The sequence below is a fragment of the Amycolatopsis sp. NPDC049253 genome, assembly GCF_040678995.1.
Lineage (GTDB): Bacteria > Actinomycetota > Actinomycetes > Mycobacteriales > Pseudonocardiaceae > Amycolatopsis.
The window spans coordinates 55006-285691 of record NZ_JBFAQX010000004.1 but is presented as its reverse complement, the minus strand read 5'-3'; the positions used below and the strand labels follow the sequence as shown (position 1 = coordinate 285691).

At 71.8% G+C, this 230686-nt stretch carries 209 protein-coding genes and 2 pseudogenes (1 of these 211 cut by a window edge); 95 read left to right on the top strand and 116 right to left on the bottom strand.

What is annotated here, in order from left to right; genetic code table 11:
• On the bottom strand, positions 1–28 hold the beginning of the coding sequence (locus tag AB0K15_RS11835) for an ABC transporter permease (protein ID WP_364048521.1). Its footprint begins 1001 nt before the window's first position; the window shows 28 of its 1029 coding nt (coding positions 1–28); it begins with the start codon at positions 26–28; the stop codon falls past the left edge of the window.
• 6 nt (positions 29–34) lie between these two features.
• Positions 35–1801, bottom strand: a complete 1767-nt coding sequence (locus tag AB0K15_RS11830) for an ABC transporter substrate-binding protein (RefSeq protein WP_364048991.1) — start codon at positions 1799–1801, stop codon at positions 35–37.
• A gap of 239 nt (positions 1802–2040) precedes the next feature.
• Here AB0K15_RS11830 and AB0K15_RS11825 point away from each other — a divergent pair, with 239 nt between their 5' ends.
• The 3 genes from AB0K15_RS11825 (at position 2041) to AB0K15_RS11815 (ending at position 4699) form a co-directional block, all read left to right on the top strand.
• Positions 2041–2868, top strand: coding sequence for a M55 family metallopeptidase (locus tag AB0K15_RS11825; protein ID WP_364048519.1), 828 nt, complete (start codon positions 2041–2043; stop codon positions 2866–2868).
• A complete protein-coding gene (locus tag AB0K15_RS11820; RefSeq protein ID WP_364048517.1) occupies positions 2861–4168 on the top strand; it encodes a M20/M25/M40 family metallo-hydrolase in 1308 nt (435 codons plus the stop codon). Before AB0K15_RS11825 ends, AB0K15_RS11820 begins: the two co-directional genes overlap by 8 nt.
• 207 nt (positions 4169–4375) lie before the next feature.
• Positions 4376–4699, top strand: a complete 324-nt coding sequence (locus tag AB0K15_RS11815; protein WP_364048515.1) for a hypothetical protein — start codon at positions 4376–4378, stop codon at positions 4697–4699.
• 236 nt (positions 4700–4935) lie between these two features.
• Here AB0K15_RS11815 and AB0K15_RS11810 read toward each other — a convergent pair.
• The 4 genes and pseudogenes from AB0K15_RS11810 to AB0K15_RS11795 form a co-directional block, all read right to left on the bottom strand.
• Positions 4936–5025: pseudogene (locus AB0K15_RS11810) on the bottom strand (hypothetical protein); the annotation flags it as partial.
• Positions 5026–5365: 340 nt separating this feature from the next.
• Entirely contained in the window at positions 5366–6016 is a 651-nt protein-coding gene (locus AB0K15_RS11805) for a hypothetical protein (RefSeq protein ID WP_364048513.1), read from the bottom strand.
• Positions 6017–6041: 25 nt separating this feature from the next.
• Positions 6042–6380 carry a hypothetical protein gene (locus AB0K15_RS11800; protein ID WP_364048511.1) on the bottom strand — a complete coding sequence of 113 codons (339 nt, stop codon included), beginning with the start codon at positions 6378–6380 and terminating at the stop codon, positions 6042–6044.
• Position 6381: 1 nt separating this feature from the next.
• A complete protein-coding gene (locus tag AB0K15_RS11795) occupies positions 6382–7053 on the bottom strand; it encodes a class I SAM-dependent methyltransferase (protein WP_364048509.1) in 672 nt (223 codons plus the stop codon).
• Between the two features lie 126 nt (positions 7054–7179).
• On the opposite strand from AB0K15_RS11795, the gene AB0K15_RS11790 reads away from it, so the two are divergent.
• The 4 genes from AB0K15_RS11790 to AB0K15_RS11775 all read left to right on the top strand — a co-directional run bounded on the left by AB0K15_RS11790 (position 7180) and on the right by AB0K15_RS11775 (position 17438).
• The gene (locus AB0K15_RS11790) at positions 7180–7581 is read left to right on the top strand and encodes a hypothetical protein (protein WP_364048507.1); all 402 of its coding nucleotides are present in this window, start codon (positions 7180–7182) and stop codon (positions 7579–7581) included.
• 175 nt (positions 7582–7756) lie between these two features.
• Positions 7757–12064, top strand: a complete 4308-nt coding sequence (locus tag AB0K15_RS11785) for a GH92 family glycosyl hydrolase (RefSeq protein ID WP_364048505.1) — start codon at positions 7757–7759, stop codon at positions 12062–12064.
• 128 nt (positions 12065–12192) lie between these two features.
• Positions 12193–15336, top strand: coding sequence for a GH92 family glycosyl hydrolase (locus AB0K15_RS11780; protein WP_364048503.1), 3144 nt, complete (start codon positions 12193–12195; stop codon positions 15334–15336).
• Positions 15333–17438 (top strand): FUSC family protein, encoded by a 2106-nt coding sequence (locus AB0K15_RS11775; protein ID WP_364048501.1) that lies wholly within the window; start codon positions 15333–15335, stop codon positions 17436–17438. The genes AB0K15_RS11780 and AB0K15_RS11775 overlap by 4 nt, the downstream gene beginning before the upstream one ends.
• Here the strand turns inward: AB0K15_RS11775 and AB0K15_RS11770 are convergent.
• Together AB0K15_RS11770 and AB0K15_RS11765 are read right to left on the bottom strand one after the other, a co-directional pair.
• Entirely contained in the window at positions 17422–17793 is a 372-nt protein-coding gene (locus AB0K15_RS11770) for a VOC family protein (RefSeq protein ID WP_364048499.1), read from the bottom strand. The two genes, AB0K15_RS11775 and AB0K15_RS11770, sit on opposite strands and share 17 nt — an antisense overlap.
• The gene (locus AB0K15_RS11765; protein ID WP_364048497.1) at positions 17793–18191 is read right to left on the bottom strand and encodes a nuclear transport factor 2 family protein; all 399 of its coding nucleotides are present in this window, start codon (positions 18189–18191) and stop codon (positions 17793–17795) included. Before AB0K15_RS11765 ends, AB0K15_RS11770 begins: the two co-directional genes overlap by 1 nt.
• Before the next feature lie 106 nt (positions 18192–18297).
• Here AB0K15_RS11765 and AB0K15_RS11760 point away from each other — a divergent pair, with 106 nt between their 5' ends.
• The 3 genes from AB0K15_RS11760 (at position 18298) to AB0K15_RS11750 (ending at position 20406) form a co-directional block, all read left to right on the top strand.
• The gene (locus AB0K15_RS11760; protein WP_364048495.1) at positions 18298–18738 is read left to right on the top strand and encodes a MarR family winged helix-turn-helix transcriptional regulator; all 441 of its coding nucleotides are present in this window, start codon (positions 18298–18300) and stop codon (positions 18736–18738) included.
• Positions 18739–18819: 81 nt separating this feature from the next.
• On the top strand, positions 18820–19809 hold the full coding sequence (locus AB0K15_RS11755; protein WP_364048493.1) for a malate dehydrogenase: 990 nt from the start codon (positions 18820–18822) through the stop codon (positions 19807–19809).
• 3 nt (positions 19810–19812) lie between these two features.
• Positions 19813–20406 (top strand): AAA family ATPase, encoded by a 594-nt coding sequence (locus AB0K15_RS11750; RefSeq protein WP_364048491.1) that lies wholly within the window; start codon positions 19813–19815, stop codon positions 20404–20406.
• A 114-nt stretch (positions 20407–20520) separates the two neighbouring features.
• Here AB0K15_RS11750 and AB0K15_RS11745 read toward each other — a convergent pair whose 3' ends face one another.
• The 3 genes from AB0K15_RS11745 to AB0K15_RS11735 all read right to left on the bottom strand — a co-directional run bounded on the left by AB0K15_RS11745 (position 20521) and on the right by AB0K15_RS11735 (position 23681).
• Positions 20521–21576, bottom strand: coding sequence for a sigma-70 family RNA polymerase sigma factor (locus AB0K15_RS11745; protein ID WP_364048489.1), 1056 nt, complete (start codon positions 21574–21576; stop codon positions 20521–20523).
• 98 nt (positions 21577–21674) lie between these two features.
• Positions 21675–22667, bottom strand: a complete 993-nt coding sequence (locus AB0K15_RS11740; RefSeq protein WP_364048487.1) for a zinc-binding dehydrogenase — start codon at positions 22665–22667, stop codon at positions 21675–21677.
• 132 nt (positions 22668–22799) lie between these two features.
• On the bottom strand, positions 22800–23681 hold the full coding sequence (locus AB0K15_RS11735; protein ID WP_364048485.1) for an alpha/beta hydrolase: 882 nt from the start codon (positions 23679–23681) through the stop codon (positions 22800–22802).
• Positions 23682–23762: 81 nt separating this feature from the next.
• Here AB0K15_RS11735 and AB0K15_RS11730 point away from each other — a divergent pair, with 81 nt between their 5' ends.
• Complete coding sequence (locus tag AB0K15_RS11730) at positions 23763–24287, top strand: helix-turn-helix domain-containing protein (RefSeq protein ID WP_364048483.1); 525 nt, start codon at positions 23763–23765, stop codon at positions 24285–24287.
• 99 nt (positions 24288–24386) lie between these two features.
• Here AB0K15_RS11730 and AB0K15_RS11725 read toward each other — a convergent pair whose 3' ends face one another.
• Together AB0K15_RS11725 and AB0K15_RS11720 are read right to left on the bottom strand one after the other, a co-directional pair.
• Positions 24387–26438, bottom strand: coding sequence for a M3 family metallopeptidase (locus AB0K15_RS11725; RefSeq protein ID WP_364048989.1), 2052 nt, complete (start codon positions 26436–26438; stop codon positions 24387–24389).
• Between the two features lie 109 nt (positions 26439–26547).
• Positions 26548–27258, bottom strand: coding sequence for a histidine phosphatase family protein (locus tag AB0K15_RS11720; RefSeq protein WP_364048481.1), 711 nt, complete (start codon positions 27256–27258; stop codon positions 26548–26550).
• A 158-nt stretch (positions 27259–27416) separates the two neighbouring features.
• Between AB0K15_RS11720 and AB0K15_RS11715 the strand changes: the two genes are divergently transcribed.
• Entirely contained in the window at positions 27417–28658 is a 1242-nt protein-coding gene (locus tag AB0K15_RS11715) for a glycosyltransferase family 1 protein (RefSeq protein ID WP_364048479.1), read from the top strand.
• On the opposite strand, the gene AB0K15_RS11710 is transcribed toward AB0K15_RS11715, so the two are convergent.
• Together AB0K15_RS11710 and AB0K15_RS11705 are read right to left on the bottom strand one after the other, a co-directional pair.
• Entirely contained in the window at positions 28574–29416 is an 843-nt protein-coding gene (locus AB0K15_RS11710; RefSeq protein WP_364048477.1) for an undecaprenyl-diphosphate phosphatase, read from the bottom strand. The genes AB0K15_RS11715 and AB0K15_RS11710 overlap by 85 nt on opposite strands.
• A complete protein-coding gene (locus tag AB0K15_RS11705; protein ID WP_364048475.1) occupies positions 29416–30459 on the bottom strand; it encodes an LLM class F420-dependent oxidoreductase in 1044 nt (347 codons plus the stop codon). Before AB0K15_RS11705 ends, AB0K15_RS11710 begins: the two co-directional genes overlap by 1 nt.
• Before the next feature lie 123 nt (positions 30460–30582).
• Here AB0K15_RS11705 and AB0K15_RS11700 point away from each other — a divergent pair, with 123 nt between their 5' ends.
• From AB0K15_RS11700 to AB0K15_RS11690, 3 genes are all read left to right on the top strand, one after another.
• On the top strand, positions 30583–31551 hold the full coding sequence (locus AB0K15_RS11700; RefSeq protein ID WP_364048473.1) for an aldo/keto reductase: 969 nt from the start codon (positions 30583–30585) through the stop codon (positions 31549–31551).
• Between the two features lie 98 nt (positions 31552–31649).
• The gene (locus tag AB0K15_RS11695; protein ID WP_364048471.1) at positions 31650–32666 is read left to right on the top strand and encodes a hypothetical protein; all 1017 of its coding nucleotides are present in this window, start codon (positions 31650–31652) and stop codon (positions 32664–32666) included.
• A complete protein-coding gene (locus tag AB0K15_RS11690) occupies positions 32663–32887 on the top strand; it encodes a DUF5703 family protein (protein ID WP_285967049.1) in 225 nt (74 codons plus the stop codon). Before AB0K15_RS11695 ends, AB0K15_RS11690 begins: the two co-directional genes overlap by 4 nt.
• 122 nt (positions 32888–33009) lie before the next feature.
• On the opposite strand, the gene AB0K15_RS11685 is transcribed toward AB0K15_RS11690, so the two are convergent.
• The 6 genes from AB0K15_RS11685 to AB0K15_RS11660 are packed head-to-tail and all read right to left on the bottom strand — an operon-like array spanning position 33010 to position 37994.
• A complete protein-coding gene (locus tag AB0K15_RS11685; RefSeq protein WP_364048469.1) occupies positions 33010–33624 on the bottom strand; it encodes an HAD family phosphatase in 615 nt (204 codons plus the stop codon).
• 41 nt (positions 33625–33665) lie between these two features.
• The gene (locus AB0K15_RS11680; RefSeq protein WP_364048467.1) at positions 33666–34412 is read right to left on the bottom strand and encodes an SRPBCC domain-containing protein; all 747 of its coding nucleotides are present in this window, start codon (positions 34410–34412) and stop codon (positions 33666–33668) included.
• A gap of 1 nt (position 34413) precedes the next feature.
• Positions 34414–35004 (bottom strand): helix-turn-helix domain-containing protein, encoded by a 591-nt coding sequence (locus AB0K15_RS11675; protein WP_364048465.1) that lies wholly within the window; start codon positions 35002–35004, stop codon positions 34414–34416.
• A 31-nt stretch (positions 35005–35035) separates the two neighbouring features.
• Complete coding sequence (locus AB0K15_RS11670; protein WP_364048463.1) at positions 35036–35929, bottom strand: alpha/beta hydrolase; 894 nt, start codon at positions 35927–35929, stop codon at positions 35036–35038.
• An 18-nt stretch (positions 35930–35947) separates the two neighbouring features.
• Positions 35948–37270 (bottom strand): M20/M25/M40 family metallo-hydrolase, encoded by a 1323-nt coding sequence (locus AB0K15_RS11665; protein WP_364048461.1) that lies wholly within the window; start codon positions 37268–37270, stop codon positions 35948–35950.
• 49 nt (positions 37271–37319) lie between these two features.
• A complete protein-coding gene (locus AB0K15_RS11660; RefSeq protein ID WP_364048459.1) occupies positions 37320–37994 on the bottom strand; it encodes a GntR family transcriptional regulator in 675 nt (224 codons plus the stop codon).
• A 97-nt stretch (positions 37995–38091) separates the two neighbouring features.
• Here AB0K15_RS11660 and AB0K15_RS11655 point away from each other — a divergent pair, with 97 nt between their 5' ends.
• The gene (locus tag AB0K15_RS11655; protein ID WP_364048457.1) at positions 38092–38937 is read left to right on the top strand and encodes a carbon-nitrogen hydrolase family protein; all 846 of its coding nucleotides are present in this window, start codon (positions 38092–38094) and stop codon (positions 38935–38937) included.
• A gap of 6 nt (positions 38938–38943) precedes the next feature.
• Here the strand turns inward: AB0K15_RS11655 and AB0K15_RS11650 are convergent, their stop codons facing one another.
• On the bottom strand, positions 38944–39555 hold the full coding sequence (locus AB0K15_RS11650) for an enoyl-CoA hydratase-related protein (RefSeq protein WP_364048455.1): 612 nt from the start codon (positions 39553–39555) through the stop codon (positions 38944–38946).
• Positions 39556–39761: 206 nt separating this feature from the next.
• Between AB0K15_RS11650 and AB0K15_RS11645 the strand changes: the two genes are divergently transcribed.
• From AB0K15_RS11645 to AB0K15_RS11590, 12 genes are all read left to right on the top strand, one after another.
• Positions 39762–40622, top strand: a complete 861-nt coding sequence (locus AB0K15_RS11645; RefSeq protein WP_364048453.1) for a TetR/AcrR family transcriptional regulator — start codon at positions 39762–39764, stop codon at positions 40620–40622.
• Positions 40622–41515: a 3-keto-5-aminohexanoate cleavage protein gene (locus AB0K15_RS11640; protein ID WP_364048451.1), complete on the top strand. Its 894-nt coding sequence runs from the start codon at positions 40622–40624 to the stop codon at positions 41513–41515. Before AB0K15_RS11645 ends, AB0K15_RS11640 begins: the two co-directional genes overlap by 1 nt.
• A complete protein-coding gene (locus tag AB0K15_RS11635; protein ID WP_364048449.1) occupies positions 41508–42452 on the top strand; it encodes a 3-hydroxyacyl-CoA dehydrogenase NAD-binding domain-containing protein in 945 nt (314 codons plus the stop codon). The genes AB0K15_RS11640 and AB0K15_RS11635 overlap by 8 nt, the downstream gene beginning before the upstream one ends.
• On the top strand, positions 42445–42879 hold the full coding sequence (locus AB0K15_RS11630; protein ID WP_364048447.1) for a thioesterase family protein: 435 nt from the start codon (positions 42445–42447) through the stop codon (positions 42877–42879). The genes AB0K15_RS11635 and AB0K15_RS11630 overlap by 8 nt, the downstream gene beginning before the upstream one ends.
• 46 nt (positions 42880–42925) lie before the next feature.
• Positions 42926–44524 carry an ABC transporter substrate-binding protein gene (locus AB0K15_RS11625; RefSeq protein WP_364048445.1) on the top strand — a complete coding sequence of 533 codons (1599 nt, stop codon included), beginning with the start codon at positions 42926–42928 and terminating at the stop codon, positions 44522–44524.
• A gap of 8 nt (positions 44525–44532) precedes the next feature.
• Complete coding sequence (locus AB0K15_RS11620; protein ID WP_364048443.1) at positions 44533–45489, top strand: ABC transporter permease; 957 nt, start codon at positions 44533–44535, stop codon at positions 45487–45489.
• Entirely contained in the window at positions 45486–46385 is a 900-nt protein-coding gene (locus AB0K15_RS11615) for an ABC transporter permease (protein WP_364048441.1), read from the top strand. The genes AB0K15_RS11620 and AB0K15_RS11615 overlap by 4 nt, the downstream gene beginning before the upstream one ends.
• Positions 46382–47965, top strand: a complete 1584-nt coding sequence (locus AB0K15_RS11610; RefSeq protein WP_364048439.1) for an ABC transporter ATP-binding protein — start codon at positions 46382–46384, stop codon at positions 47963–47965. Before AB0K15_RS11615 ends, AB0K15_RS11610 begins: the two co-directional genes overlap by 4 nt.
• Positions 47962–49062, top strand: a complete 1101-nt coding sequence (locus AB0K15_RS11605) for a serine hydrolase domain-containing protein (protein WP_364048437.1) — start codon at positions 47962–47964, stop codon at positions 49060–49062. Before AB0K15_RS11610 ends, AB0K15_RS11605 begins: the two co-directional genes overlap by 4 nt.
• Positions 49063–49226: 164 nt before the next feature.
• Entirely contained in the window at positions 49227–50141 is a 915-nt protein-coding gene (locus tag AB0K15_RS11600; protein ID WP_364048435.1) for an ATP-binding cassette domain-containing protein, read from the top strand.
• Positions 50142–50193: 52 nt separating this feature from the next.
• Entirely contained in the window at positions 50194–51027 is an 834-nt protein-coding gene (locus AB0K15_RS11595) for an ABC transporter permease (protein ID WP_364048433.1), read from the top strand.
• Positions 51028–51961: 934 nt separating this feature from the next.
• Positions 51962–52870, top strand: a complete 909-nt coding sequence (locus tag AB0K15_RS11590) for a cobalamin-binding protein (RefSeq protein WP_364048431.1) — start codon at positions 51962–51964, stop codon at positions 52868–52870.
• Between the two features lie 8 nt (positions 52871–52878).
• On the opposite strand, the gene AB0K15_RS11585 is transcribed toward AB0K15_RS11590, so the two are convergent.
• The 7 genes from AB0K15_RS11585 to AB0K15_RS11555 form a co-directional block, all read right to left on the bottom strand.
• Complete coding sequence (locus tag AB0K15_RS11585) at positions 52879–53739, bottom strand: hypothetical protein (RefSeq protein WP_364048429.1); 861 nt, start codon at positions 53737–53739, stop codon at positions 52879–52881.
• A 35-nt stretch (positions 53740–53774) separates the two neighbouring features.
• The gene (locus tag AB0K15_RS11580; protein WP_364048427.1) at positions 53775–54629 is read right to left on the bottom strand and encodes a LysR substrate-binding domain-containing protein; all 855 of its coding nucleotides are present in this window, start codon (positions 54627–54629) and stop codon (positions 53775–53777) included.
• Positions 54630–54717: 88 nt separating this feature from the next.
• The gene (locus tag AB0K15_RS11575; RefSeq protein ID WP_364048425.1) at positions 54718–55086 is read right to left on the bottom strand and encodes a DoxX family protein; all 369 of its coding nucleotides are present in this window, start codon (positions 55084–55086) and stop codon (positions 54718–54720) included.
• Between the two features lie 114 nt (positions 55087–55200).
• Positions 55201–57561: a glycoside hydrolase N-terminal domain-containing protein gene (locus AB0K15_RS11570; RefSeq protein ID WP_364048423.1), complete on the bottom strand. Its 2361-nt coding sequence runs from the start codon at positions 57559–57561 to the stop codon at positions 55201–55203.
• Between the two features lie 215 nt (positions 57562–57776).
• The gene (locus AB0K15_RS11565) at positions 57777–57926 is read right to left on the bottom strand and encodes a lipase family protein (RefSeq protein ID WP_364048987.1); all 150 of its coding nucleotides are present in this window, start codon (positions 57924–57926) and stop codon (positions 57777–57779) included.
• Positions 57860–58225, bottom strand: coding sequence for a hypothetical protein (locus tag AB0K15_RS11560; protein ID WP_364049013.1), 366 nt, complete (start codon positions 58223–58225; stop codon positions 57860–57862). The genes AB0K15_RS11565 and AB0K15_RS11560 overlap by 67 nt, the downstream gene beginning before the upstream one ends.
• Positions 58226–58558 carry a lipase family protein gene (locus AB0K15_RS11555; protein ID WP_364048421.1) on the bottom strand — a complete coding sequence of 111 codons (333 nt, stop codon included), beginning with the start codon at positions 58556–58558 and terminating at the stop codon, positions 58226–58228.
• Positions 58559–58623: 65 nt separating this feature from the next.
• Here AB0K15_RS11555 and AB0K15_RS11550 point away from each other — a divergent pair, with 65 nt between their 5' ends.
• Positions 58624–58866: a hypothetical protein gene (locus AB0K15_RS11550; protein ID WP_364048419.1), complete on the top strand. Its 243-nt coding sequence runs from the start codon at positions 58624–58626 to the stop codon at positions 58864–58866.
• Positions 58867–59131: 265 nt separating this feature from the next.
• Entirely contained in the window at positions 59132–59797 is a 666-nt protein-coding gene (locus tag AB0K15_RS11545; protein ID WP_364048417.1) for a TetR family transcriptional regulator, read from the top strand.
• Here AB0K15_RS11545 and AB0K15_RS11540 read toward each other — a convergent pair.
• The gene (locus AB0K15_RS11540) at positions 59739–60515 is read right to left on the bottom strand and encodes an NAD(P)H-binding protein (RefSeq protein WP_364048415.1); all 777 of its coding nucleotides are present in this window, start codon (positions 60513–60515) and stop codon (positions 59739–59741) included. The two genes, AB0K15_RS11545 and AB0K15_RS11540, sit on opposite strands and share 59 nt — an antisense overlap.
• Positions 60516–60612: 97 nt before the next feature.
• Complete coding sequence (locus tag AB0K15_RS11535; RefSeq protein ID WP_364048413.1) at positions 60613–61050, bottom strand: helix-turn-helix domain-containing protein; 438 nt, start codon at positions 61048–61050, stop codon at positions 60613–60615.
• Between the two features lie 152 nt (positions 61051–61202).
• On the opposite strand from AB0K15_RS11535, the gene AB0K15_RS11530 reads away from it, so the two are divergent.
• Complete coding sequence (locus AB0K15_RS11530) at positions 61203–62396, top strand: thiolase family protein (RefSeq protein WP_364048411.1); 1194 nt, start codon at positions 61203–61205, stop codon at positions 62394–62396.
• A 60-nt stretch (positions 62397–62456) separates the two neighbouring features.
• On the top strand, positions 62457–63755 hold the full coding sequence (locus AB0K15_RS11525; protein WP_364048409.1) for a serine hydrolase domain-containing protein: 1299 nt from the start codon (positions 62457–62459) through the stop codon (positions 63753–63755).
• A gap of 3 nt (positions 63756–63758) precedes the next feature.
• Here AB0K15_RS11525 and ligD read toward each other — a convergent pair whose 3' ends face one another.
• From ligD to AB0K15_RS11500, 5 genes are all read right to left on the bottom strand, one after another.
• Positions 63759–64700: a non-homologous end-joining DNA ligase gene (gene ligD, locus AB0K15_RS11520; RefSeq protein ID WP_364048407.1), complete on the bottom strand. Its 942-nt coding sequence runs from the start codon at positions 64698–64700 to the stop codon at positions 63759–63761.
• Between the two features lie 35 nt (positions 64701–64735).
• On the bottom strand, positions 64736–66265 hold the full coding sequence (locus AB0K15_RS11515) for a hypothetical protein (protein ID WP_364048405.1): 1530 nt from the start codon (positions 66263–66265) through the stop codon (positions 64736–64738).
• A gap of 1 nt (position 66266) precedes the next feature.
• Positions 66267–67802 carry a hypothetical protein gene (locus AB0K15_RS11510; protein WP_364048403.1) on the bottom strand — a complete coding sequence of 512 codons (1536 nt, stop codon included), beginning with the start codon at positions 67800–67802 and terminating at the stop codon, positions 66267–66269.
• Between the two features lie 34 nt (positions 67803–67836).
• Positions 67837–69324, bottom strand: a complete 1488-nt coding sequence (locus tag AB0K15_RS11505; protein WP_364048401.1) for a hypothetical protein — start codon at positions 69322–69324, stop codon at positions 67837–67839.
• A gap of 158 nt (positions 69325–69482) precedes the next feature.
• Positions 69483–71531, bottom strand: a complete 2049-nt coding sequence (locus AB0K15_RS11500; RefSeq protein WP_364048399.1) for an MDR family MFS transporter — start codon at positions 71529–71531, stop codon at positions 69483–69485.
• Positions 71532–71682: 151 nt separating this feature from the next.
• Between AB0K15_RS11500 and AB0K15_RS11495 the strand changes: the two genes are divergently transcribed.
• On the top strand, positions 71683–72795 hold the full coding sequence (locus tag AB0K15_RS11495; RefSeq protein WP_364048397.1) for a pyridoxal-phosphate dependent enzyme: 1113 nt from the start codon (positions 71683–71685) through the stop codon (positions 72793–72795).
• 9 nt (positions 72796–72804) lie between these two features.
• Here the strand turns inward: AB0K15_RS11495 and AB0K15_RS11490 are convergent, their stop codons facing one another.
• Complete coding sequence (locus tag AB0K15_RS11490; RefSeq protein WP_364048395.1) at positions 72805–73719, bottom strand: catalase family peroxidase; 915 nt, start codon at positions 73717–73719, stop codon at positions 72805–72807.
• Positions 73720–74005: 286 nt separating this feature from the next.
• Between AB0K15_RS11490 and AB0K15_RS11485 the strand changes: the two genes are divergently transcribed.
• The 7 genes from AB0K15_RS11485 (at position 74006) to AB0K15_RS11455 (ending at position 85248) form a co-directional block, all read left to right on the top strand.
• A complete protein-coding gene (locus tag AB0K15_RS11485) occupies positions 74006–75403 on the top strand; it encodes an amino acid permease (RefSeq protein WP_364048393.1) in 1398 nt (465 codons plus the stop codon).
• A gap of 145 nt (positions 75404–75548) precedes the next feature.
• Positions 75549–76520: a LacI family DNA-binding transcriptional regulator gene (locus AB0K15_RS11480; RefSeq protein ID WP_364048391.1), complete on the top strand. Its 972-nt coding sequence runs from the start codon at positions 75549–75551 to the stop codon at positions 76518–76520.
• 97 nt (positions 76521–76617) lie between these two features.
• Positions 76618–77907 (top strand): extracellular solute-binding protein, encoded by a 1290-nt coding sequence (locus AB0K15_RS11475; RefSeq protein WP_364048389.1) that lies wholly within the window; start codon positions 76618–76620, stop codon positions 77905–77907.
• Positions 77904–78875 (top strand): sugar ABC transporter permease, encoded by a 972-nt coding sequence (locus AB0K15_RS11470; RefSeq protein ID WP_364048387.1) that lies wholly within the window; start codon positions 77904–77906, stop codon positions 78873–78875. Before AB0K15_RS11475 ends, AB0K15_RS11470 begins: the two co-directional genes overlap by 4 nt.
• Complete coding sequence (locus AB0K15_RS11465) at positions 78872–79696, top strand: carbohydrate ABC transporter permease (protein ID WP_364048385.1); 825 nt, start codon at positions 78872–78874, stop codon at positions 79694–79696. Before AB0K15_RS11470 ends, AB0K15_RS11465 begins: the two co-directional genes overlap by 4 nt.
• 9 nt (positions 79697–79705) lie before the next feature.
• On the top strand, positions 79706–82570 hold the full coding sequence (locus AB0K15_RS11460) for a glycoside hydrolase family 2 TIM barrel-domain containing protein (RefSeq protein ID WP_364048383.1): 2865 nt from the start codon (positions 79706–79708) through the stop codon (positions 82568–82570).
• The gene (locus AB0K15_RS11455; RefSeq protein WP_364048381.1) at positions 82567–85248 is read left to right on the top strand and encodes a hypothetical protein; all 2682 of its coding nucleotides are present in this window, start codon (positions 82567–82569) and stop codon (positions 85246–85248) included. Before AB0K15_RS11460 ends, AB0K15_RS11455 begins: the two co-directional genes overlap by 4 nt.
• A gap of 160 nt (positions 85249–85408) precedes the next feature.
• Here AB0K15_RS11455 and AB0K15_RS11450 read toward each other — a convergent pair whose 3' ends face one another.
• Positions 85409–86095: an NUDIX domain-containing protein gene (locus AB0K15_RS11450; protein ID WP_364048379.1), complete on the bottom strand. Its 687-nt coding sequence runs from the start codon at positions 86093–86095 to the stop codon at positions 85409–85411.
• 83 nt (positions 86096–86178) lie between these two features.
• Here AB0K15_RS11450 and AB0K15_RS11445 point away from each other — a divergent pair, with 83 nt between their 5' ends.
• Entirely contained in the window at positions 86179–87180 is a 1002-nt protein-coding gene (locus AB0K15_RS11445) for an SPFH domain-containing protein (protein WP_364048377.1), read from the top strand.
• Positions 87177–88031 carry a hypothetical protein gene (locus AB0K15_RS11440; protein WP_364048375.1) on the top strand — a complete coding sequence of 285 codons (855 nt, stop codon included), beginning with the start codon at positions 87177–87179 and terminating at the stop codon, positions 88029–88031. Before AB0K15_RS11445 ends, AB0K15_RS11440 begins: the two co-directional genes overlap by 4 nt.
• Here the strand turns inward: AB0K15_RS11440 and AB0K15_RS11435 are convergent.
• Positions 87964–88836 carry a helix-turn-helix transcriptional regulator gene (locus AB0K15_RS11435; RefSeq protein WP_364048373.1) on the bottom strand — a complete coding sequence of 291 codons (873 nt, stop codon included), beginning with the start codon at positions 88834–88836 and terminating at the stop codon, positions 87964–87966. The genes AB0K15_RS11440 and AB0K15_RS11435 overlap by 68 nt on opposite strands.
• Positions 88837–88927: 91 nt before the next feature.
• Here AB0K15_RS11435 and AB0K15_RS11430 point away from each other — a divergent pair, with 91 nt between their 5' ends.
• On the top strand, positions 88928–89755 hold the full coding sequence (locus AB0K15_RS11430) for an SDR family oxidoreductase (RefSeq protein ID WP_364048371.1): 828 nt from the start codon (positions 88928–88930) through the stop codon (positions 89753–89755).
• 98 nt (positions 89756–89853) lie between these two features.
• On the opposite strand, the gene AB0K15_RS11425 is transcribed toward AB0K15_RS11430, so the two are convergent.
• Positions 89854–92064 carry a glycoside hydrolase family 15 protein gene (locus tag AB0K15_RS11425; protein WP_364048369.1) on the bottom strand — a complete coding sequence of 737 codons (2211 nt, stop codon included), beginning with the start codon at positions 92062–92064 and terminating at the stop codon, positions 89854–89856.
• A gap of 198 nt (positions 92065–92262) precedes the next feature.
• Here AB0K15_RS11425 and AB0K15_RS11420 point away from each other — a divergent pair, with 198 nt between their 5' ends.
• A complete protein-coding gene (locus AB0K15_RS11420; protein WP_364048367.1) occupies positions 92263–92739 on the top strand; it encodes a single-stranded DNA-binding protein in 477 nt (158 codons plus the stop codon).
• A 391-nt stretch (positions 92740–93130) separates the two neighbouring features.
• On the opposite strand, the gene AB0K15_RS11415 is transcribed toward AB0K15_RS11420, so the two are convergent.
• Together AB0K15_RS11415 and AB0K15_RS11410 are read right to left on the bottom strand one after the other, a co-directional pair.
• A complete protein-coding gene (locus AB0K15_RS11415) occupies positions 93131–93628 on the bottom strand; it encodes a MarR family transcriptional regulator (protein ID WP_364048365.1) in 498 nt (165 codons plus the stop codon).
• A 66-nt stretch (positions 93629–93694) separates the two neighbouring features.
• A complete protein-coding gene (locus AB0K15_RS11410; RefSeq protein WP_364048363.1) occupies positions 93695–94057 on the bottom strand; it encodes a metalloregulator ArsR/SmtB family transcription factor in 363 nt (120 codons plus the stop codon).
• Between the two features lie 66 nt (positions 94058–94123).
• Between AB0K15_RS11410 and AB0K15_RS11405 the strand changes: the two genes are divergently transcribed.
• From AB0K15_RS11405 to AB0K15_RS11390, 4 genes are all read left to right on the top strand, one after another.
• Positions 94124–95128, top strand: a complete 1005-nt coding sequence (locus AB0K15_RS11405; protein WP_364048362.1) for a cation diffusion facilitator family transporter — start codon at positions 94124–94126, stop codon at positions 95126–95128.
• Positions 95129–95201: 73 nt separating this feature from the next.
• A complete protein-coding gene (locus AB0K15_RS11400) occupies positions 95202–95456 on the top strand; it encodes a hypothetical protein (protein WP_364048360.1) in 255 nt (84 codons plus the stop codon).
• A gap of 965 nt (positions 95457–96421) precedes the next feature.
• The gene (locus AB0K15_RS11395) at positions 96422–97051 is read left to right on the top strand and encodes a hypothetical protein (protein WP_364048358.1); all 630 of its coding nucleotides are present in this window, start codon (positions 96422–96424) and stop codon (positions 97049–97051) included.
• 10 nt (positions 97052–97061) lie between these two features.
• On the top strand, positions 97062–97874 hold the full coding sequence (locus AB0K15_RS11390) for a helix-turn-helix transcriptional regulator (RefSeq protein WP_364048356.1): 813 nt from the start codon (positions 97062–97064) through the stop codon (positions 97872–97874).
• A 174-nt stretch (positions 97875–98048) separates the two neighbouring features.
• On the opposite strand, the gene AB0K15_RS11385 is transcribed toward AB0K15_RS11390, so the two are convergent.
• The 7 genes from AB0K15_RS11385 to AB0K15_RS11355 form a co-directional block, all read right to left on the bottom strand.
• Entirely contained in the window at positions 98049–98930 is an 882-nt protein-coding gene (locus AB0K15_RS11385) for a 2-hydroxy-3-oxopropionate reductase (protein WP_364048354.1), read from the bottom strand.
• On the bottom strand, positions 98927–99754 hold the full coding sequence (locus tag AB0K15_RS11380) for a TIM barrel protein (protein ID WP_364048352.1): 828 nt from the start codon (positions 99752–99754) through the stop codon (positions 98927–98929). The genes AB0K15_RS11385 and AB0K15_RS11380 overlap by 4 nt, the downstream gene beginning before the upstream one ends.
• A gap of 97 nt (positions 99755–99851) precedes the next feature.
• The gene (locus AB0K15_RS11375; protein ID WP_364048350.1) at positions 99852–100928 is read right to left on the bottom strand and encodes an acyl-CoA dehydrogenase family protein; all 1077 of its coding nucleotides are present in this window, start codon (positions 100926–100928) and stop codon (positions 99852–99854) included.
• A 116-nt stretch (positions 100929–101044) separates the two neighbouring features.
• A complete protein-coding gene (locus AB0K15_RS11370) occupies positions 101045–101968 on the bottom strand; it encodes a 2Fe-2S iron-sulfur cluster-binding protein (RefSeq protein WP_364048348.1) in 924 nt (307 codons plus the stop codon).
• Entirely contained in the window at positions 101965–103746 is a 1782-nt protein-coding gene (locus tag AB0K15_RS11365; RefSeq protein WP_364048346.1) for an NAD(P)H-dependent oxidoreductase subunit E, read from the bottom strand. The genes AB0K15_RS11370 and AB0K15_RS11365 overlap by 4 nt, the downstream gene beginning before the upstream one ends.
• 10 nt (positions 103747–103756) lie before the next feature.
• Positions 103757–105757, bottom strand: coding sequence for a molybdopterin-dependent oxidoreductase (locus AB0K15_RS11360; RefSeq protein WP_364048344.1), 2001 nt, complete (start codon positions 105755–105757; stop codon positions 103757–103759).
• A 31-nt stretch (positions 105758–105788) separates the two neighbouring features.
• Positions 105789–106775 carry a 2-dehydropantoate 2-reductase gene (locus AB0K15_RS11355; RefSeq protein ID WP_364048342.1) on the bottom strand — a complete coding sequence of 329 codons (987 nt, stop codon included), beginning with the start codon at positions 106773–106775 and terminating at the stop codon, positions 105789–105791.
• A 294-nt stretch (positions 106776–107069) separates the two neighbouring features.
• On the opposite strand from AB0K15_RS11355, the gene AB0K15_RS11350 reads away from it, so the two are divergent.
• Positions 107070–107807 (top strand): GntR family transcriptional regulator, encoded by a 738-nt coding sequence (locus tag AB0K15_RS11350; protein WP_364048340.1) that lies wholly within the window; start codon positions 107070–107072, stop codon positions 107805–107807.
• 60 nt (positions 107808–107867) lie between these two features.
• On the opposite strand, the gene AB0K15_RS11345 is transcribed toward AB0K15_RS11350, so the two are convergent.
• The 4 genes from AB0K15_RS11345 to AB0K15_RS11330 form a co-directional block, all read right to left on the bottom strand.
• Complete coding sequence (locus AB0K15_RS11345; protein ID WP_364048338.1) at positions 107868–109271, bottom strand: OFA family MFS transporter; 1404 nt, start codon at positions 109269–109271, stop codon at positions 107868–107870.
• Between the two features lie 174 nt (positions 109272–109445).
• Positions 109446–111584, bottom strand: a complete 2139-nt coding sequence (locus AB0K15_RS11340) for an acetate--CoA ligase family protein (protein ID WP_364048336.1) — start codon at positions 111582–111584, stop codon at positions 109446–109448.
• Between the two features lie 11 nt (positions 111585–111595).
• The gene (gene frc, locus AB0K15_RS11335; RefSeq protein WP_364048334.1) at positions 111596–112825 is read right to left on the bottom strand and encodes a formyl-CoA transferase; all 1230 of its coding nucleotides are present in this window, start codon (positions 112823–112825) and stop codon (positions 111596–111598) included.
• Between the two features lie 16 nt (positions 112826–112841).
• Positions 112842–114584 (bottom strand): thiamine pyrophosphate-binding protein, encoded by a 1743-nt coding sequence (locus AB0K15_RS11330; protein WP_364048332.1) that lies wholly within the window; start codon positions 114582–114584, stop codon positions 112842–112844.
• Between the two features lie 324 nt (positions 114585–114908).
• Here AB0K15_RS11330 and sucC point away from each other — a divergent pair, with 324 nt between their 5' ends.
• From sucC to AB0K15_RS11285, 9 genes are all read left to right on the top strand, one after another.
• Positions 114909–116090 (top strand): ADP-forming succinate--CoA ligase subunit beta, encoded by a 1182-nt coding sequence (gene sucC, locus AB0K15_RS11325; RefSeq protein ID WP_364048330.1) that lies wholly within the window; start codon positions 114909–114911, stop codon positions 116088–116090.
• A gap of 3 nt (positions 116091–116093) precedes the next feature.
• Entirely contained in the window at positions 116094–116984 is an 891-nt protein-coding gene (gene sucD, locus AB0K15_RS11320; RefSeq protein ID WP_364048328.1) for a succinate--CoA ligase subunit alpha, read from the top strand.
• Between the two features lie 2 nt (positions 116985–116986).
• Complete coding sequence (locus AB0K15_RS11315; protein ID WP_364048326.1) at positions 116987–117496, top strand: carbonic anhydrase; 510 nt, start codon at positions 116987–116989, stop codon at positions 117494–117496.
• Between the two features lie 10 nt (positions 117497–117506).
• On the top strand, positions 117507–118649 hold the full coding sequence (locus AB0K15_RS11310) for a molybdopterin molybdotransferase MoeA (protein WP_364048324.1): 1143 nt from the start codon (positions 117507–117509) through the stop codon (positions 118647–118649).
• A 26-nt stretch (positions 118650–118675) separates the two neighbouring features.
• Positions 118676–119533, top strand: a complete 858-nt coding sequence (locus AB0K15_RS11305; RefSeq protein WP_364048322.1) for a LysR family transcriptional regulator — start codon at positions 118676–118678, stop codon at positions 119531–119533.
• A gap of 46 nt (positions 119534–119579) precedes the next feature.
• Positions 119580–120011: a LysR family transcriptional regulator gene (locus AB0K15_RS11300; RefSeq protein WP_364048320.1), complete on the top strand. Its 432-nt coding sequence runs from the start codon at positions 119580–119582 to the stop codon at positions 120009–120011.
• Between the two features lie 5 nt (positions 120012–120016).
• The gene (locus tag AB0K15_RS11295; protein WP_364048318.1) at positions 120017–120511 is read left to right on the top strand and encodes a LysR family transcriptional regulator substrate-binding protein; all 495 of its coding nucleotides are present in this window, start codon (positions 120017–120019) and stop codon (positions 120509–120511) included.
• Between the two features lie 103 nt (positions 120512–120614).
• Positions 120615–121490: an NAD-dependent formate dehydrogenase gene (locus tag AB0K15_RS11290; protein ID WP_364048316.1), complete on the top strand. Its 876-nt coding sequence runs from the start codon at positions 120615–120617 to the stop codon at positions 121488–121490.
• A complete protein-coding gene (locus AB0K15_RS11285; RefSeq protein ID WP_364048314.1) occupies positions 121435–121776 on the top strand; it encodes an NAD(P)-dependent oxidoreductase in 342 nt (113 codons plus the stop codon). Before AB0K15_RS11290 ends, AB0K15_RS11285 begins: the two co-directional genes overlap by 56 nt.
• 61 nt (positions 121777–121837) lie before the next feature.
• Here AB0K15_RS11285 and fdhD read toward each other — a convergent pair whose 3' ends face one another.
• The 4 genes from fdhD to AB0K15_RS11265 form a co-directional block, all read right to left on the bottom strand.
• Positions 121838–122698: a formate dehydrogenase accessory sulfurtransferase FdhD gene (gene fdhD / locus AB0K15_RS11280; protein WP_364048312.1), complete on the bottom strand. Its 861-nt coding sequence runs from the start codon at positions 122696–122698 to the stop codon at positions 121838–121840.
• Positions 122699–122713: 15 nt separating this feature from the next.
• Positions 122714–124069, bottom strand: a complete 1356-nt coding sequence (locus AB0K15_RS11275) for an OFA family MFS transporter (RefSeq protein ID WP_364048310.1) — start codon at positions 124067–124069, stop codon at positions 122714–122716.
• Between the two features lie 104 nt (positions 124070–124173).
• A complete protein-coding gene (locus AB0K15_RS11270; RefSeq protein ID WP_364048308.1) occupies positions 124174–125082 on the bottom strand; it encodes an MBL fold metallo-hydrolase in 909 nt (302 codons plus the stop codon).
• A 43-nt stretch (positions 125083–125125) separates the two neighbouring features.
• A complete protein-coding gene (locus AB0K15_RS11265) occupies positions 125126–126055 on the bottom strand; it encodes a LysR substrate-binding domain-containing protein (protein WP_364048306.1) in 930 nt (309 codons plus the stop codon).
• Between the two features lie 83 nt (positions 126056–126138).
• Between AB0K15_RS11265 and AB0K15_RS11260 the strand changes: the two genes are divergently transcribed.
• Genes AB0K15_RS11260 through AB0K15_RS11250 form a run of 3 tightly spaced genes read left to right on the top strand, consistent with a single transcriptional unit; the run spans position 126139 to position 129523 of the window.
• On the top strand, positions 126139–126849 hold the full coding sequence (locus AB0K15_RS11260) for a succinate dehydrogenase cytochrome b subunit (protein WP_364048304.1): 711 nt from the start codon (positions 126139–126141) through the stop codon (positions 126847–126849).
• A gap of 2 nt (positions 126850–126851) precedes the next feature.
• Positions 126852–128780, top strand: a complete 1929-nt coding sequence (locus AB0K15_RS11255; protein ID WP_364048985.1) for a fumarate reductase/succinate dehydrogenase flavoprotein subunit — start codon at positions 126852–126854, stop codon at positions 128778–128780.
• Positions 128777–129523, top strand: coding sequence for a succinate dehydrogenase/fumarate reductase iron-sulfur subunit (locus AB0K15_RS11250; RefSeq protein WP_364048302.1), 747 nt, complete (start codon positions 128777–128779; stop codon positions 129521–129523). Before AB0K15_RS11255 ends, AB0K15_RS11250 begins: the two co-directional genes overlap by 4 nt.
• 1 nt (position 129524) lies before the next feature.
• Here AB0K15_RS11250 and AB0K15_RS11245 read toward each other — a convergent pair whose 3' ends face one another.
• The 3 genes from AB0K15_RS11245 to AB0K15_RS11235 form a co-directional block, all read right to left on the bottom strand.
• A complete protein-coding gene (locus tag AB0K15_RS11245) occupies positions 129525–130475 on the bottom strand; it encodes an alpha/beta hydrolase (RefSeq protein ID WP_364048300.1) in 951 nt (316 codons plus the stop codon).
• 96 nt (positions 130476–130571) lie between these two features.
• Positions 130572–131594 (bottom strand): helix-turn-helix domain-containing protein, encoded by a 1023-nt coding sequence (locus AB0K15_RS11240; RefSeq protein ID WP_364048298.1) that lies wholly within the window; start codon positions 131592–131594, stop codon positions 130572–130574.
• A gap of 35 nt (positions 131595–131629) precedes the next feature.
• Positions 131630–133363 carry a pyruvate dehydrogenase gene (locus tag AB0K15_RS11235; RefSeq protein ID WP_364048296.1) on the bottom strand — a complete coding sequence of 578 codons (1734 nt, stop codon included), beginning with the start codon at positions 133361–133363 and terminating at the stop codon, positions 131630–131632.
• Between the two features lie 106 nt (positions 133364–133469).
• On the opposite strand from AB0K15_RS11235, the gene AB0K15_RS11230 reads away from it, so the two are divergent.
• Complete coding sequence (locus tag AB0K15_RS11230) at positions 133470–134378, top strand: LysR family transcriptional regulator (protein WP_364048294.1); 909 nt, start codon at positions 133470–133472, stop codon at positions 134376–134378.
• A 66-nt stretch (positions 134379–134444) separates the two neighbouring features.
• Here AB0K15_RS11230 and AB0K15_RS11225 read toward each other — a convergent pair whose 3' ends face one another.
• Positions 134445–135302, bottom strand: a complete 858-nt coding sequence (locus tag AB0K15_RS11225) for an SAM-dependent methyltransferase (protein ID WP_364048292.1) — start codon at positions 135300–135302, stop codon at positions 134445–134447.
• 147 nt (positions 135303–135449) lie between these two features.
• Complete coding sequence (locus tag AB0K15_RS11220) at positions 135450–136163, bottom strand: hypothetical protein (RefSeq protein WP_364048290.1); 714 nt, start codon at positions 136161–136163, stop codon at positions 135450–135452.
• A gap of 93 nt (positions 136164–136256) precedes the next feature.
• Between AB0K15_RS11220 and AB0K15_RS11215 the strand changes: the two genes are divergently transcribed.
• Both AB0K15_RS11215 and AB0K15_RS11210 read left to right on the top strand, forming a co-directional pair.
• Positions 136257–136748, top strand: a complete 492-nt coding sequence (locus tag AB0K15_RS11215) for a hypothetical protein (RefSeq protein WP_364048288.1) — start codon at positions 136257–136259, stop codon at positions 136746–136748.
• A 94-nt stretch (positions 136749–136842) separates the two neighbouring features.
• The gene (locus AB0K15_RS11210; protein ID WP_364048286.1) at positions 136843–138165 is read left to right on the top strand and encodes a hypothetical protein; all 1323 of its coding nucleotides are present in this window, start codon (positions 136843–136845) and stop codon (positions 138163–138165) included.
• Here AB0K15_RS11210 and AB0K15_RS11205 read toward each other — a convergent pair whose 3' ends face one another.
• The gene (locus AB0K15_RS11205) at positions 138166–138630 is read right to left on the bottom strand and encodes a GNAT family N-acetyltransferase (RefSeq protein ID WP_364048284.1); all 465 of its coding nucleotides are present in this window, start codon (positions 138628–138630) and stop codon (positions 138166–138168) included.
• Positions 138631–138785: 155 nt separating this feature from the next.
• Here AB0K15_RS11205 and pip point away from each other — a divergent pair, with 155 nt between their 5' ends.
• Entirely contained in the window at positions 138786–139742 is a 957-nt protein-coding gene (gene pip / locus AB0K15_RS11200; protein ID WP_364048282.1) for a prolyl aminopeptidase, read from the top strand.
• Between the two features lies 1 nt (position 139743).
• Here pip and AB0K15_RS11195 read toward each other — a convergent pair whose 3' ends face one another.
• The 3 genes from AB0K15_RS11195 to AB0K15_RS11185 form a co-directional block, all read right to left on the bottom strand.
• A complete protein-coding gene (locus AB0K15_RS11195; protein ID WP_364048280.1) occupies positions 139744–140919 on the bottom strand; it encodes a cytochrome P450 in 1176 nt (391 codons plus the stop codon).
• Positions 140920–141021: 102 nt separating this feature from the next.
• Entirely contained in the window at positions 141022–142050 is a 1029-nt protein-coding gene (gene speB, locus AB0K15_RS11190; protein ID WP_364048278.1) for an agmatinase, read from the bottom strand.
• A 92-nt stretch (positions 142051–142142) separates the two neighbouring features.
• A complete protein-coding gene (locus tag AB0K15_RS11185) occupies positions 142143–142973 on the bottom strand; it encodes an SDR family NAD(P)-dependent oxidoreductase (protein WP_364048276.1) in 831 nt (276 codons plus the stop codon).
• Between the two features lie 103 nt (positions 142974–143076).
• Here AB0K15_RS11185 and AB0K15_RS11180 point away from each other — a divergent pair, with 103 nt between their 5' ends.
• On the top strand, positions 143077–143745 hold the full coding sequence (locus AB0K15_RS11180; protein ID WP_364048274.1) for a TetR family transcriptional regulator: 669 nt from the start codon (positions 143077–143079) through the stop codon (positions 143743–143745).
• On the opposite strand, the gene AB0K15_RS11175 is transcribed toward AB0K15_RS11180, so the two are convergent.
• The gene (locus AB0K15_RS11175) at positions 143728–144267 is read right to left on the bottom strand and encodes a dihydrofolate reductase family protein (protein WP_364048272.1); all 540 of its coding nucleotides are present in this window, start codon (positions 144265–144267) and stop codon (positions 143728–143730) included. The two genes, AB0K15_RS11180 and AB0K15_RS11175, sit on opposite strands and share 18 nt — an antisense overlap.
• 113 nt (positions 144268–144380) lie before the next feature.
• Here AB0K15_RS11175 and AB0K15_RS11170 point away from each other — a divergent pair, with 113 nt between their 5' ends.
• Complete coding sequence (locus AB0K15_RS11170) at positions 144381–145466, top strand: mandelate racemase/muconate lactonizing enzyme family protein (protein WP_364048270.1); 1086 nt, start codon at positions 144381–144383, stop codon at positions 145464–145466.
• Here AB0K15_RS11170 and AB0K15_RS11165 read toward each other — a convergent pair.
• The 6 genes from AB0K15_RS11165 to AB0K15_RS11140 all read right to left on the bottom strand — a co-directional run bounded on the left by AB0K15_RS11165 (position 145463) and on the right by AB0K15_RS11140 (position 152917).
• Positions 145463–146605 (bottom strand): MFS transporter, encoded by a 1143-nt coding sequence (locus AB0K15_RS11165; RefSeq protein ID WP_364048268.1) that lies wholly within the window; start codon positions 146603–146605, stop codon positions 145463–145465. The two genes, AB0K15_RS11170 and AB0K15_RS11165, sit on opposite strands and share 4 nt — an antisense overlap.
• A 214-nt stretch (positions 146606–146819) precedes the next feature.
• A complete protein-coding gene (locus AB0K15_RS11160; protein WP_364048266.1) occupies positions 146820–147869 on the bottom strand; it encodes a B12-binding domain-containing protein in 1050 nt (349 codons plus the stop codon).
• Positions 147866–149473 (bottom strand): PP2C family protein-serine/threonine phosphatase, encoded by a 1608-nt coding sequence (locus tag AB0K15_RS11155; protein WP_364048264.1) that lies wholly within the window; start codon positions 149471–149473, stop codon positions 147866–147868. The genes AB0K15_RS11160 and AB0K15_RS11155 overlap by 4 nt, the downstream gene beginning before the upstream one ends.
• 194 nt (positions 149474–149667) lie before the next feature.
• Positions 149668–150396: a GntR family transcriptional regulator gene (locus AB0K15_RS11150; RefSeq protein WP_364048262.1), complete on the bottom strand. Its 729-nt coding sequence runs from the start codon at positions 150394–150396 to the stop codon at positions 149668–149670.
• Positions 150397–150446: 50 nt separating this feature from the next.
• The gene (locus AB0K15_RS11145) at positions 150447–150617 is read right to left on the bottom strand and encodes a hypothetical protein (RefSeq protein WP_364048260.1); all 171 of its coding nucleotides are present in this window, start codon (positions 150615–150617) and stop codon (positions 150447–150449) included.
• 113 nt (positions 150618–150730) lie between these two features.
• Complete coding sequence (locus AB0K15_RS11140; protein ID WP_364048258.1) at positions 150731–152917, bottom strand: FUSC family protein; 2187 nt, start codon at positions 152915–152917, stop codon at positions 150731–150733.
• A gap of 176 nt (positions 152918–153093) precedes the next feature.
• On the opposite strand from AB0K15_RS11140, the gene AB0K15_RS11135 reads away from it, so the two are divergent.
• Entirely contained in the window at positions 153094–153594 is a 501-nt protein-coding gene (locus AB0K15_RS11135) for a MarR family transcriptional regulator (RefSeq protein WP_364048256.1), read from the top strand.
• Here the strand turns inward: AB0K15_RS11135 and AB0K15_RS11130 are convergent.
• A complete protein-coding gene (locus AB0K15_RS11130; RefSeq protein WP_364048254.1) occupies positions 153570–155192 on the bottom strand; it encodes an acyl-CoA synthetase in 1623 nt (540 codons plus the stop codon). The two genes, AB0K15_RS11135 and AB0K15_RS11130, sit on opposite strands and share 25 nt — an antisense overlap.
• Positions 155193–155316: 124 nt before the next feature.
• Here AB0K15_RS11130 and AB0K15_RS11125 point away from each other — a divergent pair, with 124 nt between their 5' ends.
• Complete coding sequence (locus AB0K15_RS11125; protein WP_364048252.1) at positions 155317–157551, top strand: serine/threonine-protein kinase; 2235 nt, start codon at positions 155317–155319, stop codon at positions 157549–157551.
• A gap of 10 nt (positions 157552–157561) precedes the next feature.
• Here AB0K15_RS11125 and AB0K15_RS11120 read toward each other — a convergent pair whose 3' ends face one another.
• Positions 157562–158047 carry a hypothetical protein gene (locus tag AB0K15_RS11120; RefSeq protein WP_364048250.1) on the bottom strand — a complete coding sequence of 162 codons (486 nt, stop codon included), beginning with the start codon at positions 158045–158047 and terminating at the stop codon, positions 157562–157564.
• A 54-nt stretch (positions 158048–158101) separates the two neighbouring features.
• On the opposite strand from AB0K15_RS11120, the gene AB0K15_RS11115 reads away from it, so the two are divergent.
• Positions 158102–158854: an FHA domain-containing protein gene (locus AB0K15_RS11115; RefSeq protein ID WP_364048248.1), complete on the top strand. Its 753-nt coding sequence runs from the start codon at positions 158102–158104 to the stop codon at positions 158852–158854.
• 46 nt (positions 158855–158900) lie between these two features.
• Here AB0K15_RS11115 and AB0K15_RS11110 read toward each other — a convergent pair whose 3' ends face one another.
• Entirely contained in the window at positions 158901–159266 is a 366-nt protein-coding gene (locus tag AB0K15_RS11110) for a YrdB family protein (RefSeq protein ID WP_364048246.1), read from the bottom strand.
• Between the two features lie 64 nt (positions 159267–159330).
• The gene (locus AB0K15_RS11105) at positions 159331–160443 is read right to left on the bottom strand and encodes a hypothetical protein (RefSeq protein WP_364048244.1); all 1113 of its coding nucleotides are present in this window, start codon (positions 160441–160443) and stop codon (positions 159331–159333) included.
• Positions 160444–160624: 181 nt separating this feature from the next.
• On the opposite strand from AB0K15_RS11105, the gene AB0K15_RS11100 reads away from it, so the two are divergent.
• From AB0K15_RS11100 to AB0K15_RS11075, 6 genes are all read left to right on the top strand, one after another.
• Entirely contained in the window at positions 160625–161557 is a 933-nt protein-coding gene (locus AB0K15_RS11100; protein ID WP_364048242.1) for a MurR/RpiR family transcriptional regulator, read from the top strand.
• A 114-nt stretch (positions 161558–161671) separates the two neighbouring features.
• Positions 161672–162448 carry a hypothetical protein gene (locus AB0K15_RS11095; RefSeq protein WP_364048240.1) on the top strand — a complete coding sequence of 259 codons (777 nt, stop codon included), beginning with the start codon at positions 161672–161674 and terminating at the stop codon, positions 162446–162448.
• Positions 162449–163087: 639 nt separating this feature from the next.
• The gene (locus AB0K15_RS11090) at positions 163088–164380 is read left to right on the top strand and encodes a sugar ABC transporter substrate-binding protein (RefSeq protein ID WP_364048238.1); all 1293 of its coding nucleotides are present in this window, start codon (positions 163088–163090) and stop codon (positions 164378–164380) included.
• Positions 164377–165363 carry a sugar ABC transporter permease gene (locus tag AB0K15_RS11085; RefSeq protein WP_364048236.1) on the top strand — a complete coding sequence of 329 codons (987 nt, stop codon included), beginning with the start codon at positions 164377–164379 and terminating at the stop codon, positions 165361–165363. Before AB0K15_RS11090 ends, AB0K15_RS11085 begins: the two co-directional genes overlap by 4 nt.
• Positions 165360–166190, top strand: a complete 831-nt coding sequence (locus AB0K15_RS11080; protein ID WP_364048234.1) for a carbohydrate ABC transporter permease — start codon at positions 165360–165362, stop codon at positions 166188–166190. The genes AB0K15_RS11085 and AB0K15_RS11080 overlap by 4 nt, the downstream gene beginning before the upstream one ends.
• Positions 166191–166193: 3 nt before the next feature.
• Positions 166194–167630 (top strand): glycoside hydrolase family 3 N-terminal domain-containing protein, encoded by a 1437-nt coding sequence (locus AB0K15_RS11075; RefSeq protein WP_364048232.1) that lies wholly within the window; start codon positions 166194–166196, stop codon positions 167628–167630.
• A gap of 49 nt (positions 167631–167679) precedes the next feature.
• On the opposite strand, the gene AB0K15_RS11070 is transcribed toward AB0K15_RS11075, so the two are convergent.
• The 10 genes from AB0K15_RS11070 to glyA all read right to left on the bottom strand — a co-directional run bounded on the left by AB0K15_RS11070 (position 167680) and on the right by glyA (position 179469).
• Positions 167680–168684 (bottom strand): alcohol dehydrogenase catalytic domain-containing protein, encoded by a 1005-nt coding sequence (locus AB0K15_RS11070; RefSeq protein WP_364048230.1) that lies wholly within the window; start codon positions 168682–168684, stop codon positions 167680–167682.
• Between the two features lie 77 nt (positions 168685–168761).
• A complete protein-coding gene (locus tag AB0K15_RS11065; RefSeq protein ID WP_364048228.1) occupies positions 168762–169598 on the bottom strand; it encodes an oxidoreductase in 837 nt (278 codons plus the stop codon).
• A 249-nt stretch (positions 169599–169847) separates the two neighbouring features.
• Entirely contained in the window at positions 169848–170129 is a 282-nt protein-coding gene (locus AB0K15_RS11060) for a hypothetical protein (RefSeq protein WP_364048226.1), read from the bottom strand.
• Positions 170130–170140: 11 nt separating this feature from the next.
• Positions 170141–172585 (bottom strand): FAD-dependent oxidoreductase, encoded by a 2445-nt coding sequence (locus AB0K15_RS11055; protein ID WP_364048224.1) that lies wholly within the window; start codon positions 172583–172585, stop codon positions 170141–170143.
• Positions 172586–172599: 14 nt separating this feature from the next.
• Positions 172600–173442, bottom strand: a complete 843-nt coding sequence (gene purU, locus AB0K15_RS11050) for a formyltetrahydrofolate deformylase (protein WP_364048222.1) — start codon at positions 173440–173442, stop codon at positions 172600–172602.
• Positions 173427–174035 carry a sarcosine oxidase subunit gamma family protein gene (locus AB0K15_RS11045; RefSeq protein ID WP_364048220.1) on the bottom strand — a complete coding sequence of 203 codons (609 nt, stop codon included), beginning with the start codon at positions 174033–174035 and terminating at the stop codon, positions 173427–173429. The genes purU and AB0K15_RS11045 overlap by 16 nt, the downstream gene beginning before the upstream one ends.
• Positions 174025–176658 (bottom strand): 2Fe-2S iron-sulfur cluster-binding protein, encoded by a 2634-nt coding sequence (locus tag AB0K15_RS11040; protein WP_364048218.1) that lies wholly within the window; start codon positions 176656–176658, stop codon positions 174025–174027. Before AB0K15_RS11040 ends, AB0K15_RS11045 begins: the two co-directional genes overlap by 11 nt.
• Complete coding sequence (locus tag AB0K15_RS11035; protein ID WP_364048216.1) at positions 176655–176933, bottom strand: sarcosine oxidase subunit delta; 279 nt, start codon at positions 176931–176933, stop codon at positions 176655–176657. Before AB0K15_RS11035 ends, AB0K15_RS11040 begins: the two co-directional genes overlap by 4 nt.
• Positions 176934–176941: 8 nt before the next feature.
• Entirely contained in the window at positions 176942–178165 is a 1224-nt protein-coding gene (locus AB0K15_RS11030) for a sarcosine oxidase subunit beta family protein (protein WP_364048214.1), read from the bottom strand.
• On the bottom strand, positions 178162–179469 hold the full coding sequence (gene glyA / locus AB0K15_RS11025; protein WP_364048212.1) for a serine hydroxymethyltransferase: 1308 nt from the start codon (positions 179467–179469) through the stop codon (positions 178162–178164). Before glyA ends, AB0K15_RS11030 begins: the two co-directional genes overlap by 4 nt.
• Positions 179470–179549: 80 nt before the next feature.
• Here glyA and AB0K15_RS11020 point away from each other — a divergent pair, with 80 nt between their 5' ends.
• Entirely contained in the window at positions 179550–180212 is a 663-nt protein-coding gene (locus AB0K15_RS11020; protein ID WP_364048210.1) for a GntR family transcriptional regulator, read from the top strand.
• Here AB0K15_RS11020 and AB0K15_RS11015 read toward each other — a convergent pair.
• Both AB0K15_RS11015 and AB0K15_RS11010 read right to left on the bottom strand, forming a co-directional pair.
• Entirely contained in the window at positions 180209–181330 is a 1122-nt protein-coding gene (locus AB0K15_RS11015) for an aromatic ring-hydroxylating dioxygenase subunit alpha (RefSeq protein ID WP_364048209.1), read from the bottom strand. The two genes, AB0K15_RS11020 and AB0K15_RS11015, sit on opposite strands and share 4 nt — an antisense overlap.
• A gap of 308 nt (positions 181331–181638) precedes the next feature.
• A complete protein-coding gene (locus AB0K15_RS11010; protein WP_364048207.1) occupies positions 181639–182220 on the bottom strand; it encodes a TetR family transcriptional regulator in 582 nt (193 codons plus the stop codon).
• A 197-nt stretch (positions 182221–182417) separates the two neighbouring features.
• On the opposite strand from AB0K15_RS11010, the gene AB0K15_RS11005 reads away from it, so the two are divergent.
• The 10 genes from AB0K15_RS11005 to AB0K15_RS10960 all read left to right on the top strand — a co-directional run bounded on the left by AB0K15_RS11005 (position 182418) and on the right by AB0K15_RS10960 (position 194489).
• A complete protein-coding gene (locus tag AB0K15_RS11005) occupies positions 182418–183884 on the top strand; it encodes an aldehyde dehydrogenase family protein (protein ID WP_364048205.1) in 1467 nt (488 codons plus the stop codon).
• 50 nt (positions 183885–183934) lie between these two features.
• Positions 183935–185512 carry an amino acid permease gene (locus AB0K15_RS11000; protein WP_364048203.1) on the top strand — a complete coding sequence of 526 codons (1578 nt, stop codon included), beginning with the start codon at positions 183935–183937 and terminating at the stop codon, positions 185510–185512.
• Between the two features lie 14 nt (positions 185513–185526).
• Positions 185527–187185: a choline dehydrogenase gene (gene betA / locus AB0K15_RS10995; RefSeq protein WP_364048201.1), complete on the top strand. Its 1659-nt coding sequence runs from the start codon at positions 185527–185529 to the stop codon at positions 187183–187185.
• A 197-nt stretch (positions 187186–187382) separates the two neighbouring features.
• Entirely contained in the window at positions 187383–187700 is a 318-nt protein-coding gene (locus AB0K15_RS10990) for a bifunctional 3-phenylpropionate/cinnamic acid dioxygenase ferredoxin subunit (RefSeq protein WP_364048199.1), read from the top strand.
• Positions 187697–188869, top strand: a complete 1173-nt coding sequence (locus AB0K15_RS10985) for an FAD-dependent oxidoreductase (protein WP_364048197.1) — start codon at positions 187697–187699, stop codon at positions 188867–188869. The genes AB0K15_RS10990 and AB0K15_RS10985 overlap by 4 nt, the downstream gene beginning before the upstream one ends.
• Before the next feature lie 9 nt (positions 188870–188878).
• Positions 188879–189763 (top strand): LysR family transcriptional regulator, encoded by an 885-nt coding sequence (locus AB0K15_RS10980; RefSeq protein WP_364048195.1) that lies wholly within the window; start codon positions 188879–188881, stop codon positions 189761–189763.
• Between the two features lie 94 nt (positions 189764–189857).
• Positions 189858–192215, top strand: a complete 2358-nt coding sequence (locus AB0K15_RS10975; RefSeq protein WP_364048193.1) for an arylsulfatase — start codon at positions 189858–189860, stop codon at positions 192213–192215.
• A gap of 86 nt (positions 192216–192301) precedes the next feature.
• Entirely contained in the window at positions 192302–192706 is a 405-nt protein-coding gene (locus AB0K15_RS10970; RefSeq protein WP_364048191.1) for a GntR family transcriptional regulator, read from the top strand.
• A complete protein-coding gene (locus AB0K15_RS10965) occupies positions 192703–193569 on the top strand; it encodes an ABC transporter ATP-binding protein (protein WP_364048189.1) in 867 nt (288 codons plus the stop codon). The genes AB0K15_RS10970 and AB0K15_RS10965 overlap by 4 nt, the downstream gene beginning before the upstream one ends.
• Positions 193566–194489, top strand: coding sequence for a hypothetical protein (locus AB0K15_RS10960; RefSeq protein ID WP_364048187.1), 924 nt, complete (start codon positions 193566–193568; stop codon positions 194487–194489). Before AB0K15_RS10965 ends, AB0K15_RS10960 begins: the two co-directional genes overlap by 4 nt.
• A 103-nt stretch (positions 194490–194592) precedes the next feature.
• On the opposite strand, the pseudogene AB0K15_RS10955 reads toward AB0K15_RS10960, so the two are convergent.
• The 21 genes and pseudogenes from AB0K15_RS10955 to AB0K15_RS10855 form a co-directional block, all read right to left on the bottom strand.
• A pseudogene (locus AB0K15_RS10955) lies at positions 194593–195015 on the bottom strand (AAA family ATPase); the annotation flags it as partial.
• Positions 195016–195061: 46 nt separating this feature from the next.
• The gene (locus tag AB0K15_RS10950) at positions 195062–197791 is read right to left on the bottom strand and encodes an HAD-IC family P-type ATPase (protein ID WP_364048185.1); all 2730 of its coding nucleotides are present in this window, start codon (positions 197789–197791) and stop codon (positions 195062–195064) included.
• A gap of 38 nt (positions 197792–197829) precedes the next feature.
• Positions 197830–198810, bottom strand: a complete 981-nt coding sequence (locus AB0K15_RS10945; RefSeq protein ID WP_364048183.1) for a polyphosphate kinase 2 family protein — start codon at positions 198808–198810, stop codon at positions 197830–197832.
• Positions 198811–199103: 293 nt separating this feature from the next.
• Positions 199104–200003 carry a 3,4-dihydroxy-2-butanone-4-phosphate synthase gene (locus AB0K15_RS10940; protein ID WP_364048181.1) on the bottom strand — a complete coding sequence of 300 codons (900 nt, stop codon included), beginning with the start codon at positions 200001–200003 and terminating at the stop codon, positions 199104–199106.
• Positions 200000–200590 (bottom strand): NADPH-dependent FMN reductase, encoded by a 591-nt coding sequence (locus AB0K15_RS10935; RefSeq protein ID WP_364048179.1) that lies wholly within the window; start codon positions 200588–200590, stop codon positions 200000–200002. The genes AB0K15_RS10940 and AB0K15_RS10935 overlap by 4 nt, the downstream gene beginning before the upstream one ends.
• Positions 200591–200601: 11 nt before the next feature.
• Positions 200602–201930: an NtaA/DmoA family FMN-dependent monooxygenase gene (locus AB0K15_RS10930; protein WP_364048177.1), complete on the bottom strand. Its 1329-nt coding sequence runs from the start codon at positions 201928–201930 to the stop codon at positions 200602–200604.
• A gap of 116 nt (positions 201931–202046) precedes the next feature.
• The gene (locus AB0K15_RS10925) at positions 202047–202826 is read right to left on the bottom strand and encodes an alpha/beta hydrolase (RefSeq protein WP_364048175.1); all 780 of its coding nucleotides are present in this window, start codon (positions 202824–202826) and stop codon (positions 202047–202049) included.
• 10 nt (positions 202827–202836) lie between these two features.
• Complete coding sequence (locus tag AB0K15_RS10920; RefSeq protein ID WP_364048173.1) at positions 202837–204045, bottom strand: MFS transporter; 1209 nt, start codon at positions 204043–204045, stop codon at positions 202837–202839.
• Between the two features lie 85 nt (positions 204046–204130).
• Positions 204131–204565, bottom strand: a complete 435-nt coding sequence (locus AB0K15_RS10915; RefSeq protein WP_364048171.1) for a L,D-transpeptidase — start codon at positions 204563–204565, stop codon at positions 204131–204133.
• Between the two features lie 62 nt (positions 204566–204627).
• Positions 204628–205188 (bottom strand): HD domain-containing protein, encoded by a 561-nt coding sequence (locus AB0K15_RS10910; RefSeq protein ID WP_364048169.1) that lies wholly within the window; start codon positions 205186–205188, stop codon positions 204628–204630.
• 140 nt (positions 205189–205328) lie between these two features.
• Complete coding sequence (locus AB0K15_RS10905) at positions 205329–206210, bottom strand: carbohydrate ABC transporter permease (protein ID WP_364048167.1); 882 nt, start codon at positions 206208–206210, stop codon at positions 205329–205331.
• Positions 206207–207145 (bottom strand): sugar ABC transporter permease, encoded by a 939-nt coding sequence (locus tag AB0K15_RS10900; RefSeq protein WP_364048165.1) that lies wholly within the window; start codon positions 207143–207145, stop codon positions 206207–206209. The genes AB0K15_RS10905 and AB0K15_RS10900 overlap by 4 nt, the downstream gene beginning before the upstream one ends.
• Position 207146: 1 nt before the next feature.
• On the bottom strand, positions 207147–208163 hold the full coding sequence (locus AB0K15_RS10895) for an ABC transporter ATP-binding protein (RefSeq protein ID WP_364048164.1): 1017 nt from the start codon (positions 208161–208163) through the stop codon (positions 207147–207149).
• 32 nt (positions 208164–208195) lie between these two features.
• Complete coding sequence (locus AB0K15_RS10890; protein WP_364048163.1) at positions 208196–209605, bottom strand: extracellular solute-binding protein; 1410 nt, start codon at positions 209603–209605, stop codon at positions 208196–208198.
• A 168-nt stretch (positions 209606–209773) separates the two neighbouring features.
• Positions 209774–210502 carry an FCD domain-containing protein gene (locus AB0K15_RS10885; RefSeq protein WP_364048162.1) on the bottom strand — a complete coding sequence of 243 codons (729 nt, stop codon included), beginning with the start codon at positions 210500–210502 and terminating at the stop codon, positions 209774–209776.
• 244 nt (positions 210503–210746) lie between these two features.
• Positions 210747–211160: a hypothetical protein gene (locus AB0K15_RS10880; protein WP_364048161.1), complete on the bottom strand. Its 414-nt coding sequence runs from the start codon at positions 211158–211160 to the stop codon at positions 210747–210749.
• Entirely contained in the window at positions 211157–212824 is a 1668-nt protein-coding gene (locus AB0K15_RS10875) for an L-lactate permease (protein ID WP_364048160.1), read from the bottom strand. The genes AB0K15_RS10880 and AB0K15_RS10875 overlap by 4 nt, the downstream gene beginning before the upstream one ends.
• A 56-nt stretch (positions 212825–212880) precedes the next feature.
• Entirely contained in the window at positions 212881–214596 is a 1716-nt protein-coding gene (locus AB0K15_RS10870; RefSeq protein ID WP_364048159.1) for a methylmalonyl-CoA mutase family protein, read from the bottom strand.
• Entirely contained in the window at positions 214593–215561 is a 969-nt protein-coding gene (gene meaB / locus AB0K15_RS10865) for a methylmalonyl Co-A mutase-associated GTPase MeaB (protein WP_364048158.1), read from the bottom strand. Before meaB ends, AB0K15_RS10870 begins: the two co-directional genes overlap by 4 nt.
• Positions 215558–217003: an AMP-binding protein gene (locus AB0K15_RS10860; RefSeq protein WP_364048156.1), complete on the bottom strand. Its 1446-nt coding sequence runs from the start codon at positions 217001–217003 to the stop codon at positions 215558–215560. The genes meaB and AB0K15_RS10860 overlap by 4 nt, the downstream gene beginning before the upstream one ends.
• Positions 217003–217434, bottom strand: coding sequence for a cobalamin B12-binding domain-containing protein (locus AB0K15_RS10855; protein ID WP_364048154.1), 432 nt, complete (start codon positions 217432–217434; stop codon positions 217003–217005). The genes AB0K15_RS10860 and AB0K15_RS10855 overlap by 1 nt, the downstream gene beginning before the upstream one ends.
• Before the next feature lie 120 nt (positions 217435–217554).
• Here AB0K15_RS10855 and AB0K15_RS10850 point away from each other — a divergent pair, with 120 nt between their 5' ends.
• The 4 genes from AB0K15_RS10850 (at position 217555) to AB0K15_RS10835 (ending at position 221888) form a co-directional block, all read left to right on the top strand.
• A complete protein-coding gene (locus tag AB0K15_RS10850; RefSeq protein ID WP_364048152.1) occupies positions 217555–218628 on the top strand; it encodes an enoyl-CoA hydratase/isomerase family protein in 1074 nt (357 codons plus the stop codon).
• A 56-nt stretch (positions 218629–218684) separates the two neighbouring features.
• Entirely contained in the window at positions 218685–219392 is a 708-nt protein-coding gene (locus tag AB0K15_RS10845) for an FCD domain-containing protein (protein WP_364048150.1), read from the top strand.
• Positions 219393–219477: 85 nt separating this feature from the next.
• Positions 219478–220257, top strand: coding sequence for a cyclase family protein (locus AB0K15_RS10840; RefSeq protein WP_364048148.1), 780 nt, complete (start codon positions 219478–219480; stop codon positions 220255–220257).
• Positions 220254–221888 carry a thiamine pyrophosphate-binding protein gene (locus tag AB0K15_RS10835; protein WP_364048146.1) on the top strand — a complete coding sequence of 545 codons (1635 nt, stop codon included), beginning with the start codon at positions 220254–220256 and terminating at the stop codon, positions 221886–221888. Before AB0K15_RS10840 ends, AB0K15_RS10835 begins: the two co-directional genes overlap by 4 nt.
• Before the next feature lie 129 nt (positions 221889–222017).
• Here the strand turns inward: AB0K15_RS10835 and AB0K15_RS10830 are convergent, their stop codons facing one another.
• Entirely contained in the window at positions 222018–222770 is a 753-nt protein-coding gene (locus AB0K15_RS10830; RefSeq protein WP_364048144.1) for an SDR family oxidoreductase, read from the bottom strand.
• A 23-nt stretch (positions 222771–222793) separates the two neighbouring features.
• Complete coding sequence (locus AB0K15_RS10825) at positions 222794–223972, bottom strand: cytochrome P450 (RefSeq protein ID WP_364048142.1); 1179 nt, start codon at positions 223970–223972, stop codon at positions 222794–222796.
• Positions 223973–224116: 144 nt separating this feature from the next.
• On the opposite strand from AB0K15_RS10825, the gene lepB reads away from it, so the two are divergent.
• Positions 224117–225034 (top strand): signal peptidase I, encoded by a 918-nt coding sequence (lepB, locus tag AB0K15_RS10820; RefSeq protein ID WP_364048140.1) that lies wholly within the window; start codon positions 224117–224119, stop codon positions 225032–225034.
• A gap of 49 nt (positions 225035–225083) precedes the next feature.
• Positions 225084–226262 carry a hypothetical protein gene (locus tag AB0K15_RS10815; protein ID WP_364048138.1) on the top strand — a complete coding sequence of 393 codons (1179 nt, stop codon included), beginning with the start codon at positions 225084–225086 and terminating at the stop codon, positions 226260–226262.
• Here the strand turns inward: AB0K15_RS10815 and AB0K15_RS10810 are convergent.
• Positions 226232–226810, bottom strand: coding sequence for a helix-turn-helix domain-containing protein (locus AB0K15_RS10810; protein WP_364048136.1), 579 nt, complete (start codon positions 226808–226810; stop codon positions 226232–226234). The genes AB0K15_RS10815 and AB0K15_RS10810 overlap by 31 nt on opposite strands.
• Positions 226807–227232, bottom strand: a complete 426-nt coding sequence (locus AB0K15_RS10805) for a nuclear transport factor 2 family protein (RefSeq protein WP_364048134.1) — start codon at positions 227230–227232, stop codon at positions 226807–226809. Before AB0K15_RS10805 ends, AB0K15_RS10810 begins: the two co-directional genes overlap by 4 nt.
• 203 nt (positions 227233–227435) lie before the next feature.
• On the opposite strand from AB0K15_RS10805, the gene AB0K15_RS10800 reads away from it, so the two are divergent.
• Entirely contained in the window at positions 227436–227933 is a 498-nt protein-coding gene (locus tag AB0K15_RS10800; RefSeq protein WP_364048132.1) for a cupin domain-containing protein, read from the top strand.
• Positions 227934–227936: 3 nt separating this feature from the next.
• Here AB0K15_RS10800 and AB0K15_RS10795 read toward each other — a convergent pair whose 3' ends face one another.
• Both AB0K15_RS10795 and AB0K15_RS10790 read right to left on the bottom strand, forming a co-directional pair.
• The gene (locus tag AB0K15_RS10795; protein WP_364048130.1) at positions 227937–228611 is read right to left on the bottom strand and encodes a hypothetical protein; all 675 of its coding nucleotides are present in this window, start codon (positions 228609–228611) and stop codon (positions 227937–227939) included.
• Complete coding sequence (locus AB0K15_RS10790) at positions 228608–229117, bottom strand: SigE family RNA polymerase sigma factor (RefSeq protein ID WP_364048128.1); 510 nt, start codon at positions 229115–229117, stop codon at positions 228608–228610. The genes AB0K15_RS10795 and AB0K15_RS10790 overlap by 4 nt, the downstream gene beginning before the upstream one ends.
• Positions 229118–229236: 119 nt before the next feature.
• Here AB0K15_RS10790 and AB0K15_RS10785 point away from each other — a divergent pair, with 119 nt between their 5' ends.
• Complete coding sequence (locus AB0K15_RS10785; protein ID WP_364048126.1) at positions 229237–230613, top strand: M20 family metallopeptidase; 1377 nt, start codon at positions 229237–229239, stop codon at positions 230611–230613.
• Positions 230614–230686 lie beyond the last annotated feature (73 nt).

Genomic DNA, 230686 nt, shown 5'->3' with positions numbered 1-230686 from the left:
CCTGGTCGGAGGTGAGTGCCTGCGTCAAGAGGTGCTACTCCCGGTCGTCCGCGGCTTTGCCGCGCCGGCCGATCATGATGCCGCCGCCGACGAGGACGACGACCACGACGACGCCGAGCACGATCCACAGGACGGTGTTCGAGCCGCCGGCGTCGGCGGCCGCGGTCTCCGTGCCGGCGGGGACGGCGCCGTAGACGCCCCAGTAGCCGGTCTGCTCCAGGATGGAACCCTGGGGCTGCGGCTGGGTCTGGAACCCGGAGAACTTGTCGGAGCGGTAGGCCTCGAGGGCATTGTCGTAGTCGAGGACGACGTTCACGGCCTGGCTGTAGAGGCGGGCCTGGGCCTGCTTGACGTAGCCGGCACGGGTGGCCGGGTCGGTGTCGGTGAGCTGCTGCTTGTAGAACCCGTCGTAGGCCGGGTCGCAGAAGAAGGTGTCGGTGGTGGCGCCCTTGCCCTCGGCGTTGGGCCGCGCGGCGCAGGTGTGCAGCGCGAGCGCGTAGTCCGGGTCGGGGTTGGTGGCGTAGCCGGAGATCGCGAGGTCGTAGTTGCCGGCCGTGGTGCGGTCGTTGAGCTCCTCGTCGGAGACGAGTTCCTGCTTGACCGAGATGCCGATCTGCTGCAGCCAGCCGGCGACGTACTGCGCGGTGCGCTGGTCGAACGCGCGGTTGGCGTGGCCGGTCAGCCGCAGCTCGAGGCGCGCGCCGCCGGGGGCGACGCGGATGCCGTCGGCGCCCTTGGCGTAGCCGGCGTCGTCGAGCGTCTTGTTGGCGGCGGCGAGGTCGAACTTGCGGGCCTCGGCCGGTGAGGGGTCCCAGTGGTAGGCGGAGTAGATCGGCGGGATCACGCCTCCGCCGAGCTGGCCGTAGCCGCCCATGACCTTGTCCACGATGGTCTTGGTGTCGATGCTCTGCGCGATCGCCTGGCGCAGCCGCAGGTCCTTCAGCACGGGGTTGCCGTTGCCGATGGGCTTGTTGTTCACGTCCTCGACGCCGAAGTTGATGTTGATCTCGTTGTAGCGTCGCCCAGGTGCCTGGTTGGTGGCGATGTTCGGCTGGCCCTTGAGGGCGTCGAACTGAGTCGGGGTGAGCCGGTTGATCACGTCGACCTCGCCCTGCTTGAGGGCGTTGACGGCGGCTTCGACGTCCTTGAACACGAGCAGCTGCAGTTCGTCGACCTTGGGCGCGCCGCGCCAGTAGGCGGTGTTGGCCTTGAACTTCACGTACTCGTTCTGCTTGTACTCGGTGAGCTGGTACGGGCCGTCGCTCACGCCGACCACGGACAGGTCGTCGGTCTTCGGGTCGTTGAGGTCCTTGATCGGCGCCCAGATGTGCTCGGGCACGATCGGCACGTCGAGCAGGTCCATGGTGGCCTGCACGGCTTTGGTCTTGATGACCAGCGTGGTGTCGTCCGGCGCGGCGACGCTCTGGAAGTTGGCGACGTAGTTGCCGTTCGCGGTGCGCGCGGTCTCGTCGTCGAGCATGCGCTGGAAGGTGAACGCCGCGTCCTTGGCGGTGACGGGCTGCCCGTCGGACCACTTCACGCCCTTGCGGATCTTGAACGTCCACGTGAGCTTGTCGGGCGAGGTCGTCCACGACTCCGCGAGCGCGGGCGAGGCTTCGGCCTTGTCCGCGCTCGGGATGGTGAGGAACTCGTAGATGAACCGGCCGACCTGCGTGGACGCCGCGAGCGACGCCGTGAACGGGTTCAGGTGGTCGATCCCGGTCGTGAGCGCCACCCGCAGCACCTTCGGCTGCGCCGGCTGCTGTGCCGTGGCTGTGCCCGCCAGCGGCAGAATCGCCATGGTTCCCGCGGCCAGAACCGCGATGGCGCGGTTCACCCCGCGCCGAACGTGCTTGATCCGCACTTGAAGACCACCCCATCGTCTAGCCCCAGAGCCGAAAAGTAACCACATACCGAGGGAAGGGCGCAATATGTTCCGACAACTGTGCGTGTCCGATCGTTATGTGCGGCGTGTCGTCACCGTGCGTGATCTCGGGTGTTCCGGCCCCGGGCCGGACGTAGGATGACTAGAGTGCCCGCATGCGGATCATGGTCTCGGCGGACATGGAGGGCGCCACGGGCGTCACGTGGACCGACGACGTCGTGCCCGGCACCGAGCCCTGGCAGCGGTTCCGGCGGTTGTTCACCGGTGACGTCAACGCGGTGCTGGCGGGGTTGTTCGAAGCCGGCGCGTCCGACGTCCTGGTGAACGAGGCGCATTCGTCGCAGCGGAACCTGTTGCTGGAGGAGCTGGACCCGCGGGCGCGGATGCTCACGGGGCGCCACAAGCCGTTGTCGATGATGCAGGGCATCGATTCCGGTGTGGACGGTGTGGTGTTCCTCGGTTACCACGCGGGCGCCGGGTTCGACGGGGTGCTGTCGCACACGTACCTGGAGAACCAGATCACCGGGGTGTGGCTGGACGACGTGCCCGCGAGCGAGGGCCGGCTCAACGCGGCGCTGGCCGCCGAGTACGGCGTGCCGGTGCTGCTGGTCAGCGGTGACGACCAGGCGTGCGAGGACGCACGTGACTACGCTCCGGAGGCGGAGCTGGTGCCGGTGAAGGAGTGTGTGAGCCGGTACGCGGCGATCTGCCTGCCGCCGGCGCGCACCTCGGAGCTGCTGACCGCGGCGGCGCTGGACTCGTGCGGGCGGGCCGGCCGGGTGGAGCGGCTGCCGGGGCGGCACCGGATCGAGGTGGAGTTCGACGCGAGCCACCTGGCGCAGGCGACGGCGGTGATCCCGACGGTGGAGCAGATCGGTACCCGCCGCGTGGGGTTCGACGCGCCGAGCATGACCGAGGCGATGAAGGCGTTCAAGGTGGTCACGGCCATCGCGGCGGGGGCGGTGCAGGGTATCTATGGCTGACCTGGCTGATCCCGTCGAGCTCTGCGCCGAGCTGATCCGGTTCGACACGACCAACCGCGGTGGCGGGGACTCCGAAGGCGAGCGGGAGGCGGCGGAGTACGTCGCGGAATTCCTGGGGCGCCACGGGGTTTCGGCGAAGATCGTGGAGTCGGCACCGCGGCGGGCGAACGTGATCGCGCGGATCCCGGGCGCCGACCCGGAGTTGCCGGCGCTGCTGGTGCAGGGACACCTGGACGTGGTGCCGGCGGACGCGGCGGACTGGTCGGTGCCGCCGTTTTCCGGTGAGGTGCGCGACGGGTTCCTGTGGGGCCGCGGCGCGGTGGACATGAAGGACTTCTGCGCGATGGTGCTGGCCGCCGTCGCGTCGGGGCTGCGGCCGCGCCGGGATCTGGTGCTGGCGTTCGTGGCGGACGAGGAGGACAAGGGCGACTTCGGGGCGCACTGGCTGGTCGAGCGGCACCCGGAGCTGTTCGAGGGGTGCGTCGCGGCGATCAGCGAGTCGGGCGGCTACAGCTACCACGTGCCGGCGGCCGACGGGCGCGCCGTGCGGCTGTACCCGGTCGGCACGGCCGAGCGCGGCACCGCGCACATCAAGCTCACGGCTCGCGGCCGGGCGGGGCACGGTTCGCGGCCCAACGACGAGAACGCCGTGACGATGCTCGCCGACGCGCTGCACCGGATCGCCGGGCACCGCTGGCCGGTGCGGCTGACCCCGACCGTGCGGGCGTTCCTGGAGCGCACGGGTGCGGCTCTGGGTGTGCCCGTGGACCTTTCCTCGGGTGACGCGGTGGACGCGACGGTGGCGCGGCTCGGCCCGGCGGGTTCGCTGGTGGTGCCGACGGTCCGCAACAGCACCACCCCCACGATGCTGTCCGCCGGCTACAAGGTGAACGTGATCCCGTCGACCGCGACGGCCCAAGTGGACGTGCGCGTGCTGCCGGACGCCGAGGACGAGCTGTTCGAGGTCCTCGACTCACTGCTCGGCCCCGGGGTGACACGCGAGTTCGTGGCGCACCAGCCACCCGTGCAGGCGCCGGTGGACTCGCCGTGGTTCGACGCCATGGCCGCCGCATTGCGCGCCGAGGACCCCGACGCCGTGGTGGTGCCGTACTGCATGGGCGGCGGCACGGACGCGAAGGCGTTTTCCAAGCTGGGCATGGCGTGTTACGGCTTCGCTCCCCTGTCGCTGCCGGAGGGCTTCCCCTACCGCGCCATGGCGCACGGCGTCGACGAACGCGTGCCGGTCGACGGGCTGCGGTTCGGGACGCGGGTGCTGAAGCGGTTCCTGGAGTCTTGCTAGGCCGTGTTGCCAAAGGAAGCTGGTGAACCGGGTGAATCCCGTACTTCGGCGCCGAGCAGCGTCGTTCCCGGCACGGGCCACGCCTCCGGCCTGCGACGGTGCGGCCTCGTGGTGTCCGTCTCGCTGCGTAAAGTGTTGGCTCGGATGCCCGTCTGTGATGGCTACGCGCACACTCACGGTTTCCCGTTCGACCCGAAGGACTGAGCCGTGCCCGACCGACCGGAGATTGTCTGCATCTGCGGCTCTACCCGGTTCGTCGACGAGATGAGCGCGGCGAACCGTGATCTGACCTTCGCAGGTGTCATCGTCGTCGCGCCAGGCGTCTTCCTGCGCGCCGAGGATCACGAAGCAGGCGAGTTGATCACCAACGAGCAGAAGACCGCGCTGGACGCCCTCCACCTGTGCAAGATCGACCTGGCTGACCGGGTCCTGGTCGTCAACCCAGGCGGGTACATCGGCGAGTCCACGAGCAGGGAGATCGCATACGCCCATGCCACCGGCAAGCCGATCTCGTTCACCGATCCCTTCTGACCAGCAGACGCTTCGTGGTGCGCGCGGCAACGAGTCTCGGTCAGCCTTGGAGCGTGTTGCCAGAGGGTCTTCGAATTCGTCGGGTGCAGCGTTGTGCTTGTGTCGCGTGACGTGATCTCGGACGAGACGTGGGCCATGCTCGGGCCGTTGTTCCCGGGCCTGACGGCCACGGGCCGCCCGTCAGCGTGACGCCGTAGCCCTACGCCAGGGTCTTCTTGAAGAAGACGGCCGAGTCTTCATAGCCGAGTGCGAGGTAGGCCGCTCTCGCGGGCCCAGTTGTCGGCGTAGCCCATGAGTTGTCGGCCGACGTCGGACCTGCGGTGGCGCTCGTCGACCCATCACTTCCTCGACCCATACGACCGGACCGTTGGTACGGAAGGTCAGGTGGCAGTTGGGCAGCAGGTGGCCCACGACCGACCCGACCCGACTCGGCGACAGCGACCAGCGTGCCGGGCGCCTCTCCGGGCCTCTGCCAGGTCACGTCGAATGCTCCGCGTTCCGGAGCGAACAACGTCGCGAAGTCGCGGGCCAAGGGGCGAGACCTGATCGGCGTCTCCCGGCTGCGCGGGGCGGATTCAGGCATCGCCGCAGTCTTCCGGGCGCTCACGCGTGCGGCAAGGCTTCAGCAACACGCCCCAGGGGTGGTTGTCCCCCGGCGTTGTGCGATCAGCCGGTCCACTGGGCGCAGTACTCGATGTGGAGTTCGCGGGCGTGGGCCAGGACGCCGTCGCCCACGTGCAGCTCTGTGCAGTAGTGCGGGTGGTCCGAGGCTGCGACGAACGCCGGCCCGTTCCTGGCGAGGTCGAGGAAGCGCCCGGCGGTCTCTCGGAACACCTTCGCGCTGCCGGTCATGAACAGTGTCTCGGCGTGCACGTCCTGGTGGAACTTGTCGCGGTTGTCCCGGTAGTGGCGGGCCGCGTGGTCGACGGCCATCTCGTCGGCGTGGTCCGTCTCGGGCACGGTGGCGGTCTGCGGCCGGCCGGGGCCGAGCCGTTGTCGCACTTGCTTCCATCGCGCCGGGGCGAACTGCAAGGAGTGGTGCAGGAGCACCAGGTCGAGTCGGGGGCTGGTGGTGCCAGGTGAGTTGCAGACCGGCGGGAGGTTGGCCCGGATCGGCACGTGGATCAGTGAGCGTGGTGAGCGGGCGGCGAGCATCCACAGCCCGGCGATCACGAGGGCGGCGTCCTGGTCGAGGTAGGCGGCCAGGTGCCAGTCGCGGTCGGTGAGCAGCGCGCGTGCCAAGGGCCGGGCGGGCCGGATGACCCTGAACTCGTCGGGGCCGAGGCGGGCGTGGTGGACGGTGACGGGAAACTTCATCGGGGCGCGGTGGCTGTGCGGGACGCTAGGCGCGCCAGGCGCCCGGCAGGTTCTGCGGGTGCGTACGGTCCAGTTCCGCCTCGAGGACGGCTTGGCGCTGTTCGGCGGCTTCGGCGCTCGGGAGGCCGAGGCGGTCGGCGATGCGCTCCCAGGACCAGCCGCGGCGGCGGGCCTGGTTGATGAACTCCGGTTCGGACTGGTCGACGATCCGGCGGCTGATGACGACTTCGCGGCCCCACGCGTCGAGCACGTCGTCGGGGACCTCGTGGCCCAGCTGGGCGGCCATGAGCAGCGCGGAGAGCACCTCGGTGGGCGGCAGGTCCGGGAGGTGCTCGGCGAACCAGCGTTCGAGGATCGGGTTCACGTCACGCCTCCCGGGTGAACCGGGCCCACCAGCGGCTGCCGTCGCGGACGCGGTCCACGGTGGTGGCTTTGACGCCGTCGCGGGCGAAGGAGTCGAGCTCGGCGCGGTTGAGGGGCCAGGGTGGTCCGGACCAGGTCGCGAGGTCGATGCTCTCCTCGGCGAAGGCGCCGACGACGAGCGTGCCGCCTGGTGCGAGGAAGCCGGCGACGGACGCGATCGCCGCGTCGCGCACGGACTTCGGCATGGACTGCACGGTGAGGATCTCGACGACGACATCGAAGGCGTGGTGCCATTCGGCGGGCGGGTCGAGCAGGTCCGCGGTGCGGTAGGAGACGCGGGTGTCGGGGAAGCGATTGAGCACGGCCTTGATCGCGCTGGGTGAGACGTCGAACGCCGAGGTCGCGTAGCCGGCGTCGGCGAGCAGTTCCGCGTCGTCGCCCATGCCGCACCCGACGACCAGCGCGCTGCGGCCGTCGCCGGGGTTCGCCGCTGCCCAGGCCGCGAGCTCGGGGCCCGGCTCGCCGCGGTACCAGGGCACGACGGCCTCCCCGGCTTCGGCCGCGGCGTACAGGGGTTCGAACCACCCTGTCGGGTCACCGGCGGCCAGCGCGGCCTCGGCGCGGCGGCGCGCGGCGTCGTCGGCCGCCGCCTGGTCGATCGCTTCAGGGGGCATGCTCCCCTTATACCGGCGGCGGCCATCCGGTGTGCGGGGTTTCCGGATGTGCCACCCGCCCGCGCAAGGCTCCCTGGTGTGAATCCGGTGACGGCCCGACTGTGCGGCTGCGGTTCACTGATCGCCATGAACCGACTGCCCGACCTCCAGACCAGCCTGCTGATCCGCACGGACTTCGCCGATCCGGCGGGTTGGGACGCGGTCCGCATCGCCGTGACGACCCCGATTGAAGAGGATTTCCTGCCGGACCTGCACGTGGTCGACGACCCGGCGTACCGCGACGCGACCGCGGACCAGTTGGTCGCGCTGGCGCCGGAGTGGGCGCTGCTGGTGCTGGCGGACCGGACGGCGCTCGCGTCGGCGGAGCTGCCGTTGCTGGTGGTCCGGGTAAGCCCTCGCGGGAATGGGCGGCTGCGGGTGGCCGCGGAGCACCTGTACTCGATCGAGAACAACATTTCGCTGGCCAACATGGATTGGGAGGAGTTCACGTCGGCGGCGGACGAGGACGGGGTGTTCCGCGGGTTCTGAGGCGCCCGGCGACCGGATGCGCCAGCGGGTACGTCCGGCCTTGTCCGTTTCCGGTCAGGTTTGGCCGCCGGATCTTGACATCGATGTCACACACGGGTTTCCCTTCCGTAGCGCCGCCGCCGGGAGGGTTCCTGTGCGGGCGCGCCCGACCCGCCCCGACAAGCTGGGAGCAACGATGCCCCGAAGCGCCAGATCCGTCCGCGCCGCGCTGGTCGCGGTCGTGGCGGCGGCCGGACTGGTCGCCGTGCCGGCGACCTCGACCGCCGCGGCGGACGCCCCTCCGCCGGATTTCTCGTCCTCGTTCGAGCCGTCCGATCCGCAGCCGACGTGGCAGGACACCGTTGACACCGATGCCGCGGGGCAGCCGCGGACGTCGGGGGTCAACGGCGCGAACGGGGCCACGATCCCGGGTGACATCCGGGGCAAGGTGACCGAGACCAGCGCGAGCAGCGAGAACACCGACGGTGGTGAGGTCTCGCCGAACCTGGTCGACGGCACCACGGACACGAAGTGGCTTTCGTGGGATCCCACGGCGTGGGCGCAGGTGACGTTGTCGGAGCCGGTGGCGATCACGCACTACGCGATCAGCTCGGCCAACGACTTCCCGGGCCGCGACCCGCAGGACTGGACGCTGCAGGGGTCGAACGACGCGCAGCAGTGGACGGACCTGGACAAGCAGTCGGGCCAGTCGTTCGACGCGCGGTTCCAGACGAACCAGTACAAGCTGGCGGCGCCGAGCGCGGCCTACCGCTACTACCGCCTCGACGTGACCCGCAACCACGGTGACGCCATCCTGCAGATGTCGGAGCTGCTGCTGGCCAACGACGACGCCCCGCCGCCGCCGTTGCCGAACATGCGCAGCTTCGTCGACTCCGGGCCCACCAGCGGGTACACGAACAAGAACCGCGTGGGCTTCACGGGCAAGAAGGCGTTCCGCTACGCCGGCACGCAGACCGCCGCCGGGCACGGCTACTCCTACAACAAGGTGTTCGACGTGAACCTGCCGGTGGTCCCGACCACCGAGCTGTCCTACAAGGTGCAGCCGCAGTTCACGGGCAACGACCTGAAGTACCCGAGCACGAACGTCGCGATCGACCTGGCGTTCACCGACGGCACGTACCTGTCGGGGCTGGGGGCGACGGACCAGTACGGGTTCCCGCTCACGCCGCAGGGCCAGGGCGCGAGCAAGATCCTCTACGCCAACCAGTGGAACCTGGTGCGTTCGGCGATCGGCACGGTCGCCGCGGGCAAGACGATCGACCGGATCCTCGTCGGCTACGACAACCCGAACGGGCCGGGCGCGTTCCAGGGCTGGCTCGACGACGTGAAGATCTCGGCGACCCCGACGCCGCCGGCGAGCCAGCGCCCGAGCGACAACGTGCTGACCACGCGCGGCACGATGGCCAACGGCACGTTCTCCCGGGGCAACAACTTCCCGGCCACGGCGGTGCCGCACGGGTTCAACTTCTGGACGCCGGTCACCGACGCGGGTTCGGACAGCTGGCTGTACAACTACTCGACGCAGAACAACGCGGACAACCGGCCGCAGCTGCAGGCGTTCTCGGCGAGCCACGAGCCGAGCCCGTGGATGGGTGACCGGCAGAGCTTCCAGGTGATGCCGTCGGCGGCGGCCGGGGTGCCGGACGCGAACCGCGACGCGCGGGCGCTGTCGTTCTCCCACGACAACGAGGTCGCGCGGGCGCACTACTACGGCGTGACGTTCGACAACGGGATCAAGACGGAGATCGCGCCGACCGACCACGCGGCGGTCATGCGGTTCTCCTTCCCGGGCAACGACTCGAGCCTGATCTTCGACAACGTCAACAACTCGGGCGGGCTCACGCTCGACCCGGCCACCGGCACGCTGACCGGGTACTCGGACGCGAAGAGCGGGCTGTCGGCGGGTGCGGGGCGGATGTTCGTCTACGCGAGCTTCGACAAGCCGGTGACCGCCGGGGCGAAGCTGACCGGCCAGGGCCGTGACAACGTCACGGGCTACCTGCGCTTCGCCGCGGGCGCAGACAAGACGGTGACGATGCGGATCGCGACGTCGCTGATCAGCGTGGAGCAGGCGAAGAAGAACCTCGAGCAGGAGATCGCCCCGACGGCCACGTTCGACTCCGTGCGCGACGCCGCGCAGCAGGCCTGGGACAAGCAGCTGCGGGTGATCGAGGTGCAGGGCGCGTCGAAGGACCAGCTGGAGACGCTGTACTCGAACCTCTACCGGCTGTTCCTGTACCCGAACGAGGCGTTCGAGAACACCGGCACGCCGCAGGCCCCGGTGTACAAGTACGCCAGCCCGGTGGCGGCGAAGACGGGTGCGGACACCGCGACGCTGACCGGGTCGAAGGTCGTCGACGGCCAGATCTACGTCAACAACGGGTTCTGGGACACCTACCGCACCACGTGGCCGGCGTATTCGCTGCTCACGCCCGACATGGCCGGGAAGATGGTCGACGGGTTCGTGCAGCAGTACCGCGACTCGGGCTGGATCGCGCGCTGGTCCTCCCCCGGTTACGCGGACCTGATGACGGGCACGAGCTCCGACGTCGCGTTCGCCGACGCCTACCTCAAGGGCGTGACGAACTTCGACGTGAAGTCGGCCTACGACGCGGCGCTGAAGAACGCCACGGTGACGCCGCCGAACTCGGCGGTGGGCCGCAAGGGGCTGGACCAGTCGATCTTCCTCGGCTACACGCCCAACACCACGGGTGAGGGCTTCTCGTGGGCGATCGAGGGCTACGTCAACGACTTCGGCATCGCGAACCTGTCGAAGAAGCTTTACGACGAGGCGCCGGCGAGCGACCCGCGCAAGGCGGAGTACCTGGAGAACTACCAGTACTTCACCAGCCGCGCGCAGCAGTACGTGAACCTGTTCGACCCGAGCATCGGGTTCTTCCAGGGCAAGGACGGAGGAGGCAAGTTCACCAAGACGGCCGACCAGTACGACCCGCGGGTGTGGGGCGGGGACTACACGGAGACCGACGGCTGGAACATGGCGTTCACCGTGCCGCAGGACGGGCAGGGGCTGGCGAACCTCTACGGCGGCAAGGACAAGCTGGCGCAGAAGCTGGACCAGTTCTTCGCCGACCAGGAGACGGCGACGTTCCCGGGCACCTACGGCGGCGCGATCCACGAGATGCGGGAGGCCCGCGACGTGCGGATGGGCCAGTACGGCCACTCCAACCAGCCCTCGCACCACCTGCTCTACATGTACGACTACGCGGGTCAGCCGTCGAAGACGCAGGCCAAGGTGCGGGAGGCGCTCTCGCGGCTGTACTCGGGCAGCGAGCTGGGCCAGGGTTACGCGGGCGACGAGGACAACGGCGAGATGTCCGCGTGGTACGTGTTCGGCGCGCTGGGTTTCTACCCGTTGCAGATGGGCAGCCCGAACTACGCGATCGGGTCGCCGCTGTTCACCAAGGCGACGCTGCACCTGCCGGGTGGTGACGTGGTGATCAACGCGCCGAAGAACTCGGCGAAGAACGTCTACGTGCAGGGCCTGAAGATCAACGGCAAGGCCTGGACGTCGACGTCGCTGCCGCAGGACGTGCTCTCCCACGGGGCGACGCTCGACTTCGACATGGGCCCGAACCCCTCGGCCTGGGGCACGGGCGCGAACGACGCGCCGAAGTCGATCACCACGGGCGACGCGGTGCCGACGCCGCTGCACGACGAGACCGGCGCCGGCAAGGGCATGCTGTCCACTTCGGACGGTTCGAACGCGGCGGCGCTGATCGACAACTCCTCGCGCACCGAGGCGAAGGTGACCGGCGCGGTGACGTACCAGCTGAACTCGACGGACGAGGCGGTCACGCACTACACGCTGACCTCGCCGAAGGGCGCGGGTGACCCGAAGAGCTGGAAGCTCGAGGGTTCCTACGACGGGAAGACGTGGGCGGTCGCCGACCAGCAGACCGGCCAGACGTTCCCGTGGCGGCAGCAGACGCGCGCGTTCGCGGTGGCCAACCCGGCGCACTACGCCTACTACCGGCTCACGGTGACCGACAGCGCCGGTGGTCCGGCGTCGCTGGCGGAGTTCGAGCTGCTGGGCCGGCCGGACGCGTCGTGCACGAAGACACTGACGGGGGCGCAGAAGGGTCCGCTGACGGTGTCGAGCGGCACGGTGTGCCTCCAAGACGCGACGGTGTCCGGTCCGGTGACCGTCTCGGCCGGTGCGTCGCTGGTTGTGCGGGGCGGGTCGATCTCGGGTCCGCTCGCCGCGACGGGTGCGGCGCAGGTGGTGCTGAACCGCACGAAGGTGTCGGGTCCGGTGGCGATCACGGGCACGACCGGGGCCGTCTCGGTCGAGCTGACCGACATCGGCGGCCCGGCGACGTTCACGGGCAACCACGGGCCGGTGCTGGCCGGCAGCACCGTGGGCGGGCCGCTGGCCTGCACGGGCAACACGCCCGCCCCGACCGACCACGACGTCGCCAACACCGTCCGCGGCCCGGCCGCGGGCCAGTGCGCGAAGCTGTAGCCGGCTGACGTAGCCGTGGGGTCTCTTTCCGATGCGGAAAGGGGCCCCACGGTCGTTTCCGGGGCCGGGCGGCGTCAAGATCATGTCCGTGGTGGGCCGGCGGGCGCCCGAACGGCTACCGTGTGCGCGTGACCAGCGCCGGGTTCTTCTCATCGTTCGAGGCGGGTGACCCGCAGCCGGTCGCCTCCGGTGTCCGCGTGGACAGCGGCCCCGACCGGTCCCCCACCGCGAAGACGGGCGTGGGGTTCACCGGCGTGCGCGCGCTGCGTTACAGCGGCGTGGGGCGGGTGGTGCTGTTCGAGACCGACGTCGAGGTCACCGCCCACAGTGCACTGTCCTACGTGGTCTTCCCGGCCTCGGACGCGGCGGTCCCTTCCTACCGCAGCACGTTCGTCGCACTGGACGTGGAGTTCGACGACGGCATCAGCGCCGGGTTCTCCGCCACCCAGCAGGGGCACGCGAAGACGCTGCTGGTGGACCAGTGGAACCTCGTGCGCCGCCCGCTCGGCGCGTTCGCCGGGCGCCGCGTGCGGCGGATCATGCTGCTCACCGACGCGCCGGGCGGGCGCGACGTCAAAGGCTGGCTCGACGACGTGCGGATCGGCGAGCACCACCCGCGCACCGGCGACCCGGTCGACCACGTCCGCACCACGCGGGGCACGCACTCCGGGTTCGACTTCTCCCGCGGCAACACGTTCCCGGCCACGGCCGTGCCGCACGGCTTCAACTTCTGGACCCCGGTCACCGACGCGCGCTCGCTCGACTGGTTCTACTCCTACCACCGGCACAACACGGCGGCGAACGAGCCGGCGCTGCAGGCGTTCGCGGTGAGCCACCAGCCGAGCCCGTGGATGGGCGACCGCCACACCTTCCACCTCATGCCCGGCACCGGTCCCGTCGAAACCGACCACCGGCGCCGCGCCCTGACGTTCTCCCACGAGGACGAGACCGACCGGCCGCACCACTACGGCGTCCGGTTCGGCACCGGGGTCACGGCGGAGCTCGCCCCGACTGACCACGCGGCGATGTTCCGCTTCACCTTCCCCGACGGCGCCGGCTGGGTGGTCTTCGACAACGCCCGCAACCGCGGCGGCCTGCGCGTGCACCCGTCGACCGGGGTGGTCACCGGGCACACGTGGGTGCGCAGCCGCCTGTCCACGGGTGCCCGGCGGATGTTCGTCTACGCCCAGGCCGACGTGCCCGCCTCCGGCGGAGGCCGCGGCTCGTTCTGGCGCCGGGTGACCGGGCACCTCGAGTTCGCCGCGCCGGAGGTGACACTGCGGATCGCGACGTCGCTGATCAGCCTCGCGCAGGCGCGGCGCAACCTGGAGCTGGAGATCCCGGCCGGCACCACGTTCGACGAGGTCCGCGATCGCGCGCGGGAGCAGTGGCAGGACGTGCTGGGCCGCATCGAGCTCGACGGCGCGAGCGAGGACGAGCTCGCCACGTTCTCCTCGAACCTCTACCGGCTCTACCTCTACCCGAACCGAGCGCACGAGAACACACCCGACGGCATCCGCCACGCCAGCCCCGTCGCCCGCGGCCGCGCGTTCAGCACCCGCAAGCGCACCGGCGCGAAAATCGTCGACGGCGAGCTGTACGTCAACAACGGCTTCTGGGACACCTACCGCACCACCTGGCCCGCCTACGCACTGCTCACCCCCGAGCGCTGTGGCCGGATGATCGACGGCTTCGTGCAGCAATACCGCGAAGGCGGCTGGATCGCCCGCTGGTCCTCCCCCGGCTACGCCGACCTCATGACCGGCACCAGCTCCGACGTCGCCTTCGCCGACGCCTATCTCAAAGGTGTCCGCAACTTCGACGTCGAGTCCGCCTACGACGCCGCCCTGAAAAACGCGACCGTCGCCCCGCCGCGCGCCGGCGTGGGCCGCAAAGGCCTCGACACCTCACCGTTCCTCGGCTACACCCCGACCTCGACCCGCGAAGGCCTGTCCTGGGCGCTGGAAGGCTGCCTCAACGACTTCGGCCTCGCCAACCTCGCCGACGCGCTCGCCCGCGAAAGCGAAGGTCCCCGCGCGCGCCGCCGCGCCGACAACGCCGCCTACCTGCGCCAGCGCGCCCAGCACTACGTGCACCACTTCGACCCGCGCATCGGCTTCTTCCAGGGCCGCACCCCCGACGGCGGCCGCCACTTCCCCGCACGGGGCTACGACCCCGAAGCGTGGGGCGGCGACTTCGTGGAGACCAACGCGTGGAACACCGCGTTCTCGGTACCCCACGACGGGCCCGGACTCGCCGCCCTGCACGGCGGCGCCGCCGGCCTCGAAGCCAAGCTCGACACGTTCTTCACCACCCCCGAGACCGGCCGCAAACCCGGCTCCTACGGCGGCCTCATCCACGAGATGACCGAGGCCCGCGACGTACGCATGGGCCAGTACGGCCACTCCAACCAGCCCTCGCACCACATCCCGTTCGTCTACGCCTTCGCCGGCGCGCCAGCCAAGCTGCAGCGCACCGTCCGCGAGGTCCTGCGCCGCCTCTACCTCGGCAGCGAGCTCGGCCAGGGCTACCCCGGCGACGAGGACAACGGCGAGATGTCCGCCTGGTACGTCTTCGCCGCGCTCGGCCTGTACCCCCTCACGGTCGGCACCCCGCGGTATGTCGTGTGCGCGCCACTGTTCCGCCAGGCCACCGTGCACCTGGAGAACGGCCACGACCTCGTGATCCGCGCCCCCGGTGCCTCCGCCTCGGGGGACGCGGTGGACACGCCCTACGTCCACGGCCTGACCATCGACGGCACCCCGCACCACTCCGCGACGATCTCCCACGCCGTGCTCGCCCGCGGCGCCGTGCTGGAGTTCGACGTCCGCGCCGAACCCGGCACCTGGGGCACCGAACCCGTCACGCCGGTGAAACCCGCCCCGCTGACCGACCTCGTCGGCACCGCCTACAGCCCCGACGGTCCCGCCGCGCTCCTCGTCGACGACACCAGCCGCACCGAAGCCACCTTCACCACCCGCACCCCCGTGGTCGAGTTCTCCGTGCACGGCAACCCCCGCGAAGTCACGATGTACACGCTCACTTCGGGCAGCCGCGACGGCGACCCGACCGCGTGGGTACTGGAAGGCTCCGCCGACGGCCGCCGCTGGCACGTGCTCGACCGCCGCGACGACGAGCTGTTCCGCTGGCGCCGCCAGACCCGCCCCTTCGTCCTCGACAGCCCCGCAGCCTGCGCGCACTACCGTTTGCGTGTCACGGCAGCGAACCGCCGCCGCGTCACCCTCGCCCAGTGGGAGCTGCTCGCCCGATGATCGCCGACCTCCGCGACGCCACCCTCGACCGGCTGGCGGCAGCCGATCCCGGCCTCGTCCGCCTGCGGCTGGCCGGCTCCGCCGTGCTGGGCATCATCCTCGCCATCCTCGCGCTGCAGCCCTTGCACTTCCCGCTCACCACGTCACTCGTCGCCGCCATCGCCGCGATGATGAGCGCGTTCACCGTCAACGACCCCACCAGCGGCGGCCAAGCCGTCACGCTCTGCCTCGCGGCCGTCGTCGGCGCCTGCTCCATCACCCTCGCCACCATCGGCGCCGCCTACCCGCCACTCGACAGCATCGTCTTCGTGCTGCTGATCTTCGTCGCCGTCTACGTACAGCGCTTCGGCCCCCGCGGCACCGCCCTGGGCTCCATGACGTTCTTCCTGTTCTTCTTCCCCATGTTCCTGCAGGCCCACCTGGCCCAGGCCCCGCAGCTGCTCATCGCCATGGCCACCGGCATCGCCGCCAACGCCCTCGTGCGCTTCGTCCTGCTGCGCCGCAACGCCGAAACCGAGTTCATCCGCATCCGCCGCGCCTTCCGCGCCCGTGTCGCCGCCGCCGTGCGCGCCACCGAGGCCTACATCGCCTCCGCCGGCAGCGACCGCAGCAACCGCCAGATCCGCACCGCCCTCGCCCGCCTCCACGAATCCGTCCTCCTCATCGAGGACAACGCCCCCGACGTCGTCGACGCGCGCAACGCCGACCTCCTGCGCCGCCGCGCCATCGAAGTCGAGCTCGCCGTGCAGTGGCTCACCATCACCGTGCAACGCACCTGCTCCCACCCGCTCGCCCCCGGCGTCGCCGACGACCTCGTCGCCCGCCTGGCGAAGTTCCGGTCACTGATGGAACGCGACCCCCGCGAGCTGCCCCTGATCAGCGAGACCGGCGAATACAGCCGCATGCTCGTGGAAGGCAGCCGCATCGACGAGAAAGCCCACCCCGGCGACGGCGTCCGCCGCGCCATCGCGGAACTCGCCGTCGCCGACGACCGCGCCCAGCGCGTCGCCGGCCGCGAGGCCACAGTGGACTACTCCCTCGACGAAGACGACGACGAACCCGAACCCACCCGAGCGTTCGCCTACGACAACCAGACCCGCAGCGCCATCCAGGCCGTGATCGGCGGCGGGCTCGCCGTCCTCGCCGGCCAGCTCATCTCCCACCAACGCTGGTACTGGGCCGTCCTCACCGTCTTCGTGGTCTTCGTCGGCACCTCCAGCGCCGGCGCCCGCTTCGTCAAAGGCGTCCGCCGCACCGGCGGCACCCTCATCGGCATCGTCGGCGGCGTCGCCCTCGCCCTGCTCGTCAGCGGCAACACCATCGCGATCCTCGCGCTGATCATGGTCTGCGTCTTCGGCATGGTCTACATGTCGCGCGTCTCGCAGTTCCTCATGGCCTTCTTCGTCACCAGCATGCTCGGCCTGCTCTACAGCCTGCTCGGCACCTTCAGCATCGAAGTCCTCTGGATCCGCGTCGCCGAAACCACCGTCGGCGCCGCCGCCGGCCTGCTCGCCGCCCTCGTCATCGTCCCCGTCCGCACCCGCTCGGTGATGCTCGACGACATCGCCACCGTGCTCGACGAACTGCACGAGTTCGTCGAATCAGCCGACACCCTGCTGTCAGGCCGCGACAACGTGAACATCATCGAGATGTCCCGCGACCTCGACCGAGCCGTAGAACAGGTCCGCAAGACCATCGAACCCCTCACCCACCCCATCAACCTCCGCAGCGCACGACGCGACTACGGCTGGCACGTGCTCACCACCCTGGAAACCATCGCCTTCCGCGCCCGCCACGTCGCCGCCCGCGCCCAGCCCGGCCAGCTCGACGGACCCGTCGCCGACCGCCTCGACCTCTTCGCCGGCCGCGTGCTCGCCAACATCGACCTCGTCGGCGACGCCGTCCGCCACCCCAACACCACGCCCACGGACAAGCTCGTCCGCGACGACGGCACCCCCGTCGTCGACCGCATCGACGACTCCGAAACCCGCGCCGTCGTCTCCAGCTTCAGCCACCTCGACGAAGGCGTCATCGCGCTGGGCCGCGTGTTCAACGTCGACGCGACCCAGCCCGCACCGGCCGGCGCTAACCGGCCTTCGTGAGCAGCTCCATGTTGTGCCCGTCCGGATCGTCGAAGTAGAACCCGCGCCCGCCGAACATCCCGTTGATCCCCGTCGTGCGGTGCATCGGATCGGCGTAGATCGTCGTCCCCGACGCCCGGAGGCGCTCCAGCGCCGCGTCGAACTCCGCGTCGCTCACCAGGAACGCGTAGTGCTGCACGGCCACCGCGTCCGACTCGCCCACCTGCGCGAAATCCAGCGTCACCCCGTTGCCCAGCACCACCGGCAGGAACGGCGCGGTCTCCGCACCCACGCTCAACCCCAGCACCCCCGCGAGGAACTCCGCCGACGCGCTCCGATCCCGCGCCCAGACGATCGTGTGGTTCAGCTCGGCCATCACGCACCCCCGCGCGCGAACGCCGGCGGCGCACCGATCGGGCTCAGGTGCATCCCCGCCAGCAACCACCGGCCGTCCTCGCGCACCAGCACGTGCGTCGACCGGAACCGCCCGTCAACCGCGTTGCCCCGGTGTGTCGCCTCCTGCTCGTGCACGCCCACCGCGATCGCCGAGTCGCCGTGCTCGCGCACCTCGACCTCGCGCCAGTCCAGCCGGCGCGTGACGAGCCCGCCGCCTTCGTAGCGCTGCAGCCACTGGTCGCGGTTCAGCACGAAACCCAGCGGGCCGACCAAGGTGAAGTCCCCCGTGGTCATCCCGGCCAGCGTCGTGATGTCCCCGGCCGTCTCGGCCGCGACCCAGCGCTTCCCCAAATCGGTGATCTCTTCGGTGGTGCCCATGATCCCTCCCGTGGTCAGCGGAGCAGCTCGACGCGACAAACGTTAGAACTCAAATCGTTAGATGTCAAACGCTTAGTCTTCGATCAATCTGCGCTACGGTGCACCCGTGCCCCGACCAACCACTGCCCCCATCGGCGTCGTCCTCGCCCGCACCGCCAAAGCCGCGGGACAAGCCTTCGACCAGGCCCTCGCCGCCGTCGGCGGTTCCCAGCCCGTCTGGCAGATCCTCATCGCCCTCAAAACCCACCAGCACGCCAGCCAACGCGAGCTCGCCGACGCCGTCGGCATCCAAGGCGCCACCCTCACCCACCACCTCAACGGCATGGAAACCGCCGGCCTGCTCACCCGCACCCGCGACCCCGAAAACCGCCGCGTCCACCACGTCGAACTCACCGAGTACGGCGAAACCACCTTCCACCGACTCGCCGAAGCCGCCGTCGCCCACGACAACCGCATGCGCACCGGCCTCACCGACCACGAAATCGCGACCCTCGCCACACTCCTGGGCCGCCTCGCCGCCAACGTCACGACACCCACCGGAGAGTGACTGGACGCACCCGAACGAACGCAACCGCGAGTACTAGAGTCGCGGTACTAGCCAAAGTCGTCTCAAGCTGGAGAACCCGCTATGACCCAAGCCCCTGTCAACGTCACCGTCACCGGTGCGGCCGGCCAGATCGGCTACGCGCTGCTCTTCCGCATCGCGTCCGGTCAGCTCCTCGGCCCGGACACCCCGGTGAAGCTGCGGCTCCTCGAGATCCCGCAGGCGGTCAAGGCGGCTGAGGGCACCGCGATGGAGCTCGACGACGGCGCCTTCCCGCTCCTGTCCGGGATCGACATCTTCGACGACCCCAAGCAGGCGTTCTCCGGCACCAACATCGCCCTGCTCGTCGGCGCCCGCCCCCGCACCAAGGGCATGGAGCGCGGCGACCTGCTCGAGGCCAACGGTGGCATCTTCAAGCCCCAGGGCGAAGCCATCAACGCCGGCGCGGCCGACGACATCCGCGTCCTCGTGGTGGGCAACCCGGCCAACACCAACGCCCTCATCGCCAAGTCCCACGCGCCCGACGTCCCGGCCGACCGCTTCACCGCGATGACCCGCCTCGACCACAACCGCGCCCTCGCGCAGCTGTCGAAGAAGCTCGACGTCCCGGTCTCGGACATCAAGCGCCTGGCCATCTGGGGCAACCACTCGGCCACGCAGTACCCGATGATCACCCACGGCACCGTCGGCGGCAAGAACCTCGCCGAGGCCGTCAACGACCAGACCTGGGTCGAAGAGACCTTCATCCCCACCGTCGCCAAGCGCGGCGCGGCCATCATCGAGGCCCGCGGCCTCTCCTCCGCCGCCTCCGCCGCGTCGGCCGCCATCGACCACGTCTACACCTGGGTCAACGGCACCGACGAAGGCGACTGGACCTCCGCCGCGGTCGTCTCCGACGGCTCCTACGGCGTCCCCGAAGGCCTCATCTCGTCCTTCCCGGTCACCGCCAAGGACGGCAAGTACGAGATCGTCCAGGGCCTCGAGATCGACGACTTCTCCCGCGCCCGCATCGACGCCACCGTCGGCGAGCTCGCCGAGGAGCGCGACGCCGTGCAGAAGCTCGGCCTCATCTGAGTTGTGAGCACTGCTTCTTCTGAGGGCCGTCCCGGATCCGTCCGGGGCGGCCCTCGCCTCATCCACCTCAACGGCCCGTCGGGCATCGGCAAGTCCACCGTCGCCCGCCTCTACGCCGACCGTCATCCCGGTGTGCTCGACCTCGACACCGACCACGTCGTCTCCCTCATCGGCGGCTGGCGCGACAACTTCTTCGCCACGCTGCCCGTCGCGCGCCGCCTGGCCGTCACCATGGCGGAAACCCATCTGCGGTCGGGGTTCTCCGTCGTGATGCCCCAGCTGGCGACCCACGTGAACGAGGTATCCGGCTTCGAGGCCGCCGCGCGTGCCGCAGGAGCCCCGTATGTCGAGATCGCGCTGACCGCGCCGAAGCCGCACGCGCTCGACCGCTACTCGTCCCGCTCCAGCGACGGCGCACCGGCCCGCGACATCGACGAGATCATCACCCGGGCCGGCGGGCTGAAGCTGATCGACCGTGTCCACGACCACCTCGCGGCGTACCTGCGGCAGCGTCCGAAGTGCACTGTGGTCGACACGGAAAGCCTTGACGTGGAACAAACCTATGACACCGTGGTCGAGATCCTCTCCCGTCCGTAGCGTCTTTTGTTGCTGAGGTGAAATCTGGGCCGGGCCTGATTTTTACCATCTGGCCGGCTGTATAGGTCGTTATACACTTTGACTGACTGTCTACAGCGGACTTGGCGCGATCGGTCAGGACGGGTCCGTGAGCGATTCCGGAAAGCCGAACAGGGTGACCAGGGCTTCGTCGTGGAACGCCACTACCCGGGAGACGCCGGTGGCGGTCGTGTCCAGCACCACGATGCCTGTCCCCCGGAACACGCCGGCTTCGTCCCGCCGGTACTCGACGGCGGCGGGCTGGCCGTTCGCCGTGGTGGGGAGCATCCGCCAGTCCCCCGGCTCGCCCAGCACGTCCGCGGCGAGCATCCGCAGGCAGTTGACCAGCCCGGCCTGCCATTCGCGGAACGGGGTCGCTTCCAGCGTCGCGTCCGTGCGCAGCACCTGCTCCAGGAGACCGGCATCCGAGCGTTCGAAGGCCGTGACGTAACCGTCGAGCAGGGCCCGCGCCCGCGGGTCGGCCGGTTCGAGCAATCGCTCCGGCCGCGGTTCCAGCTCACCCAGCCGAGCACGGGCCCGCTGCAGTCCGCTCTTCACCGCCGCCGTGGTGGTACCGAGCAGCTGTGCGGTTTCGGCGGCGGAGAACGCGAGCACCTCTCGCAGGAGGAGGATCGCGCGCTGGCGTGCGGGCAGGTGCTGCAGGCTCGCGATGAGCGCCAGGCGCACCGATTCGCGCGACACCACCGACGTCGCCGGGTCGTCGTCGGCCGAGACCTGCAAACGGTCGGGCCACGGTTCCAGCCACGAGACCTCACCCGCCGCGACGGGGTCGGCCGGGCGTTCGGACCCGTCCCGAGGGCCGCCGAGGCCCGAGGGCAGCATCCGGATCTTGCGCGGCTCCACCGCCGTCAGGCAGACGTTGGTGGCGATCTTGTAGAGCCACGACCGGATCGACGCGCGGCCCTCGAACCCGGCGTAGGACCGCCAGGCCCGCAGGTAGGTTTCCTGCACCAGGTCCTCGGCCTCGTGGGCCGAGCCCACCATGCGGTAGCAGTGCGCCAGCAGTTCCCGGCGGAACGGCTCGGTTTCGGCGGCGAACCGGTCCCGGTCCGCCGGCTCCCGCACCTGGGCCGTCATGCGGGGAGCCCCGGTTCGCGGCCCGAGGTCGGCCGTGGATCGCCTGGTGACCATGCCTGCTCCTCGTCCGGACCGGCCCCGCGGATCGGAGCCGTCGCCCACTATGACCCCGAAAGCGGCGTGGAAGAATCGAACCGCAGGTCACGGCGGTGTCAGGGCCGCAAGGCGAGCTTGCCGACGGTCACCCTCGACTCCAGTGCGGCGAGGGCTTGCGGGCCGTCGGCCAGGTCGTGGACGACCGGGCGCTCGGGCGGGAGGACGCCGACGGCGACGAGGGCCGACACCTCACCCATGACCTCACCGAAGATCCGGGGAGCCGCCCGGCTCAGCGTCCCGAGGTTGAGGCCGATGACCTGGACCTGGTGGCGGTACACCAGGTCCCAGTTGGTGATCGCGGCTTCGCCGCCCGCCAGGCCGTAGACGACGACCCGGCCGGTGACCGGCTTGGCCGAGGCCAGGGCGGCCGCGAAGCCGGCGCCGCCGGCCGACTCCAGCACCAGGTCCGCACCGGCACCGCCGGTCAGCCGCCGGACTTCGGCGGCGAGATCGGCGGCCAGGGAGTCCAGGACGTGATCGGCACCGAGCGCCCGCACGGTCTCGTGCTTGGCCGGGGAGGCGGCGGCGAGGACCGTCGCGCCGTAGTGCTTGGCCATCCGCACCGCGGCCTGGCCGGTCGCGCCCGCGGCGGCGTGGACCACCACCGTCTCCCCCGGGGTCAGCCGGCCCAGCGGTTTGAGCGCCGCGAGCGCGGCCGCCCGGTTCACGACCAGGCCCAGCGCCTGCTCGGCCGTCCAGCCGGCCGGCACCGGTAGCGCCGCGGCCGCGGGCAGCACCGCGTACTCGGCGAACGCCCCGGACCCGACGCCGACGACCGCGGTTCCCAGTACCGGGCCGCTGACCTGCTCGCCCAGCGCGACCACCTCGCCTCCGGCCTCGAAACCCGCCAGGTACGGCGGCTGCGGGCCGCCTCCGAACAACCCGCGGGCCTGCGAGAGGTCGGCGAAGTTGACTCCGGCGGCCCGGACCCTGATCAGCACTTCACCCCGGCCGGGAGCCGGTACCGGCGCGTCGGTGACCAACCGCAGATCTCGCGGCCCCTCGAGGGAGGTCTGCTCCAGGGCGCGCATGGTGGTGGGAACACTCACGGCGATCAGCTCTCTTCCCGGCTTGCCGAACTTCGGTCGGCTCGGCTCGAGCCGCACCGTCGAAGGGGAAGACCCCGCACCGGGCCGAAAGGAATCGCCCGCGACCGGAGTCGCCTCCCGCGCGGATCGTCCTCAGAGGACCGAGCGGATGGCCTCCACGACCGCGTCCTCGTGCTCCAGGTGCATCGTCTGGTGGGCCGCACCGTCGAGGACGCGGTGCTCACCTCGCGGCACCGAGGCGGCGATCGACGCGTGCAGGGCCTTGATACCCCCGAGCATCGACTCCATCAGCTCGGGAGAGGCGAACTGCGCCCAGTACGGGTTGGCCCCGAGTGCGCTCAGCACCACGAGAGGCACGTCCGGCAGCACTCCCCCGCCGCGGACCTGGTCGTACACCTCGGTTTCGAAGTTTTGGGTCTCCAGGACCGCCGTGCGCCATTCCGTGAGGTGCTTGTCCGTCAACGCTTCCCGGACACCGTCGGGCCAGTTCGCGTACAGGCCCAGCAATGCCTCGCGCGAAGCGTCCAGCTGCGCGGGAGTCGGCTCAGGCAAGGCGGCCGGGTCGGGTTTGAGGCGCTCGTTCAGCTCGGCGGCCTCCTGCGGCAGGAACTCCAGGATGTCCTCGTGGCCCGGATCGAGGAACACCAGGCCGGCGAGGTCCCCGGGGAAACGCTGCGCGTAGCGGCGGGCGTACAGCGCCCCGAGCGAATGCCCGGCCAGCACGTACGGCCCGGGTACGTCCGCGGCCACCAGCAGGGCCCGCAGCTCGTCCGTGACCTCGTCCGGCGTGCGCGGCAGCTCGACCGCGTCGCTCCAGCCAGTGCCGGCCCGGTCGTACACGACGCTCGTGGTGAACTCCGCGACGCGCCGCTGCACGTTCAGGAAGTCGTACGCCATCAGGCCCGCGCCGGGCAGGAACACCACCGCCGGGCCGCCGGCACCGGAGCGGTGCAGCAGCAGCCGGTGCCCCGCGACGTCGTGGTGCTCGCCCAGTGGTGCCGCGTCGACCTTCATCGCCGAACCTCCCGTCACGGGCCCCCAGCGGCCCACCGTTCTCAACATTGAGAATGGTAGCAGATGTGCAAACATGACGGCGTGGACGATCTGGAACTCCTGGTGCACCCGGTGCGGCTGCGCGTGGTGCACGCCCTCTCCGGCGGGCGGCCCATGACCACCACCGAGCTGGCCGAGCGGATCCACGACGTGTCGAAGGCGACCCTGTACCGCCACGTCGGCCTGCTCGCCGAAGCCGGCATCCTCGAAGTGGCCGAGGAACAACGCGTCCGCGGCGCCGTCGAGCGCAGCTACCGGCTGCGACGGGACCGCGCGGTGGTCGACGCGGACGCGGCCGCCTCGGCGACGCTCGACGACCACCGCAAGGTGTTCGCGACCGCGATGACGACGCTGATCGCCGAGTTCACCGCTTACCTGGGCCGGGCCGGTGCGGACCCGGTCGAGGACCTGGTGGGCTACCGCCAGCACTCGGTCTGGCTGAGCCACGAAGAGCTCGCCGACCTGATCGCCGATCTCCGCGAGGTGCTCATCCCCCGGCTGCGGCACGAGCCCGCCCCCGGCCGGCGCCAGCACCTCCTCAGCCCGATCTTGTTCCCTCTGGAGTGACGGCGGCCGGCCCGACGCCCGGCCGTATAGGTCGTTATACAGTCCACAAGAGACAAAAGTGGGGCCGCCCGCGAACGGCCGGCCCCACCCGAAGAACGATCAGGCCCCCGCGAGACCCCGGCGCTCCAGCAGCGGCTGGATCTCCGGCTGGCGACCACGGAAGTTCGCGAACGCCTCCATCGGGTCCACGCTCCCCCCGCGGCCCAGCAGCGTCGAGCGGAAGTGGTCGCCGTTCGCGCGCTCGAGGCCGCCGTTCTCGCGGAACCACTGCACGGTGTCGGCGTCGAGGACCTCGCTCCAGATGTAGGAGTAGTAGCCCGCGCTGTAGCCGCCGCCGAAGACGTGGTTGAAGTACGTGGTGCGGTAGCGCGGCGGGACGCTTTCCAGGGCCACGCCGGCCTTCTCCAGCGCGGCGGCCTCGAAGCGCTGCACGTCGTCGACCCGGTCGTCCACGCCGAGGCGGTGCCAGGCGAGGTCGAGCAGCGACGCGGCGAGGTACTCCGTCGTCTTGAAGCCCTCGCCGTACTGCTGCGCCGCTTGCAGCTTGGCGACCTGCTCGGCGGGCAGCGGCTCCCCCGTCACGTGGTGCTTGGCGTAGTTGGCCAGCACCTCCGGCCACAGCATCCACATCTCGTTGACCTGCGACGGGTACTCCACGAAGTCCCGCGGCACGTTCGGGCCCGAGAACGTCGGGTACACGACACCCGAGAGCAGCCCGTGCAGCGCGTGGCCGAACTCGTGGAACACGGTGGTGACCTCGTCGAGCGTCAGCAGGGTCGGCTCCCCCGCCGGCGGCTTCGCGACGTTGAGCACGTTGACCACCACGGACTTCCGCCCGAGCAGGTCCGACTGGCTCACGAAGTTGTTCATCCACGCGCCGCCGCGCTTGGAGTCCCGCGTGTAGTAGTCCACGAGGAACAGGCCCATGCCGCTGCCGTCGGCGTCGAAGACCTCGAAGGTCCGCACCTCCGGGTGGTACTTCGGCAAGTCGTCGCGCTCCGTGAAGGTCAGGCCGTACAGGTGGTTCGCGGCGAAGAACACGCCATCGGTGAGCACGCGGTTGAGCTCGAAGTAGGGGCGCAGCGCCGCGGTGTCCACCTCGTAGCGTTCGCGCCGCACCTTCTCGGCGTAGAACGCCCAGTCCCACGGCTTCAGCGTCGCGCCGGGGACGTCCGCCTCGAGGTGCTGCTGCAGCTCGGCGGCCTCCACGCGGGCGTTGGCCACGGCGACCGGCGCCAGCCGCTCCAGCAGGCCCGAGGCCGCGTCGGCGGTCTTGGCCGTCTCGTCGGAGATCACGTACGACGCGTGGTCCGGATAGCCCAGCAGCGCCGCGCGTTCGGCCCGCAGCCGGACGATCTCGGCGGCGACGGCGTTGTTGTCGTACTCGTTGCCGCGGTTGCCCCGCGAGACCGACGCGGTGAAGACGCGCTCGCGCACCGCGCGGTTCTCCAGCGACTCCAGGGCCGCCTGCGCGGTCGGCAGCGTGAGGTTCAGGACGAACTTGCCCTCCTCGCCGCGAGCGGCGGCCGCCTCGGCGGCGGTGGCGATCGCGCCCTCGCCGAGACCGGCCAGGTCGGCGACGTCGTCGAGGACCACGGCGAGCTCGTTGGTGTCGCGCAGCAGGTTCTGCTGGAACTTCGTCTGCAGGGTCGAGAGCTGCTCGTTGAGCTTGCGCAGCTTCTCCTGCTCGGCCTCGGGCAGCCCGGCGCCGGCGCGGCTGAAGTCGGTGTGGCGCCGCTCCAGCAGGCGCAGCGACTCGGGGTCGAGGCCGAGGCTCTCGCGGCGCTCGTACAGCGCGCTGATCCGCGCGAACAGCCGCGGGTCGAGGTGGATCGCGTCGGAGTGCGCGGCCAGCTTCGGGGCCAGCTCGGCCTGGATCTCCTGGATCTCGTCGGTCGAGTCGGACCCAGCGACGTTGAAGAACGTGCCGGACGCCCGCTCCAGCAGCTCCCCCGCCCGCTCCAGCGCGGCGATCGTGTTCTCGAACGTCGGCTCCGCCGGGTTCGAGGCGATGTCGTGGATCTCCGCGGCGTGGGCGGTCAGGCCCTCTTCGAACGCGGGCCGGTAGTGCTCGACCTGGATCTTGTCGAACGGCGGCAGGGCGTAGGGCAGCTCACTCGGGGTGGCGAACGGGTTGTCCGGCGAAATCATCGGGTTGCGCTCCTGGTTCTTCACGTGCTTTCCCGCGCTGATCCCGCCCACCCTACGGGTTTCGCGGCCCTGGTCGAGCCGCTTTCCGCCGAGGGCGTGTCCGCCGGGCTCAGCGCCCGGTGCTGCCCCCGACCACCGCGTCGCTTTCGCCCGCCTTCTTGCCGCGGCCGGACTTCTTCTTCGGCGGCGGGGGCACGATGCCCTCGAGGTCGCCGCCGTTCTCGTTCACGCGCAGCACGAACGGCCGCGTCTCGGTGTAGCGGACCACCGACACCGACGCCGGGTCGACCACGATGCGCTGGAACGCGTCGAGGTGCTGGCCCAGTGCGTCGGCCAGCACGGCCTTGATCACGTCGCCGTGGCTGCAGGCGATCCACACGGCGTGGTCGCCGTGCTCGGCGGTGATGCGGGCGTCGTGCGCGCGGATCGCGGCCACCGCGCGGGCCTGCATCGCGGCCAGGCCCTCACCGCCGGGGAACACCGCCGCCGACGGGTGGGACTGGACCACCCGCCACAACGGCTCCTTGACCAGCGTCTTCAGCTCGCGACCGGTCCACTCGCCGTAGTCCACTTCGGACAGGCGCGGCTCCACGGTCTTGTCCAGCCCGAGCGCGGTCGCCAGCGGCGTCACCGTCTGCTTGCAGCGCAGCATCGGCGACACCACCAGCTCGGCGACCGGCACATCGGCCAGCCGCTCCACCAGCTTCTCGGCCTGCGCGCGGCCGGTGTCGTCGAGACCAACCTTCGGCGTGCGCCCCGCCAGGACGCCGGACCCGTTCGCGGTGGACTTCCCGTGCCGCAGCAAGATGACCGTACTCACCAGCTCACCCTAGCTGCGTCTTCGGCCCCGGCTCCGCCGAGGCGAGGCCGGCGCGATCTCGCACTGTGGTGACGTTCACACAGCGCCTGTTGGGAACCCCGTGTTCGCGTGCTGTTCCCGGGGCTGTGAGGTGGGTGTCATCGGTTTGGATCTTGCGAATGACGTCCACGCAGAGCGCGGGATCGCCGTTGCGGGTCCTCGTCGTGACGGAGTCCTATCCGCCGCAGGTCAACGGGGTCGCGCACACCGCGTCGCGGGCCGCCGAGCACCTCGCGAGGCGCGGGCATTCGCCCCTGGTGGTGGCGCCGACCGCGCCGGCCGGGCTGCGGACGGGAACCTCGGCGGCGAGCGCGGGCTCGCCGGTGGTCCGCGCGCCCGCGCTCTCGTGGCCGGGTTACCCGGACGTGCGCATGGCGCTGCCGACCGGCGTGGTGGGCCGCGCCATCGCCGCGCACCGGCCCGACGTCGTGCACCTGTCGAGCCCGTTGCTGCTCGGTGCGCACGCCGTGCGGGCGGCCTTGAAGCGGCGGGTGCCGATCGTCGCGGTGTACGAGACGGACGTCGCCGCGTATTGCCGGTCCTACGCACCCCGGGTGCCGGGTGGCGCGCAGTACGTGTGGCGGCGGCTGCGCGGGATCCACGGGCCGGCCGACCGCACGATCGTCTCGTCCAGCGCGTCGAAGCTGGCGCTGGAGGAGCAGGGCATCCCGCGCATCCACCTGCTCCCCCACGGCGTCGACGCCGTGCGCTTCGACCCGCGGCACCGGGACCCGCGGCTGCGCCGCCGGCTCGCGCCGAACGGCGAGGTCCTCGTCGGGTACGTCGGCCGTCTGGCGCCGGACAAGCACGTCGAGCTGCTGCGCGGCGTCTGCGGCCTGCCGGGGGTGCGGGTGGTCGTCGTCGGCGACGGCCCGAACGGCCCGCGGCTGCGGGCGGCGCTGCCGGACGCGACGTTCCTCGGGGTGCGCGTGGGCGAAGAGCTCGCGCGCATCTACGCGTCGCTCGACGTCTTCGCGCACACCGGGCCCTTCGAGACCTTCGGCCTGACCGTCCAGGAGGCGATGGCCAGCGGCCTGCCGGTGGTCGCGCCCGCGGCCGGCGGACCGCTCGACCTCGTCCAGCACGGGCGAACGGGGTTCCTCGTGCCCCCGCTCGACGAGACCGCGCTGCGTGAGGCCGTGCGCGGCCTCACCGAGTCGCCCGCGCGGCGCGCCGCCTTCGGCGCGGCCGCGCGGGCCTTCGCACTCCGCAACACCTGGGAAGCGGCCGGCGACAGCTTGATCGGCCACTACCGCCAGGTGCTCGACGAGCGGGCTCAGCTCCCGACAGGCCCCGCGTTCGGGTCGAGCACCCCGCCGATGATCAGCCCGAACAGCAGCAGGCCGAGCACGATCCGGTAGATCACGAACGGCACGAAGCTCTTGCGCTTGATGTAGGACATCAGCCACGCGATCACCACGTAGCCGACGCCGAAGGCCACCAGCGTGGCCAGGATCGTGGGTCCCCACTGGGCGGTCTCGCCGTTCTTGCCGATGTCGGTGAGCTTGTACAGCCCCGAGCCGAACACGGCGGGCAGGGCCAGCAGGAACGAGTACTCCGCGGCGTCGGCGCGGGTGTAGCCCATGAGCAGGCCGGCGCTGGTGGTGCCGCCCGAGCGTGAGACGCCCGGGATCAGCGCCAGGGCCTGCGCGAAGCCGAAGCCGAGACCGTGCGGCACGGTGAGGTGGTCGAGCGTGCGCCGCTGCGAGCCGACGCGGTCGGCGATGAGCAGGATCACGCCGAACACGATCAGCGTGGACGCGGTGATGCGCAGGTCGCGGAACGCCTGGTCGATCTGGTCCTGCAGCAGCAGGCCGAGCACGACGATGGGGATCGAGCCGACGATGATCAGCCAGCCCAGCCGCGCGTCGGGGTCCCGGCGCCAGCTGCGGCGGTAGAGCGAGAAGAACCAGGCCTGCAGGATCCGGCCGATCTTCTTGCCGAAGTACAGGATCACCGCCAGCTCGGTGCCGATCTGCGTCACGGCCGTGAACGCCGCGCCCGGATCGTCCCAGCCGACGAGCGCGGCCACGATCCGCAGGTGCGCGCTGGAGGAGATGGGCAGGAACTCCGTGAGCCCCTGCACCAGCCCCAGCACCAGTGCTTCGAACCACCCCATCAGGCCACTCCCGCCAGCTCGATCGCTTCCACGGCGGTCCGCAGAGCCGCCTCGAATCCCGCGGACTCCCCGTACGGAGTCACGGACAACGTCGTCACGCCCGCCTTCGCGAACTCCGCCATGCGCTCGGCGATCCGCTCCCGCGGGCCGAGCAGCGACGTCGCGTCGAGGAACTCCAGCGGCAAGGCCGCCTGAGCCCCCGCGTAGTCACGGGCGAGGTATTTCTCCTGCACCTCGGCCGCCTCGGCCTCGAACCCCATCCGCACGGCGAGGCGGTTGTAGAAGTTCTGCTTCCGGCTGCCCATCCCGCCCACGTAGAGCGCGGCGTGGGCACGCACGGCGTCGGCGCACTCGCGCCAGTCGTCGCCGACCACGAGCGGCACCGACGGGGCGACGTCGAACCCGTCGAGCGAACGCCCGGCCGCCTCGGCGCCGGCCCGGATGTGGGCCAGCTGCTCACCGGCGTGCTCGGGCGAGAAGAACACCGGCAGCCAGCCGTCGGCGAGCTCACCCGTGAGCGCGAGGTTCTCCGGCCCGATCGCGGCGAGGTACACCGGCACCTGCTTGCGCTCGGGCCGGAAGGTCAGGCCCAGCGCGAGCCCGGGCCCGTCGGGCAGCGGCAGCTCGAAGTGCTCTCCGCTGAACCGCACACGGCGGCGGGACTGCACGGCCCGCACGATCTCCACGTACTCGCGGGTGCGGCCCACCGGGTCCGCGAACCGCACGCCGTGCCAGCCCTCCGACACCTGCGGACCCGAGACACCCAGGCCGAGCCGGAAGCGGCCGCCCGAGAGCGTGTCGAGCGTCGCGGCGGTCATGCCCGTCATCGCCGGCGTCCGCGCCGGGATCTGCAGCACCGCGCTGCCGACGTCGATCCGCTCGGTCCGGGCGGCGATCCAGGTGAGCATCGTCACGGCGTCGGAGCCGTAGGCCTCGGCCGCCCACACCACCGAATACCCGAGTTCGTCCGCTCTCCTGGCCAGGGCCAGGTTCGCGGAGTTGTCCCCGGTGCCCCAGTAACCGAGGTTGAGTCCCATTCGCACGGCCGGAAACGTACCGAGAGCACGACTCGCTCCGTGCCCTGGGTGCACCGACGGGGTGGCCGGTCGCGACACGGCGTCACCTTGGTCAAGTACGGGCCGGGTCGACGACTAGGCTCGGTGGTCGTGGAAAAGCGACAGCTCGGCCGGTCGGGACTGCGGGTCTCGCGCCTGGCGCTCGGCACGATGACGTGGGGCGGCGACACCGACGCCGAGGAGGCGGCCAGCCAGCTCGTCGCGTTCGTCGACGCCGGCGGCACCCTCGTGGACACGGCGGACATCTACGCCGAGGGCGAGGCCGAGCGCGTGCTCGGGAGCCTGCTGGGCGACCTCGTGCCCCGTGACGACGTGGTGGTGGCCACGAAGGCCGTCGCGCGGCGCACCGACGGTCCCTTCGGGGGCGGAGCTTCCCGGGGCGCACTGCTGAGCGCACTCGACGGCTCGCTGCGCCGGCTCGGCACCGACCACCTCGACCTGTGGCAGCTGCACGCGTGGGACGCCGGAGTGCCGATCGAGGAGACCCTCTCGGCGCTGGAGTACGCGGTGACCAGCGGGAAGGTCCGCTACGTCGGCGTCTCGAACTACGCGGGCTGGCAGCTGGCCACGGCCGCGTCGCACGCGAGCGCCGTCGCGCCGATCGTGTCCTGCCAGTACGAGTACTCGCTGCTGGAGCGCGGGGTCGATCGCGAAGCCGCACCGGCCGCCCTGCACCACGGCATCGGGCTGCTCCCCTGGGCGCCGCTGGGCCGCGGCGTGCTGACCGGCAAGTACCGCACGGGCACGCCCGCCGACTCGCGGGGTGCGTCCAGCGAGTTCGCCGGGTACGTGGAGCACCACCGCACGGACCGCGCGGCGCGGATCGTGCAGGCCGTGGCCACGGCCGCCGACGGGCTCGGCACCTCGCCGCTGGTCGTCGCGCTGGCCTGGGTGCGCGACCGGCCGGGAGTCGTGGCGCCGGTCGTCGGCGCCCGCGACACCGGACAGCTGACGGGTTCGCTGGCGGCGGAGGAGCTCACGCTCCCGCCCGCGATCCGCAGCGCGCTCGACGACGTGAGCTGCGTCGACGTGGGCTATCCCGAGCGGGGACCGAAATGAGGCGCAGGTGTCTGTTGGATGACGCAGACGTGACGGCACGGGAATCCTGGGGGATGCTGGTGAGGACACCTCGCCGAGGGACAGCTGGAGGCTTCAAGGTGCGTCGGCTCACCGCCGCGTCGCGGATCGCGATTCCGCTGGTCGGTGCCCTCGCGCTCTCGGCATGCTCGGCTTCGGGCCAGGACGACACGGATTCGCTGCAGGTGGTGGCGAACCCGGTGGCCGTGAAGCCGGCGGTCTCCCCCGCCGTGACGGTCAAGCCCGCGGGCCAGGTGCTCGCCACGCCGGCCGTGTCGGCGATGGCGACCGACGAGAAGACCCACACGCTCGCGGTCGCGGTCACGCAGCCGCCGTCGGTGCTCGTCTACGACCTCGACTCGCTGAGCACCCCCAAGGCCACCGTGCCCCTGCCCGGGCCGGCCGAATCGCTGACGACGTCCGGCGGGCAGGCGATCGCGAGCATCCCGGCCAAGGGCGAGCTCGCGAAAATCGCGCTGCCGAGCGGGCAGCTGACCACGCAACCGGTGGCGGGCCAGCCGGCCGACGGTGTGGCCGACGGCCCGGACACGCTCGTGGCCGTGCGCGATCGCAAGGCCGTGGAGGTCCTGGCCGGCGGCGCGGTCACCAAGACCATCACCGGCCAGCTCTACAGCGCCGACGACGTCGTGGACACCGGCCAGGGTGTGGTCGTGCTCGACCGCCTCCGCACCGCGGTGTTCAGCGTCGACGTGAACGCGGGCACGATGGGAGAGGGCCTGCGCGCGGGCGACGGCGCCGCCAACGCCACCAGCGACTCGTACGGGCGCGTGCTCGTGACCGACGCGCGGGCGGGCGCGCTCCTCGCGTTCTCCGTCGGCCCGCTGATCCTGCGCCAGCGCTACCCGGTGCCGGGCGGGATCTACGGCATCGCCTACGACCACCAGCGCAACCTCGCATGGGTCACCCTCACCGGGCAGAACCAGGTGGTCGGCTTCGACGTCCGCGGCGGGGAACCCGTCGAGAAGTACCGATTCCCGACCGTGCGCCAGCCGAACTCGGTGAGCGTCGACGACCGGAGCGGCCGAGTGCTCGTCGGCTCGGCCGCAGGAGAAGGGACCCAGGTGATCCAGCCATGACGACGGTCGACGAGGCGGTGGTCGAAGGGGATTGGGAGTACCGCCGCCTGCGCCTGCCCCCGGGTGTGTCCCGGCGCGCGGCGGCGATCCAGCTCTCGATCCACGCCGAGTTCGCCGGCTGGGAGCTGCGCACCGTGCGGCTCTACGCCGACGGCACCCGGCGGGTCTGGTTGCGGCGCAAGCGCACCGCCGCCGACCGCCTGCCCGGGCTCGCCACCTGACCGAGCCCGGGTCCGGCCGAGCGCGTGGGCTGCCGGGATCTCGCAGGCATCGATCCCGGCAACGCCACGAATGCCGTCACGCGGTGCGGTGAGTCCGTGGCCGGCACGGTGGCCGCGTTCGTTCACGCGCCCGTGGACGCCAGCAGCCCTTCGATCTCGGTGATCGCCTGGGCGTTGTCCCGGTAGTGGATTCCGTGGATCCCGAGGGCGCAGGCGGCGGCGATGTGGGGTTCGACGTCGTCGAGGAAGATCATTTCCTCGGGGTTCACGCCGAGCCGCGCACAGCTCAGCCGGTAGATCTCCGGGTCCGGCTTGCTCATCCCGACCTCGTGTGAGTAGACGATGTCGTCCACCAGGTCCTCGAAACCGTAGGCGGCTTGTTCCCGCTCCCTGGCGCCGACGAAGCTGTTGCTCAAGATGCCGGTCCGACAGCGCGGCCGCAGCCCGCGGGCGTAGTCGATCAGGTCGGTGTTGCCGGTGCCGAGGTACTGCTCCCAGACATCCGCCATGATCGCGTCGGCCTGCCCACGCCCGACGCCGAGCCTGCCGCTGATCGTGTCCCGCACGTCCTCCTCGGTGATCGCGCCGACGGCGCCGGCCGCCCAGACGTCGGACAGCCGCCGGACGAGCTCGCCCTCGGCGAGACCGAGCCGGGCCTCCCACCGCCGGTCGACGCCCAGGTCGGGCGCGATCTCCAGCACATCACCGATGTCGAACACCACCGCGCGGATCACCATGGTGACGAACCTACCGACCGGCCTGCCGAACGTGGGCCGGTTCAGGCGGTGAGCCGGCCCAGCCACTCCTGCCAGCTCTGCTCGTCGCCGCCGTCGGTGGAGAACACGTGGTGGCAGGCGACGAGCGGGCCGTGGAAGCCTTGCAGGAAGCAGTACAGCGCGTCGGCCGTGCGCACGCCCACCGTCTGCGGGTTCACGGCGTAGACGACGCCTTCGACCGCGCGGCCCGCCAGCTCGACGCGCACGCGGTCGCCCTCCTCGGGCCGGCGCGGCAGCCCCAGCTCGGCGCCGAGCGCCGCCCACAGCCGATCCCAGTCGGACACCGGCGGGCCGAACACCGTGACCGGTGTGGCCGTGCGGCCGGCGAAGCAGGTGACGTACTCGGCGAGGTTGCGGAAGAACAGCGCGCCGCCGGCGGCCATCGCCTCGAACTCGTCCTCCCAGTCGTCGCCGGGCAGGAACCCGCTGGTGACGCAGCGGACGACCGAGCTGCCGCCATCGCGGCCCTCGATCAGGAACTCGTAGGCGATCCGGCGCCCGTCGGGCTCGGTCTCCGTGCCGTAAACGAGCCGCTTCAGCGGGTCCCACGCCGTGATCGCCATGTCCGGCTCGTAGCCCGCGAAGGAACCGCGCACGACCCCGCCGAGACCGCCTTCGACCTCGTTGCGGCCCATGTACCACGAGTCGATGCCCGGCCCGGTCGCGATCGCCGCCCAGACCTGCTCCGGGGTGGCGGCCACCTCGGCCGACCCGGGGAGCTCGAACTCTTTCCCGACGAACTCCGTCACCTCAGGCCTCCTCGTCCGGCACGCTCGGGTGTACGGCCACGATCACGCGGTGCGCGCGCCCGTTCTCCGCCGTCTCGTCGTGGTACTTCCCCACCAAGGTCGTCACGGCCACGGCGAGCTCCTCGGCGAACGCCGCCCGGTCCGCCGCCGAGGCGAAGCGCACCTCGCCGTCGAGCGCGAACGTCGCGACGCGCTTGCGCGCCTTGGTGGCGCCCGTGATCAGGATGCCGACGTCGCGCACCAGACGGCCGGCCACGGCGAGCAGCCAGCGCGCCGACAGCCGGTCGGGCGACTGCGCCGGGTCCGGCTGCACCGCCGACAGCGCGGAAGGCGAGATCACGTACGACGCGGCGGTCGCGCGCATCATGCGCTCGGTGACGTTGCCCTTGCGCCGCTCCTCCACCAGCTCCACGAGCCCGTGCTTTTCCAGCGCGCGCAGGTGGTAGTTGACCTTCTGGCGGGGCAGGTCGACGCGCGCCGCGAGCATGGTCGCCGACGCCGGCTCCGCCAGCTCGGCCAGCAGCCGGGCGCGGACCGGGTCCAGCGACACCTCGGCGGCGGCCGCGTCCTCGATCACCGCAACGGGAAACATGCGCCCATCGTGCTTCCGAAAAACGAAGTTGTCAAGAATTCCGATGTTGTCGGTACGCCTCGCGCACCTGCGCGACGATGCGCGGCACGACCTGCGCGGCGGCCTCCAGCGGCACGACGTGCCCGACGCCCGGCAGCACCACGGCCGTCCCGTGTTCGAGGCCTCCGACGAGGTGCTCGACGTCCGTGGCCGCGACGATCCGGTCCCGCTCCCCCACGATCGCCGTGACCGGCAAGGAACCCACGCGAGCCAACGCCGCTTCTCGCGCGTACGCGTCGAGCGCGGGGCGGAACACCGCGACGGTGTGCGGCCAGTTGCGCCGGATCATCGTCACCGTCAGCTCCACGAGCTCCGGATCCGGGTCGTCGCCGAAGAGCCACCAGCGCAGCCCCGCGCTCACCGCGCGGCTCGTGTGCTCGCGCACCAGCCCGAACAACTTGGCGCCCAGCACCAGTTCCAGGTCCTGCGCCAGCATCCCGAGCGCGCCCGGCCACGCCGCCGACGCCTCCGTGGCGAGCCGCCCGGACGACGTCGCGAGCAGCACGAGCCCCGCCACGCGCGCGGCGAACAGCTCGGGATGGCGCTGCGTGAGCGACATGATCGCGAGCCCGCCCATGTCGTGGCCCACCAGCACCACCCGGCCTTCGGGCACGGCGCGGTCCAGTACTTCGGCGAGGTCGTCGCCCAGCTGGGCCATGGTCGCCGTGCCGCGGCCGGCCCGGCCGGACTTGCCGTGGCCGCGGTGGTCGTAGCCGACGACCGACAGCGGCTCGTCCACCGCCTCCGGGAGCACCGGGGCGATCCGGCCCCAGCTGCGCCGGTCGAGTGCGTAACCGTGCAGGAGCACCACGGTCACGCCGGCCGACGGGTCACCCCAGCGCACCAGGTGCAGGGGTGTCCCGTCGGCGAGCGTGAACGCGGGCAACTCGGCGGTTCCCGGCGATCAGGACGACCGCACGAACCGGTCCAGCACGCGCGTGCCGAACTTCAGCGCGTCCACCGGCACGCGCTCGTCCACGCCGTGGAAGAGCGCGGAGAAGTCGAGGTCCGCCGGCAGCTTCAGCGGCGCGAAGCCGAAGTTGCGGATCCCGAGCTGCTGGAACGACTTCGCGTCGGTGCCACCGGAAAGCATGTACGGCAGCGTGCGCGCGCCCGGGTCCTCGGCGAGTACCGCGGCCGTCATCGCGTCGACGAGCGCGCCGTCGAACGTGGTCTCGACCGGGGGGAGCTCCATCCACTCCTTCTCGATGTCCGGGCCGAGCAGCTCGTCGAGCTCGCGGTCGAACGCCTCGATGCGCCCGGGCAGGATGCGGCAGTCGACCGCGGCCTCGGCGACCGACGGGATCACGTTCGACTTGTAGCCGGCGGTGAGCATCGTCGGGTTCGCCGTATCGCGCAGGGTCGCGCCGATCATGCGCGAGATGTTGCCCAGCTTCGCGACCGAGCCCTCGAGGTCGTCCTCGGGGAAGTCCCAGCCGGTGATCTCGGTGACGCCGGCGAGGAACTCGCGCACGGAGTCGGTGAGCACGAGCGGGAACTGGTGGCTGCCGAGCTTCGCGACGGCCTCGGCGAGCTTGGTGACCGCGTTGTCGCGGTGGATCATCGAGCCGTGGCCAGCCGTGCCGCGCACGCGCAGCTTCATCCAGCGGATGCCCTTCTCGGCCGTCTCGATCACGTACGCGCGCACGTCGTCCTTGAGCGTGATCGAGAACCCGCCGACCTCGCTGATCGCCTCGGTCACGCCCTCGAACAGCTCCGGGCGGTTCTCCACCAGCCACTGCGCGCCGTACTTGCCGCCGGCCTCCTCGTCGGCAAGGAAGGCGAACACGATGTCGCGCGGGGGCACGATGCCGTGGATCTTGTAGTGGCGGGCCAGTGCCAGCGTCATGCCGACCATGCCCTTCATGTCCACCGCGCCGCGGCCCCAGACGTAACCGTCCTGCACGGCGCCGGAGAACGGGTGCACCGACCACTCGGCCGGGTCCGCCGGCACGACGTCGAGGTGCCCGTGGATCAGCAGGGCCCCGCGGGACGGGTCGGCGCCGGCGAGCCGGACGATGACGTTGTGCCGGTCCGCGCCACCGGACTCGACGTAGGTGATCTCGTAGCCGGCGTCGGTGAGCTGCTCCGCGACGTACTCGGCGGCGGCGCGTTCGCCGATCAGGGTGTCGGGGTCTCCGGTGTTGGTGGTGTCGATGCGGATGAGGTCGCTGGTCAGCGTGACGGCCTCGTCAGCGGCGGCGTCGATCGAGTTCGGTTCGGTCACTCGACCTTCCTATCATCAGCGCCCCCGGGGCCGCGCCGCTCACGCCCGTTCAGGTCCGGTCAAGGGCCGAGACCACCTCGGAAACCGGCCGCAGGTGCCGGTTCAGGATCCGCAGCGCCGTTTCCGCGTCACCCGCGTCGAGCGCCGCCACGAGCTGCCGGTGTTCCGCGTCGATGATCGACAGCCGTTCCGGCCGCGCCTCCAGCGCCCGCACGGCGACGCGCTGCTGACGCGAGCGCAGTGTGTCGTACAGCTCGGTGAGCACGGTGTTTCCGGCGGCGTTCACGATCGCGCGGTGGAACCGGCGGTCGAGCCCGGATACGGCGAACCAGTCGCGTTCCGCGCCCGCGCGGCCCATGTCCTCGATGAGGCCGGCCATTTCGGCGGGGGCGCCCGTGCCCGCGGCGCAGACCTCGGTGATCGCGTGGCCTTCGATGAGCCGGCGGCTCTGGTACACCTCGTCCAGCTCGCGCGCGCTCACCGTGCGGACCTGCGCGCCCTTGCGCGGCAGCAGGCTGATGAACCGCTCGGCCTCGAGCCGGTGGAACGCCTCGCGCACCGGCGTCCGCGACACGCCGACCACCCCGGAGACCCACAGCTCGTCGAGGAACCGTCCGCCTTCCAGCTCGCCCGAGATGATCCCGTCGCGCAGCCAGGCATACACCCGATCCCGAGCCGGTCCGCCGCCCTCGACCGGGACCGGTCCCGGCGCGGTGGTGGTCATGCGTCTCCCCTCGTCCCGCGCCCGCGTCGGCGCGCCGGCGAGCCTACACCCGTGGACCGCCCGGAATCCGTCATGTATACACAGAGTACACAGATCGGTGACGATCGCCGTCGCTCCGGAAAGGACACTCGTCATGGTGCTCGTCGCCGTCGCGCAGTTCGCGCCCACCGACGACAAACCGGGCAATCTGGCGCAAGTCACGCGGCTCGCTGGTGAAGCCGCCGGCCGCGGGGCCGAGGTCGTGGTGCTGCCCGAGTACTCCATGTTCACCGTACCGGCGATGGACGAGCGTTTCGTCGCCTCGGCCGAGCGCCTCGACGGCGCCTTCGCCACCGGGCTGCGCGAGGTCGCGGCCCGCCGCGGGATCACCGTCGTCGCCGGGATGAACGAAGCCGGGCCCGAGGGCGGGCGGATCTTCAACACGCTCGTGGTGGCGGGTCCCGACGGGGAGCTCGCCGCGCGGTACCGCAAGCTGCACCTCTACGACGCGTTCGGCTTCCGCGAGTCCGACTTCGTGCGCGCCGGGGACATCACCGAGCCGGCCACGTTCAAGGCCGCGGGGCTGACGTTCGGCCTGCAGACGTGTTACGACCTGCGCTTCCCCGAGGTGACCCGCCGGCTCGCGGACGCGGGCGCGCAGATCGTCGCGCTGCCGGCGGAGTGGGTGCCGGGGCCGCTGAAGGAGCACCATTGGACGACGCTGGTGAAGGCGCGGGCGATCGAGAACACCGTCTACGTCGCCGCGGCGGACCAGATCGCGCCGATGGGATCGGGGTCGAGCCTCGTCGTGGACCCGATGGGCGTGGTGGCCGCGTCACTGGGTGAAGCGCCGGGCGTGGCCGTCGCGGAGATCTCGGCCGGTCGCGTGGATCAGGTCCGGGCCACGAACCCCGCGCTGGCGCTGCGCCGGTTCGCCGTCGTGCCCAGGGAAGACCTCGGCTGAGCCGGGCTACTCGTCGTGCGCGCGGTGCGCGCCGAGGCCGATCTCCTTGACCGCCGCGGCCGCGCCCGGCGTACCCGCCAGCGACCGCGCGAGCTCCAGCGCGACGGCGAGCTCGGTGCCCGCCGGCACCACCCGGTGGACCAGACCCCACTTCGCCGCCGCGGCCGCGGTGAGTTTCCCGCCGCCGCGGCGGAGTCCGGCAACGACCTCTTCGGACAGTCGCGCCGGGAGCGCCGTGCCGGGCGGGCCGGGCACCACGAACTCGGCGTGCCCGGCCGCCACGATCAGATCCGTCATCAGTGCCAGCTCGAAGCCGCCACCGCGGGCGACGCCGTTCACCGCGGCGATCAGCGGTTTGCCGATGCGGAAGAAGTCCGCGACCCCGGCGAGTCCGCCGGCTCCGGGCGCGAGGTCCCAGCCGGCCGAGAAGTACTCGCTGCCCGCACCCGTGACCACACCGGCGTGCACCGCGGGGTCGTCGCGCAGCCGCGCCCAGGCGGCGTAGAGCTCGAAGCTGACGCGGGAGTCGATGGCGTTGCCGCCGGGCCGGTCGATCGTCGCCACGACCACGCCGTCGACTACCTCGGTGCGGACGGCGCCCGCTGGCGCGGTGGTCATGGTTTTCCCGGTGGTGCGGAGGGATTCGGCCCGGCGCCTCGGACGTTAGCCGCCGGGCCGCCGCCGGTCAAACTCGGGGCCCCGACTGACCCGGCAGTCAAGGCCGGATCGCAATTCCGTTCTACGACAACGAAAACCGGCAAACGTTACGCCACAGGTGGCGTGCGTATTGCGATAATCGCAACGCGGGGTTACGGTCTTCCGGCATGGACGAGTCGGAGGAGCTGCGGACCAGGGTCCGGGAGCTGATCCGGTCCATGCCGGGAGCCCAGCGGGAGTTCGCCGCCGCCATCGGGCTCGACGAGACGAAGCTGTCCAAGGCGCTGACCGGCACCCGCCGGTTCTCGCCGCACGAGCTCGTCCGGGTCGCCGAGTACTGCGGCGTCACGGTCAACTGGCTGCTCAACGGCAGCGACGACGCGAAGACCGTGACGGCGGTCCCCGCACTCGCCGCGCGTCCGGAGAGCGATCCGGAGCACCACACGCAGTCCGAGCCGCGACGGCGGATCCTCGAGACGGCGTGGCTGCTCATCGCCGAGCGCGGCTACCACCGGGTGCGCATCGCCGACATCGCGAAGGCGTGCGGCACCAGCACCGCCACCATCCACTACCACTTCCCCACCAAGGCGGAAGTGCTCAACGAAGCGTTGCGGCGCAACGTGAAGCTCGCCTTCGACCGGCAGGTCGCCGAGCTGCACGCGGTCGACGACGCCCACGACCGGCTGCTCAAGCTGGTCGAACTGCAACTCCCGGCCGACGGCGTGCTGCGCGCCGAGTGGTCGGTCTGGCTCCAGGTGTGGAACGAGGTTTCCCTCGCCCCGGAGCTGCGGTCGCTCTACACCGATTCCTACGACCGCTGGCACCGGACGATCCTCATGACCATCCGCACCGGCCAGGAGCAGCACGCGTTCCGCGTGGCCGATCCCGAGGCCGCCACCGAGCAGCTCACGGCGCTGATCGACGGGCTCGGCATCCAGGTGCTGACCCGCAAGCCCGGCAGCACCGTGGCCACCATGCGCGCGCACTTGCACGACTTCATCGAAAGGTCGATCGTCAAGGGAGCCTGATGAACCACGAGGTCATCGTCACCTGCGCCCTCACCGGCGCGGGCGACACCGTCGGCCGGAGCCCCCACGTGCCGGTCACGCCGGCGCAGATCGCCGCGAGCGCGATCGAAGCGGCGGAAGCCGGAGCGGCCGTCGTCCACATCCACGTCCGCGAGCCCGAGACCGGCGCTCCGTCGCGCGAAGTGGCGCTGTACGCCGAAGCCGTGCGGCTGATCCGGGAGTCCGGAGTGGACGTGGTCGTGAACCTGACCGCCGGGATGGGCGGTGACCTCGTGCTCGACGAGGAGGATCCGCTCAAGCCCGTCGACGGCACGGACCTGGTCAACGCTCTCGACCGCCTGCCGCACGTGGAGGAGCTGCTGCCCGACATCTGCACGCTCGACTGCGGTTCGCTGAACTTCGGCGAGGGCAACCAGCTCTACGTGTCCACTCCGGACATGCTGCGCACCGGCGCGAAACGCATCCAGGAGCTCGGCGTGAAACCGGAGCTGGAGATCTTCGACACCGGGCACCTGTGGTTCGCCTCGAAGATGGTGGAGGAAGGGCTGATCGACGCACCGCCGCTGTTCCAGCTGTGCATGGGCATTCCGTACGGCGCGCCCGCCGACCCCGGCCTGCTGCAGGCGATGGTGAAGCTGCTGCCCGAGGGCGCGCAGTGGGCGTCGTTCGCGATCGGGCGCGACCAGATGCCGTGGGTGGCGCAGTCGGTGCTGCTCGGCGGGCACGTGCGCGTCGGGCTCGAGGACAACCTCTACCTCGCCCGCGGGGTCAAGGCCACCAACGGGCAGCTGGTCGAGCGCGCCGTGCGGATCGTCACCGACCTGGGCGCCGGCATCGCCACCCCCGGCCGGGCCCGCGAAATCCTCGGCCTCAAGGAGCGTGTCCGTGCCTGACGTATCCACTGTGGACACCGTCGCGTGCGTCGGTGCGGGGGTGATCGGCGGCGGCTGGGTCGCGCACTTCCTCGCCCGCGGCTACCGCGTCCGGGCGTGGGACCCCGCGCCGGACGCGCCGGCGAAGCTGGGCCGGCTCGTCGACGCCGCGTGGCCCGCGCTCACGTCGCTGGGCCTGGCCGAGGGCGCGAGCCGCGACGCGCTCACCGTCACCGCCACGCTCGCGGAGGCGGTCGAGGGCGCCGGGTTCGTGCAGGAAAGCGCTCCCGAGGACCTACCGCTCAAGCAGAAGCTGCTGGCCGACATCGACGCCGTCACCCCGGCCGGGGTCGTGGTCGCCTCCTCGACCTCGGGCTTCGGCATGACCGAGATGCAGGTGGCGGCGAAGACGCCGGAGCGGCTCGTGGTGGGGCACCCGTTCAACCCGCCGTACTTGATCCCGCTGGTCGAGGTCGTGGGCGGGAAGCTCACCGCGCCGTGGGCGGTGGCGTGGGCGAGCGAGTTCTACCGGCACGTCGGCAAGACCGTGATCACGCCTGCCCACGAGGTGCCCGGGTTCATCGCCAACCGGCTGCAGGAGGCGCTCTGGCGCGAAGCCCTGCACATGGTCGCGAACGGCGAGGCCACCGTGGAGCAGATCGACACCGCGATCACCGACGGACCCGGTCTGCGCTGGCCGGTGCAGGGGCCGATGCTCACGTTCCACCTCGCCGGCGGCGAGGGCGGCATGGCGCACATGCTGGACCACTTCGGACCGTCGCTGAAGGCGCCGTGGACCCGGCTCGAGGCACCCGAGCTCACGCCCGAGCTTCGCGACGCCGTGGTCGACGGCTGCGAGCACGAAGCCGCGCCACGCACGATCGCCGACCTCGTGGCCGAGCGGGACCGGGCGATCATCGCCATCCAGCGCGCCGTCGGCGAGGCCCGCCGTGGGTGAGGTCCTGGTCCACCACGACCGCGTCCGTCCCGAGTGGATCGACTACAACGGACACCTCTCCGAGCCCTACTACGTACTGGTGTTCGGCGATGCCACCACCGCGTTGATGGACACCGTCGGCCTCGATCCCGCCTACCGCGAGTCCACCGGGGCTTCGCTGTACACCGTGGAAGCGCACGTGCGGTACCTGCGCGAGGTCGGGCCGGACGCCGAGCTGACCGTGACGACCTCCGTGCTGGCCGTCGGGGCGAAGAAGGTGCGGCTGTGGCACGAACTGCACGTGCGCGGTGAGCTCGTGGCCACGGAAGAGCTGCTGTGCCTGCACGTCGCCGAGGGCAGAGCTTCGCCGTTCCCCGAAGCCGTCGCCGAGCGCCTGAGCGCTCACCTCGCGCCACTTCCCGACCACGCCGGGCGCGCCATCGCCTGACGCTCTCCCGAGCCCCACCCGGCCAGCCTCCCACCGGAAGACACCCATGGAAGAACGATGTGAGCCGAACTCCCTCTCGCGCCGCCGGTTCCTCACGGCGGCGCTCGGCGGTGCCGCCCTGCTGGGCGCCGCTCCCCTGCTCGCCGCGTGCGGCGGTGCCGGCGTCGCGGCCGCCGCGCCGACCGGGCCTCCGCGGCGCGGTGGCACCCTGCGCGTCGGCGTGACCGGCGGCGGCGCGTCCGACACGCTCGACCCGCACATCCCCGTGGCGAACCCCGACATCGCCCGGGTGCTCAACCTCTACGAACCCCTGCTGTTGCGCGACCACGACTACCGGCTGCAGATGCTGGTCGCCGAATCGCTCACGTCGTCGCCGGACGCGCGGACCTGGACCGCCGTGCTGCGCGAAGGGGTGCGGTTCCACGACGGCCGTGCGGTGACCCCGGCCGACGTCGTGGCGACGTTCAAGCGGATCACGGACCCGAAGGACCCCAAGAGCGGCGCCGCCAGCCTGACCATGCTCGGCCAGGTGGTGCCGACGGGCGAGCGGACCGTCGAGTTCCGGCTCACCGAGCCCAACTCCGGGTTCGACGACCTGCTCGGCCAGTACTCCCTGGGCATCGTGCCGGCCGACTTCGACGTGAAGCGCCCGATCGGCACAGGGCCGTTCCGGCTCAAGGAGTTCACCGCCGGGCTGCAGAGCACGTTCGTGCGCAACGAGCACTACTGGCGGCCCGGCCAGCCCTACCTCGACGAGCTGGTGCTGATCAACTTCGCCGAGGACGACGCCCGGATCAACGCGCTGCTCTCGTCCCAGGTGGACGCCATCGACCAGGTTCCGGTGGCGCTCATCGACGTGCTGCGCAGCGACCCGCGCATGCGCGTGCTGCGTTCGGCCACCGGCACGTGGCTGCCGTTCACGATGCGCGTGGACCGTCCGCCGTTCGACGACGTGCGCGTGCGCCAGGCACTGCGGCTGGTGGTGGACCGCGACCAGATGATCAACCAGGTGCTGAGCGGTCAAGGCCGGCCCGGCAACGACCTCTACGCGCCGTTCGACCCGGCCTACGACTCGCAGCTGCCGCAACGCAGGCAGGACATCCCGGCCGCGAAGCGGCTGCTGGCCGAGGCGGGGCACGAAAACCTCGACATCGAGCTCGTCACCGCGCCCATCCAGGCCGGCGCGGTCGAGGCGGCGCAGGTCTTCCAGCAGCAGGCCAAGGCGGCGGGCGTGACCGTGCGCATCCGCAAGGTCGACACCACGACGTTCTACGGCGAGAACTACCTGTCCTGGGACTTCGCGCAGGACTTCTGGTACACGCGCAACTACCTGCCCCAGGTCGCCAACGGTTCGCTGCCGAAGTCGCCGTACAACGAAACCCATTGGCAGGACCCGCAGTTCACCGACCTCGTCACCCGCGCGAGCGCCGCTGTGGACACCGCGGCCCGCACGGCGCTGCTGCACCAGGCGCAGCGGATCGAGTACGAACGCGGCGGCCTCATCGTGTGGGGCTTCGTGGACCAGGTCGACGCCCACCAGGTCTACGTGGCGGGCCTCGTGCCGGACCGGACGGGGATCTCGCTGTCCGGCTACCAGTTCCGCGAAGCGTGGCTGGGCACGGCGCCCGCAGCCACAGGAAAGTGAGGTGCGGCATGACCCGGATGATCGTCAAGCGGCTGCTCGTGAGCCTCGTGGTGCTGTGGCTGGTCACGCTGCTCGTGTTCGTGGCGACGCTGCTGCTGCCGGGCGACCCGGCACGCGCCATCCTCGGCCAGCAGGCGACACCGGAGCGGCTCGCCGCGCTGCAGCACCAGCTGCACCTCGACGAGCCGGTCTGGCAGCGCTACCTCACCTGGCTCGGCGGCCTGTTCACCGGCGACCTCGGCACCTCCACGTCCACGCAGGGACCGGTGACGACGCTGCTGGGCGACCGGATCGTGGCCTCGCTCGTGCTACTCGTGCTCGCGGCGGTGATCGCGACGCCGCTCGGACTGGCGCTGGGGACGTGGAGCTCGATGCGGCGCGGCCGGGCCGCGGACCAGACCGTTTCCGGCATCAGCTTGGTGGTCGCCGCACTGCCGGAGTTCGTGATCGGCGTGGCGCTGATCGTGCTGTTCGCGACCACGGTGTTCAAGGTCCTGCCGTCGGTCACACTCACCGCACCCGGCGAGCCCGTGTGGCGGCAGCCGAGCCAGCTCGTGCTGCCGGTGGCGACGCTCGTGCTGGTGGTGACGCCCTACATCACGCGGATGATGCGGGCGACCATGAACGAGGTCCTCGACTCAGGCTACGTCGAGATGGCCCGGCTGAAGGGCGTGCGCGAGCGGACCGTGCTGCTGCGGCACGCCCTGCCGCACGCGGTGGGTCCCGTCGCGCAGGTCGTGGCGCTGCAGCTGGCGTGGCTCGCGGGCGGGGTCGTGGTGGTCGAGTTCCTCTTCCGCTACCCCGGCATCGGGCAGTCGCTGATCGACGCGGTGAGCAAGCGCGACGTCGCCGTGGTCCAGGCCGTGACGCTGATCATCGCCGCGGTGTACATCGTGGTGAACCTGCTCGCCGACGTCGTCGGCATCCTCGCGAACCCCAAGCTGCGGACGGAGGCGAGCCGATGACCGCCGTCGACGACGAGCTCGCGCCGGCCACCACGGCCGGTGAAGCACCCGTGAAGGCCCGAGGACTTCTCCGCACGGCATGGCGGTTCCCGCAGGCGAAGGCCGGCACAGTGCTGGCCGGGGTCGTGGTGCTGGTGGCGCTGCTCGGCCCGTGGCTCGGGCCGGTGCTCACCGGATACAGCACCACGGACTTCGCCGGCAAGCCGTTCAAACCCGACGGGCTCGCGGGCACCGACGGCCTCGGCCGCGACGTGCTCACCCGTTTCCTCGCCGGCGGCACCACGCTGCTGCTCTACGCGGTGTTCGCCACCGTCCTCGGGATCGTGCTGGGCGCGCTGCTCGGCATGGTCGCCGGCTACGGCGGCGGCCGGCTCGACAGCCTGCTGATGCGCGGCAACGACGTGCTGCTGTCGTTCCCGCAGCTGGTGATCGCGTTGCTCGCCATCGCGGTGATCGGGCCGAAGGGCTGGCTGCTCGTGCTGGTGATCGGCCTGACCCACGCGCCGCGCACGGCCCGCGTGGCGCGCCAGGCGACGGTCGCGGTGCGCGGCGAGGACTACATCCGGGCCGCGGAGATGTACGCCGTGCCGCGTGGCCGGATCCTGCTGCGCGAGATCCTGCCGAACATCACCGGCCCGCTCATGGTGGAGCTCGGCCTGCGGCTGACCTACTCCATCGGCTACATCGCGTCGCTGTCGTTCCTCGGGCTCGGCATCCAGCCGCCCGCGGCCGACTGGGGCCTGATGATCAACGAGAACCGGATCGCGCTGGTCGTTCAGCCGTGGGGCGTGCTCCTTCCGGTCGTGGCGATCGCGCTGCTCGCCGTCGGCACGAACCTCGTGGCCGACTCACTCGCCTCGGCCGCGGCCGGGCGCACCCGGGAGGAACGCTCGTGACCGCGGTGGACAACGCGCAGCTCGCGCTGGAAGTGACCGGCCTGCGCGTGAAGACGGCCGTGGGCCGGCCGGTGCTCCACGGCGTCTCCTACCGGATCGCGCCGGGCGAGGTGCTGGCGCTCGTCGGTGAGTCCGGGTCGGGCAAGACCACGGCGGGGCTGGCCGCGCTCGGCCACTTCCGCCGCGGGCTCGTGGAGGACGGCGGCCGGGTGACACTGCACCCGCGCGAGGGCGAACCCGTCGACGTCCTCTCGCTCGCGCCGCCGGACCGCCGGAAACTGCGCGGCACGACCGTTTCCTACGTGCCGCAGGACCCCGCGCTGTCGCTGAACCCGTCGCTGCGGATCGGGCTGCAGATCGCCGAGGTGCTCCAGACGCACGGCTACCCCGGCCCGGTCGAGGACCGCGTGGCCGAGGTGCTCGCCGAGGTCGGCCTGCCCACCGATCCGGCCTACCGCCGGCGATATCCGCATCAGCTCTCGGGCGGGCAGCAGCAGCGCGTGGGGATCGCGATGGCATTCGCGTGCCGGCCGAGCGTCGTGGTGCTCGACGAGCCGACGACCGGGCTCGACGTGATGACGCAGGCGCTCGTGCTCGAGACCGTGCGGCGGCTGACGGCCGAGCACGGCGTGGCCGCGCTCTACATCACCCACGACCTCGCCGTGGTCGCGCAGCTCGCCGACCGCGTCTCGGTCCTGTACCGGGGCCGCGTGGTCGAGACCGGGCCGGCCGAGGACGTGTTGCAGCGACCGGAACACGCGTACACCCGCGAACTGCTGGCCGCCGTGCCGGACCTGGGCGCGGAACCCGGCGCGGCTCCCCCGCCCTCGGACGCGGTGGTGGCCGCGCGCGGCATCCGCGTCGCCTACGGGCGCCAGGAGGTGCTGCGCGGGGTGGACCTGCAGGTGACGCGCGGCGAGTGCGTGATGCTGCTGGGCGAGTCGGGGTCCGGCAAGACCACGCTGTCACAGTGCGTCGCGGGCCTCACGCGCGGCTTCACCGGCACCGTCGCGCTCGACGGGACCCCGCTTGCGCCCGGCACGCGCCAGCGCAGCAACGACGAGCGGCGGCGGATCCAGTACGTGTTCCAGAGCCCGTTCTCCTCGCTCAACCCGCGCCGCACGATCGCGCAGTCGATCGAGGTTCCGCTGGTGCACCTGACGTCGCTGTCCCGGCCACAGCGGCGCGAGCGCGTGGCCGAGGTGCTGGACCGCGTGCGGCTCGGCCGGTCGCTCGCGAACCGCCTGCCCGACCAGCTCAGCGGCGGGGAACGCCAGCGCGCGGCGATCGCTCGGGCGCTGGTCACGACGCCCGACGTGCTGGTGTGCGACGAGGTGACCTCCGCGCTGGACGTGTCGGTGCAGGCGACCATCGTGGAGCTGCTCGGCGAGCTGCGCCGTGAGCTGGGGATGGCCGTGCTGTTCGTGACCCACAACATCGCGCTCGCACCCGAGGTGGCCGACCGGATCGCCGTTCTGCGCGGCGGGGAGATCGTGGAAGAGGGTACGGTCGAAGCCGTGCTGACCTCGCCCGCCCACTCCTACACCGGCGAACTGCTGGCCACCACGCCGCGCCTATGACCGGGCACGGTGAGGTACGGCCGGGGTTCGAGGCGGTGCGCGAAGCGTTCGACGAGGTCGCCGCCGCGGCCTCGGGCGGGGTCGCGTTCAGCGTCTTCCGGCGTGGCCGTCTCGTGGTCGAACTGTGCGCCGGATCGGCGGCGCCCGGGGTCCCGTGGACCCCCGACACGCGCGTGGTGCTTTTCAGCGGCACCAAGGGCATCGTCGCCGCGCTCGTCGCGATGCTCACCGCCCGCGGCCAGCTCGGCCCGAGCGAGCGGGTGGCGCGTTACTGGCCGGAGTTCGCGGCGGCGGTCAAGGCCGACGTCGCCGTGGCACAGGTGCTCGCGCACACCGTCGGGCTGCCCTATGTGGACGCTGACGTGCCGATGGCCGACAACGCCGCCAACGCGGCCGCCCTCGCCGCGCAGAGTCCCTTGTGGACACCCGGCACGCGCGTGGCCTACCACGCGCTGACCTACGGCTACCTCGCCACGGAACTGATCCGCCGCGTCACCGGCCAGCGCGTCGGCGAGCTGCTGCACGAGCTGCTCGCCGCCCCGCACGGGCTGGATCTGCGGCTCGGCACCCCGCCGTCGGTGCCGGTCGCGACGCTGCACCGCGCACCGGGCTACCGGATCAGCACATTCCTGCAAGACGAGGAGCGCCGGCGCATTGTCGAGCGCATGTACCGCGGCCTGCTGGACTCCACCGACACCATGAACTCCCCCGAGTACCGCGGCGCCGAACTCGCCGCGGGCAGTGGCGTCGGCACGGCCACGAGCATGGCGCGTCTCTACGATCTGCTGCTGACCGGTTCGCTGGTCCCGTCGGCCGTGCTGACGCAGGCGACCCGCACGTGGAGCGAGGGCGTCGACGCGATCAACGACCGGCCGCTGCGCTTCGGCCTCGGGTTCGAGCTGGCCGACCCGATCGGCACCTACGGTCCGGAAGGCGCCGACCCGGGCGCCTTCGGCCACTCGGGCGCCGGCGGCGGCCGGCACGGCGCGTGGCCGAACCGCGGCGTCTCGTTCTCCTTCGCCACCAACGAACTGCAGGCCGAGGACGTGGACACGCGCGCCGCGACGCTGCTGGCGGCGCTGCACGAGGCCGCCTGAGCGGGGTCTTTCTCTAGCGGTCCACCGAGAGTTTTGCTGGTACGGCGCGGTGGACCGCCGCTCGTCGCCCGCGTGAGACTCGGCTTCGTCGAAGCACCGCCGGCGGCTGTCCGGAAGGACCGAGAAGCTCGCTGCCGGCCCGAGGCGAGCCCCGGAGGGCACGAATGAGCACCGGCGACCCGATGATCGAGGCCACCGGCATCACCAGGACGTTCGGGTCGGTCGACGCGTTGTCCTCGGTGAGCCTGCGCGTCGAGCGCGGCACCGTGCTGGGCCTGCTGGGCCGCAACGGCGCGGGCAAGACCACGTTGGTCAACATCCTCACCACCATGCTGCCGGCCAGTTCGGGCACCGCGCGCGTCGCCGGGTTCGACATCGCGCGCGAAGGTGCTGAGGTCCGCTCCCGGATCGGCCTCACCGGCCAGTTCGCCTCGGTGGACCAGGAACTCACGGGCCGCGCCAACCTCGTGCTGCTGGCGCGGCTGCTGGGGTCGACCCGCGCACAGGCCCACGCTCGCGCCGACGAGCTGCTCGAGGCGTTCAGCCTCACCAAGGCCGCGGACCGTCCGGCGCGCACGTACTCCGGCGGGATGCGCCGGCGGCTCGACCTCGCCGCGAGCCTCGTCGGCCGGCCGGAGGTGATCTTCCTCGACGAACCGACCACCGGTCTCGACCCGACCAGCAGGCTCAACCTGTGGCAGATCGTCGAAGGCCTCGTCGGTGAGGCGGCGACGGCGCTGCTCACGACGCAGTACCTCGACGAGGCCGACCGCCTCGCCGACGTCATCACGGTGCTCTCGGCGGGCGCCGTCGTCGCGTCCGGGACCGCGGCTGAGCTGAAGGCGCAGGTCGGGCAGCGCACGGTCACCGTGCGCCTCGACTGGCTCCGCAGCACCGACCTCGCCTGCGCCGCCCTGCGCGGCGCGGGCCTGCACCCGCTGTCTCCGAGCCGGGTGTCGTCGTCGCGCCCATCGGGTCGTCCCGCGAGATCGCCCACGTCTTCCGCGCCCTCGACGGCGCCGGCATCGAAGCCGACGACGTGGCGCTCGCGGAGCCCACTCTCGACGACGTCTACCTGACCCTGGCCGACCAGCACGCTTCGCGCGTCGCCTGAGCTTCCTGGAGTACCCGATGACGTCGACCCTCACCCGAGGCGCACCCGCGGCCGCGCCACCCCGCCCGCGGGGCAGCTCCTTCGCCACCCAAATGGCGGTGCTGACCAGCCGCTCCCTGATGACGTCGGTGCGCGATCCGCAGATGATCCTGTTCAGCCTGCTGCAGCCGGCCGTGCTGCTGTTCATGTTCACGCAGGTGTTCGCCGTCATGGCCACCACGTCGAGCTTCCCGCCCGGCATGACCTACATCGACTACCTGATGCCCGCGATTCTGCTGAACAACGCGGTGCAGCAAGCCATGCAGTGCGGCGTCGGCCTCGTCGAGGACCTGAAGAACGGCTTCCTCGCCCGCCTGCGGTCCATGCCCATCCACCGCTCCGCGCCGCTGGTCGCCCGCAGCTTCGCGGATCTCGCCTATTGCGCCCTGCAGCTCGTGGCCCTCCTCGTCGCCGCCGTCGCCGTCTTCGGCTACCGCCCCGGCGGCGGCTTCCTGGGCGGCGTGGTCTCGGTCGCGCTGGCCCTGGTCGTCAGCTACGGCCTCAGCTGGGTCTTCCTCGCCCTCGGCGCCTGGTTGCGTCGCGCGCAGACCATGCAGAACATCAGCATCGTCGCGGTCTTCCCGCTCATGTTCGTCTCCAGCGCCTACGTTCCGCTGGCCGCCCTCCCCGACTGGCTCCGCGCCGTCGCCCAGGCCAACCCCCTGACCTACGCCGTCGACACCATCCGCTCCATCGCCCTCGGCATGCCCGGCGGCGGCTTCCCCGCCGCCGGCACCACCCTGCTCATCAGCGCCGCCATGGCCGCCGCCGGCGCCTTCGCCGCCAACCACTTCTTCCGCCGCCCCTTCTGACCCCACGGCCGCCCCCTTCCCCCCGGCCTGCCACGTCGCGCGCGGTTCTCCTCCCTCCGCTCCGCGCGCTCCCCGCCCCGGCCCAGGTGGCACCCCCTCCACCTGGGCCGGGGCTCTTTCATGCCCACCGGAAGGTGCACACCTGGGAGGAATGGGTGAGTCGACTGAGGAGAGGCGGGGTTTGGACGGCTTCGTGGGTTGGTGCCCGAGTCAGCCTGGTCGGGTGGCTTCGGTCGGTCGATGATCGGCGAACCGGGGGGTTGAGCAGGTCGGGTCGGTCAGGCGCCCTTGGTGCGCTGGACGAGTTGCCGAGCACCGTCGGCCGGATGGGCTTGAGCGCGCCGGTGGATTCAGTGCCTTGGGCCGCTCCGGGGTGGCGAGTCCAGCTGGCCAGCCCGAGCCGGGCGGACCGAGCGGCTTGACACATCGCTTGAGCCAAAGAGCCGGGTCAGTTCGCGCCGGCACGAACCGGGTACAACGGGTGCGTTCGGCCCGGCCGCAGGCCGTGCCTGGCTGGCACAGCTCGACCGGTCGACGCAATCCGCCAATTCGTCTGACGTGCCAAGCCAAACGATCTGCCCGATTCGGCCGAGAACACTCGACTCGCCCCACACACACGACCCAACACAACCCCCACCCGCCAACACAACCCCACCACCCACCCAGCCCACGCGCGCCCTTGCCCCTCCTCACCCCCACCCGGCAACGCAACCCACGAACCACCGCCCCCTCCCCGCACCCTTCCCCCGCTCGGCCCCCCGATTCTTTTCCCCCACAGTCGCGACAATCAGAAATGCACGATCACGGTGGGCGTCCGCCCGAGCACCGCCCGCAGTCAGTCCACAATAGACTTCACGGGTCCGCGCCACCCACGGTGACCCCCGGACCTGCCTCCCCCCGAGCGGGGCGGTCCGGCGCGGGCTAGGTTCGAACCATGCGGATCGTGTCGCTGCTGCCCGCCGCCACCGACCTCGTCGCGGAGCTCGGCCGCCTCGGTGACCTGGTCGGCCGCACCCACGAATGCGACTGGCCACCCGGCGTCGAGTCGGTGCCGGTCGTCACCGCGGCCGAAGTGGACGACGCCGTGCTGACCAGCCGCGAGATCTCCGACGCCGTCGGTGGATCGGCCCACCGCGGCTCTTCGCTGTACTCAGTGGACACCACGCGGCTGGCGGAGCTCGCACCGGACCTCGTCCTGACCCAGGACCTGTGCGAGGTGTGCGCGGTGTCCTACATCCGCGTCGCCGAAGCCGTGCGGATGCTCGACGCGGGGCCGAAAGTCCTGAGCCTGGAACCCCGGCGGCTCGCCGAGGTCCTCGGCTGCGTCACGACCCTCGGCAGCGCGCTGGGCGTGCCCGAGCTCGCCGCCGAGCGCGTCCGCTCGCTCACCGCGCGACTCGACGCCGTCCGCGCTCGCGTCGCCGGCCGGCCGCGGCCGCGCGTGGTCGCGCTGGAATGGCTCGACCCGCTCTGGCCCGCCGGGCACTGGGTGCCCGAGCAGATCACCGCGGCGGGCGGCGAACCGCTGCTCGCGGCGCCCGGCGAGCACACGCACCCGATCCCGTGGGACGCGGTGGTCGCGGCGCGCCCGGATGTGCTGCTGGTCCTGCCGTGCGGTTTCAGCCCCGACCGCACGGCCGCGGAGTTCGACGTCCTCACGGCATTGCCGGGCTGGTCCGGGCTGCCCGCCGTGCGCACCGGCGCGGTGTGGCTGCTCGACGGTCCGGCGTACTTCAACCGCCCCGGCCCGCGCGTCGTGCGCGGCGCGGAGGTCCTCGCCCACGTGCTGCACGGCGTCGAAGCCGACCCGCCCGTGTCCCCCGCCGAGGCCCGCCGGGCCTGAACCGCCCGTCAGGCGAACACGACGTCCGCGGTCGCGACGGCTTCCGCGCGTGCGGAGTCGACCTGCAGCGCCGCACCGGCTTCGCCGGGCGTGCCCGTCGCGAGGAGGTGCTCGCCCGCGAAGACCGGGCGGCGCAGCCGGTAGGACAGCGACGGGATCGCGCGTTCCGGCGCCCGCGTGCGGGCGAGCTCCAGCAGGAGCAGCACGAGCAGGGGGCCGTGCACCACGAGACCCGGGTACCCCTCGGCGCCGGTGACGTACGGCTCGTCGTAGTGGATGCGGTGCCCGTTGGCCGTCAGCGCGCTGAACCTGAACAGCAGCACGGGATCCGGCGTCCACGCCCGCTGCCATTCGGCGGCCGACTCCGGTTTGCCGGTCACGTCGAGCGCGGTCAGCGCGGTGCGACCGGCGTCCTCGCCCGAGCGGTAGACGATGTCCTGTTCCTCGACCACCCGCACGGTCCCGTCCTGGCTGATCTCCGACCGCACGGTCACGAACAGCATTTCGCCCGTCCGGCCGTGTTTCACCGCGACCTCGCCGAGCGACCGCGTGCGTTCGGCCGGTGTGCCCAGCACGAGCGGCGCCCGGACGTCCAGGCGCCCGCCGGCGAACATCCGCCGCCGGTCCGGCAGCGGCGGCAGGAAGTGGCCATCCGCCGGATGCCCGTCGGCACCGATCTCGGAGTGCCGCGGCCACTCCAGGAAGTACAGCCAGTGCCACAGCGGTGGCAGCGCCTGCCCCGCGACGGCGGCCGGCCTCGGCAGGTCCAGCGCCGCCGACAGCGCGGCGGCCGGTCCGGCCGGGAGCGCATCGGTGTCGGTGACCGGTTCGGGAGACCATGATTCGACGTAGGAACCCAGCGCGTTCATGGTCTTGGCCTACCACAGCACCCCGCGGCCCGCAGTCAGGCTGTGACGAGCTCCGCGAACTCGTAGATCAGCCGCGAGCGCCGCGAGGCGACCCAGGCCAAGGCGACCTGGCCCGGCGGGAGGTCGCCCACCGGCACGTGGGTGACGTCCGGACGCGTGTAGTACTCCGAAGTGGACAACGGCACGATCGCGATGCCCAGACCGGCGGCCACGTGCTCCAGCTTCTCTTCGATGCTGCGGAACCCGCGGGGGCGCGCGGCGCCCCCGGTGCGCAGCTCGGTCGCCACGGCCCGCCACTCCGGCACCGCGTCGGGGTCGTTGAGCAGGTGTTCGTCGGCGAGGTCGGCGACGTCCACGGACTCCTTGCCCGCCAGGCGGTGCGACGCCGGCAGGATGGCCACGCGCGGCTCGCTGAACATCGGCCGCACCGTGAGCCCGCGGGGGTCCACCGGCAGCCGGACGATGCCGACGTCGGCCCGGCCGTCGTGCAGGACCTGGGCCTGGTCGTCCCACGTGGTCCGGACCAGCTCCACCTCGAGGCCGGGGTGGCGGTCCGTCAGCACCCGCACGGGTTCGGTCACCGTGATGCCGGGCATGAAGCCGATGGTGAAGGTCGAGGTGCCCCGTGCGGCCAGTGCCACGCGACGCCGCAACGCGTCGGCCGCGGCGAGGATCGGCCGGCTGTCCTCGAGCAGCTGGCGGCCGGCGGCCGTGAGCTCGGTCGAACGCCGGTCGCGGACGAACAGCTGCGCGCGCAGCTCCTCCTCCAGTGCCCGGATCTGGCGCGACAGCACGGGCTGCGCGATGTGCAGCCGCTCCGCCGCCCTGCCGAAGTGCAGTTCCTCGGCCACGGCGACGAAGTAGCGCACCTTCCGCAGATCGACGTCCACCTCGGGCCTCCCGTCCGTCGCCACGTCCAGCCTAGGCCAGCCGCGGCTGCGTGACGGGTCGAGACCGACGCCCGGGTGAGGCTCGCCCTCAGCCGGCGAAGCGGCCCACGGCGACGAACACCGTCAGCACCAGCAGCACCGCGTTGACCGGCACGCCCTTCGGCTCCTTGCGCCGGGCGTGCACCACGATCGCACCGAGGGCCACGATCGCCAGGCCCACCGCCGCGATCGGCGTCAGCACGGGCGCGATGTCCAGGGCCTGCGGCAGGACCAGGCCGATCGCGCCGAGCACCTCCGCGAGCGCGATCAGCTTGACCGAGGTGTCCGAGAAGTCCTCGACCCAGCCCATGTTGGGGTTCTCGAGCAGCTTCTTCCGCGGCGTGGCGAGCTTCATCCCGCCCGCCCCCAGGTACAGCACTGCCGCGATCCCCGCCGCGATCCACAACACCACGTTCATGTCCGCTCCCGATCCGTCCGACTCTCGTATAGTTGAACGCTACACTGTTCGAGGTCGAACTGACGAGCCCGGGCGCCGGCAGGTGCGGACGGGAACCTTCCGGCGCCCGTCCGGTCACCGCGGGGTGACGGTCATCGACTGGCCCGGGCGCAGCCTGATCTGCTGCTTCCAGGTGCCGGCGCGCAGTTCGGTCTCCGTGCCGCCCACGCTGCGCACGACCGCCTTCGTGACCTTGCCGTGCCGCCACTCGAGGTCGACCTCGAACCCGCCGCGGGCGCCGATGCCGGTCACGTGCCCGGACTCGGCCCACGCCGACGGCAGCGCGGGCAGGAGCTCGATCACGCCGGAGCGCGAGTACAGCAGCATTTCCAGCACCGCGGCCGGTCCGCCGAGGTTCGCGTCGATCTGGAAGATCGTGTAGCTGCCCTGGCTGTACATGTCGAAGAAGTTGGCCGCCGTGCCGTTGCCGTTGTTGAACGAGGGCCGCAGCACCGTGAGGAATAGCCGGTACGCGCGGTCGGCGTCCTTGAGCCGGGCCCAGCACGCCGAGCGCCATGCGCAGCCCCAGCCGAAGGTGTCCATGCCGCGGGCGATCAGCAGGTTGCGCACACCGTCGATCAGGTCCTTCGGCGCGGTGTCGGTGTTGATGCGGTCGCCGGGGAAGAACCCGATCAGCGGCGAGAGGTGCCGGTGGGTCGTCTCCCCCAGGTTCTCCGGCGAGAGCCACTCCTGCAGCCAGCCGGTGACCGGGCTGACCGTCGGCAGGTGCAGCCGGTCGCGCATCCCGGTGATCGTCCTGCCGTAGTCGCCGTCGCGGCCGAGGATCTGCGTCGCCTGCGTGAAGTGCCCGAACAAGTCGTGGACGAGCTCCTGGGAGTAGGTGTTGCCCTGCGCGTCCGGGCCGTGCTCGGGCGACCAGTCGGTGTCGCTGACGAGGTAGTCCTTGCCGTCGATGTTCTTGGTGACCAGGCGCGCCTCCCAGAACTCCGTGGCGCCCTTCAGCACCGGGTACACCTTTGCCAGGTAGGCCTTGTCCTGGGTGAACTCGTAGTGGTCCCACAGGTTGTTGCACAGCCACGCGTTGCCCGCCGGGTGCCACGCCCAGCCGGACCCGCCGTAGATGTTGGTGGAGAACGCGATGGCCCAGCCGGCGATCTTGCCGGTGCTGTTGCGGAACCGGTTGCGCGGGTCGTTGAACAGCCGCTTCGTCGTGTCGGTCCACGAGGGCAGCTGCGCGAGGCAGTAGTCCGCCAGCGCGGTGAAGCACTCCTTCAGACCCGCGCGGTCGGCGAGCCAGTAGTTCATCTCCAGGTTGATGTCGGTGTGGTAGTCGCTGTACCAGTCGGGCGAGTTGTTGTTGAGCCACAGGCCCTGGAGGCTGATCGGGAGACCGCTGCGCGAACCGGTGATCGTCAGGTACCGGCCGAACTGCACGTAGCTCGCCTCGAGCTCCGGATCCGGCGTGCCCGGGTCGGTGTAACGCACCGCGATGCGCGACCACGAATCGAGGGTGCGCCGGTTGGCCGGCGACGGCCCGAGGTCGACCTTCATGCGGTCGAACAGCTTGCGGTAGTCCTGCACGTGGGTCGCGAGCAGCGCGGTGCCGGACGCGGCGGCCGCGGCCTTCACCTTGCCGACGGCCACGGAAGCCGGGTCCGCGCCGGCGTCCAGGTAACGGCGGGCCGCGTCGGGCACGTAGTTCGTGCCGCTGCAGATCACGATCACCACTTCGCTGCAGCCGGTGAAGGTCACCTCCGTGCCCGAGACGGCGACGCTTCCGCCCTTCGACGCGGCGGTCACGGCACTGCTGTACTTCAGGCCGTTCGCGAAGGTGCCGCCCAGCGAGACGGCACCGCCGCCCGCCGTGGGCTTCTCGTCGCGAGTGCCTTCCAGGGTCACCGAGCCGGTGTAGGAACCGCCGCCCTGCTGCGTCAGCCGGATCACCACGACGTCGTCGGGATAGCTGGCGTAGACCTCGCGCCGGTAGGTCGCGCCGCGCAGGCCGTAGGTCGCGGTGACGAGGCCGTTGCTGAGGTCCAGGGTGCGCCGGTAGCCGCTGACGCCGGTGTGGGCGGGCAGCTTCAGCCGCACCTTGGCCAGGAGGCCGAAGCTGCCGAAGTCGTCCTTGCCGTAGGGCAGCTGGCCATCGTCCTGCACCGTGTCGTTGAGCCCGCCGGTCCAGAGCGACGAGTCGGTGATGTACACGTAGTCGGCCGCGGGGTCACCGCCGACGAGGCCACCGATCCGACCATTGCCGATCGGCAGCGCCTGCTCGATCACGTGCGACTCGACGGCCGGCGCCGGGTACCACAGCGTGGTCGCGGCGGTGTCGGCGACGAGGTCGGCGGCCGGCGGTCGCGCAGGCGACGCTTGCGCTGTGAACGGGCGAAACCCGCTCAAGGCGAAGCCCGCGCCGACGGCGCCACCGAGCTTGAGAAAGGTCCGACGGGAGGGCGGGGAGGAGAGGTCCGACATGACAGGTCCGTTCGTCGTCGAAGGCGGAATCCGGCCGTGAGCGAGGCCTAAAGCTCGCCAAACATAGGATGTCTGCCCGAACCTGGTCAAGATTCTTCGGAATTATTTCCCGCCAACGACAGGGCCGGACCGGTTTTCGCCGAAGCCGGATCAAACCCGTCGGACGACTCGGGTGGCGGACCCACCTCCGGCGGGGAACGCCATCCGTGCGCACCTCAGCAGGTGCTGGGCGCCGGCTTGCCCGCCAGCCGGTCGGCGAGGTAGGCGAGGGCACCCGGCGCGCCCTGCACCGCCACCGTCACGTGGTCGCCGATCGGGATCCGGCGGTACTGCACGGGAACGCCCTGCGCGCAGTATGTGCGCACGAGCTTGTCCACCGGCGGCGAGAACGCCAGCTCGTCGAACACGCCTGGTAGACGTAGAGCGGCGAGCCGGGCTTGAAACGCCCCATGGTGTTCTCGGCGATCACGCGCTGCACCGCGGGAACTCCGAGCAGCTGCGGCACGGTCGTGTAGTCGCGCATGCGCCGGAACGCCTGCCCGACCGTGAACTGCGCGATGCACTGGGCGCCGATCTCGGCGAACGCCTGCTTGCCGCGCGCGTTGAGCAGCGCGTCCGTGTCGATCTCCGGGTACGCGCGGGCCGGCCCGACGGCGGCGCCCACTTAGCTGCCGGCGAACGGGCCGCCGTCGATGTGGCGTGCGATGCAGTCGAGGTCCGCGGGTACGCCGCCGGCGGCGACCCCGACGACCTTCAGCTCCGGCGCGTACTGCGGCTGCAGCTCATTGGCCCGCTCACTGGCGAGCGCGCCGCCCGAGTAGCCGATCAGGCCCGTGGGCGTGCCCGGCCCGGCGAGCCCGGCGGGCGGGAACGATCGCGCGGCGCGGATCCCGTCCAGCACACCGTGGGCGGTGTTGGCTGCGGCCGCCCACTCGGAGTCCGGTCCTTCGTAGTCGGCGGTCACCACGGTGTAGCCGGCCGCGACCAGGGGCAGCATCAGCGCGAGCTCCTCGGCCGGCGCGGCGGGTGCCCGTGGTGAGGACGTAGGAGGGCGCGCAGTCGGTGGTCAGCCCGTCCTGCGCGGTCTGGTATGACACCAGCTTGCGCGCGCCGGCCGCCGGCGGGTCCACCGCCTGCATGATCGTGGCGACCTCGGCGATGGCGGCGCCGTCGGTGTCGGTCGAGCGGTACTTCACCTGCCACGCGCGCACCGGTACGGGCAGCGTCAGCGCCCGGATGGTGACCGGGCGCGAGTCGAGGACGGTGCCCGGCGCGACGTCCGGGAACGGCGAGGGCTGGGCGTAGAACGGGTCGCTCGCGGGATGTCCCGGCGACGGCGCGGCGGTGGCGGACGGCGCGGCGGTGGCGGACGGCGCGGCGGCCGTGAACACCGTCGTGGCCATCGCGGTGACGACGGCGAGGGCGGAGAGCTTTCGGCGGATGTCGGCGCTGACAGTGGGCACGGGACCGCCAACTCAATACCAAGCGGTATCGAGTCAGAGGCTTACCAGATGACCTGGATCACAGTCAACGAAAAACGTCCAGGTGAGGGAGCTGTAGTCTCCGGCTCATGGCCCCTTCGCGGACCCCGCGCCGTCGCCCGAGCCGCGCCGAGACCCGGCGCAAGATCATCGCCGCCGCGGGCGAGGTGTTCGCCCGGCAAGGCATCGCGGCCACCTCGCTCAACGACATCGCCGCGGCGGCCGGCCTCACCAAGGGCGCGGTCTACTCGAACTTCGAGGGCCGCGACGACCTCGTGCTCACCATCATGGAAGAGCACATCGTGGACCGCATGCGTTCGGCCACCACGGCGTTCGACGAGCTGAGCGATCTCGGCGAAGCCACCGCGGAGGCGGGCGCGCGGCTGGCCGCGGGCGTCGACACCGACGCGACGTGGCACCGGCTCCTGCTGGAGTACTGGGGAATCGCGATGCGCAACCCGGCCGTCCACAAAGGACTCGCGTTGCGCCGGGCCCAGCTGCGCGACGCGATCACGGCGGCCATCACGCGGGCCGCGGCCCAGCACGGCGTCGACCTGCCGCTGCCGCCGGAGCAGCTCGCCGTCGTGGTGCTGGCGCTGTCCAACGGGCTCGCGGTGGAGCGCGGCGTCGACGCGTCGGCGGTGCCGGGCTCGCTCTTCGCCGACGTGCTGAAGCTGCTGGTCACGCCCCGCGGGGTCAGTGGTAACGCAGAGCCGCCGGATTCGCCTGCTCCGCCAGGTACTGCCGGAAGGTGATCACCCCGTCGGTGTGGCCGGGCGCGAGGTGGCCGCCTTCGGCGTAGGCGCGGAACAACGCACCGGGCAGCCGCACCGGCAGCACGCGTTTGGTCCGCCCGCTCGCCGCGAGCAGCGCCTTCGCCAGATCGGCCGCCGCCAGCACCTCCGGTCCGCCGAAGTCCGGCGCCCGGCCCGTCGGCTCGGCCTTGGCCAGCTCTGCCAGGCGCACCGCGAGGTCGCGCACGTCCACGGGCTGAAACCGCCAGCGCGGCACCGGGACCACGGGCAGCCTGCCCGCGCCCGCGAGCACGACGCGCACCAGCGAGTGGAACTGCGTCGCGCGCTGGATCGTGTGCGGCAGCCCGGAACTCGCGAGGACTTCTTCGGCGGCAAGCTTCGCCGCGTAGTAGCCCAGCGGCACGCGGTCGACGCCCACGATGGACACGTACACGACGTGCGGCGGGTTGCCCGTCCAGCGCGCGGCCTCCACAAGCGTCCGCATCGTGGCGACCTCGTGCCGGTAGTCGGTGGCGCAGTGCAGAACGACGTCGCAGCCCGCCAGCGCCGTGTTGATCCCGCGCCCGGAGCGCAGATCCCCGGCGACCCATTCGGCGCCGCCTCCGCTGCGGCGCCGGCGGCTCAGCGCGCGCACCCGCTCCCCCGCCGAGACCAGGCGTTCGACGACCACGCTGCCGAGCTGACCGGTCCCGCCGGTCACCAGGATCCGTTCCGGCACGCCGCCCCTTCCCGGCACCACCGCCCGGCCGGACGGCTTCCGCGGCCATCCTGGCACGCGCCCGCCCGGCCCGAAAGCCGTGCGCGTCAGGGGAAGATCAGCGCACCGCGCCGAGCCGGACCGCGTGCAGGCCCCTCGACGCGATCGGCTCGCCGCAGTGCGCGCACACGCTGTTCACGCGCAGCTCTTCACCGCAGTCGTGCTCGTACACCGTCGGCGGCGGGCCTTGGCGGATGAACCGGTCGCCCCACTGCATCAGGCCGAGCAGCACCGGCTGAAGAGCCTTCGCGGACTCTGTCGGCAGGTACTCGAAACGCGGTGGGTGGTCTTCGTACTGGCGCTTCTCGAGCACCCCGGCGTCGACCAGCTTGCGCAGCCGCGCCGCGAGGATGTCACGGCTGGCCCCGGTGTTCTCGGCGATCTGGTTGAACCGCCGTTCGCCCAGCAGGACCTCCCGGAGCGCGAGCAGGCTCCACCGCTCGCCGACCACCTCGAGCGCGTCCGCGATCGAGCACTCCCGGCCTCGCGCAGCCATCCGTCCCACCTCCGTTGTGCCCCAGCAGGAATTTCCAACCTAGCACGTCACCTGGTGGGTGTGAGGTGGCCGACAGCCGCCGCCGAGTGAGTTGTGTTATCAAACCCAATGGGCGTACAACGAGATCAAGCGGCTATGCGAGGAGGCAGGTCATGAGGGACGCGGTCATCGTCGACGCGGTTCGGACACCGATCGGCAAGGGCAAGCCCACGGGGCAGCTGGCCGGGGTCCACCCGGTCGATCTGCACGCACACGCCATCCGGTCGCTGGTCGAGCGCACCGGCATCGACCCCGCGCTGATCGACGACGTGATCAGCGGGGCGGTCGGGCAGGTCGGCGAGCAGAGCATGAATACCGCGCGCTGGGCCGCGCTCGCCGCGGGGCTGCCGGAGTCGGTGCCCGCCGTGACCGTCGACCGCCAGTGCGGCAGCAGCCAGCAGGCCATCCACTTCGCCGCGCAGGGTGTGCTGAGCGGCGCGTACGACATCGCCATCGCGTCCGGCATCGAGTCCATGGGCCGCGTGCCGATGGGCAGCCAGATGGCCGGCAAGGACCCGTTCGGCGCCGGTGTCGCCGCGCGCTACCCCGAAGGTCTCGTACCGCAGGGCATCAGCGCGGAGCTCATCGCCGCCAAGTGGGGCTTCTCGCGCGAGCGGCTCGACGCGTACTCCGCCGAGAGCCACCGCCGCGCCGCCCAGGCCTGGGCCGACGGCAAGTTCGCCGGCGAGGTCGCCGCGCTCAAGGCGCCCGGCCCCGACGGCACGCTCGTCGACGTGACCACCGACGAGTCGGTGCGCCCGGGCACCACACCCGAGGTCCTCGCGGGCCTCAAGCCGGCGTTCAAGGCCGACCTGTGGTCGGAGCGCTTCCCGCAGATCGACTGGCGCGTGACGGCGGGCAACTCCTCGCCGATCAACGACGGCGCCTCCGCCGTGCTCATCACCAGCAGCGACACGGCGAAGAAGCTCGGCCTCAAGCCGCGGGCGCGCCTGCACTCGTTCTCCGTGGTCGGCGACGACCCGCTGTACATGCTCACCGGCGTGATCCCGGCGACCCGCAAGGTGCTCGACCGCGCGGGCCTGAAGCTGTCGGACATCGACGCGTTCGAGGTCAACGAAGCGTTCGCCAGCGTCGTGCTGGCGTGGCAGGCGGAGATCGGTGCGGACCTGAGCAAGGTCAACGTCAACGGCGGCGCCATCTCGATCGGGCACCCGCTCGGCGCCAGCGGCGGGCGGCTCATGACGACGCTGCTGTCGGTCCTGGAACAGACCGGCGGCCGCTACGGCCTGCAGACGATGTGCGAGGCCGGCGGCCTCGCGAACGCGACCATCATCGAGCGGTTGTGACCCCGGTCCCGGGCCGCCCACCATCCCCCGGCGTCCCGGGACCGCCGCTACGTTGGCGGCATGGGGTGGAACCTGCGTGAGCTCATCGGAAAGCACAACGTACCGGGCGCGCAGGTCGCCGTGCTGGCCGACGGGGAGATCCAGGACGAAGCCGCGGGTGTGCTCAGCCTGCACACGCGGGTCGAGACCACGACCGACTCGGTGTTCAAGATCGGTTCCATCACCAAGATCTGGACGGCCACGTTGGTCCGGCAACTGGTGGACGAGGGCGTGCTGGACCTCGATCGTCCCGTCCGCGAGTACCTGCCCGGGTTCCGCCTGAGCGATGCGGCCGCCACCGCGTCCCTGACCGCCCGCCACCTGCTCACCCACACCGGTGGCCTCGACGGCAACCACCAGGTCGACGGCGGTCGCAACGACGACGCCATCGAGAAGTTCGTCGCCACCCTCGCCGACGCCGGCCACCTCTTCCCGCCGGGCACCCTGTTCTCCTACTCCAACAGTGGCTACGCACTCCTCGGCCGGCTCGTGGAAGTCTTGCGCGGCAAGCCTTTCCACGACGTGCTCCGCGAACACCTGGTCGCTCCGCTCGGTCTGCGCACCGTCGCGGTCGACCCGTACGAGGCGATCCTGCACCGCGCCGCCGTCGGCCACGTCGAGGCGGCCGGAGAACTCGTGCCCACGCGGAGCTGGGCAGTCCGTTACCACTGTGTGCCCAGCGGCTCGCACCTCGCGATGAGCGCCCGCGACCTGCTGGCCTTCGTCCGCCTGCACCTCACCGACGAGACGCTCGCGGCGCTGCGCGAACCCCAGCTCGACTCCGTCCCGGACTTCGGCGGCGGCATCGTCGGCTGGGGCCTCGGCTGGATGCTCCACCGCGACGGCGTGCTCGGCCACACCGGTGTCTCGAAGGGGCAGCAGGCGTTCGTTCGCGTGGCACCCTCGGCGGGCGTCGCGGTGGCCGTGCTCACCAACAGTTCAGGCGGCGCGCCGATGGCCTACGAGATCTTCGGCGCGGTGCTCAGGGAGCTCGCCGGTGTCGAGACGACCCCGCTGCCCGTACCGCCCGCGAACCCCGCTCCGATCGACCCGGACCGCATGGGCGGGACCTACCGCACCAGGGCGCACGACCTCACCCTCGCCGTCGAGAACGGCCGTGCATTCCTCACCCACCGCCCCCGAAGCTCGTTCATCGGCAAGCCCGACAACCGAGTCGAGGTCGTCCGGCTCGGTGACCGCGCGATCATCACCCTCGAGCCGGAGTCCGGTGTCCACCAGGTGCTGTCGCTCGTGGGCTCCGACGAGCACGGCCGCGCCCGGTTCCTCCACAACGGAGCGGCCGCGTACCGCATCGGCTGATCGTCAGGAATCCTCCGCTTCCAGCCCGTCGCGATCGGCCCACTCCAGCAAAGGTTCCAGCGAGAACACGGCGTCGTCGATGCCCGCGTGCAGGTCGCCCAGCTCGGCGAAGCGCGCGGGCACCGTGGCGATGGTGCAGTCGCGCGGCTCGACGTCGTCGACCTCGTCCCAGCGGATCGGCGTCGACACGGTGCCCTCCGGCACGCCGCGCACCGAGTAGGCGCTGGCGATCGTGTGGTCGCGCGCGTTCTGGTTGTAGTCCACGAACAGCTTCTTCGGGTCGCGGTCCTTGCGCCACCACGTGGTCGTCACCTGGTCGGGCGCGCGGCGTTCCACCTCGCGCGCGAAGGCGAGCGCCGCGCGGCGCACGTCGGCGAAGCCCCAGCGGGGTTCGATCCGCACGTACACGTGCAGCCCGCTGCCACCCGAGGTTTTCGGCCAGCCGACGGCGCCGAGCTCGTCCAGCACCTCGTGGGCGACGTGCGCGACGCGCCGGACCGTGGCGAAGGGACAGTCGGGCATCGGGTCGAGGTCGATCCGCCACTCGTCCGGCTTCTCCGTGTCCGCGCGACGCGAGTTCCACGGGTGGAACTCCACAGTGGACATCTGCACCGCCCACGCGACGTGTGCCGCCTCGGTCACGCACAGCTCGTCGGCGTAGCGGCCGTAGCGGGGGAAGTGCACCCGCACGGTCTGCAGCCACGGCGGCGCGCCGTTCGGCACGCGCTTCTGGTGCACCTTCTCCCCCGCGACGCCCGAGGGGAACCGGTGCAGCATGCACGGGCGTTCCCGCAGCGCGCGCACGATGCCCTCGCCCACCGAGAGGTAGTAGTTCACCAGGTCCAGCTTCGTCTCGCCCCGGGCCGGGAAGTACACCCGGTCCGGGTTGGAGATGCGCACCATGCGGTCCCCGACCGCGACCTCCACCGCCGAGTCTTTCGCCATGCCGTGACGGTAACCGCTGCGCGGCGCGGGCGCGATCAGATCCGCACGAGCCGCACCCAGCCGTCGCCCGTCGCCGGCGAGCGCAGGTGCCACGTGTCCGGCCCGGAGATGGGCGTCCCGCTCCAGTCGAGGCGGTAGTCCACGGGCCGGGGCCTGCGGGTGCGGTCGAGCCAGTGGTAGTCAAGCCGCAGCAGGAAACCGGCGACCGGTCCCGCCGCCGCGATGCGCTGCGCCACCAGCGGGACGACCCGGCCCTGGTCGGCGAACGTGTCGACCATCGCGCACTCGCAGAAGTACGCGAGGGTGCCGATCTCCGGCGGCGCCGCCACCGTCGCGTCGCCGACCCGCGCGCCGATTTCGCGGCCGACGCGGGCGTAGTCGGCGGCCGTGGCCCAGTTGCCGAAAATCGGCGGCGCCGTCCAGGGCACCCCGCGGTGCACGTCGAGGTACGCGGCCGGCAGTACCGCGAGCGCGAACGCCAGGCCCGCCGCGCCCACCCGGAGTGTGCCGCCGCGGGACAGCCACCCGGCGGCGGCCACGAACACGACGGTGAGCGCGACGATCGGCGCCACGTAGTACCACTGGTAGGGCGGCACGCCCAGCAGCGAGTACGCGCCGTAGTACGCCAGCCCGCCCAGACCCAGCACGGCCACCGGCCCGAACCGCGCGGCCTGGTCACGGCGCGCCACGAGCCACACCGGCCAGCCGAGCAGCGCCACCAGCCCGGCGGCGGCCGGGGCGAACGCCACGAGCGTCACCTTCCAGCGCTTCGGGTCGAGGTAGTACACCGGCCCGTTGCCGTAGGTATACTGGCCGAACGCGCCCTGGGTCGTCTTGATCACGAAGGTGTCCGGGATCGCCGAGCCGAGCGCGAACCAGCTGAAGACGAACCACGGCAGGCACACCGCGAGCGCCACGCCCGTCACCGGCAGCAGCCGGCGCCGCAGCGCGCCGACCCCCAGCGCGAACAGCACCACGAAGACGACCAGATCCAGCCGCACCAGCACCGCGAGCCCGGCCACCACGCCGAACCCGATCGCGCGGCCCTCCAGCGCGTACGCCGTGAGCAGCACCAGCGCCGCCGAAATCAGGTGTACCTCCAGCCCGGTCGCCGACAGCACGAACGGGTTGACCAGGATCGCCGCCGTCCCCGCCACGGCCGTGAAAAACGGCAGGCGCAACGCCCGGGTGATGCGCGCGAACCCCCAGCCCACCGCCGTCATCGCCGCCACGAAGACGAGTCCCGCGCCGGCCACCGGGTGGACCTGGCCGCCCGCGACCCGCGTGAGCGTGCCGCCGAGGGCGAGCAGCAGGACGTTCAGCGGCGAGGTCGCCGAGTTCGCCGTCTCGGCCTCGACCAGTCCCCAGTGGAAGTGCTCCGCGAGGTTGCGCGCGTACCCGAGCGTGATGAACGAGTCGTCGATGAGGCTTCCCTTGACGCCGAGGAACACCACGGCGGAGACCGCGGCCACCGTGGCCGGCCACAGCAGTGCCCGGCCACGGCCGCGTCTCGCGGGCTCCCCCGGCTCGGCCGGGAGACGCGCGGGAGCCCCGGCCCGGCCCACGTCAGGTCCCGTCGCCGCGCACGAGGTAGAGCACCTGCTCGCCGGCCCACGGCGACGCGATCCGCCACTGCGCCAGCACATTCGCCGGTGCGGCCGCGCCGACCGGCGTCGGGACCAGCGCGTATTCGGGCTTCACGGCCGCCACGCCGTAGTCGAAGTGGTGGAAGTTGAGGTCGACCAGCTTGCGGCCGAGCGAGCCCATCGTCGCCTCGCGCTGCGCGATGGCCGGGCCGACCGCGCCCCGGTCGTCGAACAGGTCCACGATCGAACAGCCACAGCTGTACGCGAGCACGCCGATCTCCCCGCCGCTGCGCACCGTGCCGGTACCGACGAGCCGGCCGAGCTCCGGCCCGATCCGCTCGTACTGGGCCGTGGTCGTGTGGTTGGACATGATCGGCGCGAACGGCCGTGGCAGCCCGCCCCACGCGTAGAACCCGACGCTCACGACCACGAGCCCGACCGCCACCACCATCGCGGGCGCCCCGGCCGTCCAGCGGGCCACCGCCGGTGCGCGCCCGGCCACGGCGGCGACGGCCGCGGCGAAGAAGATCGTGGTCACCGCGATGCTCGGCCCGTAGTACCAGTGGTAGGGCGGCACGTGCAGCCGCGAGTACGCCAGGTAGTGCACGACCCCGGCCGGCACGAGCGCCGCGAACGGCAGCAGCGTCCGCGCCGCGGGGCCGCGGCGCACCAGCGTGAGGAGCCAGCCCAGGAACGCCACCGCGCCCAGCGCCGCCGGGAGGAACGAAAGCCAGGTGGCCCAAGGGAAAACGCCCTCGTACAGCACCGGGCCGTTCGAGAACCCGTAGGCGCCCCACGACTTCTGCAACGTCTTGATGATCACCGTGTCCGGCACCGCGGAGCCGAGCACGAACCAGCTGAACACGAACCACGGCAGCGCGACCACGGCCGCCGCCAGTACCGACTTGCCGAGCCCGGCCCAGAACCGGGCACGCAGCAGGACCACCACGATCGCGATCAGCACGAGGTCCACCCGGATGAGCACGAGCACGCCCGTCGCCACGCCGACGAGCACCGGCCGCCGCTCGGCCGAGAACACCAGCAGGGCCACCACCGCCGCCACGCCGAACTCGACCTCGAGCCCGATCGACGAGATCAGCAGCGGGTTCACGGTGAGCAGCGCGACGGCCAGCGGCGAGAACCACCGCGGCAGGCCCGCCCGGTCACCCAGCCGGGCCAGGCCGACCGCGATGACGACCTGGCACAGCACGTACAGGATCGCCGCGGCCAGCACGGCGTCGCGCACCACCAGCGTGAGCCCGGCCAGCACCAGCACGCTCAACGGCGACGTCGCCGTGTTCGACGTGCCCAGCTCGATCAGGCCCCAGTGCCCGTGGAAGGCGAGGTTGCGCGCGTAGGAGAGCGTGATGAAGGTGTCGTCGATCAGGTGGTTGCGGAACAGCGCGAACGCGCCGGCCGAGAGCACGGCGACCACGAGCGCGAGCGCGCCGTGGCGGCGCGGTGCCGGTCCGGCGTCCTCGACGTCGCCGGGTGCGGTGGTGCTGGTCGATGCCACGCGGACTCCTCGTCGGGAGGGGTCGGGCAGGGTCTCAGCGGGCGGGCACCAGCGTGAAGTGCCCGATGCCCTTGGCGGCGGAGTACACCGTCCACGAGTCGGGCCCCGCAGCCGGGCCCTTGCCGTAGAGAAGCCGGTAGTCTACCTGGCGCGGCTGCTGGTTCCGGTCGAACCAGTGGTAGTTGATGCGCAGGCCCAGCCGCGAGACGGCCCCGCCCTCCGCGATCCGCTTGCGCACGATCGACGCGACCTGGCTGCGGTCGGAGAAGACGTCCAGGATCTGGCAGTCGCAGTAGTAGGCGAGCGTGCCGATCTCCCCCGGCCCCGCCACCGACGCGCCGTTGAGCCGTTGCCCCAGCTCGCGGCCCACCCGGGCGTAGTCGGTCGAGCTCGCCCAGTTGCCGAAGATGACCGGCGACGGCCACGGCACCCCCTGCGCGAGGTCGATCGACACCATGCCGAGCGCCGTCACCCAGGCCAGGCCCAGCGCCGTCAACGGCGCGGCCTTGCGCAGGCCCGGCCGCCGGCCGGACTCGGCGAGCCAGATGCCGGTCATGAGCACGGCGAACGAGCCGATCGTGGCCGTCGGCGTCACGTAGTACCAGTGGTACGGCCCGACGCCTAGCGTCGAGTACACGATGTAGTAGACGACACCGCCCAGGCCGAGCCCGATCACCGGCGCGAGAGCCGGGAAGTCGTCCCAGCGGCGCGCGAAGCGCAGGCCGAACCAGGCCAGCAGGACCACGGTGCCCGCGACCGCTGCGGCGAAGGTGAAGATCACCGTCACCGGCTGGTAGAGGAAGTACATCACCGGGCCGCTGAAGTAGCCCCAGGCACCGAAGAGGCCTTCCTGGTCCTGCTTGATGACCAGCGTGTCGGGGATGAACGAGCCGAGCGCGAACCAGCTGAACAGGAACCACGGCGCGGCGACGAGCACGCCCGTGCCGAACGCCCGCCAGAAGTGCTGCCGGATGGCGCGCGTGCTGAACGTGATGATGAGGACGAACACGATCAGGTCGAGGCGCGTGAGCACCGTCAGCGCCGCGAACACCCCGAACAGGACCGGCCGGCCTTCGACGGCGAACACCGTGAGCCACAGCAGGATCGCCGGCACGAGCAGGACCTCGAGCCCTGTGGCCGAGAGCAGGAACGGGTTCACGACCACGATCACCACGCCGAGCAGGCCGACCCACGTGGCCAGCCCGAACGAGCGCGCCAGGCGTTGCCACGCCCAGCCGATGGCGGCGGACGAGACCACCGTGAGCGCGCCGAGCGCGAGCACCGGGTGGGCGGCGCCGCTGATCCGCGTGACGAGCGTGAGCAACCCGAGCAGGAGTACGTCGAGCGGCGAGGTCGCCGAATTGGCCGTGGTGCCCGGCACCAGCGCCCACTCGCCGTGGAGCGCGAGGTTCTTGGCGTAGGCGAGCGTGATGTACCCGTCGTCGGTCAGGCTCCCGCGCACGAGCAGGAACGACAACAGGCCCAGGAGGGCCGCGGCCCAGGGCAGCCACCGGAAGCGCACGGAGCGTGACCGTACGGCATCGCTGGACCGGGGCTCCACACGGCTGTCCGCGTCTTCCGGGATCGTGACCACTGACTCATCCACCGACATGGTCCGGGAACAATAGGGGGTGTTCGTTCCGGCGATGTTAACGCCCCGCTCGTAACGCCCCCGTTTTTTCAGACCAGGGCGTGGCGGCCCGTGCGCTCAGCGTCAGCACTCTGGTCGAGCACGCGGGCCGCCACCCGGCCGATCGCCGCGTCGAGTTCGGCGCGGTCGCCGGTGCCCCAGTCGGCGAGCCGCTCGGCCAGCCAGCCGCGCCAGGCGCGCACGAGTTTGCCGAACTCTTCACGCCCGGTCGCGGTGAGCGCCCAGCTCCCGCCGGAGAACTCCAGGTACCCGGTGAGCTCCAGGCGGGCGAACGCGGGTTCCAGCACCTGCGGGGGCACGCCGTAGTGCTGCCCGATCGCCGTGAGCGTCGCCGGTTCGCCACGGCGTTGACGCAGATGGACCTGCACGAGGCACCACAGGCCGCCGTGGTCGAGCTCGGAGCCGGAGCGCGCCGCGATGGCGGGCGCGACCTTGCGCCGCTCGCGGAAGAACAGCGTGGCGATGGCCCGTTCCAGCTCGCGGTCGTGGTCGCGTGCCTCGGGCATGGCGAATCCGTCGCCGAGGTCGGGCGCGGCCGCCCTGGACGTGTCGCGCAGCGGCACCTCCTTGAGGAAGAACGCCAGCGCCAGCGCGACGAGGCCCACCGGAGCGGCTGACAAAAACACCACATGCAGTGAATCGCTGTACGCGGCGATCACGGGCTGTGACACGGCCGGCGGAAGCTGGTGCAACGCCTGCGGCACCTGCGTCGCACGCGGATCGACTCCCGGAGGCAGGGGGTGCGCCGCCAGAGCGCCGGCCAGGTTCGGGCCGAGCTGGTTGGCGTAGACCGTGCCGAAGATCGCGGCGCCGAACGAGCTGCCGATGGACCGCAGGAACGTGACGCCGGACGTGGCGACGCCGAGGTCGCGGTAGTCGACGGTGTTCTGCACCGCGATGGTGAGCACCTGCATGCCGAGGCCGATCCCGAGCCCGAGCACCGCCATGTACAGCGCCGACTCCCAGAACCCCGTCTCCGGGCCGAGGCGCGAGAGCAGGTAGAGGCCGGCTGTCATCAGGGCGGAGCCGACCAGGGGGAAGATCTTGTACCGGCCGGTGCGGCTCACGAGGTTGCCCGACAGGATCGACGCGAACAGCAGCGCGAGCACCATCGGCAGCAGCCGCACCCCGGACGACGTCGCCGAGACGCCCTGCACGTACTGCATATACGTGGGCAGGTAGGACAGCGCCCCGAGCATCGCGAAACCGACGACGAAGCTCATGATCCCGGCCACGGTGAACACCGGGTTCCGGAACAGCCGCATCGGCAGCATCGGCTCCTTCGCCCGTAGCTCCACCAGGACGAAGAACCCGAGCAGCACGATCGAGCCGATCGCCATCCCGATGATCGTCGGCGAGCCCCACGCGTACGTGGTGCCGCCCCAGCTCGTGACGAGCGTCAGCCCGGTGGCGGCGAGGCCGATGAGCAGGATGCCGAGGTAGTCGATCACGGGCTTGAAGGCGGCCCGCGCGTTGGGCATCGCCGACGCGGCCACGACGAGCACCACGACGACCAGCGGGATGTTCACGTAGAACGCCCAGCGCCACGACAGGTGGTCCACGAAGAAGCCGCCGAGCATGGGCCCGGCCACGGTCACGACGCCGAACACCGAGCCGAGCGCGCCCTGGTACTTGCCGCGTTCGCGCAACGGCACGACGTCGGCGATCAGCGCCGTCGAGGTCACCATGAGGCCACCACCGCCCAGCCCCTGCACGGCCCGCCACACGATGAGCCACACCATGCTGTCGGCGAAGCCGCAGAAGAAGGAGCCGACCCCGAAGATCACGACGGACAGCTGGAACATCAGCTTGCGCCCGAACAGGTCGCCGAGCTTGCCGACGACCACGGTCATGATCGTCTCGGCCAGCAGGTACGCGGTGACGACCCACGACAGGTGCCCCGCCCCGCCGAGGTCACCCACGATCGTGGGCAGGGCCGTGCCGACGATCGTCTGGTCCAGCGCCGCGAGCAGCATGCCGAGCAGGACCGCGCCGAACACCGCGTTGATCTTCCGCCGCGACAGCCCGGCGCCCAGCGCGGCCGGCTCCTCCTGCGTCACCTCGGCGGTGGCCGTCATGCGCCCCTCCTCGTCACCTGCTCGGCGGTCGTTCCCGCGGGTCCACCGTAGGGCGAGGTGTCCACTGTGGATAGCCACTCGTTCCGGTGACGGGACCACCCGTGACGCGTCACATTGACCGGACGGGTGAGCGTGACCAGAGTTGTCCCTCGTGGACTACGTGGACGAACGCTCCGGCCGCCGCTACCCGCTCGACGCCCTGCGCTGGTGCGGGGACGACGGCGCGCCGCTCACCGTGGAAGCGCTGCCGGGCATCACGCGCGAGCAGGTGGACACCGGCACCCGGTCGCTGTGGCGCTACCGCGCGGCGCTGCCGGGCGACCTGCGGCCGATCTCGCTCGGCGAGGGCTGCACGCCGCTGGTCGAGCGGCCGTGGCGCGGGCACGGCACGCGGTTCAAGCTCGAGTGGTTCAGCCCCACGGGGAGCTTCAAGGACCGCGGCAGCAGTGTCATGCTCTCGGCGCTCGCGCAGGCCGGCGTGCGGGAGGTCCTCGAAGACAGCTCCGGAAACGGCGGTTCCTCGGTGTCGGCCTACGCGGCCGCCGCGGGCATCGCGGCCACGATCCTCGCGCCGGAGTCGACGTCGCCTGCGAAGATCCTGCAGAGCCGCGCGTACGGCGCGACCGTGGACCTCGTGCCGGGCACCCGCGACGACACCGCCGCCGAGGCCTTGCGCCGATCCGGGGAAACCACGTACGCGAGCCACAACTGGCACCCGTTTTTCCTGCAGGGCACCAAAACACTCGCGTACGAGCTGTGGGAGGACTTCGGGTACACCGCGCCGGACACGGTCGTGACCGTGGCCGGCGCGGGCAGCATCGTCCTCGGCCTCGACCTCGGGTTCGGCGAGCTGCTCGCCGCCGGCGCGATCGCGAAGCGGCCGCGCCTGCTCGTCGCGCAGCCCGCGAACTGCGCGCCCATCGACGCCGCCTTCCGCGCCGGGGCCGAGAGTGCCGTGCCGACGGAGTTCGCGCCGACGATCGCGGAGGGCACCGCCATCCGCGAACCCGTCCGCCTCCCCGAGGTGCTCGCCGCGATCCGCCGCTCGGGCGGGGCGACGGTGGCCATCGCCGAGGACGAGATCGCCCGCGCCGCGCGGGAACTCCCCCGGATCGGCCTCTACGCCGAGCCGACCAGCGCCACCGCGGCGGCCGCCGTCGACGTCTTCCGCGCCGACGGCGTGCTCGCGCCCGGGGGGACCACCGCGGTGATCCTCACCGGCTCCGGACTGAAGGCGGCCACCACGATGAGCACGCTGATCTGAGCCGGCGGCTCAGCGGTCGTGGCTGCGCCGGTCGTAGGAGACCGCGTAGATCGCGCTGCGGGCGGCCAGGATCGGGTCGTCGGACAACTCGATGCCCTCGGTGAGCAGCGTGGGGTCGAAGACCTGGGAGTTCCAGTGCTTCTGGTCGGTGACCTCGGCGGTGATCGCCAGGCGCCCGGCCGTGATCTCCGTGCGTTCCTCGGGCCAGACGAGCGTGGAATCGTTCGTCGGGTCACCCGGCTCGCCGAGCTGCACCTTGAGCGTGAACTCGACCGGACCGCGCGCCAGCCGCTCGCCGAGCTCCTCGGTGAGGTGCTCGGCCGACCAGTCGCCGCCCTCGCCGGCGGCGAGCACGTGGTCGCCGGCCTCGGGCACCCAGCGGTAGCGCACCCGGCGCCGGGAACCGTCGGCGGCACGCCAGAAGAACGCGTGGATCGCCCAGTAGGTGGTGGTGCCGTAGCTGACCGGCGTGGGCAGCTGCGACGCGGTGAACAGGCCCGGGCCCGCGCTCGGGTGCGCGCCCACGTGGGCCTGCACCTTGCCGAGGTCGGGCGCGCCCGTGGCCGGGTCGGGCTCGGCCGACTTGAGCAGCGCGATGAACCGGTCGATGTTCACGCCGACGATGTCGGTGTTGCCGCCACCCGGGAGGTGGAACTTCACCGCGAGCCCGCGCACGGCGGTACCGGCGTCGAGCAGGTGCGGGTTGGTGTCGGTGTGCGAGAACCGCACGGTCGCGCGCACGGGCTCACCGCGCAGGTGCGCCGCCGTGGTGAGGTCGGCGGCGACGCCGGACGGGACGAAAGTGGCGTCAAAGCAGACGCCCCGGGCGTGGGCCCGGCGGTAACCCGGGTAGGTGCCCTTCAGCTGTTCGATCTCGTCCACGATGGACACGGAGAGCAGGGACGCCGGCAGTTCGGTGGTCATGTCGCGAAGGTAACGGGCGTCGCGCGTGCGCGCTCGCCGCACTACCCGCCCGGCCACGGAAGTGTTCCTGAAACTCCCCGCGAACCCGAGAGATATTCCGAGATCCCGGTCACCGGAATCGCCGGACCGGGCGAATCAAGCCTTGATCAAGTCGCCGGAAGAATGCCGCCGGTGTCAAATCGAGGGAGCGTTTTCCCGGGATTTCCCCCGAGTGAGGTGTCGCACACCTTAAGTCTTCCTTGGTGTGCTTGGTCACGTGCGCTCGCACCGCTAGCGTCACGCAACCATGGATTCCACAGTGGTCGCCAACGAAGGCGACACCTACACGAAAGCACTGGGCAACCGCCAGGTGCAGATGATCGCGATCGGCGGCGCGATCGGTGTCGGCCTCTTCCTCGGGGCCGGCGGCAAGCTCCAGCAGGTCGGCCCGTCGCTGGTGCTCTCCTACGCCATCTGCGGCATCGCCGCGTATTTCGTCATGCGCGCTCTCGGTGAACTCGTCCTGCACGAACCGAGTTCCGGAAGTTTCGTCACCTACGCCCGCAAGTTCATCGGACCGTGGGCCGGTTTCGTGTCCGGCTGGATGTACTGGGTGAACTGGGCGATGACCGGCATCGCCGAGATCACCGCCGTCGCGATCTACGTGCACAAGTGGCTGCCCGACGTGCCGCAGTGGATCACCGCGCTCGTGGCGCTCGGTGTGCTGATCGGCGTGAACCTGGTGAGCGTGAAGCTGTTCGGCGAGCTGGAGTTCTGGTTCTCCGTGGTGAAGGTGCTCGCCATCGTGGTCTTCCTGATCACGGCGATCGGCCTCGTGTTCGCGGGCGCCGACATCGGCGGCACCCCGGCCGGTGTGCACAACCTGACCGACCACGGCGGGTTCTTCCCCGCGGGTGTCGGCATCGCGCTCATGACCCTGCAGGCCGTGATCTTCGCCTACTCCGCAATCGAGGTCGTCGGCATCGCGGCCGGCGAGACCAAGGACGCGCGCAAGGTGCTGCCGAAGGCCATCAACGGCGTCGTCTGGCGCATCGGCGTGTTCTACGTCGGTTCGGTGCTGCTGCTGGCGATGCTGATGCCCTGGTCGTTCTACAGTGGCGCCGAAAGCCCGTTCGTCACCGTCTTCTCGCGCTTGGGCATCGGCGGCATCGGCGACGTGATGAACGCCGTGGTGCTCACCGCCGCGCTCTCGTCGTGCAACTCGGGTCTCTACTCGACCGGCCGCATCCTGCGGGCGCTCGCCGACCACGGCGAGGCACCGAAGTTCGTCGGCCGCATGAACAGCCGCCACGTGCCCTACGGCGGCATCCTGTTCACGTCGATCGTCTACGTGCTCGGCGTGGTGCTGAACTACATCGTTCCGCAGGAGGCGTTCGACATCGCCATCGCGGTGGCCTCGCTCGGCGTGGTGGCCACGTGGGCCACGCTCATCTACTCGCAGATGCGCTTGCGCCAGGCCGCGCTGCGCGGCGAGGTCGAGCGGCCGAGCTACCGCATGCCGGGCGCGCCCTACACCGGCTGGGCCACGCTCGGGTTCCTCCTGCTGGTGGTCGTGCTGATGGGCTTCTCCGACGGCGCCGAGAAGATCGCGTTCTACTCCATCCCCGTGCTCGCGATCGTCCTGGCGGTCGGCTGGCGGATCGTGTCACGCCGGCGCGGCGCGCGCGTCGGCGGCAACGCCTGAGCCCGCCACCGGGCCGCACCGCACACGCCCGGCCGGGCACCGTTCCCGGCCCGGCGTGGGCGGTGCGGGCATACTCGGGTCCGGCGGCGCGGACGCGTCGCACGGCGGGAGGTCCGTGATGGTGTCGTCGGAAACGTCCCGGAAGGTGACGATCCACGACGTCGCCCGCAGCGCGGGGGTGTCGCGTCAGACCGTGTCGCGGGCGCTCAACGACAAGGCCGAGATCGACGGCACCACTAAACAGCGGGTGCTCGACGCGGCCCGCGAGCTCGGCTACCGGCCGAGCCGGTTCGCCCGCGGCCTCGTGCGCCAGGACACCACCACGATCGGGCTCGTGATCCCCGACCTGCTCAACCCGTTCTTCACCGAGGTCGCCGCCGCCGCGCTCGAGGCCGCGCGCGCCCGCGGCTGGCACGTGGTCGTGTACGACACCTCCGACAGCGCCGAGGAAGAGCTCGGCACGCTGCAGGTGATCGGCTCGCAGGTCGACGCCGTCGTCGGCTACTTCAGCCGGCCCGAGGACGAGCTCGACCGCTTCACCCGCGGCATCCCCGTGGTCCTCATCGGGCGCGAGCACCACACGCCCCGGTTCAGCTCGATCCGGGTCGAAGGCGCGGACGGCGTGCGGGCCGCGATCACCCACCTGGTGCGCGCCGGTCACCGGCGCATCGGCATGCTCGACCACGCGGGCCGCGCCGAGCCGAGCGTCCGGCGCGACTGGTTCGCCGCCGCGGTCGCCGAGCACGGTCTCGAAGCCGAGGTCGTCGAGCGAGCCGCCCAGTCGGTCGACGGCGGGGCCGCCGCCCTGGAGGCGCTGCTGGCCGAGCACCCCGACGTGACCGCCGTGTTCACGTTCAACGACATCATCGCCATGGGCGCCCTGCGCGCCGCCCGCCGCCTCGGGCGGCGCGTGCCGGACGACCTCGCCGTGGTCGGGTTCGACGGCCTGCAGCTCGGCACCGTCGTGGACCCGGCGCTGACCAGCGTCGCCCTCGACACCCGCCGGCTGGGTGCGCTCGCGATCGACCAGGTCGCACGCCTGCTCACCGGCGCCACTCCCCTCTCGGCCGACGAGCTCGTGATCCAGGCCGAGCTGCTGGTCCGCGAATCCGCCTGAGCCGCTCCGCTTGACACCCCGCGGTGCCTCGCGCACACTTCCGGGCAATTCGTGAACGTTCACGGGAGCGTTCACGGAGCTCTCCGGAGGGTCCCCGATGACGTTGACTCGACGACGGTTCCTGACTGGCGCGGCGGCACTCGGCGCCGCGGCGTTCGGGGCAGTTGCCTGCACCAGTCCTACGACCGCCAACCCAGGGCGGATCACGCTCTGGTACACCTCGAACGGCCTGTCCGACGCCGTGCTCGGCGAGGCCGTGAAGCGGTTCGCCGCCGACAAACTGACCCCCTCGCAGGTCAGCGGCGAACTGAAACAGCGGCTGCTCGCCGCGCTGGCCGGCGAGGCCTACCTGCCCGACATCACCATGCTCGGCGACGACATCGCCACCTACTTCGCCGACACCGACCACTTCGTCGACCTCAACAGCCTGGGCGCGGGCAGTGTGCGCGACGAGTACCTGCCCTGGAAGTGGCAGGCGGGGACCAGCCCCGCGGGCTTCCAGCTCGGGTTCCCCGTCGACGTCGGCCCGGCCGCGCTGTACTACCGCCACGACCTGTTCACCCAGGCCGGCCTCCCCGGGGAGCCGGACGAGGTCGCCGCCGCGGTGTCCACCTGGGACGACTACTTCACGTTCAGCGGGCAGGTGCAGAAGAAGCTGCCCGGGCGGTACATGATCACCGACACCAAGACGGTGTTCACCTATTCGCTCGCGCAGGAACCGCACAAGTACTTCGACCGCGACAACCACTACCTCGACGACCAGTCGCAGGTGCGCCGCGCGTGGGACCGGGCCGTGCAGGCGTTCCGGATGGGCCTGACCGCCGGGTACGCGGGCTCGCAGAGCGTCAACGGCCAGTCGATCGACCGCCACGCGGCCTGGAACAGCGGCAAGGAGCTCAGCTTCGTCAACGCCTCCTGGATCACCGGCGAGCTCAAGGAGTCCGCGCCCGGCACCTCGGGCAAGTGGCGCGTGTGCCGGCCACCCGGCGGCGCGGGCAACCAGGGCGGTTCGTTCCTCGCGATCACGAAGTACTGCCCCGACCCGCACGCCGCGTTCGAGATCGTGAAGTGGCTGCAGTCGCCGCAGAACCAGCCGCGGACGTTCCTCGACCTCGGGCTCTTCCCGCCCAGCCCGTCGGCCTACACCGACCCGCGGCTGCAAGCCCCCGAACCGTTTTTCGGCGGGCAGGTCACCATGGACGTGTTCTCGAAGATCGCGCGGGAGGTCAAGCCCGTGTACTTCAGCCCCTGGGACATCACGATCAGCGACACCTACACCGACGAACTGACCAATGTGGAGAGTGCGGGCAAGGACCCCGAGGACGCGTGGCGCGACGCCCGCGCTTCGGTGGAACGCCTGCTGCGCCGCCAGGGGGTTCTCTCGTGACCGCGATCCTGCCCGCCGAGACGGCCGGCGCCAGCCGGGCCCCGGTCCGCCACACCGCCCACGGCCGCCGCAAACGGTGGCGCTACCTGCCGCAGTACCTGGCCGTCGCGCCGTTCTTCGTGCTGTTCGCGATCTTCGGCGCCTACCCCGTGCTGTACTCGCTCTACCTCGCGTTGCAGCGCTGGGACGGCGTCGGCCCGATGAAGTTCGTCGGGCTGGAGAACTTCGCGTTTCTGCTGTCGGACACCACGTTCTGGGACTCGATCGGCAACACGCTGATCATCTGGGTGATGTCGACGGTCCCGATGACGGCGTTCGCGCTGCTCATCGCCGCCGGGCTCAACTCTTCGGTGCGGTACAAGGGCCTGCTGCGGGTCGCGTACTTCCTGCCGAACGTGACCTCGATCGTGGCCATGTCCCTCGTGTTCGGCTCGATCTTCTCCGACGAATTCGGGATCCTGAACTGGTTCCTGGGCCTGTTCGGCATCGGCAATGTCGACTGGCTGAGCGACCCGTGGGCCATCCGCGGCGCGATCTCGATCATGATCATCTGGCGCTGGACCGGCTACAACGCGATCATCTTCCTGGCCGGGCTGCAGGCGTTGCCGCCGGACGTGTTCGAGGCGGCCCGCATCGACGGCGCCGGCCCGGTGCAGACGTTCTTCCGCATCACGCTCCCGCTGCTGCGGCCGGTGCTGCTGTTCTCCGTGGTGATGTCGGCGATCAACGGCCTGCAGATCTTCACCGAGTCGCAGGTCCTGCTCGGCAACCGCGGCGGCCCCGGCGGCGCGGGCATGACGATGGTCCTCTACTTCTACAACACGGCCTTCGCGGACAACGACTTCGGTTACGGCGCCGCGATCGCGTGGGGCATCTTCGTGGTCGTCGTCCTGTTCTCGATCCTCAACTGGCGGCTCGTGATGCGGCCCGAGCGCGGCCAGGTCCAGACCAAGGGAGCCGGCCGATGACGAGCAGGCGCGCACGGGTACTGACGCAGGTGGCGCTGACCGCCGGCGCCCTGATCACCCTCTTCCCCTACTACTGGCTGGCCGTGATGGCGTCCAACACCACGGCCGACATCTACGCGACCCCGCCGCGGCTGACGTTCGGCGGGCACCTGTTCGCCAACATCGGCGAGGTGTTCGCGAAGATCGACTTCTTCGGCTCACTGCTCAACACGCTGATCGTCGCCGTCGTCACCACGGTGCTGGTGCTGTTCTTCGACTCGCTGGCGGCGTTCACCTTCGCCAAGTACGACTTCCCGGGCAGCAACGTGCTCTTCGGCATCCTGCTGGCGACGTTCGTGGTGCCCACGCAGCTCTCGGCGATCCCGCAGTTCACACTCATGGCCGGCTTCGGCTGGGTCGGCGACCTCAAGGCGCTCATCATCCCGGCCGCCGCCAACGCGTTCGGCATCTTCTGGATGCGCCAGTACGCCCGCGGCGCCATCCCGGACGAGCTGCTGGAAGCGGCCCGGATGGACGGCGCGGGGTTCTTCCGCACGTACCTGTCGGTCGGGCTGCCGGTGCTGCGCCCGGCACTCGCGTTCCTCGGCATCTTCACCTTCGTCAACGCCTGGAACGACTACCTGTGGCCGCTGGTCGTGCTGATCGACTCCAACCACGTGACCCTGCAGGTGGCGCTCTCACAGCTGCAGGGCGTGTACGTCAAGGATTACAGCGTCGTGATGGCCGGGACGCTCGTGGCGATCGTGCCGCTGATCATCGTCTTCCTCTTCGGAGCCCGTCACTTCATCCGCAACATCGCCGCCGGCGCCCTCAAGGGCTGAAAGGAACCCATGTCGTCGTCGTACGTCGAAGACCCCGCCCCCGGCCACGGCTCGGTGGCGCCCCGCGCCGCGTTCTCCTCCGACGCGCGGTCGGTGAGCCTGGCCGGGACGTGGCGGTTCCGCCTGTCGCCCTCACCGGCGGCCGCGCCCGAGGGAATCGCGCGCGACGACTTCGACGACAGCGGCTGGGACACGCTCACGGTGCCGGGCCACTGGCAGCTGCAGGGCCACGGCAAACCGGCTTACACCAACGTGCACTACCCGTTCCCGGTGCAGCCGCCGCTGGTTCCGTCGGACAACCCGACGGGTGATCACCGGCTCACGTTCGACCTGCCGGCCGCCTGGCCGGACGAGCCGGCGGTGCTGCGCTTCGACGGCGTCGACTCGTGCGCGAAGGTATGGCTCAACGGCGAAGAGCTCGGCGTCACGCGCGGCAGCCGGCTGCCGTCCGAGTTCGCGGTGGGCCACCTGCTGCGTCCGCGCGGCAACGTGCTGGCCGTGCGCGTGCACCAGTGGTCCTCGGGCAGTTACCTCGAGGACCAGGACATGTGGTGGCTCTCGGGCATCTTCCGCGGGGTCACCCTGCTCTCCCGCCCGGCGGGTGGCGTCGAGGACTACCGGCTGCACGCCGGCTACGACCACGTCAGCGGCCTCGGCACGCTCTCGGTCACCGCGGCCGAGGGCGTGCTGCTGAGCGTGCCCGAGCTCGGCGTCGAGAACCTGCCGGCCGGCGAGACGGTGGAGCTCGCCGTCCAGCCGTGGAGCGCCGAGTCGCCGCGGCTCTACCACGGCGAGGTGCACACCGAGGCCGAACGCGTGCCGGTCCGGATCGGGTTCCGGACCGTCCGGATCGAGAACGGCCTGCTCGAGGTGAACGGCCGGCGCGTGCTGTTCCGCGGCGTCAACCGGCACGAGCACCACCCGCGGTTCGGCCGGGCGCTGCCGCGGGAGTTCGCGCTGGCCGACGTGTTGCTCATGAAGCGCCACAACGTGAACGCGGTGCGCACCAGCCACTACCCGCCCGACCCGTACTTCCTGGAGCTGTGCGACACCCACGGCCTGTGGGTGATCGACGAGTGCGACCTCGAGACCCACGGCTTCGGCGACCTGGGCTGGGCGGGCAACCCGAGTGACGACCCGCGCTGGGGTGAGGCCTACCTCGACCGCATGCGCCGCACCGTGGAGCGCGACAAGAACCACCCGTCGATCGTGCTGTGGTCACTCGGCAACGAGGCCCACACCGGCCGGAACCTCGCCGCGACGGCGGCGTGGACGCGGGAGCGCGACCCGTCGCGTCCGGTGCACTACGAAGGCGACTTCGAGTGCGAGTACGTGGACGTGTACAGCCGCATGTACGCCGATCACGCGGAGGTCGACCGGATCGGCCGCCGCGACGACCCGAACGAACGCCGCCGGTCGCTGCCGTTCCTGCTGTGCGAGTTCGCGCACGCGATGGGCAACGGCCCCGGCGGGCTGCTGGAGTACCGCGAACTGTTCGAGCGGTACCCGCACGTGCAGGGCGGGTTCGTGTGGGAGTGGCTCGACCACGGGCTCGCCCGGCGCGACGCCGCCGGCCGCGAGTACTTCGCCTACGGCGGCGACTTCGGCGAGCAGATCCACGACGGCAACTTCGTGATCGACGGCCTGGTCCACCCCGACCGCGCCCCCTCACCGGCGCTGGCCGAGTTCGCGAAGGTCTTCGAGCCGGTGCGGATCGGCGCGAGTGCCGGGGGTGTGCGGATCTCGAACCACTACGACGTGGTCGGGTCGGCGCACCTGGTGTTCCGCTGGAGCTTCGAGGACGACGGAGTCGAGGTGGCGGCCGGCGAGCTTGCCGTGCCCGAGATCCGCCCCGGACAGAGCCTCGAGGTACCGCTCCCCCGGCTGCCCGGCACTTCGGGGGAAGGCGTGCTCACCGTGCGAGCGGTGCTGGCGGCCGACACCGGCTGGGCGGCCGCGGGCCACGTCGTGGCGTGGGGACAGCTCCCGGTCACGCCCGCTGCCGACCCCGGGCCTCCCGCGGTGGGTGCGCCGCTGCTGCGCGAACGCGGGGTCCTGCGGCTCGGGCCCGGCGCGTTCGACGCGGCCACGGGCCGGCTCGTCGCGCTCGGCGGCCACCGCGTCGAGGGGCCGCGGCTGGACCTGTGGCGCGCGCCGACCGACAACGACCGGGGGTCCGACGACCCCGAAGCCGCGCGGTGGCGGGCCGCGGGCCTGCACCGGCTGCAGCACCGCGTGGCCGAAGTGGACGGACAGGCGTCGGCGCTCGTCGTGCGGACGCGGGTCGCGCCGCCGGGGCTCGGGTTCGGCGTGCTCGCCGAGTACCACTGGACCGCCGACGGCGACCGGCTGCGCCTGCGGGTCGAGCTGGAGCCGGACGGCGAGTGGCCCTGCACGCTCCCCCGCCTCGGCCTGCGGATGGCGGTGCCGGGCGCGTTCGGCGGCGTCGAATGGTTCGGCGCGGGTCCGGGTGAAGCCTACGCCGACAGCCGCCAGGCGGCGCGGATCGGCCGGTTCTCCTCCACTGTGGACGCGTTGCAGACGCCGTACGTGTACCCGCAAGAGAACGGCAACCGCGCCGACACGCGCTGGCTGCGCCTCACGTCCGCGAGCGGCGCCGGGATCCGGATCGAGGGCGAGCCGGTGTTCGACTTCACCGCGCGGCGCTGGACGTCGGAGGATCTCGACGCCGCCCGCCACACCGTCGACCTGGTGCCGGGCGAGCTCGTGCACCTCAACCTCGACCTGGCCCAGCACGGGCTCGGCACCGCCTCCTGCGGACCCGGTGTGCTGCCGCGCTACCGCCTGCACGCCCGGAAAGCGAGCCTCACGCTCACCTTCTCCCCCCTCACGCCCGAAGGAGCCACCCGATGACCGGTGCGCCCGAGGTCAGCCTCGTCCCGCACACGCACTGGGACCGGGAGTGGTACGAGCCGTTCCAGCGCTTCCGCCTGCGCCTGGTCGATCTGCTCGACGAGGTCCTCGACCGCGCGGAGGCCGACCCGCGGTTCCGGTTCACACTCGACGGGCAGATGGCCGCGGTCGACGACTACCTGGAGGTGCGCGGCGAGAACCGCGACCGGGTGGCCGCGCTGGTCGCGTCCGGGCAGCTCGCGGTGGGGCCGTGGCAGATCCTGCTCGACGAGTTCCTCGTCTCCGGCGAGAACATCGTGCGCAACCTGGAGCTCGGGTGGGCGCGCGCCACCGAGCTCGGCGGCGCGATGCGCGTGGGCTACCTGCCCGACGAGTTCGGCCACTGCGCGCAGATGCCGCAGATCCTCGCGGGCGCCGGGTTCGAGCACGCGTGCGTGTGGCGCGGAGTGCCGTCCGGAGTGGACGGTCACGCGTTCCGCTGGACTGCGCCGGACGGCAGTTCGGTGCGCGCGGAGTACCTGGCCAACGGTTACGGCAACGCGGCCTACGTGTTCTCCGATCCCGGCTTCTTCGCCTCCCGCATGGCCGAGCTCGGGCGGCGGCTGCGGCCGTCGTTCGGCGCCGACCAGGTGCTCGCGATGTACGGCACCGACCACTCCGCGCCCGTCGGCTCGCTGGTGAAGCTCGTCGCGGGGCTCGACCCGGCGTCGGTCGACGTGCGGATCAGCACGCTGGCCGAGTACGTCGGCGCGCGCGACGCCGCGGACCCTTCCTTGCCGGTGGTCCGAGGTGAGCTGCGCAGCCACGCGGCGGCCAACATCCTGCCGGGTGTCCTTTCGGTGCGCCCGCAGCTCAAGCAGGCGATGGCCCGGGCGGAGCGGCTCGTGGAGCGCTACGCCGAGCCGTTCGCCGCGCTGTTCTCGGCCGAGTGGCCGCAGCGGTTCCTGGACCTGGCGTGGTGGCGGCTGGTCGACGCGTCGGGACACGACTCCGTGACCGGCTGCGGCGTCGACGAGACGGCGACGCAGGTGTTCGCGCGGATCAGCGAAGCGGGCCACCTCGGGCAGGCGGTGCGCGACCGGGTGGCCGGCCGGCTCGCCCGGTCCGTGGCGCGGGATTCGCTGCTGGTGCTCAACCCGACGCCGGCGGCTCGCCGCGACCTGGTGACGCTGGACGTCGAAGCGCCGTGGGACGAGGTCGCGCTCGAGCTGCCCGACGGCACGCGCCTGCCCGCTCAGGTGGAGGCGCGCGGCGGACAGTCGCTGCACGAGGAAGCGGCTGCGGGCGCCGACCTGCCGCTCTTCCTGCCCCGCATCCACGGACGTGAGCTGTTCGGCAGTGAGATCACCGGCTGGCGGTGCGACCCTGCGGAACGCCTGCTGGAATTCTCCGTCGCTCGCCACGGTGGGGAGGAACCGTTCGACGTCGAGGCCGTGCGCGCGGCGGTGACCGGCGCGACGGGTGCGTGGACCATCCGCATCCGCCAGGCCGAACAGCGGACGGTCACCGCGTTGATCGACGTCCCGGCTCTCGGCTGGACGACCGCGCGGGTGGTGCCGGACGCTCTTGAGGTCGCCGCGCCGGTCGTGGCCGGGCCGTCGCCGAGCAACGGGCTCGTGGCGGTCGAGGTGCGCGAAGACGGCGCGCTGCGGATCACCGCGGCCGACGGCACGGTGCTCGACGGCGTCGGCCGGATCGTCGACGGCGGCGATCGCGGCGACTCCTACAACTACGCGCCGCCCGGCACGGACACCCTCGTCACCGAGCCGGACTCGGTGCGGGTGACGCCGGGCGTGGCGGGGCCGCTGCGCACGACGTTCACCGTCGAACGGACCTACTCGTGGCCGGCGGAGATGGACTGGGCAGGCGATCGCCGCAGCCCGTCGACTTGTCCCGGCACCGTGACGATGGCCGTCGAACTACGTGCGGGCGAGCCGTTCGTCCGCCTCGGCCTCACGATCGACAACGCCTCGCGCGACCACCGCGTGCGGTTCCACGTCCCGCTCGCCCGCGCCGCGCGGACCTCGCACGCCGAGGGCCAGTTCGCCGTCGTCGAGCGCGGGCGCACGGCCGAGGGCGGCTTCAGCGAGTACCCCATCCCGACGTTCCCGGCCCACGGCTTCGCCGACGCCGGTGGCGCGGGTCTGCTGCTGACGCAGGCGTGCGAGTACGAACTGCTGGACGATGCCCTCGCCCTCACCGTGCTGCGCACGAGCGGCCGGCTCAGCCGCAACGTCCACCCGTACCGCGAAGAACCGGCCGGCCCGCAGATCCCGACGCCGCTGGCGCAGCAGATCGGCACCACGACCGTGCAGCTGGCCGTCCTGCCGCACACGGGCGACTGGCGCGCCGGCGCCCTGCTCGGCGCGGCCGAGCGCTACCGCCATCCCCTGCACGTCGCCCTCGGCACCGGCGCGCTCGACGCGCCGGCCGCGTCCCGCCACGGGCTCACGGTCGAGGGCGCGGTGCTCACCAGCCTGCGGCGGCGCGAGGGCGCGCTGGAGGTGCGCCTGGTCGCGCAGTGTCCGGAGGCGGCCACCGCCGTGGTGCGCGGCTCCTTCACCTCCGCTCAGCGGGTGGACCTGCTCGGCCGGCCCGGCGATCCGGTCCCCGCGACCGACGGCGCGTTGCGGCTTTCCCTGCGCCCGTGGGAAATCGCGACGCTTCGCCTCGCGTAACCCTTGGCCACGGGTTCGCGGCAAGGGCGCGTCGGCCTGTCACCGATCCCGTCACTTGCCGCGGCCGGGGCCAGGTCGACGACCCCATCCCCACGGGCGGCGATGTGCTCGGACTTCGCCGCGCGCCGAGGAAATCGCGGCTATCCGCGTCGGCTGAACCTCAGCCCCGAGTACGCAACATCGGCGGCGACAGCAGCTCGGCCAGCCCCCTCCGGTACAGCCGGGCGGGCCGGCCGCCGTCGCGGGTCGTGGTGGTGCCGACGGGTTCGAGGAGTCCCTCGGCGCCCGTGACCTTGCGGTGGAAGTTGCGCGGGTCCAGCCGCGCGTCCCACACCAGCTCGTACACGCGGCGCAGCTCCGCGACCGTGAACTCGGGCGGGCAGAACGCCGCGGCGAGCGGGGTGTACTCGAGTTTCGCGCGGGCCCGTTCGAGGCCGTCGGCGAAGATCTTCGCGTGGTCGAACGCGAGCGTCGCCGGGTCGAGGCTCGTGACGGGGGTCCAGCGCGCCTCGGCCGCGTCGGTCCCGGCCTGCGGCGCCGGTAGGTCGGGCGCGAGCGCCAGGTAGGCGATGGTCACCACGCGCAGCCGCGGGTCGCGGCCCGGGTCTCCGTAGCCCGCGAGCTGTTCGATGTGGACGGTGCCGGGCGCCAGGCCCGTCTCCTCCGCCAGCTCGCGCCGCGCCGCGGTGTCGAGGTCCTCGTCGGCGCGGACGAAGCCACCGGGCAGCGCCCAGGCGTCGCGGAACGGCTCGATCCCCCGCCGCACCAGCAGCACACACAGCTGCTCGCCGGTGATGGTGAGCACGACCAGGTCCACGGTGACCGCGCTGGGCGGGAACTCCTCCATGTGTCGCACACTACACCCTAATCGTCAGCTTGACGAAAAGACTGCCGGACCCATATCGTCACGGCGACGATAAGGAGGTCCCCATGGTGGACATCAAGCGCCGGTTCGGGTTCCGGCACCTGCGGGGCGTGCCGACCGCGCACATCCGGCACCTGCGCGGCGGCAAGCTCGTGCACGACGGCACCGGGCTGTCGTTCTGGTATCGGCCACTGGCCGCAGCCCTGTCGGAGATCCCGGTGGACGACCGTGAGCTGCCCCTGCTCTTCCACGCGCGCACGGCCGACTTCCAGGACGTGACGGTGCAGCTCGCGCTCACGTTCCGCGTGGTCGACCCGGCGCTCGCGGCGCAGCGCATCGACTTCTCCGTCGACCCGGACACCGGCCGCTGGCGCGGCGACCCGCTGGCACAGATCAGCGGACTGCTCACGGAGAACGTGCAGCAGTACGCTCTCGACGTGCTCACCCGCACGCCGCTCGCGGAGGCCCTCGTCGACGGCGTCGGCGCGGTGCGCGACCGCATCCGCGCGGGGCTGGCCGAGGAGGACACGCGGCTCGCGCAGACGGGTTCGGCGGTGCTCGACGTGCGTGTCGTCGCGATCCGCGCCGAGCCGGAGGTCGAGAAGGCGCTCCAGACGACCGCGCGCGAGAAGGTGCAGCAAGAGGCCGACCGAGCAACGTACGAGCGGCGAGCGCTGGCCGTGGAACGCGAACGTGCGATCGGCGAGAACGAGCTGCAGAACAAGATCGAGCTGGCCCGGCGCGAGGAGCAGCTGCTCGCCCAGCGCGGCGCCAACGCCCGGCGTCAGGCCGAAGAGGCCGCGGCGGCCGACCACATCGAGACCGAGGCCCGCGCGAGCCGGGAGGCGCGGCTGGCGCAGGTGAAGGCCGAGGCCACCCGCACGCTCGGCGAAGCGGAGGCCGCCGGCGAGGCCGCGCGGCTGGCCGCGTACCGCGACCTGCCGGAGCCGGTGCTGCGGGCGTTGGCCGTGAAGGAGCTGGCGGCGAACCTGCCGAAGATCGACAGCCTCGTGCTCACGCCGGACCTCATCGCCCCGCTGCTGGCCCGGCTGGGGGTCGGGTCGTGAGCCTCGCCCCGCGGGCCGTGGTGGTACACCGGCGCACCGAGCTCGACGAGCTGCTCGCCCGCCACGGCACGCTCGGACAGGCGGAGTTCTTCCTGGCCACGCGCGGCCGTTCGCTCGACGACGTGGTGGCGCAGGACGCGGCGCTGCGGCGGGCCCTGACCGCGGTGTCGGCCGCCATCCCGCTCGATTGGCGCCGCGGCAGCGTCGAGCGAGCGGACCTGTCGCGCTTCCTGTTCACACCGGAGGACGTGGTGCTCGTCGTCGGGCAGGACGGGCTGGTCGCGAACGTCGCGAAGTACCTGACGGGCCAGCCCGTCGTCGGCATCACGCCCGGTGAGCCGGGCGTCCTGGTCCGGCACCCGGCCGCGGCCACGGCGGACCTGCTGCGCTCGACGGACTCCGTCGAATCCCGCACGATGGTCGAGCTGACCGCCGACGACGGCCAGAAGCTCTTGGCGCTCAACGAGATCTACCTCGGCCACCCGAGCCACCAGACCGCGCGCTACCGCCTCGGCCCCGAGCGGCAGGCGTCGTCGGGCCTGCTGGTCGGCACGGGCACCGGCGCCACGGGCTGGTGCCGGTCGGTCTGGCAGGAACGCCACAGCCCGCTGCGCCTGCCGGCCGTCGACGAGCGCCGCCTCGTGTGGTTCGTCCGGGAGGCCTGGCCCTCCCCCACCACCGGGACCTCGCTCACCGAGGGCGAGCTCACGACTTCGGCGCTGACGGTCGACGTCGAATCCGACCACCTCACCGCGTTCGGCGACGGCCTGGAGAACGACGCGGTCACCGTGACGCGCGGGCAGTCGGTGACGTTCGCCCCCGCGACACGGGCGTTCCACCTGGTCCGCTGAGGCCTTCCGCCAGCTTCCGGAGGGCCTCGGCCGACCGCGTGCCCGGCTCCGCGTGGTAGATCACCATCAGCTGGTCCTCGGCGCCGCTCACCGCGAACTTGTCGTACTGCAGGTCCAGCTCGCCGACTCCCGGGTGGCGCAGGTGGTGGGTCCCGCCGCCCGGCTGCGGGCGCACGTCGTGGCGGGGCCAGAAGCGGCGGAACAGCTCGCTCTCCTCCGACAGCTCCGCGACCAGCTCCACCAGCCGCGGATCGTCCGGCTCGCTTCCGGCGCGCAAGCTCGCCACGAGACCGCCCACCCGCGCCTCCCAGCCGGTGAAGAACTCCTGCGCGGCGGGGTCGAGCAGGACGGCGCGCAGGAGGTTGGTGCCCGGTGTGTACACGGGCGAGAGCGCGACGGCGATCGGGTTGGCGGCGAGGACGTCGAGGTAGCGACCCTGCACGTACGCCGGCGTCAGCTCCCACGACGCGATCAGCCGCCCGACGCTGGGCCGCACGTTTTCCTGGCTTTCGGGCGCGCGGCGACGGCGTGGCGCGGGATCGGCCAGGTCGTGCAGGTACGCGGTGGCCTCCCGGTCGAGGCGCAGCCCGCGGGCCACGGCGTCGAGCACCTGCGCCGACGGGTGACGGTCGCGGCCCTGCTCCAGCCGCGTGTAGTACTCCGTGCTGATGCCCGCGAGCATCGCCAGCTCGTCGCGCCGCAGGCCCGGCACGCGCCGGTGGCTGTTCACGGTGATCCCGACGTCCTCCGGCCGCACCTGCTCGCGCCGCGCGCGCAGGTACTCGCCGATCACGTTTCCCGCCATGTCCTCCACGATAATTCGGCGAAGGTGGCCCTGCCGGCACCCCTGTCAGCGGGGGCTGGCTCGCCGTCGATCTGCGGCAGAGGCTGGCGGCATGACACGAACCTGGTTCATCACGGGCGTGAGTACCGGCTTCGGCCGGCACCTCGCCGAACAGCTGCTTTCCGCCGGCGACCGCGTCGCGGGCACCGTCCGCCGCCTCGACTCGGTGGCCGACCTCGTCGAGTCCCACGGCTCCGCGTTCCACGTCTCGGTGCTGGAGATGACCGACACCGCCGCCATCCGCCCGGTGGTCGACGCCGCGCACGCGCACTTCGGGCGCCTGGACGTCGTGGTCAGCAACGCCGGCTACGGCCTCATGGGCGCCGCCGAGGAGCTCACCGACGAGCAGGTGCGCCACCAGCTCGACACCAACCTGCTGGGCTCCGTCCAGGTCATCCGCGCCGCCGTGGGCCACCTCCGCGCCGACGGCGGCGGCCGCATCCTGCAGCTGTCCTCGGTCGGCGGCCAGGTCGCCTGGCCGGGCGGCTCCCTGTACCACGCGACGAAGTGGGGCATCGAAGGCTTCGCCGACGCCCTCGCCGACGAAGTCGCGCCCTTCGGCATCGGCGTCACGCTCGTCGAACCGGGCGGCGCGCGCACCGAGTTCCGCTACGGCAACTCGCGGCTGGCGCCCAAGATCGACGCCTACGCCGCGTCCCCGGCCTCGCGCATCCGGCGGGTCCTGGAGGAACGCACCAGCCTCGCCATCGGCGACCCCGCCCGCATGGCGGCGGCCATGATCGCCACCGTCGGCCAGGACCCGGCGCCCCGCCGCCTGGTCCTGGGCAGCGACGCGTGGACCGCGATCACGGACGCGCTGGAGGCCCGGCTGGCGGACGTGCGGGCGCAGAAGAGCGTGGCGTTCTCGACGGACCTGTAGGCATTCGGCGAGCGCCGCAGCCGCTCTGCCGTCGCGGCCGTTCCCGCGACGTCGGGCGCGTGGTGCTCGGCGAATTCGCCCGACGGTCGCCGCGGGCCTCAGCTGCCGTACCGGTCCTTCACCACCGAAGGCGTGTCGAGGTTGCGGCCCGCGTCCATGCTCTGCGCCAGCCGCAGGTACTGGCCCTCCGCCCACATCAGGGGCGCGGCGCTGCCGGTCGGACGGCCGAGGGCGAAGCAGCCGCTCGAACGGTCCCACACCTGCTCGGGGATGAAGTAGCCGTCGTTGGCGGCGTCGGCCATGGACTTGAGGTAGACCGCGGCCGAGCGGCCGTTGGCGAGCTCGTACTCGCCACGCTCGCCGGACAGCACGGGCCACAGCCGCCCGAAGCGTGACGGGCCGCCTGCGGGCCAGCCGGTGCAGGCGGAGGTGCTTTCGCCGTAGTTGTCGTGCGGGTAGCGGTGGAAGTAGACGTCACCGTCGGGCAGGGTCACCTGCATGGGCGCGTTGCCGTCCGACGCGGCGGCCGTCGGGGCGATCGAGGCGGCGATCGTCGGGTCGGACGGCGCGCGCACGCCGAGCCGCACGAGGTCGAGGAAGCCGAAGTCGACCACGTCGTGCTCGTAGAAGCAGCCTTCGTCGAAGCAGATCTGTCCGCCGTCGTCGGGGTCGGTGCCCTTGTCGAGGCGCTCGTAGTACGTGTGGCCGCCCCAGAAACCGGACGTCGTCACGGTCCACGAGTCGAGCGACGCCCGCCAGGAGTCCGCTGTGGACTCCCACGTCGCCGCGCTCGCCGTGTCGCCGTTGGCCCGCGCGATCGCGCCGGCCGTCACCAGGCCCGCGATCTCCGCGGCGATCGACGACGGCGACTGGCCGTACTGCTCTTCCCAGCGTTCGGTCGTGGCGGGACCGCTCGTGCGCAGGTGCTCGGCGGTGACCTTGACCTTCGCGTACGTGGCGGCGTCGGTGAGACCGGTCAGCCACGCGAGCACGATCGCGTCGGCGTCCTGGTCGAGCTGCTCGCAGCACCCGAGCTGCTGGGCACTGGCGCCGGCGACGCCGCTCACGGGGCTGTAGCGCGGGAAGGCGCCGGCCGGGTACGTCGTGCCGTCACCGGCGGTCGGCGAGCCGATCCACTGCGAGCCCCACAGGAACTGCGCCATGCCTTTCGGCTGCGCGGTGTCGCCGGCGGCCAGGAGGCCGGTGGCCTGCTGGTAGAGGTCGCGGCCCCACACGCGGTGGTAGCCGTCGCCGAGGCTGTCGCCGTTCACGACGTCGCCCCACGGCGTCGCGAGCCCGGCCACGCTGGCCCCTCGGAACGTCTTGTCCTCGGCCGCGTGCAAGGCCATCGCGGCGACGTAATACGCGCGGCGCCGCTGCTGATCCCCCGCGACGCTGGCGGGCGCGGGCTTGAGGCTCCCGACGTAGCAGTTCCAGCCCGTGCGGTAGCCGGATTCGAGCGAGTCGAACCCCGCGGCCAGTGACCCGGTCGCCGCGCTCGTCGCGGCTTGCGCGGTGGAGCCGTACCCGAGAGCGACGGTGAAGGTCGTGTCCGCGGTGACCGGGATCTGTCCACACTGGACCACGTTGCCCGCGCCCGAAACCGAATCGAACCCGTTGTCCAGCGTGTGGTCGGCACGCAGGTCGACGAGGCAGTCGCTGGCGGCGCCGGAGTATCCGTTGTCGTGCGCGGAGAATCCGGTCGACACCCGAAGCGACGAGACGACGGTGGTCGTCGTGCCGAAAAGGTTCTCCGTGCCGCCGGCGACAAGGCCGCTGCCGTCCCACGAAGCGGTGTCCCCGCCCGCGCCGCCGGCCATGGACGGGTTCGCGAGCAGGTAAAGCCGGTACGTGCCACCGTCGAGCGACTGGAACCGCGTGCGGGTCACGAGCGTCGCGCGGGCCGGGTCGGTGACGTAGGTGGTGGTGATGCGGTAGCGGCCGCTCTTCGCGGTGTTGGTGACGGTGTATTCGAGCGACTTCTCGTCGGGCATCGAGACGACGTGGTTCGTCGCGTCGCGTTCGAGGTCGACGAAGGAGGAGCCATCGGTGATCACGTACTGCAGGTCCTGCGTCTCGGGGACGTCCGCGCGCGGGTAGAAGACCTCGGACGTCACGCCGTCCGCGACGGTGAACCAGACGGGGCTCTGCGTCGTCGCCGAGGTGCCGAGCGCGGACTTGTCCCCGGTGGTCCAGGACGAGGGGCCGCCGCAGCAGTCGGTCGCGGTGCCACTCGCGGGGGTTGCCGCGGTGCTCGCCACCAACGCCAGCGCCAGCACTCCCGCGCGGGCCTTCTTCCAGGTCCTCATCAGCTTCCTCTCCGCCGTCCTCCGGCCGCCCATGGTGCCGTGGCGGCGGCGGGTCCGGCCACGGCCGAAGGAAGGGTTCCGGCACACCACCTGATGGGGTGACGGCGACGGCCGGGGAAACTGTCGTACCCGGATGGTCTCCTGAATCCCGGAAGCGGCCCTCACCCCGGGGCGCCGCCGGAAACCGAGGAGAACACCATGGCCGGAGACACGGTCGTCACCATCGTCGGCAACCTCACGTCCGACCCGGAGCTGCGCTTCACCCCGTCCGGCGCCGCCGTCGCCAACTTCACCGTCGCGTCCACCCCGCGCACCTTCGACCGCGCCTCCGGCGAATGGAAAGACGGCGAGGCCCTCTTCTTGCGCTGCGCGCTCTGGCGCCAGCCCGCGGAGAACGCCGCGGAATCCCTCACCCGCGGCACGCGCGTCATCGTCCAGGGCCGCCTCACCCAACGCTCCTACGACACCAAGGAAGGCGAACACCGCACCGTCGTGGAACTCCAGGTCGACGAAGTCGGCCCCTCCCTGCGCTACGCCACGGCGAAAGTCAACCGCGCCAACCGTTCCGGGCCGCCTGCGGGTGATTCCGCGGAGAGCTCAGGTCGGTCCGACAACCCGTGGTCCCCTGCCACCTCGGTACCGGTCACGGCGGGTGCGGGGGATCCGCCGTTCTGACGTTGCGCGGGAAGGACGGAGCGCCGCGGCATGCGACCGGGACGGATGAGTTTGCGACGACGCCGCTTTGGTGTCGAGAAACCCAGTCTCAGCACCCGGCCTCGCAACCGGCGGGCTGGGGATTGAGCGCACCATCCGGCCATCGCGAAGGTGCGGCGGGCAGTTGCGGGCGCTCAGTCCACTGCAGCCGACGCCGTCACCACTGTTGGTCCGCACGGGCGGCAACGCTCGCCGGCACGGCGATGCGGGCCGTCCGGTGGCCGCCGTGCCGGATGCGGCGGTCCTGCCGTCAATTCGTGGCGGTTGCGCACCACTGTCGTGACCGGCGTCCGCGATCAGGCGCCGCCGGATCCGTCCACACAGGACAGTTCAGGCCGTCACCCACCAGACCTCAGCCGAGTTCCGCGAGCATGGCCTTGAGAATGCGGCTCAGCGTAGCCGCGTCCTCAGGGCTGGTGGCCGAGGAAAGGAGCGTCGCGAGCCCCGCGGCGTGGTCGGTGAGGGTCGCGTCGATGACGTCGCGGCCGGCCGGGGTGAGGGTGATGCGGAAGCTGCGGCGGTCGGCCGGGTCGAGGCTGCGCTCGACGTATCCCGCTGTCTCCAGGCGGTCGAGGCGGTTGGTCATGCCGGCGCGGGAGGTCATCAGCGCGGCCGAGAGCTCGGAGGGGGTGAGCGTGTAGGGCGGGCCGGTCCGGCGCAGCGCGGCGAGCACGTCGAACTCGCCGGGGCGCAGGCCGTGTTCGGTGAAGACGCGTTCCACCGCGGACTCGACCACCCGGGTCAGCTGGGCGAGCCGCCCGAACACGTCCATGGCGGACAGGTCGAGGTCCGGCCGTTCCTGCCGCCACTGCGCGATGACCTGGTCGACGGCATCGCAAGACTCACTCACACCCGAAGTCTAGGCGAACGAAAGGAGCACCCACCGCACGAGACACACCCCGAACCCGGCGCGGCCTTACCCGGCTTCACCCGCGCGGTCGGCGACCCCGAGCCGCAGGTGTTCGCTGTGGTAGACGGCTTCGTCGAGCAACTGGGCGACGTGGTTGTCGTACAGGCTGTAGACGATGCTGCGGCCGTTGCGGGTGCCGACGACCAGCCCGAGGTTGCGCAGCAGCCGCAGCTGGTGCGACACCGCCGACTGCTCCATCCCGACCGCGGCCACCAGGTCGCCGACGGCGAGGGGCTGTTCGCGCAACGCGCTGAGGATCAGCAGGCGGCTCGGCGTCGCGAGCGCCTGCAGCGTGGTGGCGACCGCGGCCGCGGTGGTCGCGTCGAGCGGTCCCGCGTGGCGGCGGCGCCCTTCGACCCCGTGTCCCATGGAAAGGAGACTAGAACACCACAGGAGACATGAACATATCTTCATGCATTCTGCTACCGTGCCGACATGGACAGCGCTGGACACGGACATGGGCATGGGCACGGCCACTGGAGCCGGCTCAAGCACGCCCTGAAACCGCACAGCCACGAGTCGGCGGAGCTCGTCGACGGCACGCTCGAGGCGAGCCGCTCCGGGATGCGCGCGTTGTGGCTGTCGTTCGCCGGGCTGCTGGCGACGGCGGTCGCGCAGCTCGTGGTGGTCGGGTTCACCGGATCGGTCGCGCTGCTCGGCGACACGCTGCACAACTTCGCCGACGCACTGACCGCCGTGCCGCTGGCCGTCGCGTTCCTGCTGGCGCGGAGGCAGGCGACGCGCCGGTTCACGCACGGGCTCGGGCGCGCCGAGGATCTCGCCGGCCTGGTGATCCTCGTGGTGATGGCCGGGTCCGCGGTGCTCGCGGGGTACGAGGCCATCGACCGCCTGCTGAACCCGCGGCCGATGACGGGGGCCGGGTGGGTGGCGCTCGCCGGCGTGATCGGTTTCGCGGGCAACGAATTCGTCGCGCGCTTCCGCATCCGCGTCGGGCGGCGGATCGGGTCGGCGGCGCTCGTGGCGGACGGGCTCCACGCGCGGACCGACGGGTTCGCCAGCCTCGCCGTGGTGCTCGCGGCGGGCGGGGCGCTCGTCGGCTGGACGTGGGCCGATCCGGTGGTGGGCCTGCTCATCACGGTGGCGATCGTGCTGGTGCTGCGCGACGCCGCGCGCGAGGTGTTCGGCCGGCTGCTCGACGCCGTCGACCCGCACCTGGTGGACGACGCCGAGCACGCGCTCGCCGGGACGCCCGGCGTGCTGGGCGTCGACGTGATCCGGCTGCGCTGGATCGGCCACACCCTCGCGGCCGAAGCCGAGGTGTCGGTCGACCCGGCCCGCACGCTGGCCGAGGCGCACGGCATCGCCCACGCCGCCGAGCAGCACCTGGCGACGGCCTTGCCCCGGCTCACCCGGGCGCTGATCCACGCGCACCCGGCGCATGACGTCAACGTCGTGCCCGCGGGCGTCAAGGAAGCGTGAGCGCCGGGGACGAGCCGCGCGGTGCCGTCGCACGCTGGGGTTCGTCAGGTGACGCGTGGGAAGAGGGCGTGCGGTGAGTGATCTCGGCGGTTCGGTGCTGCTGGTGGGCGTGTTCATCGCCTTCGCGGTGGTCCTGCGGGCCTTGCAGTGGTGGCTCGGCCGCGACCGCGGTCTGGCGCACACCCAGCAGCAGTGCTCGCCACACCAGGCCTCGCGCCCCTCGCGCCCCACAACCACCGCGATGCCCCGCGCGACGCCCGGCGCGGCCCAATACCAGCCGAACAGCGTGCTGAGCAGCAGCCCGGCCGGCAACACCGCCGAGAGGTAACCCGAGCAACAGCACCTGCTGGGAGCCGGCCACGACACTCGCGGAACCGCGTTCGCGGTCGGCCCTGCGCTGCGCACTCGCCAGCACCGGCATGACCGACGGCGACACCGCCGCCTGCACGGTCCCGACGGTCCGGTGCCCCGCCCTCGCTCCCCCGCACAAACCCGGCGGCGCCGGCCACGACATTGGCGGCCAACGCGAAGAACGACACCACGATCACCTTCAGCGCGGCGCGCTCCCGCCGCTGCGGATCCGGCCCGGCGAACTGCCACGCCACCGCCGCCGCGGACGCCACCTCCCCCGCGGAATCCAGCCCGAACCCCACCAGCGCGCCGAACTCGCCGTCTCCCCCGCCACCACGACCTCGACCAGGTTGTGCCAGTCCTCGCAAACAGAACCGGCCGCAACCGCGGACCGACGGTCGGCAGACACTTCCAGTGCAGCGGAACAGCAGCCGACTCCCCCTTGGCTCCCGGCGACACTCGCCGCCTCCCGGGCGCGTCTCGCTGCCGATCGGCGGCCTCCACCGCGGGCCTGCTCCCAGCCGAAACCTCCCGCTCGCGAGTCATCGGGCGACCTCCGTGGCGGCCACGTCCGCGGTCGGGCAGTCGGCTGCCGGGGTGACCATGACGAACTGCGTCAGTTCGGCCGGGCATGGGCCAGGCGGGGTTGGCCAGGGCCCACCGGACTTGGCGGCCCTCATAGACGGCGATGAGGAGGACGCGGCAGCGCGTCAGGCGGCCAGGGCGCGTCCGACCCGGATGAGGACTGATTCGCGAATTTCACAGCCCAGCCTGCGCCGACCAGCACAGACACCGCTCATCTATTCGCCAGCCCCGGCCAGCACTCCCGGAACACCCACGACCGTTCACAACCGACCAGACCACGGCAGCAGCGAACCCCGAACCCCGTAAGATCCCCAACCTGTCCGGAAAACCCGCGGAGTCCCCAACGCAAGGAGACCGATGTCCTCGACCGTGTCGGCGTCCACTGGGGTTCGGCGGGGTGCGGCGCGCGTCGCGACGGAGGTGTTGGCGCCGTGGGTGTGGGTGCTGGGCTTGCCGCTCGCGGTGGCGTGGGAGGTGACCGGTCACCGGGTCGGGGCGGCGGTTCTGTGGGGGCTCGTCGTGGGCGTCACGGGGTCGTTGATTCCCATGGCGGTCATCGTGCGCGGGGCGGGGCGTGGGAAGTGGGACTCGCACCACGTGACGAACCGGGCGGGGCGGGTGGTGCCGTTCGCGGTGTGCCTCGGCTCGCTGGCGGCGGGGTTCGTGGTGCTGATCGTCGGCGGGGCGCCGGACGAACTGATCGCGCTGACGGCGACCGAGCTGGCTTGCCTGGTGGTGGCGGTCGCGATCACGTTCGGGCTGAAGTTCAAGATCTCCATCCACGCCGAGGTCGCCGCGGGGGCGACGGTGATGCTCGTGTGGGTGTACGGGCCGTGGCTGCTCTTGCTGGTGCCCTTCGTGCTGTGGGTCGCCTGGTCGCGCGTGGAGCTGGGTGACCACACGGCAGCCGAGGTGGCCAGTGGCGTTTTCGTGGGCGCGGTGGTGGGCGGCGCCGTCTACTTCGGACTCCTGGCCGCGCTCTCGTAGACTGTCGGGCGTGGCCAACCTCCTCGGCGACTACCTCCGGGCGCGGCGCCAGCTCGTGTCGCCCGAAGACGTCGGCCTGCCCGCCGGCGGGCGGCGGCGCGTGCGCGGCCTGCGCCGCGAGGAGCTGGCGCTGCTGGCCGGGATCAGCAGCGACTACTACATGCGCCTCGAGCAGGGTCGCGACCAGAACCCGTCCGCACAGGTCCTCGACGCGCTGGCCCGCGTGCTGGGCCTCGACGACGACGCCACGAACCACCTCCACAGCCTCACCGCCCCCGCGCCCGCCGCCGGCGTGGGCCCCGCTCCAGTGGTGCCGCCGAGCATCGCCGAGCTGATCGGCACGTGGCCGGCCACGCCCTCGTATGTGCAGGACCGCCTCACCAACGTCCTCGCCGCCAACGCCGTCGCCGCCGCGCTCTCGCCCCACTACGCGGCCGGCCACAACCTCCTGCGCGCGGTGTTCCTCGACCCCGCCGAGCAGGACTTCCGCGTCGACTGGGACGAGATGACGGCCGACGGCGTGGGCGGCCTGCGCGCCGCACTCGGCCGCGACGTGGGCGACCCCGCCGCCACCGAGCTGATCACCGAGCTCTCCGCGAAGAGTGAACGCTTCCGCGAACTGTGGTCCCGCCACGACATCAAGCCCCGCACCGGCCACCTCGTCCGCTTCCGCCACCCGGCCGCCGGCCGCCTCGACCTCCACAGCGACAAACTCACCCTGCCCGGCCCCGACGCGCTGTCGCTGGTGGTCTTCCACGCCGTTCCGGGCAGCCGCCACGCCGAGACGCTCGCCTCGCTGGCCGACCTCGTCGCCAGCCAGTAACCGCGGACGAGCACTGCCGCGGGCGGGTCCCGCACCCCCCCGGGCCTGCCCGCGGCAGGGACCCAGCTCCCGAACTCCTTCACCACGTCGGCCTCACGCTCGATCACGACCCCGACGAGAACCGGCCGGCGCTTGCTCGCTCGTCAGCGTCAGCGCCGGCGCTCCGGGCCACGGTCAGCGCTCGCGGCCGGACAGCTCCTCGACGACCTTCAGCAGCGCCGAGTGGTCCAGCGACCCGTGGCCCATGGCACGCCCGGCGGCCACGAGCTGGGCGACCAGCCCGGTCAGCGGCAACGCGACGTCCGCCTGGCGCGCCGCCGCGAGCGCGATGCCCATGTCCTTGTGGTGCAGATCGATCCGGAACCCCGGCTGGAACTGCCGCGCGACCATCGACTTGCGCTTGAGCTCCAGGATCCGGCTGCCGGCGAGCCCGCCCGCCAGCACGTCGAGCCCCGTGCCCGCGTCCACCCCGGACGCCTCCAGCAGCACGATCGCCTCGGCGACCAGCCCGTAGATGCCGCCGACCACGAGCTGGTTGGCCGCCTTCACGACCTGGCCCGCGCCATGCGGTCCCACGTGGACGATCGTCTTGCCCAGCACCTCGAAGATCGGCCTGGCCGCCTCGAAGTCCTCGGCTTCGCCACCGACCATGATGGACAGTGCGGCCTGCTCCGCGCCCGCCTGGCCGCCGGAGACCGGCGCGTCGAGCACCCGGATCCCCTTGGCGCCACCGGCCTTCGCGACGGCGATCGACGTCTCCGGCCGGATGGTGCTCATGTCGGCCAGCAGCGCGCCCGGCTTCACGACGTCGAGCACCCCGCCTGCCGCCAGCACCACCTGCTCGACCTGCGGGTGGTCGGGCAGCATCGTGACCACCACTTCCGCCTCGGCCACCGCGTCCGCCACGTCGGACGCCGCGCGCCCGCCCGCCGCCGTCAGCTTCGCCAGCGCGGCGGCGCTCAGGTCGAAGCCGCTCACGTCGTGTCCCGCACCGGCCAGGTGCGCGGCCATCGGCGTGCCCATCACGCCGAGGCCGATGAAGCCCACCTTGCTCATTTGTCTCCCCTTCGCTCTTCCGGCAGCCAGGCCAGCGACTCGAGCGTGGGACCGTCCGGTTTGTACTCGATCCCCACGTGCCCGCGGTAGCCCGCCGCCTCCAGCTTTTCCAGGTGTCCCTCGAGGTCGAGCTCCCCCGTGCCCGGCTGGTGCCGGCCCGGCGCGTCGGCGATCTGCACGTGCCCGGTGCGCGGGGTGTACCCGGCGATCACGGAATCGAGGTCCTCGCCGTTCACCGCCAGGTGGTAGAGGTCCGCGAGCAGGCGCACGTTGCCCAGCCCCAGCCGGTCCATGACCGCCACGGCGTCCGCCGCCGTCTTGAGCGGGTAGGCCGGGGTGCCCGACAGCGGCTCCAGCACCAGCTGAGCCCCGATCTTGCCCGCCGCCTCGGCGGCCGTGGCCAGGTGCTCCAGGGCCAGCGCGTCCTGTTCGGACGGTGCGACGCCGTCGAGCCGGTTGCCGTACAGCGCGTTGAAGCTGCGGCAGCCGAGCCGCTCCGCGATCCCGACCGCGATGGTGAGGCTCACGGCGAACTCCGCCTCGCGCCCGACCCACGACACGAGCCCGCGCTCGCCCGCGCCCATGTCGCCGGCGAACAGGTTCAGCCCGGTGAGCTGCACCCCGGCCTGTTCGATGGAGCGCACGAACTTCTCGACCTCGACCGGGCGCGGGTCGGCGCCGTCGAACGGCCACCAGTACTCGACCGCGGTGAAGCCCGCTGCCCGAGCGGCCTGCGCGCGCTCGAGCAGCGGGAGCTCGGTGAACAGGATCGACAGGTTGGCGGTGTAGGGCAGCGAGTGCCGCACCCCGGCGGGACCGGTCATCGGATACCTCGGCTCATCGGATTGCTCTGACCTCGTAGTTTCGCATCATGGAAGTTTTCTTCCGTATATCGAGACTAGCCGTCCGAGCTGTGCCCGGTCAACGGGCCGCGGACACTTCGCGGCCGACGAGGTCGCCACTCGCGCGGGCGGCGAGGTCCACCACGGTGTCTACGGTCGGCTCCAGCGCGCAGTGCGCCCGCGCGTCGCGGAAGCAGCGTTCGAGCACCGGGTCGCCCGGGTAGCCCGAGCACAGCCGCAGCGCCGCCTCGGTGGTCGCCGTGACGGTTTCCGCGGCGGCGAGCCAGAGGTGGAAGAACTTCGGCAACGCGTGCGCGGGATCCCAGCTGTACGTGGCGAACGCGTCGGCGGCCAGCACCCGCACGGCGGAAGCACGCAGGCGCAGGCGAGCGAGATCCGGTCCGGACCCGTCCCGCGAGACCCGTTCGATCGCCGCCTCCGCGAGACCCAGTGCGACGGCCGCGCCGAGGCCGAGGAACCACGGCAGCGCCAGATCGAGCACCACGTCGGCTCCGTCGCCGTCTCGTCCGAGGACCGTGTTTTCCGGCAGCTGCACAGGATCCGCGCACACGGTGGTGGTCGCGCTCGCCCGCAGCCCCAGGCCGCCACCGGCGGCGGGGACGAACAACCCGGGCGCGTGGCCAGGCACGAACCACACGGTCGCGGCACCCCGGCCGCTCGCCGGCCGGCTCGACCACACGTAGCTGTCGGCCTCGCCCGCCGCGACCACCCCGGCCTTGCGGCCGGTCAAGTCGACGACCCCGCCGTGGGAACCGGCCACCCCGTCCGGCGCGAGCAGGCGGCTGCCGGGCCTCGCGTCGACCAGCGCCAGCGTGCTGAGGTGGCGGCCGGAGGCGAGTTCCGCGCGCACGGACGGGTCCGCGTGCGCCTCCAGCACCGCGACCGCCGCGAAGTGCGAACGCAGCACCGTGGCCGTGCTCGCGCACGAACGCGCCACCACTTCGACCACCCGCGCGGCCTCGGCCAGTCCGTGGCCACCCCCGCCCAGCCGCCGCGACGCCGTCAGCGCCAGCACGCCCTTGCGGCTCAACGCGGCCATCGCCCCTCGCGGGAACCGCGCGAGCCGGTCGGCCTCGCCCGCGGCCGGCGCGACGACGGAGGTCACGACTCGGGAGATTTCTTCGACAGAAGGCACCATTGCCCCCTTCGCTGAGGGTGTTCGGAAGGAAAAGAGCGCACGGGACCCGCCGTCCGCGCGTGTCGGCCGGGGCGGGGTACGGCGGGTCCGGGGCAGGCGGGCCGGGGCCGCCGTCAGGTGTTCTGCACGTGCTGCCAGCCGAAGCGGCCCTTGATGCAGAGGTTGCCGTGGGTCACGGAGCTGTCGTGCGGGCTGGTGACCTTCACGATCTCGTTTTCCTGCACGTGGAGCGTGAGGTTGCAGCCGACCCCGCAGAACGTGCACACCGTGGTGGTCTGCGTCTGGGCGGACTCGTCCCAGCTGCCGTCCTCGCGTTTGTCGTGCTCGGCCTTGAAGCTGAGCGCGCCCGTGGGGCAGACCTCGACGCAGTTTCCACAGTAGACACACGCGCTCTCCGGCAGCGGCGTCGCGAACTCCGTGGAGATCCGCGCGCCGAATCCGCGCCCGGCCACGGAGATGGCGAACGAGTTCTGCCACTGGTCACCACAGGCATCCACGCACTTGTAGCACAGGATGCACTTGCCGTAGTCCCGGACATAGAGCGCGTTGTCCACCTTGACCGGCTGGCGCACGGTGGCCGCGGTGAGCCCGTCGACCGGCTCGTGCTCGCCCGGCACCGCGTCGTCGCGCTCGTCGGAGGCCGGCGCCGGCGGGCCGAACCGCTCGGGGTCGGCGCCCGTCTCCGCGATCCAATCGGCGACGCCGGGGGTGGTCGAGAGGTCGGTGGCCGAGCCGAGCAGCTCCAGTACCACCTTGCGGCTCGTCCGGGTGCGCTCGGAATCCGTGTGCACGACCATGCCCGGCTCGGCCTTGCGCGAGCACGACGGCACGAGCGTCCGCGAACCCTCCACCTCGACCGTGCACACCCGGCACGCGTTGGCGGGCTTCAAGGTGTCGCCATAGCAGAGCGTCGGGATCTCTTTTCCCACGGCCGAACACGCGTCCAGAATCGTCGCGCCCTCGGGCACCCGGACGGTCTCACCGTCCACAGTGAACTCGACCAGCCGCTTCGGCAGTCCTATCTCGATGACCGTCATCGCTGTCCTCCGTCCAATGCGCCCAGCCGCTCGACGGCCGACTCGATCGCGTTCCACGCCGTCTGCCCCAGCCCGCAGATCGACGAGTCCCGCATCACCTGTCCGACCTCCCGCAGCAGCGCGAGATCGTCGGCGCCGGTGCTCAGCTTGCGGCCGCCGACGATGCGACTCACCGCCTCCTCCTGCCGGACCGTCCCGATGCGGCAGGGCACGCACTGCCCGCACGACTCGTCGCGGAAGAACGACGCGATGCGCAGCAGGAACCCGCCGAGGTCAGCCTGGTCGTCCAGCGCCAGCACGACGCCGGACCCGAGCGTGGTGCCGGCGGCCCGCGCGTCCTCCATCGTCAACGGCAGGTCGAGCTCGTCGGGCCGCACGAACCCGCCGGCCGCGCCACCCAGCAGCACCGCCCGCAGCTCACGGCCCTCCGGCACTCCCCCGGCCAGCTCCAGCAGCTCGCGCAGCGTGGTACCGAACGGGACCTCGTACACGCCGGGCTTGCGCACGTTGCCGGACAGGCAGAACAGCTTGGGCCCGGCCGAGGACTCCGTGCCGATCTCCCGGTACGCCGCATACCCGGCAGTCAGGATCAGCGGCACGTTGACCAGGGTCTCGACGTTGTTGACCACCGTCGGCTTGCCGAACAGGCCCTGCTCGGTCGGGAAGGGCGGCTTCGACCGGGGCTCCCCGCGGAAGCCCTCGATCGAGTTGAAGATCGCCGTCTCCTCGCCGCAGATGTAGGCACCGGCGCCGCGGCGGATCTCGATGTCGAACGAGAACCCCTCGTGGCCCATGATGTCCACGCCGAGGAACCCGCGCTCACGGGCGACGTCGATCGCGTGCTGCACCAGCCGGCGCGCGCGGGGGTACTCGCCGCGCAGGTACAGGAACCCTCGGGTGGCGCCGGTCGCGAACCCGGCGATCGTCATCGCCTCGACCAGCGCGAACGGGTCGCCCTCCAGCAGCACGCGGTCCTTGAACGTGCCGGGCTCGCTCTCGTCCGCGTTGCACACCAGGTAGTGCGGCAGGGCGGGCTGGCGCGCCGCGCCCTCCCACTTGCGCCCGGTGGGGAACGCCGCGCCGCCGCGGCCCATCAGCCCGGAGTCGGTGACCTCGCGGATCACGCCGTTCGGGCCGAGCCGCAGCGCGTTGCGCAGCGCCGCGTAGCCACCGGTGGCGCGGTAGTCGTCGAGGCTCTCCGGATCGACCGCCCCGACCCGGCGCAGCAGCCGCAGCGATTCCCGGTCCGTCTGGTGCAGCACCGGCGCGGCGCCCTCCGCCGGGGAGGGAGAGCGGCGCGCGGCCAGCACCACGGAGGCGCCGGTGGCGGGCGCGAGCAGTTCGCTGCCCGGCGGGTCGCCGGCCTCGAACGCCAGTGCCGCGGGCGCCTTCTCGCACACCCCCAGGCACGGGCTGCGCAGCCACGTGACTCCGCCGCGCGCCTTGCCCGCGGGCCCGACGTGCTCGGTGAGCGTGTCGCACACCGTGTCGGCCCCGTTGACGCGGCACGCGAGGTCGGTGCACACGTGCACCACGCGCTGCGGCCGTTCGGTGAGCGAGAACAGCGAGTAGAAGCTCGCCACGCCGTATGCCTCGGCCGGCGGCACGTGCAGCTTCTCGCAGATGTAGTTCAGCGCGCCCTGGCTGATCCAGCCGACGCGGTCGTTCACCGCGTGCAGCGCGGGCAGCAGCTGGTCGCGGGCCGCGCCCTCGGGCAGCGCGTCGACGGCCGCGCGTTCTTCGAACGACGCCTTGGCATCGAGGAACTGGAGGTCCATCCCCGCCCCCTCAGCCCGCGACCGCGTCGAGCGGTGTCTTCCGGGGCCCAGCCCCGGGCCCCAGCCGGGGGGCAAGCCCCCCGGAACCCCCCGAAGGCAATTTATCCACGCGGATGGCAGCGGCTTTGTACTCCGCGGTGCCGGCCACGGGGTCCGTGGCCTCGATGGTGATCACGTTGACGTCGATCTCGTCCGGGAAGTGGAACGTCATGAAGGCCAGGCCGGGGCGCAGCCCCTCGTCGATCCGCACGGGCGCGACGATCGCGCCGCGCCGCGACGAGACCTGCACCATTTCGTCCTCCACCACACCCAGCTGCGCGGCGTCGGCCGAGCACAGGTCGAGCGTCTCGCCACGTCGGCGCGGCGACGGGAACCCGCCCGACTGCACGCCGGTGTTGTACGAGTCCAGGCGCCGGCCCGTGGTGAGGCGCAACGGGAACTCGTCGTCGAGCACGTCGACCGGCGGGCTGTGGCGCAGCACCGTGAACGGTGCCGGACGGCCGCGCTCGGCCGGGTCCTCGGCCCACAGCCGGCCGTGCAGGTACGACGGCTCCAGCGTGTCCTCGCTGTAGCACGGCCACTGGATGCCGCCGAGCTCCTCGAGCCGTGCATAGCTCATGCCGGCGTGCATCGGCGAGAGCGACCGCAGCTCGTCCCAGACCTCGCGGCCGTCCTCGCCGCTGTAGTGCCAGTCGTGGCCCAGCCGGCGGGCGAGCTCGCAGAGCAGCTCGATGTCGTCGCGCGCCCCGGCCGGCGGGTTCACCGCCTTGCGCACCCGCTGCACGCGCCGCTCGCTGTTGGTGAAGGTGCCGTCGCTCTCGCACCAGGCCGCCGACGCCGGCAGCACCACGTCGGCCAGCTGCGCGGTCTTGGTGAGGAAGATGTCCTGCACCACCAGGTGCTCGATGTTCGACAGGCGCTTGATCGTGTGCTCGCAGTCGGCCTCGGACTGCACCGGGTTCTCCCCGATCACGTACACGCAGGTGATTCGGCCGTCCTCCATCGCCTCGAGCATCTGCGTGAGGTTCTTGCCCTTGTACGGCGGGATGTGCGAGCCCCACGCCGCGTCGAACTTCGCGCGCACGGCCGGATCGAGGATGTCCTGGAACCCCGGCAGCCGGTCGGGGATCGCGCCCATGTCGCCGCCGCCCTGCACATTGTTCTGCCCGCGCAACGGGTTCAGCCCGGCGCCGTACCGCCCCACCTGCCCGGCCAGCAGCGACAGGTTGATCAGCGACAGCACGTTGTCTGTGCCGTTGTGGTGCTCGGTGATGCCCAGCGTCCACGACATCTGCCCGCGGTCGGCGCGGGCGTAGGTGTGGGCGAGCTCCTTGATGAGCTCGGCCGGCACCTTCGTGACCTGCTCGGCGACCTCGAGCGTCCACGGCTCCACGGAGGCGGCGAACTCCTCGTAGCCTTCCGTGGCCCGTTCGATGAACGTGGTGTTCGCGAGTCCGGAGTGGATGATCTCCCGCGCGATCGCGTTGGCGAGCGGGATGTCGGTGCCGACCTCCAGCTGCAGCTGCCGGTGCGCCCACTTCGCCGTGCTCGTCTGACGCGGATCCACCACGAAGAGCTTGGCTCCCTTGTGGACGGCCTTGAGCACGTGCTGGAAGAAGATCGGGTGCGCCTCGCGCGGGTTGCCGCCCCAGATCACGATCACGTCGGCGTCTTCGATCTCCGCGTACGACGACGTGCCGCCGCCGCTGTCGAACACCCGCGCCAGACCCGCCACGCTGGGCGCGTGGCAGGTCCGGTTGCACGAGTCGACGTTGTTCGTGCCCATCACCGCGCGGGTGAACTTCTGGGCCACGAAGTTCATCTCGTTCGTGGCCCGCGCGCAGGAGAACATGCCGAACGCCTCGGGGCCCTTCGTCTCCAGCGTGCGCCGGAACCCCGCGGCGGCGCGGTCGAGCGCCTCTTCCCACGTCGCCGGCCGCAGCACACCGGAGTCCCGCACCAGCGGTTCGGTCAGCCGGGCGTACGGCGTGGTGTCCTTCCTGCGCTTCATTCTCTGCCTCCAGCAGGTGGTGGGATGGGTGTCAGCCGACCGGCACGGCGGTGGCCGTGCGGTTCAGCAGGCCGATGGCCGCGTGCACGTGGCGCAGCGCGGGCGCGGGCACCCCGGTGAGCTCGGCCAGCTCGACGACGGCGCCGATGATGGCGTCGATCTCCAGCGGCTTGCCGGCTTCGAGGTCCTGCAGCATCGACGTCTTGTGGTGCCCGACGCGCCAGGCACCGTCGATCCGCTTCTCCACGGAGACCTGGGGATCCGCGCCCGCGGCCCGGGCGATCGCGAGGGTCTCGGTCATCATCGTGGCCACGAGCTCGCGCGTGTCGTCGTGCTCGCACATCTGCGCCATCGTCGCCCGCGTCAGCGCGCTCAACGGGTTGAAGGCGACGTTGCCCATGAGCTTGACCCAGATGTCGTCGCGCAGGTTCGGTTCGACGGGCGCCTTGAGGCCGCCCTCGACCATCGCCTCCGACAACGCGACGCAGCGGGGCGAGACCCCGCCCGCCGGCTCCCCGAGAGAGAACCGCGTGCCCTCGAGGTGGCGGATCACGCCCGGCTCCTCGATCACGGTGGAGCAGTAGACGACGCACCCGATGGCGCGCTCGACGGCCATCACCCGGCTGGTCTCGCCGTCCGGGTCGACGGTCTCGACCCGGTGGCCCTCCAGGGGGTGTCCGGTCAGGCCGTGGAAGTACCACCACGGGATCCCGTTCTGCGCCGCGACGAGCGCGGTGTCGGGGCCCAGCAGTGGTTCGAGCAGCGGGCCGCTGCTCGGATAGGAGTGGGCTTTGAGCCCGAGGAAGACGAAGTCGACCGGGCCGATCTCGGCCGGGTCGTCGGTGACGTGGGGATGCGCGGTGAAGTCGCCGCGGGGGCTGAGCACCCGCACTCCGTGTTCGCGCATCGCCTCGAGGTGCGCCTTGCGCGCGACCAGATGGACCTCGGTGCCGCCTCGGTGCATGGCCGCACCCACGTAGGCGCCGATCGCGCCCGCGCCCAGAACAGCAACCCGCATGGTGTGCCTCCCGCTCGGTCGAACACAGCGATTGCATACAGTATCCCGTGAAGTCCTCAGGCGCCAGGATCCGGTGATGGAATTCGCCGATGGCACCCGGGCGGAGCAGGACCACCCGGTACTGATTGTCATTTCAGGCGTGTCCGATTGATCCACTTCGGGTGAGATCCAGGCCACAGAGTGAAGAGTTGGGATTTTGCATACCAAAACCTGTATCCTCGGGGCAGCTCCACGAACTCCCCCGGTTTCCCCGCATTCGCGCGGACCGCGTCAACTCAGACCTCGAGGTGCCTCGTGACCCAGACCGCCTCTCCCCTGCCCGAGCGCGGGCCCACCGGTCGGCGGACGGCCAAGGGTTCTCTCGCGGCCAAGTCCGCCCAGCGCGTGGAGCGGCCGGCGCCGCTGCGCCAGGTCGTGTACGACGCGCTGGCCGAGCTCATCATCAACCGCACGCTCGAACCCGGGCAGCACCTCGTCGAGGCCGACCTTGCGGAGTACCTCGGCGTGAGCCGCCAGCCGGTCCGCGAAGCGCTGCAGCGTCTGCAGACCGAGGGCTGGGTCGACCTGCGGCCCGCGCAGGGCGCCTTCGTGCACATGCCGACCGACGAGGAGGCCGACCAGCTGCTCGGCGTCCGCGCGGTGCTCGAAACCCACTCGGCGCGGCTGGCCGCCGGGTGCGCGACCGAAGCGGACGTGGCCCGGCTGTGGGAGCTGCAGAACGCCGGCCTCGAAGCGCTCGCCGCCGACGACAGCGAAGGCCTGGTCTCGGCCAACGCCGACCTGCACGCGTTCCTCACCGAGCTGACGGGCAACGCCGTGCTGGCCGAGCTGATCGGGCTCGTCGACCGCCGTGTGCGCTGGTACTACACGCCGATCGCCCGGCCCCGCGGCCACGACGCCTGGCACGAGCACGCCGAGCTGATCGAGGCCGTCGCGGCGCACGACGTCGAGAAGGCGGAGAAGATCATGGCCCACCACACGGAACGCACGCGCCAGGCGTTCCACGAGCGGCCCGAAGCAGCCCGGGAGTGACGGGGCGGGCGTCAGCCGCCCCCTCACTCCCGGGCCCTGTACCGAAAACCCCGGCAGGCGTCAGCTGCCGGCGCTCCCGGTGGCCGGTGAGGCCTGCGCGACCGCGCCGGTCTGCTCCGAGGCGGTCGGGCCGCTTCGGCGGCCCGGCTGGCGCAGGAACAGCACCATGACGGCCGACAGCAACGCGATGCAACCGGCCAGGATGTAGGCACCGGTGTAGCCCCACGCCGCGATCACGCCCGCGGCGAGACCACCACCGCCGACACCGCCGATGAGCTTGGCGCTGTAGACGAGGCCGTAGTTCGTGGCGTTGTGGTTCTCACCGAAGTAGTCCGGCACGAGCGCGGCGAACAGCGGGTAGAACGCGCCGCTGCCGAACCCGGTCAGGACCGCGAACACCATGAACCAGAACAGGCTGTGCGTGTTGCCCGACCACATCACGCCGAACTGCGCGACCGCCGCGATCACGAGCACCCAGAACAGCGTCTGCTTGCGCCCGATGCGGTCCGACGCCCAGCCGACCAGGCCGCGGCCGACGCCGTTGACGATCGCGAGGATGCCGGCCGACGAGGCCGCCACGAACGCACCGAAGTGGCTCTCCTCGGCGAAGGGCACCTGGAAGTTGATGCCGAACAACGACACGCCGCCGATCACGATCAGCGTGACCCACATCAGCGGGAGCATGCCGGTCTTGATCGCCTCCATCGGCGTGAACTGCCGGACGGCCGGCGGGTTCTTCTCCAGGCTCTTGGCGCTGCCCGCGGCCTTGCCCTTCAGCCAGGCGATGGGGTCGACCTCGGACGGCCACCAGTTCTTCGGCGGGTCCTTGAACAGGAAACCGCAGATCCCGACGACCAGCAGCATGTAGAGGCCGATGGCGTCGAGCGTGACGGTCAGGTTCTCGTGCCCGAGGAAGGCGCTGAACAGGTAGATGAACGGCACCGAACCGTAGGCGAACCCGCCGTTCACGAAGCCCGTGCGGGCACCGCGCTTCTCGGGGTACCACTTGCCGACCATGTTGATGCAGGTGGCGTAGACCAATCCGGCGCCCGTGCCGCCCAGCACGGAGTACCCGATGAAGGCGAGCACCAGGTTTCCGCTGTGCGCGATGGTGAAGTAGCCGATCCCGGAGAAGAGCGCGCCGACGAGCATGGCGGTCTTCGCCGAGACGATGTTCTTCTCGCGCAGCCGGCCGGCCGGGAACGCGACCCCGGCCTGGAACACGGCCCAGATACTGGCCAGCCAGAACGCGTCCGACAACGACCAGCCGTACTTCTCTTCGAGCGTGCCTTCGACGGCTCCCCAGCCGTACTCGAACACGCTCACCGCCATCATGGCGACCCACGGCAGCCAGACCATGAATGCGCGTGAGCGGCCCATGATGTCTCTGGGACTCTCACCGATCCGGTACTTGCGTCCGTTGTCGTCGACGATCTCCTGGTACGTCGGTAGGGCTGCGGTCATGAGAGTTCTCTTTCGTCAACGTTGACTTCGGTTCCCTCTGAGTGGGGTGGCTCCTTGTCCCCCGCCGGGCGCGACCGCGCGCGCCCGGCGCTTCCTGCGTGTGCTCGTGTCCCCCGCGTGGCCGACGGCTAGGTGTCCGGCAAGATACGCCTCCTTCCCTCTCGCCGGAAGTGATCAGCCGAGCAGCCCGGCCGACCGCGCCCAGCGGTACTTGGCACCGAGTACCGCCACCGGCTTCTCGGTCGTGTACGGGTAGGCGACGATCCCGTTGGCGTAGAGGTGGTCGCTCGCGGCCTCCACCTCGACGTCCCCGGACAGCGAAGCCACCACCGGCTTGTTGATCCCCTTGCGGCGGAACTCCTCGACCACGTCCACCACGAGCTCGGCGAACACCATCGGCGGCGTGACGATCGTGTGCCAGTAGCCGAGAATCAGGGAGTGGATGCGCTCGTCCGAAAGGCCGAGCGCGATCGTGTTCCGGTACGTCGACGGCGGCTCGCCGCCCGTGATGTCCACCGGGTTGCCGGCCGCGCCGAACGGCGGGATGAATTCGCGGAACGCCGCGTCGAGGTCGTCGGGGATCTCCATCAGCGACAGGCCGTTGTCCACGCAGGCGTCCGACAGCAGCACGCCCGAGCCGCCGGCACCGGTGATGATCACGACGTTCTCGCCCTGCGGCGTCGGCAGCAGCGGGATGCCGCGGGCGTACTCCAGCATGTCGTTGAGCCCCGGCGCCCGGATCACCCCGCTCTGGCGCAGGATGTCGTCGTAGACCTTGTCGTTGCCGGCCAGCGCGCCGGTGTGCGAGCTGGCCGCCTTCGCGCCCTGCGAGGTACGCCCGGCTTTCAGGACCACGACGGGCTTCTTCGCCGAGACCCGCTTGGCGGTCTCCGCGAACGAGCGGCCGTCCTTGAGGTCTTCGAGGTGCATCGCGACGAGCTGGGTGTTGTCGTCGTGTTCGAAGAAGGTGAGCAGGTCGTCCTCGTCGATGTCCGCCTTGTTGCCCACGCCCACGATGGACGACACGCCCATGCCCGCCGACCGGCTGAAGCCCAGGATCGCCATGCCGATGCCGCCGCTCTGCGAGGAGAGCGCGACACCGCCCTTGACGTCGTACGGGGTGCAGAAGGTCGCCGACAGGTTCTCCGGCGTGTAGTAGTAGCCGTAGATGTTCGGCCCGAGGATGCGCACGCCGTGCTTGCGCGCGATCGCCACGACCTCGTCCTGCAGCTCGATGTTCCCGGTCTCGCCGAACCCGGACGGGATCAGGATCGCGCCGGCCACGCCCTTTTTGCCCGCTTCTTCGAGCGCGGCGGGCACGAACTTCGCCGGGATGGCGAACACGGCGACGTCCACGTCCCCGGGTACGTCGGCGATGCTCGCGTAGGCCTTGCGGTCCAGGATCTCCGACGCCTTGGGGTTGATCGGGTGGATCTCCCCCGCGTACCCGCCGTTGACGAGGTTCTTCATCACCGAGTTGCCGATCTTGCCGGCCTCGGCCGAAGCCCCGATGACCGCGACGGCGGCCGGCTTCATGATCCGGTTCATCGACGCGAGGATCTCCTCCTGCGTGAACCGCACCGGCTCCTTGGCCGCGTCCGGGTCGACCAGGATGCGCACGTCGACCGCGGTCGCGCCGGCGGCCGTGGCGAGCACCGGGTTGAGGTCGACCTCCGCCAGCTGCGGGAAGTCCGTGACGAGCTGCGAGAGCTTGTTCACGATGCCCGCGAGCGCCTTCTTGTCCACCGCCTCGCTGCCGCGCACCCCGTTGAGGACCTCGGCGGCGGCGATGCCGTCCACCATGGACAGTGCCTCGTCCTCGCCGGTGGGGGCCAGCCGGAAGGTCACGTCCTTGAGGACCTCGACGAGCACGCCGCCGAGCCCGAAGGCCACGATCTTGCCGAAGGTCTGGTCGGTGACCGACCCGATGATCACCTCCTGGCCGGTGGTGAGCATCTGCTGCACCTGCACGCCGACGATGCTCGCCCCGGCGTTGTACGCCTTGGCATTGGCGAGGATCGTGGCGTACCCGTCGGCCACCTGCTCGGCCGTGCGCAGACCGACGAGCACGCCTCCGGCCTCGGTCTTGTGCAGGATGTCGGGCGACACGATCTTCAGCACCACCGGCAGGCCGATCTCCTGCGCCTGCGCCACGGCCTCGTCGGCCGAGGTCGCCAGGCGCTCGGCCGGGGTGGGGATGTCGTAGGCCTCGCACACCGCGCGGCCTTCGGGGGCGGTGAGGGACGAGCGTCCCTCGGCCGCCGCCTTCTCCAGGATCTTCTCGACCGCAGCGCGGCCGGTTCCCGTGGTCATCCAGCTTCTCCTTAGATCACGCCTGCGGTGCGCAGCCGCTCGAGGTCGTCGCCTGCGTAGCCGAGCTCGCCCAGCACCTCGTCGTTGTGCTCGCCCAGCAGCGGCGAGCGGCCGATGTCGACCGGGGAGTCCGACAGCTTGAGCGGGCAGCCCACGGTCTTGAACTTGCCGCGCTCCGGGTGGTCGACCTCGACCACGCTGCCGAGCTCGGCGAGCGTCTCGTCCTCGATGAGCTCCTGGGTGGACAGGATCGGCCCGCACGGGATGTTGCGGGCGTTGAGCTTCTCCATGACCTCCCACTTGGTGTGGCGCTCGGTCCACTGCTCCACGAGCGCGAACACCTTGTCCAATTTGGACAGACGGGCCTCGGGCGTGGCCCACTCCGGGTCCTCGGCGAGCTCGGGCTGCCCGATCAGCTCGGTGATGGGCTGCCAGCCGACGGGCTGGATGATCACGTAGATGTAGTCGTTCGGGCCGCCGGGCGCGCAACGCACCGCCCAGCCGGGCTGCCCGCCGCCGGACGCGTTGCCCGAGCGCGGCACCTCGTCGCCGAACACCTCGTTGGGGTACTCGCCGAGCGGGCCGTGCGCCAGTCGCTGCTGGTCGCGCAGCTTCACGCGGCAGAGGTTGAGCACGGCGTCCTGCATGGCCACCTGCACCCGCTGCCCGCGGCCCGAGTTCGTGCGCTGGTAGAGGGCGGCGAGGATCGCGGCCACGAGGTGGATGCCCGTGCCGGAGTCGCCGATCTGCGCACCGGTCGCGGTGGGCGGACCCTCCTCGAACCCGGTGGTGCTCATCGAGCCGCCCATGGCCTGCGCGATCACCTCGTAGGCCTTGAAGTCGGCGTAGCGACCCGGGCCGAAGCCCTTGATGGACGCGTAGATCAGCCGGTCGTTGATCTCCTGCAGCTTCTCCCAGGAGAAGCCGAAGCGGTCGACGACACCGGGGCCGAAGTTCTCCACGAGGATGTCCACACCGGACACCAGCTTCGTGAAGATCTCCTTGCCCTCCTCGCTTTTCATGTTGAGCGTGATGCTGCGCTTGTTCCCGTTCAGCATCGTGAAGTAGAGACTGTCCACTCCGGGCAGGTCCCGCAGCTGGCCGCGGGTGATGTCCCCGCGTCCCGGTGTCTCCAGCTTGATCACGTCCGCGCCCAGCCAGGCGAGGATCTGGGTCGACGACGGTCCCGACTGGACATGGGTCATGTCGAGGACGCGGACGCCTTCGAGTGCCTTTCCCATTTCTCGTGCCTCCCGACTACTTGTACATCGTCTGGTTCATGGTTCCGGGGGCGTAGGCGTCCGGGTCGACCCAGACGTTGATCAGCGACGGCTTGCCGGACTCACGGGCGCGCTGCAGCGCCGGCGCGATGTCGGCGGGGTCGCGGACCTCCTCGCCGTAGCCGCCCAGCATGCGGGCGAACTCGTCGTAGCGGACGTCGCCGAGAGTGTTGCCGATGCGCTCGCGGGACAGGCCGTACTTCTGGGCCTGGCCGTAGCGGATCTGGTTCATCGACGAGTTGTTGCCGACGATCCCGACGAAGGGCAGGTTGAACCGCACCAGCGTCTCGAAGTCCCAGCCGGTCAGGGAGAACGCGCCGTCGCCGAACAGCGCGACGACCTCCTTGTCGGGGCGGGCGTGCTTGGCGGCCATCACGAACGGGATGCCGACGCCGAGCGTGCCGAGCGGGCCAGGGTCCATCCAGTGGCCCGGCGACTTCGGCTGCACGACCTGGCCCGAGAAGGTGACGATGTCGCCGCCGTCGCCGATGTAGATCGAGTCCTCGGTGAGGAACTCGTTGATCTCGTGCACGAGCCGGTACGGGTGGATCGGGTTCGCGTCGGAAAGCTGCTGCGGCAGGCGCTTCTCCTTCGCCTTGTCCTCCACCGCGCGCAGTTCTTCCAGCCACGGCTTGCGGGCCACCGCGCCGTTGTCGGTGCGGCCGGAAGCCGCCTGCGTCACCCCGGCGAGGATCTGCCCGGCGTCGCCGACGAGGCCCAGGTCGATGTCGCGGTTCTTGCCGACGGTGCGGTAGTCCAGGTCGATCTGCACCACCGTGGCGTCAGGCGAAAGGCGCTTGCCGTAGCCCATGCGGAAGTCGAACGGCGTCCCGACGATCACGATCACGTCCGCGTTGTCGAACGCGTAGCGGCGCGAAAGCTGGAAGTGGTGCGGGTCGCCGGGCGGCAGGGTGCCGCGGCCCGCGCCGTTCATGTACGCGGGGATGTTCAGCGTGCGCACGAGCTCGGTCGCCGGCTCGGCCGCGCGCGTGGTCCAGACCTGGCTGCCCAGCAGGATCACCGGCTTCTTGGCGTGCACCAGCAGGTCGGCGAGACGCTCGACGTCGGCGGGGTCGCCGGCACTGCGGGTCGAGGCGCGGTAACGGCCAGACTCGGGGATCCGCGCGGCCGACAACGGGACCCGCGCGTCGAGCACGTCGCGCGGGATCTCCAGGAACGCCGGGCCGGGCGCTCCGGCCAGTGCCTCGCGGAACGCCATCGACACGAGGTCGGCCGCGCGGGCGGTCGAGGGCACGGTCGCGGCGAACTTGGTGATCGGGTTCATCATGTCCACGTGCGGGAGGTCCTGCAGTGAGCCCATCTTGTGCTGGCTCAGCGCGCCCTGGCCGCCGATCAGCAGCATCGGGCTCTCCGCGCGCAGGGCGTTGGCCACGCCTGTGACCGCGTCGGTGGTGCCCGGGCCCGCGGTGACGACCGCGCAGCCGGGGCGGCCGGTGATCCGCGCGTAGCCGTCGGCCGCGTGCGCGGCGACCTGCTCATGGCGTACGTCGATGACGTTGATGCCCTCGTCGACGCAGCCGTCGTAGATGTCGATGATGTGCCCGCCGCACAGCGTGAAGATCGTGTCGACGCCCTCCGCCTTGAGCGCCTTGGCCACCAGGTGCCCGCCGGAGATCGTGTCCGGAGCCGGCTGGCCGCCGTTCGTCGCAGGGGCGGCCCGGTCCTTGTCGACGTTCTGGCCGGTCGTGGTTGGCGCCATTGCTCAACTCCTCTGGTCTCACGCCGGACCTCTCTGATCCGGGCGCTCGTTCCGGTGCGCTCCCCGGTCTGCACTGCCGTCGGTCCACAGCCGCGGCGAAGGCATCCCTCCAGGTCAGCGGCACCTTCGCCGAAAACTGTAGATTGCATACCGTATGAGGTAGGCATTAGAATTACTCCCCGAGCGACTCGCTGTCCAGGGCCATCCGCAGGTTTGTCCGGAGGTTTTTTTCGCCGGAGCCGCAGCGGATGACGGCACGCCGGACGGCCCTTTTCCTCCCCAGTCCCGTTCGCGGCCCACCCGGGCCCGCCAGGAAGGACTCAGATGGATCTCTTCGAACACGAGGCGCGCGAGCTGTTCTCCTCGCACCGCGTACCGGTCCCCCGCGGCCGCGTCGCCGCGAGCCCGGAAGAAGCGCGCGCCGCGGCCGTGGTGATCGGCGGCACCGTGGTGGTGAAGGCACAGGTCAAGACCGGCGGACGCGGCAAGGCCGGCGGAGTGAAGCTCGCCGCGGCGCCCGACGACGCCGAACAGGTCGCCGACGACATCCTGGGCATGGACATCAAGGGCCACACCGTGCACAAGGTGCTGGTGACCGAGGCGAGCGAGATCGCCGACGAGTACTACGTGTCCTACCTGCTCGACCGCGCGGAGCGGACGTTCCTCGCCATGGCGTCGGTGGCCGGTGGCATGGAGATCGAGGAGGTCGCGGCGACGCGGCCCGAGGCGCTGGCGAAGGTGCCGGTCGACGCGCTGACCGGCGTGGACCGCGCCAAGGCAGCCGAGATCGTCGCCGCGGCGCGGTTCCCGGCCGAGGTGGCCGACGACATCGCCGACGCGCTGGTGCGGCTGTGGGAGGTCTTCGTCGGCGAGGACGCCACGCTCGTCGAGGTGAACCCGCTGGCGCGCACCAAGGACGGCCAGGTGATCGCGCTCGACGGCAAGGTCACCCTCGACGCGAACGCCGAGTTCCGCCACGCCGACCACGCGGCGTTCGCCGACCCGAACGCGGGCGACCCCCTGGAGCGCCAAGCCGCCGAGCAGGGGCTCAACTACGTGAAGCTCGACGGCGACATCGGCGTGATCGGCAACGGCGCCGGGCTGGTGATGTCCACATTGGACGTCGTCGCGGCCGCGGCGGCCGAGGTGGGCGCGCGCGGACCGGCGAACTTCCTCGACATCGGCGGCGGCGCGTCGGCCGGGATCATGTCGGCCGGGCTCGGCGTGATCCTCGGCGACCCGGACGTGCGCAGCGTCTTCGTGAACGTCTTCGGCGGCATCACCGCGTGCGACGCCGTGGCCGACGGCATCGTGCAGGCGCTGGGAATCCTCGGTGAGCGCGCGACGAAACCGCTGGTGGTGCGCCTCGACGGCAACAACGTGGCCGAGGGCCGGCGCATCCTCGCCAAAGCCGGCCACCCGCTCGTGACCGTGGTGGAGACCATGGACGACGCCGCCCGCGAGGCGGCCAAGCTCGCGACCGTTACTGCTAGCGCGGAGGCCTGAGAAGTGGCGATCTTCCTGGACGAGAACAGCCGTGTCGTCGTGTCGGGCATGACCGGCGCCGAAGGCATGAAGCACACCAAGCGGATGCTGGCCGCGGGCACGAACGTGGCCGGCGGGGTGAACCCGCGCAAGGCCGGCCAGAAGGTGGCGGTCGGCGAGCACGAGCTGCCCGTGTTCGGCAGTGTCGCGGACGCGATGGCCGAGACCGGTGCCGACGTCGTGGTGCTGTTCGTGCCGCCGCCGTTCGTCAAGGACGCGGTGATCGAGGCCGTCGATGCCGAGATCGGCCTGGCCGTGGTGATCACCGAGGGCGTGCCGGTGCACGACTCGGCGGTGTTCTGGGCGCACGCCGTCGCCCGGGGCGGAAAGACCCGGATCATCGGCCCGAACTGCCCCGGCATCGTCTCCCCCGGCCTGTCCAACGCGGGCATCATCCCGGCCGACATCACCGGCCCCGGCCGCATCGGGCTGGTGTCGAAGTCGGGCACGCTCACCTACCAGCTCATGCACGAGCTGCGCGACATCGGCTTCTCCACCTGCGTCGGCATCGGCGGCGACCCGGTGATCGGGACCACGCACATCGACGCGGTCGAGGCCTTCGAGAAGGACCCGGAGACCGACGTGATCGTGCTGATCGGCGAGATCGGCGGCGACGCCGAGGAACGCGCAGCCGCCTACGTCCGGGAGAACGTGAGCAAGCCCGTCGTCGGCTATGTCGCCGGGTTCACCGCGCCGGAGGGCAAGACGATGGGCCACGCCGGCGCGATCGTCTCGGGATCGGCGGGCACGGCCGTCGCGAAGAAGGCGGCGCTGGAGGCCGCGGGCATCCGCGTCGGCCGGACCCCGAGCGAGACCGCGCGGCTGGTGCGCGAGGTCCTCGCGGGAACGCCGTAGCCGTGGGCGAGATCGACGCGCTGGTCGCCAACGCCGGGCGCTACCACCGCGGCCTCGACCACACCCGGCTCGTGAAGCGGCCACGCCGGCGCGTGGCGGTGGTGGCGTGCATGGACGCGCGGATCAGCGTGTATCGGTTGCTGGGCCTGGAAGAGGGCGACGCCCACGTGATCCGCAACGCCGGCGGCGCCGTGACCGACGACGCGATCCGGTCCCTCGCGGTGAGCCAGCGGCTGCTGGGCACCCGGGAGATCATCCTCGTCCACCACGAGGACTGCGGCATGCGAACCTTCACGGACACGGAGTTCGCGCGCCAGGTCGAGCAGGGCACCGGGATCCGGCCGCCCTGGTCGGCCGAGGCGTTCACCGACGCCGAGCAGGACGTGCGCCAGTGCCTGCGCCGGGTGCGCAGCAGTCCGTTCCTGCCGCACACCGCGTCCGTGCGAGGGTTCGTGTACGACGATCGGACCGGGGCGATGACCGAGGTCGGCGCCGCGGGCCGGCCGGACTAGGAGGTACGTCATGCACCGGGGATGGGCCGAGGCCCGCCGGATCGCCCGCGACGCGGTGAAGCCGCTCGAGGCGGTGGAGCTGCCGTTGACCGAAGCGCTGGGCCGGGCACTGGCGAGCCCGGTCCGGGCCCTGGTGCCGATGCCGGCGTACGACAACTCGGCGATGGACGGGTACGCCGTCGCCGGGCCCGGGCCGTGGATCGTGGTGGGCGCGGTCCGGGCCGGCGGCGTGCCGTACGCCGGGGTGCTGGCGCACGGCACGGCGCTCGAGATCGCCACGGGCGCGCCGGTCCCGGCCGGCACGCGGGCGGTGCTGCCGGTGGAGCACGCCGTCCACAGTGGACGGCGGGTGAGCGGCACCGTGGCGACCGGCAAGCACGTCCGCCGCCGGGGTGAGGACTGTCCCGAGGGCGAGGAGCTGCTCACCACCTCGACCACCGTCACGGCCGCGGTGCTCGGCGCGGCGGCGGCCGTCGGGCACGACACGCTGCTGGTGCACCGCCGGCCGCGGGTGTCGGTGGTCGTGACCGGCGACGAGGTCCAGACCTCGGGGCTACCGCGGCCGGGCCGGGTGCGCGACGCGATCGGCCCGCTGCTGCCCGGGCTGCTGCGCGCCGCGGGTGCCGACGAGCACGGCCTCGTCCGGCTCGCCGACCGGCCCGACGCCCTCACCGCGGCGCTGACCGGCGACGACGCGGACGTGGTGGTGGTCTGCGGCGCCACCTCCCGGGGGCCGGCCGACCATCTGCGCGGAGTGCTGCGCGCGCTGCTCGCCGACGTGCGCGTGGACGGCGTCGCGGTCCGGCCCGGCCACCCGCAGCTGCTGGCGGTGCTGCCCGACGGCCGGTGCGTCGTCGGGCTGCCGGGCAACCCGTTCGCAGCGCTCGGGGCCGGGTTGACGCTGCTCGTGCCGCTGCTGACCGAGCTCGGCGGGCACCGCGAGCCCGCATCCGTCACGGCGTGGGCCGCCGGGCCCTTGCCGGCGCACCCGAGCGACACGCGGCTCGTGCCCGTCGTGCGCTCGGGCGGTGACGTCACCCCGGTGGGCCACGACCGGCCCGGTTCGCTGTGGGGCGCGGCGCTGGCCGACGCCCTCGCCGTGGTGCCGCCGGGCTGCCGGGGCGGTGACGTCGAACTGCTGCCCCTGCCCTGACCACGAGCACCCGAGGAGGACCGCGGATGGACCTGCGGCAGCTGGAGATCGTCGTCGCGGTCGCCGAGGAGGGTGGGTTCACCGCCGCGGCGCACCGCCTGCACACCGTGCAGTCGACGGTGTCCACGGTGGTGCGCGCGCTCGAACGCGACCTCGGCACGTCGTTGTTCGAACGCACCACCCACCGCGTCGCCCTGACGCCGGCGGGTCGCGCGTTCCTGCCCGCCGCGCGCGCCGCGCTCAAGGCCGCCGAACACGCCCGGGCGACCGTGGACGGGGCGCGGTGGAAACTCGGCGGCCGCGTGCGCATCGGCGTGATGCCCGGCGCGTGGCCCGACCCGCACCGCGCCCTGGCGGCACTGCGCCGGGAGCACCCGGCCGTGCAGGTGCAGGTCCTCCTGGTCCCGCCGCGGCAGCTGCGCTCGGCGGTGCACGAGTCCAGTGTGGACGCTCTGGTCGCCGTGGAGGACTGCGTCGCCGGTGACGGCCTGGTCAGCCGGCCACTGCGGCGGGAGGCCATGGTGCTGGTGACGCCCGCGGGCGATCGCGGGGCCGACCGGCCGGTCACCGCCGCCGACGCGGCCGCCGCGGCGGTCGTCGACTTCGCTCCGGGCTGGGCCAACCGCGAAGCGACCGACCGAGCGTTCCACACCGCTCAGGTGCGCCGCACCGTGGCCCACGAGGTCACCGACGTCGGCGCGGCGGCGGAGCTGGTGCGGCACGACCTGGGCGCGTGCATCCTGCCCGCGTCCGTCGCCGCGCGGTTCCCGGATCTCAGTTCGCGGCCCTTCTCCCGCGGCGGCCCCACCTGGCACATCACCGTGACCCGCCCGGCCGGTGATCCCCCGCCGGCGGTCGCGGCCGTGCTGCGGCACCTGACCTGACGCCGCAAGACCTTTCCCCGGTACCGGGCGTGCGCCATGATGAGATGTGCTGCTACGCCAACTGCAGTACCTCGTCGCGCTCGCACGAGAACGTCACTTCGCCCGCGCCGCCGACGCCTGTCACGTCTCGCAGCCCTCGCTGTCGGCCGCGATCCGGAAGCTGGAGCACGAACTGGGCGCGCCGATCGTGCGCCGGGGCCGGCGGTTCGAGGGCCTGACGCCCGAGGGCGAACGCGTGCTGCTGTGGGCGCACCGGATCCTCGCCGAGTGCGACGGCCTGCGCCAAGACCTCTCCACCATGCGCAGCAGCCTCTCGGGCGTCCTGCGGGTCGGCACGATCCCGACCTCGCTCACCGCCGCGACCTTGCTCACGACGCCGTTCTGCGAACGCCACCCGCACGCCCGCGTGACGCTGGAATCCCTTCCGTCCCGGGAGATCACGCGCCGGCTCGCGGAGTACGAGCTGGACTCGCACTGACCTATGTGGACGACGAGGAGCTCGGCGCCGTCCGCACCTACCCGCTCTACGAGGAGCGCTACCTGCTCCTGACGCCGCGCGACGGTGAGCTCGCCGGGCGCGAGCGCGTCCGCTGGGCCGAGGTCGCCACCGTGCCGCTGTGCCTGCTCGGACAGCAGATGCGCAACCGCCGTATCCTCGACGGGTTCTTCGCCGACGCCGGCACGTCCGTCGTCCCGGCGATCGAGACCGACACCGTGTCGGGGCTCTACGCCCACGTCGCCTCGCGCCGCTGGTCGAGCGTGATCTCGCACGCGTGGCTGCACATGTTCGGCGTGCCGCCGGGCATGCGGGTGGTGCCACTGGAAAACCTCGCCCAGCCGCCGCAGATCGGGCTCGTGATGGCCGACCGGGACCCGGAGCCCATCCTCGCCCGCGCGCTGCTCGAGGTCACGCCGCAGGTCGACGTCCGGGGAGTGCTGGAGCGCGTGCTCGCGGGTTTCCTCGCGCCCGCGCCATAGCCGGGACCTATCTCGGTATAGGCACTAACGCTTTGACCCCTCCCGAGCCTCGGAGGAGGGTGGAATCCGTTAGCTGCCAACGAAAAACCTCGGGAGACAGACCATGGCAAAGGTGCTCTGCGTGCTGTACGACGACCCGGTCGACGGGTACCCCAAGACCTACGCACGCGACGATCTGCCCCACCTCGACGGCTATCCCGGCGGCCAGACCCTCCCGTCCCCGAAGGCGATCGACTTCACGCCCGGTGCCCTGCTCGGCAGTGTTTCCGGCGAGCTCGGCCTGCGGAAGTTCCTGGAGAGCCAGGGCCACCAGCTGGTCGTCACGTCCGACAAGGACCGGGACTTCTCGGTGTTCGACCGGGAACTGCCCGACGCCGACATCGTGATCTCGCAGCCGTTCTGGCCCGCCTACCTCACGGCGGAGCGGTTCGAGCGGGCGAAGAACCTCAAGCTCGTGGTCACCGCGGGCATCGGGTCCGACCACACCGACCTCGACGCGGCGATCGTGCACGGGGTCACCGTGGCCGAGGCGACGTACTGCAACAGCATCAGCGTCGCCGAGCACGTCGTGATGATGATCCTTTCGCAGGTGCGCAACTACCTGCCCTCGTACCGGACCGTGCTCGACGGCGGCTGGAACATCGCCGACTGCGTCGCCCGATCCTACGACGTCGAGGGCATGCACGTCGGCACCGTGGCCGCGGGTCGCATCGGCCTCGCGGTGCTGCGGCGCCTCAAGCCGTTCGACGTGCACCTGCACTACACCGACCGGCACCGCCTGCCGGCCGAGGTCGAGCGGGAGCTGGGCCTGACGTTCCACGAGACCGCCGCGGCGATGGTGCCGCACTGCGACGTGGTCACCGTCAACGCGCCCCCTGCACCCGGAAACGGAGCGCCTGTTCGACGACGACCTCATCGCCACCATGAAGCGCGGCGCGTACCTGATCAACACCGCCCGCGCCCGCATCGCCGACCGTGACGCGATCGTCCGGGCCCTGGAAAGCGGCCGGCTCGCCGGGTACGCCGGCGACGTCTGGTTCCCGCAACCCGCGCCGGCGGATCACCCGTGGCGCACGATGCCGCACCACGGCATGACCCCGCACATCTCGGGTTCTTCGCTCTCGGCCCAGACGCGCTACGCCGCGGGCACCCGCGAGATCCTCGAATCGTGGTTCGCCGGAACACCGATCCGCGACGAGTACCTCATCGTCGACAGCGGCAAGCTCGCCGGCACCGGGGCGCACTCGTACTCGACCAACTGCTGACCCCGTGAACGAAGCCCCTTGCACCGCAGCGGTGGCGCAAGGGGCTTCTTCGCGGGTGGCCTCAGCGCTCGACGAGCTGCAGCGGGTCGTGCAGGCCGAGCCGGTCGGCCCGGGTGTAGACGTTCATCGAGCTGCCACGCAGGAAGCCGACGAGCGTCAGCCCGACCTCCTCGGCCAGCTCAACCGCGAGCGACGAGGGCGCGGAAACCGCCGCCAGCAACGGGATTCCGGCCATCGCGGCCTTCTGCACCAGCTCGAACGACGCCCGTCCGCTGACCATCAGCATGGTGCCGGTCAGCGGCAGCCGGCCCTCGCGCGCGGCCCAGCCCACGACCTTGTCGACCGCGTTGTGGCGTCCCACGTCCTCCCGGACGCACAGCAGTCGCCCACTCGCGTCGAAGAGCCCGGCGGCGTGCAGGCCGCCGGTGCGGTCGAACACCTTCTGCGCCTCGCGCAACGCGTCGGGCAATCCCGTCAGCACCTCGGGGCCGACGGCGAGCGGGTCGGCGGTCACCGGCCACCGCAACGTCGTGCGCACCGCGTCCAGGCTCGCTTTGCCGCAGAGGCCGCACGAGGACGTGGTGTAGAAGTTGCGTTCCATCGACGGGTCGGGCAGCGGCACTCCGGCGCGCAGCACGACGTCGACGATGTTGTAGGTGTTGGAACCGTCCCCGGAAGCCCTCGAGGCGCCGGCGCAGTACCGGATCCCGGCGACGTCGGCACCCTGGTGCACGATCCCCTCGCCCACCAGGAACCCGGCGGCGAGGTCGAAGTCGCTGCCGGGCGTGCGCATGGTGATCGTGAGCGCCTTGCCGGCCACGCGGATCTCCAGCGGCTCCTCGGCGCTGAGCGTGTCCGGGCGCATCGTGAGCTCGCCGTCGACGACGCGGAACACGCGGCGTCGGCTCGTCATCCGGCCCATGGGGTCACCTCCGGTTCAGCGCGCGGGGAGCAGGGACTTGGGCCGGCCCGGCTGTGTGAGCCGTCCGGTGAGGACCGCGCCGGCCAGGCTGAAGAGACCGGCCGCGGCGAAGGCGCCGAAGTAGCCGTGCGCCGTGACGACGAGTGCGGCGAGCCCGATGCCGAGCAGCGCGCCGACGGCTTTGGCGCTGTAGAGCACGCCGAAGTTCTGCACCGCCGACTCCTCGCCGAAGTACTCGCGCACCAGCCCGGTCAGCAGGGTGTAGCAGCAGCCGTTGCCGAGCCCGGCGAGCGCGGCACCGAGCACGAGGCCGAAGGCGTGCCGGTGCTCGCCGGAGTAGAACAGCACGAACTGGCCGATGCCACCGGCCACCAGGGCCAGCCGCAGGATCCGGCGGCGGCCCAGGCGGTCGGACAGCCACCCGAGCAGCACCCGGCCCGTCCCGGTCACGCCGGCCAGCACGGCGAGCGCGACCGCCGCGAGACCCGTGCCGCCGCCCTGCGCGGCGACGAACGTGGCGAGGTAGGCGAGGTCGAACAGCAGGACCGCGGCGGCCAGCACCACCGTGACGTAGAGACCCAGAGTCGTGCCGCACCGCAGGAGTTCGGCCGGGCGGTAGTGGCGGACGGCCGGCCGGTTGACCGAGACGGTGCGGTTGCGGACCTTGTCTCGCGCCCACTCACGCGGGTCCGGCGCGCCGGACGGCCACCAGTTGCGCGGCGGGTAGCGCAGGAGCACACCCGCGCCGGCCACGACGACGAGCACGAGTGCCGCCGTCACGTCGAGCAGCACGCCGCGGTTGCCGACGCCGAGACCGAAGCCGGCGACGAGCACGAAGGGGACGCTGCCGTAGGCGAAAGCCCCGCTGACCGCGCCGACGCGCGTGGCGGTGCGGTCAGGGAACCACCGCAGCACGGCACCGACGCACGTGCCGTAGACCAGCCCGGTGCCGATGCCGCCGAGCAGTGAGTAGCCGACGAACACCACGGCCAGGCTCGACGCGTGGCCGAGCGTCACGAGCCCGATCGCGCACAGGATCCCGCCCAGCACCACGGCGAACGACGGCGAGAGCCGGCCGCGGTCGCGCAGCCACGCGACGGGGAACACCACACTCGCCTGGGCCACGGCCCAGACGGCGAGCGACACCACCACCTCGGTGAACGTCCAGCCGTGGGCCCCGGCGAGCACCGGCGCGATGGCGCCGAAGCCGTACTGCTGCAGCCCGGCCGCGAACATCGCGGCGCCGCTGAGCCAGAGCATCCAGCTCCGCGGGCGACCGAGCAGGTCCAGGTCGCTTTCGCCGACCCGGTACCGGCGTCCGTAGACGTCCTTCAGTTCGCGAACCGCGGTGGTGGTCCCCTGCTCGGACATGGCGTCACCCACTCGACTGGATGTTGTATGCAGTATGGAGTAGTCCGGTTATAGCACCGGCACTGCACCCTGTCCACGGTCGTCGCCCGACGGGCGGAGTGGGCTCAGTCCCCCAGCACGCGCGGGGCGGGCAGCACGGCTTCGGCCTCGACCGGTTCCCACCTCAGCAGGCCGGCGGCGTCCCGCCGGACGCGGCCGAACGCCTGGTCCCCGAAGTGGATGCCGAAGCCGATCGCACCGGGCCGCTCCAGCTCCTCGACCACCCGGCGCCGCGCGGCGAGCACACCCGCGGCGTCGACGTCGGGCAGCGAAGGCCAGTCGGGATGCGCGATCTGCGCGGGAATGTGGAAGACGTCGCCGAACGCGATCACGCGGTGCTCCCCCGCCTCGATCACGTACGTCGTGTGGCCCGGGCTGTGGCCGGGCGTCACGAGCGCGCGGACGCCCGGGAAGACCTCGTCGCCGTCGCCGATCTCCTGGTGCGTGCCCGCCAGCGGCTCGATCACCTCGGCCCGGTCCGGCGCGCCGGGGATGAGCTCCCCGCGTCCGTGCGGCGCCCACTCCTGTGCGGCGACGAGGTAGGTGGCCGCCGGGAAGAACTTGCGGCCGCCGGCGAACGCCCAGCCGGTGTGGTCCACGTGGAGGTGCGTGAACGCCACGGCCTCGATGTCCTCGGGCCGGTGGCCGAGCGCGGCGAGGGTGTCGGGCAACGCGCCGGAATCGCTGAAGGCGACCGGTTCGCCGGCGATCTCGACCGGGTCGGTCACGACGCCGAGCCCGGCGTCGACGAGCAGGGTCCGGCCGTCGCGTTCCACGAGCAGGCCGCCCGCGGACGCCGTGACGCGTCCGTTCGCGTCGAGCGCCTCGGGGTGTTCGGTCCAGTAGGCGGCCGGGACGGCGGGGAAGAAGGCGCCGGGCACCATGGCCATCGCGCCGTCGACCACATACGTGAACCGCACGCCCGCGAGCACCAGCGCCCGCACGGCCGACTGCTCGTTCAGCGCTCCCGCCACCATGCACTCCCCTCGCGGACCCGACGAGTTGATCATGCGCCCGTCAGTGCCCGGCGAGCGAGCGGATCCCCGGCGGGAGGTGACCGAGCCCACCTTCCCCGGCCAGGAACCGGACAATCTCCTCCTGCAGCGCGCGGGCCGCGCGCGTGAGCTCGACGTCGCGGCGGAAGGCCAGCCGGACGACCCGGCTGAGGCCGGGTTCGGTGAACTGCGTCATCCGGAACCGGTCCCCCACCACGGTGCTCGGGACGACGGCGAGGCCGAGGCCCGCCTGCACGAGCTCGAGCACGGCGTCCATCTCGCCGCCCTCGATGGCGAAGGCCGGGTCGAACCCCGCGGCGCGGCAGGCGTTCACAGTGGCCTCGCGCAGGTCGTAGCCGCGGCGGAACATCACCAGCGGCCGGCCCTTCAGGTCCTGGATGGCGAGGCGCCCGCGCACCGGCGCCGGCTCGTGCTTCGGAGAGATCACCACGAGCTCCTCGACGAACAGCGGCGTGCTCTCCAGCCGGTGGTCGTCGCGGACCCGGCTGTCGACGATCATCGCGAGGTCGAGGCCGCCTTCCGAAAGGTCGGTCTGCAGATCGCGGGAACCGCTTTCACGCAGCACCAGCTCGATGCCGGGGTAGGTACGCCGGAACGCCGCGAGCATCACCGGCAGCAGGCCGGTGCACAGGCTGGGCGTTGCGCCGAGGCGCACCCGGCCGCGGCCCAGCTCGTCGAGCTCGCGGATCGCCCGGTACGCCGTCTCGGTCTCGGCCAGGATGCGCCGTGCGATGGGCAGGAGCGTCTCGCCGGCCTCGGTGAGCGTGACATTGCCGCGGACGCGGTGGAACAGCGTGGCCCCGACGTCGCGTTCGAGCGCGCGGATCTGTTGGGACAGTGAGGGTTGCGCCACACGCGCCTGCTCGGCCGCGCGCGTGAAGTGCCGCGTGTCGGCCACTGCCAGGAAATATGCCAGCTGCTGGAACTGCATAAGCCGCATCATAGGCTTAGCCTCTGGTCATGAGAGGAATCATGTGTTTGCCCTCTCGTTGACGCGGACCTAACGTCGCAGGCGTGGCACGTGAACTCGCCACCGCCCGGCGCAAACGCCCGGCGGTGCGGCTTTTCTGGGAATCGTCGATCGGCAAGAAGGTCGTGATGGCGGCGACCGGACTGCTGTTCGTGGTCTGGCTGCTCGCGCACATGGCGGGCAACCTGAAGATCTTCTTCGGGCCCGAGACCTTCGACCACTACGCGGCCTGGCTGCGCACGATCGGGGAGCCGGCCCTGCCCTACGCGTGGTTCCTGTGGATCCAGCGCGCGGTCCTGGTGGTGGCGCTGGTGCTGCACGTCACGGCGGCCGTGCAGCTGTCCCGGCGCGACCGCCGCGCACGGCCGGTGCGGTACGTGCACGGGCAGCGGCCGCGGGCGACCTTCGCGACGCACACCATGCGCTGGGGCGGCGCGACGCTCGCGGTGTACATCGTGTGGCACATCCTCGACCTCACCGTCGGGGTCGCGAACCGCGACTTCGTGCCCGAGCAGCCGTTCCACAACGTCGTCGCGGACTTCCAGGTGTGGTGGGTCAACGTGATCTACCTCGTCGCCCTGCTGATGCTCGGGCTGCACATCAACCACGGGTTCTGGAGCGCGGCGCAGACGCTGGGGATCAAGAGCGCGAGCAAGGACCACACGATCAAGACCATCGGCACCGTCCTGGCCGTGGTCATCACCGCCGGGTTCATGATCGTGCCGATCTCCGTCATGACTGGATGGGTGAGCTGAGCATGCTCGACTACACGATCGGCGAGCCGATCACCGACACCAAGGCGCCCTCCGGGCCCATCGACGAGCGGTGGAGCGCGCGGAAGTTCTCGGCGAAGCTGGTCAACCCGGCGAACCGGCGCAAGCACCGGGTGATCGTGGTCGGCACCGGGCTGGCCGGGGGATCCGCCGGGGCGACCCTGGCCGAGCAGGGTTACCACGTGGTGCAGTTCTGCTTCCAGGACTCACCGCGGCGCGCGCACTCCGTCGCCGCTCAGGGCGGGATCAACGCGGCGAAGAACTACCGCAACGACGGCGACTCCGTGCACCGGCTGTTCTACGACACGGTCAAGGGCGGCGACTTCCGGTCGCGGGAGTCCAATGTGTACCGGCTGGCCGAGGTGTCGGCGCAGATCATCGACCAGGCCGTGGCGCAGGGCGTGCCGTTCGCGCGCGAGTACGGCGGGCTGCTCGACACGCGCTCGTTCGGCGGTGTGCAGGTGCAGCGGACGTTCTACGCGAGGGGCCAGACCGGGCAGCAGCTGCTGATCGGGGCCTACCAGGCGCTGTCGCGTCAGATCGACGCCGGGAACGTGGAGCTGCACCCGCGCACGGAGATGCTGGACCTGATCGTGATCGACGGCCGGGCCCGCGGCATCGTCGCGCGCGACCTGGTCACCGGCGAGGTCACCACCCATCTGGCCGACGCCGTGGTGCTGGCCACCGGCGGCTACGGCAACGTCTTCTACCTCTCCACCAACGCGAAGGGCTCCAACGCGTCGGCGATCTGGCGGGCCCACAAGCGTGGCGCGTACTTCGCCAACCCCTGCTTCACGCAGATCCACCCGACGTGCATCCCGCGCTCCGGTGACCACCAGTCGAAGCTGACGCTGATGAGCGAGTCGCTGCGCAACGACGGCCGCATCTGGGTGCCCAAGGAGAAGCAGGACCCACGGCCGCCGGCAGAGATCCCGGAAGGCGAACGGGACTACTACCTGGAGCGCCTCTACCCCAGCTTCGGCAACCTGGTCCCCCGCGACATCGCGTCGCGGGCGGCGAAGAACATCTGCGACGCCGGCTACGGCGTCGGGCCGGGCGGGCTCGGGGTGTACCTCGACTTCGCCGACGCCATCCAGCGGCTCGGGCGCCCGGCCGTCGAAGCCCGCTACGGCAACCTCTTCGACATGTACCAGCGCATCACCGCCGAGAACCCGTACGAGGTCCCGATGCGCATCTACCCCGCCATCCACTACACGATGGGCGGGCTCTGGGTCGACTACGACCTGCAGAGCACGATTCCCGGCATGTTCGTGATCGGCGAGGCCAACTTCTCCGACCACGGCGCCAACCGGCTCGGTGCCTCGGCGCTCATGCAGGGCCTGGCCGACGGCTACTTCGTCCTGCCCGCGACCCTCAACGACTACATCGGGCAAGGCGGGTTCACCGACGTCGCCCTGGACGACCCCGCCGTCGTCGAGGCGCAGACCGGCGTCCGCGACCGCCTGGAACGGCTGCTCGCGGTGAACGGCACGCGGTCGGTGGACTCGTTCCACCGCGAGCTGGGCCTGATGATGTGGGACCACTGCGGCATGGCCCGCACCGCCGAAGGCCTGCGCAAGGCCCTGGAACGCGTGCCCGAGCTGCGCGCCGAGTTCTGGCGCGACGTCCGCATCCCCGGCACCGGCGAAGAGCTCAACCAGGAGCTGGAGAAGGCCGGGCGCGTCGCGGACTTCCTCGAGCTCGCCGAGCTGCTGCTGCTCGACGCGCTCGTGCGCGAGGAGTCCTGCGGCGGGCACTTCCGGGAGGAACACCAGACTCCCGAAGGCGAGGCCGCTCGCGACGACGAGAACTTCTCGCACGTCTCGGCCTGGGAGTACGGCGAGAAACCCGTGCTGCACAAGGAACCCCTGAACTTCGACTACGTCCACCCCACCCAGCGGAGCTACACGTGAAACTCACCGTGCGTGTCTGGCGCCAGTCCGGCCCCGACACCGAAGGACACCTCGTCGACTACCCCGTCGACGGCATCAGCACCGACATGTCCTTCCTCGAAATGCTCGACACGCTCAACCAGCAGCTCATCGAGGCGGGTGAGCAGCCGGTCGCGTTCGACCACGACTGCCGCGAAGGCATCTGCGGTTCCTGCGGCGTCGTGATCAACGGCCAGGCCCACGGCCCGGAGACGACCACGACGTGCCAGCTGCACATGCGGGCGTTCTCCGACGGCGACGTGATCGACGTCGAACCCTGGCGCGCCAAGGGTTTCCCCGTGATCAAGGACCTGGTCGTCGACCGCTCGGCGTTCGACCGCATCATCCAGGCCGGCGGCTACATCACCGCGCCCACGGGTGCGGCGCCCGACGCCCACGCGACGCCGGTGCCCAAGCCTGACGCCGACCTCGCCTTCGACAACGCCACCTGCATCGGCTGCGGTGCCTGCGTCGCGGCGTGCCCCAACGGCTCGGCGATGCTCTTCACCGCCGCGAAGGTCAGCCACCTCAACTCCCTGCCGCAGGGCCAGCCCGAACGCGCGCAGCGGGTGCTCGACATGGTCGACACCATGGACGCCGAAGGCTTCGGCGGCTGCACCAACAGCGGCGAGTGCACGCTGGCCTGCCCCAAGGGCATCCCGCTGACGAGCATCACCACGCTCAACCGCGAATTCCTCAAGGCGGCGCGCAGCACCCGCAAGTGACCTACTCGGCGAGCACGCGGCGCAGCCAGTTGACGCGGCTCGCCCGTGCCTCGCGGGACATCGGGGCGTGCGGGACGACCTCGTCGAAGCCGTGGCACCCGCCCAGCCACACGTGCAGCTCCGCCTGCCCGCCCGACTGCCACAGGCGCGACGCGTAGGCGACGGCCTCGTCGCGGAAGGTCTCGACCGAGCCGACCTCGATGAACGCCGGCGGCAGGTCCGCGAGGTCGGTGGCACGGGCGGGCGCGGCGTACGGGGAGACGTCCGGGCCGCCGGCGGCCTCGCCCAGGAGCGCGGACCAGCCGGTGGCGTTGGAGACGCTGTCCCACACGCCTTCGCCGACCAGTTCGGTGCTCGACGGCGTGCTCGCGCGGTCGTCGATCATCGGGCACACCAGCAGCTGGCCCCGCAGCCGCGGACCGCCGCGGTCGCGCGCCATCAGCGCGGTGGCGGCCGCGAGCCCACCGCCGGCGCTGCCGCCCGCCACCACGAGCCGGGCGGGGTCGATGCCCAGGTCCGCGAGGTGCTCGCCGACCCACGTCAGCCCGGTGTAGCAGTCCTCGACGGGCGCGGGGTGCGGATGCTCCGGCGCCAGGCGGTAGTCGACGCTCACCACGACCATCGGGATCTCGGCCAGCCAGCCCAGCAGCCAGTCGGCGCCCGTGCGGTTGTTCCCGGCCATCATGCCGCCGCCGTGCATGAAGTACAGGCCCGGCAACGGCACGGCCGGGTCGCTGCCCTTCGGCCGCAGCACCAGCAGCGGAACTCCGGCGTCGACCTCGCGCACGTCGGCGTGCTCGCCGATCTCGGCCACGCTCATCGTGTGCCCGGCCGCCGTCAGCTCACGCAGCCGGCCCACGAGCTCCGGCGTCACCGACGACGGCAGCGCCTCGTTCACCGCCACCAGCGCCGCCGCGATCTCGGGGTCGAACGGTGGGTGCACCCTCTGCATTCCGCTGCTCCTCTCGGGACTTCGACCACCGACGCTAGGGCCGCGCCCGCCCCGGGTGAACCCGTCACGCGGCGGCCGTTCGCCGCCACGCGGCGGTCAGCGGTGACGGCGGAACCGGCGCAGCACCAGCGCCACCGTGAGCCGTGTCCGCCCGGCCGGCGTGGCGAGGGCGTAGCCCAGCGCCTGGGCGAGCAGGTCGACGCGGCTCTGCAACGTGGAGTGGTGCACGTGGAGCACCGCCGCCGCGGCGCGCAGGCTCGGCTCCGCCGCGACGGCGGTCAGCGTCGCGAGTGCCCACGGGTGCGCGGCGAGGACGCGGTCGAGGTGGGTCACTTCGGCCGTGGCCGCCGGTGAGTCACCTCCGCCGGCGAGTGCGAGCAGCCCACCCGCCTCGGCGGCGTCCACATGCGACGGCCCCGGCTCGTCGACGGTGGTGAGCCGCAGCGCGAGAACCGCCTGCCCGAAGGACAACGGCAGATCCCCCACGGCGACCGCCGGTCCCGACGCCGACCGCACCGCCGGGTCACCCTTCACCGGTGATCCCGCCGGGTTGATCGTCACCAGGAGGTCGCCGAGGCGGGCCGCGCCGGGCGGAGGCGGGCCGCCCGCGCGCACAGTCACGGCGAACGACCCCTCCGGCGGCAACCCGAGGCGCCGCGCCGCGTCCAGGCGGGCGGCTTCGTCGGCGGTGGCGTCCACCAGGAGCTCCACCGCAGCCGCGTCACCCGCCGGAAACCCGGTGCCCGTGCGGTCGAGCACGATCCCGGCCGTCGTGGCCAGCCGGTCCACGAGCACCCGGTCGAACTCCGCCCGGCCCGGCTCCTCGGACGCGCGCTCCACCCAGACGAGCGCACCCGCGTACCCCGGCAGCGGCACCGAAAGCCCGGTGACCTCGCCGTCGACGCGCCTGCCGTCGGGCTCCACCCGGACCCGCACCCGGCGCCCGGGAACCACGAGACCCGCGGCGCAGCCCGCGAGCACGGCCGCGGCCCGCACCGTCGCCTCGAGACCGGCGCGGGCTTCGACCAGGGCGTCGAAGTGCGCGACCACCTGCAGGGCGGCCCCGGCTCTGGGGTCGATCGCCCGCATGCGCCCGGCCAGCTCACGCACGTCGGTCACCTCCTCGGCGACCAGCGTACGGGCCGTCCCCGGGCTCAGAAGCCCGGCGCGTTGCGCAGGTTGGTGCGCGCGAGCTCGACCATCTTGCCGACACCGCCGTTGAGCACGGTCTTGCTCGCCCCGAGCGCGAAGCCGCGGACCTGCGCGCCGGTGATGTGCGGCGGGATCGACAGCGCGTTGGGGTCGGTCACGAGCTCCACCACGGCCGGTCCGGGGTGGACGAACGCCTTCGCCAGTGCCTCCCGCACATCGCGCGGGTCCTCGACGCGCGTCGCGTGGATGCCGCACGCCTGGGCGATCGCGGCGAAGTTCACGGGCGCGTGGTCGGTGCCGAAGTCGGGCAGTCCGTCCACGAGCATCTCCAGCTTCACCATGCCCAGCGTGGCGTTGTTGAACACCACCACCTTCACCGGGATGTCGTAGGCGGGCAGGGTGAGCAGGTCGCCCATGAGCATCGCGAGCCCACCGTCGCCCGAGAGCGACACGACCTGGCGGCCCGGCTGCGCGAACTGGGCGCCGATGGCGTGCGGCAGCGCGTTGGCCATGCTGCCGTGACGGAACGAGCCGAGCACGCGACGGCGGCCGTTGGGCGTGAGGTAGCGCGCGGCCCACACGTTGCCCATGCCGGTGTCCACGGTGAACACCGCGTCGTCGTCGGCGACCTCGTCGAGGATCGCCGCGGCGAACTCCGGGTGGATGGGCCGGCGGTGCTCGATCTTCGTGGTGTAGGCCGAAACCACCTTCTCGAGCTTCCGCACGTGCTCGCGCAGCATCCGGTCGAGGTAGGTCCGATCGGTCCGCTCGCGCAGCAACGGCAGCACGGCCCTGATCGTCGCCTTGACGTCGCCGTGCACCGCCAGCTCCAGTGGAGTGCGGCGGCCCAGGCGTGCGACGTCGGTGTCGACCTGGATCGTGCGGGCCTGCGGGAGGAAGTTGTCGTACGGGAAGTCCGTGCCCAGCAACACGATCCGGTCGGCCGCGTGCATCGCGTCGTAGCAGGCGCCGTAGCCGAGCAGGCCGCTCATGCCGACGTCGAACGGGTTGTCGTACTGGATCCACTCCTTGCCGCCGAGCGAGTGGCCGACCGGAGCGTTGAGCCGCTCGGCCAGCGCCAGCACCTCGTCGTGCGCGCCGCGGGTCCCGGCGCCGGCGAAGAGCATCACCTTCTCGCCGGAGTTGAGCAGGCGCGCCAGCTCCTCGATCGTCTCCGCCGGCGGCACGACCGGCGACGGGGTGACCAGCCGGACCTCCTCCCCACCCGGCTGCGCGGCCTTGCGGTCGGCGATGTCACCCGGGATGGTCAGCACGGACACGCCGCCCTTGCCGACGGCCGTCTGCATGGCGATCCGCAGCATCCGCGGCATCTGCTCCGGCTGCGACACGAGCTCGCTGTAGTGGCTGCACTCGGTGAACAGCTGCTCGGGGTGCGTCTCCTGGAAGAATCCCGTGCCGATCTGCGCCGACGGGATGTGCGACGCGATCGCCAGCACCGGCGCACCGCTGCGGTGGGCGTCGAAGAGCCCGTTGATCAGGTGCAGGTTGCCCGGGCCGCAGCTGCCGGCGCACACGGCGAGCTTCCCCGTCACCTGGGCTTCGGCCGCGGCCGCGAACGCCGCCGCCTCTTCGTGGCGCACGTGGACCCACTCGATGCCGTCGGTGCGGCGCACCGCGTCGACGATCGGGTTGAGGCTGTCGCCGACGATGCCGTAGATCCGTTCCACGCCGGCGTCGCGCAGGGTCCGCACGAGCTGTTCGGCCACAGTGGCCATGAGCCACGCTCCTCTCTCGGAAAACCTGCTTCCAGCTTGTGCTGCCTGCGCCTATGCGTCCAATGCCTCTTTTTCCTCGATTCCATGCCGTGGCAGTATGGATGGCATGGACCTGCACGTGCTGCGGCTCTTCCGGGAGGTGGCCCGCGGGGCGACGGTGACCGACACGGCGGCCCGCGCACGGCTCACCCAGCCCGCGCTTTCCCGTGCGCTGCACCGGATCGAGCGCGAAGCCGGCGCCGCCCTGTTCCAACGTTCGGGCCGCGCATTGCGGCTCACCCCCGCGGGCCACGCCTTCGCCACCCACGTCGACGCGATCCTCGAGCGCTACGACGAGGGCCTGCGGGCCGTCGCCGAGGCGGTCGATCCCGAATCGGGGGTGATCCCGCTGGCGTTCCTGCACACGTTCGGCACCTGGCTCGTGCCGCCGGTGGTGAGCAGCTACCGCGCCGAGCACCCGCGGGCCCGGTTCGAGCTGCGCCAGCACGGTGAGGAAGGCCTGGCGCGCGAGCTGCTCGACGGCACAGCGGATCTCGTGCTCACCAGCGGCGACCCGGGCGACCCGCTGATCCAGTGGGTGCGGCTGCTGGAGGAGCCGCTGCTGCTGGCCGTGCCGCCGAAACACCGGCTCGCACGCCGCAAGCAGGCCCGCCTGGCCGACGTCGCCGAGGAGACGTTCATCCTGCTGCGCCGGGGATACGCGCTGCGCGAGACCACCGAGCAGCTGTGCGCGCGGGCCGGGTTCACGCCGCGCGTCGGGTTCGAGGGTGAGGAGGTGGAGACCCTGCGCGGGCTCGTCACGGCGGGGCTCGGGGTGTCCCTGCTGCCGCTCCCCCACACCGCGACGTTCCCGCCCGCCGCCACCGCGCCGACGACCCCGCACTTGCGCGTCACGGACGTGCCCGCGGCTCGCGACATCGGTCTGGCCCAGCTCGCCGGCCGGGTGCTGCCGCCGGCGAGCGAGACGTTCCGACAGCACGTGCTCGCCACCGCGCCACGCGCACTGCCGGCCTGAACCCGGTGCCGGGCAAGAAAAATCCCCGGCACCACGCGGGTACCGGGGATCTCCTGGACGGTCAGCTCACGGCTTGCGGCCGACGACACCCGCCACGCACTTCGCGGAGTCGCTGAGCGGGGTGAGCCGCGGGCCGTCCGGCCACCACTCGTCGCAGACGGACATGCCGGGGCCGCTGGTCGCATTGGGCGGCAGCAGTTCCAGGCCCGGCAGCATGCCTTCGATCTCCGTGCGCGTGCGGAAGCGGCCGGCGCCCAGCGGCCCCGACACGAGGATCTCCTCGATCCGCTTCGCGACGGCGGTCAGCTCCGGCACCTCGGGGTCGTAGAAGTGGGCCAGCGCCACGAACGAACCCGGGGCGAGGGCGTCGATGTACTGGCGCATCACGTCGACGGCGCCGTCGCCCTCGAAGTGGTGGATGGTGCCGATGTGCAGGAGGCCGAGCGGCTGCGAGAAGTCGATGTACTCGCGCACGGTCTCGTTCTCCAGCACCAGTTCCGGCTGGAAGATGTCGGCGTCGACCATGTGCGTGTAGTCGTTCTCGGCCAGCAGCGCGCGGCCGTGGGCGAGCACCACCGGGTCGTTGTCGACATAGACCACGTGCGCGTCGCGGTGGGCGCGCTGCACGATCTGGTGGGTGTTCTCGGCGGTCGGCAGGCCGGAACCGCAGTCGAGGAACTGGCGGATGCCCGTCTGGTTGGCCAGCATCCGCAGCGCGCGGTTGTGGAAACCGCGGTTGCCGCGCGCGATGTGCACGGCCTCGGGCACGGCCGTGCTGATCTTCTCCATGACCGCGCGGTCGACCTCGTAGTAGTGGTTCCCGCCGAGGAAGCCGTCGTAGATCCGCGCGATGCTCGGCCGGTTCGGGTCGACCCCCACGGGAACCTGGCTGGGCGACAGCGTGGACGGCGGAGCGCTGGGCATGGGCACCTCGCAAGGCGGCTCGGGGGCGGCTTTGACCCACTCAGAGTAGTACCCTGACACCCCCCGGTTACGCGAGGTCGCCCGTTCAGCTGCACGTCGCGGCGGAAATCGGTGCCACCTGCGCCTTCCTCGCCCGTCGGCGACGGGTCAGCCGTGGTGGCGGCCCGGCGGCTGCTGGTGACGGCTGCTCCAGTCCTGGAGGAACGAGGTCACGGCCGAGCTCCAGAGGTCCTCCGACGTCGTGCCCGCCGACGTCTCGCGCGGGGCACTCGGATGCCCGCTCGCCGGCTGCTTCGCCGGCTTTTGCCCCTCGGTGGTGCGCACGGTGGTGTGGTCCACCTGGCCGGTGGCCGTCGGCGGCGTCGGGCTCGCGGTCATCGTGGTGACCGCGGGAGGCGCGGACGAAGGCTTCGACGGCGCGACCGGCACTTCCGCGGGCTGCCCGGCGGAGCCGCTTTCCGGCGCGGGCCACAGCGCCCATGTGCCGAGCCCGGCCAGCGCGACGACCACCGCGCCGGCGATCACCACGTACCGCGTGTTGCGCCGGTTGGACACGGGCGGAGAGGTCTGCGTTCGCTCGGTTTCGTGCTCGGACCCCGCGGCGGCGAACATCGCGTCCAGCCCCAGCGGCAGCTCGCCGGTGATCGACTGCGGTTTCGTGGCCGGGCCCTCGCCCGAGGTGCGCGGCGCGGCGGCGGGCTCCGGGTACAGCCCGCTCGGATCGGGCTCGGGCTTCGGCCGCGTGACCAGCGGCGGCCGCTCGCCGTCGATGCGTGGCATCGGCGCCGTCTCCGACAGGCTCACCAGCTTCGCGACCGAGTCGAGCTCATCGCGACCTTCGCCGGGCCCCGTGCCTGCCATCCAGACCTCCACACCGCCGGGGCCGCGGGCCCGCGGCACGACCGGCGGCAAGATCCTATGAACCTCCGCCCGATCGTGTAAACCCGCCCCCACTTGCTCACCCAGGGTGACAGAGTTTCACGGGCGACACCCGGCCCGCGCACCGGCACGGGCCGGCTGAAGTACCCCTCGGCACTGTCGGTGCCCTGGATCGGGAAGCAGTACTTGCGCACCGGGTCCACCGGCACGGTCAGCGTCAGCACGCGCTCGGCCGGCGCCACGTGGTTCGGCTCGCCTTCACCCGCCACGACCACCGCGAAGTCCAGCTCACGCGAGCTCGTCCGGGTCAGCGCCACCTCGTTGCCCAGGTCCCGCGGCGGCGCCAGGTCGACCCGCGCCCCGTCTTCACCGGCGCCGCCGCGGCCGGCAACGGCGTGTGGGTGTCGGGCCGGCCGCAAGGACCTGCCCGGCCACGGCTGCGAGCCGACAGCCCGCACGGACACCAACGTGCCGGCCGTGCAGAGAAGCCGGCTGCGCCGCCGGCTCGGGCCGCCGCCGATGGTCCACGCCGTCGCGGGGGTCGGCTACGTGCCGGCCCCCGTCTGATCCAGCACCGTCCACAGTGGATTTCCGCGGTCGTCGGGGACCCCTCCCGGAGGAGCCGGCCTAGTCTGCGGCCGCCGGGGAAAGGGAGCCGCAGATGCGGGTTCGGGCGGCGGTCGTGCTGGGAGTGTTCGCGCTGGTCGCGGCCGGCTGCACCACGGACGGGCACGCGCTGCCCGCGCCGCTGCCGCCCGTGCCGGCCGCCGCGCGGGCGCTCGTGGCGTGGTCGCAGGCGGTGTGCACGAGCGTGCAGGCGCTGCAGGGCCTGCAGGCCGGGATCGACGAGGTGAACCACACCGCGGCCGACCCGTCGCAGGCCGACTTCCTCCCCTCGGAGATCAGCTCCTACGTCAGCGGCATCACCGGGCGGCTCGGCCAGGCCGGCGAGGGGCTGAAGTCCTTGCCGCCGTCCGGAATCGAAGCGGCGGACGCCTCCGTGGCGCAGCTGGGCAAGTCCCTCGACGCAGTGACCGAGAAGGCGCCCCCGGACACCACCGCGCAGCCGACGCTCGCGCAGGCCCGCGATCTCGCCACCGCCGTCGCCACGCTGAAGCCGGCGGCCGCCGACCTGACGAAAGCGGTGCGCAGCGACGCGAAGCTCAACGCGTCGTACAACGTCGCGCCCGCCTGCGCGCCCGTGCGGCAGTTCGGCCCCGTGGACGCCGCCGCGCCGACCCGCCCGCTCGTGGCGTGGGCGGACACGATGTGCGGCGCCGTCACCGCCGCCACGGCCCTGAAAGCACAGAAGATCGAAGACCTGATCATCACCGACCCGCGCTACGCCCGTCTCAGCGGCTTCGACCTGAGCAGCTTCATCTCCTCGGCCGGCTCCGGCGTCGCCCGGCTGGTGGAAACACTGGGCACCATCACACCTTCGGGCATCCCCGCGGCCGACAAGTACCACGACAGCCTGCTCGCCTCACTGCGCTCGGTGGCACCGAAGCTGCCGCCGAGCGATTCGCGGCCACCCGACCTGGACTTCCAGCCCGTCGAGCAGCTGAAACCGCAGGCGCAGCAGATCATCGGAGTGCTGGCGACCATCACCCTGCCCACGCCCGACCTGCCTACGATCGCGGGCGCGAACCCAGTGCTGGCCCACTCCCACGACGTCGCCCCGCAGTGCCGGCCGCTCGGCTCACCGCCTCCGACGCTGCCGCCCGCCGCCAACGGCACCGACCTGGGCGCGTGCGCCGGTGGCAAGTGCCAGGTCCTCCTGACCGGCCAGGCCGACATCACCGCGAGCGGCCTGACGTTCACCGCGTCCGTCACCTCGAGCGGCGTCCGCATCCTGCAGGACTCCGGTGAGATCAGCTTCGGCGTCGGCGGCAGCGGCTCCTTCGGCATGGCGGGCCACATGGTGACCGTCCGCCTCGCCGGTGTCCTCGACGGCAAGGCCGTCCTGGACATCTCGACGGGGTGATCAGCGCCGGAGGGTGACCTCGGCCTCGCGGAATCCGTGCCGGCGGTAGAACGCGAGGGCGCCGGCGTTCGCGGCATAGGCGGTGACCGCGAATCCGTCCGCACCGTGGTTTTCCGCCCACGCCTCGAATCGCTCGACGAGCGCAGTGCCCAGACCGGCGCGACGTTCCCCGGCGGCGACCCGCATGCTTTCGAGCACCGCCGTGACGACGCCGGGATGCAGCGCGTCGTGCCGCCGGAGCCGGCCCACCAGGTGCCCGGCGACACCGTGTTCTCCCCGCACGACAAGGCAAAGCGCGTCCTCGTCGGTCAGGAGCGCCGTGTAGTAGGCGGAGCCTTCGCGGCGCGGCCAGGTGAGGTCCATCCGGTCGTCGTGGCGGCCACCGTCCTCGCGGAACAACGCGTCCACCGAGGACACGAGCGCAGGAATCAGTTCCGCGGACACAGGGGTGACGATGTGCTCCATTCAGGAAACGGTAACCACGTCGATTAATCATGTAAATACCGAATGCGTGCCGCCGACGGTCGCGGTCACCTGGTCGCCACGCGGAAAACAGCGTGCCGCCGCCCGGTCCGGTCAGTAGTCTTCCCGGGCCGCCGACACCGTGGAGGATCCCCGCCATGGCCCCGTTCCCACCGCTCGAACCGTATGCGCACGGCCTGCTCGACGTCGGCGACGGCAACCGGATCTACTGGGAGACCAGCGGCAACCCCGAGGGAAAGCCGGTGCTGTGCGTGCACGGCGGGCCCGGCGCGGGCGGCACCCGCAACAGCCGCAAGGGCTTCGACCCGGAGAAGTTCCGCATCATCCTGTTCGACCAGCGCGGCTGCGGCGAGAGCGTGCCGAACATCGCGGACCCGGCGGTGGGCCTGGAGCACAACACCACCCACCACCTGATCGCAGACATGGAACGCCTGCGCGAGCACCTCGGCGTCGAGAAGTGGATGCTGTACGGCGGTTCCTGGGGTCCGACGCTCATGCTGGCCTACGCCGAGCGCCACCCCGAACGCGTGTCGGAGATGGTGATGATCGCCAGCTTCACCAGCACTCCCGACGAGGTCGACTGGCTCTACCGCGGCGTCAGCCGGCTGCTGCCCCGCGAGTGGGAAGCCTTCCGCGACGGCGTACCCGAGGCCGAGCGCGACGGCGACCTGCTCGCCGCGTACTCCCGCCTGCTCGCCTCACCCGACCGCGCGGTGCAGCTCAGGGCCGCCCGCGACTGGTGCGCCTGGGAAGACGCCGTGATCGCGCACGAGACCAACGGCAAACCCGGCCAGTACAGCGCCGGCCCTGAGGACCAGCTGATCACGCTCGCCCGGATGTGCGCGCACTACTACGGCCACCACGCCTGGCTGGAGGCCGGCGAGATCCTCGCGAACGTCCACCGCCTGCACGACATCCCGGCGGTGTTCATCCAGGGCCGGCTCGACCGCAGCGTGCCGCTGCGGGCGGCGTGGAACCTCACGCAGGCCTGGCCCTCGGCCGAGCTCGTGGTGATCGACGACTCCGGCCACACCGGCAGCCCCGCGATGGGCGAGGCGGTCCTGAAGGCGATCGCCGGCTTCACACCGGCGTGAGTCAGACGCGGTCGAACGTCACGTCCAGCCGGTACGGGCTGCCCAGGCTCAGCCCGACCTGCCGCCGGATCTCCGCACCCGGCGCGAGCCGGAACCGCGTGGTCCGGGCCAGCAGCTCCTCGAACGCCACCGCGAGCTGAATCCGCGCGAAGTGCAGGCCCAGGCAGCGGTGGATGCCGAAGCCGAACGACACGTGGGGCACACCGCCACGGTCGAACACCAGCTCGTCCGGCCGCTCGAACCGGGCCGGGTCCCGGTTGGCCGCGGCGAAGAACACGGCGACGCGCTCCCCCGCCTTCACCGGCGTGCCCGCGATCTCGGTGTCCTGCGTGGCCGTGCGCGCCATGAACGCGACCGTGGTCTCGTGCCGCAGGAACTCCTCCAGCTCGCGCTGCCAGCCGCCGGGGGCGCGCAGGATCGGTTCGACGTCGTCGCGGGTCGCGAGGTGGTAGGCGATGTTCGCGATCACGCCGCGCGTGGTGTCGAGGCCGCCGAGGAACAATGTGGTCACCATGCCGAGCCGTTCCTCGAGGGTGAGCGGCCGGCCGTCGATCGTCGCGGTGACGAGGGTGAGCAGCACGCTGTCCTCGCCGTCGTCCGGTTTCGCTTCCGCTTCGGCCAGCGCCTCCATCGCCAGGCCCGCGAGCGTCTGGAACGCCTCGGGGCTGCTGGTGACCGCGGCGTCCTTGGCCGCCGCCACCCCGCGGTCCACGAGGTCACGGTTGTCCGTCGCGAACACGATCCGCGCGAGCGAACCGGCGCTGAACGGGATCGCGAAGTCGCTCACGATGTCGCACGCGCCGCGGTCCACAAAGGACTCGATCGCCGTGCGCGCGAGCTCACGCAGCTGCGGCTCGTGCCGTGCGAGGGCGGCCCGGGTGAAGAACGGGTTGAGGATCCGGCGGTACTCGCGGTGCTCCGGCGGGTCCGTGTCGATCGGGATCACCCGCACCGGCACGCCGCGGATCGCGGGCTGCGCCGAACTGAACAGCTCCGGCGCGGCGCAGACCGCGCGCACGTCCTCGTAGCGGGTGAGCACGTGGTAGCCGCCGTCCGCGTCGGTGTGCGGGACGGGACAGCCACTTCTGGCGGCCGCGGCCGCCGCCAGCAGGTTCTCGCGCTGGTCTTCGGCGTACAGGTCGACGTTCGCCAGGATCTCCTCGACCGACTTGGCCACGGGCCCTCCCCACTCCGAGGACTCACCACCGTAGGGGTGCGCGGCGGCCCGCGGCATCGGCCGCACGGGCGGAAACGTCGCGCGTCCGGGTCACCGCGCCCGTCACGGACGCCGGTCGGGCCGATCGGCCAGCAGCGGCCGCGCCGGGTCCCACACCGTGTCGTCGGCCTGGTCGCGACGCCGGCGCGCGATGCCCGACAACGCTTCCAGCACCACCCGGTTCGCGAGGAACGACGTGATCTCCGCGTGGTCGTACGGCGGCGACACCTCGACCACGTCGACCCCCACCACCGGCAGCTCGTACGCGATGCGCCGCACCGAGTCCAGCAGCTGCCGCGCGGTGAGCCCACCCGGCTCCGGCGTGCCGGTGCCCGGCGCGTGGCCGGGGTCGCACACGTCGATGTCCACCGAGAGGAACACGCCGTCGCACTCGTCGGTGGCGATCCCGAACGCCTCGGTGAGGCATTCGTCGAGCCCGCGCGCGACGATCTCGGTCATCTCGTAGGACCGCATGCCCTGCGCGGCCATCCAGTCGAGCGTCTCCGGGCCGGGCCAGTAGCCGCGCAGGCCGAGCTGCAGGAACCGGTCACCGCGCACGGCACCCGACTCGATCAGCCGGCGCATCGGCTGGCCGTGACCCACCAGCGAGCCGAACGCGATGTCGCCGGTGTCGGCGTGCGCGTCGAAGTGCAGCATCGACACCCGCCCCTGGCCCAGGTGCTGCGCCACCCCGGCCGCGTCCGGCCACGCGATCGTGTGGTCCCCGCCCAGCACCAGCGGGATCGCGCCCGTGGCGGCGACCGCGTGCACCGCCTCCTGCAGCGAGCGCACCGAGCGTTCGGCGTCGCCCGAGTACATCTCGACGTCGCCGGCGTCGAAGACCTTCAGGTCCCGCAACGCGTCCACGCGCAGGGCGAGCGACGGGCGCGAACCGTCGGCGGGGAGGTAGCAGCTCTGCCGGATGTACTGCGGGCCGAACCGGGTGCCGGCGCGGTGCGAGGTACCGCCGTCGAACGGCGCGCCGAGGATCACGACGTCGGCGCCGGGGTAGGTGGCGGGATCGTCCCAGTCGCAACGCGCCACGCCGAGGAAGGTGAGGTCGGGACCGAACTGGGTGCCGTAACGAGCCATGACGTCCTCCTTGCGGGCCAACCTACCGCCGTGGTGTCCCGGTTCTGCCCCGATTCGCCGCCCGCTCAAACCCGCGCGCGGCTCGGCTCGGGTCAGCTCGCGAAGTCGACGGACCGGCCGAGCTCGGCCCAGCGCTCGTCCTCCGCCATCAGCTTCGCCATCCCGGCCCGCATGAGGGAGACGGCGTCACTGCCGAGCACGAGGTGCAGCGGCGGGGAGGCCATCTCCACGACCTGGAGGAACACCCGCGCGACCGCGGCCGGGTCGATCGGCTCGATGCCCCGCTTGCTCCGCAGGTGCTCGATCAGCGGGCCCATCGTGGGTTCGTACTCCGGCTTGACCGGGTGGACCTCCATCGACGGTCCGGACCAGTCCGTGCGCATCAGACCCGGCTCGGCCATGGTGACCTTGATCCCGAGGCCCGCCACCTCGTCGTTGAGCACCCCGGAGAAGCCCTCCGTCGCGAACTTCGCGCTCTGATAGGCGGAAAGGCCGGGCGCCGTGCCCCGGCCGCCGACCGACGTGACCTGGATGAAGTGGCCCGAGTGCTGCGCCAGGAAGACCGGCAGCGCCGCCTTGGTCACGTGCACCGTCCCGAAGAACACCGCCTCGACCTGCGCGCGGAAGTCGGCCAGGTCGACCTCCTCCACCGAGGACATGTTGGCGTAGCCCGCGTTGTTCACCACCACGTCGAGCCGCCCGAACCGGTCCACGGCCGCCGCAACGGCCGCTTCGGCCTGCGCCGGGTCGGTCACGTCCAGCGGGTGGCGCAGCAGGTGGTCGCCGTAGCGCTCGTCGAGATCCTTCAGGGAGCCGACGTTGCGCGCCGTCGCCACGACGTCGTTGCCCGCCGCGAGCACCTCTTCCACCACCGCGCGGCCCAGACCGCGCGAACCGCCCGTGACCAGCCACACCTTGCTCATCGTTCGTTCCCTTTCGCCTGGCGCGGAGTGCGTCCCCGCTCCACCAAGTTAGCGCAACTCCGTTCTCTTAACAACACAACGGCGTTGCGGTAACCTGGGTGACGTGGTCACCTCCGAGTTCCAGCGAGCGCGGCGCCCCGAGCACAAGGAGCAGCGACGCGAAGCGATCCTCGCCGCGGCGCGGCTGCTCGCGACCCGCGACGGCGTGCGCGCCGTGACACTCGGGGACATCGCCGGCGAGGTCGGCGTGCACAAGTCCGCGCTGCTGCGCTACTTCGAGACCCGCGAAGAGATCTACCTGCACCTCACCGCTGAGGGCTGGCACGACTGGGCCGCCGGGCTGCACGCGGCACTGGACGAGACCACCGGCGCGACGCCGGCCGAGATCGCCGACGTCATCGCCCGCACGCTCGACGAACGGCCGCTGTTCTGCGACCTGCTCGCCCACGCGCCGCTGACCCTCGAACGGCACGTGTCCCTGGAATCGGTGCGGACGTTCAAGCTCTCCGCACTCGAAGCGGTCGAGGACATCGCCACCCTCCTCACGCGGACATTGCCCGGGCTGGGTGCACCGGGCGGCCGCCACGTCGTCGGCGCCGTGACGTCGCTGGCCGCCTCGTTCTGGCAGATCTCGCACCCGCCGGAGACACTCGCGCAGCTCTACCGGGAAGACCCTCGGCTCGGCCACGGCGTCGTCGAGTTCACGCCGCGGCTGCGCCGCCTCACCGAAGCCGTCCTCGCCGGCCTGACCTGCTCAGCGGACGACGCGTAGCCACAGGTTCGCCGCGAGCGGCGCCTCGGTCTGCGACTTCCGTTCGAGCCGCACCGGATCGCCGCCGGGACGGTCGAACAGCCGCACCCCGTCGCCGAGCAGCACGGGCAGAACCGACACGAGAATCTCGTCGAGCAGCCCGGCTTCGAGGCACGCGCGGGCCACGGTCGCGCCGAGGACGTTCACGTACTTCTCCCCCGCGGCCGCCTTCGCCAGCTCGACACCGCGGTGCAGGTCGTCGACGAACGTCACGTCGGGTGCCGGCTCGGCCGGCCGGCGTGTGAGCACGAACTGCGGGCCGTCCCAGGCGCCGCCGAAGGCTTTGCCCTCGGCTTCGGTGTCGCGATACGGGTCGTCGCCGCCGTACGTACGGCGCCCGACGAGCAGCGCGCCGATGTCGTCCACCAGCCGGTCGATCTCCGGGTTCGGACCGAAGTACTCCTTCACCCACTGCATGTCGCCGCCGGGTCCCGCGATGAACCCGTCGAGCGACATCGCGGCCGAGTACAGCAGCTTGCCCATTCCGCACCTCCGTGTCGTTTCCCGTACCGACGGGCGCAGACCCGGAAACTCATCGGTGCACTTTCCTATAGGATCGTGCACGTCCCTGCCGAGTCAGCGAGGAGGACCGCGCGGTGGTGGTCGTGAAGGCCGAGGCGTTTCTCGTCGATCTCGAGGTGGAGCAGCAGCGCACCGACGCCGTGCAGGCGTTCCTCAAGCAGGAGACGGTGTTCGTCGAGCTGGCGACCGCCGACGGCGGCACCGGGCTGGGCTACTCCTACACGATCGGCACCGGCGGCACGGCCGTGCTCGCGCTGCTGCGCGACCACCTGCTGCCCCGTCTCGTCGGCCAGGACTCGCGGCGGATCGAGGCGATCTGGCACGACCTGTTCGCCTCGACGCGGGCGACCAGCGTCGGCGCCCTCACCTCGCTCGCGCTCGCCGCGGTGGACACGGCGTTGTGGGACCTGAGGTGCCGGCGCGCGGGCGAGCCGCTGTGGCGGGTCGCCGGCGGGTTCGCCCCGCGCGTGCCGCTCTACGACACCGAAGGCGGCTGGCTGCACCTGAGCACCGACGAGCTCGTCGCGGGCGCCCGGAGGTCCGCGGCCGAGGGATGGGGCGGAGTGAAGGTGAAGGTCGGCAAGCCCACCGCCCACGAGGACCTGGAGCGGCTGCTCGCGGTGCGCCAGGCCGTCGGGCCGCGGTTCGACCTGATGGTGGACGCCAACCAGTCCCTCACCGCCGCCGAGGCGATCCGGCGGGCCCGGGCGTTCGAGGCGGTCGACCTGTTCTGGTTCGAGGAGCCCCTGCCCGCCGACGACGTCTCCGGCCACGTCCGGTTGTCCGCGGCCACGCCGATCCCCGTCGCCGTCGGGGAGTCCTTGTACTCCCTGGCGCAGTTCCGCGACTACCTCCACCGCGGTGCCGCTTCGATCGTGCAGGTCGACGTCGCGCGCGTCGGCGGGATCACGCCGTGGCTCAAGGTCGCGCACCTGGCCGAGGCGTTCGACGTCCAGGTGTGCCCGCACTTCCTGATGGAGCTGCACGTCAGCCTGACCGCCGCGATTCCCAACGGCCGCTACGTCGAGCACATCCCGCAGCTGCGCGCCATCACGACCGCCGAGATGACGATCTCCGGCGGGCACGCCGTCGCGCCGGAGACGCCGGGCCTGGGCATCGCGTGGAACCGCGACGCCATGGACGAGCGGCGGGTGGCCTAGTCCCTCGGGATCACCGCGAGGACGAGCAGCCCGGCCACCGGAGCCAGCGCCAACGCCGCGGACGCGTCCCCCACGTCGGCGACTTGCCCGGCGAGCCACGCCGCCATCGCCGAGCCTGCGGCGCTGGCGGAATTGTTCCAGGTCAACGCTTGCGTGAGCGCCGCCGGGTCGGCGGAAAGTTCGGTGAGGACGTTGAGCAGCACGAGCGTCGGCGGGACCGCCGCTTCGGTGAGCACCAGAGCCACCGCGAGCCAGAGTGCGGACGGCGCGAGGGGCAGCAGCAACGCCGCCCCCGTGAGGCACGCCGCGGCCCGCACCAGCTGCCGCGCCGGCGGCGTGCGGTGGCGGCGCAGCCCGTAGCCCCAGCCGGCGAGCAGGCCGCTGACGCTGCCGGCGGCCACGACCGGCGCGGCCGCGGCGGCTTGCTCGGTGGCGAAGGAGCTCACCGACACCTGCACGGTCCCGAAGTACACGCCGAGGGCGAGGTTCGCGGCGGCGATCCGGAAGAGCGGCCTGCCGGATCGTCCATTGTGGACAGTTCGGATCGCCGGTGCCGTACGGCGTTGCGCGGCCATCGCTCCGCCCCCGGCGACCACCAGACCCGCCGCCGTGGCCGTGGCCGGTACCGAGCCGCCGGCCGCCCCGAGGGAGGTGACCAGCACAGGCCCGAGCAGGAAGGCGCCGGCGTTGGCGAGCGACTCCAGGGAGAATGCGGTGGGCAGCTCGTCGGCCCGCTCGCCGCGCAGCAGGTGCGCCCACCGCGCCCCGGACAGCGCACCGAGCTGCGGCACCACCACCCCGGCGCACGTCGCCGCCACCACGTGTCCTCCGGCCGTGCCCGCCCCGAGGACACCGGCGATCGCCCCGGCGTGCGCGACGAGGCACGCCGGCAGGACCCGGGTCTGGCCGAACCGGTCGACCAACCGCGCCACCCACGGCCCGCCCATCGCCTCCGCGAACGCGAACCCGCCGGCGGCCAGCCCGGCCAGGCCGTAGCCGCCGGTGCGGGCGTGCACCAGCCACACCAGCCCCAGCCCGGTCATCGCGATCCCGACCCGGCCGACCGCGGCCGCCGCGAAGAACGCCGCGGCGCCGCGTGTGGACAGCAACAACCGATAACCACCGACGGCACGTCGCATGGTCGTGTCCTTCACCGCCGCCCGGCGGGGCGGGTCACCCGTGCGAAGCGGGGCCCGCCGGAAGGACGTCCAGACCACGGTCCGGGCGGCACACCCGCCCTCGACCGTCGCCCTCGTCACCGGGGGGAAGCCAGGCCCGGACCAAGGCGGGCCCGGACGACTGCCCCCAACCTACCAACACCCCGGCGGGCCGAACGCGGCTCAGGCGTACCCGTCACACGGAGGCGGGACGCAGTTGCTCGCGAGCGTCGGCCAGGAAGCCGGTGGCGCGGGGGAAGTCGTGCAGCTGCGTGCCGAGGAGCTCGAGCGCCGGCAGCAGCGACGCGGCGGGCACGCCGCGCGAGTCGAGGATGGCGCCGGTCCACGTGAGGAACGCGGTGAACAGGCTGCCGTCGCCGGTGTAGAGGGCGGTGGCGAGGAAGTCGACGATGTGCGCCAGGTCTTCGGCGGTGTACTGGCGTTGCAGGTCGGTGTAGTCCCGCATCGCCGGGATCCGTTCTTCGAGCCCGGTGTAGAGGGCCTTCACCAGTTGCGGGGCGGTCCGCGAGACCATCGTGTACTCCTGGTCCGCGAGGTGCGGCAGGTCGTCGATGGGCTGGTGCGGCGGCTTCGGCCTCGGCAGCCGGCCCTCGGCGAGGCGGTCGGCCGCCCCCCGGGCGTCGGCGGCCCACGCCTCGGCGCCGAACAGCCGTGCGTAGCGGCCGTCGGGACCGAAGGCGGCGCCGCCGGCGATCACGGGGGTTCCCGCGGCCTGGCAGGCGGTGATGGTCGCGTGGGCCGCCGGCAGCCGCGTGGCGATCGAGCCCGACAGCGCCACGGCGTCGGGGCCCGTGCGGTGCAGGTGGGCGATCAGGTGCGGCGCCGGGACCTGGGCGCCGAGGTAGTCGACGCGGAAACCCCGCAGCCGCAGCACTTCCGCGAGCAGCCGGGCGGGCATGGCGTGCCATTCGCCGTCCACGCAGGCCACCGTGACCCGACCACGGCCCGGCTCCGGGCGCAGGGTGCGCGGGAACGCCGCGAGCACGCGCTCGTTGATGGCCGTCGCGGCGTGTTCCTGCGCCACGGTGAACCGGTTCGCGGCCCACTCCTCGCCGACTTTCCGTTGCACCGCACCGATCACGTCGAGCAGGACCGCTTCCGGGTCGGTGCCGTCGTCGAGCGCGGCGGTGACCGCCTCGCCCGCTCGGTACTCGTCGCCGTCAGCCACCGCGTCCCACAAGCGGTCGGCGTGCGCGCGCAGGTCCGCGTTCCGCACCGACCTCATGCGCCGGTCTCCTTCCGGTCCACGGGCGCGACCCGGCGGACGCGGGGCGCGGTGATCGCCAGCACGGCCATGTCGTCGTGGGCGGAGCGGGCCACCCACTGCGACGCGAGCATCTGGATCCGCTCCACCACGGCTTCGGCGGGCAACCCGCCACATTCCGCGAGCGTGCGGCGAAGCCGGTCCTCGCCGAACATCTCGTCGCCCAGCGGACCGCCGCGGGCTTCGGTGATGCCGTCGGTGTAGAGCAGGCACGTGTCGCCCGGACCGAGCACGACGTCGGCCGACGTCGACACGATCTCGGGCAGGACCCCGATCAGGCTGCCGTGGGTGGCGGCCTCCTCGACGGTGCCGTCGACCCGCACCACCAGCGGCGGCAGGTGCCCGGCCGCGGTGAGCCGCAGGTGCACGTCGTCGCCGCTGCGGCGGACCGACGCGAGGACGAGCGTGACGAACCGCGAGCCCACGGTGCCGAACAGGCCGCCGTTCACGTGGTCGAGCATCCGGCGGTGGTCACCCGCCATGGGCAGCAGCGCCTGGAGCATGGTGCGGATCTTGCCGGTGAGCACGGCGGCTTCGAGGCCCTTGCCGCAGACGTCGCCCAGTACCGCCAGCGACTCCCCGCCGGCACCGTCGTGCACGTCGTAGAAATCACCGCCGACGCGTTCGGTGTCCTGCGCGGCCCGGTAGCGCCCGGCGAACTCGACGCCCCCGCGCTGCCGCAGGACCGGGGGCAGCAGGTCACGCATCAGCGTCTCGGTGATCGACGCCTGCTGCGCCAGCAGCCGCGCCGCCGACAACGCGGCCCCCGCCCGCGCGGCGAACATCCGGGCGAACGCTTCCTCTTCATCGCTGAACCGCTCGCCGCCCGCGCTCCGCAAGAGGATCAGCGCGCCCGCCGGCACGCCGTGGCCGGGCAGCGGGGTGATCACGATCGACCCGACCTCGCCGAACTCCCCGCCGGTCAGCCACGCCGGGGCTGCCGCGGGGTCGAGCCACCGCGACGGCACGGGCGGGAACCCGCGCAGCGCCTCGCCGAGGCCCGGCACGTCGTCCGGGTCCGCCTCGACCGACGTGCGCACCGGCTCCTGGCCACGGCGGCAGAGCGTGACGGGGAAGCCGGCCCGCGACGAAGGCGCGACCACCAGGGCCGCGTCGGCGAGGTGCTCGGCCGCCAGCCGCGCCGCGACCTCCGTGCACCGGTCGAGGTTGAGCGTCGCCAGCAGCGCCGACGACACCTCCGACAGCAGCGCCGTGCGAGCGCGCTCCAGCCGCAGCGCTTCTCGCGCGAGCCGGGTGTCGGTGTCCTCGACGAGCCAGAGGGTGACGCTGCCGTCGTCGTGCCGCACGGGGTGCGCTTCGAAACTCCGCTCGGCCACGAGCCCGCCGGCCCGTGTGGCGGTGCGCCACGACGTGAGCAGCCACTCGGGGACCGCGGCTTCCCGTCCGCCCCGCAGGGCCGGGAACAGCTCACGTGCGCCCCGGTTGGCCGCTCCGGCCCGCCCGTGTGCGTCGATCCGCAGGGCCGGGTAGGGAGCGTCGTCCCAGCTGAGACCGGATTCGGGCCCGGCGGCGGCAAGCCTGCTCCGGCGGTCGAGTTCCGTCACACCCTGTCGTTCCTGTCGCCGTCGTTCATCACCGGGTCGCCGCTGTCGGCGGCGGTACCGGCTGATTGCTGAACCGGACTCCGGGAGAGGACTTCTCCCCGAGTCTCCCCCAGCGGTGCACACCGAAGCAACCCGACCCGCCCGAGCGGCCGTGGTCACTCTGAGTGGCCACTCTGAATGACTCCTTCGCGTGGTCAGTCCTTTTCGGACGGACCGCCGCCCTTTTGGTACGCACCACGCAACCGCACCCGCGATCGATCCAGGTGCGTCCGCATGGCCGCCTCCGCACCGGGGCCGTCGTGCGCGGCCACGGCCGCCACGATCGCCTCGTGCTCGCGGGTGGTGGCGGCCGCGATGCCGACGCGGAAGTACAGGCGGTAGCCGTGGGTGTGGGCGTGGAGGCGGGCCAGCGCGTCGGCGATGAGGGGGTTGCCCGAGGCCTCCGCGATGACGCGGTGGAGGCGGGCGTCGAGGACGGCGAAGTCGCGGTAGGCGTGGTAGTCGTCGCCCGCGGGGTGGGCGGACATGGCGGCGCAGGCGGAGCGCAGGGAGGCGACCGCGGCCTTCGAGGCGCCGCCGGCCGCGAGGCGGGCGGCCTCGGGTTCCAGGAGAACACGGACGTCGAAGAGGTGGTCCAGCTCGGTCTCGTCGAGCACGGGCGCCACGACATAGCCGGCGTTGGGACGGGTCGCGACGAGGCCGTCGGACTCGAGCTTGGTGAGGGCCTCGCGCACGGGGGTCGGCGAGACGTCGAGGCGGCGGGCGATGCCGTCGATCGACAGGCGGCTGCCGGGAGCGACGTCGAGGTCCATGAGCATCGCCTTGAGCGCCCCGTACACGCTGTCGCGCAGGATGGTGCGCGGCGGCAGGGTCAGCCTCGGGTGCTCGGGCAGGTCCACCGCAGGGTTCTTCCGTCGCGCCACCCGCAAAGCGTAGTCCTCCGCGAAACCTCAGCGGCGCGCCAGCTTCCGGTTCACGGCGGTGTGGCAGCCGAGGCACGCGGCACGGCCCGCACGTCGGCGCCGGACACCGGCGTGACCGTGGCACCCGGCGCGGCGAGCTCGTCGCACACCGAGTGGTGGTGTCCCAATACCGAACACACGCACCGGCACAGCTGGACGGTCTGCCTCGGTTCCGCGGCCATCGGAGCCCTCCTCCCGGAAATCCCCAGCAGGAGAGTGATAGCGCCTCCGCCGTCCGGAAGGCGCGGGCCGATCTCAGGGGAAGGTCGCGGAGGGCACGGTTCGTGCGCGGACGTCAGTTCTCCCGCGTCGGCACAGGGGTCGACACGGGGGCCGGTACGGGCGGCAGCCCCGCCCGGATCTGCCGGTAGAGCCGCGGCCCCGGCGACGCGAGTGCCGGGGCGGGTCGCAGCTCGGCGGGACCGGTCGCCGTCAGGTCGCGCAGCACCAGGTACAGGTGGCTCAACGCCCGCAGCAGCGGATCCTTCGCCCGGTCCCCCGGCGCCGCCGGCGTGTACGCGAACAACGCCACGTCGGCGCTCGCCAAGGGACCGCGCACCGCCGTGGTGGGCTCGCCCACCGGCGTCGCGGCCAGCTCCTCCACCGCCGCCGCCAGCGCGGTGCACGCCGCGACCGGGCCTTCCGGGTGCGCACCGCACGCGCCTTCCGGCCAGCGGACCGCGACGGCGAGCGCGCGGCCGTGCGTGGCCAGCGCCGCGTAGAGCGAAAGCCGGTGCCGCAGCTTCGGCGAATCCGTGCCGCCGAGGATGGGCCGGGTCAGCGGCCGCGCGACGAGCGCGAGCTGGTAGCGGCGGTGGTCCAGGGCGCGCGCGAGGGCGTCGAAATCGGGCTGGGGGTCCACGGCCTTGCCGTGCTCCAGCCGCTCGGCCGCGGCCTTGAGGATGTCGCCGAGGGCCGCCAGGAGGTTGTTCCGCGCGCTGCGCACGGTGTCCCGGGTGGACAGTGGGATCACCAGCACCGCGACGAGCAGCCCCGCCACGGCGCCCGCCGCGGTCTCCTCGAGCCTCAGCAGGAGCAGTCCCGCGGAGAACTCGTTGAGCACGCTGTAGAGCTGCCCGACCATGATAGTGACGAAGAAGATCATGTACGCGTACGAGATCTGGATCAGGTAGAAGCCGAAGAACATGGCGCCGCAGATCGTGACGAGCACGGCGGCGGTGTTGCCCGCGGTCAGCTCGGCGAACCCGACCGACGCGAGCAGCCCCACCAGCGTGCCGAGCACGCGGTTGAAGCCCTTGATGAACGTCTCGCTGCGCGTGGCCGTGCCGGTGAACATGAAGAACGCCGCCAGCACCGCCCAGTAGTACCGCGCCGAGGACAGCTCCTTGCCGATGAGGATGGCGAGCCCGCCCGCGATCGCGCTCTGCACCGCCTGGCGCGTGATGAAATCCAGCCGTGCCAGCGGGTTCCACTTCGACTGCCGCGGCAGCACGTCGCCCGCGGCGGCGGGCGAGCCGGGCAGGTTGCCGAACGCGAGGCCGACGGCCGGCTCGAAGTCGTCCACCGGTTCGGCCGCGATCTCCTCGGGCTTCGGCGCGGCGTCGAACACCGCGACGACCTCCAGGGCCGCCGCCGCGAAGTGCCGCGCGGGCCACCAGCCGCCCGCGACACCGCCGGCGCCTTCGGCGTGCCCCGCCAGCCGGTAGGCGACCTCGCTCGCGCCGCGGTCGTCGCGGCGGGCCAGGCGGTCGGCCACCTCGGCCGCGAGCACGGTGAGGCCCGAACCGCTGCGCAGCAACGAGTCCGCGGCCGTGGCGAGCTCGTCGAGCAGGTGGTGCGCGTCGACCATCTGCCGGCGCAGCGAAGCCGCCGACCGCCCGCGCGGCACCGCGCCCGGCTGGGCCGACCAGCCCTCGACCATCAGCGCCGTGTCGGCCAGGCGCGCCTGCCGCCGCTGTAGCCGGCGGCGCAACCGCGCCTCCTGCTTGGGGTCGCGGTTGGACAGCAGGTCGGCGCACGCGCGAGCCACGGCCCGGCCGCGCGCGTCGAACGCCCGCAGCACCCGGCGCAGGGTCCTCGTGGTGTTGGTGTTCAGCACGGTGACGAAAAGCAGCAGCAGCCACGCACTCGCGACGACCACGGCGAGCAGCAGGCTCGGCAGAGTCGCGAACGTCGCGTGCAGGAACGCCGCGAAGAAGTAGCCCATCCAGCCCATGAAGCCGTAGAAGAAGAACGGCCCGCCGAACTTGCGGACGTACACCGACATGAACATGACCAGCACGAACACCGCGAGCATCAGCGTGGCGTTGTCGCCGACGAGCACGCCGAGCGTCATGCCGGTGCCGAGCGCGACCGGGAAGAACGCGGCCGTGCGGGTCTTGACCCACCGGCTGCCGTCGCCGAGCGCCATCGCGCCCATCATCCCGACGACCGCGCCGAGCAGCATCGAGGTGAGCGTGCCCATCGCGTCGGCGCCGGTGAGCTTGGCCACGAGGTATTCCACCGCCAGGGCGCTGGCCATGCCGATGGTCGCGGAACCGGCCGATCTCAACCGGTTGAGACCTGGATCGGAAGCGACGACCCTGTCCCGGAACTCCCTGGCCGTGGGCAGCACAAAACCCGCCTTCCCGTGCGTTCGGAGTGATCACCGGTATGATACCGATAAATACCGGTGTCATACAGGGGTTTGGAGTCCGAGTGATCGAACCGACTTTCGCAGCCTCGAAGCTCGCGGATCGGCTCGCCGAGACCGGCGACACACTCGACGTGCTCGAACTGGCCACCGCGGTGCTCGTGCGCAACTTCGAACTGCTGCGCCGCCGCACCGACGCCTACGCCGAACTGGACCAAGCGGAGTACCTGCTGCTGCGCACTTTGGACGAACTGGGGTCGGCAGACGTCGGAACGCTCGCCGGGGCACTCGGGCTAGACCCGTCCACCGTCGGCAGGCAGGGCTCGGTGCTGCTCGGCAAAGGACTCGTCGAGCGCAGCCCCTCGGCCGCCGACCGCCGGCGCAGCATCCTCACGCCGACCGAGGAGGGCCGCCACCGCATGCGCGTGACGCAGTCGCGCCGCCGCAACGCGTCCGCGGAGCTGCTCGGCGACTGGAGCGAAGAGGATCTGCGCTCCTTCGGCTCGCTGCTGAGCCGCTACAACAAGGCCGTCGCCCGGCGCTACCTGACCGCACCCGACGACTGAGCGCCCTGCTCCCCCGCGGCCAGGTCCGCGTGGGTGTCGCGCAAGGCGCGCTTCACGATCTTCCCGCTCGGGTTCTTCGGCAGCGCGTCGGTGAAGACCACGTATTTCGGGCATTTGTAGCCGGCCAGGTGCTCGCGCGCGTGGGCGAGCACGGCCTCGGCTGTCAGCTCCGCGCCCTCGCGCGGCACGACGGCCGCCGTCACCGCCTCGATCCAGCGCGGGTGCGCGACGCCGAACACGGCGACCTCGGCCACGCCGTCCAGGCGGTAGAGGGCTTCCTCCACCTCGCGGCTCGCGACGTTCTCGCCGCCGGTCTTGATCATGTCCTTCTTGCGGTCCACCACGGACAGGTAGCCTTCGTCGTCGAGCACGCCGAGGTCACCGGAGTGGAACCAGCCGCCGGCGAACGCCGCGGCCGTCTTCTCCTCGTCCCCGTAGTAGCCGAGCGTCGCGTGCGGGCTGCGGTGCACGATCTCGCCGATCTCCCCCGGCGGCAGCTCGCGGCCGTCCTCGTCGACGATGCGCGTCTCGACGTTGAGCGAGGCCCGGCCCGCGGAGCCGGCCTTCGGCAGCTGCTCGTGCGGGCGCAGGATCGTGGCGAGCGGCGCCATCTCGGTCTGGCCGTAGAAGTTCCAGAACTCGACGTCCGGCAGCCGCCGGGCGAGCTCTCGCAGGACCTCGACCGGCATCGCCGAAGCACCGTAGTAGCCCTTGCGCAGGCTGGAGAGATCGGTGGTGTCGAACGCCGGGTGGCGCAGCAGCGAGATCCACACCGTCGGCGGCGCGAACAGCTTCGTGGCGCGCTCGCGCTCGACGGCCGCCAGCAGCGCGGCCGGGTCCGGGCCGGGCAGGATCACGCTGGTGGCGCCGAGGTAGACGTCCACGGAGAAGAAGCAGTCCAGCTGCGCGCAGTGGTAGAGCGGCAGGGAGTGGACCTCGACGTCGTCGGCGCTCATGCCACCGTCGATCACGCACGACACGTACTGCGCGATCAGCGAACGGCTCGAGAGCAGCACGCCCTTCGGCCGCGACTCGGTGCCTGAGGTGTACATCAGCCGCAGCGGGTCGTCGTCGGCGACCGCCACGCCGGGGTCGGTCTCGTCGCCCGGGTCGTCGATCCAGGCGTCCACGTCCTCCCAGTCCTCGGCGGTGCCGCCGATGCGGCCGCGCACCCCGTCGCCGAGCCCGGCGCGCTCCAGCGCCGCGGCCCCGGTGGCGAGCAGCGCGTCTTCCGTGACCAGCCCGGACACCCCGGCGTGGCCGAGGATGTAGGCGATCTCGTCGGCGCCGAGCATGAAGTTGACGGGCACGAGGACAACGCCGAGCCGGGCCGTCGCGAACGCGAGCACCACGTACTGCAGGCAGTTGTGGCTCAGCAGCGCCAGCCGGTCGCCCTTGCCGAGACCGCGCTCGGCGAGCCGGTGGGCGCAGCGGTTCACGGCCGCGTCGAACTCCGCGAAGCTCAGCCGCCGCTCGCCGTCGACCACGGCGAGCTTGTCCGGGTACCGCGCGGCCGTGCGCCGGAGGAGGTCACCGACGGAGTGCTGACGCGCGTGCTGGATCGCTTCGCCGGTTTCGGCGCTGAACGGGCTCGGCATAGCCCGGAGTTTCATCCACCGCCGCCCGGGGCGCAACCCTGGTGCGCGGCAGCGAGCCGCCAGGCCGAGCGGCATCCGCGCGCCACCGGTTAAGCTCCGTCGGCGCACCTCGGGGGACGAAGAAGTGGACGAGACGGAAGCACCGACGCTCGACCGGCCGGACATCACCGGCCGGTTGCCCCGCTACCGGCTGCTGCGCCAGCTCGCCAAAACGAACATGAGCGAGGTCTTCGAGGCCTACGACCTCGTGGCACAGCGGCCGGTCGCGCTCAAGGTCGTCGGGCCGGAGTTCATGGCGGAGCCGGGGTTCCGCCGGCGCTTCGAGCGGGAGACGAGCATCGCGCTGGCGCTGGCGCACCCGCACATCGTCGCGTCCTACGACGCCGGGTTCTCCGCCGACGGGCACCTCGGGTACCTCGCCATGCAGTTCGTGCTCGGCACGAACCTCGCGCGGCTGATCCACCAGCGCGGCGCGCTGTCGTTCGAGCGGACCGTGGCCATCGGGCGCGGAGTCGGCGCGGCGCTGGACGCCGCACACGCCCGCAACCTGGTGCACCGCGACGTGAAGCCGGGCAACATCCTGCTCGAAGAAGCGACCGGTGGCGTGTACCTGTGCGACTTCGGCATCGCGCGCAACCTCGACCTCACCCGGCTCACCGCGACCGGCGGGTTCCTGGGCACGATGAACTACGCCGCCCCGGAGCAACGCGAGGGCCGGCCGGTCGGCGCGGCAGCCGACGTGTACGCGCTGGCGTGCGTGCTCTACGAATGCCTCTCCGGCAGCCCGCCGCACCACCACGCCGACTTCGCGCACCCCGGCGTCGCCGCGTTGCGCAGGGCCCTCGACCGAGATCCGGCCCGGCGGCACCGGACGTGCGCCGAGCTCGTCGACGACCTCGTGGCCACGACCGGGGCCGCCGAACTCGCCGCGCGCCGCAAGCGCCGCCGGCAGGTGGTGGGCATCCCGGTGGCCGCGCTCGTGGTGGTGGCGTCGCTCGTGCTGTGGTTCACCACCGGCGGCTCACCGGGCACCGCGGACTCGACGCTGGCCCGCGTGCCCACCGCCCTGCGGGAGGGGTGCGCCGCGGCGAACCGGCCCGCGGCGGGCGCGACCGCCACGGTGACGTGCCACGACGCGTCCGGGCAGGCGGCGACCACGGCGCTCTACGCGACCGGGCAACAGGTCACGGCCGCCTACGCCGAGGCCGTCACGCGCGCGGGCGTCGGCACGGACCAGGGTGACTGCGCCGAGGCGCCGGGCGGCGAACACCGCTACCCGGCCACCGGGCCCGCGCGCGGGCGGGTGCTGTGCCAGGACCGCGACGGCACGGCCACCGTGGTCTGGACCGACGACCAAGCGCGCACCGTCACCCGCGCCGAAGCGCCCGACGACGCCGCGCTGCGCAAGGCGTGGGCCGGCTGGACGGGAGGGGCGCCGGCCGCGTTCCCCACCCCGGACGAGAAGACCCTGCTCGACGTCGCCGCCGGCTCCGCGTGCCGGCGCTCGGCACCCGCGGACCTCGACGCTTATCCCGGTGCCGTCGCGGGGATCACCTGCACACCGCAGGGCACGGGCGCGCGCCAGGTGTCGTACCTCCGGTTCGCCGGCGTGCCGGCGCTGCGCTCGGCGTTCACCGGTCTCGTCAGCGCGGCGAAGGCGCCCAGCGGCAGCGGGTGCCCGGGCGGCGCGTTCCTCGGCACGACGCGGTTCGACTGGCTCAGCGTGGACCTCGGGCAGGTGCTGTGCCACCCCGGCCCCGAGGGCACGGTCGCGATGGACTGGAGCCTCGAGGCGTTCTCGATGATCGGCCACGTCACCGGCTCCTCGCCCGGCGCCGTCGGCGGGTGGTGGTCGCAGTGGCACCTCGCGCCGCTGAGCCGGATCGTGAGCGAGGTGAACACCCGCGCCATACCGGCGTTCCCGACCGACGCCGAGCGCGCGCTGCTGCAGCATGTCCCCCAGCAGTCGCGGCTGAACTGCGTGCGCCCGTCCGCGGACCAGAAGTGGCAGGACCTCGGCGCCGTGACCGCGGTCGCCGCTGTCGCGTGTGGACGGACGAGCGGCGCCGGGCTGGTGGTCTACTACCAGCTGCCCGACACCGCGACGATGCGGCAGGTGTTCAACAGCACCGGCGACAGCGAGGCCGCGTGCACGAGCCTGCCGAAGGACTTCTCGGGCGACCGCCCGTACTCACGCGGCGGGCGCACGGGCCGGCTCTCCTGCGCGACCGAGGATCCCGGCGGCGAGCGCGTGCTCAAGTGGACGGACGACGCGACGGGCATCGAAACGATCGCCCACCGCGGCAACGATCCGTTCGCGCTCATCGACTGGTGGACCCACGACGCCGGACCGGTGTGAGCGCCGGTCCTCAGCCCTGCACGGTCCCGCCGACGGACGCGCTGCCGCTGATGTGCGAGCCCGGCGAGCCCGCGCTGCCCGCACCCGTGTGGGCGCCTTCCTTGCCGTCGACGATCGAGAACATGTCGACGCTGCCCTTCGTGCCGCCCGCGTAGGAGATCTCCAGCGTCCACTGGTGCGGTTCGCCGTCAGCCGGCACCGTCAGCGACTGGCGCCACGGCAGCGTCACCGCGCCGGTCTGCTTCGTCTCGCCGTCGAGCGTGTACTTGATCTGCGTCAGCTTGCCCTCGCCCGTCGCGTTGAGCACCAGGGTGTGGGGTTCGCGGTCGGGCACCGACGTCGAGGGCGGGGCGACCGAGGAGGAAGAGACGGGCGCGGACGGCGCCGGCGCCGGCGCCACGGGGGCCGGGTCGCTCCCGCACGCGGAGAGAGCGGCGAGCAGAGCCGCGGCAGCCACGGCGGCGGCGGCCGCCCGGGCAGTGGTGCGAAGATCCATGCGCGCACCGTACCGGCCTGCGACGGGACCGGTCCCGATTCGAGAGGACCCGAGGTGACCTCCTTCCCCGCCGACGACCCCGCGGCCGAGACACCCGGTGCCCTCGTGGTCCGCGGCCTGGCGGGCACGGCCGTGGTGCTGCCCGCCGAATACGCGCGGCTGCCGTTCGGGCGCCGCCCCGGGCCGGACGGCGTCGCGGTCGGCGAGGACGACCCGCGGGTGAGCCGCGAGCACGGCGCGCTGACCTACCGGCGGGGCTGGTGGCTGCTGAGCAACTCCGGACACACGCCGATCGAGTTCTCCCCCACGCGGCTGCTGCACTCCGACGACGAGCCCGAACCGCTGCCGGCGGGCTTCACCACGCTGCTCGTGGTCGGCTCGGGCGGGCGCAAGCACCCGCTCGAAGTCCGCGTGAACGCGCCCGGCCACCACCGGCCGATGCCGGTCACCGGCCCGACGCTGCCCGGCCGGCAGTGGGACCTCACGGCCACCCAGCGGCTCGTGCTCACGGTGCTGGGCCAGCAGTACCTGCGGCGGGAGGTCCAGCCGCAGCCCATGAGCCGCGGCCACGTCGCCGAGATCATGGGCGCGCTCGAGCCGGGCGGTGAGTGGGACGTGAAGAAGGTCGACCGCGTGATCGCGGCTGTGCGCGAACGGCTCTCGGGTCAGGGCGTGCGCGGGCTCATGCGCACGGAAGTGCCGGAGCCGATCGGGAACTCGCTCAACCACAACCTGCTCACGGAGCTGGCGATCACCACGAACTCGCTGACCCGCGCCGATCTGGACGTCCTCGACCGCCTCGACTAGCGCTTTCGCCAGGGCTTCGGGCTGGGGCTTCGGGCCGGGCTTCCGGCTAGGAATCCTTGGCGAAGACCCGCACCGCGACCGCCGTCGCCACGCCGGCCACCGCGAGCACGATCCCGACGATCAGCAGCCCGGACGCCGCCAGCGCCACGGCCGCCGCCGCGAACAACGCGAACTCCAGGACGAACCGCGTCGGCTCCGGCGCGCGCCGCGGCGCCTTGGGGGCCACCACGAGCGCCCAGATCACCCCGGCCGGCACCGGCCACAGCACCCCGCCGACGACGTCCAGCAGCACGCTCCCACCCAGCCGCGCCCCCGCGACCGCGAGACCCGCCAGCAGGGCCAGCTCCGTGCAGAACCGCACGACGAGCACGAACCCGGGCAACCCCCGCAAAGCCGGACGAGTGGTGGTCATGCCCGGCAGCGTAGCGACCGGCCGCGCTCACCCGGCCGAGCTCCCCCGCCGCAGTCTCGGGAGATCACCCGGCCGGCTCGGTCTCCAGCCACGCCACCACGCGCGCCCGCGACGGGTTCGCCGGGTCGATCACCTCGAAGTGGCCCGCGCCCGCGACGTCGACGGACTCCTGCGCGTACGGACTGCGGGCCTGGGCCGCGGGGATGATCTCGTCCGCGTCGCCGTGGACGGCCAGCAGGGGGATGTCCCTGCCGGCCGGAGTGGCCAGCGCGTAGCGGTCCGGGACGGTGGCCGGGGTGCCGCCGAGGCGGGCGGGGACCAGACCGTCGCCGGCGAGCGCCGCGACGGCCGGCCCGAACGCAGGGTCCGCCTCGACGGGGGCGCCGGCCGGGGCGGGCAGGCTCGGGTCGGCCAATTCGCGGCCCAGCCGAGCCTCGGCCGCCCCGCGCAGGTCCAGGACGCCGGCGAGCGACACGACGGCGGCGGGAGTGATCCCGGGGCTCGCGCCCGGCGCGCCGGCCGATCGCCCGCCGGCCCACGCCGCGAGCGGCCGCCGGCGGAGTGGCCGACGAGGACCACGCGCGAGACGTCGAGGGCCGGGTCGAGAGCGGCGGCGGCGTCCACGGCTTGTGCGAAGTCGGTGAACGTGCCCGGCCAGCCGCCCGCGGGGTTCGCCGAGGCGTGGGTACTCGACGTTCCCCACCGCGTACCCGCGCGCGACGAGGTCGCGGCGAGACGGGTCATCTGGCGGCGGTCGTACAGCGCCGTCCGGAACCCGCCGTGGGCGAGCACCACCACCGGGAACGGGCCGGCCCCTCGGGCAGGTACAGCTCCCCACCTGCGACGGCGAAGGCCCGTACGCAATGGTCCGGACCCTCGCGCCCGCCGGGTCGTCGTAGCGGACGCACCGCTCTGAGCTCACCAGGATGTCGAGCGTGGCGAAGAACGCGGCGATCTCCGGGTGGTTCGCACCCTTCGCGCGCGAGGCGTCCCACGCCGAGTCGTCGGTCCGCTCGACGAAGTCCAGCCACGTGTCCTCCGCCACCCGCACCAGGCGCGCCGACACGAACCCGCGCCGGTCCCGGCGGAACGCCTCAACCATGCCGGGGCGGGCGTCCGGCATCGCCCGGATCCGCTCGGGACGGATCGTGAAGGTCGTCAGCTCGATCACCGACATCGTCGGCTCCCCGGATCGAATGAGTCACTAATACTGACCACCTTGGCCCTTGGCCGTCGCATTCCCGGCGGGCGGCCCGCGCCGCGGATCACACGGGCGCGCCATACCGTCCACTGTGGTCCCGCACACGACGGCACCGCGGACCACTACGATGCAGACGAGCCGACAGGAGAGTGATCCGATGCCCGACGACGCCAACCCCGCCGACGGCGGCGACTCGCTCACCGAGCGGATCACCGGCCGCCTCGCCGGGATGTCGCGGGCCGAGCGCGCCGTCGCCGAGTACCTGCGCCACCACGCGCGCGAGGCGATCTTCGCCACCGCCGAGCAGATCGGCTCGGCCACGGGCACGAGCGACGCCACCGTGGTCCGCACCGCCAAGACACTCGGCTACAGCGGCCTGGCCGACATGCGCCAGCACCTCGCCCGGCAGGTGGTCACCGAGACCAGCCCGTCGATCGAGCTGCGTCAGCGCCAGATCGGCGAGCCCACCGGCGAGCCCACGACCGTGCTCGCGCGCGTGTTCACCGAGGCGACGGAGCGGCTGGCCGAGACCTGGCGCCTCGTCTCCGAGGAAGACTTCGAGAGGGCCGTGGACCTGCTCGCCGGCGCGCGCGAAGTGCTGGCCTTCGGCATCGGGCCGTCGAGCTTCCTCGCCGGGTACGTCGCGCTGCGCCTGGGCCGGATGGGCCGCCGTGCCCGAGCCAGCGGCGCCACCGGGTTCCGCCTCGCCGACGATCTGCTCGGCCTCGGCGAGGGCGACGTCGTGGTGCTGTTCCTGCCGAGCCGGCTGCTCGGCGACATCGAGGTGCTGCTCGACCGCACCCGCGAGGTCGGCGCCCGCACGCTGCTGATCACCGACTCGCTCGCGCCCGTGTTCGGCGACCGCGTGGCCGTCGCGCTGCAGGCCACGCACTCCCCCAGCAACTTCACCGGCGAGATGCTCAGCGCCGAGGTGCTGGCCGACGCGCTGCTGCTCGGGCTGGCCTCGCGCGACGAGGACCACGCCAACCAGACCTCGGAGCTGCTCACCACGTTGCGCTCGCGGCTGATCCAGGGCGACAGCCGCGACTACGTGCCGCGGCGCAAGTCGGGCAACCCCCGCAAGGGCTGACCGCACGCCCGGAATGTCCGGGGTTCACGGCCGCCGCGAACGCATTTGTACGGCGCGTGTATCGGCTCGGGCGAACCTGGTTCCCACACCCACTGGGGATCAGGAGGACCGAGGATGAGAATCGCGAAACGCACGCTGGGCCTGGTCGCGTTCGCCGCGGCGCTGACGCTGTCGGGCATCGCGCCGGCGCTGGCCGCCGACGCGAGCGGCACCGTGCACACCGACTCCGGCGCGCCGCTCACCGTGCGTTCGGCGCCCGGCACCGGCGCGAGCTCCGTCGGCACCATCGCCGACGGCACCGCCGTGGTCATCGACTGCCAGACCACCGGCGACACCGTGACCGGCAAGTACGGCACCAGCAACATCTGGGACCACGTCGCCGCGAGCGGCGGCTACATCACCGACACCTACGTCTACACCGGTTCCGACGGCCGCATCGCCCCCGACTGCACCGACGTGCCGCCGCCCCCGCAGGCCACCTGCTCCACCTCGGGTCTCGGTGACGCGAAGACCTGCGCGCAGGCCGTGGCCTACGCCAAGACCCGCGTGCACACCACCAACATCGCGTCCTACGACGGCTGGTGCGACCGCATCAACGCCCAGAACTACGGGTTCTCCGCCAGCGGTTCCGAGACCGCGTACGTGCACTGGACCCAGATTCCCGCGCAGTACAAGCACGCCGGCGACCAGAACGTGCCGGCCGGCGGCCTCGCCTTCTTCTCCAACGGCGGCGCGGGCCACACCATGATCTCGATCGGCGGCGGCCAGTTCCTGTCGAACGACATCCACGGCGCGGGCACCTACACGCAGACCACGATCTCGGAGATCAAGAGCAAGTGGGGCCAGACCTACCTCGGCTGGTCGCAGCCGTGGTTCAAGGTCAACCACTGACCCGTCCCGCAGTCGACGATCCAGCACCGAACGGTCCGGCGCTCGACGATCCGGCGCTGATCGGTCCATCGCCGACCGCGAGACCCTGACCCGCTCGGGGAGCGCACCACGGCCCCGCCCGGCACTCGCCGGGCGGGGCCTTTCCGTGCGCCGCCCCTTGAGCAGCACTCGTTTTCGCGGTGTCCCGGCCAGCGGGAGCCACCCGGGGCGTCGCCCGCCCGAACCGTGATCACGCGCTTGCGTACCCTTGCGGGGGCGATGTCCGATCTCGGCCAGGTCCGAGTCCCGCCGATTTCCCGCCGTCCGCCCGCAAGGCGGACCAGGCCGTACCACTGGACCGTGTCGCGCCCTCTCTCGCGGACAGTTCCTGTCCTCGTCCCGGACTCCGGCGAGGTCTTCACGAACAACCGCCACGGCGAGACAAACCCTGCCTGGTAAAGGTTTTCCACCGCGCCACCTGCACTTTTGCGCCGCGCGCCGGTAACCACCCGGACACGTAGCGTCAATCTCGCCGTCGCGTTTACAACGTCTTGGCAACCGGCTTGACACCAGCTGTGGTCCGGACCACTCTGCTCAACATTGGTCTACACCATTTGTCACTCGACCGGCCTGGGGGCCGGACACCGAAAGGACAGACAAGTGAAGCGCTGGCTCAAACTGGCGGCGGGTGCCGCCGCCCTCACCCTCGCGACAGCCGGGTGTGCCGGTTCGGGCGGCGGTGACACCGCGACCGGCTCGGGTGGTTCGGACGGTGGCACGCTCACGGTGTGGCTCATGGACGGCTCCGCGCCGGACAGCCTCACGGGCGCCCTCAACAAGGAGTTCGAGGCGGCGCACGCCGGGGTCAAGGTCAACTACCAGATCCAGCCGTGGAACGGCATCCAGCAGAAGCTGACCACCGCACTCGCGAGCGACACCCCGCCCGACGTGATCGAGGTCGGCAACACCCAGACCCCGGCGTTCGCCTCCGACGAGGTCCTCACCGACCTGTCCGCCGATGTCAACAGCTTCAACGGCTCGCAGTGGCTGACCGGGCTCAAGGCCTCGGGCGAGTTCGAGGGCAAGACCTACGGCGTGCCGTTCTACGCCGCCAACCGCGAGGTCCTCTACCGCAAGGACATGTTCGAGCAGGCCGGCATCACCGCGCCGCCGACCTCGGACGCGGAGTGGCTCGACGACATCGCCAAGCTGAAGGCGAAGTTCGGCAGCGACAAGGACTTCCAGGCCCTCTACCTGCCGGGTCAGTACTGGTACACCCTGCTGTCGTTCATCTGGGACAACGGCGGTGACGTCGCCAAGGCCGAAGGCAAGGGCTTCAAGTCGACGCTGGACTCCGCCGGCTCGAAGGCAGGTCTCGAGTTCTACAAGCAGCTCGTGGACGCCTCCGGCACCACCGCGCCGAAGGACAACGACGAGGCCACCCCGCAGCAGGCCGGCATCTACGGCGGCGGCAAGGTCGCGATGTTCATCGGCACGCCGGGCGAGGTCGCCACCGCCGCGAAGACCGACCCGAGCATCGCCGACAAGACCGGCGCGTTCCCGATCCCGAGCAAGACCGCCGGCCAGACGGCCCCGGTGTTCCTCGGCGGCTCGAACCTGGTGATCCCGCTCAACAGCAAGCACGCGGACCTCGCCAAGGAGTACCTGAAGCTGCTCACCAGCACCAAGTACATGAGCCAGATGGCCGCCGCCGGCTACGTGCCGGGCACCTCCACCGACACCAGCGCGCTGGACAAGGACCCGCTCGGCGGCGTGATGGCGAAGGCCTCGAAGAACGGCCGCGCGGTGCCGACCAGCCCGAAGTGGGGCGAGGTCGAGTCCGGCCAGAACCCGCTGAAGGACATGCTGACGGCGTACCTCACCGGGAAGAAGTCGATCGACCAGGCCACGGCTGACGCCAACGCCGCCCTCGACAAGATCATCGGCGGATGACCGCCACCAAAGTCGTGCCGATGCCGGCGGGGGCCACCCCGCCGGCATCGGCACGCGCCACTCCGGAGAAACCGCGGCGCCGGACCGGGATCGGCGAGCGGATGATGCCGTACCTGCTGCTCCTGCCCGCCCTCGTGGCCGTGCTGGTGCTGCTCGGCTGGCCCACGATCCAAATGCTGGGCATCAGCCTGCGCAAGCTCGACCTGCACGAGCTCGTGACCGGCAAGGCCGTGTGGATCGGGTTCGACAACTACACCGAGGAGCTGACCGATCCGGAGTTCTGGTCGGTCGCCGTGCGCACGGTCGTGTTCACCGCGCTGCTGGTGGCGGCCACGCTGCTGGTCGCGCTGGTCATCGCGGTGCTCATGCGCCATCTCAACCCGGTGGTCCGGATCATCCTGCAGATCTCGCTCGTGCTCGCGTGGGCCGTGCCCGTGATCGCGACGACCACGGTGTTCCAGTGGATCTTCGACCAGCAGTACGGAATCCTCAACAAAACACTGGACCGGCTGGGGTTCCACTCGTTCATCGGCTACTCGTGGTTCTCCACCGGCGCGAGCACCCTCGCGGTGATCGGGTTGCTGGTGCTGTGGCAGGCCGTGCCGTTCGTGGCGTTCACCCTGTACGCCGGCCTGCTGGGCGTGCCGCGGGAGCAGTACGAGGCCGCGGGCATCGACGGCGCCGGGCCGTGGCAGACGTTCCGCGCGGTCAGCTGGCCCGCGATCCGGCCGATCCTGACGATGGTCACGTTCCTGTCGGTGCTGTGGGACTTCAACATGTTCGGGCAGGTCTGGGCGATCCGCCAGGGCGGGCCCGACGGCGCGAGCACGACGCTCGCGATCCTGCAGTACCTCAAGGGCATCGCGGGCAGCCACTTCGGTTCGGCCGCCGCGATCGCCACCATCATGCTGGTGCTCCTGCTGCTGGTCACCGGGCGGTACGTGCAGCTGCTGGTTCGTTCGAAGGACGGTGAGCTCGCGTGAGGAAGTCCCTGACCCAGCGGGTCACGCTCTCGGTGGTCGGCGTGCTCGTTGCGCTGCTGTTCTTCTTCCCGACGTACTGGATGTTCACCACGTCGCTGAAGACCCCGGGCGAGGTGCTCTCACCCAAATACGACCTGTTCCCGACTTCGGCGACGCTGGCGAACTTCGCGTCGGCGCTCACCAAGCCGGGGTTCGTGACCTACCTGAGCAACAGCCTCATCGTCACGCTCGGGGCCGTGCTCGCGGCGCTGGTCGTCGGTGTGCTGGCGGCGATCCCGCTCGCGCGGTTCCGCTTCAAGGGGCGCAAGGGATTCCTGCTGCTGATCCTGGTCGCGCAGCTGGCGCCGCTCTCGGCGCTGTTCATCCCGATGTACCTGCTGATGCGCGACCTCGGGCTGCTCAACACGCTGCCCTCGCTGCTGCTGGTGTACTTCGCGACGTCGCTGCCCTTCACCGTCTGGATGCTCTACGGGTTCATCAACGGCATCCCGTACGACCTCGAAGAGGCCGCGATGATCGACGGCTGCAGCCGAGCGGGCGCGTTCCGCCGCGTGACGCTGCCGCTGCTGGGCCCGGGTCTGGTCACCACGTCGGTGTTCAGCTTCATCACCGCGTGGAACGAGTTCCTGTTCGCGCTGGTGTTCATGCAGGACAAGCCGAAACAGACGCTGCCGGTGTGGCTCTCGTCGTTCAAGACCGCGTTCTCCGTCGACTGGGGAGGCATCATGGCGGCGTCGGTGGTGTACGCGATCCCGGCGCTGATCTTCTTCCTGATCGTGCAGCGCAAGCTGGTGTCCGGCCTGACGGCCGGCGCGGTGAAGGGGTGAGCGATGTCTGATCCTCGGGCGTGGGCGGAAGCGGTGCTGCTGCCCGGTTTCGCGGGCACGACGGCGCCGGACTGGTTGCGGCGCCGCCTGGGCCAGGGCCTCGGTGGCGTGATCCTGTTCGGGCGCAACGTGGTCGACGACAAGCAGGTGGCGGCGCTGACCTCGGCGCTGCGGGCCGAACGCGACGACGTGGTGGTCGGCATCGACGAGGAGGGCGGCGACGTCACCCGCCTCGACGTCAACACCGGCTCGTTCGTGCCCGGCCCGCTGGCGCTGGGCGCGGCCGACGACCCGGAGCTCACCACGGCGGTCGCGGCGGCGCTCGGCGAGCGGCTGGCCGCGTGCGGGGTGACGGTGAACCTGGCGCCGTGCGCGGATCTGACCCTCGCGGCCGAGGACCCGATCATCGGCGTGCGGGCGTTCGGCTCGGATCCGGCGAAGGCGTCGCCGCACGTCGCCGCGTTCGTGACGGGCCTGCAGAAGTACGGCGTGGCCGCGTGCGCGAAGCACTTCCCCGGCCACGGTGCGGCGACGGAGGATTCGCACGTGGCGCTGCCCGTGCTGCCGCGAACGGTCGAGGAACTGCGGGAGATCGAGCTCGTGCCGTTCGCCGCGGCGATCTCGGCGGGCGTGCGGTCGGTCATGTCGGGCCACCTCGTGGTGCGGGCATGGGGCGACGAGCCCGCGACGCTCAACCACGTCGCGCTCACCGACGTGCTGCGCGGCGAGCTGGGCTTCGACGGTGCGGTGATCACCGACGCGCTCGAGATGGGCGCGGTGTCGGGCTCCTACGGCCGGCACGACGGGCTCGGCAGCGCGGCGGTGCGCGCGTTGGCCGCGGGCGCGGACGCGTTGTGCATCGGCGGGGCGGCGTTCGAAGCGGACACGTTGGACGCCATCACGTCGGCCATCGTGGCCGCGGTTTCGGACGGGACGCTGCCGGCGGAACGGCTCGCGGACGCGGCGGCCCGGACGGCGGCGCTGGGCACCTCGCCGACGCCGGCCGAACCGCAGCCGGTGGACTACGCGCTGGGCCTCTCGGCGGCTCGCGCGGCCCTGCGGATCCAGGGGTCGCCACGGCTGGCCGGTGCGCCGCTGGTCGTCGACGTGAGCACCGACCCGACGATCGCGGCCGGGCCGATGCCGTGGGGCCTGGGTCCGCACCTGGCGGAGCTGGTGTCCGGCACCCGGGCGCTGACCGTGTCCCCGGGTGACGCCGCGCTGGTGCGCGCGGAGGCTCGGGGCTTTTCCAGCGTGGTCGTGGTGACGCGCGAGGCGCACCGGCACCCGGCGGTGCTCGCGTTCCTAGCGGAACTGTCCGATGTGGACTACATTCGCGTCGAGACGGGCGTGCCCGGGCCTTCGGGCACGGGGCCGCGGATCGACACGTTCAGCGGCTCGTACGTGAGCCTGCGCGCGGCCGCGGAGTACCTCGCCTGACCCCGGTCCGTGGGCGCGGTCCCCCCGACCCGTGCCCACGGACCGGCCTTCACGTCCGGTTGGGGTCGACGAGGATCTTCGGTCCCGCTCCCGGCGGGCGGCGCCCGGCGAAGACGTCGGCGACCTCACCGAGCCCGACCGTCGCCGCGACGATCGGCCGCGGGTCGACGTCCCCGTCGGCGTAGCGGTCGACGGCCGCCTCGAGGCCGGGCGACGCGCTGAGGATCCCGACGGCGGTCACGTCCTTGAGGGCCAGCTGCCGCGTGTCGATCCCGCTCGGCTCACCGGCGAGTCCGATGTAGACGATCCGGCCCGACGGCTCCACGAGCTCCAGCGCGGCCGCCGGGACGGCCGGGTCGCCGGTGGCGTCCACGACGGCGTCCACCGGCGGAGCGGGCGGCTCGGCAGCCGCGGAGAAGCCCAGCCCGCGCGCGAAGGCGATCGAGCCGGCCGTGGCGCCGACCAGGTGGACCTCGGCGCCGGCCGCGCGCAGGAACATCGCGGTGAGCAGCCCGATCGTGCCCGGCCCGTAGACCGCGACCCGCATGCCGTCCTTCTCACCCAACGCGGCCCGCGCCGCCCGCAGCGCGTTCCCGCCCGGCTCGACCAGCGCGCCCGCCGTCGCGTCGAGGTGCGGGGGCAGCTCGTGCAGCGACGTGACCGGCACCGCGATCTTCTCCGCCAGCGCCCCGGCCCGCCCGCCGCGGATCCCGACTTCCTGCCGGTCCGCGCACACGTGCTGGTGCCCGTTGCGGCACCGCCGGCAGTGCCCGCACCCGAGCATCGTGTCGCCGACGACCCGCCGCCCCACCCACGCGGGGTGCACGCCCTCGCCCGTCTCGACCACGGTCCCGCACCACTCGTGCCCGATCCGCATCGGATAGCGCGCCTGGCCATCGGCGAGGTAGTGCATCTCGCCCGTGAAGAACTCGAAGTCCGTCCCGCACACGCCGGCGCGCTCCACGGCCACCACGACCTCGCCCATCGCCGCGACCGGCTCCGGCACCTCGGCCACCCCGGCCTCACCGGGCCCGGTGATGACGAAGGCCCTCACCGGTTCCGCCCGGCACGTCGACTCATGCGCCCGATGCTAGTGCTCCGCACCGCCCCGGCGAGCCCTCGGCGACGACTTCACTCCCCCGGAGGGAAATCCGCCGAGCGGCTCACGTCGGCCCACTTCTCGGCCTCGGCCGCGCGTTCGGCCGAGGATCGGGCGGCCAGGTCCACCGCGCCGGCGCCCAGCAGGAGGCGGCGGGGCGGGTCGGCGTGGTCGACGACGTCGACGATGATCTTGGCGGCGCGGGCGGGGTCGCCGGGCCAGGTGGCGGAGTCGGTGCGGCGGCGGTTCATCGCGCCGACCGTCTCGTCGTAGTCGGGGCTGACCGGGTCGACGCGCATGGACGAGCCGGCCCAGTCGGTGCGGAACGCGCCGGGCTCGATGATGAGGACCTTGACGCCGAACGGCGCGACCTCGTTGGCCAGCACCTCCGAGAAGCCCTCGACCGCGAACTTCGCGGCCTGGTACGCGCCCATGCCGGGCGAGCCGCCGACGCGGCCGCCGACGGAGGAGAACTGCACGAGGTGGCCCGAGCGCTGGGCGCGCAGGATCGGCAGGGCCGCCTTGGTGACGTTGACGACGCCGTAGAAGTTCGCGTCCACCTGGGCGCGGAAGTCGTCGTCGGGCATTTCTTCGATGGGCGCGGAGTTGGCGTAGCCGGCGTTGTTCACCACGACGTCGAGCGAGCCGAACGCGTCCACCGCCGCCTGCACGGCCGCGCGGGCGGCCGCCGGGTCGGTGACGTCGAGGGCGACGGCGCGCAAGCGGTCGCCGTACTGAGCGACCAGGTCGTCGAGCTGTTCGGGCCGGCGAGCGGTCGCGACGAGCCGGTCGCCGTGGTCGAGGACTGCTTTCGCCAGCTCGCGCCCGAAGCCGCGGGAGCTGCCGGTGATGAGCCAGGTCTTGGACATGAGTGCCTTCCGGGAGTTCGTGCCTACGTCTCCATCAGATACCGATCCCGGACGTCCGTCAACCAACCAGTTGGTTAGTTGGGCCACTCCGCACCGCCTCCGTGGTTCGCTCCGCCCGCGAGACGAGCTCGTCCACCTCCCCGAGCACCGGCACCGGACCCGTCCGGCTCTCGATCGCCACCCGCGCGATCACCACGGCCGAGCGCACCGCCTCCGTCGCGCCCGCCACGTCGAGCAGAGCCGCGCCGCTCACCTCGGGCAGCCGCCGTCGGCCACCGCCGGCACGGAGGCCGCCGCGGTGATCACATCCGCCGGTGGCCACCAGGCCTCGAGGTCCGGCGTCCGCACCGCGAACGCGTCCTGCTCGGCCAGCCACAGCCCGTGCGTCCAGCCGCCGCCCGCACCGTCGCCGGTGCGCGCCGGCTGCGCCGCGGCCAGCGCGAGGGCCGCGGCGGTCCCGCCGGCCGGCGCCGCGGCTCCGAGCGGCGTCGCCAGGGATTTCACCAGCTCACTCATGATCTGATCCCGCATGAACATCCACCTCAGCGTCGAATGCGTTCCATGCCCGGGTCGACCAGCGGCTCCGCGGCCACCGTCGCCGCGACCCGCCGCCCGAAGTACTCGATCTCGACCGCGTCCCCGATGCCGACGGTCCCCGGCAGCCACGCATACGCGATCGGCCGCCCGACCGTGTAGCCGTACGCCGCGCTGGTCACGTAACCCGACGCCGCGCCGTCGACGAATACCGGTTCCTTGCCCAGCACCACCGTCCGCCCGTCGTCGACGGTCAGGCACCGCAACCGCCGCTCCGCCGTCTCCTCCGACCGGCCCTCGATCGCCTCCCGCCCGGCGAACGGACCTTTCGCCGGGCGAACGGCGAACCCAACCCCGGCCTCGTACGGATCGTGCTCGGTGGTCATGTCCGTGCCCCACAGCCGGTAGCCCTTCTCCAGCCGCAGGCTGTTGAACGCCGCCCGCCCGGCCGCGATCACGCCGAGCGACCGCCCCGCCGTCCACAATGCGTCCCACAGCCGCAGGCCGTTGTCCGCCGACGTGTAGATCTCCCAGCCGAGCTCGCCCACATAGGACAGTCGCATAGCCGTCACCGGCACCCCGGCGATCCGCGCCGGACGCGTCCGGAAGTACTTCAGCCCCGCGAGCGAGAAGTCCTCCGCCGACAACGGCTGCACCAGGTCCCGCGCGAGCGGTCCCCACACGCCAACGCAGCACGTGCCCCCGGTGATGTCCCGGACCCGGACCCCGTCCGGCACCAGCGAGTTCAGGTAGGCCACATCGATGTTCCCGTTGATCCCCACCTGGAACACCGAAGGCTCCAGCCGCGCCACCGTGACATCACTGCGCACCCCACCGGCGTCGTCGAGCATCAGCGTGTAGGTCACCGACCCCACGGACTTGTCGAGCTGGTTCGTCGTCAGCCCCTGCAGGAACTCCAGCGCACCCGGCCCGCTCACCTCCACGCGCTTGAGCGGGGTCATGTCGTACAGCGCCACCCCGTTGCGCGTGTGCCACGCCTCCGCCGCCACGATCGACGAGTGGAACTGCCCGGCCCACGCGTCGCGCGCCGGCGGCAGGTACTCGTGCGGCAGGCGTTTCACCAGCGGCGCGTTGGCCTCGAACCAGTGCGGCCGTTCCCAGCCGCCCGCCTCCAGGAACACCGCGCCCAGCTCGCGCTGCCGGACGTGGAACGGGCTCACCCGCAGATCGCGCGGCGAAAGCTTGGGCTGCAACGGGTGCAGCACGTCGTAGATCTCCACGAAGTTCTGCTGCGAGGTCTCGCTCACGTACTCCGGCGCGAGCTGCACCTCCTCGAACCGGTGCACGTCCACCTCGTGCAGATCCGTCTCGGAACGACCGTGCACGAGCAGCTCGGCCACGGCCTTCGCGATGCCGGCCGAGTGCGTCACCCACACCGCCTCGGCGATCCAGAACCCGCGCACGTGCTGCGACTCCCCCACCAGCGAACCGCCGTCGGGCGTGAAGGAGAAGATGCCGTTGAAGCCCTCCTCGACCTTCGTCCGGCCGAGTGCGGGCAGCAGCAGCTTGCTCTCCTCCCACGACGGCGCGAAGTCCTCGTCGGTGAACGGCAGCATCGAAGGCATCGACGACTCCGTCACCTCACCGTCCACGCCGGTGGGTTCGACGGGCATCGGCCGGTGGGCGTACGAGCCGATGCCGAGGCGGTCCACGTGCTCGCGGAAGTACAGGTCCTGGTCCTGGTGACGCAGGATCGGCAGGCTCGCCTCGCTCGTCTCGGTGTTGCGCCCCACCAGTTCCGCGACCTGACCGGTCTTCGCGTACTGGTGCGCGAGCGGGAGCAGCGGCACGTCCATCCCCGCCAGCGCACCGAGCTCGCGGCCCCAGAACCCGGCGCACGACACCACGACGTCCGCCGCGAACTCGCCCTGGTCCGTCTCGACGCCGGTCACCCGGCCGCCGGCCTGCTTGAGACCGGTCACCTTGGTCGACCCCACGAACCGCGCGCCCCGCGACTCGGCGCGGCGGGCCAGCGCGACGACCGCGCGCGAGGCTTTCGCCAGCCCGTCGGTCGGCACGTACAGCGCGCCGTGAATCCGCGAGCCGTCGAGCAGGGGCCAGCGCCGCACGCACTCGTCGACGTCGATGAGGTGCGCCTCGACGCCCCACGACGTGGCCCAGCCGTGCTTGCGGTGCAGGTCCTGCCACCGCGCCGGCGTGCTCGCCACCTCCATGCCGCCGACCTGGTTGAAGCAGGGCAGCCCGTCGACCTCCAGGCCGCCGAACTTCTCCACGGTGTATCGCGCGAACTCCGTCATCGTCTTCGACGGGTTGGTCTGGAACACGAGACCCGGCGCGTGCGAGGTCGAGCCGCCGGTGAGTGGCAGCGGCCCCTGGTCGAGCACGGTCACGTCGGTCCAGCCGCGCGCGGTGAGCTCGTCGGCGAGGTTGGCGCCCACGATGCCGGCGCCGATGATCACGACTCGGGACATGAGAAGAACACTCCTTACCGGAAGACGACGGTGCTGTTGCCGTTGAGCAGGACGCGCCGTTCGCTGTGCCAGCGGACCGCCCGGGACAAGGCGAGCGCCTCGGCGTCACGTCCCACGGTGACCAGCTCCCGCGGCGAGTACGTGTGGTCCACGCGCTGCACCTCCTGCTCGATGATCGGGCCCTCGTCGAGGTCGGGTGTCACGTAGTGCGCGGTCGCGCCGACGTACTTCACGCCCCGGTCGTAGGCCTGGTGGTACGGCTTCGCGCCCTTGAACCCGGGCAGGAACGAGTGGTGGATGTTGATCGCGCGGCCCGCGAGCTTGCCGCACAGCTCGTCCGAGAGCACCTGCATGTACCGGGCGAGCACGACGAGGTCGATCTCGTTTTCCCACAGCAGGTCCAGCAGCCGCTGCTCGGCCCCGGCCTTCGTCGCCGGCGTCACCGGCACGTGCTCGAAGCGCACCCCCGCCGCCTCGACCATCGGACGCAGGTCTTCGTGGTTCGACACCACCAGCGCGATCTGCGCGCCCAGGCTGCCGGCGCGCCACCGGAACAGCAGGTCGTTGAGGCAGTGCCCGAACTTCGACACCATCACCAGGACCCGCGGCGCAGTGCCGTCGGCGAACTCGAACTCCATGCCGAAGTCACCCGCCACCGGCACGAACGCCCGCCGCAGATCGTCCACAGTGGCCGGCACGGAACACGTGAACGAGGTGCGCAGGAACAGGGAGCCGCGCACGTCGTCGTCGAACTGCTGGTGCTCCACGATGTCGCACCCGCGCTCCAGCAGGAACGTGGTGACGGCGTGGACGATGCCCGCGCGTTCGGGACACTTGAGCGTCAGCGTGAAGGCCACGGTGCCTCCTCCGTGTACACGGCCTCCTGGGTGTACTCGGTGGCGGCATCGGCCAGCCACGCGGCGAAGTAGGGCGCGAAGGACTGGCGCACGAGCACGGTGAACTCGCCGGCTTCGCGGACCAGCAGGACGATCCCCGTGCGGGCCAGCAACGTCTGCACGCACGTGCCGGGCGGCGACACGGCCGGGTCCAAGTCGATCGCGCAGCCGTGCGCGAGCACGTCGCGCACAGCGGGCCCCGCCAGGCGGACGGTGGTGCGCTGGGCCGACGTGTCGGTCACCGCGCCGACCGCGATCGCGGGCCGCAGGTCCGGTTCGGTCACCGTGCCGGGCCCGGCGAGGACCAGGTACTCGTCCGGGCCCAGCCACAGCACGTCGACGGCGCCGAGGGGACCGGCACCGGAGGTGAAGGTGCACGGCTCGGCCGGCAGCGGCACACCGAGCGCCGCCCCCACGGCGTCGCGGCCTTCGCGCACCCGCACGGTGAGCTGCGTCAGGAACGGCCGCTCCTCCGCGACCACGGCGGGTGCGAGGGCGGCCAGCGAGGCCGCGTGGTCCGCGAGCGGGGCGCGGCGCATCAGGTCAACCGTCACGACGGGTCCCCTCCTTGTCGAACAGCACGGACTCGGTCACGGTCACCGGCACCACGGCGTCGCCGACCGGCACGTACAGCGTCTGGCCGACGCGTTCCCGGCCGGACCGCACCAGAGCCAGGGCGAACGTGCGGCCCAACGCGGCGCTGCGGTAGCTGGACGTGACGTGGCCGAGCATGCGCACGGGCGGCTCGGGCACGTGGTCGGTCTCGATGAGCTGCGAGCCTTCCGGCAGCAGCACGGCCGGGTCCTGCGGCAGCAGGCCGACGAGCTGCTTGCGGTCGGGCCGCAGGTTCTCCGCGCGGGTGAAGGACCGCTTGCCGAGGAAGTCGGGCTTCTTCTTCGACACGGCCCAGCTCATGCCGAGGTCCTGCGGGGTCACCGTCGCGTCGGTCTCCTGGCCGATGATCGGGTAGCCCTTCTCGGCGCGCAGCACGTGCATGGTTTCCGTGCCGTACGGCGTGATCCCGTCCTCGGCGCCGGCCGCCAGCAGTGCTTCCCACAGCGTGATGCCGTGCCACGAGGGCACGTTGAGCTCGTACGCCAGCTCACCGGAGAAGCTGATCCGGCAGACGCGGGCGTCGATGCCGGCGACCTCGGCGTCCTGCCAGGTCATGAAGCCGAAGGCATCGTTCGACACGTCGAGCCCGGGCGCCGCCTTCGCCAGCACCGCCCGTGAGCGCGGGCCGACGAGCGGGATCGTGGCCCAGTGCTCGGTCACCGACGTGGCGAACACCCGCAGGTGCGGCCACTCCGTCTGCAGCCACTCCTCCATCCACTCCAGCACCATCGCCGCGTTGCCCGTGGTCGTGGTGACGAGGAACCGGTCCTCGGCCACGCGGATCACGGTGCCGTCGTCGATGACCATGCCGTCGACCCCGCACATCACGCCGTAGCGGATGCGGCCGAGGGTGAGCGAGCTCATCAGGTTCGTGTAGAGCAGGTCGAGGAACGCCGCGGCGTCCGGGCCCTGCACGTCGATCTTGCCGAGCGTGGAGCCGTCCATCAGCGCGACGCCGGTCCGGGCGGCGCGGCATTCGCGCAGCACGGCCGCTTCCCGGTCCTCGCCCGGCCGCGGGTAGTACCAGGGCCGCTTCCACTGGCCGACGTTCTCGAACTCCGCGCCGTGCTCGACGTGCCACGGGTGCAGCGCCGTGACTCGCACCGGGTCGTGCAGGTCGCCGCGGTTGCGCCCGGCCAGCGCGGCGAACGACACGGAGGTGTAAGGCGGGCGGAACGTCGTCGGCCGCTGCCCGGCCAGGTCACGCCCGAGCGCGTCGGCGGTGATGCCCGCGGCGAGCAGCCCGGACGTCTTGCCCTGGTCGTGCGCGGTGCCGATGGTCGTGTAGCGCTTCACGTGTTCCAGGGACCGCAGTCCGGCGCCGGTCGCGCGCAGGACGTCGGACACGGTCGCGTCGCGTTGCAGGTCGACGAACCGGGTGTCCACTTCGGACTCCGCCGCCGGGACCTGCCACAGCACCTTCGCCTCCGGCAGCCCTTCCCCCGCCGCGCTGCCGACGACGCGCACGGCCTGCAGGTCACCGTCCGGCACGTACGCGCCGAGCTCGGGTGCGTAGCGCAGCGTGCCGCGGGCCTGGCTGAACAGGTGCACGGCCGGGTTCCAGCCGCCGGACACGAGCAGCAGGTCACAGGCGAAGCGATCCCCTTGCGTGGCCCCGAGTTCCGCGACGACCGCCGACGTGATGCGGTCACCGCCGGCGGTACCGACGACCCCGTGCCCGGTCCGGATCTCGATGCCCCGGGCCGCGGCGGCTTCCCCCAGCCGGGCGGACACGGTGTCCCGCGCGTCGGCGATCACCGCGATCCGCGCACCGGCGTCGGCGAGGTCGAACGCGGCCGCATAGGCGCTGTCGTTGGTGGTGAACACGACCGCGCGCTGCCCGGCGAGCACGCCGTAGCGGTTCAGGTAGGTCCGCGCCGCGCCGGCGAGCATGATGCCCGGCCGGTCGTTGTCGGGGAAGACCACGGGCCGCTCGTGCGCCCCGGTCGCGAGCACGATCCGCTTCGCGCGGATCCGCCACACGCGCTGGCGCGAGATCCGCTCGGGGGCCGCGTTCTCGCCGCGGCGTTCCAGCGCCAGCACGAACCCGTCGTCGTACACGCCGAACGCCGTCGTGCGGGAGAGGAACCCGACGCCGTCGGGGATCTCGCCGCTCGGCTCGGGCTGGTCGTCGACCAGGAGCACCCTGCCGGAGGCGCCGGCCGCCGCGGCCAGCCCGGCCGGACCGGCGCCGACGACCAGGACGTCGCAGTGGACGTGCTTGGCGTCGTAGCGCGCCGGGTCGGGCTCGGCGGCCAGCTTGCCCTGGCCGGGCAGGCCGCGGGCGACCAGGCCGTCGTAGAGCTCGACAGTAGTCGCGCTGAGCATCGGCTCCGGGAACGGCGCTTCGATCTGCACGAGCGCGGTCGCGTCCTCGACGCCGGCCGCCAGGATCCCGCGCGGACGGCCGTACTTGATGCTCGTGGCCACCTGGTGCACGCCGTTCGCGAGCAGGGCCGAAGCGAGGGTGTCACCGCGGAAGCCGGTCAGCTCCCGGCCGTCGAAGGTGAACTTCAGCGGGGCCGTGCGGTCGACGACGCCGCGGCCGGGCAGCCGGGTCACGGGATCACCGGCCTGGGCTCGTCGAGGCGGTAGACCGCCAGGAGGTCGTGGGTGCGGGTGTCGCGCACGGCGTTGAACCACCGGCGGCAGCCCGCGCTGTGGGTCCACCGCTCGGGCAGCGGGCCGCTGGGGTTGGCGCGGAAGAAGACGAACTTCGCCCAGTCGTCGTCGGACAGTGCGGCCGGGTCCTGCGGGTAGGCGACGTGCGCCTGGCCGCCGTAGTGGAACTCGGTCTCCTCGCGGGGACCGCACCACGGGCACGGGATGAGTTGCACGGGAGCTCCTAGTGGGCGACGGCTGCGGCGCCGTGCTCGTCGACGAGGGCGCCGGTGGTGAACCGCTCGAGGGTGAACGGCTCGGCGTAGGGGTGCGGCTTGCCTTTCGCGACGGTGTGGGCGAAGCAGTCGCCGACGCCGGGCGTGGCCTTGAACCCGCCGGTGCCCCAGCCGCAGTTGACGTAGAGGTTCTCCACGGGGGTGAGGCCGACGATCGGCGACGCGTCCGGCGTGACGTCCACGATCCCGGCCCACGTGCGCAGCAGGTGCGCCCGCGCGAACACCGGGAACAGCTCCAGCGCCGCGGCCATCTGGTCCTCGATGACGTGGAACGCGCCGCGCTGGCCGTAGCCCGCGTAGGAGTCGATGCCGGCGCCCATCACGAGCTCGCCCTTGTGGGCCTGCGAGACATACACGTGCACGGCGTTCGACATGACCACCGTCGGGTGCACCGGTTCGAGCAGCTCCGACACCAAGGCCTGCAACGGGTGCGACACGAGCGGCAGGTCGAACCCCGCCATCTTCGCGACCACGGACGAATGCCCGGCGGCGCACAGCGCGACCTTGCCCGCGGCGATCCGGCCGCGAGTCGTGTCGACCGCCCGCACGCGACCGGCCGCGGTCTGGATCCCCGTCACCTCGCAGTCCTGGATGAGGTCGACACCGAGCGCCGCCGCGGCGCGGGCGAAGCCCCACGCGACGTAGTCGTGCTTCGCGATCCCGGCGCGCGGCTGGTAGGTGGCGCCCAGCACCGGGTACCGCACGCCGGGCGAGGTGTTGACGATCGGGCAGATCTCCTCGACTCCGGCCGCGTCGACCCACTCGGCGTCGATGCCGTTGAGCTTGTTGGCCTCGACGCGGCGGACGCTGTCGCGCACGTCCTGCAGGCTGTGCGCGAGGTTGAGCACGCCGCGCTGGCTGAACAGGATCGGGTAGCCGAGGTCGTCTTCGAGGCCTTCCCACAGCTTCAGCGAGTGCTCGTAGATGCCGGAGCTCTCGTCCCACAGGTAGTTGGACCGGATGATGGTGGTGTTGCGGGCCATGTTGCCGCCCGCGAGCCAGCCCTTCTCCAGCACGGCGACGTCGGTGACGCCGTGGACCTTCGCCAGGTAGTAGGCGGTGGCGAGGCCGTGGCCCCCGCCGCCGACCACGACGACGTCGTAGGACCGCTTCGGTTCCGGGTTGTCCCAGAGGAAGTCGGGGTGTTCGGGCAGGTCGGCGCCGGGGGTCATCGGGCGGCCTCCAAGTCCGGGTAGAGCGGGAACCGCGCGGTGAGAGCGCAGACGCGGGCGCGCAGCTTCCCGGCGAGCGTTTCGTCGAAACCGGGCAGCAACGCCGTGGCCACGATGTCGGCGGCCTCCCGGAACTCGTCGTCACCGAAGCCGCGCGTGGCCAGCGCGGGGGTGCCGACGCGGATGCCGGAGGTGACCATCGGCGGGCGCGGGTCGAACGGCACCGCGTTGCGGTTGACCGTGATCCCGACCGAGTGCAACCGGTCTTCGGCCTGCTTTCCGTCCAATGCGGAATCGCGCAGGTCGGCGAGCACCAGGTGCACGTCGGTGCCGCCGGTCAGCACCGAGATCCCCGCCGCCGCGGTGTCCTCGGCGAGCAGGCGCTCGGCGAGCAGCTTCGCGCCGCGCACCGTGCGCGCCTGGCGTTCGGCGAACTCCGGTTCGGCGGCCATCTTGAACGCCACCGCCTTCGCCGCGATCACGTGCTCCAGCGGGCCGCCCTGCTGGCCGGGGAACACCGCGGAGTTGACCTTTTTCGCCAGCTCGGGGTCGTTCGTCAGCACGACGCCGCCGCGTGGGCCGCCGAGGGTCTTGTGCGTGGTGGTGGTCGTGACGTGCGCGTGGGGCACCGGCGACGGGTGCAGCCCGGCGGCCACGAGGCCGGCGAAGTGGGCCATGTCGACCATCAGGTACGCGCCCACCTCGTCGGCGATCTCGCGGAACCGCGCGAAATCCAGCCGGCGCGGGTAGGCCGACCAGCCGGCGATGATCAGTTTCGGCCGGTGTTCCCGTGCGAGCCGCGCGACCTCGGCCATGTCCACCCGGAAGTCCTTTTCGGACACTTCGTAGGCCGAGACTTCGTAGAGCAGGCCGGAGAAGTTGATCCGCATGCCGTGGGTGAGGTGCCCGCCGTGCGCGAGCGCGAGGCCGAGGATGCGGTCGCCGGGCTCGAGCAGCGCGGCCATGGCGGCGGCGTTGGCCTGCGCGCCCGAATGCGGCTGGACGTTGGCGAAGCGGGCGCCGAAGAGCTCCTTGACGCGCTCGCGCGCCAGGTTCTCCAGCACGTCCACGTGCTCGCACCCGCCGTAGTAGCGCCGGCCGGGGTAGCCCTCGGCGTACTTGTTGGTGAGCACCGAGCCCTGGGCCTGCAGCACGGACAGCGGCGCGAAGTTCTCGCTGGCGATCATCTCCAGCGTCGAGGCCTGGCGGCGCAGCTCGGCGCCGATCGCGGCGGCCACGTCCGGGTCGAAGTCCCGCAGAGAGCGGCCGAGCACGGCGGTCGCTTTCCCGATCGTCGAGGTCATTCCTGCCTGCTTCCGTTCACTGAGCTCAGAACTGGCTGGTCGACTTCTGATATATCAATCTTCGATGTAGGGTAGGCGGGGTGAGCACCCAGGTCAACAGCCCGATCCCGGTCAGCAGCCCGTCACTTGCGGAACAGGCCTACCTGTTCATCCGCGACCGCCTCGTCATGCTCGACATCAAACCGGGCGACCCGATCAACGAAGACTGGCTCGGCAGCACGCTCGGCATGGGCCGCACGCCCGTGCGCGAGGCGCTCAAACGCCTCGAGACCGAGCATCTCGTGGTCGCCTACCCACGCCGCGGCACGTTCGCCACCGACGTGAACATCTCCGACCTCGCGCACATCTCCGAGGTGCGCCGCACGCTGGAGCCGATGGCGACGGCGGCCGCGGCCGAGCGCGCCTCGGACGCCGACCGCGCCGGTCTCACCGTGCTGCGCGAGCAGCTCGACGCGGCGAACCCGGCCGACAACACCGAGCTGCTGCGCACCGACCTCGAGCTGCACCGCGCGATCTACAGCTGCGTGCACAACCCGTTCCTCGAGGACACCCTGATCCACTACGACAACCTCGCCACCCGCATCTGGTGCGTGTTCCTGCCGCGCCTGCGCGGCATGGCCGGCCACGTGAACGAGCACCTGCCGCTGCTCACGGCGATCATCGAGGGCGACGCGAAGAAGGCCGCCGACCTCACGCTCGACCACGTGACCGGGTTCGAACAGGCGATCCGGGCGCTGATCTAGGCTTCGGTCCGCGCGCGGACCCAGTCGTGGAACGCGCCGATGTGGTGCTCGCTCGGCACAAGCACCCCGCCGCGCGCGTAGGACCGCGAGTCCATGGCGAGCTGGCAGCGTTCGCACGCCTCGAAGTCCTGCAGGTTCACGCGGTGGAACAGCTCCACCGAGCGGTCGAGGTCCACTCCGGACTCCACGACCTCCGGCAGGTAGAGCCAGTCGCACACCACGAGCGTACGGTCGGGGGCCAGCGGGAACATCCGGTGCAGGATCACGTGGTCCGGCACGAGGTTCACGAACACCTGCGGCCGGATGGTGATCGCGTAGTACCGGCGGTCCTGGTGCTCCCCCACCCCCGGCAGCCGCGTGACGCCGGCGCTGCCGTCCACGGTGAACCCGGCGATCTGCTCGCCGAACTCGGCGCCGTGGCCCACGTAGTACTGCGCGGCGTAACCGTCGGCGAACTCCGGGAGCACCTCGGTGAGCTCCGGGTGGATCGTCGCGCAGTGGTAGCACTCCATGAAGTTCTCGATGATCTGCTTCCAGTTGGCCTTCACGTCGTACTCGATGCGCCGGCCCAGCGCGAGCCCGTCGAGCCCGTACGCCTCGATCTCCCCCGGCCCGCCGAGCCGGTCCGAGACGTCGGCCATCACGGTCGCCTCGAACGACGGCGGCTCCTCCGCGAGGCACACCCACGCGTAGCCGAGCCACTCGCGCACTGCCAGCTTCGTGAGCCCGTACTCGGTGCGGTCGACGTCGGGCATGCCGGTGAGGTTCGGCGCGGCGACGAGCTTGCCGTCGAGGCCGTAGGTCCACGCGTGGTACATGCACTGGAACGCGCGCTTCACCTGCCCGCTCCGGTCGGTGCACAGGCGCGCGCCGCGGTGGCGGCACACGTTGAGGAAGGCGTTCACCTTCCCGTCGCGGCCCCGGGCGACGAGCACGCTCTCGCGGCCGATCCGCACGGTCTCGAACGCCCCCGGCGCAGGCAGGTCCGCGGTGCGCACGGCGCAGAACCAGTCCGTCTCGAAGATCCGCTCCTGCTCGCGGGCGAAGATCTCCGGGTCGGTGTAGTGGCGGCCGGTCAGTGTCGGCAGGAGGCTCTGCGGGAGGTCGGTGGTGGTCACCGGCGGTGCTCCTCTCGGGGCGGGACGGTCGGTGCGGCCTGGTTCGACGAGGGCCGGGTCGAATAGGGCTGGGTCGAATAGGGCTGGGTCTAGGAAGGACGTGCCGGGCGCGAAAACGGCAGAAGTCACGGGAGAGGCACCGCCGGTGTTGATGTTGCGCAGAGCGCGCCGGGTTGCTCTCTCCGGAACACAATGCGGGCGCTCGCCCGGCGCTGTCAAGGACGGGATTTTCGCGTCACCCGATTACCGGACCCCGCCGCGAACCTGGTGCGCGGAAGCGGTTTCGGCTCAACCCCAACGAGAGCCGGTCAGGCCGCGGGGCCCTCGATGGCGCGCCGGAAGAGCGCTTCGATCTCCGGCCGGGTCGGTGGCGGGTCGGCCAGCGCCGCCTGCATGAGCAGGCCGCAGAACAACCCGGCGAGCAGCCGGCCGGTGAGCGGGTCGGTGCGGGTGGAGAAGAGCTTGATCAGGGCGTCGTCCCACGCTGCGCTCGCCGGACGCAGCCGCGGCCGGTGCAGGGCGGCGACGTACAGGTCGTACTCGACGACCGTGTGCGGGTAGAGCTCGTGGATGTAGCCCATCACCAGATCGGCCAGCGCCGCGGCGAAGTCGGCGTCCGCGTCCAGCGCCCGCTCCCACTCCTGAAGCTCGCGCACGTTGTTCGCGGCGGCCTCGTGCAGCGCCACTTCGAGCAGGTCGTCGAGTGTCGCGAAGTGGTAGGTCGTGGAGCCGAGCGGCACCCCGGCCGCCGCCGCGACCGCGCGGTGGGTCAGCCCGTCGATGCCGCGTTCGGCGACGACCTCGATGGCCGCCTTCGCGATCCGGGCCCGCCGCTCGGGGTCGTTGGGGCCGCGCAGCTTCCTGCGCCCGGCGGTGTCACGCGTCGTCATCGCCGCCAAGCTCCTTCACTCACCGGTCTCGTCGGGCACCCCTGATCGTCGCACGGCCTCGCGCGAACGCCGGGTGCCGGCGCCGAGAACTCGTTGTGGACATGTGTACACGCTTAGCGTACAAATGTACGCACTCGAAGTGCCGCGCGTCACACCTCGCGTGGCAAAAGGCTCCGCGAGCTGCTTGGGAAGGCCTGATGAAGGACCTCCACATCGACGGAATCTGGACCGAAGCCGCCGGCGAGGCGCGCTCGGAAGTGCTCAACCCCGCCAACGGCGAAGTGCTGGCCACCGTGGCCTTGGCGGGCCCGGCCGAGGTCGGCGCCGCCGTGACCGCGGCCCGCCGCGCGTTCGACGGCGGGCCCTGGCGAAGAACGACCGCGGCCGACCGCGCGGACCTGCTCACCCGCATCGCCGCGCTGCTGCAGCGCGACCGCGAGGACCTGGCCCGCACCGAAACGCTCGACACCGGCAAGACGCTGGCCGAGGGCCGCATCGACATCGACGACGTCACCGCGGTCTTCCGCTACTACGCCGCACTGGCCGCGCACGACGCCGGGCGCGTGGTGGACACCGGCGACCCGCGGGCGATCAGCCGGATCACGCACGAGCCGGTGGGCGTCTGCGCGCTCATCGCGCCGTGGAACTACCCGCTGCTGCAGATGTCGTGGAAGCTCGCGCCGGCGCTGGCGGCGGGCAACACCACCGTGCTCAAGCCGAGTGAGGTCACGCCGCTGTCCACGATCCGGCTCGTCGCGCTCGCCGAAGAAGCGGGGGTGCCGCCCGGGGTGGTGAACCTGCTGCTCGGCCCGGGTGCCGTCGGCGCCGCCCTGGTGGCACACGCCGGCGTCGACCTCGTGTCGTTCACCGGCGGGCTCGCCACGGGCGAGAAGATCATGGCCGCGGCCGCGCGCGGGGTCCGGCGCGTGGCCCTCGAACTGGGCGGCAAGAACCCCAACGTGGTGTTCGACGACGCCGATTTCGAGACCGCGCTGGACTACGCGCTGGCCGCCGCGTTCGTCCACTCCGGACAGGTCTGCTCGGCCGGCGCGCGGCTGATCGTGCAGGACGGCGTGCACGACCGCTTCGTCGCCGAGCTCGCGGCGCGGGCCGACCGGATCCGCATCGGCGACGGGCTCGACCCCGCCAGCGAAGCGGGACCGCTCGTGTCCGAACAGCACCGGGCGAAGGTCGAGGGCTGCATCGCCGGCGCGATCGAGGCGGGTGCGAAGCTGCGCGCGGGCGGCGTCCGGCCCGACGAACCCGCGCTGGAGCGCGGTTTCTTCTTGCGCCCCACCGTGTTCTCGGGCTGCACCCGGGAGATGGCGGTGGTGCGGGAGGAAGTCTTCGGTCCGGTGGTGACCGTCGAGCGGTTCACCGACGAGGCCGAGGCGATCACGCTCGCCAACGACACCGACTACGGGCTCGCCGGCGCCGTGTGGACGTCGGACGCGGGGCGGGCGCAGCGCGTGGCCGCGGCTCTTCGCCACGGCACCGTGTGGATCAACGACTACCACCCCTACCTGCCGCAGGCGGAGTGGGGCGGGTTCGGCCGGTCGGGCATCGGCCGCGAGCTCGGTCCCTCGGGGCTGGCGGAGTACCGCGAGACCAAGCACGTCTACCACAACATCGACCCCGTACCGCAGCGCTGGTTCAAAGGCTGATTCCTGCCCGCCCCCTGTTCCCTCCCCACCACCCTTGAGGACGACGAACCATGACCACACGATCCAAGCCGGCGGGCGGGGGGTCCGCCGGGGACCACTCCGACAGCTCCGAGCTCGCCAAGTTCGGCTACCGCCAGGAGCTCGAGCGCTCGCTCGGCTCCTTCTCCAGCTTCGCCGCCGGGTTCAGCTACATCTCGATCATGACCGGCGTGTTCCAGCTGTTCTTCTTCGGCTTCGGCTCGGGCGGCCCGGCCTTCATCTGGACCTGGCCGCTCGTCTTCATCGGCCAGCTGGCCGTGGCGTTGTGCTTCGCCGAGCTGGCCGGGCAGTTCCCGCTCGCCGGTTCGGTGTACCAGTGGGCCAAGCAGATCGCGAAACCGGCGACGTCGTGGCTCGCGGGCTGGATCATGATCATCGGCGCGATCGTGACCGCCGCGGCCGTCGCGGTGGCCTACCAGATCATCCTGCCGCAAGTCTCCACCGCGTTCCAGATCGTCGGCAGCGACGCCGATGCCGGTCTCACGTCCACCCCCGGCGGCGCGCAGAACGCGATCATCCTCGCGCTCGTGCTCGTGGTGTTCGCGACGATCGTGAACATCATCGGCGTGAAGCTCATGGCGAAGATCAACAACTTCGGCGTCGCCGTGGAACTCGGCGCGAGCATCCTGCTGATCATCGCGCTCGCCGTGCACATCAAGCGCGGCCCCGGCCTGGTGTTCGACACGCACGGGACCGGCGACGGCCAGTCGCTCGGTTATCTCGGCGCGTTCCTGGTCGCGTCGCTGATGAGCGCGTACGTGTTCTACGGCTTCGACACCGCGGGCTCGCTCGCGGAGGAGACCACGCAGCCGCGCAAGCACGCGCCGCGCGCCATCATCCGCGCGCTCACGGCCGCCTTCATCGTGGGCGGGCTGATCATGCTCGTCGGCATGATGGCCGTCGGCGACCTCAACGCCGACGAGCTCTCCACGTCCGGCATGCCGTACCTGCTCAAGAGCACGCTCGGCACGGGCCTCGGCGATGCGTTCCTGATCTGCTCGGCCATCGCGATCACGGTGTGCTGCCTGGCCGTGCAGACCGCCGCGATCCGCATGACGTTCGCGATGGCCCGCGACGGGCGGCTGCCGTTCGGCAAGGCGCTGGCCAAGGTGTCGCCGCGCTCGAAGACGCCGATCCTGCCCGCGCTGATCACCGGCGGGCTCACCGTGGTGGTGCTGCTGATCAACCTCGGCAACCAGCGCGCGTTCTTCGTGCTCACCTCGACGGCGATCATCCTGTTCTACATCCCGTACCTGATGGTCACCGGCCCGATGCTGGTGCGCCGCCTGCGCGGGCAGTGGCCGCGCCCCGAGCACGGCCCGTACTTCAAGCTCGGCCGCTGGGGCACGCTCGTGAACCTCGTCGCCGTGCTCTACGGCGCGGGCATGACGATCAACCTGATCTGGCCGCGCGCCGAGGTCTACGGCGACGACCACTGGTACTTCCAGTGGGGCGCCGTACTCATCACCGCGTTGATCGCGCTCGTGGGCGGGGTCCTGCTGTGGGTCCGCCGCCGGCACTGGGCCACCGCGCACACGAGCCCCGAGCACCAGCCGGACACCCCGGCGCCCGGTTCCGTGACCGGCTGAGCGAAGGAGGAGAAATGAGTACCGAGACCTACGACTTCGTCATCGTCGGCGGCGGGTCCGCGGGCTGCGCGCTCGCCAACCGCCTCTCCGCCGACCCCGCGACGACGGTGCTGGTCCTCGAAGCCGGCCGCGAGGACGCGAAGTGGGACGTGTTCATCCACATGCCCGCCGCGCTGACCTTCCCCATCGGCAGCAAGTTCTACGACTGGGGCTACCGCAGCGAACCCGAACCGCACATGAACCGGCGGCGGATCTACCACGCGCGCGGCAAGGTCCTCGGCGGGTCCAGCAGCATCAACGGGATGATTTTCCAGCGCGGCAACCCGCTCGACTACGAGCGCTGGGCGGGTGACCCCGGGATGTCCGACTGGGACTACGCCCACTGCCTGCCGTACTTCCGCCGCATGGAGAACTGCCTCGCCGACGCGCCCGACGGGCCTTGGCGCGGCCACGACGGCCCGCTCGAGCTGGAACGCGGCCCGGCGACCAACCCGTTGTTCGAAGCGTTCTTCGACGCCGCGGTGCAGGCGGGTTACCCCCGCACCGACGACGTGAACGGCTACCGGCAGGAGGGTTTCGCGGCCTTCGACCGCAACGTCCGCAAGGGACGGCGCCTCTCGGCCGCCCGCGCGTACCTGCACCCGGTGCGGCACCGGAAGAACCTCACCGTGAAGACCCACGCGTTCGTGTCGCAGATCCTGTTCGACGGCACCCGCGCGATCGGCGTCGAGTACGCGCAGGGCCGCGGCGCACCGGGTGAGGTGTACGGCAAGGAGATCATCCTGTGCGGCGGCGCGATCAACACGCCGCAGCTGCTGCAGCTCTCCGGCGTCGGCAACGCGGCCGAGCTGGAGGAGCTGGGCATCGACGTGGTGCGCGACCTGCCGGGCGTCGGCGAGAACCTGCAGGACCACCTCGAGGTCTACATCCAGTACGCGTGCAAGCAGCCGGTCTCGATGCAGCCCTCGCTCGCGAAGTGGAAGCGCCCGTGGATCGGCGCGCAGTGGCTGTTCCTGCGCTCGGGACCGGCCGCCACCAACCACTTCGAGGGCGGCGGGTTCGTCCGGAGCAACGACGAGGTGGCCTACCCCAACCTGATGTTCCACTTCCTGCCCATCGCCATCCGCTACGACGGCTCGGTGCCGGCGGGCGGGCACGGCTACCAGGTGCACGTCGGGCCGATGTACGCCGACACCCGCGGAACGGTGAAGATCACCTCCACCGACCCGCGCGAGCACCCGGCGCTGCGGTTCAACTACCTGTCCACGGAGAACGACCGCCGCGAGTGGGTCGAGGCCGTGCGGGTGGCGCGCAAGATCCTCAACCAGAGCGCGCTCGACCCGTTCAACGACGGCGAGATCTCGCCCGGACCGGCCGTGGAGACCGACGAGGAGATCCTCGACTGGGTCGCCAAGGACGCCGAGACCGCGCTGCACCCCTCGTGCACCGCGAAGATGGGCATGGACGAGCTGTCGGTGGTGGACCCGGGCAGCATGCGCGTACACGGCACCGAGGGCCTGCGGGTGGTCGACGCGTCGGTGCTGCCCTACATCCCCAACGGCAACATCTACGCGCCGGTGATGATGACCGCCGAGAAGTCCGCGGACCTGATCCTCGGCAACACCCCGCTCGCGCCGATCAAGCAGCCCTTCCACCGCCACAGTCCCGCGTAGCCGCCGCTCTCCCGGACCCGTGCGCCCGCCCGGCGCACGGGTCCGCGGCGTGCCCGGGAACGGGCCACAAAATCCGCCCCGATCGGACCCCGGGCACCCCTTGACGGCACCCCGCCCGCGCGCTCAGACTTGTTGCGTATCGCGTTCTGCGTTCCTTCATACGCAACACACCGACCCAGCTCCTCCCGGAGGCCCAGATGCTGCGCGCGTGCACAGTGGACGAACTGCCCCCCGGCGAATCCGTCCGGATCGCGGGGCCCGAGCCGATCGCGGTGTTCAACGCCGACGGTGAGCTCTACGCGATCGGCGACACGTGCAGCCACCAGGACGCGTCCCTGGCCGACGGCTGGCTCGAAGGGTGTTTCGTCGAATGCCCGCTGCACGCGGCGCTGTTCGACCTGCGTACGGGGAAGCCGTCGTGCCTGCCCGCGAAGCAGCCGGTGCGCACGTACGAGGTGCTCGTCGACAACGGCGTGATCTACGTGCAGGCGGAGCGCGCCGAGGACGCCGCGTGAAAAGCGTCGCGATCGTCGGCGCTTCGCTCGCCGGGGCGCGAGCCGCGCAGGAGCTGCGCGCGCAGGGGTTCGACGGCCGCGTCGTGCTCGTCGGGGCCGAACCGCATCTGCCCTACGACCGGCCGCCGCTGTCGAAGGCCTTCCTCGCCGGTACCGCGGAGCGCGAGTCACTGGACCTGCTCGACGCCGACGACACGGCGTCGCTGGAGCTGCGGCTGGGCACCCGGGCCGAACGGCTCGACGCCGCCGGCGGCCGGCTCGTGCTGTCCGGCGGCGCCGACCTGGCGGTGGACGGCGTCGTGCTCGCCACGGGCGGTCGGGCGCGGACGCTGCCGGGCACCGAGGGCGTCGCCGGGGTCCACGTGCTGCGGACGCTGGACGACGCGCTGGCCCTGCGCGCGGAACTGGTTCCGGGCGCGCGGGTGGTGATCGTCGGCGCCGGGTTCATCGGGGCGGAGGTCGCGTCGACCTGCCGCTCGCTCGGTCTCGACGTCACAGTGCTCGAAGCGCTGGCCACGCCGCTCGAACGGGTGCTCGGGCCACAGCTGGCCGAGGTGTGCGCCCGGCTCCACGACCACCACGGCACGGTCCTGCGCTGCGGCGCCGCCGTCGACGAGCTCGTGACCACGGGCGGGCGCGTGACCGGCGTCCGGCTCGCGGGCGGTGAGGAACTGCCGGCCGACGTGGTCGTCGTCGGGATCGGCATCGTGCCCGAGACCGGGTGGCTGGCCGGTTCGGGCATCGAGGTGGGCAACGGTGTGCACGTCTCGAGCGGGCTCGTCACCGCGCTGCCCAACGTGGTCGCGGTCGGCGACGTCGCGGCCTACGCGTCGGAAGAAGGCGGACGGCGGCACCGCCAGGAGCACTGGACCAACGCGAGCGAGCAAGCGGGCGTCGCCGTCGCGAACCTGCTCGCCGGCACCACGACGCGGCACTACACGCCGAGCGGCTACGTCTGGTCCGACCAGTACGAAGGCACCCTGCAGCTCGCCGGCCACCCCGGGCCCGGCGACGAGGTCGTGTTCACCGAGGGCGGCCCGGACGACCCCGCGTTCGTCGCGACCTACCGGCGCGACGGAGTGACGGTCGGGGTCTTCGCACTCAACAGTGCCAAGCAGTTCACCCGGTTGCGGCGCCAGGCCTTGCGGCGGCCCGCCTCCGTGGCCTGAACTGCGGGGATGGAACGCCGCCAGCTTCAGTACTTCCTCGCCGTCGTCGACCACGGCGGCTTCACCAACGCGGCCCGGCGGCTGCACGTCGCGCAGCCATCGCTCTCGCACGCCGTGCGCACGCTGGAAAAGGAGCTCGGCGGCCTGCTGTTCCACCGCCTGCCCCACGGCGCCACGCTGACGCCGGCCGGCACGGCGCTGGTCGCCCCGGCCCGGCAGATCCTGCGCGACCTGCGCACGGCCGACGTGTCCGTGCGCGAGGTCCTCGGTCTCGGCGGCGGGACGCTGGACCTCGCGTCGCAGACCACACTCGCCGTCGACCCGCTCGCGAAGCTGCTCGGCCGGTTCCGCGCGGCGCACCCCAAGGTTCTCGTGCGCGTGGGGGCGCCGGAAACGGGCCCGGACGTCGTCAACCGCGTCCGAAATGGACTGAGCGAGGTCGGTCTCGTCGAGTCCGGTGCCGAGACACCGGGGCTCGCCGGGCTCGACCTCGCCGAGCAGGAGGTGTTCGCCGTGCTGCCCGCGGACTCGCCGGTGCGGGAGGTGCTGCCGGTGTCCGCGCTGGCCGCGCTGGACCTGGTCACCACCCCACCCGGCACGGCCACGCGGTGGATCGTCGAGGAAGCGCTGCGCGGCACGGCCGAGCCCCGTGTCGTCGTGGAGACCGAGCACCGCGCGATGATCGTGCCCCTCGTGCTGGCCGGGGCCGGCGCGGCGCTGCTGCCCCGCGCGATGGCCGAGGACGCCCGCCGCCAGGGCGCGGTCACCGTGCCGCTGGACCCGCCGTTGCTGCGGCGCGGCCGGATGGTCTGGCGCGCCGGGCCGCTCTCCCCCGCCGCCGAACGGTTCCTGGCCCTGGCCGGCGAGGCCCATAAAGATCACCTCTCGGCCTGATCGGATTCCGGTCTGGGCCACCCCCGTCCGGAGCCTGGCTGCCCGGGGTACGGCGCTGTGAAGCTCGTTGGCGTCCACTTCGGAAGGAGCCTGCATGTCCGCGTTCCCCGCCGGGCGCCATGTCCTGCCGCGCCCGGACGTCCCCGTGCCCGCGCCCACGGCTCTCGACGTGCGCGAGCAGCGCGGGCGGGGCACGCCGATCGGGCCGGTGCCGCCACCGGAAGGCGCGCCGAACGTCGTGATCGTGCTGGCGGACGACCTGGGCTTCGGCACGTCGAGCGCGTTCGGCGGCCCGTGCGCCATGCCGACGGCCGACCGGCTCGCGGCCGGCGGGCTGCGCTACACGCGGTTCCACGTCACCGCGCTGTGTTCACCGACCCGGCAGGCGCTGCTGACCGGACGCAACCACCACTCCGTCGGCATGGGCGGCACGACGGAGATGGCGACCTCCGCACCGGGTTACCACGGCTTCCGCCCGCGCAGCGCCGCGACGCTCGCGCAGATCTTGCAGGGCAACGGGTACAGCACCGCCGCGTTCGGCAAGTGGCACCAGACGCCGCCGCGTGAGATCAGTGCGGTCGGGCCCTTCGACCGCTGGCCGACCGGCGAGGGGTTCGACACGTTCTACGGCTTCATGGGCGCGGAGATGAACCACTGGTACCCGTTGCTGTACCAGGGAACCACGCCCGTCGAACCCGACCGGCGGCCGGAAGACGGCTACCACCTGACCGAGGATCTCGTCGACCACGCCGTCGACTGGGTGCGCACGCAGCGCACGCTCACGCCGGACCGTCCGTTCTTCACCTACCTCGCCCTCGGCGCCGCCCACGCACCGCTGCACGTCGGCCGCGAATGGCGCGAGCGGCACCGCGGCCGCTTCGACCACGGCTGGGACCGGCAACGGGAACGCACGCTGGCGCGGCAGAAGGAGCTCGGCGTGGTGCCCGAGGACACCGAACTCGCACCGTGGGCCGAAGGCGTGCCGCACTGGGCCGAGCTCGACGGCACCCGGCGGCGGCTGGCCGCGCGGTTCATGGAGACGTTCGCCGCGTTCGTCGGCCACGCCGACACGCAGGTGGGCCGGTTCGTCTCCGCGCTCGAAGAGCTGGGCGAGCTCGACAACACGCTGTTGTTCTACGTGCTCGGCGACAACGGCGCGTCGGGCGAAGGCGGCATCGAGGGCACGCTCGTGGAGCACCGGCTGGGTCACGGGCTAGTCGACGACCCGGAGGAGATGATCCGCCACCTCGACGAGATCGGGAACCCCGGCACCTACCCGATCGCACCGGCCGGCTGGGCGCTCGCGCTGAACACGCCGTACCAGTGGACGAAACAGGTCGCCTCGCACCTGGGCGGGACGCGCGACGGGCTGATCGTGCACTGGCCCGCGGGTGGTGCCGAGGCCGGCGGGCTGCGCCACCAGTACGGCCACGTGATCGACGTGCTGCCCACGATCCTCGACTGCGCGGGCATTCCCGCGCCCCACAGCGTCGACGGCGTGCCGCAGCAGCCGATCGAGGGCGTCAGCCTGCGCGAGACGATCACCGACGCCGCCGCACCCGAGCGCCGCCACACGCAGTACTACGAGATGTGCGGCAACCGCGGGATCTACCACGAGGGCTGGACCGCGGTGACGCGGCACGGCGTGCCGTGGGAGATGGTGGCGACGCAGCGGCGGCCCTTCTCCGACGACGTCTGGGAGCTCTACGACCTCACCCGCGACGCGAGCCAGGCCCACGACCTCGCCGCCGACCACCCGGCGAAACTGCGGGAGCTGCAGGACCTTTTTCTCGTGGAGGCGGCGAAACACCAGGTGTTCCCGCTCGACGACCGCGTCACCGAACGCGAGAACCCCGTGTCGGCGGGCCGGCTCGACCTGCTGGGCGCGCGGACGTCGGTGACCTACCGCGGCGGGATGCGGCGCTTCACCGAGGAGACCACGCCGAACGTCAAGAACCGCTCCCACGTCGTCACGGCCGACGTGGAACTTGCCGGCGCACCCGCGTCCGGCGTCGTCATCGCACAGGGCGGCCGCTTCGGCGGCTGGGCGCTGTACTTCGCCGACGGCCGCCCGGTCTACGTCTACAACTACTTCGGGCTCGAGCACTTCACCGCGGCGGCGACCGACGCGCTCGCGCCGGGCCGGCACGAGCTGCGCCTCGAGTTCACCTACGACGGCGGCGGGCCCGGCCTCGGTGGCCACGCCGTGCTCACCGCCGACGGCGAGAAGCTCGCGGCGGCCCGCGTGGAGCGGACGATCGCGTACTACTTCTCCTTCGACGAGACGCTCGACGTGGGCGTCGACCTCGGCACACCGGTGTCCGACGCCTACGCCGCCGGGACGAACGCGTTCACCGGGCTCCTGCACACGGTCCGGATCGATCTCGGTCCGGCCGCCGAAGGGGCGGAATCCGACGGTGGCCTGCAGCGACGGATTCTGGGCGCCCAGTGACCACCCCCGGATGATCAAGGCTCTGACCGGCCGTTAACCTAGCTCCCTAGTCAATTGGGGTAACGGAGACAGGGGTAACGGACACGGTGTTCGAGTTCCGGTTCGAGAGTGGTTCGGGTGTGCCGCCGTACCTGCAGCTGGTGCGGCAGGTCGAGCACGCCGTGCGGCTCGGTGAGCTCAAGCGGGGCGACCGGCTGCCGACGGTCAAGGAGGTCGCCCGGCAGCTCGTGATCAACCCGAACACCGTGCAGAAGGCCTACCGGGAACTGGACCACCGCGGCATCGTGCGCGGCCGGCCCGGGATGGGCACGTTCGTCGCGCGCGACGACCCGGCGGGCGTGTCGCCCGAACGGCAGGCGCAGCTGCGCGCCGGGTTCGAGCGGTGGATCAACGAGGCCCGCGCGTCGGGCCTGACCGCCGCCGACGTCGAGGCCCTCGTCTCGTCCGTGCTCCTGCGCATCGGAAAACGTTCCGGGAAGGAGAACGAGTGAGCACAGCGGCGATCGCGACCCAGGCCCTGGGCCGGCGCTACGGTCGCACCTGGGGGCTTCGGGATTGCACACTCGAAATCGGCGAGGGCCGCGTGGTCGGCCTCGTCGGGCCCAACGGTGCGGGGAAGTCGACCCTGCTGAACCTCCTGGCCGGGCTCCTGCGGCCCTCCGCCGGGGACCTCGAGCTGTTCGGCCGCCCGGTGAGGCCGGGCGAGCCGACCGACGGCGTCGCGTACCTCGACCAGCGGCATTCGCTCTACGAATCGTTCCGCGTGCGCGAGATGCTCGAAGCCGCGCGCCGGCTCAACCGGCGCTGGGACCACCACGCGGCGCTCGACCGCGTGCGCGAGCTGGGCATCCCGCTGCAGCACCGCGTCGGCGAGCTCTCCGGCGGCCAGCGGGCGCAGGTGGCGCTGAGCGTCGCCCTCGCGCGGCGCCCGGAGCTGCTGGTGCTCGACGAACCCGTCGCGAGCCTCGACCCGCTCGCCCGCCGCGACCTCATGGGCAGCCTGATGGCGGCGAAAGCCGACCACGACTGCACGGTGGTGCTGTCCTCGCACGTCGTGTCCGAGCTGGAGCGGCTCTGCGACCACCTGGTCGTGCTCGACCACGGCCGGGTCGTGCTGTCCGGCGACGTCGACGACCTCATGGCGGAGCACGTGCGGCTCACCGGCCCGTCGTCCACTGTGGACGAGGTCCGGGGCGCCCCGCTGTCGTGCGAACGCCGCGGCGATGCGGCGACGATGCTCATCCGCGGGCCGCGGCCGGCGCTTCCGCCGGGCTGGCGTGCCGAACCGGTCTCACTGGAGGACCTCGTGCTGCACCACCTCGCGGCCGGGTTGCCGAAGGAGGTCGCGGCGTGATCTGGGTTTCCTGGCGGCAGGACCGGGCGCGGCTGCTGGGCCTCGCCGTGCTGTTCGCCGTACTGGCCGGGGGCTACGTGGCGATGGGCGCCGGCATGCGGAGCTCGCTGTCCACAGTGGACCTGCCCGGTTGCTTCGCCGGCGCGCCGGACCCCCGGTGCGGCGGCTGGCCGGCGCTGATCGCCTTCGTGCACAACTACGCTCAGCTGCTGCTGACGCTCCTGCCCGCCGCGCTCGGCATGTTCCTCGGGGCGCCCGTCGTGGCGACGGAGCTGGAGCACCACACGTTCCGGTTCACCTGGACGCAGTCGGTGACCCGCGGCCGGTGGCTGGGCTCGAAGCTGCTGCTCGGGGGCGGGTTCTCCGTGGTCTACGGGCTCGTGTTCGCCACCGCGTACGCGTGGTGGTTCGCGCCCGCCACACAGTTCGAAGGATGGTTCCCGACCTTCGACTTCGGGCTCGTTTCCTTTCCGGCGACCTGCCTGTTCGGTTTCGCGCTCGGAGTCGCGGGCGGAGCGGTGTTCCGGCGGACGCTCGCCGGTGCGGCCGTGGCGCTCGTGGGCTTCCTGCCGGTGATCGTGGTCGTGAAGAACCTCGTGCGCCCGCGGTTGCTCTCCCCCGTGCTCACCGAGCAGATCCACTTCGGCGACCTCACCGTCGGCACGCAGGTGTTCCGCGACGGCGCCGGCGTGATCCACGGCTACGACGAGACCCTGGCCCTGGCCGGGATCCCGCGGCCCCCGATCCCGGGAATGGAGCCGGTCGGCCGGCTGGCCGCGGCCGGGTTCACCCGGCTGTACCCCGTGCAGCCGGCCGGGCGGTTCTGGACGTTGCAGCTGTGCGAGGCGGGTCTGTTCGCGCTGCTGGCCGCGCTGTGCGTGGCGCTCGCGTCCTGGTGGGTCCGCCGGCGCCTGGCCTGAGGACGGCGCGCGACGCGGCGGAGCGGGTAAGCACCTGGGCACTGCTGAAGCCCGGGGGCACCCGCCCCGCACGCAGCTCCTCGCGTACGACGCGGGCTCTCGCGACGTGCCGCGCGAATGAGCGGCTCCGCACGATCCGGGCCCGGCGGTGCTGCCCGGCCAGCGCCTCCTCGGCGGTCGCGTCGAGCCACAGCAACCGAGCCGGCCGCCGGGTGCCCCGGGCCACCAGGCCGAGCCAGCGCCGCGTCGAGGCGCGGGTCGCGGGCTCGTGCACGACGAGCGGTCCCCGCCGCAGCGCCGCGGACAGCACGATCCGCGCGCGGTGGCACACGTGCACCACCGGCCGGTAGAGCCGATACGGCACGGCAGCCGGCAGCACGGCCCCGAGGCGGCCGCGGACCTGGTCCGAATCGAGCACCCGCAGGGAGCCGGCCGCGTGGTGCAGCAGGGTCGTCTTGCCCGCTCCCGGCAGTCCCGCCACCACGAGCAGGTCGCGGCTCCCGAGCTCGATCACCGTGCGCTCCATGCCCTGACAACGGGCAACGAAAGGTAATGGTTCCTTTACCATTGCCTCACGGGCGATTGACCCGGTGCGCGCCGCTCCCCTTCAGCTGCCGCGCCACGGCCTTGCCGGCCTCCCACAGGATCAGCAGCGCGACCGCCGGGACCAGGGCCCAGAAGAACTGCGTCAGCGTCAGGTCCGTGGTGCCCAGCAGCTTGTTGAAGACGTCCATCTTGATGACCAGCACCGCGAGCACGAACTCGCCCAGCATCGCCCAGTTCATCTGCTTGCTGTCGAACGTGGCGACGGTCAGCGCCGTCCCCGTCTCGCTGCGGCATTCGACCGCCGCCACGATCAGGCACAGGGCGAAGGCCGTGAGCGCGATCGTCGTGGCCACCTCGGCGCTGCCGTAGTACGCCTGGCCCAGCGAAAGCAGCAGGAGCAGCCCGACGGTCACGGCGAGCCCGGAGAGCCCGACGGTGATGAACACCGGGCGCGTGAGCACGGATTCGCCGCGCGGCCGCGGTCTCAACCCCATGAGGCCCGGTGTTTCGCGGTCGAAGCCGAGCGCGAACCCGAAGGGCGCGTTCACCACGAAGTGGATCCACAGGACCTGCGCCGGCGTGAACGGCTCGCCGGCGGCGATGTTGAACAGGCTGGCGCCGAGGAACGTCAGCACGAACACGACCAGCAGCACGAGGACGAAACGGATGTACTTGGTGAGGTTGTCGTAGATCTTGCGGCCCTGCTCGACGGCGAACACGATCGTCGCGAAGTTGTCGTCCGAGAGGATCATCCGGCTCGCGTTCTTCGCGACGTCGGTGCCGCTGCCCATCGCGATCCCGAGGTCCGCCGCCTTGATGGCCGGCGCGTCGTTGACACCGTCGCCGGTCATGGCGACGACGTCCCCCTTCCTTTTCAGCGTGTCGGCCAGGATCACTTTGTGTTCCGGGGAAACGCGCCCCACGATGCCGATGTCGTCGATGCGCGAGAGCCGCTCGGCCTCGGGCAGGTCCGCGAACTCCGAGCCCAGGACCGCGTCGCCCGGGATGCCGAGCTGCTTCGCGATCGCCGCGCCCGTGGTGACGTCGTCGCCGGTCACCATGCGCACCCGGATGTGGGCCGCCTGCGCGCTCGCGACCGCCGCCTGGGACTGCTCACGCGGCGGGTCGACCATCGCGACGAGGCTCATCACCTGCAGGCCGGTCACGTAGGACAGCAGGTCGCCGTCCGCGTCGAACGCGGCCGGGTCGAGGTCGCGCTGGGCGGCGGCCATCACGCGCCGGCCCTGCCCCTCCATGCTCTTCATGCGTTCCCGGGCCTGCCGGTCCACGGCGTCGTCCCAGGGCACGGGCCCGCCGCCGGACAAGGCGGTCGCGGCGCGGTCCAGTACCGCCGGCGCGGCACCTTTCACGAAGCAGCGCACGACCGCCCGGCCCGAGTCGTCGGTCGTCGGGTGGAAGGTGGCCATCAGCTTGTACGACGGGTCGAAGGGCAGAGTGGCCGTGCGGGGCAGCTTCTCCCGCGTCGCGTCCACGTCGAGGCCGGCTTTGGCGCCGAGCACGAGCAGGGCGCCCTCCGTCGGATCGCCGACGACCTTGCCCTCGACGATCTTCGCGTCGCTGGCGAGCAGGTAGGGCAGGATCGCGCTCTCGATACCGCCCGCCGAGCCGGCGGCGTGGTGCACCTTGCCCTCGATGCCGTACCCGATGCCGCTCACGGTGTAGCGGTCGGTCTGGGTCACCACCTCGACGGCGGTCATCTGGTTCATCGTCAGCGTGCCGGTCTTGTCCGAGTTGATCGCGGAGGTGAACCCGAGCGTCTCGACCGAGGGGAGGTCCTTGACGATCGCGTTGCGTTTGGCCAGGTCCACGCTGCCGAGCGACAGGATCACCTGGCTCACCGTGGGCAACGCCTCGGGGATGGCGGCGATCGCCAGCGAGATCGCGCTCACGAAGAGGACGTCCCACGACAGGTCCCGGCTGCGGCCCAGCACGAACATCACGACCATGGTGATCCCGGCCGCCGCGGCGATCCACAGCGTGAGGGTGTTGAGCTGCTTCGTCAGCGGCGACTGCTCACGCGCCGTGGCCGAGAGCATCCCGGAGATCTTGCCCAGCTCGGTCTCCTTGCCCGTGCCCGTCACGATGACGGTGGCGCTGCCGTGCGTCACCGGGCAGTTCATGAACGCCATGTTCGACTGGTCGCCGGGGCCGAGCTTGCCGGCGGGCAACGCGACCGCGTCCTTCGCCGCCGGCGTGCTCTCCCCCGTCAGCGCCGACTCGTCGATCTGCAGCGCATTGGCCACGACGATGCGGCAGTCGGCCGGGACCTGGTCGCCCGCCGTGATCAGCACGACGTCGCCGACCACGAGCTCCTCGGCCGGGACCGCCTCTTCGACCCCGTCGCGGCGCACCCGCGCGGTCGCCTTCATCATCGACTTCAGCGCGTTCATCGCGCTTTCGGCCTTGCCCTCCTGGCGCAGGCCCGCTACCGCGTTGCCGACCGTGAGCACGAGCAGCAGCACGGCCGTGCCCCACTGCTTGATCACCAGCGACACCACGGCGGCTGCGACCAGGATGAGCTGCATGTAGCTGGTGTACTGGTCGAGGAACCGCCGCCACGCCGGCTTGGGTTTCTCCTCGGGCAGGGAGTTGGGGCCGTTCACGCTGAGCCGCTCCGCCGCCGTCGCCGACGAGAGCCCGAACTCCAGGTCGACGCCGAACGCCGAGGCGACGTCGCCGGGGATGCGTGAGTACCAGCTGTGCTCCTTCGCCGGCACGTGCTCGTGTGCGACCATTTCCGCCCTCCGATCGCCGTGAGCCGAAACCGCTGCCTTCAGTTCTTCTTTTTCTTCTTCTTGCGCCGCTTCTTTTCCACGGCCGCGGCGGCGTACGGGTCGGCCGCCGCGCCTTCGGGTGCTTCGGCTTCCAGCTCCGCCCGCGCGACGAGGAGGTCTTCGCGCCGCTCGTCGTTCACCGTGGGGTACTGGGGGTCGATGTCGATCAGGGTGTGCGCCAGGACGGCGGCCGCGCAAATGCGGGCGAACCACTTGCGGTCGGCCGGGATGACGTACCACGGCGCCCATTCCGTGCTGGTCGCCGAGAGCACCTTGGAGAACGCGTGCTGGTAGTCGTCCCAGAACCGGCGTTCGCGGGCGTCGGCCGCGGAGAACTTCCAGTTGCGGTCTGGCTCGTCGATCCGCCTGAGGAACCGCGTGCGCTGCTCTTCCTTTGAGAGGTTGAGGAACAGCTTCACGATCTTGAACCCGTTGTCGGTCAGGTAGTGTTCCCAGTCGTTGATCTCCCGGAACCGGCGCGCCCACACGTGCCCGCGCCGAGCCGACGCGGGCAGCTGCTGGTGGTCCAGGTGCTCCGGGTGCACCCGCACCACGAGCACCTCCTCGTAGTGCGACCGGTTGAAGATCCCGATGTCGCCGCGCGCGGGGAGCCGGCGCGCGTAGCGCCACAGGTAGTCGTGGTCCAGCTCCTCGGACGAGGGCACCTTGAACCCGTTCACGCTCACACCCTGCGGGTTCACGCCGCTCATCACGTGCCGGATCGTGCCGTCCTTGCCCCCGGCGTCCAGCGCCTGCAGGCAGACCAGCACGCCGTAGGTGTTCTGGGCGGCCAGGCGCCGCTGGTAGTCCGCCAGCATGGCGACTCCCGTCGCGAGCAGCTCGCGGCCGTCCTTCTTGCGCAGCACGTCACCTCGGTAGGCCGGGTCGAAGTCCCGGGAGAGGCGCACCTTCGACCCCGGCTCGACCCGCAACGGCCTGATGAACTCCGCGATCCGCTCGGCCCGTTTGTCGCCCGCCATGGTTCAGTCCTCTTCGCACCGACCAGGGTCCCTTCCCCCGGCGATGCCTGAACCTTTCAACGACAGCGGCTTTCCCCCTCACCTGCTGAGGGCGAGATATCCCGGCGGCCCGCGCCCCGCCCGCCTCACCGGCCGCCCGGGCACGGGAGTCGGCGGACCCGCGCGGCCGGCTGTGCGGCGACGGAGCCGGTCGGCGCGTGCGGCCTCACCCGTTTCGGGTGAGGTGCGCCGCGCGGACCCGGTTTCGCGGCACCGTTGCGGGCCGCAAGTCCACAGTGGAACTCCTGACGCGGTCAGGCCCCCACGCCGAGGTCGCGCAGGATCTGGTCCGCCACGTGATCCGCGCGGCCGTCCGGCACCGGGTGCCCGGTGAGCGCGGACCACAGCGAGCGTCGGCCGCGGACGTAGACCAGCACGCCCGACCCCGCGCGCGAGATCTCGGCGAGCGAGCCGCGCACGGCCCGCTCGCACCCGCAGTGCCGAGCACCGAAAGCGTCGCCCGCCGGGCACTCCACGTGGACGCGCACCACCGCGGCGCGCCCCGGTTCGCCGTGGACGAGGGCGACGTGCTCGCCGCCGTCGACGAGGTCACGGTACCCGAGCGCCCGGAAACCGCCGTGCGCCAAGGGAAGCCGGGCGTCCGCGACGCGTTCCACGAGCCGTTCGCACGCCCGCCGGTACGCCGCCACTTCGGTGACCGTCACCCACCGCAGGCCGTCGGCCGCGACGTCGAGCTCCACGAAGGCCGCGACGGGCTCGCAGCCCGCGATCCGGGCGAGGTCCACGGCGGCTTCGGCGAGGCCGGGGCGTTCGAGCACCCCGAGCTCGCGCGTGCGGATCGGGAACACGGGCCCGGGCACGCGGAAGTCCTCACGGCGCGTCGCGGGATCGGCCAGCGCGCGCAGGGTGCGGGCCGGTGCCCCGTGCCCCACGCCGACGTGGGCGTCGGAGCCGGGCACCATCGCCGGGATCCGCAGCCGGTCGAGCCACGCGCCGGGCAGCGCGCAGCCGACCGCCCCGCCGTGGGCGGCCAGGAACCGCGCCGTCTCGCCGGTCGCGAGCTCGGCCGCGGCGACCAGCGCCGCGCCCGCCTCTCCCGCGACCAGCACGACCTCACCCCGGGCCAGCGCCGCGGCGGCGTCCGCCGCGACACCCTCCACCGCGGCCGCCTCCCGGGCCGGTGACAGCGTCACGCGGCGCTCCACAGCCGTGCGAACCCGCACACCTGACGGCCCACTGTGGCCAGCTGGTCACCGACTTTCGCGTCGGCGATCCCGCCCGCCGCGTCGAACGGCTTGGTCGCCGAGTTCACCACGACCCCCAGCGGCGTCGGCCAGCCGCGCAGGGCGTGGACCGTCGAGCGCAGCGACGTCAGCGTGGTGACCCCGGCCTGCCAGCCGCCCGTCGCGACGACGCAGCCCACGGCCTTGCCGTCGAGGTAGGGCACGGCGTCGCCGGCCAGCTCCTGCAGGTGGTCGAGCGCGTTCTTGAGCAGCCCGGAGATCCCGCCGTGGTAGCCGGGCACGGACAGCACGAGGGCATCGGCCCGCCGCACGGCTGCGAGCAACCGCACGGCCTCGTCGGTCAGCGGTGCCACGCCCGGGTCGTACATCGGCAAGGTCAGCTGCGCGGCCGTGATCAGCTCGGTCTCGGCACCCTCGGCCGCGGCCGCCGCGAGCGCGTGCCGCAGCGCGCGCTCCGACGTCGAACCCGGCCGCAGCGTGCCGCCGATCCCCAGCACCCGCACGGGGTCTCCCCCGGTCCTCGGCAAGACGGTCATGATCGGCTCCTTCAGCCGGCCGGGACGAGCGACGGGGCGGCCAGGCCCAGGCTCTCGCGCAGGGTGTCGTGCTCGTAGTCGGTGTGGAACAGGCCGCGCCGCTGCAGCTCCGGCACCAGCATCCCGACGGCGTCGTGCACTCCCGAGGGCAGCATGTCGACCATCAGCGTGAAGCCGTCGGCCGCGCCGGCCAGCAGGCGTTCCTGCATCCGGTCGGCGACCTGCTCCGCGGTGCCGACGACCTGGTGGTGGCCGCCGCCGTAACTGCCGATGAGCTCACGGACGGTGAGGTCCTCCTTCACCGCGAGGCTCACGATGCTGCGGCGGAACCCGATCGAACCGGTGAACTCCTCGTCGGGGCCGAGCAGGTGCGCGGGGAACTTCTCGTCGAGCTCGAGCACCTCGACCGGCAGGCCGACGCGCTTGGAGAGCTTCTTGATGTTCGCGGTCACGCCGAAGACCTCGTCCATCAGCTGCTTGCGCTCCTGCGCGTCCTTCTCGGTGGCGCCGAGGACCACGGACATGCCGGGCAGGATCTTGATGCTGTCGGGATGGCGGCCGTAGTCCGCGGCACGGCGGCGCATGTCCTCGCGGAACGCGACGGCGTCTTCGAGCACGTGCTGGGCGGTGAACACCACGTCGGCGTACTTGGCCGCATGGTCCCGGCCGCGGTCGGACGAGCCGGCCTGGAAGATCACCGGGCGGCCCTGCGGCGAGCGCGCGAACGGCATCGGGCCCTTCACCGAGAAGTACTCGCCGACGTGGTTGATCTCGTGCACCAGGTCGGGGTCGGCGAACACCCCGGCCTCCTTGTCGCCGACGAGTGCGCCCTTCTCCCAGCTGTCCCACAGCTTGAGCACCACGTCGATGAACTCGTCGGCGCGCGCGTAGCGTTCCGCGTGGTCGGGGTGGCTGCCGCCGCCGAACATCTCGATCACGGTCGGGTTCTGCGTGGCGATGGAGTTCCAGCCGACGCGGCCCTGGCTGAGGTGGTCCAGCGTCGCGAAGCGCCGCGCCAGGTCGTAGGGCTGGTTGTAGGTCGTCGACGCCGTGCCGACCAGGCCGATCCGGTCGGTGATCCCGGCCATCAGCGACAGCACGGTGACGGTGTCGAGCGCGCCGCACGGGCGCTCGGTGCCGACCTCCTGGTTCGTCATCTGCTCGGCGAGGAAGATCGCGTGCAGCTTCCCGGCCTCGGCCGTGCGGGCGATGTCCTTGTACAGCGCGGGCGTCAGGTGGTCACCGGCATCGCCTTCGCGCGCCATCCACGCGCCGGTGTGCATGCCGAGGCCGTGCATCAGCGCGGCCGTAAGGATCATGGAGGGGGTGCCGGCGTCCACGGGGGTTCTCCTTGGCGTCGTCGGGGATCAGGGCCACCGTCGACGCTAGGTTCACGCCGCTGCGGCGACCAGCGGCGTTCTGTGAGGGGATCCCTTAGCGTGGCTAACACCTCCGCTCACCCCGGTGGCGCGAGGTCCTCCGGACTGGTGCCGTCGGCCCGCACCGGCGTGTGCTCGAGTTCCACTGTGGACAGTTCGGCGAGGGTGCCGACCAGCGCCGGCCATGCCGGTCCGCCCGCCACGACCACGTCCAGGTGCCCGGCGCCGGGCACCAGCACCAGCTCCGCGCCGGTCGCGCCGGCGTAGTCGCGGGACAGCTGCGCGGGCAGGGCGGTGTCGAGCTCTCCGTGGAAGACGACCACGGGCCCGGGCGGCGTGCCGAGCGCGGCGGGATCGGACTGGGCGTAGCGCTCCGGTACGTCCTCCGGTCCGCCGCCCAGCAGCCGGTCGACGGGACCTCCGGGGTCACGGCGGTGGGCGTCGGCCAGCGCGGCCACGGGAGCGAGCGCGACGACCGCGGGCGCGCCGGGCCCGTGGGCGGCCCACAGCGCGAGCGTGCCGCCGGCCGAGTGTCCCAGCACCACCAGCCGGGCCGGGTCGATCCGGCCCGGCGCCGTGCGCTCGATCAGGCCCGGCAGCGTGTCCACGGCGAGGCCGGTGTCGGCGAAGGTCGCGGGCCAGCCGCCACCGCCGCCGGGCCGGCGGTACTCCACGTTGGCCACGGCGAACCCGTGGCGCGGCAACGCCCGAGCGAGCGGTTCGAGGTAGCCGCGGTCGACGTCGACGCTCCAGGATCCGCCGTGCAGCACGAGAACGAGGGGCGCGGGAGCGGCGGCGGGGAAGAACACGTCGGCGAGCTGGTCGGATTCCGGCCCGTATCGCACGGTGAGGTCCATGCCGGCGAGCCTAGCGAGCGTCCTGCTCCAGCTTTCCCAGCCGAGGCACCAGGACCAGCGACGCAAGCACGAGGCAGCCACCCACCAGGATCGGGGTGCGGACGCCCGCCGCGGTGCCCAGAACGCCGCCCAGGGCCGCGCCGAGGGGGATGCCGCCCCAGCCGATGAGGCGGTAGGCGCTGCTCACGCGGCCGCGCAGCTCGCGCGGGACCAGGCGCTGGCGCACCGACACGGCCTGCACGTTCCAGACGACGATGCCGAAACTGCCCAGTGCGTACATCCCGCCCACGAGCACCACGGACGTCGCGAACGAAGTCACCACCAGGGCGGTGCCGATGGCCGTGATCGCGAGGCCGATGCGCGCGCCGAGCGGCACCAGGCGCTTCAGCGGCCCCGCGCCGAACGACCCCAGCACGCCACCGGCGGCGCCCGACGCGAGGACCAGGCCGTAGGCGAACTCCGGCGCGTGCAGCGTCCGGACGACGAGCAGCACCAGCACCGACGTCGCCAGCTGCACCGCCAGCGCGGCCAACCCCAGCTCGAACGCGAGCAGCCGCAGCCCGTGGTGACCCCAGAGCCAGCGCACGCCTTCGGCGATGTCCGCGCGCATCGAGCGGCCTGAGCGCGCCGGCACCGCGGGCCGCGCCCGCACGAACCACATCAGCAGCGCCGCCAGCGCGAACGACGCCGCGTCCACCACTAGCGGTGTCCCAGCCGAGGCCGCGAACAACGCCGCCCCCAACGGCGGCCCGACGAACTGCAACCCGATCACCTGGCTGCCCTGCAGGCGGCCGTTCGCCACGTCAAGCCTTGCGGGCGCAACGATGTCGGGCAGCATCGCCGTGGACGCATTGTCGAACACCGTCTCCGCGCACCCCAGCGCGAACGCCAGCGCCACCAGCACCCCGACCGGCGGCGTGGCCAGGAAAACCCACCCCGCGGCGGCCGCCAAGAGGACGACCCGCACCGCGTCCGTGCGCCACATCAGTGTCCTGCGGTCGTGGCGATCGGCCAGCGCGCCGCCGAACAACGAGAACACCAGCCACGGCAGCGATCCGGCGACCGCGACCGCGCTCACGGCCCCCGCCGTCGGCGACCCGGCCACCGCGAGCAGCGGCAGCACCGCCACCCGCACCCCGTCGCCCACCACGGACACCGACGCGGCCGCCCAGACGCGTGCGAAGTCCGGGCCGAGCCGCTCCCCCTGCCCCACCGTCACCCGGCCATCCTGCCAGCACGGGGGTCCAGACCACCACGACCACGCGGGGCGGGAACCTCCCCACCCCGCCGACCGCCGTACTTCGCTACTGGACCACCTGGACCACGTCACCCGGGTGGAGTGCGTTGTAGAACGCCACCGCGTCGGCGTGGGACAGGTGGACGCAGCCGTGCGACTGCACCTTCAGGCTGCCCTGGTGGAACGCCACGCCGGTGGTCGTGAAGAAGACCGAGTACGGCATGGGCCCGTTGAACTGCTTGCTGTAGTGGTCGATGTCCTTGTACTGCACGTGGAACGTGCCGGCCGGCGTCGGGTACGCGGGTTTGCCCACCGTGATGGGCACACCGCCGCGGACCACCTTCCCGTCGTCCATCAGCCAGGCCGTGCCGGTGTGCAGCTGCACGCAGGCTTTCGCCTGGGCACCGCACGGCGCGGTGGCCGCGTTCGCGCTGTCGGCGAAACCGATCGTGGCCGCGACCGCCGCCGCGCCCGCCAAGGCTGCCGTGATCCTCCACTTCATCGTTCTGCCTCCCGTCAGTCACCGGAAGAATTCCCCGGCCGGCGAGTTTCCAACCAACAGGATCACATGGTGCGCCACGCCAGCGGCGACAACGCCAGCGCGGCAGCGGCGAGGCGGCGCGCCGTCTCCGTGAACAGACCGGCGCACGCGGAGTCGACCCACTCGTCCACTGTGGACACACCCGACGACCGGTACTCCAGCGCCTGCAGGAGCATTTCGAGCTTGTCGGCGTCCTTCGCACAACGCGCCTCAGCGGACTCCCGCGCCTCGTACTCGTCGACGGCCTCACGCACCACCACCCGCGAGCGCGACGGCAGCGCGGCCGTCTGGTCCGCCGTGATCGCCCGCGGGTCCGGCTTCACCAGATACGGCCCGGCCGAATGCGGCAGATCACCCGTCCGGGTCTCCTGCGTGTCGTGCCACAACGCCAGAAACGCCGCGCGCTCCGCAGACGCGCCTTCCTCCGCGGCCAGCAGCGCCGCGAGCTGAGCCGCCCGCAGGCTGTGCTCGGCCACGGACTCCGGATCCCGCACGCCGGCCTGCCACCAGCCGCTGCGGCGGATGCGTTTGAGCACGCCGAGCTCGTATCCGAAGGCGGCCAGCGCGGTGGGCTCGTCAGCCATGTCTGCGTACTCCCGGGGTCGGTGATCTCCGTCGCCCAGCCTAGGCGGCCGTCGAGCTCGAAGCATCGACACGATCCCGACACGTGCACGGCCCGCGACCGACCCGGTGGCGGTGCTCGGTCAGGAAGCCACTCCGCTGCTCATTCCTTGACCGCGCCCATCGTGAATCCGCTGACGAACCGGTCCAGGAACCAGGTGAACACCAGTGCGATCGGCACGGCCACCAGCACCGTGGCGCCCTGCAGCGACTGCCAGAAGAACACGTCGCCGCGCACCAGCTGGGTCGGCACCCCGATGCTGACCGACATCTGGTCCGTCGGGGCGACGAAGGCGAGTGCGTAGATGAACTCGCTCGCGGTCAGGGTGAAAGCGAACACGACCACCGCGATGATGCCGGGGTACGCCAGTGGCAGGACGGCCCGTACGAACGCACCCACCCGGCTGTAGCCGTCGACCATGGCCTGTTCCTCGATGTCCTTCGGGATGTTCTTGAGGAATCCCATGAGCAGCCAGACCGAGACCGGAATGGTGATGGTCGGGTAGATCAGGACCAGCGACCACGTCGAGTCCTGGAGCCCGACGGCCACCACGATCCGCGAAAGCGCGAGGAACAGCAGGCTGGGCGGCACGAGGTAAACGAGGAAGATGCCGATCGCCATGGGCCCGGACCACGGTCGATCCAGCCGGGCCAGCGCATACGCGGCGGGCAGGCCGAGAGCGAGCGTGATCAGCACGACCAGGATCCCGACGAGCAGGGTGTTGGCCACGAAGGTCAGGAACTCGGTGTCGGTGAACAAGTAGCCGACGTGGTCCGAGGTGGGCGGCCGGTTGAACACGAACGGGTTGTTCTGAGGGTTGTACAGGTCCCGGTTCTGCTTGAACGCCGTGATCAGGCTCCACAGGAAGGGCGCCGCGCAGATCAGCGCCGCCGCGATCGCCGTCAGGTACAGGCCGACCCGGGCGAGCACGTGCCGCCTGGCGTATCGCCGCCGCAGCCGGCCGGCTTCCTCGGCCGTGGTCATCGGACCTCGATCCGGCGCACCACACGCAGGATGAGCACCGCCGCGGCGAGCAACAGCGGGAACAGGAACAGCGCGATGACGGCACCCTGGGCCACGTCGCCGCCGTCGATGCCGCGGTAGAAGGCCCAGCTGGCGAGCACCTGCGTGGCGTCGTTCGGTCCGCCACGGGTGAGCACGCGGACCACGGCCATGTCGGTGAACGTGAAGATCGCGCCGAACAACGCGGCGACCGCCGCCACCGGGAGGACGAGCGGGATGGTGATCTCGAACATCCGGCGCCAGTACCCCGCCCCGTCGACCCGCGCGGCCTCGTCGATGTCCTTCGGAATGGCCATCAACCCGGCCATCATGATCACCGCGGCGAGCGGGGTCAGCCGCCAGACGTGGACTGCGATCACCGAGGCCATCGACAGGCCGGGCCGGCCGAGCCAGTACACGTTCTCCGCCGGACCGAGCGCGCCGAACTGCCGCAGCATCCAGTCGATCGGCGAATAGACGGAATCCAGCAGCCAGAGCCACGAGATCGACGACAGGGCCACCGGCGTCGTCCACGCCAGCAGGACCAGGAAACGGACCAGCCATTTGCCGCGGAAGTCCGCGATGAGGATGTTGGCGAGCACCTTGCCCAGCACCACGATCAGGACCATCGAGATCAGGGTGAACACGAACGTGTTGCCCAATGACCGCCAGAACACGGGGTCGTCGAAGACCCGGGCGAAGTTGCGGACGCCGACGAAATCGAACGAGGGGTCACCGGCCGTCACGTCCGAGAACGCGAACGCGATGGCGAGGACGAACGGAACACCGACCAGCGCGACGATGTAGACGACGCTGGGCAGCAGGAAACCCCACGCCAGCAGGCCGTCGCGGTCCGCCAGCCGGCGCCGCGCCGGGGCGGTCGCGGGGGTGGTGGCCGCGTCGGTGGTGGTGGCCATCTCACCCACTGTCCAGGCGGACCGGCTCGGAGCGTTGTCCGCTGTCGGAGTCGAAGAACCGCAGGCGCGTGCCGGGCACAGCGAAATCGTGTGTCTCGCCCGCCGCGATCGCGGTGTCCACTGTGGCCGGGAGCCGGGCGACGACCCGGGTGGGCTCCCCGATCCGCGACACCGTGCCATACACGTGCCGGTCGCCGGAGAGGTATTCGAGCCGCTCCACGGCGAGCGGCATGGTGACCCGTTCGCCGGCCGGGACGTTCTCGACCGGCAGCAGGTGCTCGGGGCGGAATCCGACCAGGTTGCCGTCGTGCGGGATCAGGTTCATCGGTGGCGAGCCGATGAAGGTCGCCACGAAGGTGTCGGCCGGGTTGTCGTAGACCTCCACCGGCGGGCCGGCCTGGTGGACCTGGCCCGCGTTGAGCACGGCGATCCGGTCGCCCAGCCCCATCGCCTCGGCCTGGTCGTGAGTCACGTAGATCGTCGTGGTTCCCACGTCCTGCTGGAACCGCTTGAGCTCGTCCCGGGCGCTGGCCCGCAGCTTCGCATCCAAATTGGACAACGGCTCGTCGAGGAGGAACACCTGGGGGTCGCGCACGAGTGCCCTGGCGAGTGCCACCCGCTGCCTTTCGCCGCCGGAGAGCTGCCGCGGTTTGCGGTGCAGCAGCGGGTCGAGGCCCAAGAGCTCGGCCGCCCAGCGGGCTTTTCGCTCGCGTTCCTCCTTGGCCATGCCCACGGCCCGGAGCGGGAACACGATGTTGGCCAGCACGGTCTTGTGCGGGTAGAGCGCGTAACTCTGGAACACCATCGCGATCTGGCGCGCCCGGGGCGGCAGCCCGGTCACCACGTGCCCGCCGATCAGCACGTCGCCGCTGGTCGGCTGTTCCAGCCCGGCGATGGTGCGCAACAGGGTCGTCTTGCCGCAGCCCGACGGGCCCAGCAGCACCAGGTACTCCCCGGCCGCGGCGGCCAGGCTCACCCGGTCGATGGCGGGTACCCGCCCGCCATCGAACCGCTTCACCAGGTCGCGAACCTCGACGACCGCCATCGCACTCAGCCGCCGACGAGCCCGGCAGCGCGCCACTTGGCGAAGACCGCGTTGATCTGTCCCTCCGCCTCGGCGACCGATTGTTGCGGGGTGGCTTCGCCGCGCACCGCCCTGGCGAACATGTTGGGGATGACGAAGGTGCTGAACACCTCTCCGATGGCCGTGCTGGCCGGCCCCGGATGACCGATGTTGGCGCTCCACGGGACGGCGTCGGCGAGGAGCTTCAGCTTGTCCGGCGGCCGGGAGCCGAACGGGTCGTTCGCGAGCCAGTTCGGCAGCTCGGGGGCCAGCTGGGACCAAGCAGAGAAGTCGTACAACTTCGACTGGTAGGTCGCCGAGGCGAAATTGGCGGTGTAGTGGAGCAGGAACTCCTTGGCCGCCGGCGCACCGGTGGCGTGCTGCGGGATGATCCAGTTGTACAGAACGTGCTGCGCGGCCAGCGCGGTCTCCGGTCCGCGCAGCGCCGGGACGAAGAACGTGTCGTCGGCGACGGTGGGGTTCGACCCGGCGGCCGTCCGCCAGGCCGAAATCGAGTTGACGATGTAGGACATCTTGCCCGCGACCAGGCCCTGGTTGTTGCTCGCGGCGTTCCAGGAGAACACCTCGGGCGTCATCGCCTGCTGGTAGAGCTTCGTCATGTACTCCACGGCAGCGATCGTTTCCGGCGAGTTGATCGTGACGCGCTCGTTCGCATCCTGCTCGGACGCCCCGAAGGACCACATCAGGGCTCGCAGCACCATGTTGGAGTCGATCTCCTGCGACATGCCGAGACCGAGCGGGACACCCTTGCTGTTCTTGATCTGCGCCGCGCCCGTGAGGAGCTCGTCCCACGTGGTGGGGCCGTTCGGCATGCCGACGGCCTCCCACAGCGACCTGCGGTAGTTGCCCGGGTCGGGTACCCAGCCGGGTGAGTACGCGTAGAACTTGCCCGTGGCGGGGTTGAGACTGGACTTCTCGCACAGCGGGAGCTGCCGTCCCCAGCGCCTGGTCGCTTCGCTGACCAGATCCCGCTGGTCGAGCACGCTCGGCTCGAACTGGGACAGCGTCGCGATGTACTGAATGAGGTCGTGGCCCTGTCGAGCCTGGATCTCGGCCGCGATCCGGGTGGGGATCTGCGCCTGGTCGATGTGGTCGACGGTCACGTTGACACCGGTCCGGGAACCCCAGTCCCGCGCGAATCGGTCGAACCACACGTCATGACTCGGCACGAAGTGGCTCCAGAGAAGGATTTTCAGGTCACCGGACAGCTTTGTGGACGGTTCGCTGAAGGTCTCCTGCGGGGCCCGGCCACCGGTGGTCCCCCCGGTGTCCTCCTCGGAGGCGCAGGCGCCCAGCGCCACCGAACCCAACGTGATGGCGGCGGCCGCGCGCAGCACGTCCCGCCTGCTGTGTTGTGAAGTGAGGAAGTCGCTCATCGCCGACTCCTCCCTCTCGGGAAAACGTGGCAAATGAGTGTAGTCGATGCCGGGCACAGTGGCAGCCTGAGCGCGGTGACAGCTTGAACAGCACTCCGGAGCCGTCGGCGGCGCGATCACGCGCCATCCATTCCCGCGACGGCGCAGTGTCAGCCGCGGGGCACAGTGTCAGGGGTTGAGCACACGATCGGTGTAGAAGCGCGTGATGTGGTCGGCCACGAGCTCGGCCGCGCGATCCCCGTCGCCCGCCTCGATGGCGCGCAGGATCTGCGCGTGCTCGGTCACCAGGTCGGCCGCGACGGCGCGCCAGTCGGGCAGGCGCGCGAACGCCGCGGCCATCTCGGATTCGACGGCACCCCGCAAGGCCTGCATGAGGTCGGTGGCCAGCGCGTTGCCCGAGATCCGCGCGATGCTCACGTGGAACTCGGTGTCCAGCGCGTTGAACTGCTGGTACTCCTGGTCCGCCGCGCGCATGCCTTCGACCAGCTCGGCAAGCCGGGCGACGTCCTCGGGGGTGCGGGTTGCCGCCGCGCCCCGGGCGGCGTTGCGTTCGAGCTGCACGCGCGTCTCGACCAGATCGGCCAGGCTGATCCGCGCGAGCGCGAGGTGCAGCCGCAGCAGGTTGGTCAGCGCCGGCGTCGAGCGCGCCGTGACGACCGAGCCCGCGTCGGCGCCCGAACCCGTGCGGGCCTCGATGATCCCCATGGCCTCGAGCGCGCGCAGGGCTTCGCGGACGCTGGTCCGGCTCACCCCCAGCGCGCTGACGAGCTCGCGTTCGCTGGGGAGCTTCTCCCCCGCGCGCAGGCTGCCGTCGAGGATCTTCTCCTCGATCTGCGCCAGCACCTGTTCGTGCATCCGCACGCGGCGCACCGGCTCCCAGGCCGCCTCGGTCGTCATGACCGGTTCCTCGACGTCGACCTCGACATCACTGTGCTCACGCTCCTCCTCGGGTTCGTGCGACCCGGTCAAGGATGGACGCGGCGAGAGGGTCTGCCTGCGAACCCCGCCGGGCGGGGTCCGATCACAGTGGCGCGACCGGCCCGGAATCTCACCGGAGTTCCTCTGCACCGCGTAGTGCTCACTCAAGGTAATCGGAGCTCGCAGCCAGTGTCAATATGACCTCTTTGTTGGTATGACCACACTAGTCGGCACACGATCCGGCGTACCCGAGTGACCGTTCGCGCTCCTCCGCGCGGAACGCGATCGCGAGCAGGACGTCACCCAGCCGGTCGAGCACCACCACCGCGTCGGCCGGGGCCTCCCGCGCCGCCCGCCTCGACACCGCCCGCGCAAGTTTCAGCAGCCCGGCCGCGGCGCTCAGCCCGCCGAGCACCTCGAACCCGCGCGGCACCACCACGGGACCGAGGTCCCGAGCCGCCCGCCACAGCCGGGGCAGCTCGGGCGCCGATGTCCCGGCCGCGAGCGCGTCGGCCAGTTCGAGCAGCTCGTACTGGACGTCGAGCAGCACCGCTTCGTCCTCGGCCGGCAACGTGCACGTGGACACCGCAGCGCCGATGGCCGCATTGGCTTCTTCGACGGCGTCGCGCGCGGTCACGGCACCATCCACGACAGCACCGGAGTGGACTGCAGGTACACCAGCACGCACATCAGCGGCACGAACACCGCCGACGCCGCGAGCACCCGCCGGAACAGCAGGCCCTCCTTGCCCGCGAGCCCGACGGCGCCGGCACCGATCGCGAGGTTCTGCGGGCTGATCATCTTCCCGAGGACACCGCCGCTGCTGTTCGCCGCCGCCATCAGCACCGGCTGCAGCTGCGCGCCGTGCGCGGCCGCCACCTGCAGCGCCCCGAACAGCGAGTTCGACGACGTGTCCGAACCCGTCACCGCCGTGCCGAACCAGCCCAGCAGCGGCGAGAGCAGGGCGAACAACCCGCCGGCGCCGGCGAGGAACAGCCCGAGCGTGGCCGTCTGGCCCGACATGTTCATCACGTACGCCAGCGCCAGCACCGCCATCACCGTCAGCCCGGCGGTCCACAGCTGCACGATCGTCTGCGCGTAGGCGCGGATCGCCTGCCACAGCGGCACTTTCAGCAGGAACGCGGACACGACACCGGCGATGAACAGCACGGTGCCACTGTCGGCGAGCCAGTCGAACTTGAACGACACCAGGCTCAGCGGCTTGCCTTCCGAGGTCGCGATGTGCAGGCCGGGCCAGCTGAACGTCTTCGTCGTCGTGGCCAGTGCCGCGGCCACCACCGGGATCGCGGCGATCGAGAACAGCACGATGATCGTCGCGTACGGCGCGAACGACCGGACCTGCTCGACGCGCGAGTCGACCACCGTCCGCTCCCGCACCGCCGTCGCCGCGGCCACTCCGCTGCCACCGGAAACCGGCGCGCGCCCCGTGCCACCGTCGCCGGGCGCGCGGTCCGGCGCCTCGGCGGGCTTCGGCCGCCAGAACCGCAGCAGCACCAGCACGGCCGCGGCGGACACGAGCGAAGCCGCGATGTCCGTGAGCTGCACCGGGCCGAAGTTCGCCATCAGGTACTGGACCACGGCGAAGCTCACGCCGCACACGAGCGCGGCCGGCCACGCCTGCCGCAGCCCGCGCCGCCCGTCAAGCACGATCATCAGCACCAGTGGCACGATCAGCGCGAGGATCGGCACCTGCCGCCCGGTCATGGCCGCGAGGTCGTCCAGCGGCAGCCCGGTCACCTTCGCGAGCGTGATCACGGGCAGCGCCACGGCGCCGTACGCGACCGGCGCGGTGTTGGCGATCAGCGCGACCGTCGCCGCCTTCAGCGGTTTCAGCCCGACAGCCACCAGCATCACCGAGCAGATCGCCACCGGCGCGCCGAAGCCGGCGAGCGCCTCCAGCAGCGCGCCGAACGAGAACGCGATGATCACGCCTTGCACCCGCTGGTCGTCGCTGATCTTCGCGAAGGTGCGCCGCAGCACGTCGAAGTGCCCGGACACCTTGGTCATCTGGTAGATCCACAGGGAGTTGAGCACGATCCACAACGCCGGGAACAGGCCGAACGCCGCGCCTTCGAGCGCGGAGTCGAAGGCCGGTCCGGCGGGCATGCCGTAGACCGCGATGGCGACCACGATCGACAGCACGAGCGCGATCACCGAGGCCAGCCAGGCGCGGACGCGGAACACGCCCAGCAGCACGAACAACACCAGCAGGGGCAGGGCGGACACGAGGGCGGACCAGCCGAGGCTGCCGCCCAGTGGCGCGGGAACCTGTGTGTACACAGGTCACCTCCGGGACTCTCGTCGTTGAGAGGGGGTGGGGACTGGGGCTGGGCTCGTCAGAACACCGGGGTCTCGGTGTAGGAGCCGAAGACATCACGCAGCGCGCCGGTGATCTCTCCCATGGACAGGTGTGCCTTCACGGCCTCGATCGTGGCGGGCATGAGGTTCGCCGCCGGATCGGCCGCCACGGCGAGCAGGTGCTCCATCGCCGCCTTCGCCCGGTCCTGATCCCGGTCGGCCCGCACCTGCTTGAGGCGCGAGAGCTGCCGGGCTTCGGACTCCGGATCGAGCTTGTGGGTCTCGATCTTCTCGCCTTCGCCGTCGTCGACGTAGGAGTTCACGCCGATCACGGGCCGGTCGCCGCTGGCCTTGCGGCGCGCGTAGTCGTAGGCGGTGTCCGAGATCTCGCGCTGGAAGAAGCCCTGTTCGATCGCGGCCACCACGCCGCCGAGCTCTTCGATCTTCGTGAAGTAGTCGTGGATGCCCTGTTCGAGGCGATCGGTCAGGTTCTCCACGTAGTACGAGCCGCCGAGCGGGTCGATCACGTTCGGCACGCCGGTTTCGTGGGCGATGATCTGCTGGGTGCGCAGCGCGACCTTCATCGCCTGCTCGCTCGGGATCGTGTACGCCTCGTCGAGACCGTTGGTGTGCAAGGACTGCGCACCGCCGAGCACGGCCGAGAGGGCCTGCAGGGCGGTGCGGATGATGTTGTTGAGCGGCTGGGGTTTCGTGAGCGTGGCCGCCGCCGTCTGCGCGTGGAAGCGGAGCCGCATCGATTGCGGGTTCTCGGCGCCGAAGGTCTCCTTCATCATCTTCGCGTAGAACCGCCGCACCGCGCGGAACTTCGCGACCTCCTCGAAGAGGTCCGCCTGGCTGACGAAGAAGAACGACAGCCGCGACGCGAACCGGTCCACGTCGACCCCGGTGGCGACGACGTCCTCCACGTAGGCCTTCGTGATCGCCATCGTGAACGCGATCTCCTGCAGCGCGTTCGCCCCGGCCTCGCTGATGTGGTAGCCGGAGATGTTGACGGGGTTGTAGCGCGCCATGTGCTCGCTGGCGTACACGACCGTGTCGCGCACGATCCGCATGCTCGGCCGGACCGGGAACACCCATTCCTTCTGCGCCACGTACTCCTTGAGGATGTCGTTCTGGATCGTCCCGGAGAGCTTGTTCAGGTCGTAGCCGCGCTGTTCGGCCACGGCCACGTACATCGCGAGCAGGATCCACGCCGACGGGTTGATCGTCATCGACACGCTGATCTTCTCGAGGTCGATGCCGTCGAACAGTGCCTCCATGTCGGGCAGCGTGTCGATCGCGACGCCCTCGCGGCCGACCTCGCCGAGGCTCATCGGGTCGTCGCTGTCCAGGCCCATGAGCGTCGGCATGTCGAAGTCGACGGACAGGCCGGTCTGCCCCTGCGCGATCAGGTACTGGAAGCGCTTGTTCGTCTCCTCGGCCTGACCGAAGCCCGCGATCTGGCGCATGGTCCAGGTGCGGCCGCGGTACATCGTCGGGTACGGGCCGCGCGTGTACGGATAGCGGCCGGGCAGGCCGATGTCGTGCCAGTCGCCGGGCAGGTCGGCGGGCGTGTAGACGCGCTGCACCTCCATCCCGCTGCCGGACTTGTAGACCTCACGCGACTCGGGCTGGCGGTTGACGAACGCCGCGAGCTCGTCGCCCTCCCAGCCGGCGAGCTCGCGCGTGACCGCCTCGACGAGCGCCTCGGTCGTCAGTGCCCGTTCGGCCGGGGCCGGGTCGTGCTCGTTCACCACAGTTCCTCCTCGTCAGTCGTCACACCCGGGCGCCCGGCCAGGCGGCGCGCGGCGGAAAGCGGGTCCTCGCGCCGCGCGGTCACGTCGTCCACCGCCTGGTCGAACGCGGGAACACCGGGGCGCAGGCCGTCGAGCACGAGCTGTTCGGCCACCCACCGGATGCGGGTCGCGCTGTTGCGCCGGGCGCGCCGCTCGCGTTCGCCGTGCTCGGTCATCCACGCCAGGTGCGCGGCGAACCGCTCGGCGAGCTCGGGCACGCCGTCGCCGGTGGCGGCGACGGTCTGCTGGATCGGCACGTTCCACTGGTGCGGCTCGCGGTGCGAAAGCCGGAGCATGTCGCGCAGCTCGGCCACGGTCTTGGCCGCGCCTTCGCGGTCGGCCTTGTTCACCACGTGCACGTCGGCGATCTCCAGCAGGCCGGCCTTGATCGCCTGCACGTCGTCGCCCATGCCCGGCACGCTCACCACGGCCACGGTCTGCGCCGCGCTGATCACGTCGACCTCCGCCTGCCCGACGCCGACGGTCTCGAGCACCACCACGTCCTTGCCCGCGGCGTCGAGCACGGTGATCGCGTCGAGCGTCGCGCGGGAGAGCCCGCCGAGCGCACCGCGGGTGGCGACGGAGCGGATGAACACCCCGTCGTCCCCCGCGAGGCCGGTCATCCGGATGCGGTCGCCGAGGATCGCGCCGCCGCTGAACACGCTGGACGGGTCCACGGCCAGCACACCGACGGTCTTGTTCTGCTTGCGGTAGAACTCGGTCAGCGCCTTCACCAGCGTGCTCTTGCCGCTGCCCGGCGGCCCGGTCAGGCCGAGCACGTGGGCGTTGCCCGCCTTGCCGTGCAGCTCGGCGAGCGCTTCGTCGACGCCGGCGGTGCGCCGCTCCACGAACGTGACCATCCGCGCGATGGCCGGGTGCTCCCCCGCGAGCACCCGCCCGACGACATCGCCCGGCGTCTTCACGACCCACTTCCGAGGCGGCGCAGCAGGTCGCGGTCGTCGATCACCCGCCGCGCCTTGAACTCGGTGCGGTCGAACGTCTTGTACTCCACCGGGACCACATGCGCGCCGACGCCGAGCGCGCGGCGCAGCTGGTCCTCGATGGCGCGGGCCCAGCCGTCCAGAGTGGACTCCGCGACGCCGCGGTGCTCCACCTGCACCGCGAGGGTGTCCATCGTGGCCTTGCGGCTGATCACGATCCGGTGCTCGCCGCCGTAGCCCTCCGCGGCCATCACCACGTCGTCGATCGCGCTCGGGTACACGTTCTCGCCGCGCACGGTGAACATGTCGTCGATGCGCCCGTAGATGCCCTGCGGCAGGAACGGGTACGTGCGGCCGCGGTCGGCCGAGGGCGCTTCCCAGCGCGTGAGGTCGTTGGACAGCAGGCGGATCATCGGCTGGCTGGTGCGCTCGAGCGTGGTGTAGACGGGCGTGCCCTCGCGGCCGTAGTCCACGCGGTGGTGGTCGACGGGGTCGCACACCTCGGTGTAGACGAGGTCCTGCCAGGCGAAGACACCCGGCTCGTGGTTCGCGGCGCCCAGGTGCATCCACGGGCTGACCTCGGCCATGCTGCCCGAGTCGTAGACCTGCGCGCCGAAGGCTTCTTCGATGCGGCCGCGGATCGTCGGCACGCTCGCGCCGGGCTCGCCGGAGAAGAACAGCTTGCGCAGCCCCAGATCCGCGGGGTTGACGCCCTCGTCGGCGGCGACCTCGGCCAGGTGCAGCGCGTACGAGGGCGTCCCGTAGAACACGGTCACGCCCATCTGCTTCATCCACATGACCGTGCGGGCGGTCTGCCCGGGTGTGCCGGCGCCGAACGGGAACACGCGCGCGCCCAGGCGTTCCGCGCCGATGTAGGCGCCCCACGAACCCCAGTACAGGCTCAGCGGCGAGGCGACCAGCACCGTGTCGTGCTCGCGGATGCCCATCCCCCACATCACGCGGGCGTGGGCGTTGGCGACGCTGCGCCAGTCGCGCTCACCGATGCCGAACGCGGTCGGGCGGCCGGTGGTGCCCGAGGTGCCGTTCACGTGCTTGACCTCGCTCGGGTGCACGGCGAGGTAGCTGCCGAACGGCTCGTGGGCCGCCTGGTCGGCGCGCAGCTCTTCCTTGCGCACCACGGGAACCTTCTCGAAGTCCGCCAGGTCGCGGATGGCCGACGGGTGGATCCCCGCCTCCTCCCACTTGCGCCGGTAGAACGGCGCGTGGTCCCACGCGTAGGCCATCACCTCGCGGATGCGCGCCAGGATCGCCTCGTCGCGCTCACCGGCGGGCATCGTCTCCCGCCGCGGGAACCAGTGCGTCTGCCCGGACGGCGGGCGGTAGGTCTCGTCGTAGCGAGGCGGCCAGCTCCACTGTTCCATCGAGGTTCCGTGGCCGGAGTCCATCGGGTTCTGCGCGTCCATCACGCCTCCTCTGCGACGCCGGCCAGCGCGCGGACGCGCTCGACGATCGTCTCCGGGGTGGTGTCCTGGCCGAGCACGTCGGCGACGCCCATCTTCTTGAGCGCCTCCTCGTCCTCGTCCGGCATCACGCCGCCGGCGACGATCGCGAACCCGGGCCGGTCGGGCATCGCGTCGATCAACTCGAAGATGCGGGTGAAGATCGGCATGTGCGCACCGGAGAGCAGGCTGACGCCGAGCACGTCGACGTCCTCCTGAACGGCTGCTTCCAGCACCTGCTCGGGGCTGCGGTGCAGCCCGGTGTAGATCACCTCCATGCCCGCGTCGCGCAGGGTCCGCGCGACAACCTTCACACCCCGGTCATGGCCGTCCAGGCCGATCTTGGCCAGCATCACCCGGATCGGTTCGCCGCCGCTCTCACCCACCGTGTCCACACCTCGTTCCACGACCTGAACTGCATCTGGTCTTGCCTTGCATGTGGTCTGACCATAGAAGTGGGCGTACGGAATGTGCAACCCTGGGACCGAGCACCACCCGGCTGCAGGAAGGCGGCAGTGACCGAAGTGAGCACCGTTCTGGCCCGCAGACAAGGGGCGGCCGGCAGGCTGACCGTGAACCGCCCGGAGGCGCTCAACGCCCTGGACCTGCGCATGATCCGGGCGATGCTGGCCGCCCTCGACGAGTGGGAGTCCGACCCCGCGGTGACCGCGGTGGTACTCGACGGCGCGGGCGAGCGGGCGTTCTGCGCGGGCGGCGACATCGGCGTGGTGCACTCGTCGGCCGTCGGCGATCCGGCGGTCGCGTGGGCGCTGTGGCGCGAGGAGTACCGGCTCGACGCCCGCCTCGCGCGCTACCCGAAACCCGTCGTCGCGCTCATGGACGGCATCACGATGGGCGGCGGGATCGGGATCGGCGCGCACGCGGCGGTCCGGGTGGTCACCGAACGCTCGGTGCTCGCAATGCCGGAGGTCGCGATCGGCCTCGCGCCCGACGTCGGCGGCGCGCTCCTGCTCGCCCGCGCACCCGGTGAGCTCGGCACGCACCTCGCGCTCACCGCCCGGCGCGCCGGTCCCGCCGACGCGATCCACTGTGGACTCGCGGACCACTACGTGCCCTCAGCCGAGCTGCCCGCCCTCGTCGACGACCTCGCCGCGGGCGCCCCCGTCGAGCCGGCGGTCGCGGCACGAGCGAGCGACCCGGGCCCGGCTCCGCTCGCGGCCGCGCGGTGCTGGATCGACGACGCGTACGGCGGCACGACCACCGTCGAAGACGTGCTGTACCGCCTCGAGGCGATCGACGAGCCGGGGCCGCGCGAGGCCGCCGCCGCGATCACCGCGGCCGCCCCGACGGCGCTCAAGGTGACGCTGCGAGCGGTCCGCCGGGCCCGGGAGATGACCTCCGTCGAGGAATGCCTGCGCCAGGACTTCCGCCTGTGCAGCCGGTTCCTGAGGCACCCCGACCTGGCCGAGGGCATCCGCGCCGCGATCCTCGACAAGGACCGCTCGCCGCGCTGGCGTCCGGGCACGCTCGCGGAGGTCGACGACGCGGCCGTCGAGGCGTTCTTCGCGCCGCTGGCCGACGAGCTGACCCTCCCGGAGCAGTCCACATTGTGGTCTGACCACCGCTGACCTAGGCTCGGACCAGCCGGAAATCCGACAACGCGGTCGAGGAGGCGGTCCGATCGATGGGCCAACCGGACAACGTGCGGTACCTCGGGTCACCCCGTCAGGCGCTGGCGGGGATCCAGGACTGGATTCTCGACGCGCGGCTGGGCGCGGGCGACCCGCTGCCCGCCGAACGCGACCTGGCCCGGGCGCTCGGCGTCGGGCCCGCGCACGTGCGCGACGGGATCCGCGCCCTGGAGGCGGCGGGCGTGCTCGAACCGGCGGCCACGGGCAGCGCGGCCGCGGTCGTGGCCGGCGAGCCCAGCGGCGCGCTGCACAAGCTGCTCCGGCTGCACCTGTCGCTGTCGCGGTTCGCCACGGGTGACCTCATGTCCATCCGGCTCGAGCTGGAACGCTCGTCGGCGGCGCGCGCGGCCCGGAGCGTGGCGCCCGGCGACCTCGAACAGCTGAGGCAGGTCACCGAGGAGATGGGCCGCCCGGGCGTGACCCGCGTGCGGTTCCGCGAGCTCGACTCCGGTTTCCACCTCCGCCTCGCCCGCGCGGCGCACAACGACCTCGCCGCCGTGCTGCTCGCCTCGCTCGGCGACGCCGTGGGCGACGAGATGACCGCCGGGTACGCCCGGACGGCCGACTGGCCCGCCACCGCGCGGCAGCTCGCGACCGAGCACACGTGGATCCTCGACGCGATCGAGACCGGCGACCCGGATCGCGCGTCAGCCGAGGTGACGCGGCACATCGCCGGCTTCTACGGCCTGCGCGCCGGCTGAGCGGTTCCCCGGAACCCCTTGCGGGGCATAGGGTCTCCCCCAGGTTTCACGGATGGGCAGTTCACCGTCGAGCACTGGAGGACGTATGTCGTTGCTGGCCGAGCTGAGCGCGGCGATCACGGGCGGTGGCATCGAGGTCGTGGACCTCACCGCTCCCCTGACCTCGAGCACCCCGATCCTGCAGCTGCCCGAGCCGTTCGCGAACACGATCCCGTTCCGGCTCGAGGAGATCAGCCGCTACGACGAGCGCGGCCCGCGCTGGTACTGGAACGACATCCACACCGGCGAGCACACCGGCACCCACTTCGACGCGCCGGTCCACTGGCTGTCCGGAAAGGACGGTCTCGACGTCTCCCAGGCGCCGCTGAGCACGCTCGTCGCGCCCGCCGTGGTGCTCGACGCGTCCGCGAAGGCCGAGGGCAACCCGGACTTCCTGCTGTCGGTCGACGACGTGCGCGAGTGGGAGTCCGAGCACGGCGCGCTGCCCGCGGGCGCGTGGCTGCTCTACCGCAGCGGCTGGGACGTGCACTCCGGCGACCAGGACGAGTTCCTCAACGCCGACGAATCCGGCTCGCACACCCCCGGCATCTCGCCGGAGTGCGCCAAGTGGCTCGCCGAGGAGACGCCGATCGCGGGGCTGGGCGTGGAGACGGTCGGCACCGACGCCGGCCAGGCGCCCGGGCTCGACCCGGCCTTCCCGTGCCACGAGCTGCTGCTCGGCGCCGGCAAGTTCGGCCTGACACAGCTGCGCAACCTGGCGAACCTGCCCGCGACCGGTGCCATGCTGGTGATCAGCCCGCTGCCGATCGTCGGCGGCTCGGGCAGCCCGGCCCGGGTGTTCGCGCTCGTCGAGCGTGGCGCGTGAAAGTCGCGGAACTCGTCGGGCGCACGCTCGCCGACCTCGGCGCGGGCATGGCCTTCGGCGTGGTCGGCAGCGGCAACTTCGAGGTGACCAACGCGCTGCGGGCGGCGGGCGTGCGCTTCGTCGCCGCACGGCACGAAGGCGGCGCGGCGAGCATGGCCGACGCGTACGCCCGAATGAGCGGCCAGGTCTCCGTGCTGAGCCTGCACCAGGGCTGCGGCCTGACCAACGCGATCACCGGCATCACCGAGGCCGCGAAGAGCCGCACGCCGATGGTGGTCGTCACCGCCGACGCCGCCGCGGCGGCCGTGCTGTCGAACTTCAAGATCGACCAGGACGCGCTCGGCATCGCGGTGGGCGCGGTGGCCGACCGCGTGCGTTCGGCGGAATCCGCCTTCGCCGACACGATCCGCGCGTTCCGCACCGCGCGGCAGGAGAACCGGACCGTGGTGTTCAGCCTGCCGATCGACCTGCAGCAGCAGGAAGCCCCGACGCCGGGCGAGGTGCCGGACGTGCCCGGGCCCGCGCCGATCCGGCCGGAGACCGCGGCGTCCGGCGAGCTGGCCGAGCTGCTGTCCGAAGCGCGGCGCCCGGTGTTCATCGCCGGCCGCGGCGCCCGCGGTCAGGCGACCGCGTTGCGGGCGCTGGCCGACGTCACCGGCGCTCTGCTGGCGACCTCGGCGGTCGCCAACGGGCTCTTCCACGACGACCCGTGGTCGCTCGGGATCAGCGGCGGCTTCTCGTCTCCGCTGACCGCCGAGCTGATCGCGGACGCGGACCTGGTCGTGGGCTGGGGCTGCGCGCTGAACATGTGGACCACGCGCCACGGCAAGCTGCTCGGGCCGCAAGCGCGGCTCGTGCAGGTGGACCGCGAGCAGGCCGCGCTCGGCGCGCACCGCCCGATCGATCTCGGCGTGGTCGGCGACGTCGCGGCCACGGCCGTCGACGTGCTGGAGCTGCTGGAAGCCCGCGGACACAAGGCCGAGGGCTACCGCGGTCCCGAGGTCGCGGCGCGCCTGGCCGCCGAGGTCCGCTGGAACGACGTGGCGCACCTCGACAACTCGGGCGACGGCCGCATCGACGCGCGCACGCTCAGCGCCCGCCTCGACGAGCTGCTGCCCGCCCGGCGCGTGGTGTCGATCGACTCGGGCAACTTCATGGGTTACCCGAGCGCGTACCTGTCCGTGCCGGACGAGAACGGGTTCTGCTTCACGCAGGCCTACCAGTGTGTCGGGCTCGGGCTGGGCACGGCGATCGGCGCGGCGCTCGCGCGGCCGGACCGGCTGCCCGTGCTCGGCGCCGGCGACGGCGGGTTCCACATGGCGATCTCCGAGCTGGAGACGGCCGTGCGCCTGCGGCTGCCCCTCGTGGTGATCGTCTACAACGACGCCGCGTACGGCGCGGAGGTCCACCACTTCGGCGACGCCGACCTCGACACCGTGCGCTTCCCCGACACGGACCTCGCGGCGATCGCGCGCGGGTTCGGCTGCACCGGCGTCACCGTGCGCTCGCCGGGCGACCTGGCCGCGGTGACGAAGTGGCTCGACGGTCCTCGCGAGACTCCGCTGGTGATCGACGCGAAGGTCTCCGACGACGGCGGTTCGTGGTGGCTCGCGGAAGCGTTCGGGCACTGACGCGATCGGGGCGCTGACGCGGTTCGGGCACTGAGGTTTTCGAGCAATGAGGTTTTCGGGCACTGCGCTTTCGGACACTGCGCTTTTCGGGCACTGGGACCCGGGGCCGGCGCGTTTTCCGGCCCAGGGTCAGTGTTTGCTGCCCGCCCGCGCGGCGATCCGCGTCATCAGCGGGCGGGGCAGCAGCTTCCCGAGCGCCGCCGCGGTCTTGTAGCGCACATCCGGCACGCTCACCGCCTTGCCGCGGCGGAAGTCGCGGATCGCGGCAGCGACGAGGGTCTCCCCGTCCAGCCACAGCGAGTCCGGGATGCCGCTGGTGTCCATTCCGGACCGTTCGTGGAACTCCGTGCGCACCCAGCCGGGGCACAGTGCCATCACGTGCACCCCGCTGCCGCGCACCTGTTCGCGCACGCTGTCGCTGAAGACGACGACCCAGGCCTTCGACGCGCTGTAGGTGCCGCGCGAGAAGAACGCCGCCACCGAGGCCACGTTGATCACTCCCCCGCGCCGGCGCGCCAGCATGCCGGGCAACGCCGCCTTCGTGATCCGCAGGACGGCCTCGCAGTGCACCCGCAGCATGTCCAGCTCGGCGGCCACCTCGGTCTCGAGGAACTCGCCCTGCTGCCCGAACCCGGCGTTGTTCACGACCAGGTCCACCGTGGCCACGCGCTGCTCCACGCGCGCGATCCCGGCATCCGTCGCCAGGTCCGCCACGAGGACCTCGACGGGCACGCCGTGGTCCGCCCGCAGCGAGCGCGCGAACCCCTCGAGCCGGGCCGCGTCCCGCGCGACGAGCACGACCCCGAACCCGTCGGAGGCGAGCCGGCGGGCGAACGCCGCGCCGATTCCGGCTGTCGCGCCGGTGACGAGAGCTTCGGGCATGCGCGGCAGTCTAGGCCGGACACTCACCAGGTCATCGGGAGCCGGGCGATCGACCCGCCCACCTGGTCGCCGAGTTCCGTGCCCAGCATGGGGATCTCGGTGAACGGGACGGTCAGGCGCAAGTCCGGCATCCGCCGCAGCAGAGCGGCGTAGGCGGCGCGCAGCTCGACGCGCGCGAGCGGCGCGCCGATGCAGTGCGACATGCCGTAGCTGAACGCCGGGTGCGGGTTGGGGCGGCGCCCGACGTCGAAGCGCTCGGGATCGGTGAACACGAGGTCGTCGAAGTCGGTCGAGTAGTGGTCGCACAGCACGAGGTCGCCCGCGCGGATCACCACGTCCGCCACGGCGATGTCCTCGGCCGCGTACCGCGGCACGCAGGACTCGGCGACCCGGCCGACGCGCAGCACCTCTTCCACGGCCGGGTCGAGCAGGCGCGGGTCGGCCCGCACGCGGTCGCGCTGGCCGGGGTGCCCGGCGAGCAGCGCGATGCCCGCGCTGAGGTTGCTCGGCGTGACGAGGAACGAAAAGCTCGCGAGGGCGAGCAGGTCCGACACGTCGGCGTCGTCCGGGATCACCGCGCACAGCGTGGACGCGAGGTCGTCGCCCGGGGTGTTTCGCTTGCGGCGCGCGAGCTCGCGCAGGTACTCGTACAGCTCGTCCAGCGCCGCGGCCGCGGCGTGCTCGGCGTCGACCTCGCCGGCGCCGAGGAGAAACGCGAGGAAACCGTCGGGATCGGGCACGCCGACAAGGTCGCACAGGATCCGGAACGACAGCGGCAGTGAGAAGTCGTTGTGCAGGTCGGCCGGGGGTCCGGTGGCGAGCACGACGTCGAGCTGCTCGTCGACCATCGCCGCGACACGGTCGGCCAGGCGCTGCATCTTCCGGCCGGTGAAGTGGGGCACGAGGGCGCTGCGGATGTCGCCGTGGCGTTCGCGGGCCGCGGCCGGCTCGGCGTCGGACACCGCCAGGTCGAACATGGGCGTGCGCACGTACCGCGGCCGGGCGGCCGGATCGGGGTGCGTCTTGCCCAGCCGCGGGTCGAGCAGCAGCTGCCTGAGCTCCGCCAGCCGGGTGACGAGCCAGGCTTCGTCACCGGCCGGCGTCCGCACCCGGGCCACCGGACCGGTGTCGCGCACGGCGCGCAGCATCGGATCCAGCCGGCCCAGCACCAGGTTCCCGCATTTCAGCACCGGTGTGTCCACGGTCGGCTCCTCCGGTCAAGATCACTACACGCTAAGCGCGCGGCACTGCGGGAAACCCCAGTGATCCCCATCAGCGGGACGACACCCCGATCGTGATCGGTGGCGCTGCGGCGGCGGCGAGCCGGAAGTCGGTAGCCTGACCCCGTGGTCGACCCCATCCCCCGCGGTTCCGCCGAGAGTGACCCCGAACGTCCTGATCAGGACGGTGAGGGCGAGTCGTCCGGTTCGGACGGTCGCGGACGCAAGGCGCGCAAGAAACGTCCGTTCTGGCAGGAACTGCCGATCCTGATCGTGATCGCCCTCGTGCTCACGATCCTGATCCAGCAGTTCGTGGCGAAGGTCTTCATGATCCCGTCGCAGTCCATGGAGACCACGCTGCACGGCTGCACGGGGTGCTTCGGTGACCGCGTGGTCGTCGACCGGGTCACCTACGACTTCACCGACCCCTCGCCGGGTGATGTGATCGTGTTCCGCGGGCCGGGTCCGTGGACCGAACACGAGATCGCGCCGCAGGAGCCGAGCAACATCTTCGCGAAGGGCCTGCGTGAGCTCGGCTCGCTCGTCGGCTTCGCGCCGCCGGACGAGCAGGACTTCGTCAAGCGCGTGGTCGCCGTCGGCGGGCAGACGGTGCAGTGCTGCGACCCGCAGGGCCGGGTGATCGTGGACGGCAAGGCGCTCGACGAGCCCTACATCCACTGGAGCGACCCGAACAACCCGGCACAGCAATCGTTCGCCCCGGTCACGGTGCCGCAGGGCAGCCTCTGGGTCATGGGCGACAACCGCAACGACTCGTGCGACTCCCGCTGCCAGGGCGACGGCGGGGTCAACGGCACGGTGCCGGTCGACGACGTGATCGGCAAGGCGCGCTTCATCGTCCTGCCACCGTCGCGCTGGGGCGGGGTGAGCGACTTCGACGCGCAGGACTCGGCGACACCGGTGGCGCTCGGCGCTCCGGCGTGGCAGCAGGGGCTGCCGCTCGGCGTCGGCACGGCGCTGTCGGTGCCCACGTTGATCGTCGGCCGGCGCACACGAGACGCACTGCGCAAGCGCCGCCGCGGCTGACCGCGTTCCGCCAGGAGAGTTCACGCGGGTCCCGTTAAGGTCACCCGACGTGGACATCACGCGCGAACGCTACGACCGCGAAGCCGCCGAGCAGTGGTTCCGGCGGCGCGGCCTGCCGTCGGTGGTGCGGGGACGCCCGGCGCACCTGCTGGTGCGGATCGTGCCCGCCGAGGTGTTCGTGGTGCTCGGGCTGCTGTTCACCACGGCGACATCGGTGCTCGACGGCGGCAGCGACGACGAGTTCGCGCGCCGGATGGACCAGACCTGGTTCGCGCTGCTCTACCTGGCCGTGCTCCTCGCGTACGTGGTGGTGCCGTCGGCCGGCGCGTGGCTCGCCGCGCGCTGGGTCCGGCGGCGTGTGCCGGCGCGCCGGGGCACGCCCGTCGCGCTCGGGGTCGCCGCGGTGTTCCTGGTGCTCAACCCGATCGTCGACGCCGCGGCCCCGCCGCACGACTCGCTGCCGGTCGGGGTGCTGGAGCAGCTCGGGCTGCTGGTGGTGCTGCTCGTCACGGCGTTCTTCGGCGGCGGGTCCATCCTCGGCTGGGCGCTGCGGGCCGCGTTCCGCCAGCTCGGCCGCCTCGGTGACCTCACGTCGCGCGCGCTGCCGCTGCTCCTGCTGTTCACGGTGTTCGGCTTCTTCACCACCGAGATCTGGCAGGTGACCGCTGACCTCACGAGGCACCGGATCTGGCTCGTCGTCGGGCTGTTCTCGGTGGTGGCGGTGCTGTTCCTCGTGTCCACGCTGTCGGACGAGGTCCGGTCACTGACCAAGGCGGAGCAGCCCGCCGAACCGGACACGCTGGACGGGACCCCGTTCGCGTCGTGCACCGATCCCGCGCCCGAGCGGGTGCCGCTGACCAAGCTGGAGCGGGCGAACATGGTGCTCGTCCTGCTGCTGACACAGATCCTGCAGACGCTCGTGCTGTCGGTGCTCACCTTCGTGTTCTTCGTGGCGTTCGGCGTGATCACGGTCCGCGCGCCCGTGATCAAGTCGTGGGTCGGGCACGATCCGACACCGGGCACGTTGTTCGGGATCCAGGTGCCGATCGCCAACGAGCTGCTGCAGGTGTCGTTGTTCATCGCCGCGTTCTCCGCGCTGTACTTCGCGGCCGGCGCGGTCACGGACTCGACGTACCGCAGCTCGTTCTTCGAGCCGCTCGTGCGGCACCTGGGCACGAGCCTCACGGCCCGCGACCACTACCTCGCGCGCTTGCCCGTGCGCGGCTGAGCCCGCAGCCCGTCCACCACGAGGAGCAGCAGGCGGTCCGGCAGCTTCGGGTCGTCCGGCGTTTCGTCGGCTGCCTGGCCGATGGCGCCGGCGAGGCGCAGCAGGTCGGCGATCGTCGTGTCCTTGCGGGCCTCCCCCGCCTTCTGCGCTCGGCCGAGCAGCATTTTCCCGGCCTGCTCAACAGGAATCCGCGCCGCGGCGAGTGTCGCGTTCGGACGGTCCCGGCCCGTCGCCGCCGCGATGGCCTGCCACGCGCGGTGGCGGTCGACCACGGCTCGCAGCCAGGTGGTCAGCGCGGCCCCCGCGTCGTCGGCGCGCGCCAGCTCCCGGCCGAGGTCGAGCAGCGCGGCCACCTCGCCCTGGAACACCGCGTCGAGCAGGTCTTCGCGGCGCGGGAAGTGGCGGTACAGCGTGCCGATCCCGACGCCGGCCCGGCGCGCGATCTCCTCGAGCGACGCGCCCGTGCCGTGGGCGAGGAACGCCGCCCTAGCCTCGGCGACGAGCCGTTCGCGGTTGCGGCGGGCGTCGGCGCGCAGCGGGCGGCTCACGCGGCTTTGAGGTGGTGGCTGAGGTCCCCGGCCAGTGCCACGTGCGGACGCCGTTCGACGAAGTGCCACACGCCGTCCGAACGTGCGAAGCGGTCGTCGTAGTGGCCCGACGCGATGGCCTGCAGCGCCAGCCCGGGCACGGCCTGCAGCGCGGTCCAGTAGCTGTGGGCCGTGGCGGTGCCGGCGGCCTCGTCGACGTGGACGCGCACGTTGCTGGTCAGGTGGCGGGTGCGCGGGGTGCCGTCGGGGTAGAGCACGAGCGTGTCGTGGAAGTACCGCTCGACGGCTTCGCGCCCCGTTACCGGGGCACCACCCGTGAAGGTGCCGCGGGCGAACAGCTCGCCGACCGCGGCGAAGTTCCCGGAGTCGACGTGCGCGGCGTAGGTGAAGATCAGGTTCTCGATGGCGTGGCGTGCGGACATCGGTCGCTCCCGGCGTGTAAGAGGAGGGTTGCCTCCGTTCCACTATACGGAGGTAGGCCTCCTGTTCGCCAGCGGTGTCCCGGTCACGGAAAACCGTTGGCGCACTGGGGGAATTCACGGCACTGGGGCCGGCCGGGCCGTGGTAGGTTCGCCGCGGATCCGGCGCCGCCGCGATCCCACGACGGACTTCCTGGGGGCTTCGCATGTCCATCGTCATCCCCAGCTTCGACGACTCAGTGATCGTGCGGTCGGGCGACGCCGAGGTCATCGGCCGCGCACCCACGACCGTCAAGCTGCTCGCCGACAGCAGCTCCACGGGCGGCGCCCTGTCGACCATCCAGGTCGAGCTCAAGGACGGCGCCAACGGCGCGGCGCCCCACCACCACGCCGGCTCGGCCGAACTGTTCTACGTCCTCGGCGGCACCGTCCAGGTCCTCTCGGGCGACACCGTCGTCACCGCCGACCGCGGCGACCTCGTCGTCGTGCCGCCCAACCTCACCCACGCCTTCGCCGCCGCACCGGGCGAATACGCCGACCTGCTCATCGTCATCGCCCCGGGCGTCGAACGCTTCGAGTACTTCCGCCACCTCGAGCGCATCGCCTACGGCAAAGCGGCCCCCGAGAGCCTCCTCGAGGTCCAGGAAATCTACGACACGTACTTCAGCGCGAGCCCGGCTTGGGAAGCGGCGCGGACGGTCTGAGTCTCACTTCGGCAATGAATCTCCCACCGCGCTGTACGCGTTCATCGGCACCGTCGCGATGCCGCCCAGGACGGTGGTGTCGCGGCGGGGGAACCAGAACACCGTGACCGCCAGTGCCCCGACGCGCTGTGTGTCGGCGCTGTACATCAGGCCGTCCACCTGCGCGGTGATGCGGGTGGCCGGGCCGGAGTAGTAGCCGTAGAGGGGCACGTCCTGGCCCGGGCGGCCCGCGGTGAGCGCGTGGAAGCCGGGTGAGTTCGCGCGGGAGCCGGTGGCGAGCTCGGCGGTGATGCCGCCGTCGCCTGTGCGGTGGCCCAGCACCAGCTGGTACGGCGAGGCGTCGGGTCCGGCCGGGGTGTGTTCGAAGAACAGCACCACCTCGCCTTCCGGGTCGACGGTCTTGGTGCCGACGACCTCGCCGATCGGGGCCGCCGTGCGTCGTTCGGGCTGGGCGGCGGTGACGGCCAGCGTGGTCACCGCGGGCGAGCCGGGCGTCCGCAGCAGCTGCGCGCCCGCGACGGCGCCGACCAGGACGACCACCGTCGCGGCGGCGGCCGGAAGCCGGCGCAGGCGGCGGCGACGGCGTCCGCGGCGCATCACGCCGGCGAGGTCCACGGTCGTGAACTCCACGGCGGGCCGCTCCGCCAGCACCCCGCGCAGCTCTTCGAGATCCGTCACGACGCCTGCCCCGCCGCGCACGAGTGCCGCTCGGCGGCCGTGACGCGCATCTTCGCCAGCGCGCGCGAGTTGGTGCTCTTCACAGTGCCCAGCGACACCTTCAGCTCGGCCGCGACGTCGGCCTCCGACAGGTCCCAGAAGTGCCGCAGCACCACGATCGCGCGTTCCCGCGCGCTCAGCGGCGCCAGCGCCCGCATGAGCCACTCCTGGTCGGCGACGCCGGCGGTGAAGTCGCGTTCGACGGCGCGCTCGGGCACGTCCTCGGTGGCCTGCTCGCGGTACGGGCGGCGCCAGCGGTCGATCACGTGGTTGGCCAGCACCTTGCGCGCGTAGGCGAACGGGTCCTGCCTGCGGATCCGCGGCCAGGACGTGTAGGTGCGCACCAGCGCGGTCTGGACGTCGTCCTCCGCCTGGTGCCGGTCGCCGGTCAGCAGGTAGGCCGCGTGCAGCAGCCGCGGCGAGACCGCGCGGACGAACTCCGCGAACTCGCTGTCACCTCGGGCCATGCCGGTCCTCGCGCGCGTACATGACCGGTCAGACGAGCGGAACCGCGAAAAGGTTGAGTCCATTTTCCTCGGGGCCGGGTGCTACAACGGACCCGGCGTCCCCGACCGGAAGGTGCTCGATGCAGCGCGCGGACACGATCGACCAGGCCCTTGAGCGGTTCGACTCCGGCGAGCTCTTCGCCGAGCTCGCCCGCCGCGTGGCGTACCGGACCGAGAGCAATCTCACCGACGGGCACCCGCGGCTGCGCGCGTACCTCACCGACGAGGTGGCCCCGGCGCTCGAAGCCCTCGGCTGCCGCACCCGCGTGGCCGAGAACCCCGTCGCGCCCGAGTGCCCGCTGCTGGTGGCGAGCCGCCACGAGTCCGCCGACCGCCCCACGGTGCTGCTCTACGGCCACGGAGACGTCGTCAACGGCGAAGCACCCCGCTGGCGCGAGGGCCTCGACCCGTGGACCCTGATCGCCGAGGGCGAACGCTGGTACGGCCGCGGGTCGGCCGACAACAAGGGCCAGCACACGCTCAACCTCGTCGCCCTGCGCGAGGTGTTGCGCGCCCGCGGGCAGCTCGGGTTCAACCTCGTCGTGCTCGTCGAGACCGGTGAGGAACGCGGCTCCCCCGGCCTCGTCGAGGTGTGCGGCGAACTGCGGGACGAACTGCGCGCCGACGTGCTGATCGCCTCCGACGGCCCGCGCGTGCGCGCCGACCTCCCGACACTGTTCCTCGGCTCGCGCGGCGTCACGCAGTTCACGCTCACCGCGGACCTCCGCCCGCGTGATCACCACTCCGGCAACTGGGGTGGTGTGCTCCGCAACGCGGCCACCACGCTGGCCGCGGCGATCACGTCCCTTGTGGACGGCCGCGGCCGGATTCTGGTGCCAGGCCTGCGGCCCCCGGCGATCCCGGTGTCCGTGCGCGAGGCGCTGGCCACCGTGCCGGTCGGCGGCGGCGCGGACGACCCGGCCGTCGACGAGGACTGGGGCGAGCCGGATCTCACGCCGGCGGAACGGCTGTTCGGCTGGAACACCGTGGAGGTCCTGGCCTTCCTCGCCGGCACGCCCGCGTCACCGGTGAACGCCATCCCGGGCCGCGCGGAGGCGACGCTGCAGCTGCGGTCGGTGGTGGGCACCGACCTCGCCGGACTCGAGCCGGCCCTGCGCAACCACCTGGCGGAGCACGGTTTCCCGATGGTCGACGTCGCGGTCACCGAGAGCCGGCCGCCGACGCGCACGGATCCCGATCACCCCTGGGTGCGCTGGGCCGCCGGCTCCGTCGCCCGCACCACGGGCCGCGCGCCCGTGCTGCTGCCCAACCTCGGCGGCACGATCCCCAACGACGCGTTCGCGGAAGTCCTGGGCATGCCGACGATCTGGCTCCCCCACTCGTACCCGGCCTGCGCCCAGCACGCCCCCGACGAGCACCTGCTCGCGCCCCTGGCGCGCGAGGCCGTCGCGATCATGACGGGCCTCTACTGGGATCTGGGCGAAAAGGACATCTGAGCAGATCTCGCCGCTTCGTCGGCCGCCGGGCGAACCGCGGCCCGATCACGAGGAACACACGTGGTTTGCGGCC

Coding starts and splice junctions, on each gene's coding strand:
- AB0K15_RS11830 (WP_364048991.1), bottom strand. CDS start 1,801: ATGGCGATTCTGCCGCTGGCGGGCACAGCCACGGCACAGCAGCCGGCG.
- AB0K15_RS11825 (WP_364048519.1), top strand. CDS start 2,041: ATGCGGATCATGGTCTCGGCGGACATGGAGGGCGCCACGGGCGTCACG.
- AB0K15_RS11820 (WP_364048517.1), top strand. CDS start 2,861: ATGGCTGACCTGGCTGATCCCGTCGAGCTCTGCGCCGAGCTGATCCGG.
- AB0K15_RS11805 (WP_364048513.1), bottom strand. CDS start 6,016: ATGAAGTTTCCCGTCACCGTCCACCACGCCCGCCTCGGCCCCGACGAG.
- AB0K15_RS11795 (WP_364048509.1), bottom strand. CDS start 7,053: ATGCCCCCTGAAGCGATCGACCAGGCGGCGGCCGACGACGCCGCGCGC.
- AB0K15_RS11790 (WP_364048507.1), top strand. CDS start 7,180: ATGAACCGACTGCCCGACCTCCAGACCAGCCTGCTGATCCGCACGGAC.
- AB0K15_RS11785 (WP_364048505.1), top strand. CDS start 7,757: ATGCCCCGAAGCGCCAGATCCGTCCGCGCCGCGCTGGTCGCGGTCGTG.
- AB0K15_RS11775 (WP_364048501.1), top strand. CDS start 15,333: ATGATCGCCGACCTCCGCGACGCCACCCTCGACCGGCTGGCGGCAGCC.
- AB0K15_RS11770 (WP_364048499.1), bottom strand. CDS start 17,793: ATGGCCGAGCTGAACCACACGATCGTCTGGGCGCGGGATCGGAGCGCG.
- AB0K15_RS11765 (WP_364048497.1), bottom strand. CDS start 18,191: ATGGGCACCACCGAAGAGATCACCGATTTGGGGAAGCGCTGGGTCGCG.
- AB0K15_RS11755 (WP_364048493.1), top strand. CDS start 18,820: ATGACCCAAGCCCCTGTCAACGTCACCGTCACCGGTGCGGCCGGCCAG.
- AB0K15_RS11745 (WP_364048489.1), bottom strand. CDS start 21,576: ATGGTCACCAGGCGATCCACGGCCGACCTCGGGCCGCGAACCGGGGCT.
- AB0K15_RS11735 (WP_364048485.1), bottom strand. CDS start 23,681: ATGAAGGTCGACGCGGCACCACTGGGCGAGCACCACGACGTCGCGGGG.
- AB0K15_RS11725 (WP_364048989.1), bottom strand. CDS start 26,438: ATGATTTCGCCGGACAACCCGTTCGCCACCCCGAGTGAGCTGCCCTAC.
- AB0K15_RS11715 (WP_364048479.1), top strand. CDS start 27,417: ATGACGTCCACGCAGAGCGCGGGATCGCCGTTGCGGGTCCTCGTCGTG.
- AB0K15_RS11710 (WP_364048477.1), bottom strand. CDS start 29,416: ATGGGGTGGTTCGAAGCACTGGTGCTGGGGCTGGTGCAGGGGCTCACG.
- AB0K15_RS11690 (WP_285967049.1), top strand. CDS start 32,663: ATGACGACGGTCGACGAGGCGGTGGTCGAAGGGGATTGGGAGTACCGC.
- AB0K15_RS11685 (WP_364048469.1), bottom strand. CDS start 33,624: ATGGTGATCCGCGCGGTGGTGTTCGACATCGGTGATGTGCTGGAGATC.
- AB0K15_RS11675 (WP_364048465.1), bottom strand. CDS start 35,004: ATGTTTCCCGTTGCGGTGATCGAGGACGCGGCCGCCGCCGAGGTGTCG.
- AB0K15_RS11660 (WP_364048459.1), bottom strand. CDS start 37,994: ATGACCACCACCGCGCCGGGACCGGTCCCGGTCGAGGGCGGCGGACCG.
- AB0K15_RS11650 (WP_364048455.1), bottom strand. CDS start 39,555: ATGACCACCGCGCCAGCGGGCGCCGTCCGCACCGAGGTAGTCGACGGC.
- AB0K15_RS11645 (WP_364048453.1), top strand. CDS start 39,762: ATGGACGAGTCGGAGGAGCTGCGGACCAGGGTCCGGGAGCTGATCCGG.
- AB0K15_RS11640 (WP_364048451.1), top strand. CDS start 40,622: ATGAACCACGAGGTCATCGTCACCTGCGCCCTCACCGGCGCGGGCGAC.
- AB0K15_RS11625 (WP_364048445.1), top strand. CDS start 42,926: ATGGAAGAACGATGTGAGCCGAACTCCCTCTCGCGCCGCCGGTTCCTC.
- AB0K15_RS11620 (WP_364048443.1), top strand. CDS start 44,533: ATGACCCGGATGATCGTCAAGCGGCTGCTCGTGAGCCTCGTGGTGCTG.
- AB0K15_RS11615 (WP_364048441.1), top strand. CDS start 45,486: ATGACCGCCGTCGACGACGAGCTCGCGCCGGCCACCACGGCCGGTGAA.
- AB0K15_RS11605 (WP_364048437.1), top strand. CDS start 47,962: ATGACCGGGCACGGTGAGGTACGGCCGGGGTTCGAGGCGGTGCGCGAA.
- AB0K15_RS11600 (WP_364048435.1), top strand. CDS start 49,227: ATGAGCACCGGCGACCCGATGATCGAGGCCACCGGCATCACCAGGACG.
- AB0K15_RS11595 (WP_364048433.1), top strand. CDS start 50,194: ATGACGTCGACCCTCACCCGAGGCGCACCCGCGGCCGCGCCACCCCGC.
- AB0K15_RS11590 (WP_364048431.1), top strand. CDS start 51,962: ATGCGGATCGTGTCGCTGCTGCCCGCCGCCACCGACCTCGTCGCGGAG.
- AB0K15_RS11585 (WP_364048429.1), bottom strand. CDS start 53,739: ATGAACGCGCTGGGTTCCTACGTCGAATCATGGTCTCCCGAACCGGTC.
- AB0K15_RS11575 (WP_364048425.1), bottom strand. CDS start 55,086: ATGAACGTGGTGTTGTGGATCGCGGCGGGGATCGCGGCAGTGCTGTAC.
- AB0K15_RS11570 (WP_364048423.1), bottom strand. CDS start 57,561: ATGTCGGACCTCTCCTCCCCGCCCTCCCGTCGGACCTTTCTCAAGCTC.
- AB0K15_RS11555 (WP_364048421.1), bottom strand. CDS start 58,558: ATGCTGCCCCTGGTCGCGGCCGGCTACACCGTGGTGACCGCCGACTAC.
- AB0K15_RS11545 (WP_364048417.1), top strand. CDS start 59,132: ATGGCCCCTTCGCGGACCCCGCGCCGTCGCCCGAGCCGCGCCGAGACC.
- AB0K15_RS11535 (WP_364048413.1), bottom strand. CDS start 61,050: ATGGCTGCGCGAGGCCGGGAGTGCTCGATCGCGGACGCGCTCGAGGTG.
- AB0K15_RS11530 (WP_364048411.1), top strand. CDS start 61,203: ATGAGGGACGCGGTCATCGTCGACGCGGTTCGGACACCGATCGGCAAG.
- AB0K15_RS11525 (WP_364048409.1), top strand. CDS start 62,457: ATGGGGTGGAACCTGCGTGAGCTCATCGGAAAGCACAACGTACCGGGC.
- ligD (WP_364048407.1), bottom strand. CDS start 64,700: ATGGCGAAAGACTCGGCGGTGGAGGTCGCGGTCGGGGACCGCATGGTG.
- AB0K15_RS11500 (WP_364048399.1), bottom strand. CDS start 71,531: ATGACGGCCACCGCCGAGGTGACGCAGGAGGAGCCGGCCGCGCTGGGC.
- AB0K15_RS11490 (WP_364048395.1), bottom strand. CDS start 73,719: ATGACCACCGAACTGCCGGCGTCCCTGCTCTCCGTGTCCATCGTGGAC.
- AB0K15_RS11485 (WP_364048393.1), top strand. CDS start 74,006: ATGGATTCCACAGTGGTCGCCAACGAAGGCGACACCTACACGAAAGCA.
- AB0K15_RS11475 (WP_364048389.1), top strand. CDS start 76,618: ATGACGTTGACTCGACGACGGTTCCTGACTGGCGCGGCGGCACTCGGC.
- AB0K15_RS11465 (WP_364048385.1), top strand. CDS start 78,872: ATGACGAGCAGGCGCGCACGGGTACTGACGCAGGTGGCGCTGACCGCC.
- AB0K15_RS11460 (WP_364048383.1), top strand. CDS start 79,706: ATGTCGTCGTCGTACGTCGAAGACCCCGCCCCCGGCCACGGCTCGGTG.
- AB0K15_RS11455 (WP_364048381.1), top strand. CDS start 82,567: ATGACCGGTGCGCCCGAGGTCAGCCTCGTCCCGCACACGCACTGGGAC.
- AB0K15_RS11450 (WP_364048379.1), bottom strand. CDS start 86,095: ATGGAGGAGTTCCCGCCCAGCGCGGTCACCGTGGACCTGGTCGTGCTC.
- AB0K15_RS11445 (WP_364048377.1), top strand. CDS start 86,179: ATGGTGGACATCAAGCGCCGGTTCGGGTTCCGGCACCTGCGGGGCGTG.
- AB0K15_RS11435 (WP_364048373.1), bottom strand. CDS start 88,836: ATGGCGGGAAACGTGATCGGCGAGTACCTGCGCGCGCGGCGCGAGCAG.
- AB0K15_RS11430 (WP_364048371.1), top strand. CDS start 88,928: ATGACACGAACCTGGTTCATCACGGGCGTGAGTACCGGCTTCGGCCGG.
- AB0K15_RS11425 (WP_364048369.1), bottom strand. CDS start 92,064: ATGAGGACCTGGAAGAAGGCCCGCGCGGGAGTGCTGGCGCTGGCGTTG.
- AB0K15_RS11420 (WP_364048367.1), top strand. CDS start 92,263: ATGGCCGGAGACACGGTCGTCACCATCGTCGGCAACCTCACGTCCGAC.
- AB0K15_RS11410 (WP_364048363.1), bottom strand. CDS start 94,057: ATGGGACACGGGGTCGAAGGGCGCCGCCGCCACGCGGGACCGCTCGAC.
- AB0K15_RS11405 (WP_364048362.1), top strand. CDS start 94,124: ATGGACAGCGCTGGACACGGACATGGGCATGGGCACGGCCACTGGAGC.
- AB0K15_RS11395 (WP_364048358.1), top strand. CDS start 96,422: ATGTCCTCGACCGTGTCGGCGTCCACTGGGGTTCGGCGGGGTGCGGCG.
- AB0K15_RS11385 (WP_364048354.1), bottom strand. CDS start 98,930: ATGAGCAAGGTGGGCTTCATCGGCCTCGGCGTGATGGGCACGCCGATG.
- AB0K15_RS11380 (WP_364048352.1), bottom strand. CDS start 99,754: ATGACCGGTCCCGCCGGGGTGCGGCACTCGCTGCCCTACACCGCCAAC.
- AB0K15_RS11370 (WP_364048348.1), bottom strand. CDS start 101,968: ATGACGGTCATCGAGATAGGACTGCCGAAGCGGCTGGTCGAGTTCACT.
- AB0K15_RS11365 (WP_364048346.1), bottom strand. CDS start 103,746: ATGGACCTCCAGTTCCTCGATGCCAAGGCGTCGTTCGAAGAACGCGCG.
- AB0K15_RS11360 (WP_364048344.1), bottom strand. CDS start 105,757: ATGAAGCGCAGGAAGGACACCACGCCGTACGCCCGGCTGACCGAACCG.
- AB0K15_RS11355 (WP_364048342.1), bottom strand. CDS start 106,775: ATGCGGGTTGCTGTTCTGGGCGCGGGCGCGATCGGCGCCTACGTGGGT.
- AB0K15_RS11345 (WP_364048338.1), bottom strand. CDS start 109,271: ATGACCGCAGCCCTACCGACGTACCAGGAGATCGTCGACGACAACGGA.
- AB0K15_RS11340 (WP_364048336.1), bottom strand. CDS start 111,584: ATGACCACGGGAACCGGCCGCGCTGCGGTCGAGAAGATCCTGGAGAAG.
- frc (WP_364048334.1), bottom strand. CDS start 112,825: ATGGGAAAGGCACTCGAAGGCGTCCGCGTCCTCGACATGACCCATGTC.
- AB0K15_RS11330 (WP_364048332.1), bottom strand. CDS start 114,584: ATGGCGCCAACCACGACCGGCCAGAACGTCGACAAGGACCGGGCCGCC.
- sucC (WP_364048330.1), top strand. CDS start 114,909: ATGGATCTCTTCGAACACGAGGCGCGCGAGCTGTTCTCCTCGCACCGC.
- AB0K15_RS11310 (WP_364048324.1), top strand. CDS start 117,507: ATGCACCGGGGATGGGCCGAGGCCCGCCGGATCGCCCGCGACGCGGTG.
- AB0K15_RS11305 (WP_364048322.1), top strand. CDS start 118,676: ATGGACCTGCGGCAGCTGGAGATCGTCGTCGCGGTCGCCGAGGAGGGT.
- AB0K15_RS11290 (WP_364048316.1), top strand. CDS start 120,615: ATGGCAAAGGTGCTCTGCGTGCTGTACGACGACCCGGTCGACGGGTAC.
- AB0K15_RS11285 (WP_364048314.1), top strand. CDS start 121,435: ATGAAGCGCGGCGCGTACCTGATCAACACCGCCCGCGCCCGCATCGCC.
- fdhD (WP_364048312.1), bottom strand. CDS start 122,698: ATGGGCCGGATGACGAGCCGACGCCGCGTGTTCCGCGTCGTCGACGGC.
- AB0K15_RS11275 (WP_364048310.1), bottom strand. CDS start 124,069: ATGTCCGAGCAGGGGACCACCACCGCGGTTCGCGAACTGAAGGACGTC.
- AB0K15_RS11265 (WP_364048306.1), bottom strand. CDS start 126,055: ATGCAGTTCCAGCAGCTGGCATATTTCCTGGCAGTGGCCGACACGCGG.
- AB0K15_RS11255 (WP_364048985.1), top strand. CDS start 126,852: ATGCTCGACTACACGATCGGCGAGCCGATCACCGACACCAAGGCGCCC.
- AB0K15_RS11245 (WP_364048300.1), bottom strand. CDS start 130,475: ATGCAGAGGGTGCACCCACCGTTCGACCCCGAGATCGCGGCGGCGCTG.
- AB0K15_RS11235 (WP_364048296.1), bottom strand. CDS start 133,363: ATGGCCACTGTGGCCGAACAGCTCGTGCGGACCCTGCGCGACGCCGGC.
- AB0K15_RS11230 (WP_364048294.1), top strand. CDS start 133,470: ATGGACCTGCACGTGCTGCGGCTCTTCCGGGAGGTGGCCCGCGGGGCG.
- AB0K15_RS11225 (WP_364048292.1), bottom strand. CDS start 135,302: ATGCCCAGCGCTCCGCCGTCCACGCTGTCGCCCAGCCAGGTTCCCGTG.
- AB0K15_RS11220 (WP_364048290.1), bottom strand. CDS start 136,163: ATGGCAGGCACGGGGCCCGGCGAAGGTCGCGATGAGCTCGACTCGGTC.
- AB0K15_RS11210 (WP_364048286.1), top strand. CDS start 136,843: ATGCGGGTTCGGGCGGCGGTCGTGCTGGGAGTGTTCGCGCTGGTCGCG.
- AB0K15_RS11205 (WP_364048284.1), bottom strand. CDS start 138,630: ATGGAGCACATCGTCACCCCTGTGTCCGCGGAACTGATTCCTGCGCTC.
- pip (WP_364048282.1), top strand. CDS start 138,786: ATGGCCCCGTTCCCACCGCTCGAACCGTATGCGCACGGCCTGCTCGAC.
- speB (WP_364048278.1), bottom strand. CDS start 142,050: ATGGCTCGTTACGGCACCCAGTTCGGTCCCGACCTCACCTTCCTCGGC.
- AB0K15_RS11185 (WP_364048276.1), bottom strand. CDS start 142,973: ATGAGCAAGGTGTGGCTGGTCACGGGCGGTTCGCGCGGTCTGGGCCGC.
- AB0K15_RS11175 (WP_364048272.1), bottom strand. CDS start 144,267: ATGGGCAAGCTGCTGTACTCGGCCGCGATGTCGCTCGACGGGTTCATC.
- AB0K15_RS11165 (WP_364048268.1), bottom strand. CDS start 146,605: ATGCGACGTGCCGTCGGTGGTTATCGGTTGTTGCTGTCCACACGCGGC.
- AB0K15_RS11160 (WP_364048266.1), bottom strand. CDS start 147,869: ATGAGGTCGGTGCGGAACGCGGACCTGCGCGCGCACGCCGACCGCTTG.
- AB0K15_RS11145 (WP_364048260.1), bottom strand. CDS start 150,617: ATGGCCGCGGAACCGAGGCAGACCGTCCAGCTGTGCCGGTGCGTGTGT.
- AB0K15_RS11140 (WP_364048258.1), bottom strand. CDS start 152,917: ATGGCCAGCGCCCTGGCGGTGGAATACCTCGTGGCCAAGCTCACCGGC.
- AB0K15_RS11130 (WP_364048254.1), bottom strand. CDS start 155,192: ATGCCGAGCCCGTTCAGCGCCGAAACCGGCGAAGCGATCCAGCACGCG.
- AB0K15_RS11120 (WP_364048250.1), bottom strand. CDS start 158,047: ATGGATCTTCGCACCACTGCCCGGGCGGCCGCCGCCGCCGTGGCTGCC.
- AB0K15_RS11110 (WP_364048246.1), bottom strand. CDS start 159,266: ATGACCACCACTCGTCCGGCTTTGCGGGGGTTGCCCGGGTTCGTGCTC.
- AB0K15_RS11105 (WP_364048244.1), bottom strand. CDS start 160,443: ATGTCGGTGATCGAGCTGACGACCTTCACGATCCGTCCCGAGCGGATC.
- AB0K15_RS11100 (WP_364048242.1), top strand. CDS start 160,625: ATGCCCGACGACGCCAACCCCGCCGACGGCGGCGACTCGCTCACCGAG.
- AB0K15_RS11095 (WP_364048240.1), top strand. CDS start 161,672: ATGAGAATCGCGAAACGCACGCTGGGCCTGGTCGCGTTCGCCGCGGCG.
- AB0K15_RS11085 (WP_364048236.1), top strand. CDS start 164,377: ATGACCGCCACCAAAGTCGTGCCGATGCCGGCGGGGGCCACCCCGCCG.
- AB0K15_RS11075 (WP_364048232.1), top strand. CDS start 166,194: ATGTCTGATCCTCGGGCGTGGGCGGAAGCGGTGCTGCTGCCCGGTTTC.
- AB0K15_RS11065 (WP_364048228.1), bottom strand. CDS start 169,598: ATGTCCAAGACCTGGCTCATCACCGGCAGCTCCCGCGGCTTCGGGCGC.
- AB0K15_RS11060 (WP_364048226.1), bottom strand. CDS start 170,129: ATGCGGGATCAGATCATGAGTGAGCTGGTGAAATCCCTGGCGACGCCG.
- AB0K15_RS11055 (WP_364048224.1), bottom strand. CDS start 172,585: ATGTCCCGAGTCGTGATCATCGGCGCCGGCATCGTGGGCGCCAACCTC.
- AB0K15_RS11030 (WP_364048214.1), bottom strand. CDS start 178,165: ATGACCCCCGGCGCCGACCTGCCCGAACACCCCGACTTCCTCTGGGAC.
- glyA (WP_364048212.1), bottom strand. CDS start 179,469: ATGACCTCGACGATCGGGAAAGCGACCGCCGTGCTCGGCCGCTCTCTG.
- AB0K15_RS11010 (WP_364048207.1), bottom strand. CDS start 182,220: ATGACGACGCGTGACACCGCCGGGCGCAGGAAGCTGCGCGGCCCCAAC.
- AB0K15_RS11005 (WP_364048205.1), top strand. CDS start 182,418: ATGAAGGACCTCCACATCGACGGAATCTGGACCGAAGCCGCCGGCGAG.
- AB0K15_RS11000 (WP_364048203.1), top strand. CDS start 183,935: ATGACCACACGATCCAAGCCGGCGGGCGGGGGGTCCGCCGGGGACCAC.
- betA (WP_364048201.1), top strand. CDS start 185,527: ATGAGTACCGAGACCTACGACTTCGTCATCGTCGGCGGCGGGTCCGCG.
- AB0K15_RS10990 (WP_364048199.1), top strand. CDS start 187,383: ATGCTGCGCGCGTGCACAGTGGACGAACTGCCCCCCGGCGAATCCGTC.
- AB0K15_RS10980 (WP_364048195.1), top strand. CDS start 188,879: ATGGAACGCCGCCAGCTTCAGTACTTCCTCGCCGTCGTCGACCACGGC.
- AB0K15_RS10975 (WP_364048193.1), top strand. CDS start 189,858: ATGTCCGCGTTCCCCGCCGGGCGCCATGTCCTGCCGCGCCCGGACGTC.
- AB0K15_RS10950 (WP_364048185.1), bottom strand. CDS start 197,791: ATGGTCGCACACGAGCACGTGCCGGCGAAGGAGCACAGCTGGTACTCA.
- AB0K15_RS10945 (WP_364048183.1), bottom strand. CDS start 198,810: ATGGCGGGCGACAAACGGGCCGAGCGGATCGCGGAGTTCATCAGGCCG.
- AB0K15_RS10935 (WP_364048179.1), bottom strand. CDS start 200,590: ATGACCGTCTTGCCGAGGACCGGGGGAGACCCCGTGCGGGTGCTGGGG.
- AB0K15_RS10925 (WP_364048175.1), bottom strand. CDS start 202,826: ATGGACCTCACCGTGCGATACGGGCCGGAATCCGACCAGCTCGCCGAC.
- AB0K15_RS10915 (WP_364048171.1), bottom strand. CDS start 204,565: ATGAAGTGGAGGATCACGGCAGCCTTGGCGGGCGCGGCGGCGGTCGCG.
- AB0K15_RS10910 (WP_364048169.1), bottom strand. CDS start 205,188: ATGGCTGACGAGCCCACCGCGCTGGCCGCCTTCGGATACGAGCTCGGC.
- AB0K15_RS10905 (WP_364048167.1), bottom strand. CDS start 206,210: ATGACCACGGCCGAGGAAGCCGGCCGGCTGCGGCGGCGATACGCCAGG.
- AB0K15_RS10900 (WP_364048165.1), bottom strand. CDS start 207,145: ATGGCCACCACCACCGACGCGGCCACCACCCCCGCGACCGCCCCGGCG.
- AB0K15_RS10890 (WP_364048163.1), bottom strand. CDS start 209,605: ATGAGCGACTTCCTCACTTCACAACACAGCAGGCGGGACGTGCTGCGC.
- AB0K15_RS10885 (WP_364048162.1), bottom strand. CDS start 210,502: ATGACGACCGAGGCGGCCTGGGAGCCGGTGCGCCGCGTGCGGATGCAC.
- AB0K15_RS10860 (WP_364048156.1), bottom strand. CDS start 217,003: ATGGACGCGCAGAACCCGATGGACTCCGGCCACGGAACCTCGATGGAA.
- AB0K15_RS10845 (WP_364048150.1), top strand. CDS start 218,685: ATGGGCCAACCGGACAACGTGCGGTACCTCGGGTCACCCCGTCAGGCG.
- AB0K15_RS10840 (WP_364048148.1), top strand. CDS start 219,478: ATGTCGTTGCTGGCCGAGCTGAGCGCGGCGATCACGGGCGGTGGCATC.
- AB0K15_RS10830 (WP_364048144.1), bottom strand. CDS start 222,770: ATGCCCGAAGCTCTCGTCACCGGCGCGACAGCCGGAATCGGCGCGGCG.
- AB0K15_RS10805 (WP_364048134.1), bottom strand. CDS start 227,232: ATGTCCGCACGCCACGCCATCGAGAACCTGATCTTCACCTACGCCGCG.
- AB0K15_RS10800 (WP_364048132.1), top strand. CDS start 227,436: ATGTCCATCGTCATCCCCAGCTTCGACGACTCAGTGATCGTGCGGTCG.
- AB0K15_RS10790 (WP_364048128.1), bottom strand. CDS start 229,117: ATGGCCCGAGGTGACAGCGAGTTCGCGGAGTTCGTCCGCGCGGTCTCG.
- AB0K15_RS10785 (WP_364048126.1), top strand. CDS start 229,237: ATGCAGCGCGCGGACACGATCGACCAGGCCCTTGAGCGGTTCGACTCC.